The sequence below is a fragment of the Acholeplasma laidlawii PG-8A genome (assembly GCF_000018785.1).
GTDB classification, from domain to species: Bacteria; Bacillota_I; Bacilli_A; order Acholeplasmatales; family Acholeplasmataceae; genus Acholeplasma; species Acholeplasma laidlawii.
Window position 1 is genome coordinate 1,326,439 of the sequence record NC_010163.1, and the last position, 170,554, is coordinate 1,496,992.

157 protein-coding genes, 6 tRNA genes, 2 pseudogenes, 1 riboswitch and 1 other annotated feature (1 of these 167 cut by a window edge) are annotated in these 170,554 nt (G+C 32.1%); of the genes and pseudogenes, 30 read left to right on the forward strand and 135 right to left on the reverse strand.

From position 1 onward, the window contains the following. The 9 genes from ACL_RS06280 to ACL_RS06320 all read right to left on the reverse strand — a co-directional run. Positions 1-1,013: the beginning of a type I restriction endonuclease subunit R gene (locus ACL_RS06280; protein WP_012243199.1), read on the reverse strand. 1,981 nt of this gene lie to the left of the window's left edge; only the first 1,013 of its 2,994 coding nucleotides appear in the window; it begins with the start codon at positions 1,011-1,013; the stop codon falls past the left edge of the window. 4 nt (positions 1,014-1,017) lie between these two features. Further along, positions 1,018-1,440: a hypothetical protein gene (locus tag ACL_RS06285; RefSeq protein WP_012243200.1), complete on the reverse strand. Its 423-nt coding sequence runs from the start codon at positions 1,438-1,440 to the stop codon at positions 1,018-1,020. Beyond that, a complete protein-coding gene (locus ACL_RS06290; RefSeq protein ID WP_012243201.1) occupies positions 1,441-2,754 on the reverse strand; it encodes a restriction endonuclease subunit S in 1,314 nt (437 codons plus the stop codon). Beyond that, positions 2,747-4,528: a type I restriction-modification system subunit M gene (locus ACL_RS06295; protein WP_012243202.1), complete on the reverse strand. Its 1,782-nt coding sequence runs from the start codon at positions 4,526-4,528 to the stop codon at positions 2,747-2,749. The genes ACL_RS06290 and ACL_RS06295 overlap by 8 nt, the downstream gene beginning before the upstream one ends. 142 nt (positions 4,529-4,670) lie before the next feature. After that, a complete protein-coding gene (locus ACL_RS06300; RefSeq protein ID WP_041634352.1) occupies positions 4,671-5,192 on the reverse strand; it encodes a hypothetical protein in 522 nt (173 codons plus the stop codon). Further along, a complete protein-coding gene (locus ACL_RS06305) occupies positions 5,192-6,871 on the reverse strand; it encodes an N-6 DNA methylase (RefSeq protein ID WP_012243204.1) in 1,680 nt (559 codons plus the stop codon). The genes ACL_RS06300 and ACL_RS06305 overlap by 1 nt, the downstream gene beginning before the upstream one ends. Positions 6,872-7,020: 149 nt before the next feature. Further along, a tRNA-Leu gene (locus ACL_RS06310) sits at positions 7,021-7,105 on the reverse strand. Between the two features lie 27 nt (positions 7,106-7,132). Further along, positions 7,133-7,207: transfer RNA gene (locus tag ACL_RS06315), tRNA-Gln, on the reverse strand. A 23-nt stretch (positions 7,208-7,230) separates the two neighbouring features. Next, a tRNA-His gene (locus tag ACL_RS06320) sits at positions 7,231-7,306 on the reverse strand. Positions 7,307-7,436: 130 nt separating this feature from the next. Between ACL_RS06320 and ACL_RS06325 the strand changes: the two genes are divergently transcribed. The 9 genes from ACL_RS06325 (at position 7,437) to ACL_RS06365 (ending at position 18,716) form a co-directional block, all read left to right on the forward strand. Beyond that, the gene (locus ACL_RS06325) at positions 7,437-8,489 is read left to right on the forward strand and encodes a hypothetical protein (protein ID WP_012243205.1); all 1,053 of its coding nucleotides are present in this window, start codon (positions 7,437-7,439) and stop codon (positions 8,487-8,489) included. A gap of 142 nt (positions 8,490-8,631) precedes the next feature. Further along, positions 8,632-9,327 (forward strand): helix-turn-helix domain-containing protein, encoded by a 696-nt coding sequence (locus tag ACL_RS07345; RefSeq protein ID WP_012243206.1) that lies wholly within the window; start codon positions 8,632-8,634, stop codon positions 9,325-9,327. A 109-nt stretch (positions 9,328-9,436) separates the two neighbouring features. After that, positions 9,437-9,511: transfer RNA gene (locus ACL_RS06335), tRNA-Trp, on the forward strand. A gap of 301 nt (positions 9,512-9,812) precedes the next feature. After that, positions 9,813-12,449: a magnesium-translocating P-type ATPase gene (gene mgtA / locus ACL_RS06340; protein WP_012243207.1), complete on the forward strand. Its 2,637-nt coding sequence runs from the start codon at positions 9,813-9,815 to the stop codon at positions 12,447-12,449. Between the two features lie 212 nt (positions 12,450-12,661). Next, positions 12,662-14,605 carry a glycosyl hydrolase family 18 protein gene (locus tag ACL_RS06345; protein WP_041634359.1) on the forward strand — a complete coding sequence of 648 codons (1,944 nt, stop codon included), beginning with the start codon at positions 12,662-12,664 and terminating at the stop codon, positions 14,603-14,605. Positions 14,606-14,775: 170 nt separating this feature from the next. After that, entirely contained in the window at positions 14,776-15,897 is a 1,122-nt protein-coding gene (locus tag ACL_RS06350; RefSeq protein WP_041634363.1) for an ABC transporter ATP-binding protein, read from the forward strand. Beyond that, positions 15,881-16,720 (forward strand): ABC transporter permease, encoded by an 840-nt coding sequence (locus ACL_RS06355; RefSeq protein ID WP_012243210.1) that lies wholly within the window; start codon positions 15,881-15,883, stop codon positions 16,718-16,720. The genes ACL_RS06350 and ACL_RS06355 overlap by 17 nt, the downstream gene beginning before the upstream one ends. Next, positions 16,717-17,580 (forward strand): ABC transporter permease, encoded by an 864-nt coding sequence (locus tag ACL_RS06360; RefSeq protein WP_012243211.1) that lies wholly within the window; start codon positions 16,717-16,719, stop codon positions 17,578-17,580. Before ACL_RS06355 ends, ACL_RS06360 begins: the two co-directional genes overlap by 4 nt. Next, positions 17,577-18,716, forward strand: coding sequence for an ABC transporter substrate-binding protein (locus ACL_RS06365; protein WP_012243212.1), 1,140 nt, complete (start codon positions 17,577-17,579; stop codon positions 18,714-18,716). Before ACL_RS06360 ends, ACL_RS06365 begins: the two co-directional genes overlap by 4 nt. A 39-nt stretch (positions 18,717-18,755) precedes the next feature. On the opposite strand, the gene ACL_RS06370 is transcribed toward ACL_RS06365, so the two are convergent. The 20 genes from ACL_RS06370 to ACL_RS06465 all read right to left on the reverse strand — a co-directional run bounded on the left by ACL_RS06370 (position 18,756) and on the right by ACL_RS06465 (position 38,543). Then, a complete protein-coding gene (locus tag ACL_RS06370) occupies positions 18,756-19,142 on the reverse strand; it encodes an iron chaperone (protein WP_012243213.1) in 387 nt (128 codons plus the stop codon). Positions 19,143-19,258: 116 nt separating this feature from the next. Continuing rightward, complete coding sequence (locus ACL_RS06375; protein WP_012243214.1) at positions 19,259-19,519, reverse strand: glutaredoxin family protein; 261 nt, start codon at positions 19,517-19,519, stop codon at positions 19,259-19,261. Then, on the reverse strand, positions 19,519-20,628 hold the full coding sequence (nrdF, locus tag ACL_RS06380; protein ID WP_012243215.1) for a class 1b ribonucleoside-diphosphate reductase subunit beta: 1,110 nt from the start codon (positions 20,626-20,628) through the stop codon (positions 19,519-19,521). Before nrdF ends, ACL_RS06375 begins: the two co-directional genes overlap by 1 nt. Positions 20,629-20,638: 10 nt before the next feature. Continuing rightward, positions 20,639-22,741, reverse strand: coding sequence for a class 1b ribonucleoside-diphosphate reductase subunit alpha (gene nrdE, locus ACL_RS06385; protein WP_012243216.1), 2,103 nt, complete (start codon positions 22,739-22,741; stop codon positions 20,639-20,641). Continuing rightward, complete coding sequence (gene nrdI, locus ACL_RS07540) at positions 22,742-23,116, reverse strand: class Ib ribonucleoside-diphosphate reductase assembly flavoprotein NrdI (protein ID WP_012243217.1); 375 nt, start codon at positions 23,114-23,116, stop codon at positions 22,742-22,744. 16 nt (positions 23,117-23,132) lie between these two features. Next, entirely contained in the window at positions 23,133-23,651 is a 519-nt protein-coding gene (nrdG, locus tag ACL_RS06395) for an anaerobic ribonucleoside-triphosphate reductase activating protein (protein WP_012243218.1), read from the reverse strand. Continuing rightward, positions 23,629-25,917 carry an anaerobic ribonucleoside triphosphate reductase gene (locus ACL_RS06400; RefSeq protein WP_012243219.1) on the reverse strand — a complete coding sequence of 763 codons (2,289 nt, stop codon included), beginning with the start codon at positions 25,915-25,917 and terminating at the stop codon, positions 23,629-23,631. The genes nrdG and ACL_RS06400 overlap by 23 nt, the downstream gene beginning before the upstream one ends. 284 nt (positions 25,918-26,201) lie before the next feature. After that, positions 26,202-27,551 (reverse strand): serine hydrolase domain-containing protein, encoded by a 1,350-nt coding sequence (locus ACL_RS06405; protein ID WP_012243220.1) that lies wholly within the window; start codon positions 27,549-27,551, stop codon positions 26,202-26,204. 28 nt (positions 27,552-27,579) lie between these two features. Then, entirely contained in the window at positions 27,580-28,497 is a 918-nt protein-coding gene (locus ACL_RS06410; RefSeq protein ID WP_012243221.1) for a hypothetical protein, read from the reverse strand. A 97-nt stretch (positions 28,498-28,594) separates the two neighbouring features. Further along, on the reverse strand, positions 28,595-29,182 hold the full coding sequence (locus tag ACL_RS06415) for a DUF975 family protein (protein WP_012243222.1): 588 nt from the start codon (positions 29,180-29,182) through the stop codon (positions 28,595-28,597). A gap of 37 nt (positions 29,183-29,219) precedes the next feature. Next, positions 29,220-30,467 (reverse strand): sensor histidine kinase, encoded by a 1,248-nt coding sequence (locus ACL_RS06420; protein WP_012243223.1) that lies wholly within the window; start codon positions 30,465-30,467, stop codon positions 29,220-29,222. A 14-nt stretch (positions 30,468-30,481) separates the two neighbouring features. Further along, on the reverse strand, positions 30,482-31,132 hold the full coding sequence (locus ACL_RS06425) for a response regulator transcription factor (protein ID WP_012243224.1): 651 nt from the start codon (positions 31,130-31,132) through the stop codon (positions 30,482-30,484). 18 nt (positions 31,133-31,150) lie between these two features. After that, positions 31,151-31,816 (reverse strand): phosphate signaling complex protein PhoU, encoded by a 666-nt coding sequence (gene phoU / locus ACL_RS06430; RefSeq protein ID WP_012243225.1) that lies wholly within the window; start codon positions 31,814-31,816, stop codon positions 31,151-31,153. An 18-nt stretch (positions 31,817-31,834) separates the two neighbouring features. Further along, on the reverse strand, positions 31,835-32,599 hold the full coding sequence (pstB, locus tag ACL_RS06435) for a phosphate ABC transporter ATP-binding protein PstB (protein ID WP_012243226.1): 765 nt from the start codon (positions 32,597-32,599) through the stop codon (positions 31,835-31,837). Further along, positions 32,599-33,813, reverse strand: a complete 1,215-nt coding sequence (pstA, locus tag ACL_RS06440) for a phosphate ABC transporter permease PstA (RefSeq protein WP_012243227.1) — start codon at positions 33,811-33,813, stop codon at positions 32,599-32,601. The genes pstB and pstA overlap by 1 nt, the downstream gene beginning before the upstream one ends. After that, on the reverse strand, positions 33,803-34,750 hold the full coding sequence (pstC, locus tag ACL_RS06445) for a phosphate ABC transporter permease subunit PstC (protein WP_197711671.1): 948 nt from the start codon (positions 34,748-34,750) through the stop codon (positions 33,803-33,805). Before pstC ends, pstA begins: the two co-directional genes overlap by 11 nt. 28 nt (positions 34,751-34,778) lie before the next feature. Further along, positions 34,779-35,723, reverse strand: a complete 945-nt coding sequence (locus ACL_RS06450; protein WP_012243229.1) for a substrate-binding domain-containing protein — start codon at positions 35,721-35,723, stop codon at positions 34,779-34,781. Between the two features lie 98 nt (positions 35,724-35,821). Continuing rightward, positions 35,822-36,721 carry an ABC transporter permease gene (locus tag ACL_RS06455; protein WP_012243230.1) on the reverse strand — a complete coding sequence of 300 codons (900 nt, stop codon included), beginning with the start codon at positions 36,719-36,721 and terminating at the stop codon, positions 35,822-35,824. Next, a complete protein-coding gene (locus ACL_RS06460) occupies positions 36,714-37,616 on the reverse strand; it encodes an ABC transporter ATP-binding protein (RefSeq protein ID WP_012243231.1) in 903 nt (300 codons plus the stop codon). The genes ACL_RS06455 and ACL_RS06460 overlap by 8 nt, the downstream gene beginning before the upstream one ends. Before the next feature lie 18 nt (positions 37,617-37,634). Beyond that, complete coding sequence (locus tag ACL_RS06465; protein WP_012243232.1) at positions 37,635-38,543, reverse strand: diacylglycerol/lipid kinase family protein; 909 nt, start codon at positions 38,541-38,543, stop codon at positions 37,635-37,637. Positions 38,544-38,619: 76 nt separating this feature from the next. On the opposite strand from ACL_RS06465, the gene ACL_RS06470 reads away from it, so the two are divergent. Next, a complete protein-coding gene (locus ACL_RS06470; protein ID WP_012243233.1) occupies positions 38,620-39,537 on the forward strand; it encodes a lipoate--protein ligase in 918 nt (305 codons plus the stop codon). 4 nt (positions 39,538-39,541) lie between these two features. Here the strand turns inward: ACL_RS06470 and ACL_RS06475 are convergent, their stop codons facing one another. The 10 genes from ACL_RS06475 to ACL_RS06520 all read right to left on the reverse strand — a co-directional run bounded on the left by ACL_RS06475 (position 39,542) and on the right by ACL_RS06520 (position 49,550). Further along, positions 39,542-40,180: a DUF6198 family protein gene (locus ACL_RS06475; RefSeq protein ID WP_012243234.1), complete on the reverse strand. Its 639-nt coding sequence runs from the start codon at positions 40,178-40,180 to the stop codon at positions 39,542-39,544. Positions 40,181-40,238: 58 nt separating this feature from the next. After that, positions 40,239-41,615, reverse strand: a complete 1,377-nt coding sequence (gene lpdA / locus ACL_RS06480; protein ID WP_012243235.1) for a dihydrolipoyl dehydrogenase — start codon at positions 41,613-41,615, stop codon at positions 40,239-40,241. A gap of 15 nt (positions 41,616-41,630) precedes the next feature. Continuing rightward, on the reverse strand, positions 41,631-43,265 hold the full coding sequence (locus tag ACL_RS06485) for a 2-oxo acid dehydrogenase subunit E2 (protein WP_012243236.1): 1,635 nt from the start codon (positions 43,263-43,265) through the stop codon (positions 41,631-41,633). Between the two features lie 13 nt (positions 43,266-43,278). Continuing rightward, positions 43,279-44,262, reverse strand: coding sequence for an alpha-ketoacid dehydrogenase subunit beta (locus ACL_RS06490; RefSeq protein ID WP_012243237.1), 984 nt, complete (start codon positions 44,260-44,262; stop codon positions 43,279-43,281). A gap of 1 nt (position 44,263) precedes the next feature. Further along, a complete protein-coding gene (pdhA, locus tag ACL_RS06495) occupies positions 44,264-45,349 on the reverse strand; it encodes a pyruvate dehydrogenase (acetyl-transferring) E1 component subunit alpha (RefSeq protein WP_012243238.1) in 1,086 nt (361 codons plus the stop codon). 155 nt (positions 45,350-45,504) lie between these two features. Beyond that, the gene (locus ACL_RS06500) at positions 45,505-46,104 is read right to left on the reverse strand and encodes a Fic/DOC family protein (protein ID WP_012243239.1); all 600 of its coding nucleotides are present in this window, start codon (positions 46,102-46,104) and stop codon (positions 45,505-45,507) included. Next, positions 46,101-46,424 carry a type II toxin-antitoxin system RelB/DinJ family antitoxin gene (locus ACL_RS07425; protein WP_064211971.1) on the reverse strand — a complete coding sequence of 108 codons (324 nt, stop codon included), beginning with the start codon at positions 46,422-46,424 and terminating at the stop codon, positions 46,101-46,103. The genes ACL_RS06500 and ACL_RS07425 overlap by 4 nt, the downstream gene beginning before the upstream one ends. Before the next feature lie 185 nt (positions 46,425-46,609). Continuing rightward, the gene (locus tag ACL_RS06510) at positions 46,610-47,110 is read right to left on the reverse strand and encodes a hypothetical protein (RefSeq protein ID WP_012243241.1); all 501 of its coding nucleotides are present in this window, start codon (positions 47,108-47,110) and stop codon (positions 46,610-46,612) included. Positions 47,111-47,208: 98 nt separating this feature from the next. Then, entirely contained in the window at positions 47,209-48,078 is an 870-nt protein-coding gene (gene speB, locus ACL_RS06515; RefSeq protein ID WP_012243242.1) for an agmatinase, read from the reverse strand. Next, entirely contained in the window at positions 48,075-49,550 is a 1,476-nt protein-coding gene (locus ACL_RS06520; RefSeq protein WP_012243243.1) for an aminotransferase class I/II-fold pyridoxal phosphate-dependent enzyme, read from the reverse strand. The genes speB and ACL_RS06520 overlap by 4 nt, the downstream gene beginning before the upstream one ends. Before the next feature lie 127 nt (positions 49,551-49,677). On the opposite strand from ACL_RS06520, the gene ACL_RS06525 reads away from it, so the two are divergent. After that, positions 49,678-50,532, forward strand: a complete 855-nt coding sequence (locus ACL_RS06525) for a hypothetical protein (protein WP_012243244.1) — start codon at positions 49,678-49,680, stop codon at positions 50,530-50,532. A gap of 75 nt (positions 50,533-50,607) precedes the next feature. Then, positions 50,608-51,189 (forward strand): uracil-DNA glycosylase family protein, encoded by a 582-nt coding sequence (locus ACL_RS06530; protein ID WP_012243245.1) that lies wholly within the window; start codon positions 50,608-50,610, stop codon positions 51,187-51,189. A 41-nt stretch (positions 51,190-51,230) separates the two neighbouring features. Here the strand turns inward: ACL_RS06530 and ACL_RS06535 are convergent, their stop codons facing one another. From ACL_RS06535 to ACL_RS06545, 3 genes are all read right to left on the reverse strand, one after another. Further along, positions 51,231-52,952, reverse strand: coding sequence for an InlB B-repeat-containing protein (locus tag ACL_RS06535; RefSeq protein WP_041634383.1), 1,722 nt, complete (start codon positions 52,950-52,952; stop codon positions 51,231-51,233). 65 nt (positions 52,953-53,017) lie between these two features. Further along, positions 53,018-54,208, reverse strand: coding sequence for a GTP cyclohydrolase II (ribA, locus tag ACL_RS06540; protein ID WP_012243247.1), 1,191 nt, complete (start codon positions 54,206-54,208; stop codon positions 53,018-53,020). A 213-nt stretch (positions 54,209-54,421) separates the two neighbouring features. Continuing rightward, positions 54,422-54,838 carry an SRPBCC family protein gene (locus ACL_RS06545; protein WP_041634386.1) on the reverse strand — a complete coding sequence of 139 codons (417 nt, stop codon included), beginning with the start codon at positions 54,836-54,838 and terminating at the stop codon, positions 54,422-54,424. Between the two features lie 177 nt (positions 54,839-55,015). Here ACL_RS06545 and ACL_RS06550 point away from each other — a divergent pair, with 177 nt between their 5' ends. The 5 genes from ACL_RS06550 (at position 55,016) to ACL_RS06570 (ending at position 58,418) form a co-directional block, all read left to right on the forward strand. Continuing rightward, positions 55,016-55,804 carry an amino acid ABC transporter substrate-binding protein gene (locus ACL_RS06550; RefSeq protein WP_012243249.1) on the forward strand — a complete coding sequence of 263 codons (789 nt, stop codon included), beginning with the start codon at positions 55,016-55,018 and terminating at the stop codon, positions 55,802-55,804. 2 nt (positions 55,805-55,806) lie between these two features. Continuing rightward, positions 55,807-56,463 (forward strand): amino acid ABC transporter permease, encoded by a 657-nt coding sequence (locus ACL_RS06555; RefSeq protein WP_012243250.1) that lies wholly within the window; start codon positions 55,807-55,809, stop codon positions 56,461-56,463. A 1-nt stretch (position 56,464) separates the two neighbouring features. After that, complete coding sequence (locus tag ACL_RS06560; protein ID WP_012243251.1) at positions 56,465-57,169, forward strand: amino acid ABC transporter ATP-binding protein; 705 nt, start codon at positions 56,465-56,467, stop codon at positions 57,167-57,169. A 22-nt stretch (positions 57,170-57,191) separates the two neighbouring features. Then, positions 57,192-57,476 carry a YerC/YecD family TrpR-related protein gene (locus ACL_RS06565; RefSeq protein ID WP_012243252.1) on the forward strand — a complete coding sequence of 95 codons (285 nt, stop codon included), beginning with the start codon at positions 57,192-57,194 and terminating at the stop codon, positions 57,474-57,476. Positions 57,477-57,581: 105 nt separating this feature from the next. Further along, positions 57,582-58,418, forward strand: a complete 837-nt coding sequence (locus tag ACL_RS06570) for a polyprenyl synthetase family protein (protein WP_012243253.1) — start codon at positions 57,582-57,584, stop codon at positions 58,416-58,418. 35 nt (positions 58,419-58,453) lie between these two features. Here ACL_RS06570 and ACL_RS06575 read toward each other — a convergent pair whose 3' ends face one another. The 3 genes from ACL_RS06575 to ACL_RS06585 form a co-directional block, all read right to left on the reverse strand. Continuing rightward, positions 58,454-59,383 (reverse strand): sensor domain-containing diguanylate cyclase, encoded by a 930-nt coding sequence (locus ACL_RS06575; protein ID WP_012243254.1) that lies wholly within the window; start codon positions 59,381-59,383, stop codon positions 58,454-58,456. A gap of 107 nt (positions 59,384-59,490) precedes the next feature. Then, positions 59,491-60,843: an aldehyde dehydrogenase gene (locus ACL_RS06580; RefSeq protein ID WP_012243255.1), complete on the reverse strand. Its 1,353-nt coding sequence runs from the start codon at positions 60,841-60,843 to the stop codon at positions 59,491-59,493. A 103-nt stretch (positions 60,844-60,946) separates the two neighbouring features. Further along, positions 60,947-61,939 (reverse strand): calcium/sodium antiporter, encoded by a 993-nt coding sequence (locus ACL_RS06585; protein ID WP_012243256.1) that lies wholly within the window; start codon positions 61,937-61,939, stop codon positions 60,947-60,949. A 682-nt stretch (positions 61,940-62,621) separates the two neighbouring features. Between ACL_RS06585 and ACL_RS06590 the strand changes: the two are divergent. Together ACL_RS06590 and purB are read left to right on the forward strand one after the other, a co-directional pair. Further along, a pseudogene (locus ACL_RS06590) lies at positions 62,622-63,892 on the forward strand (adenylosuccinate synthase). A gap of 3 nt (positions 63,893-63,895) precedes the next feature. After that, a complete protein-coding gene (gene purB, locus ACL_RS06595; RefSeq protein ID WP_012243257.1) occupies positions 63,896-65,188 on the forward strand; it encodes an adenylosuccinate lyase in 1,293 nt (430 codons plus the stop codon). Between the two features lie 43 nt (positions 65,189-65,231). Here the strand turns inward: purB and ACL_RS06600 are convergent, their stop codons facing one another. The 36 genes from ACL_RS06600 to cdaA all read right to left on the reverse strand — a co-directional run bounded on the left by ACL_RS06600 (position 65,232) and on the right by cdaA (position 104,257). Further along, positions 65,232-66,518 carry an aldehyde dehydrogenase family protein gene (locus ACL_RS06600; protein WP_238523140.1) on the reverse strand — a complete coding sequence of 429 codons (1,287 nt, stop codon included), beginning with the start codon at positions 66,516-66,518 and terminating at the stop codon, positions 65,232-65,234. Further along, entirely contained in the window at positions 66,460-67,500 is a 1,041-nt protein-coding gene (locus tag ACL_RS07350) for a leucine-rich repeat domain-containing protein (protein ID WP_012243259.1), read from the reverse strand. Before ACL_RS07350 ends, ACL_RS06600 begins: the two co-directional genes overlap by 59 nt. 532 nt (positions 67,501-68,032) lie before the next feature. Continuing rightward, a complete protein-coding gene (locus tag ACL_RS06605; RefSeq protein WP_083235209.1) occupies positions 68,033-68,776 on the reverse strand; it encodes a hypothetical protein in 744 nt (247 codons plus the stop codon). Next, the gene (locus ACL_RS06610) at positions 68,766-69,701 is read right to left on the reverse strand and encodes a hypothetical protein (RefSeq protein WP_012243261.1); all 936 of its coding nucleotides are present in this window, start codon (positions 69,699-69,701) and stop codon (positions 68,766-68,768) included. The genes ACL_RS06605 and ACL_RS06610 overlap by 11 nt, the downstream gene beginning before the upstream one ends. Positions 69,702-70,248: 547 nt before the next feature. Further along, a tRNA-Glu gene (locus ACL_RS06615) sits at positions 70,249-70,324 on the reverse strand. Between the two features lie 2 nt (positions 70,325-70,326). Next, positions 70,327-70,417, reverse strand: a tRNA-Ser gene (locus ACL_RS06620). Between the two features lie 63 nt (positions 70,418-70,480). Further along, complete coding sequence (locus ACL_RS06625; RefSeq protein ID WP_012243262.1) at positions 70,481-72,655, reverse strand: Tex family protein; 2,175 nt, start codon at positions 72,653-72,655, stop codon at positions 70,481-70,483. Positions 72,656-72,721: 66 nt separating this feature from the next. Next, positions 72,722-73,402, reverse strand: a complete 681-nt coding sequence (locus ACL_RS06630) for a hypothetical protein (RefSeq protein ID WP_012243263.1) — start codon at positions 73,400-73,402, stop codon at positions 72,722-72,724. 63 nt (positions 73,403-73,465) lie between these two features. Further along, on the reverse strand, positions 73,466-73,822 hold the full coding sequence (gene acpS / locus ACL_RS06635) for a holo-ACP synthase (protein WP_012243264.1): 357 nt from the start codon (positions 73,820-73,822) through the stop codon (positions 73,466-73,468). A 1-nt stretch (position 73,823) separates the two neighbouring features. Further along, on the reverse strand, positions 73,824-74,747 hold the full coding sequence (whiA, locus tag ACL_RS06640) for a DNA-binding protein WhiA (protein ID WP_041634395.1): 924 nt from the start codon (positions 74,745-74,747) through the stop codon (positions 73,824-73,826). Between the two features lie 19 nt (positions 74,748-74,766). Then, a complete protein-coding gene (locus ACL_RS06645) occupies positions 74,767-75,672 on the reverse strand; it encodes an NAD(P)/FAD-dependent oxidoreductase (RefSeq protein WP_012243266.1) in 906 nt (301 codons plus the stop codon). A 13-nt stretch (positions 75,673-75,685) separates the two neighbouring features. Beyond that, the gene (lgt, locus tag ACL_RS07355; RefSeq protein ID WP_049751964.1) at positions 75,686-77,215 is read right to left on the reverse strand and encodes a prolipoprotein diacylglyceryl transferase; all 1,530 of its coding nucleotides are present in this window, start codon (positions 77,213-77,215) and stop codon (positions 75,686-75,688) included. Further along, positions 77,199-78,152, reverse strand: coding sequence for an HPr(Ser) kinase/phosphatase (gene hprK / locus ACL_RS06655; protein WP_012243268.1), 954 nt, complete (start codon positions 78,150-78,152; stop codon positions 77,199-77,201). The genes lgt and hprK overlap by 17 nt, the downstream gene beginning before the upstream one ends. Continuing rightward, entirely contained in the window at positions 78,142-78,648 is a 507-nt protein-coding gene (locus tag ACL_RS06660; protein ID WP_012243269.1) for an integral membrane protein, read from the reverse strand. The genes hprK and ACL_RS06660 overlap by 11 nt, the downstream gene beginning before the upstream one ends. Positions 78,649-78,661: 13 nt before the next feature. Further along, positions 78,662-81,475, reverse strand: coding sequence for an excinuclease ABC subunit UvrA (gene uvrA, locus ACL_RS06665; protein ID WP_012243270.1), 2,814 nt, complete (start codon positions 81,473-81,475; stop codon positions 78,662-78,664). Continuing rightward, positions 81,468-83,447, reverse strand: a complete 1,980-nt coding sequence (gene ligA / locus ACL_RS06670; protein ID WP_012243271.1) for an NAD-dependent DNA ligase LigA — start codon at positions 83,445-83,447, stop codon at positions 81,468-81,470. Before ligA ends, uvrA begins: the two co-directional genes overlap by 8 nt. Before the next feature lie 74 nt (positions 83,448-83,521). Then, the gene (locus ACL_RS06675; RefSeq protein WP_012243272.1) at positions 83,522-84,670 is read right to left on the reverse strand and encodes an ATP-dependent helicase; all 1,149 of its coding nucleotides are present in this window, start codon (positions 84,668-84,670) and stop codon (positions 83,522-83,524) included. A gap of 104 nt (positions 84,671-84,774) precedes the next feature. After that, the gene (locus tag ACL_RS06680; protein ID WP_012243273.1) at positions 84,775-88,698 is read right to left on the reverse strand and encodes an InlB B-repeat-containing protein; all 3,924 of its coding nucleotides are present in this window, start codon (positions 88,696-88,698) and stop codon (positions 84,775-84,777) included. Positions 88,699-88,851: 153 nt separating this feature from the next. Further along, positions 88,852-90,963, reverse strand: a complete 2,112-nt coding sequence (locus ACL_RS06685; RefSeq protein ID WP_012243274.1) for a UvrD-helicase domain-containing protein — start codon at positions 90,961-90,963, stop codon at positions 88,852-88,854. A gap of 1 nt (position 90,964) precedes the next feature. Beyond that, positions 90,965-92,593, reverse strand: coding sequence for a glutamine--tRNA ligase/YqeY domain fusion protein (locus tag ACL_RS06690; protein ID WP_012243275.1), 1,629 nt, complete (start codon positions 92,591-92,593; stop codon positions 90,965-90,967). A gap of 280 nt (positions 92,594-92,873) precedes the next feature. Next, entirely contained in the window at positions 92,874-94,529 is a 1,656-nt protein-coding gene (locus ACL_RS06695; RefSeq protein WP_012243276.1) for a hypothetical protein, read from the reverse strand. Positions 94,530-94,599: 70 nt separating this feature from the next. Beyond that, positions 94,600-95,595: a tRNA (adenosine(37)-N6)-threonylcarbamoyltransferase complex transferase subunit TsaD gene (gene tsaD / locus ACL_RS06700; protein WP_012243277.1), complete on the reverse strand. Its 996-nt coding sequence runs from the start codon at positions 95,593-95,595 to the stop codon at positions 94,600-94,602. Beyond that, on the reverse strand, positions 95,595-96,026 hold the full coding sequence (gene rimI / locus ACL_RS06705) for a ribosomal protein S18-alanine N-acetyltransferase (RefSeq protein WP_012243278.1): 432 nt from the start codon (positions 96,024-96,026) through the stop codon (positions 95,595-95,597). The genes tsaD and rimI overlap by 1 nt, the downstream gene beginning before the upstream one ends. Beyond that, entirely contained in the window at positions 96,001-96,594 is a 594-nt protein-coding gene (gene tsaB, locus ACL_RS06710) for a tRNA (adenosine(37)-N6)-threonylcarbamoyltransferase complex dimerization subunit type 1 TsaB (protein ID WP_012243279.1), read from the reverse strand. The genes rimI and tsaB overlap by 26 nt, the downstream gene beginning before the upstream one ends. Then, positions 96,591-97,037, reverse strand: coding sequence for a tRNA (adenosine(37)-N6)-threonylcarbamoyltransferase complex ATPase subunit type 1 TsaE (gene tsaE, locus ACL_RS06715; protein WP_012243280.1), 447 nt, complete (start codon positions 97,035-97,037; stop codon positions 96,591-96,593). Before tsaE ends, tsaB begins: the two co-directional genes overlap by 4 nt. Beyond that, positions 97,034-98,305, reverse strand: coding sequence for a glucose-6-phosphate isomerase (locus ACL_RS06720; RefSeq protein ID WP_012243281.1), 1,272 nt, complete (start codon positions 98,303-98,305; stop codon positions 97,034-97,036). The genes tsaE and ACL_RS06720 overlap by 4 nt, the downstream gene beginning before the upstream one ends. Beyond that, complete coding sequence (locus ACL_RS06725; RefSeq protein WP_012243282.1) at positions 98,298-98,636, reverse strand: S1 RNA-binding domain-containing protein; 339 nt, start codon at positions 98,634-98,636, stop codon at positions 98,298-98,300. Before ACL_RS06725 ends, ACL_RS06720 begins: the two co-directional genes overlap by 8 nt. A 177-nt stretch (positions 98,637-98,813) precedes the next feature. Next, positions 98,814-99,365, reverse strand: coding sequence for a hypothetical protein (locus tag ACL_RS06730; RefSeq protein WP_012243283.1), 552 nt, complete (start codon positions 99,363-99,365; stop codon positions 98,814-98,816). Then, the gene (locus ACL_RS06735; protein WP_158298329.1) at positions 99,362-100,096 is read right to left on the reverse strand and encodes a DegV family protein; all 735 of its coding nucleotides are present in this window, start codon (positions 100,094-100,096) and stop codon (positions 99,362-99,364) included. Before ACL_RS06735 ends, ACL_RS06730 begins: the two co-directional genes overlap by 4 nt. 79 nt (positions 100,097-100,175) lie before the next feature. Next, positions 100,176-100,637 carry a divergent PAP2 family protein gene (locus ACL_RS06740; protein ID WP_012243285.1) on the reverse strand — a complete coding sequence of 154 codons (462 nt, stop codon included), beginning with the start codon at positions 100,635-100,637 and terminating at the stop codon, positions 100,176-100,178. Between the two features lies 1 nt (position 100,638). Then, positions 100,639-100,872 (reverse strand): NifU family protein, encoded by a 234-nt coding sequence (locus tag ACL_RS06745; protein WP_012243286.1) that lies wholly within the window; start codon positions 100,870-100,872, stop codon positions 100,639-100,641. 34 nt (positions 100,873-100,906) lie between these two features. Beyond that, complete coding sequence (locus ACL_RS06750; RefSeq protein WP_012243287.1) at positions 100,907-101,191, reverse strand: YutD family protein; 285 nt, start codon at positions 101,189-101,191, stop codon at positions 100,907-100,909. Between the two features lie 13 nt (positions 101,192-101,204). Then, positions 101,205-101,723 carry a 5-formyltetrahydrofolate cyclo-ligase gene (locus ACL_RS06755; RefSeq protein ID WP_012243288.1) on the reverse strand — a complete coding sequence of 173 codons (519 nt, stop codon included), beginning with the start codon at positions 101,721-101,723 and terminating at the stop codon, positions 101,205-101,207. 5 nt (positions 101,724-101,728) lie between these two features. Continuing rightward, positions 101,729-103,312, reverse strand: coding sequence for a GGDEF domain-containing protein (locus tag ACL_RS06760; RefSeq protein WP_012243289.1), 1,584 nt, complete (start codon positions 103,310-103,312; stop codon positions 101,729-101,731). 9 nt (positions 103,313-103,321) lie between these two features. Continuing rightward, positions 103,322-103,492: a hypothetical protein gene (locus ACL_RS07480; protein ID WP_012243290.1), complete on the reverse strand. Its 171-nt coding sequence runs from the start codon at positions 103,490-103,492 to the stop codon at positions 103,322-103,324. Positions 103,493-103,504: 12 nt separating this feature from the next. Continuing rightward, on the reverse strand, positions 103,505-104,257 hold the full coding sequence (cdaA, locus tag ACL_RS06765; protein WP_012243291.1) for a diadenylate cyclase CdaA: 753 nt from the start codon (positions 104,255-104,257) through the stop codon (positions 103,505-103,507). Positions 104,258-104,497: 240 nt separating this feature from the next. On the opposite strand from cdaA, the gene ACL_RS06770 reads away from it, so the two are divergent. From ACL_RS06770 to ACL_RS06780, 3 genes are all read left to right on the forward strand, one after another. Further along, entirely contained in the window at positions 104,498-104,800 is a 303-nt protein-coding gene (locus ACL_RS06770; protein WP_012243292.1) for a winged helix-turn-helix transcriptional regulator, read from the forward strand. After that, positions 104,787-106,037 (forward strand): GTPase HflX, encoded by a 1,251-nt coding sequence (hflX, locus tag ACL_RS06775; protein WP_012243293.1) that lies wholly within the window; start codon positions 104,787-104,789, stop codon positions 106,035-106,037. The genes ACL_RS06770 and hflX overlap by 14 nt, the downstream gene beginning before the upstream one ends. A gap of 68 nt (positions 106,038-106,105) precedes the next feature. After that, positions 106,106-106,208, forward strand: a riboswitch (purine riboswitch). Between the two features lie 105 nt (positions 106,209-106,313). Beyond that, positions 106,314-107,681 (forward strand): NCS2 family permease, encoded by a 1,368-nt coding sequence (locus ACL_RS06780; RefSeq protein ID WP_012243294.1) that lies wholly within the window; start codon positions 106,314-106,316, stop codon positions 107,679-107,681. A 223-nt stretch (positions 107,682-107,904) separates the two neighbouring features. Here ACL_RS06780 and dcuC read toward each other — a convergent pair. The 7 genes and pseudogenes from dcuC to dusB all read right to left on the reverse strand — a co-directional run bounded on the left by dcuC (position 107,905) and on the right by dusB (position 115,471). Next, positions 107,905-109,290, reverse strand: a pseudogene (dcuC, locus tag ACL_RS06785) (C4-dicarboxylate transporter DcuC). Between the two features lie 18 nt (positions 109,291-109,308). Then, positions 109,309-110,229 carry a ribonucleoside hydrolase RihC gene (gene rihC / locus ACL_RS06790; RefSeq protein ID WP_012243295.1) on the reverse strand — a complete coding sequence of 307 codons (921 nt, stop codon included), beginning with the start codon at positions 110,227-110,229 and terminating at the stop codon, positions 109,309-109,311. Next, positions 110,226-111,146 carry a ribokinase gene (locus ACL_RS06795; protein ID WP_012243296.1) on the reverse strand — a complete coding sequence of 307 codons (921 nt, stop codon included), beginning with the start codon at positions 111,144-111,146 and terminating at the stop codon, positions 110,226-110,228. Before ACL_RS06795 ends, rihC begins: the two co-directional genes overlap by 4 nt. Beyond that, complete coding sequence (locus ACL_RS06800) at positions 111,130-111,552, reverse strand: GNAT family N-acetyltransferase (protein ID WP_012243297.1); 423 nt, start codon at positions 111,550-111,552, stop codon at positions 111,130-111,132. The genes ACL_RS06795 and ACL_RS06800 overlap by 17 nt, the downstream gene beginning before the upstream one ends. A gap of 105 nt (positions 111,553-111,657) precedes the next feature. After that, a complete protein-coding gene (locus tag ACL_RS06805; protein ID WP_012243298.1) occupies positions 111,658-112,647 on the reverse strand; it encodes a LacI family DNA-binding transcriptional regulator in 990 nt (329 codons plus the stop codon). 187 nt (positions 112,648-112,834) lie between these two features. Further along, complete coding sequence (locus ACL_RS06810; protein WP_012243299.1) at positions 112,835-114,259, reverse strand: uracil-xanthine permease family protein; 1,425 nt, start codon at positions 114,257-114,259, stop codon at positions 112,835-112,837. A 201-nt stretch (positions 114,260-114,460) separates the two neighbouring features. Continuing rightward, positions 114,461-115,471 (reverse strand): tRNA dihydrouridine synthase DusB, encoded by a 1,011-nt coding sequence (dusB, locus tag ACL_RS06815; RefSeq protein ID WP_012243300.1) that lies wholly within the window; start codon positions 115,469-115,471, stop codon positions 114,461-114,463. A 63-nt stretch (positions 115,472-115,534) separates the two neighbouring features. Here dusB and hslO point away from each other — a divergent pair, with 63 nt between their 5' ends. Continuing rightward, positions 115,535-116,407, forward strand: coding sequence for an Hsp33 family molecular chaperone HslO (gene hslO / locus ACL_RS06820; protein WP_012243301.1), 873 nt, complete (start codon positions 115,535-115,537; stop codon positions 116,405-116,407). Between the two features lie 36 nt (positions 116,408-116,443). Here the strand turns inward: hslO and ACL_RS06825 are convergent, their stop codons facing one another. From ACL_RS06825 to ACL_RS06840, 4 genes are all read right to left on the reverse strand, one after another. Next, the gene (locus ACL_RS06825) at positions 116,444-117,331 is read right to left on the reverse strand and encodes a DUF4097 family beta strand repeat-containing protein (RefSeq protein ID WP_012243302.1); all 888 of its coding nucleotides are present in this window, start codon (positions 117,329-117,331) and stop codon (positions 116,444-116,446) included. Further along, positions 117,328-117,891, reverse strand: coding sequence for a DUF1700 domain-containing protein (locus ACL_RS06830; RefSeq protein ID WP_012243303.1), 564 nt, complete (start codon positions 117,889-117,891; stop codon positions 117,328-117,330). Before ACL_RS06830 ends, ACL_RS06825 begins: the two co-directional genes overlap by 4 nt. Before the next feature lie 12 nt (positions 117,892-117,903). Beyond that, positions 117,904-118,206 carry a PadR family transcriptional regulator gene (locus ACL_RS06835; protein ID WP_012243304.1) on the reverse strand — a complete coding sequence of 101 codons (303 nt, stop codon included), beginning with the start codon at positions 118,204-118,206 and terminating at the stop codon, positions 117,904-117,906. Between the two features lie 121 nt (positions 118,207-118,327). After that, positions 118,328-118,900, reverse strand: coding sequence for a Maf family protein (locus ACL_RS06840; protein WP_012243305.1), 573 nt, complete (start codon positions 118,898-118,900; stop codon positions 118,328-118,330). 63 nt (positions 118,901-118,963) lie between these two features. On the opposite strand from ACL_RS06840, the gene tilS reads away from it, so the two are divergent. Genes tilS through lysS form a run of 5 tightly spaced genes read left to right on the forward strand, consistent with a single transcriptional unit; the run spans position 118,964 to position 124,465 of the window. Further along, entirely contained in the window at positions 118,964-120,184 is a 1,221-nt protein-coding gene (gene tilS / locus ACL_RS06845; protein ID WP_012243306.1) for a tRNA lysidine(34) synthetase TilS, read from the forward strand. A 6-nt stretch (positions 120,185-120,190) separates the two neighbouring features. After that, positions 120,191-120,730, forward strand: coding sequence for a hypoxanthine phosphoribosyltransferase (gene hpt, locus ACL_RS06850; protein WP_012243307.1), 540 nt, complete (start codon positions 120,191-120,193; stop codon positions 120,728-120,730). Positions 120,731-120,742: 12 nt separating this feature from the next. Continuing rightward, entirely contained in the window at positions 120,743-122,668 is a 1,926-nt protein-coding gene (gene ftsH / locus ACL_RS06855; protein WP_012243308.1) for an ATP-dependent zinc metalloprotease FtsH, read from the forward strand. Positions 122,669-122,673: 5 nt separating this feature from the next. Further along, positions 122,674-122,922 carry an RNA-binding S4 domain-containing protein gene (locus ACL_RS06860; RefSeq protein WP_012243309.1) on the forward strand — a complete coding sequence of 83 codons (249 nt, stop codon included), beginning with the start codon at positions 122,674-122,676 and terminating at the stop codon, positions 122,920-122,922. Between the two features lie 55 nt (positions 122,923-122,977). Next, positions 122,978-124,465, forward strand: a complete 1,488-nt coding sequence (gene lysS, locus ACL_RS06865; protein WP_012243310.1) for a lysine--tRNA ligase — start codon at positions 122,978-122,980, stop codon at positions 124,463-124,465. 54 nt (positions 124,466-124,519) lie between these two features. Here the strand turns inward: lysS and ACL_RS06870 are convergent, their stop codons facing one another. From ACL_RS06870 to ACL_RS07025, 32 genes are all read right to left on the reverse strand, one after another. Beyond that, positions 124,520-124,834: a hypothetical protein gene (locus ACL_RS06870; RefSeq protein WP_012243311.1), complete on the reverse strand. Its 315-nt coding sequence runs from the start codon at positions 124,832-124,834 to the stop codon at positions 124,520-124,522. 74 nt (positions 124,835-124,908) lie between these two features. After that, positions 124,909-125,424 carry a DUF4256 domain-containing protein gene (locus ACL_RS06875; RefSeq protein ID WP_012243312.1) on the reverse strand — a complete coding sequence of 172 codons (516 nt, stop codon included), beginning with the start codon at positions 125,422-125,424 and terminating at the stop codon, positions 124,909-124,911. Positions 125,425-125,437: 13 nt separating this feature from the next. Further along, a complete protein-coding gene (locus ACL_RS06880) occupies positions 125,438-125,893 on the reverse strand; it encodes a hypothetical protein (RefSeq protein ID WP_012243313.1) in 456 nt (151 codons plus the stop codon). Continuing rightward, positions 125,893-126,960: a Gfo/Idh/MocA family protein gene (locus tag ACL_RS06885; RefSeq protein WP_012243314.1), complete on the reverse strand. Its 1,068-nt coding sequence runs from the start codon at positions 126,958-126,960 to the stop codon at positions 125,893-125,895. The genes ACL_RS06880 and ACL_RS06885 overlap by 1 nt, the downstream gene beginning before the upstream one ends. A gap of 8 nt (positions 126,961-126,968) precedes the next feature. Further along, positions 126,969-127,877, reverse strand: coding sequence for an epoxyqueuosine reductase (locus ACL_RS06890; RefSeq protein ID WP_012243315.1), 909 nt, complete (start codon positions 127,875-127,877; stop codon positions 126,969-126,971). Positions 127,878-127,976: 99 nt separating this feature from the next. Further along, a complete protein-coding gene (locus ACL_RS06895) occupies positions 127,977-128,534 on the reverse strand; it encodes a hypothetical protein (RefSeq protein ID WP_041634432.1) in 558 nt (185 codons plus the stop codon). 43 nt (positions 128,535-128,577) lie between these two features. After that, positions 128,578-129,441, reverse strand: a complete 864-nt coding sequence (gene fba, locus ACL_RS06900; RefSeq protein WP_012243317.1) for a class II fructose-1,6-bisphosphate aldolase — start codon at positions 129,439-129,441, stop codon at positions 128,578-128,580. Positions 129,442-129,517: 76 nt separating this feature from the next. Continuing rightward, entirely contained in the window at positions 129,518-131,128 is a 1,611-nt protein-coding gene (locus ACL_RS06905; protein ID WP_012243318.1) for a CTP synthase, read from the reverse strand. A gap of 159 nt (positions 131,129-131,287) precedes the next feature. After that, a complete protein-coding gene (gene heR / locus ACL_RS06910) occupies positions 131,288-132,097 on the reverse strand; it encodes a heliorhodopsin HeR (RefSeq protein ID WP_012243319.1) in 810 nt (269 codons plus the stop codon). 91 nt (positions 132,098-132,188) lie between these two features. Beyond that, positions 132,189-133,163: a tocopherol cyclase family protein gene (locus tag ACL_RS06915; RefSeq protein ID WP_012243320.1), complete on the reverse strand. Its 975-nt coding sequence runs from the start codon at positions 133,161-133,163 to the stop codon at positions 132,189-132,191. Positions 133,164-133,289: 126 nt separating this feature from the next. Beyond that, entirely contained in the window at positions 133,290-133,862 is a 573-nt protein-coding gene (gene rpoE / locus ACL_RS06920; protein ID WP_012243321.1) for a DNA-directed RNA polymerase subunit delta, read from the reverse strand. Positions 133,863-133,942: 80 nt separating this feature from the next. Then, on the reverse strand, positions 133,943-134,530 hold the full coding sequence (gene recR, locus ACL_RS06925; RefSeq protein ID WP_012243322.1) for a recombination mediator RecR: 588 nt from the start codon (positions 134,528-134,530) through the stop codon (positions 133,943-133,945). Beyond that, positions 134,530-134,820 (reverse strand): YbaB/EbfC family nucleoid-associated protein, encoded by a 291-nt coding sequence (locus ACL_RS06930; protein ID WP_012243323.1) that lies wholly within the window; start codon positions 134,818-134,820, stop codon positions 134,530-134,532. Before ACL_RS06930 ends, recR begins: the two co-directional genes overlap by 1 nt. 2 nt (positions 134,821-134,822) lie before the next feature. After that, entirely contained in the window at positions 134,823-136,517 is a 1,695-nt protein-coding gene (gene dnaX, locus ACL_RS06935) for a DNA polymerase III subunit gamma/tau (protein WP_012243324.1), read from the reverse strand. Between the two features lie 71 nt (positions 136,518-136,588). Then, entirely contained in the window at positions 136,589-137,935 is a 1,347-nt protein-coding gene (mnmE, locus tag ACL_RS06940) for a tRNA uridine-5-carboxymethylaminomethyl(34) synthesis GTPase MnmE (protein WP_012243325.1), read from the reverse strand. A gap of 16 nt (positions 137,936-137,951) precedes the next feature. Beyond that, positions 137,952-138,509: an MgtC/SapB family protein gene (locus ACL_RS06945; RefSeq protein WP_012243326.1), complete on the reverse strand. Its 558-nt coding sequence runs from the start codon at positions 138,507-138,509 to the stop codon at positions 137,952-137,954. Between the two features lie 26 nt (positions 138,510-138,535). Continuing rightward, complete coding sequence (locus ACL_RS06950) at positions 138,536-139,477, reverse strand: DHH family phosphoesterase (RefSeq protein ID WP_012243327.1); 942 nt, start codon at positions 139,475-139,477, stop codon at positions 138,536-138,538. Then, positions 139,470-140,414, reverse strand: a complete 945-nt coding sequence (locus ACL_RS06955; RefSeq protein WP_012243328.1) for a DHH family phosphoesterase — start codon at positions 140,412-140,414, stop codon at positions 139,470-139,472. The genes ACL_RS06950 and ACL_RS06955 overlap by 8 nt, the downstream gene beginning before the upstream one ends. Before the next feature lie 143 nt (positions 140,415-140,557). Further along, positions 140,558-141,772, reverse strand: a complete 1,215-nt coding sequence (locus ACL_RS06960) for a lamin tail domain-containing protein (protein ID WP_012243329.1) — start codon at positions 141,770-141,772, stop codon at positions 140,558-140,560. 13 nt (positions 141,773-141,785) lie between these two features. Next, on the reverse strand, positions 141,786-142,718 hold the full coding sequence (locus ACL_RS06965; protein ID WP_012243330.1) for a hypothetical protein: 933 nt from the start codon (positions 142,716-142,718) through the stop codon (positions 141,786-141,788). 205 nt (positions 142,719-142,923) lie between these two features. Then, complete coding sequence (locus ACL_RS06970) at positions 142,924-145,677, reverse strand: immunoglobulin-like domain-containing protein (RefSeq protein WP_012243331.1); 2,754 nt, start codon at positions 145,675-145,677, stop codon at positions 142,924-142,926. A gap of 43 nt (positions 145,678-145,720) precedes the next feature. Then, on the reverse strand, positions 145,721-147,178 hold the full coding sequence (locus ACL_RS06975; RefSeq protein ID WP_012243332.1) for an extracellular solute-binding protein: 1,458 nt from the start codon (positions 147,176-147,178) through the stop codon (positions 145,721-145,723). A gap of 31 nt (positions 147,179-147,209) precedes the next feature. Next, the gene (locus ACL_RS06980; protein ID WP_012243333.1) at positions 147,210-148,145 is read right to left on the reverse strand and encodes a carbohydrate ABC transporter permease; all 936 of its coding nucleotides are present in this window, start codon (positions 148,143-148,145) and stop codon (positions 147,210-147,212) included. A gap of 11 nt (positions 148,146-148,156) precedes the next feature. After that, positions 148,157-149,080, reverse strand: a complete 924-nt coding sequence (locus tag ACL_RS06985; protein WP_012243334.1) for a carbohydrate ABC transporter permease — start codon at positions 149,078-149,080, stop codon at positions 148,157-148,159. After that, complete coding sequence (locus ACL_RS07360; protein WP_012243335.1) at positions 149,080-150,681, reverse strand: ABC transporter ATP-binding protein; 1,602 nt, start codon at positions 150,679-150,681, stop codon at positions 149,080-149,082. The genes ACL_RS06985 and ACL_RS07360 overlap by 1 nt, the downstream gene beginning before the upstream one ends. Before the next feature lie 495 nt (positions 150,682-151,176). Further along, on the reverse strand, positions 151,177-151,959 hold the full coding sequence (locus ACL_RS06995; RefSeq protein WP_041634444.1) for a DUF92 domain-containing protein: 783 nt from the start codon (positions 151,957-151,959) through the stop codon (positions 151,177-151,179). A gap of 27 nt (positions 151,960-151,986) precedes the next feature. Further along, positions 151,987-152,847 (reverse strand): phytoene/squalene synthase family protein, encoded by an 861-nt coding sequence (locus ACL_RS07000; protein ID WP_012243337.1) that lies wholly within the window; start codon positions 152,845-152,847, stop codon positions 151,987-151,989. Then, positions 152,847-154,334, reverse strand: a complete 1,488-nt coding sequence (locus tag ACL_RS07005; protein ID WP_012243338.1) for a phytoene desaturase family protein — start codon at positions 154,332-154,334, stop codon at positions 152,847-152,849. The genes ACL_RS07000 and ACL_RS07005 overlap by 1 nt, the downstream gene beginning before the upstream one ends. A 15-nt stretch (positions 154,335-154,349) precedes the next feature. After that, positions 154,350-155,009, reverse strand: coding sequence for a diacylglycerol/polyprenol kinase family protein (locus ACL_RS07010; RefSeq protein WP_012243339.1), 660 nt, complete (start codon positions 155,007-155,009; stop codon positions 154,350-154,352). A 9-nt stretch (positions 155,010-155,018) separates the two neighbouring features. Next, on the reverse strand, positions 155,019-155,699 hold the full coding sequence (locus tag ACL_RS07015; RefSeq protein WP_012243340.1) for an ABC transporter ATP-binding protein: 681 nt from the start codon (positions 155,697-155,699) through the stop codon (positions 155,019-155,021). A gap of 1 nt (position 155,700) precedes the next feature. Next, complete coding sequence (locus ACL_RS07020; protein WP_012243341.1) at positions 155,701-156,771, reverse strand: ABC transporter permease; 1,071 nt, start codon at positions 156,769-156,771, stop codon at positions 155,701-155,703. A 13-nt stretch (positions 156,772-156,784) separates the two neighbouring features. After that, a complete protein-coding gene (locus ACL_RS07025) occupies positions 156,785-157,267 on the reverse strand; it encodes a glutathione peroxidase (protein WP_012243342.1) in 483 nt (160 codons plus the stop codon). A gap of 84 nt (positions 157,268-157,351) precedes the next feature. Between ACL_RS07025 and ACL_RS07030 the strand changes: the two genes are divergently transcribed. Together ACL_RS07030 and ACL_RS07035 are read left to right on the forward strand one after the other, a co-directional pair. Then, complete coding sequence (locus ACL_RS07030; RefSeq protein ID WP_041634448.1) at positions 157,352-158,083, forward strand: LytR/AlgR family response regulator transcription factor; 732 nt, start codon at positions 157,352-157,354, stop codon at positions 158,081-158,083. Between the two features lie 12 nt (positions 158,084-158,095). After that, on the forward strand, positions 158,096-159,430 hold the full coding sequence (locus ACL_RS07035) for a GHKL domain-containing protein (RefSeq protein WP_012243344.1): 1,335 nt from the start codon (positions 158,096-158,098) through the stop codon (positions 159,428-159,430). Between the two features lie 2 nt (positions 159,431-159,432). Here ACL_RS07035 and ACL_RS07040 read toward each other — a convergent pair whose 3' ends face one another. From ACL_RS07040 to rpmH, 11 genes are all read right to left on the reverse strand, one after another. After that, complete coding sequence (locus ACL_RS07040; protein ID WP_012243345.1) at positions 159,433-160,215, reverse strand: DUF1295 domain-containing protein; 783 nt, start codon at positions 160,213-160,215, stop codon at positions 159,433-159,435. Continuing rightward, positions 160,215-161,987: a DegV family protein gene (locus tag ACL_RS07045; protein WP_012243346.1), complete on the reverse strand. Its 1,773-nt coding sequence runs from the start codon at positions 161,985-161,987 to the stop codon at positions 160,215-160,217. The genes ACL_RS07040 and ACL_RS07045 overlap by 1 nt, the downstream gene beginning before the upstream one ends. Further along, positions 161,984-162,391, reverse strand: coding sequence for a DUF2177 family protein (locus ACL_RS07050; RefSeq protein ID WP_012243347.1), 408 nt, complete (start codon positions 162,389-162,391; stop codon positions 161,984-161,986). Before ACL_RS07050 ends, ACL_RS07045 begins: the two co-directional genes overlap by 4 nt. 124 nt (positions 162,392-162,515) lie before the next feature. Continuing rightward, positions 162,516-163,892 (reverse strand): deoxyribodipyrimidine photo-lyase, encoded by a 1,377-nt coding sequence (locus tag ACL_RS07055; protein ID WP_012243348.1) that lies wholly within the window; start codon positions 163,890-163,892, stop codon positions 162,516-162,518. Between the two features lie 8 nt (positions 163,893-163,900). After that, complete coding sequence (gene asnS / locus ACL_RS07060) at positions 163,901-165,292, reverse strand: asparagine--tRNA ligase (RefSeq protein ID WP_012243349.1); 1,392 nt, start codon at positions 165,290-165,292, stop codon at positions 163,901-163,903. A gap of 46 nt (positions 165,293-165,338) precedes the next feature. Next, positions 165,339-165,568: a binding site (T-box leader), on the reverse strand. 38 nt (positions 165,569-165,606) lie between these two features. Continuing rightward, positions 165,607-166,734 carry a DNA recombination protein RmuC gene (locus ACL_RS07065; protein ID WP_049751967.1) on the reverse strand — a complete coding sequence of 376 codons (1,128 nt, stop codon included), beginning with the start codon at positions 166,732-166,734 and terminating at the stop codon, positions 165,607-165,609. A 1-nt stretch (position 166,735) separates the two neighbouring features. Beyond that, on the reverse strand, positions 166,736-167,662 hold the full coding sequence (locus tag ACL_RS07070) for a hypothetical protein (protein ID WP_012243351.1): 927 nt from the start codon (positions 167,660-167,662) through the stop codon (positions 166,736-166,738). 97 nt (positions 167,663-167,759) lie between these two features. After that, positions 167,760-168,377 carry an RNA-binding cell elongation regulator Jag/EloR gene (gene jag, locus ACL_RS07075; RefSeq protein ID WP_012243352.1) on the reverse strand — a complete coding sequence of 206 codons (618 nt, stop codon included), beginning with the start codon at positions 168,375-168,377 and terminating at the stop codon, positions 167,760-167,762. Positions 168,378-168,391: 14 nt separating this feature from the next. Next, positions 168,392-169,867: a YidC/Oxa1 family membrane protein insertase gene (locus ACL_RS07365; protein WP_012243353.1), complete on the reverse strand. Its 1,476-nt coding sequence runs from the start codon at positions 169,865-169,867 to the stop codon at positions 168,392-168,394. Then, positions 169,867-170,217 carry a ribonuclease P protein component gene (rnpA, locus tag ACL_RS07085; protein WP_012243354.1) on the reverse strand — a complete coding sequence of 117 codons (351 nt, stop codon included), beginning with the start codon at positions 170,215-170,217 and terminating at the stop codon, positions 169,867-169,869. Before rnpA ends, ACL_RS07365 begins: the two co-directional genes overlap by 1 nt. Positions 170,218-170,319: 102 nt before the next feature. After that, positions 170,320-170,454 carry a 50S ribosomal protein L34 gene (rpmH, locus tag ACL_RS07090; RefSeq protein WP_012243355.1) on the reverse strand — a complete coding sequence of 45 codons (135 nt, stop codon included), beginning with the start codon at positions 170,452-170,454 and terminating at the stop codon, positions 170,320-170,322. Positions 170,455-170,554 lie beyond the last annotated feature (100 nt).

Genomic DNA, 170,554 nt, shown 5'->3' on the forward strand with positions numbered 1-170,554 from the left:
TCAAGTACTACACGGTCAGTAACAATGATAACTGAATCAAATATTGGTTTATCATCTATATCATGGACAGATGCCAATCTATATGCAATCCAAGCGATAGAATTTGATTTACCGGATCCCGCACTATGTTCAATTAAATATTTTTGACCTACACCATTATCTTTAACGTCCGATAATACTTTCTTAACGACATCATACTGATGATATCTAGGAAATATTATTTTCTTTGAGTCTTTAGGATTAGAAATAAAACGATGAAGTATGTCTATGATGGAATTTTTAGATAGTACATCTTCCCATAGATATGATGTGGTATAACCATAAGGGTTTTGCGGATTACCAGCGCCACCACTGACACCAGAACCATTAGATCCTTGATTGAAAGGTAAGAAATGTGTATCAGCACCTTTAAGTTCTGTCGTCATCCATGTTTCATATAGGTCTACAGCAAAATAAACCAATATTCTATGATTGAATCTGAATATCAGTTCTTTTGGATCGCGATTGTAACGCCATTGGTGCATCGCATTTCTATAATCTTGTCCCTTTAATTGGTTTTTAAGTTCGATTGCAATAAAAGGAATACCATTAATGGATAGGACCATATCAATCGTATTGTTATTGAAAGGTGAATATGCAAATTGTCTTGTTACACCTAATATGTTACCTTCATAACGTTCAACCAAAGTTGGATTCAACTCTGATTCAGGTTTAAAGAAACAGATAAAAAGGTCTATCCCCATATCTTTTATGCCATTTCTTAATACATGAAGAAGCCCGTGATGACTAATAGAATCTTCTAGTCTGCGATATAGTTTATTAGGTGCTTCATCACCATAATACTTTTCATATCGTTCCCATGATTTACTTTGAGTCTTTTTAATAAACTCTACAAGGATATCTAGATAAATACCTTTTGATACATCATATCCTTGCATAGAAAGTTTTCTATACTCTTGATTAATCAAATGAGACTCTATATCCTCTTCAAACCTTTTTTCATTATCTTTCATAGATTCACCCCTTTAAAGTGTTTCTTTTCTTTACTAAAAATAATATTGTGAAAATCGTAATGATAGTTATCCCTAAAATACTCCAAGAAATTATGATGATATGTTCTTGTAAAAACATAATGAGTGCACTCAATGCAAATCCAATCATCGTTGAAACTACAAAATAAACATATTTCATTGCATCTGAATTAAATAGTCCGATTGAATTAAATATAATCCCAACCAAAGCATAAGACAGTATGAATGTCAGTGATTTAACAATGATTTCAATTGATGGAGATAATCCAAAATCAGTTAAACTTAATTGAAATATCCATAGAGTCAGTTTAATGAATTCACTAGTCAAATCTAGTAGGACCGAGAATACTCCAGTAGCAATTAGTATCAATAATATAATTCCACCAATCATTGACCTTACATCTCTCATTTATGAAACTTCTTTCTTTCCTGTTACGTATTCGTAGATGAGGGATTTTTTATAATTATACAGTTCATCTATTTTTTTATTTTTTAGTTCAATAAGTTCATCAAGCCTTAAAACTTTATTGTCTAAATACTTAATTATTTTATTTTGATCATCTATAGGGGGTAATACAAACCTTAAGCCTCTTATAATTGTCATTGAAATATTCGGTTGTGCAGTAGCCTTTAAGTATTGATCTTTTTCGAAATTTGCTGCATTACTCATCAAGTAATATAACAAATATCTTAATGATATTCTATCTTCATGTGACTTTAAAATTTCAATTTTCGCCACATTTGGTGCTAATTGATGCAGTTTTTCTTCATTAAAAATAGCAACTTCGCCTACACCTGCTCCAATAAAAGTCATCAATATACATGGCTTATCTAAATTAGATCTTACCAATTTTCTGGCAGTATCATTATTTATATATCCAGTAAAATCTTTAATAAATTTATCGTTTTTTATATTTTGAGCTCTAACAATCGGAATATCATCAAATTCATTTATGTTCTTACTAAGAATCTCAGTAAATTCAAAACCAGCTAGTTTAGTTACAAATGTATGCCGAGAAATTAATGATACATCATAATTTTTAGGGATTAATCCTATCCATTTGACATTACTATCTTTAAATTCTACATTTGGGTTTAAACCTTTAGTAACAACCTCACTAATAAGTGATTGCTTGTACTCTTTGAGTTTTTCGATTTGTTGCTTTTGATTATCTATCAATTTATTAATTATCAATGTTTTATTGCCTACATATAAGCTTATTCTAATTTGATTATTTAACTCAGGGATAATCAAAGGTAAATTATTAACTATATCTGCATTTAAATTACTTTGGGTTGTTCCATTAGAAAAGTAGAAAATATTTTCTTTAGCTATCATAAGAAGAAATTTCAAGTAGTTTTTATCAATAGAAATTCCCATTTTAGGTATTAATGCTAAAATTGCTTGGCTAATTGTAGCCTTTGTTTTCAACTCAGAAACCGAACCTAAAGATGCATAAATAGAGTACAAGATTGTTCCTGATTTAAGAATTTTTAAGTTTTTGTTTTTAATTCCTTTATCAGTCAGCTTTTTAGTCGTGTCAGTTATATACTCTGTATTAGTCATGTCAGATATGTTGACAAAACAAACACCTTCTTCTGCATAGTTACTATCTACTGATGATAAAGGAGTTCCACCGCTATATAGTTCATAAAAATGCTTGATTTTCATTTTCTTCCAGTTATCCGGAACGACACCATAAATATAATTTACATCATTCATTTCCAAATAACTCCTTCATCAGTTGTGTCTCTTCTTCTTCAAGTTGTTTAATCTCAGCGAATATATCTGAGGAGGCCTTTGGAGGAATAAACTTATAAAACAGTCTTGTAAATGGTATTTCATAACCGACTTTGTCTTTGCTTCGATCCATCCAAGCTGATGAATTATAAGGTAATACATTATCTTTAAAGAAAGCTTCGATATTTTCTTGTAATGGTACCAATTCAGTATCACGTTTCTTAGAGTCTGCTTGAAGTTTTCCTTTTTTAAGAATTGGTTTACCATTTTCATCTGTAATTGGTGATTCAACAGTTACTTTTGTGTACCCAAAGAAATCATTATCAAAGATTTTTGATTCAACAACTAAGTCATTTTCTTCATATTTTACTTCTTTGAAATCTAAATAGGCTTTAGTAATTAAGTCAATTGATGTATCATCTAGGTCAACACGCTTCTTACCAATGTTTTTTCTTCTTTTCACATAGCAATTAGAAGCATCAATGAGTTGAATTTTTCCTAATCGTTCTTTATTTTTATTTTTAGAAACTATCCAAACATATGTTGATATACCAGTATTGTAGAAAAGGTCAGTTGGTAATTGAATAATTGCTTCTAACAAATCACTTTCAATTAAGTATTTTCTAATTTCACTCGGACCACTACCAGCATCTCCAGTAAAGAGTGAAGACCCGTTTTGAATGATTGCCATTCTACCAGAACCTTCTTTTAATTTCTTTACACCATTAAGTAGGAAGAGCATTTGTCCATCACTAATTGCAGGCAACCCTGGTCCAAATCTGCCATCATAACCTAATTTAGCATATTCTTGTTTGACTTGTTTTTCTTCAAGCTTCCAATCAATACCAAACGGTGGATTAGAAATGATATAGTCAAATTCATAATTTGAAAATTGATCGTCACTTAGTGTATCGCCAAACTTCATGTTTTGAGCGTTTCCACCTTTGATGAGCATATCGGCTTTTGCGATTGCATAGGTTTCTGGATTAAACTCTTGACCAAATAGAGATAACTTTGAATCGAAGTTAATCTCTTTCATTTTCTCATCAAGACAACCTAACATCTGTGATGTTCCCATAGCCATGTCATATGCAGTTTTAACGACACCATTTTGTTTAATATGTTCTTTTTCGTTTGCAACTAATAACTCAGCCATCAAATAAATGATGTCTCTTGAAGTAAAGTGAGCCCCTGCTTGTTCATCATAGGATTCAGAGAACTTACGGATAAGTTCTTCAAAAATATAGCCCATGTCCATGGAGGTGATTTTATCCGGATGCATATCAGCTTTCTTAGAATTAAACTCCTGTATAACAACATAAAGGACATTCCCTTTATGCATTGTTTCTAGGACTTGTTCAAATTTAAAGTTGGAAATAATATCTTTTACGTTATCAGAGAATCCTTTTAAGTATGTATCAAAATTAGATGCGATGTTATCTGGATCAGCTAAAAGGTTTTCAAATGTAAATGGGCTAACATTATAAAAGTCATATCCAGTAGTTTTGCATATTAATCCATCTTTAATTGCATCAATCGTTTTTTGTTCATTTAATTTCTTATTGAGTGATAAAACTTCCTGTTTCGTTTCTTTTAAAGCGTCATCAAATCTTTTTAGTACCGTCATCGGTAAGATAACCTTACCGTACTCATGTGGCTTAAATAATCCAACAAGATGATTAGCGATTGCCCAAATTAGATTTGCTTTCTCTTGAATATTGGTTGTAGTTAATTTACCTATCTCTGCAGTTGTCATATTATCTCTTCTTTCTTATTTCATTAGCAATACAAAAATCGATCTTCATATTAAAAAAATTATAACATATTTTAGCAACTTTTAACTTTGATTGTTTATTAAACAATATCATTCTTCCATTTTTATAAAACCTATTAATAGTCTAATATTCATCTAAAGCATCGAAATAGCGTGTTGATATAATGGCTTTTTCGAAGTTTGTTTTAGTAATTTTTAATTTGTTATTTGCTTCTAAAAATTGTACACGTGGATACTCTGATGGATTACTTTTTATTGTAGCTATAAGACTAGAATTATCACCCATACCTGTTTGACTATGCGGAATAGGTCCAATTAGTAGATCTGAATACTTTGTTGAAAACCTAAGTGTATCAACCGGGTATCTCTTGAGTTCTGAATAGTCATCAATAAACTCAACATTATTTAGATTAATATCTAGTCTAGTTAATACTCCTTGGAAGTCCTTTTTCTTTCCCGCTAATGATCCAAATACTAGGATTTTCATTAGTCTCGTGTTTACAGAAATGCTTGTTTCCTCAAATACAATACCATATCGTTCTAAAATCTCTTCAATTAATCCATCTTCATTAGCACGGTCAACTTCACTTGATATTTTTCTAATAATTTTTTGTTTTATCTCGGATAACTGCTTTGCATTATACACTAAGATAGTACCTCCTCTATTTCTTCATAATAGAAGTTTTTGAGTTCGTCTTCTATCTTTAGGATTTCTGCCTTAAGTGCCATTAAAGAAGATAGTTTTCTATTATATTTTTTAGATATATTATATTGAACATCTAGTTGAGGTAGTGGGATAATTATATTCGAAAGTTCTGTAGCGTTAATTGTAATTATCGATATACCTTTTTGAATACTCTTTAATAATAATTGTCCTTGATCTGATTCTAAGAAAACCTTAAGAAATGTTGGATTCAATTTACTCTTGTCAACACGAGCAATGATCATACCACCAGTTACAATAATTTTATCCTTTGGTTCAAAATCGATGACTGCTATTTTAACCTTAGATGATTTGCTTGTTATAATGACATCCTCATATTCCAAAGCAAATTTATCTAACTTACCATCTTTATTATCGATATTTTGTAGATTTGATTCATCAATGAGTCCGTCTTGTATATCACTAGATGTAAGCAATTTATAACCTGTATTTTCATCAGTTAATGCTTCTTGAAAGTTTCTAACTGTGTATTGTGAGCCTGTAAAAACATGTGCAACCTCACTCAATTTAACACCATTTATTGGTGAATCTATTGTTAATAGTGCTGTCGAAGGAATCCAATTAGATAAATCTGTTAATTCTGAAATATCTTTTTTAGCTACATCATTTCCATAATAGAAATCTATTATTTGTTTTACATCTACTTTAATAGGTCCATTAAACTTTCTTTTTGATGAGAACATACTCGCATCAAATAGACGAACATTCTTATTATTTTTACTAAAGATAAGTAAGAATAACTTGATCGATGTATTATCGACAATTCCTTGTGGTAACTCAATGATACCTTCAAGCATGCCACTCTTTAGTATTTCATTTCGATAGTCTCTATCAACTGCACTAAATAATGTACGACCAGTAACAAGCGCTACCGCTCTAGCGTCTTCACCTTTTAAATTGCTTAATAATTTATCAATAAATATCCATTCAACAGAGTTTCGAGTGGATAGAACAATATTTTTAAAAATAGAAATATAGTTTAGATCATTACCCATTAACTTCATACCTAAAGGTGGATAGACAAACCCTTTATTATAAGTTAGTTCGTATTTATCGGTTAGGATATTAGCATAGTTAATCTTACTCTTTACCGAAGAATCAAAGGTGAATATTTCTAGTACCATCTTAGAAAGTGCATGTTGATTATAGTTAATTTCCACACCATATAAAGCAGACAACTCAATTGAACGTTCCTGAGCTAAATTCAATGTACCAATTAAAAAACCACCTAATCCACTACCTAAATCAAAAAGTGAATCACCATTTGATAGTTCAAGTAACTCTGAAGCTAATGCTAACAGATTATCATTCGAATTATCCATAAATCTCTGTTTTATAAATAGAGAACTAGAAACGAATCCTTTTATTTCATCGAAACTTAAGTCCAAAAACATATTTTCTAAATCAAATTTTAGGTCACTTGGTATTCTTTCTAATGATTCTCCAGCAATGTTAAGTAATTCTGTTTCATTTCCCGGTATTAAATCATTACTATTGCAATAATCATATGCAAATGAAATAACAAATTCAACCACCATTTCTTCAGGCACACGTCCTCTGACTCTGTTTGCAAATTCCCATACTAAATTTTTATTTTCCATAACTACCTCTCACTTTCATAATTTAAGTTTACACAAACGTAATTCAAAAGTCAAGCGCTTTTTTAAGTTTGTTAAAACGTAATGATAAATAGCGCCCGAAATACAAAAAAGGTCTGATACAAATTGTATCAAACCATTTCAATTCAATATGGTGCGGGTGACAGGACTTGAACCTGCATGCCGTAAAGCGCTAGATCCTAAGTCTAGTGCGTCTGCCAATTTCGCCACACCCGCATGGATAGTGGACTTTCTTTATAAAAATGGCAGGCCCAGCAGGATTTGAACCTACGAGTGACGGAGTCAAAGTCCGTTGCCTTACCGCTTGGCTATGGGCCTACATTTTATTTAATTCGCAATTATGGGGCGGCCGAGGGGAATTGAACCCCCGAGTGTCGGCGCCACAAGCCGATGCGTTAACCACTTCGCCACAACCGCCATACTTTGCGCAAGTATTATTATACCAACTTATTTTATTTTGTAAAGTTAAAATTTCGGAAAAATAAGTTTTTTATATCCTTTACAAGATATATTTGATATTATATAAAAGAAAGGAAGTAATTGCAAGATGAAATGGATTGGAAGAATACTATATATTTTATTTGTTTTAATCGTAATTGGCTTTATTGAACTAATCGGTGGCGGTGTACAAGGTATCCGTGTATCAGAGTATATCTACAATAATGTAACAAAAAACGCTATAGATAATGAAAATTACGATATGTTTGAGGGTTTAGGCCACTTAAACGCTGTTTCAAACACTTACTACTCAAAAGATCAAATTAAAACATTAGATGGTCAAAACTTCTATGATACGACTACAGAATCAATTGATGAAAAATATCAAGTAAAACTTGGTATGTACCCACATGCAGTAGTCCACAAAAACCCACAATTTGATTTATACAGTGATGGCTTCTTTGTTTTACTTGAAGATTTTTCAGATGATGTTGCATATTATAGTTTAGAAGTTACTGCATACTATGCACAAGACCCTGAGAAAAAACAAATTGTTTTAAAAGATAAAAATTATTTAAATATCTATTCTGACATAAGAGCATCAAACGCAAATAGAGCATCATTTAGAGTAGCTCTAATTGCTAATAATAGTTTTGCAAATCACATTTTAGAAACAAACAAAGATTATACCTTCCCAGAAGGATATAACTTTGAATACCACATTCAAGCAATCGATGTGTTTGCAACAATCATTGATCCTGAAAAACCAGATACTCCAGAACGTGTACATGTCTACAGAATTACTGATGGTACTACCTTCGCTTCTGGTACACCAATGGTAACTCATACGAACCTTAACCTAGCACCTGAAAACTATAACTTCTCAAGAGGAATGAATGGTGTAGAACCAACAGCTGATAATAACCCACACAACTTAGTGCTTGATTATCACCCAGCAGACTTATCACCATATAACTTTGCTTACTGGATTGTATATTCAATCTACTTCTTATTATTTGTTGTAGTACCTTACTTCTGGTTTGTTCATAAATATGTTATGAAAGCTATTAGAAAAAATAAGGCCGATGATGAGCCAAAAGGCAAAATAAGAAAACCACAACCTCAACTATTTAGTGACGTTGAACCTAAGAGCGATAAATAATCGCTCTTTTTTTTATTTTTCCATTAAATATGATGTAAACATATGCGATGCAACCAAAAGTTTACATCATATTACCTTAAAGTTGGTGGTATTGATATTTAGATTTGCTAAAATATAAGTAACATTTATTAGGAGGATTCATATGACTACAGGTCAAAGACTTGCAAAACTAAGAAAAGATCACAATTATACTCAAGAGGAGTTAGGTGAGTTACTAGATGTATCTAGACAATCTATATCCAAATGGGAATCTGATCAAGCATTTCCAGAAACACAAAAATTAATAGAGTTATCCAAACTCTATCAGACTTCAGTAGATTATCTACTTGGCAATGAAAACGAACATACACAATCCAATATAGGTGATTCTACTCATACCAATGAACCATTTAAAATGACACCTAAGTTATTTACAATGATTTGGGGTGTCACATATTTTGTAGTGATGTTACTTCTATATGCAGTACCCATATTAAAAGTTACAATCACTACAGATCCGTTCTTTGGTAACATTGGTTTTACACTCAATATCACCAGTTATGACTTACTTAAAAACGGACCTGGTGATTACGGCAACTTCTTAGTATATTTGGGTTTGTTTGCTTTAATTGCATTTACTGCACTATCTGTCTTTATCTTTTTTACAAATCATCAAAGACTTTATAAGATACGCCGAATTATCTCAATCACTGAAGTAATTATATGGGCTATATTTACAGTATCCTTTATAGAAAGTATTCAATTAGGGATCATATTTATTATCTTACTTACTATAATTAACCTAATATTACTATTTAAAGTCAAAAATAATCTAATTTCTACACCTATAAGCGCTTAATAACAGCCTAAAACACCATAATTTAATAAAATTAAGTTTTCAATGATATGATTTGTTCATTTTCAATTGAAAACTTAATTTTGTTATGCTATACTAATAAGGCGTGAACGGGGGCATGGTGTCAACGGTAGCACACAGGTCTCCAAAACCTTTAGTGTGGGTTCGAATCCTGCTGCCCTCGCCATCTAATAATAAGCAATGTTGCATACGATGCAGCATTTTTTTTATACACTCGACTATAATTGCTCTTCTTGCAATAATAGTCTAATTAGGTTTTTAGTCTAAATCATGCTATAATGAAAAAAGAAAGAGGTGAACAACTATGGAAGATTCTCAGAGTAGGTATTACAAAGTGCATAATTTCAATAAATACGGCTTAATTAAGCAAGAGAATTTTTATGGTTGAAAACTATATCTTTTTCTATGTTTAATTAACGCCTAGAGGGCGTTTTTTTTATGCCCAAACATTAAGGGAGGTTTTAAACATGAAAAAAGAAAAAACATTTAACACAGTAAACACGACTTCTAGTTTAGAAGATAAGTTAATACAAAACGCACACATAGATAAACAATCTCTATTTAACAAATACAACACAAGTCAAAACGGGCTTTCAACTGATGAAAGTATATTAAGATTTGAAACATACGGGAAAAATGTTATCACATCTAAACAAAAGGATTCTAAATTTAGAAGACTACTCTCATCTATTGTAAATCCATTTAACTTGATATTGATTGCTATTGCAATTATTACTTTCTTAACAGATGTTATTTTTGTAAAGGGTAACCCTGATTTTTTAACTGTTATTATTATCTTTATACTCGTAACAGTATCTAGTTCTATTTCATTTATGCAAAGCGAGAAATCCCGTAATGCAGTTGAAGAACTCACAAATCTTGTAACAAACAATTCAAATATACTGCGAGATGGAAAATGGATAGAAATACCTATTGAAAATATAGTACCTGGAGATATCATAAAACTAGCTGCAGGTGATATGATACCTGCAGATATTAGATTTCTAACTACAAAGGATACCTTTGTTGCACAATCTGCACTAACAGGGGAATCACACCCTGTTGAAAAATTTAGTAACATAAGTTCAAAAGATATAGACATTATCACCGATTTAGATAACATTGGCTTTATGGGATCTAATATATTAAGTGGCAGTGCAACTGCACTTGTCATCTCAACAGGTAATCACACCTACTTTGGATCTATGGCAAAAACATTATCTGGTGATAATGCCACAAAGAGTTTTGAACGAGGCGTTTCTTCAATTAGTAGACTTTTAATAAGCTTAACTCTTATAATGGTACCCATGGTGTTTTTAATTAACGGAATTATTAAACAAGACTGGCTTCAATCATTAATGTTTGCTATTAGTATAGCAGTTGGATTAACACCTGAAATGTTGCCTGTTATCATGACAACAACACTTGCTAAGGGTGCTGTTAGCATGTCAAAACATAAAGTCGTTGTGAAAAATCTTGGGACTATCCAAACATTTGGTGAAATGGACATCTTATGTACAGACAAGACAGGAACATTAACAGAAGATAAAATCGTATTAGAAAAATATATGAATCTTCACGGTGAAGATGATGATAGAGTGCTTCGTCATGCTTTCTTAAACAGTTATTTTCAAACTGGACTTAAAAATCTAATTGACCTTGCGATTATAAACCGTGCTACAAAAAAAGATCTAAAACCATTGACTACACGCTATGAAAAAATAGATGAAATTCCATTTGATTTTTCACGAAGAAGAATGAGTGTAGTATTAATTGATAAAGATAATAAACGTCAACTTATCACCAAAGGTGCAGTTGAAGAGATGCTTGAAATTTCTAAATTTGTTGAAATCAATGGCCAAGTATTAGAATTAACTGATGCATATAAGAAATTTGCAATGGCTACATATGAAAAATACAACAAAGAAGGCTTAAGAATTATTGCAGTTGCACAAAAAAATGAAGTTCCAAAAGAACATATCTTTAGTGTAAAAGATGAATCTAATATGGTACTAATTGGTTTTGTAGGGTTTTTAGATCCACCTAAAAAAAGTGCTTCTATTGCGATTAACAAACTTAGAGATCACGGAGTTAGAACAATCGTTCTAACTGGTGATAGCGAAGGTGTTACAGCAAAAGTTTGTAAAGAAATCGGAATTAGCATTGATCATATAATTTCAGGTAATGAAGTTGATTCACTAAGTGATCAAGATTTAAAAGAAAAACTTAAAATATGTAACATATTTGCAAAATTATCACCTAATCAAAAACAAAGAATTGTGAAGTTATTACAAGAAGAGGGACATACAGTCGGATTTTTAGGTGATGGTATTAATGATGCTCCAGCACTTCACCAAGCTGATGTTGGTATTTCAGTAGATTCTGCTGTTGATATTGCAAAAGAAACTGCAGATATCGTACTACTAGAAAAAGATTTAGTAGTACTAGAAGAAGGCGTTCTTGAAGGTAGAAAAACTTTTGGTAATATTATGAAATATATCAAAATGGCTACCAGTGGAAATTTCGGTAACATGATATCTGTAATTGTTGCAAGTATATTTCTTCCATTCTTACCTATGCTACCAGTCCAACTCTTGGCACAAAACTTACTCAATGATTTTTCACAAGTAGGTATGGCTTTTGACAACGTTGATAAGGAATATATCTATAAACCCCATAAATGGAATTCAAAAAGTGTATTAAGATTTACTTTAGTTATGGGACCACTAAGTTCTATTTTCGATATCTTATGCTTTTCTATCCTATGGTGGGTAATCGGAACCAACACTGTACAAATGGCACCATTATTCCAAGCTGGATGGTTTGTATTTGGGACAGTCTCACAAATCTTAGTTATTTATGTAATTAGAACTCAAAAGTTATCCATTATTGAAAGTAGACCATCTAAAATATTATTTATCTCAACTTTATTTGTGGCATTAATTGCTATAGTTATAGGATTTACTGACATTGGTGTAGCAATTGATATTGACAGACTTCCTATAAGTTTTATATTATGGTTATCTATATTATCATTAGCATATATGATAAGTGCTGAACTTGTCAAAAAGATATATCTAAGAAGGTATAACGAATGGATCTAAGAGTTAATAAGATTTGAATTAAATTTTACTTTTCATCAACAATAAATACTGTGACTTATGAAGTATTAAAGTCACAGTATTTTTTTATACCCCTTGAAAAGTGTAATTATTTATATAATTTGAATAAATCTTTCATATTTATTCATATTTTCTATAGATGTTGTAAAATAACAATGAAAACGTATACACTTATGAATAAGGATGATGATTTAATGAAAAAAATACTATTAATGTTACTCACCACTTTAATTTCTATATATTTGGTAGCTTGTATACCAAAAGCACAAGCCTTTGACGTCTTATTTGACGTAAATGGAGGCTTTTGGCATAAAGATGAACTTGCTACCACACGCCCAGATGCAACTGTCACAATCAGGGATTTTGATAACTATTTAGGGGATAATACAAACTTTACTCTGTTTTCTCCTACTGATATAGGTTTAAGATGGCATTATAAAATATTTATACAATATAATGCTGATTTAGAAACCTATGTAGTTGTTTATAGCGATCCTTATACTGCTTCTGTTGATCGCCTAGATTTACCAGATTATGACTACATCATCGGAGTGCATTACCATAATTCTGTTATCGAATCTGACCCAGTATTTATAAATCTATTTACAGATGGTGTGGGAACTCCACTCATCTTTAATAAAGATATTACAGTACCTCAAGAAAGTGTTGAGTTTAAAGTATATCCTAAAAATCCGGATGCTAGTAGTTTTAAATTACTATCAGATGAGATTAATGAACTACCAACCCCTGTAAGACCTGATTTTGATTTTAAAGGTTGGTATGTCGAAGATAACCTTATTACAAAAGCTAAAGATATTAAATTAAAGTCAGGTGATACCATGACAACACTTACTGCACACTGGGAAAGTTACTCCCTTGAATCCTTAGAAGCTTTACTTGATAATCTAATTCCTGATCATGTAACAGATAGTTTAGCACTACCAGTTACATATAGTGGTTATACTTTAACTTGGGAAACTTCACATCCATTAGTAATTAGCACGACTGGTAAATTCCATGCAGCCTATGAACCTACTACTGTCACATTAACTGCACATATTACATCATTAGACAATACAACAGTCATTCGTACCTTTAATGTCACAGTACCTAACAAGAAACCTTTAACACTTCCAATAGCATCTAGCTATATTTGGAGAAACTACGCACTTGTAGATGAGCGTTTCTTCCAAACACTTGATATCATTAATACCGCATTTATAACAGCAGATGCAAATGGTAACTTCTCTGGCACTGCTCAATTAAGTGATATTGAAACTTATATACTACCTAAATCAAAAATTTATAACAACTGGGTTGTCTTTTCTGTAGCACCAGAATCTAGATGGTCTGAAATTGCTATGAGTGCTACAAAAATAGAAAACTTTGCTAATAACATCGTAGACATCATCAATACCTATGGTTTTGATGGTGTAGATATTGACTGGGAAACACCAAGATCTGGTGAAGAAGTTAGATATTCCAATATGATGAAAGTGATTTATGAAAAGGTTAAAGCCAATAACCCAAATCACTTAGTAACTACTGCAATTACTGGTGGTCGCTGGCAACCACCAATGTATAACTTAACTGTCTCAAATCAGTATCTAGATTTCATTAACGTCATGACCTATTCAATGTCAAGTTCAGGTGGCAGTTATCAAAATGCACTACACCCAAGAAGCGGTGTACATAATACAGAATTTAATGCAGGTCGTACACCTGCAACTGCAACAATTTCAGAATCAGTACCAATATTTAATGGTTATGGTGTGCCAAACTCTAAATTAATCTTTGGCTTAGCTTTTTATGGTGTACGTCAACAAAGAACATATAATACTTCAACAAATACTTGGTCAAATTGGACTGCAACATCCCCAAGTGTCTTCTTCCCTGAAATTCAATCAAGCTATTTAAACAATCCTGACTACTTATACTTCTTTGATAATGAAGCAGGTGTACCTTACCTTGTTAAAAAAGATGGCACCATCTTTATTAGCTATGATAATGAACGTTCAATCAGACTCAAATCAGAGTATGTGATTGAACATGGTTTAGGTGGTTTAATGTTTTGGGAATATGGTGCAGACACCTCTGGAACACTACTTCAACAAATGCGTACTAGCCTAAATAAATAAGAAATAATCCATCCCTTTTTCCCTATATGAAAAAGGGATTTTCTTACGTCATTTTTACACAAAAATTTATTATTGTAAAAAATGAATTATATGTGTATACATTTCTAAAAAAAGATATATAATAATTAATCGAATCAAATATTAAAAATAAAAAATGGAGGACTCCTGATTTGAATCATAACGTGCTCATAGAGTTATCACACGTTGAAAAGAAATTTGAAGACGATCTCATCGTTAATGACTTAAGTCTTAAAATATATGAAAATGAGTTTGTTACACTACTTGGCCCATCTGGCTGTGGTAAAACAACAACACTTCGTATGATTGGCGGATTTGAAAAACCTGATAAGGGGCATATAATAATAAATGGTAAAATATTTAATGATTTACCACCTTATGCCAGACCAATAAATACTGTATTCCAAAAATATGCATTGTTTCCACATTTAAATGTGTTTGATAACGTTGCTTTTGGATTAAAAAATAGGAACACAAAATATTTGTTGAAGTTCTTTAACATCGATTCATCCTTGTCAAAAAAAGAACAATCAAACTTGATTCAAACAGGCATCGAAAAAGCAGTCAAAGAAGCTCTAGCTTTAGTTAAGTTAGGCGGCTTTGAAAATAGAAAAATCACTCAAATGAGTGGTGGACAACAACAACGTGTTGCACTTGCTAGAGCACTTGTCAACAAACCTCAAATTCTTCTACTTGATGAACCACTTGCAGCACTTGACTTAAAACTACGTCAAAACATGCAATATGAACTTAAAGAGATGCAAAGAAAATTAGGTATTACCTTTATCTTTGTAACCCATGACCAAGAAGAAGCTATGACAATGAGCGATAGAATTGTTGTCATGAAAGATGGCGTCATCCAACAACTTGACACCCCTAAACAAATTTATAATGAGCCGGTAAATCGCTATGTAGCTACTTTTATTGGTGAATCAAACATCATTGATGGTGTATATAAGTCAAATAAAACAGTTACATTCTTAGGTGTAGATTTTGAGTGTGGACCTTATCCATTTAAAGATAACGAAAAAGTTGATGTCGTCATTAGACCTGAAGACTTTGACGTTGTAAGTTTAGATCAAGCTAAACTTACAGGTACTGTTGTATCTTCTATCTTTAAAGGTGTGCATAATGAATTAGACGTTATGGTAGGAGATTATAAGTTAATGGTAAACACCTACGAGACATATCAAGCAGGTGATACCATTGGATTAAAAATAGATCCTTATGAAATCCACTTAATGCCGGTATCAAATAATGAAGAAACCATTTAGTCGACTATCCACACCATATATTGTATGGTTATTTATATTAGCACTTATCCCGATTGTTGTGATGTTATTTTTATCTGTTACAACAACTCAAGGTTTAAGTTTAGATGGTCTAACATTTAATTCATCCTTTTACCAAGCATTCTTTGAAAGATCTATTACTACTGCATTCTTTAACTCAATCTATTATGCAATACTTACAACAGTTATTTCTCTACTATTAGGTTATTTAGTTGCATATACTGTATTTAGATCTAAGTTTAAAAACAAGTTCTTAGTACTTGCAATCTTTATCTTACCAATGTGGTCTAACCTTCTACTTAGAACAGAATCTCTTGGTAACTTAATGAATGAAAACAACTTGATTACAGATATCTTATCTAAACTATTAAATACTAATGTAAGTTTTCCAGTGATCAAAGGTAGTGGCTTAGCTGTCGTGATTGGTTTAGTCTTAACTTATCTACCATTTATGATCTTACCAATTTACACAGCTTTAGAAAAAATTGATTATAGTTTAGAAGAAGCTGCACTAGACTTAGGTCTTACTGACCTACAAAAGTTTATGAAAGTTGTACTTCCACTTTCATTAAAAGGTGTTGCTACTGGTTCTATTCTAGTATTCTTACCTGCAATGAGTGGCTTTGCTATTCCAGAAATATTAGGTTCTGGTAATATCTTATTAATTGGTAACATTATTGAACAATCCTTTAGATATATGGACTACAACTTAGGTTCCCTATTATCTATTATGGTCTTACTCATTATCTTCTTAGGTATCTTTGTCGTAGCTAAGGTTGATAAGGAAGGAGAGATGCTTCTATGACGCACTATCCAAAAGCAACCCTTGAATCCTACGGATACAAGGATTATAAGAAAACTAAAAAGTTTTTTACAGTTTTAAGAAAAGTATTTGTTGTAGTGATTGTTGTATCTTTATATATACCCATTTTAATGTTACTACTTCAATCTGTAAACAGTAGCCCAAACATCAATGAATTTGGTCACTTCACATTAGACTGGTATACAAATATGTTTGATGTAAGAAGTTTAAAGAATGCAATTATTAATACCTTATTAACCAGTGTGATATCCACACTGCTTGCAACAGTGATTGCAACCTTTATGGCAGTAGGTATTTATGCACTACCTAAACAAATACGTCAACGTGTTATGTTATTAAATAACATTCCAATATTAAATGCGGATATTGTTACAGGTATATCACTGATGCTTATCTTCTCACTATTATTACCACTATTTCCTTATATTTTTGGTCCAGTAACACTCATCATGGCCCATTTATTCTTCACGATTCCTTATGTCGTATTAAGTATCTTACCAAAGCTAAAAGAAATGGATACTAACCTTATGGATGCTGCACTAGATTTAGGGATTAAACCTTACAAAGCATTAATTAAAGTGATCGTACCAGCAATTAGTGCCGGAATATTTTCAGGTATGTTACTTGCTCTTACTATGAGTATTGATGACTTTGTTATTAGTTACTATACAACCGGCAATGGCTTTGATAACCTATCTATTTGGATTTACGGTAGTATCGGACGTAAGAGCTTAACACCTTCTGTATATGCCTTTTCTACATTGCTTACATTAATGACTTTATTAAGTCTTACACTCTATCAAGTGTTTATTAAAAAAGATAAAAAAGGTAAAATAAAATGAAAAAGTTATATATATTACTTGCATCAGTACTTACCATTTTTATTCTAAATGGTTGTACGATAAACAATAAATTATTAATCCTTAACTGGGGTGAATATATCAACGATGATCTTGTCTTATTATTTGAAGAGACATATGGTGTTGAAGTATCCATCTCAATTGCAGATAGTAACGAACTATTCTATTCTAAAATCAAATCTGGTACAACAGCATATGACTTAGTACTACCAGGAGATTACATGGTAGAAAAATTAATCAAAGAAGATTTGATTCAACAAATCCAATTTGATAAACTCTCTAACTATGACCCAGTAAATAACCCTTATATGCATGGTCTACAAAGTCTAATGGCTACCATGTCTGAAGGTAGTGAAAATTATTTTGTACCATACTTTTGGGGGACATTTGGACTTATGTATAACAACCGAGTTCCCGGCTTAAAAGAAGCCTTAGAAACACATGGTTGGAATGCTTACTTCGAACCCAATTTAAGACCTACAAAACGTGTTGGTATGTATGATGTTGCACAATATGCTTATGCATCCAGTTTACTATACTTAGGACTAGATCCAAACGCACTACCTGATACAACACCAGATGGTTTTAGTAAAACACACTTAGAACTATCTAGACAAGCACTCAATCAAGCAGAGTTTACTGTATTTGCTGATGATGCGTTAAAAAAGGATATACAAGCTAACAACTTAGACTTAGCATTTGTTTGGACAGGAGACTTCCTTGATATGCTTTATGTGGATTTAGATGAAGGTCTAGATTATGACCAAAAAACATATGACATTTACATACCTGACCAAACGATGGCTTTTGTAGATTCATTTGTTATTCCTAAAAAATCAAGACACGTAGATTTAGCTCATGAGTTCATCAACTTCTTCTTAAATCCTGACAATGCCTATGAAAATGCTAGTGTTGTAGGGTACTCCACACCGCTTGCGAATGTATATGATCGTATTGCAAACTATACAGGTGATGATGTTTGGTTAACCAATTGGTCTAGAGCTTATAGTGATTACTACCCAAATACAGAAAACTTTAAAGGTATTCCTTATGCAAGTTTTAATCAAACGATTATGGCTCAACTACTCTTAATGTTTAACGACGTTAAAACAAATTAAAAATAATACCAGTCACTTCAAAATGACTGGTATTTTTATTTATGTTGTAAGATTTGATTTTCTCCAATAAGTTTTATATCCGGCTTTATCCTTCATATTAAACTCAATAATTCTCTTAATTAAGTCAAGATCAATTATTTGATGCCATTTGATTTTAAAAATAAAGTTTGTGGATAAATACTTTCTGTCTTTAATTTCTTTTTTAAACTCATCAATTGCTTTATATTCAGGGGCTACTGACAGATGCGCTTTAGCATGTGTAAAAGCAATAATAAATGTACCCTCATGAACAAAATGTGGTTGATTCCACGCTATTTTTGTATCTAGCATTGGGAAGGTAGCAATTACCCAGTCTAGTAGATTTCTCATGATGGTTCGGTTTGAGTCATCTTTAATTGATTTTAAATATTCTTCAAATACATGCATCTAAAATACCCCTAACATAAATAAAATTTATTCATATTATACGTATATGTCAAAAATTATGCAAGAAATTAACCTTATATATAAAAGTAAGTTTGGATTTCCCAAACTTACTTTTATTATTTTTTACCTACGTGTTTTTCTAAGAATGTCAGTACAGGTGATGGTTGTGTTCGCGTTAGAGCCTCACCATTTGCTATCATTGCTGGTAATGTAAGAATACCATACTCAGCTGTCAGTCTATCAAACATTTCTTGGTTGTCTTCTTTGTTCACAATTGTGATATCTGGTTCATATTTGTTGTTTAAACCAAACTTTAGAAACATCTTTAATTGTGCACATTGTGTACAATCGTTTTTTGTTAATAAGTAAACACTCATTATTTCTTCCCCCCAAAAGTAATAATTTTTTCTCTATCAAATACAAAGTCTGAATCTTTTAACATTTCACTTTTCATCTTTTGATAACCATTACCCTTCATTGAGAAGTTATCCATCGTCTTTGTTTCAGTGTTTAAACCGTTTAAGACAACAGGGTTGACATCCTCTGGTTCAAAGTATGGATCAAAACCTAAGTTCATCAGTGCTTTATTAGCATTATATCTTACAAATATTTTTACATCATGAGATAGTTCTACAGCATCGTAAATAGATTCAACTAACTCATTTTGTTCATGATAAAGTTCTAATAAGAAATCATGTACCCATTGGGTAAGTTGTTCTTGTAACTCATTAGAAAATGTTTCAAATACTTCTTGAGCAAGGCGTCCTACATATAAACCATGAATAGATTCATCTCTTAAAATAAGGTTGATGATTTCTCCTGCTTGCATGAGTTTACCTTGTCCATAAAAGAATAGTGGATAATAAAACCCTGAATAGAATAACCATGTTTCTAGGTAAACGGATGCTACCATCGCTTTAAACTGAGCGATGTTAAAATCCGTTTCACTATATCCTGGGTCATTTGATTCAAATTGCTTTAAGTAGTTATAACGATCTAGTTCTTTATAATAACCAACAATTAAACTCATGATGTTTTGTAGATTTGTATGTTTTTCACCCCAATGGAATAATTCATCAATCTTTTGGTTAGACATATAAGTCATAAAGATATTAGAGTAACTCTTAGCGTGTACCGCGTTTTCCATTGCACCCATAAAGTTTAATACAGCTTTTCTTTGGTGGAAGTGATCATCAAGAGACCTTGATACCACAGGCATACCAATATCACCTTGGTGTGTATCTAAAAATGTTAGTACTAATAAGTTTTTAGCATATGCATCTTGAATGTTTTCCGGTAGTACACTCCAGACGTTTAAGTCTGGTTGTAGGGAAACGTCTTCAGGACGCCAAAACTGTGAAAGGTTTTGTTCGTAGAAGTGTTGTGTATAATCATCTTCTGGTTCATTCCAATTGGCACCTTCGTACTTCACGCGTTTAATTGGGTCTAGTTTAATTTTTGATTGTTTAGTTGCTTTTTTATCCATCTTATCCCCCTTAGACTGCACAAGATTCACACTCTTCAATTTTTAATTTTTGAGTACGTGTGTAGTATAGTGTTTTGATACCTTGGTAGTGTGCATATAAGTAATATTTTTGTAGTTCTCTTGTTGTAATATCAGATGTAATACATAGTTCAAATGAAATACCTTGGTCTACGTGCTTTTGTGCAGTAGCAATCACATCAATTAAACGATATGTATCCATACGGTATGCTGTTTCATACATAAATGCTGCCTTTTCTACTGCTGGCATAGGGTAGTATGTTTTTGAGTTACCATAAGTTCTTTCTTCTACTAATTGTTTAATTGGTGTAAGTGATGGTGTTGCACTCATCACATACCCAATTGAACCATTTGGTGCAACCGCTAAGCGGTGTGAGTTATATAAACCATGTGTCATGACATCTTCTTTAAGTTGTAGCCAATCATCATCAGTTGGTATATAAACGTTTTTAAATAGTTCCTTGACTTTGTCTGTTTTAGGTAGTATTTGACCACGTCCATCAAAGTAAGAACCATCTGCATATTTAGACTTTTCAAAACGGTGGAACTTTTCACCAGTTTCTTTAGCTTTTTCCATAGAGTGTACTAAAGAATAATAGTTTACAATATTAAAGAATACATCGATTAAATCAATATTCTCATCACTACCATACATAATATAGTTTTCAGCAATATAGCCGTGATGACCCATAATACCAAATCCAACAGATCTATTTAATCTGTTAGCTTTAGCAACAGCTGGTACGTGTTTGATATCTGTTTGATTTGAAACAGAGTTCATCACGTCCATTGCACCAAATACAGTTTCTTTAATGGTATTGTGTTTCATCATGTTACCCATATGACCACTTGCTAGGTTACACGAAATATCCATACCTATTTCATCGTTATTTGCACCATAATCACCATAGTGTGAAGTAATCGTTGGTTGCAAGATTTCTGTACATAGGTTTGAGAACTTCACAGGCATATCTAGTGGATTTGCCTTGTTAACGTTATCTGAAAACATAATATAAGGGTAACCCGACTCACCTTGTAGTTGAGCAATCATATCTAATATTTTTCTAGGGTTAACTTTACGTTTTCTAACCAATGGATTATCTGCTAAAATATCATACCAGTGATCCATATCAATAGAGATATCAGCAAAGTCTTTACCGTATTGTTCAAATACGGTATGTGGGTAGAATAACCACATATCTTTGTTATCTCTTGCTAGTTCCATAAATTTATCAGGAATAACGACACCCATTGATAATGTCTTAGCACGAATATCATCATCTGCATTTAATTTCTTAGTTGCTAAGAAATCTTCAATGTCAGCATGAAATACGTTTAAGTACACTGCACCAGCACCAGTTCTTTGGCCCATTTGGTCCGCGTATCTAAAGTTGTTATCTAGTAGTTTTACAACCCCTACAACACCTTTAGAAACGTTAGGAATACCTTTAATAGCTTCACCTTTAGCGCGTAGGTTTGTCAGGTTAATACTTACACCACCACCGACTTTAGATAACTGCATACTAAACTCAGATATTCTTGAAATATCATTTAAAGAGTCCCCTGCTTCAAGTAAGAAACAAGATACAAACTCACCGCGTTTAGATTTACCAGTATTAAGTAGTGTTGGTGTTGCTGGTGTAAAGTCTTGACTAATTAATAATCTAATTAAGTTTCTTGCTTTATCAAAATCACCATTCGCGTGATATAGTGCATTCACTGCTAATCTATCTTCATAACGTTCTAGATAGTTTTTACCCGTACGATCTTTTAAGGCATAGTCATTATAGAACTTAAATGCACCCATATAGGTAGGGAATCTAAATTTAGCTGCATATGCGATGTCATAGATAGTTTGAATTTGTTCCATCGTATATTTTGCTAAAAACTCTTTTTCATAATAGTCATTTTCGACTAAGAACTCTAACTTTTCTTCTAATGAGTGAAAAAACTGGGTACGTTTATTCACCTCATTTAGAAAGTAGCTTTTAGCAGCTGCCTTATCTTTACTGATATCTTTAATCTCACCATTTTCATCGGTGATTTGATTATTTAATACAACCCACTCAGGGATTACATCTCTTTTTTGATCCATTCACTTACTCCTTTTTCCTTCTTGTTGTCTTAGTAGCCAGTTTTTAACTGTCTCTTTATCTGATTTAAATCCAGAACCTTCAAATTTTAATATAAGTGGAATTTTATACTGAGCCTCGATCTTATCTCCAGCTTTCCCATAGTTTTCACCCCAGTTTTTATTACCTGAGACGGCAACCCCAACTACATGATCTTTATAAGAATCTAAAAAGTTTTTTGTAGTTTCAGGAATTTGACCAAAATTAATACTTCTGGTCACCAAAAATAAATTATCTTTTGGCTCACCTTCATAAAGTTTTATATGAATGGCATCAAAGCCAAGACTAGTGGCAAACCTTTTTGTTTGCCCTGTTAGACTATCAAATATGATGGTCATTAGCAATCCTCCTGTCTTATGAATCAGGAATAATTACAAGCTCCTGAGTCAGATTTGTTTTCTTTAAATCTATAATGCGTTGATTTGAACTACCACGCCACAATAGATTTAAATTTTTGAGTTGCTGTATAAACGGACCATCAATTAAAATATCTGCCTCTTTTAGAATTTCATGAATGAATGGACAATCCTTCTTCTTTAGTGTCTCATAGGTGTTACCACTATAGATATTGACATCTAAACCATCTTCATGTGCCATTTTGATTAATTCTAATACAGGCTCTGGTTGTAAGAAGGGCTCTCCACCACTAATGGTTATGCCATGTAGTAGTGGATTTCTCTTCCATTTTTTCCTAATCTCAGTGAGCTCAATGAGTTTACCTTCATCAAGTGCATGTGTTGATGGATTATGGCAACCAGGACATCTTAAATTGCAGCCTTGGGTAAATACAACAAATCTTAAACCAAATCCATCCACAATAGAATCACTAATGAAGTCATTTACGCGTAACTTAAGAGTGGAAGTGTTTGACACGTTCTTCTACTTCCTTTTTCTTAGCGTTATTAAAGCGGTCTAATGTACCCACTAAATAACCTGTAATTCTTCTGATTCTATCAAATGGTGCATCTGGTGTTTCTTTTCGTCCACATTTCGGACATTCTTCATTAATAATACCAACGTATTTACATACGGGATCAAAATCTACTGGGTGGTTAATCGAACCATATCCAATACCTTTTTTAGCCATATATTTAATAATGGCTTCAAAAGCTGGAATGTTTTTAGCAGGATCTCCATCAAGTTCAATATAAGATATATGTCCACCATTTGTAAGTGCATGATATGGTGCTTCAATATCTATCTTATGGAAAGCCTCAGTTGGATAATATACGGGTATATGGAATGAGTTGGTATAAAACTCATGATCAGTAATACCTTCTAAGATACCAAAGCGCTTCTTATCCATTTGTACAAAGCGTCCGGATAATCCTTCAGCTGGAGTTGCGATTAAAGAGAAGTTTAATTTATATTGACGCGCTTTGGCATCAATTCTATCTCTCATGTGTCCTATGATTTTTAAACCTAAGGCTTGTGATTTAGCATCTTCTCCGTGGTGTTTACCCGTTAATGCTTTTAAAGTTTCTGCAAGTCCAATAAATCCAATAGCTAACGAGCCATGTTTAATCACTTCTTCGATGGTATCATTGCGTCCTAATTTATCAGAATCTATCCATACTCCTTGTCCCATTAAGAATGGGAAGTTATATACATAAAGTTTCTTTTGGATATCAAAACGTTCTAAGAGTTGCTCAGTGACTAAATCAATAGTTTCATCTAATTGATTAAAAAACTGTGCCTCTGATTTAGAAGTTAGCGCTAGTCTAGGTAAGTTAATCGATGTAAAACTTAAATTACCACGCCCAGTTACAATTTCTTTGTTAGAATCATGTATATTTGACATGACACGTGTACGACATCCCATATAAGCTATTTCTGTATCTGGATTACCTTCTTTATAAAATGCTTTATTAAAAGGTGCATCCAAGAACGAGAAGTTAGGGAATAATCTTTTAGCAGATGTTGCCATTGCTTTTTGGAATAAGTCGTAGTTAGGATCTCCTTGATTTAAGTTAACACCTTCTTTTAACTTAAATATTTGAATAGGAAATATTGGTGTTTCACCACTACCTAGTCCTCTAGTAGTTGCATCTAAGATAGATGAAACGACTAATCTACCTTCATGAGATGTATCTGTTCCATAGTTAATGGATGAGAATGGTACTTGAGCACCTGCACGTGAGTGCATGGTGTTTAAGTTATGTACTAAACTCTCCATTGCTTGTTCAGTATCTCTTGTTGTTTCTTTTAAAGCCTCTTTAGTCGTAAATAAAACGACTTTATGAGCGATATCATTATTACCTAGTACTTCGAGTAAATGCGGGTTAATTTCATCATTTAGAAGTCTTGGTTCAATACCTGTCTTACTTAAAATATCATTTAGAATGGTTTTAGCATCTAAATCAATTTGGAAGATATCAAGTGCTTTAGCTAGGTTGTTTCTAAAGTGTCTAACATAAGTCTTTTTAACACCGGTTGCCATATCATAATCAAATTTAGGTACAGATTGTCCACCGTGTTGATCATTTTGATTTGACTGAATCGCAATACACGCAAGTGCTGCATATGTTTTGATATCTTGTGGTTCTCTTAAACTACCATGCCCAGTTTGGAATCCGTTTGTAAATAGTTTAGTTAGGTCAATTTGACAACAAGTAAGTGTTAAGGTTAAGAAGTCTAAGTCATGGATATGAATAATACCTTCATCATGTGCTCTAGAGTGTCTAGGGTTTAAAACAAACATTCTGTTAAACTCTTTTGCACCTTCACTACCATACTTTAACATCGCACCCATTGGGGTGTCTCCGTTGACGTTTGCATTTTCTCTTTTCAAATCAGAATCTGTTGATTTTGAAAATGCAATGTCATGATAAGTATGCATAAGACGAGTATTTCTATCTCTTACTTTATTTCTATCTTCACGGTAAATAATATAAGATTTAGCAACATCTGCATAGTTTAATTCTATGAGAGTACGTTCTACTTCATCTTGTATATCTTCAACAGTTGGAATTTGCTTTTTGAACTTACTATCTACCTTATTTAGTACACCTGTTGTGACCTCATCTGCAAGTTTTGGATCCTTTCCTAGTGCTATAAATGCCTTAGTAACGGCATCGTTAATCTTTTCTGGATTAAATCTTACGATTCTTCCATCTCTTTTTTTTATCTTCTCTAGCATGGTTTTATACCCCTTTTCACATATTGTTTAGAGTTACTAATCAACACTCGGGCATAGCTATCCATTAAGAAAATAAAACTTAAAACTTAATCGATTTCATATACCCGGATGTTTGAGTATATACATTTTATACAAAGGTAAAGTCATTTGCAACTCTAACAATTATGTAAATGCTTACGGTCATTTTCATAAAAAAACACCTTGCATCGAAGGTGTTTTTGTGCTTCAAATAATGTAATAAAATGAATGTAAATACATCAACTTTTTACAGTTATTTTAAAATACTATTTACTTGTTACTGTAAAGCCATTAAACAAGAAGTTAGCACTTGGTACGAATGAAAACGTAAGTGCTTCATCTTCAAATTTAAACTTATACTCTGCGAAAAATGGCGTTTCAATGTATAAGATTTTTAGAGTTAATTCGTTATCTTCATAATTTGGTATGACCCAATGTTTTTGATTAACTACTTTTAAATCTTTGGCATAGTGACTCATGCCATAAGAACTTTGATCAAAATTATACTCAAGTTTATCTGTTAGGCCATTATTAAAATGTAGTAAAAGATAGTCATGACTAAACTCTAACGTATCAATATTTAATATGTTTTCTTTTAGATGAAATATTTTATGTAAATTAAAGTGATTTTCTTTAGGTGCTTCTTTAAAAGTTAAGCTTGAAACAAACCCTTCTAACTTACCCTTTTCAATTGTAGGTATCGACTCACTTGTAAAATGTTTATATATAGTAGCATATAAGAACTCATAATCTGTAAACTGCGCAGTTGAAATAAAGGCTAAATCATTAAAGATTACGACGATTTGACCAAATGCTCCATCTGCTCTATAACTTAAGTTAGGTGATACATGGAATTGAAAACCATATTGGTAACCGATTGCTTTAGCATTCGGGTTACCCACATAGTCTTGTTTTATAGCCTGAGGTGAGGTTGCCATATCAAGATAGGCTTTTGAAATAAGTTGTTTTCCTTTATAATTTCCGTGATTTAGTAAGAGTTGGCCAAGCTTAACTAATGCATCATTATTCAAACTTAAACCATACCCACCAAAATTAATACCTTCCGGGGCTTTTGACCAGTGGTAATTTGTAATATTTAGTGGTTCAAATAGATGATCTTTTAAGTAATCCTCTACAGTAGCACCTGTGATCTTAGTAAACAGTGCACTTAACATATGTGACGTTGCTGAGTGATATTGATAATGTGTACCTGGTTTATAAGCCACTTCCTGGCTTAAAAAATAAGTTCTATAATCACTTGTTTTAAGCATCTGGATATTATTTTCTTTAACTATGCCGCTTGTCATGGTAAGGATATGTCTAATGGTTATCTCACTAATTAAAGGATCATAATTCACTGGTAGTTCATCTTTAAAGTAACCAATTATTTTTTCATCTAAGTTGATTAATCCTTTATCATATAACATACCTATTGCTAAGGATGTGAATGATTTTGTAATAGAAAAGACTAACTGTAAACCATCCTTAAGATACGGTTCTTTCTTGTAATCAAACAATACTTCATCTTTGTTTGCAACTGTAAAACTAATCATACTTAAACTTTTGTTATCTTCTACTTCTTTTAAGAAGTTATAGATTTTTGCTTCTAAATTCATTCTGACATCACCTCATGTAATTAATTGTTTATTGATTTTCTTCTAGATCCTTCAACTTACTTGCAGTTGTTTTATTATATATAATTTTTGCACTAAATAAAATTCCAACAAAGTTACCAATTAGTAAGAATACTAAATCTGATAAAAAGAGTGGTAATATTTCTTTATCACTTAATAAGATACCTAATGTCATATCATTATGAAATGCTAAGTTTGCCCATGTGTATAAAAACATACTCAAACTTACAACAACTGTAATCACACCAATGATGAGTGGTACAAGCCTGTGCAGTGGACCCTTTGCATTTTTATATGAATAAAATGATGCAAATGGCACAATGATATATAGCCACCAACTCATAAACCCTAGTTCGTATGCAATTAATGAAGGTATCGATCCTAAGATTGCTCCAATAACTGCGAAGATAATACCACCAACTTTATTATTATTACCTTTTTCTTCATTAATGATTTTTGCAATCTCTTGTTGATGTTTTTCTTTATATATAGCCTCATTAATTGGAACCACCAAATTAAACTTCAGACCTGTCTGAATTTTAATTGAAATAGTTTTATGATTTGTTATCTCTTCATTAGATCCATAGATATCTTTTGAAACAATTTTAAAACTTCTATCTTTGAAGTAACTTGTTAGTTTTCTTGCTCGTTCTTTACCTTTTAGTGGATTTCTTACAAATATTAAAACAGTATTATTTAGATGAACCGCACTAGTAAAAAATAACCCTGTGGCACCTACTTCTTGTCTAATCGCCTTCATTTCTGATGCTTCTAGTGATCTATCTAATATAAATGCCATATAATATTGCTTTATACCAAATCCTGCATTTATAGAACATATTTGAAACTCATATCCATTAACTTCACCACGGTATGCGCCGCGCTCAAACTTTGCAGTAAGTTTTACTGCTATCTCTTCAATTTTCATATAATTTCCCCTTATACTTATTAGTTTTAATTATAACATTAATGTATTAAAAAAACCTTCATTTTATGAAGGTTTTAAGGTAATTCTATAATATTAATTAAGCATCTATGATGGTTGTACTATCCGCTTTTATTGCTTTTAGGTGTATATAGTAGTTATGCATAGATAACATGATATAAGGCATTGCATAAACTAAATAAATACCAAATGTAATCATACCTAATAGGATGTGACCGATAAATGAAAGTGCAAAAATGAATAAATCCATCTTATAACCTTCTGTTAGTTTCCCACTTTCTTTAATTGCATCAAATATATCCATATCCTTATGTTCACTCATAATAAAGATAGCTTGCCCATATTTAAGTGCTACATAAATACCTGGAATGATAAATAAGAGCATGCCTATAGCAACTGCAAGACTTACTATTAATACAACAACAAATATTTTAAGTCCATGTTCAATATCTTTAAAATATGTAAATAAAGGATCTAGTCTTACTTCTTTTTTAGCAAGTACTTCCTTACCAATAACAAATAATCCAGCAGTTAAGATAGGTCCTACAATGAACCCAATACCTGGTATCCCGCTTAATACACCTACTACAATAATGGCTACTAAAAACATTAATCTTTTTCCAACTAATGCTTCTTTAGCCTCCGTTTTGATTGCACTTCTATTCATTTTTATATACCCCCTTGTATAAATGAATCTATCTATATTATATTACAATTGTAAATTTTGTAAATTCATTTTCAACCGATTCAACACTAATGTGTCCATGATATTTATTAACGATGTGTTTTACTATTGCAAGTCCTAGTCCAGTACCAGGTTCTTTTCTCACTTCGTTCACACGGTAAAATCTTTCAAATACTCTGTCTTGATCCTTAAAAGGAATACCTAATCCAGTGTCTTCAATAACAAAGACTATTTGATTTAGATTTCTTTTTAAATCGATTTTAATCGTACCCTGTTCCTTATTATATTTAATGGCGTTTTCTATCATGTTTTTAAATAATTTTGTAATATCTATTTTATCGCCTTCAAATGAGATGTCGTCGACATTAAGTTCTACTTTAATCGATTTTTCTTGAATGGATCTATGATAGTAATCAAGTGTATCTAACAACATCTTCTTTAAATCAATGGTTTCAATGGGTCCATCAACAAACGTTTCTAAACGGCTTAACATAAGCATATCATCAACAAAGCCCTTCATGTAGTCAGCTAACTCCACCATTTTAGTTGAAACTTCTTTAGCTTCACTACCTGTAATGATTTCATGCTGAATTAATTCAGCATAACCACGTAACACCGTAATCGGTGTTTTAAGTTCATGTCCTGCATAACTAAAGAAATCTTTTTTAACATTTTGAAGTTGAACTTGATCAGTTAAGTCTTCAATAATGACTAAGACAAAGTTTTCTTTACTTTGTTCAGTTGAGATCGTATTCACATTTAAGTTTTTGTGTCCTATTTTATAGTTTTGTTTCTCATGAGCTTTGGATTCAAATGTTTTTAGGATTTGTTCTTTAATGACCGTATGACGAATACGGTTCATAAATAACTTATCCTTAGTCTCTACTATATGTAGTAGGTTTACTGCAGTGTCATTGGCATAAATGATCTCTTTTAAGTGGTTAATTAAAATAATTCCTTGACCAGCAAAACTAGACATAAATAGCATTTGATCTTCTTTAGCTTTTAATTCGTGGTTTAATCTATCTAGTTCTTTAACCAAAAAGTCTCTATCCACTGCTTGTTTATTAATATCATATCTAGAAAAATAAGCTTTATATTCAAAATATAAAGCAATGACTAATATTTCTCCGGTTGCTAGAAATATTAAATATATAAATATGTTAGACATTTCCGGATGAAGTATTTGATTTACAATAAAAAACAAGGTTAATAAAATACCTACATAGATACCTAATCGTATAAATATTTTCTTATTTAAATCCATAGTACTTATCCTTTTTATAGACTATAACCGACACCACGTATCGTTTTAATTTCTATATCTGCACCTTTTAATTTATCTCTTAATGATTTAATATGCATATCTAAGGTTCTTGTTTCTATTGAAACATCCATTTGCCAAATTTCATTAAAGAGTGTTTCTTTTGTTACAACTTTACCGTCATTTTTCAGGATGAGGTAAAGTACGTCAAACTCTTTGGTTGTAAGAGCAATCTCATTGTTACCTACAAAACATTTATATTTTTCTTTATCAATGGTGACATTACCTTTAGTAATGACACTACGCGCACCTGATTTTCTTAAGTGGGCATTCATTCTAGCGGTTAACTCTAAAATACCAAACGGTTTTGACATATAGTCATCAGCACCTAAATCAAGTGCTTTGACTTTATCCATTTCAGTATCTAGTGCAGATAACATAATAACGGGTAGTTCTTTATAAAACTCTCTTAGTTTTGCTAGTACTTCTAAACCAGACATATCTGGTAGAAGTACATCTAACAGTACTAAGTCTGGTGCTTTTTTTCTAACGGCTTCTAAAAAGTCTTTACCTTTCATAAAGCCTTGTTGTTCATACCCTGCATTTATAATTGTTTTTTGAATGATATACGATATTTGTACATCATCTTCTAAAAAATAAATTAACATAAGCTTACAAGCCCTTTCTTAAAACAATGGCGTTTTCTTGTGTTCCCCTGTAATCATAAATATGGTCCACTCTGCAAGATTTACAGCGTGATCAGCAACACGTTCCATATATTTAGCAACCATAATCACAGATACTGCATATTGTGAATCAATAGAGTCATTTTTAATTTGTTCTGTAACAGATGCCATAACATCATTGAACTGAGCATCCACAATATCATCATCTTCAATGACTTGTCTTGCTAACTGTATATCTTGTTTGACAAAGGCATTAATCGCATTTAACACCATTTGATAAGCAGCTTCACTCATAATCGTTGTCTTAGGTAAAAGCCTTTGGTTTTTTAAGTCTCCGATGTGTATCGTTTGTTCTGCAATATCAGTTGCATGATCCCCAATACGCTCAAGGTCTGTAACTAACTTTAATATACCAGTAACAACTCTTAGGTCTTGAGCGTAAGGTTGTTCCTTCCAAATGACTCTTAAAGCAGCTTTTGAAATATCTTCTTCAAGTTGATCAACTTGATCATCTGCTTTCATTAAACTTTCAGCTTTTGTCAAATTATTTGTTTTAAAAGCTAAAAAGGACTCATTAATATTATTTAATACAAGGTCTGCCATCGTTACGACTTCACCCTTTAACTCTTCGATTGCTTTTAATAAAGATGCTCTTAATGCTGACATAGATATTCCTTTCTTAGATTAACCGAATTTACCGGTAATATAATCTTCTGTTTGTGAGTGTTTTGGATTTGTAAATATTTTGTTTGTTTCATCAAACTCAATGAGTTCACCCATATAAAAGAATGCAGTTTTATCAGATATTCTAGCTGCTTGTTGCATGTTATGTGTGACTATAACTATAGTATACTCTTTTTTGAGTTCTAAAATCAATTCTTCTATTTTAACTGTGGCTATAGGATCGAGTGCTGATGTTGGTTCGTCCATTAAAATAACTTCAGGTTTCATCGCTAAGGCTCTAGCGATACATAGTCTTTGTTGTTGACCACCGGATAAGGCAAGTGCTGAATCATGAAGACGGTCAGAGACTTCATCGTATAACGCAGCTTCTTTAAGAGAGTTTTCAACTATCTTATCTAATATGTCACGTTTTTTAACACCTTGACATCTAGGACCATAAGCGATGTTATCATAGATACTCATAGGAAATGGATTTGGTGATTGGAAGACCATACCTACATTTTTTCTTAATCCATAAATATCAATATTCTTATCATAGATATTTTGATTATGATATTTAACTTCACCTTCGATTTTTACATTTTCAATTAAATCGTTCATACGATTTAATGTTCTTAAGAAAGTCGATTTACCACAACCAGATGGACCGATTAAAGCAACTATTTCTTTAGAACCAATTTCAATATTGATATTCTTTAAAGCCTGTTTTTCACCATAGGATAAATTTAGGTTTTCAACTTCAAATGTTTTAATTTCATTTTTCATCAAACTGTCCTTCCGTTTCTTCTCATAAATCGTTTAGATAAAAACTTCACTAGTAGATTTAACATAAGTACCATCATTAATATAATGAGGGCAACCGTATTAGATAGTGCAACGTTTGCAGGTTCATCTGACATCATCGTTAAGATATGTACTGCAAGTGATGTTGAACTACTTGTAAGTGATACATCATCTTTAATGGTTGCACCAATTGCAAACACAAGTGCTGCTGATTCACCAATAATTCTACCAATCGCGAGTAATGTTGCTGTTAATATACCTGAAAATGCGCTTGGTAGGACAACCTTGAAGGTTGTTTGTGTCTCATTTGCACCAAGTGCAAGGGAAGCAAATCTATAATCCATAGGTACCACTTTAAGTGATTCTTCTGTCGTTCTTATAATTACTGGTAAGACAATAACCGCTAACGTTAATGCACCAGATATTAGGTTACCACCAGTTGCACTTGTTAGTGATATCGTAATAGGTACAAAGAGTGCCAATCCCATAAGACCGTAGATAATAGATGGTACACCAGTAAGTGTTTCAATAAATGTTCTAAGTCGTTTATTAAACCAATTATTACCTGCATACTCATTTAAGAAAATAGATGCTCCAATACCAATAGGTAGTGCAAATACTAAGGTTAATCCGATAAGTACTAAAGTTGTAATAATAGATCCTCTAATACCACCACCTGGAGTTTGAAATTCAAACTCTCTAATACTTTCTACCATATCCAGCATGCTAATCATATTTTCTGCACCTTGAATAGAGAGTGCAGAAGGTTGATTCGTAAATGCAATTCTTACAACAGCATATTTATCTTTAAGCTCAATCTCACTTTGACCAATACCTTTATTCACCATATGAAGTAGTGGTGAATCTTCATGTACATAATCAATAAAGATTATATTTTTACCTAATAGGTCCATATCATCTCTTAATGCAATACCCCATTTTGTAGAATAATACACATCTTCATCTAATTCAAAATCAATGGTGTAGTTCCCCACACTGTAATCTTCTTTTAACTTAGTAACATAAGTTACAGATTCATAGTTATTTAAAATTAGATCCATATTAAGTAAAGGAATCCCTTGAATAAAGACATTAACTACAATCAGCATTAATACAGCAAAACTTACAAAAGCTCCGCCGTAAGTTAATAGATTTCTAATGACATCTTTATATCGAAATTTAGGTTTATTTAACATCGATGTTACCTACCTTTTTCTTTATAAAGTTTAGGATTGCATTTGTTAATAGAATAACAACCATTAAGATAATACCCACAGAAAAACGAATATCATAATCAATACCTGTTGTTTCCTTCATACCTTCTAACATGATGGAGGTTAATGTCGATGTTGTATCTAAAATGTCAAATGAAAATCCACTTTTTCTACCACCAGCAACTAAAGATACTGCAGTAGCTTCACCTAGTGCTCGACCAATACCTAAAATAGCTGATGCAAATATACCGGATTTTGCTGCAGTTAAAACCACTTTAAAATTGGTTTGAGATTTGGTTGCACCAAGTGCAAGGGATGCATTAACAATCTTTTGATTGACACTACGAATCGCTACCTCAGAAATAGATGCAATTGTTGGAATCGTCATAATTGCTAAAACTAAAACAGTTGCTAGCATGGAGTTACCACCTTTGGATTGGTAACCAAATGCTGCAGATAAATTGTATACAAAAGGTTTAATAATTGTAGCACCAAATAAACCAAAAATGATCGATGGTATCGATGCTAAAATTTCAATGATTGTTCTAAATGTTTCAGATAGTTTTTTTGGTGCGACTCTTGCAATAAAAAGGGCAGTCATTACACCAATTGGTAAAGATATTAATAAAGAAAGTAATGCAATAAAAATTGTTGACACAATAATAAATCCGATACTATACAAGTTGGACTGGAAAGCAGTACCTGTAAGCCATGTATCACCGGTAATAAATCTGAAGAAATCTACACGTCCTAAGCCTTGATTATACGTGACAAAAGGGGTTATCCCCTTAACGATAATGACCCCTACGATGATAAAAATAAATGAGGCTGAGGCGATTGTAAATACATACAATACGCCTCTAACCATTTTATCTATTAATTTATTATGGTGTTTTATATTATTTGATATATCCGTCATATAACCCATCCTTACTTAAACACATAACTTATGCTTGGGCTGTTAAGATTGCACCCCAAGTTTTATAAGTGCCATTGTAAATACCTTTTAGTTGTTCAGCAGTAATGTTAGACACTGGATTGTTTTTATGTACAATTGCAACAATTGCGTCCCACGCTAATTGTCCAGTATGTTCAACATCTGAACCTGCAATTTCACTTGCTGTGAATGGTCTAGATGAGAACCCAACATCTTTACCTACTGATGTATCTTTTACTGCTGGATCCCAAGTTCTTTTGAATGCATCTCCAGAACCTGTATGATCATGCTCAGCAATAAAGTTACCAGCTTTAGGTTTAAATGCGTTTGTAAGTGCTTCTGCTACTTTTTGGATAGAATCTGATCCACCAAATCTTACAGTAACGCCTGAGTTATCTTGATTTGTAACTGGGTGATTTGCTTTAATATCATCCCATGTTTGTGTTGCAGGTAGTGCTATCGCACCACTGTTATTAATAATATCTGATGCATCCGTTGTACCTAGGAAAGCAACAAAAGCTTCTACTAACTGTTCAACAGTTTCTGATGCATAATCACCGCTTGCTCTTGTCATATACATAAATGGTCTTTTTAATCCATATGTATCATTTAATACATTCGCAACCGTTGGTTTTACACCTTCAAAATTTAAGCCTTTAACTTGGTTATTTAGTGTAGATAATGAAATATAACCAATACCATATTCATCTGTTTGCATGGATGAAAATATTTGAGTGTTATCTTGTGTAACAAACCCTCGCACTAATACTGAGTCATTTGCAGATGCTTCTTTAAACCCAATACCTTCCATAAATCCGGCACGTGTTCCAGAAGTTGTATCTCTTGTATAAACTACGATATTAGCATCTTCATTAAATCCATCGTTTGATGGTCCACATGCTACAAGTAATACTGATAAAACTATAACCGATAAGATTGAAAAAGTTTTTTTCATGTTATCTCCTTAGATTTAAATTTTCTACCCTAATTATAGACTTTTAAAATCGGTAGAAAAACCAAAGGATGTAAGGAGATTGTAAAGATTTTGTAAAGTTATTTTTTAATACGTTTACTCATAATTGTTGAGGATAATACAAGTAGTCCCATACTTAAGAGGATGCACCCTATCATAATAACAAACATAGGTACATCGATACCCAAGATACCCAACTCATTAAATCCATAAGCAACCTTAAGTTCACCCATCACTTCATTATATTGTTCCAGTGATTCAAACTTGTTTGGATCAAACAAATCAAATGCTTGTGTCATCACGACACGCTTTAATAAAATATTCATATGTGTAAATGGTACAAGGCTAGCAACCTTTGTCATAAACTCCGGTAACACAAATAGTGGCATATAAATACCTGATGTAAACCCGATGAATGTACCAAACACACCAGATACTGCACCAAATGCATTCACTGATTTAATTAATGATGTAATAAATATCATGATTGCAGTAGAGATAAATGAAAACAATACAACAAGTAAGATACTTTGAATATAAATCATGAATGCTAAATGTTCACCGGTTGAAATACCCATAATTAAAAAGGCTGCAACTGTTAGTAGTATTGAGATAATAACTGTAATAACAAATGAAGATAGATAGTAAGCTAGTATGACTTTATAACGTTTTACTGGTGTGACTAGAAAACTATCAATTTGACGATACTCAAAGTCATTAATGATGTTACCCAAATTACCTAATGGAATAGATACGCTATTAATTACAATTAATCCAGGGATTAATTGTGAGTACACTAAGAAGGTAATTTGGTTATCTGTTAAGATACCTTCTAATCCACCCGGTCTTAAGTTATTACCTAAAAATAGAATATATAATCCAAGTAAGATTATAACTGATAGGAATGAGAAAAAGACTGCTGTTTTATCTCTTAAATAGGCTTTGATATTACGATTTACTAACGATATTGTACTATACATTTTGTTCACCTACTACATTGACAAACACATCATCTAATGTACCCTTTACAACTTCAAATGTTTTAATGTTTTCTTTAATATCTGTAATTAAGTCCAGTGTATCTTGAGTATCTTTAATTTCAATATAATATTGATCAGCAATGAGCTCATATACTCTTTTTTGTTTATCTAAATAGTTAATCAGTAACACTTTATCTTTAGGTACAACCCTAAAGTAGTCCTTAGAATACTTATCCTTTAACTCCGATGGTGAACCATGTACAACAATATTCCCCTTATGGATAACTACAATATGATCTGCATTGGCAGCTTCTTCCATGTAGTGTGTTGTTAAAAATACTGTGATACCATCATGTTTTCTTAAATCATTAATTACACGCCAAATCACTTGGCGTGTTTCAGGGTCAAGCCCTGTTGTTGGTTCATCTAATATAAGTAGTTCCGGATTAGAAAATAATGCTCTGGCAATTTCTACTCTTCTTTTTTGCCCACCAGATAAGGTTTTAAATCTTTGGTTTTCAATTTCAATTAAATTAAGTTTTTCCGCTAAAATTTCATATCTAGCTAAAACTTCCTTTTTTGAACTTAAATATAAAGCGCCTCTATTAAGTAAATTTTCCTTAACTGTAAGAGCTCCATCTAATACGTTATCTTGAAAGACGACACCAATATGATTTCTAATGTAGTTTTCATCCGTCTTACCATTTAAAAGGACTTTCCCACCATCTTTTTCAAGTAGTGTGATAATCATTCTGATGGTTGTAGACTTACCTGCACCGTTTTGACCTAAAAAGGCATAAAGTTCACCTTTTCTTACATAAAAAGAAATATTGTTGACGGCAGTTAGCTCACCATATTTCTTGTGTAGATTATTGACTTCTAATATTTTTTCCATGTATTCCTTTTCCCTTTTCTAAAACAATTTATTTATTTTCTTTGGGTGTACATAAACTTCTATTTCTTCTTTTAATGTCTTAACTATAATTTCACCAGTCGGACCAGCTTCACCATCTACATTCCAAATATATTTATCTGGTAATGTAATCTTTGCATAATCAGTTGTGATATGTATATCGTTGTGGAAGTATCTTCCTTTAAACAAATAAAACCAAATAATTTTCATCCATGAAAATATATGGTTTCTTGTAAAGATACGTATGTTGACTTTACCATCGTTAAACTTAGTATCTTTTGTAAACTTACTTATATTAAATCCACCTACTCTAGAACCTGAGGCGATCAATATAAGAAATGCTTTTCTATGTATTTTTAGGTTTTTAGTCTCTAAACATAGATTCATGTGATACTTATTGAAAAGATCTCTTTTTGCATTCATTAAATAACCAAAAGAACCCATTTTTTTCAAGGTACTTCTATTAATAGTGTAACTTACATTAGAAAATTTACCAACAGCTGCCGCATAAACAAAAAACTCATTGTTGAGACTATATACATCGCTATATCTGTAGTGACTGGTTTTTAGAAGTGTTAGATTAAATTCTAAATCTTTACCTAATCCTAGCATATTAGCATAATCATTTGTTGTACCAAATGGTAAAATTAATAGTCTAGGTCTTTTATCTTTACTAATACTCATAAGACCATTGATAACTGAATGAATTGTACCATCACCTCCAGCAATGGTAATTACATCATAATTTGGCGCCAATTTTTCAATGTCATGTGCTACTTTATCCGTTACCCTAATATCATATATATCATATTTAAAATTGTTTAGTTTAAAAAAGGTTTTGACTTTACCAAAACTTTGCATAAATTTTCCATTACCTGAAGATACGTTGTATATCAGCAATATGTTCATAATCTTTTCCCCTGAGTACCTTATAGTTCCATTATATAATATTATTATGATAAGATTAATTAAACGAGGTAATAAAATGAAAACTATACATGCAATCAGTCAAGATCCTTACTTTAATTTAGCTTGGGAAGAATATATATTTAAACATATCCATAAAGATGAAGACATCTTTTTGTTGTGGCAAAATGCCCCTTCTATCATAATTGGAAGAAATCAAAATGTATTTGAAGAAGTCTATTTAGATTATATTGTTAAACATCATATACCCCTGATACGTAGAAACTCAGGTGGTGGTACAGTCTATCATGATCTAGGTAATATTAATTTTAGTTTTATGACAAGCGCTAAAGGCACAATCAATAATTATAAGTTGATGACAGAAAAGATCAGGGAAGCTTTAAAAAAGTTAGGTATACCAGTTGAATTTATCGAAAAGTCAGACTTAAAAGTGAATGGTTTAAAGGTTAGTGGTAATTCTCAGTTCGTCTTTAAAGATAAACTACTGCATCACGGCACACTACTTTTCGACTCTAATTTAGATACACTAAATAGCGTGATTAAACCTAAACATGATGCAATCGATAGTATCGGTGTGAAGTCCAATCGTTCTTTAGTGACAAACTTAAAAGAATATACTTCCCTTTCTATTGAAGAATTTAAGGCTTATTTACTCAAAGAAATAAGTGGTGAAAGTGAAGTATTAGAATTATCTACCAAAGATATTAAGAAAATTGAAATGCTTAAAGAAGAACGTTACTTATCATTTAACTGGAATTATGGACAATCTCCAAAATCCACAATTATTAAGTCTTTGGGGGACTACAGTATTAAATTGACTGTGAGTTTTGGTCATGTTGAGGACTGTTTTATTATGCATGAAGGTACGGTTGCACTTTCTTTATCATCTAGTTTAGTTGGGGAAAGACTTTTCCCAACCGACTTAAGTTTCTTAAAGAAAAAAGCACCTGAAGTATATCAGATGCTTTTTGAATAAGTTATTATGATAAATCGCCTAATACAGGCACTACAACTTTTTCAAATTGGCCAATAATTGGTCCTAATAAGAATGCAGATACTAATGTAAACCAACCAATTTGTATAAAGTTGTTTGCTATAAATGCTAATGTAATAGCAATTGAAATCATCACTGCTTCAATTGCAACTTTAGCAACCCAGGTCTTCTTAATGTAATTCTTTAAGTGGACCAAAAATACTTCTGATGGTGCAAGTGGCATAGTTTTATTTGTAATAATAATAGATAAACTAAATCCTGATAAGATTAGGCCAACAAACGCCATTGCTGCATTAAACCACATATCATGGCCAGCTGCACTATAGTGTACTAATACATATTTAAACCATAAATCCATTAATGATCCAAATCCAAATACGATAATTAATGACCAAAATACATAAGGCTTTTTAATGATTGCAAAGTTTAATAAAACCCATACAAGACCAAATAAAATAGATGACATACCAATTGTAAAGAAATCGTTTGGAATTAATTCAGATATATAGTAGCTAATTGCATCATAAGGGAATGCACCTTGTTCGGTTTTTACAATAAGTGATACAGCAAACGTCATAATTGAGAAACCAACAATATGCGTCATGATTTTTTTAAATAATTTCATAGTTCTTCCTTTAAGTAGTATTTTATTTTATAAAATATATTTAGTTATTTACTAAGTATTAAATATGGATTGCTTTATCAATTGCACCGTGTGCAGCTTCTTTAGTTAATTCAGAAAGTGTTGGGTGTGGGTGAACTGCATGAGCAATTTCATGTGCAGTAGCCTCAGATGTCATAGCAACAGCATACTCAGAAATTAATTCTGTAGCATTGTATGCATAAATATGTGCACCAAGAACTTCTAAGTATTTCTTATCCACGATTAATTTAACAAAACCTTCTTTTTCACCATCTGCTACAGCTTTACCAATTGCAGCAATAGGTACTTTAGATACTTTATAATCTAATCCTCTTGCTTTAGCTTCTCTTTCAGTTAAGCCAATCGCTGCAATTTCTGGGAAACCATAAATTGCTGAAGGGATTTGATCATAGTTCATCTTAGCGTGACCTATTTTTAGGATATGTTGAACAGCTGTGATACCTTCATGTTCTGCAACGTGTGCTAACATGAATTTACCGTTAACGTCTCCAATAGCGTAAACACCAGGAACATTGGTTTGTAGGTATTCATTTGTTTTAATGTTTGCGCGGTCCATTTCTAATCCTAAATGCTCTAGGCCTTTAGAATTTGCACGTGTACCAACTGACATTAAAATTAAGTCACCTTCAATTGTAGTTTCTTTACCATCTAAGCTATAAGTTACTTTATGGTCATCAACCTTTTTAACTTCTGCTTTAGTTAGAATTTCGATACCGTCACGTTTTAATGTTTTAGCATAAGCCACACGGATATCATCATCCATAGTTGGTAAGATACCATCCATCATTTCAATGATAGTTACTTTAGAACCGAATGAATTAAATACTGTTGCAAACTCAACACCAATAACACCACCACCTACGATAACGATAGATTTTGGATAGTTTTTAACATTTAATAATTCACGGCTTGTTACAACGATACCTTTTTCATATGCTTCTTTAACACCAGGAATTGGTGGTACTACAGCAGATGAACCGGTTGCGATAATAACATTTTTAGTTTTTAGTGATTCGCCGTTTACGACAACTTCATTTGCTGATTTAATGTCACCAAACCCGTTATAAACGTCTACACCATTTTTCTTTAATAAGAATGCGACACCATTAGTTAATTGCTTAACAACGCCATCTTTTCTAGATACAATTTTTGACCAGTCAAAGCCAACTTCACCTGATGTTGATACACCAAAGTCCATTGATTTTTTAACAGTGTTAAATACTTTAGCAGATTTTAAGAATGTTTTAGTTGGAATACAACCGTGGTTTAAACAAATACCACCAACAACTTCTTTTTCTACTAGAGCGACTTTTGCACCATATTGTGCAGCTTTAATCGCAGCTACGTAACCGCCGGGACCTCCACCAACAATTATGATTTCATATTCTTTTGACATTTTGGAGTTCCTTTCTTAGCTTAATAACAATAATGTAGGGTTAGTTAATAACTCTTTTACTCTCATTAAGAATCTACCACCATCTGCACCATCAATGATTCTGTGGTCAACAGCTAATGATAATGGTAATGTATGAGCAATTTTAATTTCATTACCTACAACCCAAGGTTTTCTATCAATCTTACCAATACCTAAGATTGCCAATTCTGGGTAGTTAATTACAGGTGTTCCAAATGCAATACCTGCTGAACCAAAGTTAGTGATTGTAAATGTACCACCAGTTTGTTGATCCATAGAAATCTTTCTTGCAATTGTATCATCAGCAAGTGAACGCACTTGTGAAGCAAGTTCAAATACACTTAGTCTGTCTGCATTCTTGATATTTGGAACAATTAAACCATCTGGTGTATCAACAGCCATACCTAGGTTAATGAATTTTTTGATATACACTTCATCTGTATCATGGTTAAATGATGCATTGAACATTGGGAATTCTTTTAATGCAATTAATACTGCTTTAGCAATAAATGCCATGTAAGTTAATTTAATACCTTTAGATTCAGCTAAACCTTTAGCTTCATTTCTAAAGTTTACTAATGCATCTACGTTGATTTCATCCATTAATACTGTTTCAGGAATAATAGATTTAGAACGTGTCATTGCATTAGATACTGCTTTACGTAAACGTGTGATCTTAACAACTTCAACATCACCTTGTGGTTTACCTGCAGCAGCAAAACTTGGAGCAACTGAAGCAGCTGCTTGTGCTGGAGCCTGTGTTTGTTGAACTGGTGCTTGAGCCTTAGCTGGAGCTTTAGAGTTTTGAACATCATCTTTCATAACTCTACCTTGTTCGCCACTACCTTTAATAGTTGCAATATCAACACCTAAATCACTTGCTAATTTACGAGCAACTGGAGACGCTAATACTTTACCAGTAGTTGCAACAACATGAACTTCTTCTGAACCACCGATGATATCATCAGATACTTCGATTTCACCAACAACACCTGCACCTTTTTTAGGTTCAGATACTGGAGCTTCAGCTTTTGGAGCTTGAGCTTGTTCTAATGTAGCACCATTTTGTCCAATTAATACAACAGTTTCGCCTACGTGAATCACTTCACCTTCAGCTTTACCTAATTTTAGGATAGTTCCATCTACTGGAGATGGTAATTCAGCGTTCACTTTATCTGTTTCAACAACAACTAATGTTTCGCCTTCTTTTACTTTGTCGCCAACTTTGAAGTTCCATTGTAGAATTGTTCCTTCATGGATACCTTCTCCAATGTCAGCAAATTTGAAATCATAGATATCGCCACTTGCAGCTGGTGCAGCTACTTGAGGTGCTGCAGCTGGTGCTGGAGTTGGAGCTGATACTTGAGCAGGAGCTGGAGCAGCAGCAGGTGTACCTGTGCCGTCATCGATTGTAACGATGATTTGACCAACGTGAATTTCTTCACCTTCTTTAGCACCTAATGAAACAATTGTTCCATCAACTGGAGATGGTAATTCAGCGTTTACTTTGTCTGTTTCAACAATAACTAATGTTTCGCCTTCTTTTACTTTATCTCCAACTTTAAAATTCCATTGTAAGACGGTACCTTCATGGATACCTTCGCCGATGTCGGCAAATTTAAATTCATACATATGTCGTACCTCCTTATGGTCTTGCTTTAGCTAATTTTCTAATGTAAGCAGCAATCTTTTCAGGTTGTGGGAAGTGATAATGTTCTCCTCTAGCTAAAGGTACTGTAATATCAAATCCTGTAAAACGTACTGGAGCAGCTTCTAAATGGAAGAATGCTTTTTCATTAACCATTGTAATAAGTTCTGCAGCTGGACCATAAGATTTAACAGCTTCTGTAACAACCATGAATTTACCTGTTTTCTTAACAGAGTTTAAAATAGTTTCTTCATCAATTGGTGAAATAGTTCTTAAGTCAATAATTTCAACAGAAATACCTTCTGCTTCAACTAACTTAACAGCCTTTTCAACTTCACGTACGATTGAACCCCATGCAACAACGGTCATATCAGTACCTTGTTTTACAACTTTTGCTTTACCAATTGGAATTTCATACATTTCTGCAGGAACTTCTTGTTTACCAGCTCTATAAATTCTCTTAGGTTCTAAGAAAACAACTGGGTCTGGATCATTGATGGCAGCAAGTAATAAACCTTTTGCATCATATGGTGTAGAAGGTGTTACTACTTTTAAACCTGGGATTGAACCAAATAAAACTTCTAATGCTTCAGAGTGGTGTTCTAAAGCACGGATACCACCACCGTGTGGTAAACGTAATACCATTGGAACAGTAAATTGTCCACGGCTTCTATTACGCATACGTGCAGCGTGTGTAACTAAATCTGTATAACCTGGGAAAATAAATCCGTCAAATTGAATTTCAGCGATTGGTTTAAGACCATTAATTGCCATACCTACTGCAGAACCTACGATTGCAGATTCAGCGATTGGAGTGTCAAATACTCTTGTCTCACCATATTTCTTTTGAAGGCCAGCTGTGACACGGAATACCCCACCTTCAAAACCAGCGTCTTCACCAAATACAACGATAGACTCATCTTTTTCCATTGCTTGGTCAATAGCTTGATTGATTGCTTCTAATAGTGTGATGATTGCCATATTACTTTACTCCTTCCAAATACTTTTTGTGTTCTTCGTATTGTTCCTTTAATTGAGGAGTCATTTCTGCATATGTATGTTCGAAGATTTCGATTAATTCAACATTTGCTCCATAACTTTCAACTTTCTTGAATGTATCATTGATTTCTGCTAATACTTCTTCTTCTAATTTCTTATCTTCTTCTTCAGACCAATAGCCTTTATTGATTAAGTATGTCTTAAATCTAGCAATTTGATCTTTCTTTGCCCATTCGTTTTCTTCTTCTTTAGTTCTGTAAATTGAAGGGTCATCAGAAGTTGTATGAGGTCCCATACGGTATGTGAATGCTTCAATTAAAGTTGGACCATCACCTTTTCTAGCACGATCCATAGCTTCTTTACTTGCAACATACATAGCTAACATATCGTTACCATCTACTTGGATGTAAGGAATACCGAATGCTACACCTTTTTGAGCTAATGTTTCTGAGTTAGAAGCTTTTCTAACTGGAGTTGAAATCGCCCATTGGTTGTTTTGGATAACAGCAACAACTGGAGCTTTAAATGATGCAGCAAAGTTTAATCCTTCATAGAATTCACCATGTGCTGTACCACCATCACCGATTGTGAATGCAGTTACTTCATTTGTTTTTCTAATTTTTGAAGCCATTGCTAAACCAGCAGCAATATTTGATTGTGAACCAATAATAATATTTGTTGGTAAGATTTTCACGCCTTCAGGTTTGATTGAACCTCTTTCGTTACCATACCAGTATAAGAACACATTTTCTAATTTATCGCCACGATATAATAAAGTGTTTAACTCTCTATACATTGGTGAGTTCCAGTCTTGTGGTTCCATTGCAGCAGCCATACCAATTTGTGCTGCTTCTTGTCCCATGTTTGGTGCATAGGTTAACATACGACCTTGTCTTTGGTATTGTAATGCTTTAATATCAGCATTACGACCTAAAACTGCAGTCTTATACATTTTTAACAATGTCTCTTTCGGTAATTTTGGTTCCATTTTCTCGTTAACCACTTTACCGTTTTGATCTAGTATTTGAAATTGCTTATCTTTTGAAGCATCATATTTCTTTGCGATCATAACTTCCTCCTAATTAAAAAGTTTTTATCATAACTAGATTATATAATAAAAAAGCCTAATCACATTGAAAAAGGCTTTTAAAAAACTTACGCTGTTAACCGATTGTGTATTTCTTCCACACATTTTGGTATTTATACAACATTTGATGAACTTTTTTAATTCTCTTTAACGATGATTTTATTTAAAATCGTCTTAATGTTCAAGAATTCTCCGATTGCGCCCCACACAAATCCATTACGTAAATCATTACTTGCTAAACCAAACCCTTCTAAGTCGATTTGGTAGCCATATTTTCTAACAAATAAGTCCATATACACGATTAAAGTTCTTGTATTACCTTCTCTAAGTGGGTGGACCACCCAAAGATCAACTATAAACTTACATAAATGGTCAATAAACTCTGATTTTGTTACAAATTTCCATGGATAGCCTTGGTATTTTAAATCTATTTGTTTAAGTTCTTTTTCAATTGTTCTAAAGTCTGCAAATTCAACTAAACCATCACCTAAAATAAATTCTGAGGTTGTCATATTTACAGTTCTAATTTGTCCAGCCCATGGAAAAACATTCTCAAATAGCAGTTTATGCAACTCTAAAAAATCAAACGCACTCTCCATTTTTGGTGGATTTTTAAGGATATTTAGCATTGCAAGGCCAAATTGGTTGGCTGTATAGGTCTTTAATAGTGCTTTATCCCTTATACCCATGACATTTACATGGGTATTAGTGCCTTCATAAAAATATGGATCACTCATCGTATTTTCCTACTTAATGCAAAGACTGCAGTATCTAAATCTATTAAGTTCTTAGCATAGAGTTTTAAGATGTTATTTGCATAATCACTAGGTATACCTCCACCAAAGGCATTATAAGCTACTGCTTTTTCTAGTTCTTTATATGCTTTCTCGTATTGAGGTAGTTTTACTTCAAAAGGAATACCTTCTTCTAGTACTACTTGACGTAAAAATATATTGATAGCATCAGAAATTCTTAAATTAAAGTTTTTTAATATCTCTTCTGCTTTAGTTTTTGTATCTTCATCAATTCTTACATTGATATATTCATTCTTTTTCATATTATCACCTAACTCATTGTAACACATTTGTTTTACAAAATAAACTATAAAACATTCTAAAATATTCTTTTATTTCTCATAATATTTAATTAGATATTTCATACACTATTTTTTTATCTAGTTATAATAAAAACAAGTCACCCCTATCTATGGGATGACTTGTTTTACTACAAATTATTTGATTGTTATTTTTTATTTTCTACATCGTTTATATTGTTATTCTTATTTTTCTTTTGAATATATACATGTGTTGCAGACATTGATATAATTGCAAGTCCGGTGGCTATAAATATTCTAGGATTAATACCGTTTAACACTAACCAATTTGGAATTCTAATACCATCATTATAATATCGATTCGTTGTTATATATCCGAATGTTGAGTTAACAATCGCTAACGTCCCTGAGTCTTCCCCTTCATAACGATACATCGCAAGTGAAACAGAAGTATATAGTGTTAATTCTTCTATATTATTACTTGTTAATATGATGTACATAGTGCCTTCATTATATAAAGCTTGATGTATCTTTATTTCAGTTAAATCACCTAGATACTTTTCTAATCTATAAACTGCAGTACTATAATCTCTTTCACTTTTGGTTGGTAAACACATTAATACAAACATTATCATAGTAAATATGCCTACAACCCAATATATTTTTTTACGTTCACTTAATACTTTCATATCCTATTTTCCCCTTTAATAGTAGATATTTATTTCATTTAATATTTTATCAGCACTTAAGTGTAAGAAATTATTTATATAACATGTATGACATCTAATTATTTATTTTTATTCTTATGAAGTATTAAAATTAATTCTCTTAAAGATTTTGCAGCAACTGCATTGGATGCACCACTTGGATCTAAGTAAGGTGATAACTCAACAATATCAGCACCTACTATATGGTTTAATTTCTCAAATTGATCAAAAGCCCATAATAAGTCTTTGTATTGCATACCACCTGGTTCAGGTGTACCTGTACCAGGAAATACTGCAGGATCTAGTACATCTAAGTCGATTGTAATATATACAGGTTTATCTTTGATTTGTTCAACAATCTTATCTAGACCTTCAAAATCAAACTTTTGTTGGTGGATATGTTTTTTGGCCCACTCAAACTCATGCTTGTCACCACTTCTAATACCGAATTGGAATATTTTGTGGTCTCCTAAGAATTTATGAGCTTGTCTCATAAATGTTGCATGAGATAGTTCTCTACCAAAAAACTCTTCGCGTAAATCTGTATGTGCATCTAAATGAATAACATGTAAATCATTATACTTTTCATGTAATGCTTTTAATACAGGATAAGTAATTAAGTGTTCTCCACCAATAACCATCGGTTTCTTGCCGTCTTTAATGACAGTTTTAGTTGCTTCATATACGATATCTAGTGCATCTTCAACTGCACCAATTGGTAAATCTAAATCCCCCGTATCTACAGTTTTAAAATCTTTTAAGTCTGCATCACGGTAAGGTGAGTACCATTCTACCCCAAAAGAGTCTACACGTATTGCATTACCTGCAAAACGTGTACCTGGTCTAAAGGATGTTGTTGCATCCATTGGTACTGAATATATAACTACATCTGCTTCATCATAGCTTGATGTGCATGATTGAAATGATAAATCTACTTTACTTAATTTCATAAGTCTCCCTCATATTTAAACCACAAGTCTTTGTCTACTACTTTAATATATCCATCTTCTGTGTCAGATAATATGGTAGATCCTTGGGCTGTATAAAATTCTAAGTCCTCTAATATTTCTTGATTAATAATTTCTCCTGGTATGACAAGCGGTATGCCTGGAGGATACACCATGATGTTTTCTGCAGCTACTTCATTTAAAGCATCTTCTATTTTTACATATTTTTTAGGTGCGTGATATGCCTCACGTGGTCTGGTATAAGAATCTGGATATGTAAATCTAATCTTGTGAGCAATCTTAACATCTTTTTTATACGCGACTAGCCCTTTTAAACCTTCAACAAATCTATCTAGATCGTTTTGAGTAGTACCAATGGATAGGACCGCCAATATAAGGTGCGTTTCAGCTAACTCCATTTGAATACCAAACTTATCACTTAATATGTTATATGCTTCAAAACCTGTAATACCTAAGTCTGATACTTTAACCATAATTTTTGTTTCATCATAGTTAAAACCTTTATTGTTTATAACATCTTGTTTGGTCATAGCTTTTAAACCAGATATCTGATTGATTTCATCTCTAGTTTTTCGAGTCATCTCGATGACTTTATCTAATGCTTCTTTACCATGCACTGCGATATGGCTTCTAGATGCATCTATCGATGCCATAAATAAGGAGGATGGTGATGTAGACTGTAAGATATTTAAAGTAGATTGAACTCTACTTGGTTCTATGCGGTCTCCTTTAATAAGTAAGATAGAAGACTGTGTTAATGAACCTACTGTTTTATGAATACTTCCTGCTGACATATCAGCACCAGCAGCCATAGCGCTAATTGGTAACTTATCATTAAAGTTAAAGTGTGCACCATGCGCTTCATCACATAACACTAACATGTCATGTGCATGTGCAATCTTTACAACTTCTTCTAAGTTAGAAGTTACGCCAAAATAAGTCGGGTTAATTACAAATACTGCCTTAGCATCTGGATGTTCTGCAATCGTTTCTTTTAACTCTTCAATATCAATCCCATTAGCAATACCTAAGTCACTATCAATATAAGGTTTCATAAAAATAGGCATAGCACCTGATAGGATAAGCCCATTAATCGCAGATTTATGGACATTTCTAGGTATAATGATCTTTTCTTTGGCACGGCAAGCAGTCATAATCATTGCCATAATACCTTGTGATGTACCATTCATTAAAAAGTAAGCATGGTCTGCACCAAAAGCATCCGCTGCTAGCGCTTGTGCTTCTTTAATAACGCCTTTAGGTTTTGATAGATTATCTAAACCTCTTGGAGCATTAGCATCTAACAAAAATAGATGTTCTCCAACGTAGTTTCTAAAGTCGTTTTGTATAGCGCCTAGTTTATGATCGGGCACGTCTAATGCGACAGTATGTGACTGTCCATAACTTTTAATTTTATCATAAAAAGGTGTTTTGGTTTGGTCTAATTTTGCCACTGATGCACACTCCCTTATTGTATTATTATTTTGTTAATTTATAATACCATATTATTCATTTTTTTAAAGAATAAATAACCATATTTTGTGTAAATGTCGTATAATATAATCTACTGGGGGTTACGTTATGAAAAGAAGACAAATTATTATTTTTAGCATCGTCATTGCATTTAGTATTTTAGTGTTAACACTATCTATTTTATCGCTTGTTTTTGATGAATATTTAGCATCAACTATTGATGTTATTGGTATTCGTATTGCTGCAATTGTTATTGCATTTGGTTCCTTTGGTTCAAGTACTTTATTTAGTCTATTAATCCTTCATCACAATACAACCGTCAGTCAAATTAATGATGACGTCAACAGACGTGCAGAATTATTTAGAGAGTTACAATTTAACTCTAGTAACTACTCCATTATTGAATTTATGGACCGCATGTTAATATATAACGAATCAGAAAGATACGTTGAAAGATATGTCCAAAGAAAAGATTATGTATTCCATATGATTGAACAAAATGCTGATATTGATCATGTTGCATCAAATATTAACGACTATAAATTCTTCTCCTTTAAAATACCATTTAAGGTTGTTGAAGGTAAACTTATATCTAAAATTACATTTAATCAAATTTACTTTGAAAGACAGGATACAAGATTCTTCTTTGTACCTCCAAAGGGGTATCCATATAGTAGAGCATTCTTGCTATATAATGAAACAACCAAACGAAACAACGTCATTATTAACTTGATTGTTAAAAAGGAAAGTGCATTCTTTGTTCCTGAAGAAATTAATGTATTCTCTAAAATTAAGATGGATATGACAATCGTCAGTTTACTTGGTGTAGGTATTCACGGTTTAAGTGAACTTTACTTTACAAACCCAGTTAAAATTGAAGGCGATCTCACAAATACATATAAGATCAACTCTTCAAACTTCATATTAAAAGGTATGCCTTTCTTATCTAAAGAAGAACAATAATCATAATGAAGATGGATTTCTATCTTCATTATGATTTTTATGTTAAAGTATACATATAATAAGAGGGTGTACAATATGACTATTGATTCTATTAGAAATGATATTATAAATCATTCTGATCAAACTGAATTTACATCAAAAGGGTGGAAACCATTATTTGATGTAAGTAGTTCCTCCAAAATACTGATCATTGGCCAAGCACCAGGGATAAAGACTCAAGAAAAAAACTTGCTTTGGATGGATCAAAGTGGTAAAAAGTTAAGAAGTTGGTTGGGTGTTGATGAAAAGACATTCTATGACAACAAGTTATTTGGTCAAATGCCTATGGATTTTTATTTTCCTGGTAAATCAAAGTCTGGTGATAAACCTCCAAGGAAGGACTTCGCATCAATGTGGCATCCAAAACTACTTAGTTTAATGCCCAATGTAAAACTAATTATACTTATTGGACAATACAGTCAAAGTTATTATTTAGGTAAAGATTTCAATCAAAACCTGACTCAAACAGTTAAATCTTATAATCAATATTTACCAAAGTATTTTCCCCTACCACATCCATCACCTTTAAACTTATTTTGGTTAAAGAAAAACCCTTGGTTTGAAACGGATGTTCTACCTGTTTTACAACAAATGATTCAAGAGATACTTCATACTTAAAGTACATTAAAAAACTCAAGCCTAGCTTGAGTTTTAAATTTTTAGTTGAACTTGATGTTATCTATATTGACTGTACCATAAAGTACTTCTATTTTGATTTGTACATTAGATTTATTGATTGTAGTTTTATAATACACGAAATCTTCTGTTAAGTCAGATATAGTATCTAGTAATTCAAAAGTAGATGTTTCATCATTCATATAATAGATGTTGATGACACTTTCAAATGTGAAGTAACCGTTAGATCCAAATAGTCTTGCATCAAAGGATAACGTATCTACATGGTCAAATGCGTCCACATTATACATATAGGCACTTTCAGTACTCATATAATGTGTACTAAGTCCTCTAAATCTTGCAACGACATTGCCATGTACTTCACTATCCATATATGCAAGTTCTTTTTCACCATGCATATTGAGTGTATGTACTTCTTTCATCATAAAATCAATGTTTCCGATGGTTCTTACTTGTTCTACATAGTCAAAATCATTTGATGCCGTTTCAAAATCAATCACAACTGGTTCAGATTCTGGTGTATCTCCTGATTTATTAGTTACCCATAAAATATTATCAAGCGTTAACCTGTGTCCACTACTTACTTCAATAGAAAGACTGTATGTACCTGTAATGTTTAAATTATCTATACTAAATGTTTTACCTTTATTAGCTTCGTCATCATCTTTAAATTTAAAGGATTCTATGAGTTCACCATTAATAAATACTTTAATAACTACATTGATTGCTTTATCTTTGCCATTGACTTGTGGGTATGTAGATTTAGGTGAAAACGGTAGTCTTGCATCAAAGGATATACTTTGTAAACCATCATGAATTTCTGCTGCATAAATGCGTCCCATACCAGCATCTGTGTAGATATTACCGAAGCCTCCAATAGTTATGGCATTACCACCTTTTTTCATACCTAAGTCAATACGTGCATTTACCAGCTCCCAAAGTACATAGGTTTCGCCAATATAATCATAATCCATATACTCACTAGAGTTTTGTCCACTATCTTTAATTGCTTGAAGTGATTCAAAGTTTTCTCTAAGTGTTTCATTAGACTCTACAATTATTTTTCCCCAAACCGCTTTAAAGTTTATATCATGAGCTGGCATTGTATCAGGAAGTTGATTGTCCCAACCTATAAATATATAACCTGGTTTTGTAGGATCTAGTGGTGCATAGATGTTTTCTTCATATGATAGTACTATAGGGTCAATCTCACTACCACCATCTGTATCAAAGGTAATGGTATAAGATGCTTTCGTCCAGATTGCTTTGACAGTTAAGCCGTTTAACGGCATCGTATCTGGTAATGTAGTATCCCAACCACTAAATATGTAACCTTCTTTGGTAGGTGCATCTATTTCAGGTATTACCTCCAAATAAGGAAGCGTTAGTGCATCTATATTACTACCACCATCTGTATCAAACGTAATCTTATAGTTATTTGGTTCCCAAGTTGCCTTTAAAGTGACATGATGTGCCGGCATGATGGTTGGTACACTTGGTTCCCATCCAATAAAGATGTAGCCATCTTTAGTTGGTGGTGTTAGTTCTAGTTCAATTTTGTCTCCTACTTTAAATGTTGCTGTATCAATATTTGATCCCCCATCGGTATCAAACATTAATGTATAACTTAATGGTATTTCTATGTGATCATCTGTTTGAGTCTTCGTATCACACGCCATTAAAAAAAGCATCATGGTTAGTAGAAAGACACCAAAAATGCTTATTTTAAATTTTTTGTTCATCATGTTATAGCCCCTCGCTTATGTTTTGTTTATGAGTTATTATAACATTATTGATTTAAATTTTTAAATTAATCTTTATACTTTAGAAGATGACCCATTTTCTTTTGTTTAGTTCTTAGGTATTCTTCATTTTTTTCATTATGATTTAAAATAATAGGTTCTCTTGAAGTAATCTCCAAGCCATATCCAGATAACCCAGATATTTTAAGTGGGTTATTCGTCATTAATCTAATTTTACCCACACCTAAATCTTTAAGAATTTGAGCACCAATACCGTAATCTCTTAAGTCTTCTTCAAAACCTAATGCGATGTTAGCTTCTACAGTATCCATACCTAAATCTTGTAAGTGATATGCTTTAATCTTATTGATTAAACCAATACCACGTCCTTCTTGTCTCATGTAAAGAAGTACACCTTTGCCCGCTTTTTCGATGTTATCTAAAGCAGCTTGAAGCTGTTCACCACAATCACATTTAAGTGATCCAAAAGCATCACCTGTTAAACATTCAGAGTGTACACGTACTAATACTTCTTCACCTGGTTTAATATCACCTTTAACTAAGGCAACATGATGTTCACCACTAATGGCATTTTCAAAACCAACCATTCTAAACTCACCATGTTTTGTAGGAAGCTTAGCCTCAGCTGCTTTTTTTACTAAACTTTCAGTCATTTGACGGTATCTAATAATAGATTCAACAGAAACGATTGGTAGTGCATGTTTTGTAGCAAATGCTATAATCTCATCCATCTTCATTGGTTGTTTATCTTTATTTAATAATAGTGATAACACACCAACTGGTTTAAGATTAGCTAGTTCAGACAAATCTACGATAGCTTCAGGATGTGCAACTCTTTTTAAAGTACCTCCTAATCTCGTAATTAAAGGAAATACAACACCATTTTTATGGTATTCCACTTTCTTCTTATTTAATACAGATTGGGTGGTTGCCAATATATTGGATGGATCGTCTTTATGAGTATCAGTTAGTGAAATAGTAGTATCTTTAAAAGCGTGCATAGACCCAACTACTTCATAAACTGGATCAATGTTTAAACCTTCATAAAATTGTTTACTTGCAGCAACATAGATGTATTTATCACCATACTCTTTTAAAAAATTGATGTTCTCTAAGTTTAATTTTTCTGCATTAAAAATTAAACTCCCCGTATTTTGTAAATCATGATCATCTACAACAATGACAGGCTTACTCATCTTGATTGCTTCAATGATGGATTGTACAGTATTAAACTCCATGTTAAATTCATCTCCCTTTATTAGAAGTCACTTTCTTATAGGATCTTCTTTTTTTTGTTTTGTAACTTATTTTACAATGTAAGTTTCTATTTAATATAAAATATACTTCTATGTTTAGAAGTTTAACATAAAGTATATTTTATTGTAGGAAATATTACATAAATTAAGTAAAGCATAGGTAAAAAGCTTTACCACACCAACCAAACTTAAGAACTACTTATAACTTTCTGCATACTTCTTGATATTATCTAGAATTGCTTGCCAACCTTTTTGTTGATGTTCAATTGGAAATTCATTTTCAGCATCTACAGTAAGCTTAACAGTAACAACACCTCTATGTTTAATAAATTCCACTTCAATTTGTCTTTTATCGGTTAAATGATAATGAATTGATTGATGATATATGATCGAATCATATGTACCCATAAAATTAAATCCCATCGATTCATCCTTGGCTTCCATGCGGTAGTTAAATGCACCACCTTCTACAAAATTTGACTTTCCCTCTGTGACATGCCAATCATCACTTGCAAAACTCCATTTTACAACGTGTTTTGCATTATTATAAGTTTCCCAAACTACATCTATGTTTTGATGTATATCTGCTGTGATAACAAATTTTTTCATCATAGAAATCATTCTCCTTATACTACATTATATGCCTGTTTTTAGGACAATGTAATTTATATGCTTACGAGAAACTTATAATTTATACCATTTTTTTACTTTTATTACACTTTATACTTTACTACGGTAGAGTAATAAAGTATAATAGTTTTAAATTAAATTGGAAAATGAGGAAAACACATGAAAAAATTATTTTTACTACTAAGTATCATGCTTACTACAATCGTACTTACAGCTTGTAACGCAAACAACCTAACAGATTATGAATATATCGAACAAAAGGGGAGTTTCACTTTAGGTTACACAGACTTCCCACCAATGGGCTATTTAGATAATGGTACACCAAGTGGCTTTGATATAGAAATAGCCACATTAGTCTTTGAACGTTTAGGTATTGAACTTAAATTTAAGTATATTGATTGGGATGCAAAAGTTGTAGAACTTGATTCAAAGAGAATTGACGCAATTTGGAATGGTTTGACAATCACAGATGAAAGAAAACTAGAAATGACCTTTTCTAAACCATATTTTGACAACAATCTAATTATCATATCTAAAGAAGGATCTAACATTGATACTATAAGTGATCTAAGTGATAAAAATATCGGTTTAGAATTAGGTTCATCTGCAGATTTAAGTGTTGGTAAAAATGAGAACATTTTAAGCATTAGTAAAGAAGTTAAAAAATATAGTACATCTTCTGATGCAATTCTGGCGCTTAATGCTGGTTTAGTAGATGCAGTGATTGTAGATGAAATCTATGCACGTTATGTTGTCTTAAAAGATACTACAAACGCCTATACAATCAGTTCAGAGATAATTGGTACTGAACAGTACGGCATTGGCTTTAGATTAGGTGATGAAACACTTAAAACTAAAATAGATGAGGCACTTGATGCGTTATTTGAGGAAGGGTTAATAGAACCTATTTCTATAAAGTATTTTGGTGTAAACTTATTTGTTAGATAACCATGGATTACTTTATAGATGTCTTAACCTATTTACTAGAAGGGTCTAAAATCACCCTTCTAGTATTTATCTTTACATTGTTATCTATCCCACTTGGTTTAATTTTTGCAGTCATACGTAAAATTAGTATTCAACCGATTGTGAAGTTAATCGATTTATATACTTGGATTATTCGTGGTACACCACTACTTCTGCAATTATTTTTTGTGGTGTACGGTCTACCTATATTGTTTGGACCTGCATTCTTGTTTGATGAACTTTATGGTGCAATATTTACCTTTATTATTAACTACACGGCTTACTTCATAGAAATATTTAGAGGTGGTATGAATGCAATCCATAAAGGGCAATATGATGCCTCAAAAGCAATCCACTTAAGTCCTTATCAAACCTATAGACACATCATACTTCCACAAACCTTACATAAAACACTACCAAGTATCGGTAATGAACTCATTACACTTATAAAAGATACTGCACTTGTAAGTGCTGTGTCCATTTCTGATATCTTAAGAAACTCACGTGAACTGGTGAATAGAGATTTTAGAGTGGAGTCATACATGGTTGCAGCAGTCATTTACTTATTGTTTACTTATGTGATTGTCATGTTGTTTAAGAAGATTGAGACGAGACATAAGGCTTACTACGGAGAAAGATGATATGTTATTAGAAGTTAAAAAATTAAATAAATCCTTTAACCCAACAAAGGCTGTAAATGATGTCTCTTTTAGTTTATCTAAGGGTGAAATACTTAGTATTATCGGTCCATCTGGTTCTGGTAAATCCACCTTATTAAAACTTATAGGCGGACTAGAAAGATTAGATAGTGGCGATATTTATATTAATAATATCCATATTGGTAGTGCCTCTAAAAAAGAAAAGAAAATAGCCCAAGAACATATTGGATTTATCTTCCAAGATTTCGCTCTTTTTGATCATTTATCTATAAAAGATAATATAGGCTTAGCTTCTAAAGTTGTATATAAAAAGGATAAAACTTGGATAGATAGTGAAACAAATAGACTACTTTCATTATTTGGATTAAGTGATAAGCGCTTAAATTATCCACTTACCTTATCTGGTGGAGAAAAACAAAGGATTGCGATTGCACGCGCGCTTATTACAAAACCTTCTATACTTTTATTTGATGAACCTACATCAGCGCTAGACCAAGCATCTATCGGTGATCTAGTAGCAATCATAAAAGATCTTAAAAAAGAAGACATTGGTATACTTATAGTTACTCATGACCTTAATTTCGCTAAACAAGTGTCTGATAGATTGCTTTTTATGCGAGATTCAAGTATCATTTTTAATAGGGACATGGTGGATGTAAAAGACATTCACACGGTCTTTGACCTATAATCTATTTAAAAAGGAGTCTTGTATGTCTAAATTAAAAAGTGATGTAAATGATCTATTATTTGAAAGTATTTTAAAACTTGAAACATTAGAGGATGCTTATGATTTTTTTGAGGATCTATTAACCATGAAAGAAATCGAAGCTATGTCACAAAGAATATTAGCTGCAAAACGCCTTATAGAAGGAAAAACTTACGATCAAATCACAGAGGAAACTAAAATTAGTTCTACCACTCTAAGTAGAGTTTCTACTTGTGTCAGATATGGCACGGGTGGTTATAAAAAAGTTTTAAGTAAAACCTCTAAGTAAAGTTAAAATATTAGTCGCTTATCATAATTATGTTACAATAGGTTTTACATAAAACTAAACATTAAGGAGACCAGTAATATTTCATATATTATTGGAGTACATTTTATGCCAACAATTGAAAATAGACTAAAAGCTTATATCGAAACATTACCTGAAAGTAAATTAAAAGCGGCTATGGCCTATGCATTACTCGGTGGTGGTAAACGCATAAGACCTATGTTAGGGATGACCTTACTTGAAAGTAAAGGTGTTGATCCAACACCTTACATAGAAGCATTTTTAGCTGTTGAAATGATTCACACTTATTCGCTTATTCATGACGATCTTCCTGCAATGGATGATGATACACTAAGACGTGGAAAACCAACTGTACATATTGCTTTTGACGAAGCTATAGCCATCCTAGCTGGTGATGCACTTCTAACAGATAGTTTTAGACTTGTTACTCAAAACAAATATCTAAGCACTCTACAAAAAGTTGAGATCATCGATATCATTTCTTCTAAAGCTGGTAGTACCGGTATGGTCTTTGGTCAAATCAAGGATATTGAATCCGAAGACAAAATGGTTACAATAGAAGATTTAAATTTAATGTATGAGCTTAAAACAGCAAACCTCATTCAAGCCAGTCTTATGATTGCTGGCGTTATTCTTTCAGATCATGATATAAAAAGTTATGAGGATTTAGGTTACTATATTGGACTTATTTTCCAAATTCAAGATGACATATTAGAATATACATTATCACCTGAGGAATTTGGTAAATCTAAATCAGATGACATTAGAAATAAACCTACCTATGTGTCACTGCTTGGTTTAGATAAAGCCAATCAAGTACTAAATACATATGTTGATACATTAAATACATTAATCGAGTCTCTATATATTAAAGATACTGTTATACATACACAAATTAAACTATTATTAAATAGAAGAAAATAATAAAAAGAACTATCAAATTTATTTTGATAGTTCTTTTACTTTTGTTTACTCTGATACATCATTTGATCTACTCTGTTGATTAGTTGATCTATAGTTTCCCCAGGTTTATACTGAGATACACCCATACTAAGGACTACATATCCAACACTAGAGATTGGTGTTTTTTTAAATACATCTTGTATCCTACTAACAAGATTTAGGGCGTCTTTATATCGTGTATTTGGTAATACTAAGAAAAATTCATCGCCACCATATCTAAACGTTATATCTGATTCTCTTTTTGATTTATTTATAAGCTGAATGGTTTCAATTAATACTTCATCCCCCACTAAGTGACCATAAGTATCATTGATTTGTTTGAACTTGTCCACATCAAACATCAAGAGTGAAAAAGGTATATTTTTGTATGTATTCATATATATTTGATGTTCTAGTTCTTTAAACAACATACGCCTGTTTAGTGCATCTGTCAAGGGATCACTTTGAGCATACTTAATAAGTTGTTCCTCTAATTTCTTAGACTCTGTAATATCAAAAACAATACCCTCTAATTCAAGTGGTTTACCGTCTTTATCTCTTTTAGTAACAATGCCTCTATCATAGTACCAAAGATAATAGCCTTCACGGTGCATAATGCGGTACTCCACTTCATAGGCATCAGTTTTGCCGGTTAGATGTTGTCTCATATTATCCATCACACGATCATAATCATCTGGGTGCAATTTACTGGTGAAAAACTCAAATCCGATTTGACCAATCTCTTCTGCTTCATAACCAATAGTACGTGCTTTAAGTGCATTAAAAAAAACTTTATTCTCAGCATAAAGCCATTTCCATTGACCTAAGTTACCAGCCCATTTAATATTTATACTTAGTTGATCTTCTTTTTGTTTGAGTGCTTTTTCTAAGGTCAAGATATAATCTATTAATTCTTGTTTCGTATATGTTAGTAGTTTATTGTTCATAGAAATCCTTTCTATAAAAACTAAGAGATGTTATCAAGAATTATAGTCTCTATATCCTTATTATATACCACTTCTAATAGTCATAATCACTTGATGATTTATAGAAGTCACTTAAAAATCTTTCTAATAAGTTTTTCCTTAAACTTAGTATATGGTGGGTATATAATCGGTAAATCAAACCATGTAGCTTTTTTTACATAACCTTTCGTGTGGGAAAATAGTTTAAAGGAATAGAATCCATGGTAAGCGCCTATACCACTCATGCCAATACCACCAAACGGTAAGTATGGATTACTTACATGCATAATTGTATCATTGATAGCACCACCACCAAAAGTTAGGTTTTCAAATACATATGTTTGATTCTTTTTATCGTTTGAAAATAAATAAAGTGCTAGTGGTTTATCTTTTGTTTTTAGTAGTGAAACCAAATCTTTTAAGTTGGCATATTTAAGTACTGGAAGTATAGGACCAAAAATCTCTTCTTGCATCACTTTATCATCCCATGTTACATCTATTAATACTGTCGGACTAATGAGTTTAGTTTCGGCCTCTACTGTAGGTTTTTGAATCATTTTCGTTTCATCTATTAGTCCAATTAGACGCTTATAATGTCTTTCATTAATGATACGTCCAAAATAATTCATATCACTGTATCTTGTGTTAATTACTTGATTTAGGATATTAATAAATTCATCATGAATGGTGTCATGTACATAAATATAGTCTGGTGCAATACATGTTTGACCTGCATTTAAAAACTTACCAAATAAAATCCTTTCGGCTGCTATTTTTAGGTTTGCTGTTTCATCGACTATGGTTGGACTTTTACCACCTAATTCTAATGTCACAGGTGTTAAATGTTTACTTGCTTTTTCATAGACAATTTGACCTACACGACTACTTCCAGTAAAGAAGATATGATCAAACTTTGAATCTAATAACTTACTAGTCACTGTATAGTCACCTTCTATGACATATAGATAATCTTTATCAAAGTGATTGTTAACTAGTTTAACTAATATTTTCTCTGTATACGTTGCAAATTCAGATGGTTTAATCATCACTGTATTACCTGCAGCAATCGCTCCAATGAGTGGTTCTATTATTAGCTGAAATGGATAGTTGTAAGGACCAATAATTAAAATAGTACCCAGCGCATCATATGTGATATAAGATGAAGTTGCAGATAAGTAATATGGGGTTTTAACCTTCTTAGGTTTCATCCATTTCTTTAAACCTTTAATTGTATGTGTTAATGACTTTAAAACATAACCCACTTCTGTTGAATACGCTTCAAATCTAGACTTATGTAAATCTTTAAATAGTGCTTCTAAAATCTCATCTTGATAATTTATGATTAATTGTTTAAGTTTTTGTAACTGTCTTATACGAAACTCATAAGATAGCGTCTTACCACTTAAAAATAATGTTTTTTGTGATTGAACTATAGTCTCCATAATATTTACCTCTTATGTTCAGTATATCAAAAATGATGTGTTTATCTTAATCTAATAATTAGGCTAAATTATGGAGTAAAAGTAATTTTAGTTTCTAAGGTTATTAAACAATTGTAAGTGCACGTAAAATAATATAGGTAATATATGTTGCATAGATTAAAACTAAGATCAGTCCTTCTTTTTTAGATACGATGTCTTTTGTAATCGCAAACACTACCGCAATGATTGTTACACCTAACATGATAAATGTATCGATTACAACATCACCATTAATACCAAGTGGTGTAAACAAACCCGATAAACCTAGAATGAATAAAATGTTAAAGATATTGGATCCTACAAGGTTTCCAAATGCAATCTCATTTTCACCTTTTTTAGCAGCTACTACAGATGTAACCATCTCAGGTAGTGATGTACCTACAGCAACTACTGATAAACCAACTAAGGTAATAGCTTTAGTTGTAGACATACCAAATAGTCCAACTAATACGGTTGTAGCTAAATTACTAGCACCTTCTGTCACCATGTAACCACCTAATGTAACACCTGCAAGACCAATAACAAGTAATAACACTGATTTTTTCATATTAAGAATTTCAAATTCAACATTTTCATCTTCACTCTTACCAGTTTTTATCATGATATAGATGTAAACAATAAAAGTGATTAGCAATATAAGTGCTTCATACCAAACGATTCTTGTATCACTTTGGAAGAATAGTGCAAGCACTAAAATTAGTATAGAAGAAAATAATAAATAAGGAAACTCTTTTCTGTACATGGTATTAGATACTTTAACAGGTCTTGCTAGTGCTGTTAACCCTAAAATAAGTGAGATATTTACAATACTAGAACCAATGACATTACCCATTGCAATATCTGCAGTTGCGCCTGGTTCAACGGTTAACGATGCAATAAAGCTTACTGCAAGTTCAGGTAGTGATGTACCAAAAGCAACCAATGTTAAACCAATGACTAAAGGTGATACTTTAAACTTTCTTGCAATCGATGAAGATGATGCAACAAAGAAATCTGCACCCTTAACTAAAAATATAAATCCTATGATGAGTAAACCGATGTTTATGACGTAATCCATGAACTTTTCCCTTCATAAAAAGACTTTACTAGACTTTTTATCTTCTTTTTTTGTATAAGTAACTACTTAAGTTATGAAAATCAAACTATAAGTTTTTATAAGATATTTTACATTCGGAAAGCATTTTAACATGCCTAATTTATGAAATCAAGCGTAATGGTTTAAACAAGTATATAAAATATACTTTAATGTATTGTATGTAAAATTTCTTCTATTTGAATTGACGCCTCTAAATTAGGCACAAGAGATAATCTAAAACAGATGCTGAATTTACGTTTTCTATATAACAAAATATTTTCACTAAATCTCAACTTATTTTGATTCCTTATCATACCACATGAAATCAATTACATAAGTTCGAGTTTCGAGGACTTTTTGAATATCTTATAAACCCTTTTAATTTTTTCCATCAAAGACAAAAAAACCTACCACAAAATAAGCGCTTATTTATTAAGGCTGTATAAACCAAGAGATTAAAGATATACTGATGGCTCCGGATTATATATATATCATCAATGTTACTATTATCATAAGCCTGAAAAAATAACTTGATTTATAATTCAAATACATACGTATATGAAGTTTATATGCATGTGTGTTTTTCTTACGTATAATTTACAGTTTTTGTTATATTTATATGATAAAATATAACGTATTTTAAAATTACCTATGGAGATAAGACATGAAAAGAATAGTTGTAGTTGGTACACAATGGGGCGATGAAGGTAAAGGTAAAATTACTGATTTTCTTGCTCAAAAGGCTGATGTTGTTACCAGATACCAAGGCGGAAATAATGCAGGTCATACAGTTGTTATAGGCCATAAGAAATATGCACTGCATTTATTACCATCAGGTATATTGAATGCTGACAAAGTTAATATATTGGCTAATGGTATGGTTATTAATATCGAGGCACTGATTGCTGAATTAAAGAATCTAAATCATACAGATTATCAGTTGTTTATTTCTGATCGTGCACATGTAACATTTCCGTTTCATATCACTTTAGATAAACATGAGGAATTCCTTAAAACAGAAAAGATTGGTACAACCAATAAGGGTATTGGACCAACCTACAAAGATAAAGCATCCCGTATTGGTATAAGGGTTGCTACACTTGTATCAAATGAATTTGAATCAGAACTTAGAAAGTTAATTGATGAAAAAAATATAGACTTTAAAAACTACGGATTACCTTTAATAGATTTTGATTCAGTCTATAAAACATATCAAGCTTATGCAAATATTATTAAACCGCTTGTTAAAGATACTTCTCTTTTATTAAATGATTATATAGGATCAGGGAAAAACATTTTATTTGAAGGGGCCAAGGTACACTGCTTTGTTTAGATCATGGAACATATCCCTTTGTTACCTCATCATCACCAACAGCAGCCTCAGTACCATTAAATACCGGGGTTGCACCTTGGTTAATTGATGGTGCTATTGGTGTGACTAAGGCTTACTCAACCAGAGTAGGTGCCGGTGTCATGCCAACTGAAATATCAGGTGATATTGCCCAAAGTATACGTATCAAGGGTAACGAGTTTGGTACAACCACTGGAAGACCAAGACGTATTGGTTGGTTAGATTGTGTCGTTTTAAATTATACAAAACGTGTTTCTGGGTTATCTTATTTAGCAATTACTTTATTGGATGTCTTATCCGGTCTAGACACCATAAAGATTTGTACATCTTATACATTAGATGGCAAAGAAATATTCACCATACCAGCACACATTAAAGACTATGAAAAATGTGTTGCAAACTATATTGAGCTACCTGGTTGGCATGAAGATATTACGGGTGTGAAATCATTTGATGCTTTACCAGTTAACGCTCAAAATTATCTAAACAAAATTACAGAACTTACAAAAATACCATTAGCTATATTTTCAGTGGGTCCAAGGCGTGACCAAACAATAGAAGTATCATCTATATTTGAGGATTAATTTATGATAAAAAGATATCGAACACCATTATTTGAAACTTTATGGAGTGATCAAAATCGCTATGACACTTTTTTGACAATTGAACTAGCTGTTGCCAAAGCGTGGTATTTATTAGGCAAATATGATGAAACAACTTACAATAAACTTACTAAAGCAACCTTTGATTTAGAATCAATCTATGCATTAGAAATAGAAACAAAACATGATATGATTGCATTTACAAGAACTGTCTCTAAAAGTTTGGGTGCTGAGAAAATGTGGCTACACTATGGTTTAACATCTACAGATGTTGTCGACAGTGCACTAGCACTTATACTCAGGCAAGCCAATCAAGCAATTAGATCAAAAATTAATAAGTTATTGTCAGTCTTAAAACAAAAAGCTTATACTTATAAAGACCAACCAACCATAGGTCGTACCCATGGCATCCACGCTGAAATTACATCTTTTGGATTAAAATTTGCACTATGGTACAGTGATCTAAAACGGCTACTTTCTGTATTTGATGCTGCCTGTAAAAACATCGAAGTGATTAAAATATCAGGCGCTGTTGGCAACTATGCGGCCAACACACCTCAACTAGAAAAAACAGTTTCCCGTCTATTAGATATAGCATCTGCAGACATTTCTACACAAGTACTTCAAAGAGACAGACATGCAAACTACATTTCAAGTATTGCACTATTGGGTAGTGAACTAGAAAAAATAGCCACTGAAATTAGACATTTATCACGTACTGAAGTATCTGAGGTAAATGAATACTTCAGTGTAGATCAAAAAGGTTCTAGTGCAATGCCACATAAAAAAAATCCGGTATCTAGTGAAAATATATCTGGATTATCTAGAGTCTTAAGAGGTTATGTTTTAACAGCTTTTGAAAATATTAATTTATGGCATGAAAGAGATATTTCCCACTCCTCTGCTGAGCGTATCATATTAGCAGATGCAACAACATTAATTGATTATATGTTAGATCGTATAACAAATACGCTATCTAACTTAGAGGTCCACGCATTAAAACTACAAAACAATATAGATATAACTGGTGGTATCGTATTTAGTCAACATGTACTATCTTTATTGATTGATAAAGGACTTACAAGAGATCATGCGTATGATTTGGTTCAAAAGATTGCGACTGATGCCATGAGCAATCAAAAAGATTTTAAAACAGAACTTTTAAAAAGTTCAGATATCATGAAGTTTATGACACCAGATGAACTGGATAAAGCGTTTGACTCAATCTATATATTAAGACATGTCGATACCATATACTTAAAAGTCTTTAAAACATAATAAAAGTCACATATCTATTTGATGTGTGACTTTTATTATCCCTTTACTTTAGGATTTTTTTGATTATATTTTCTTTGGACTTTGTATATGGTGGATAGACCAGTGGTAAATATAACCATGTGCAGCGTTTTATATAGGATTTTTTATGCGAGAATATTTCAAATGAGGCAAAATAATGATATGCACCCATCCCACTTTGACCAACACCGCCAAAGGGTAGGCAGGGATTACTCACATGCATGATAGTATCATTCATAGCTCCACCACCAAATGATAATTGGCTAAAGACTTTATGCTGTATATCTTTATTATTTGTAAATACATAAAGTGCCAAAGGTTTTTCTTTAGTTTTTAACAGTTTAATTAGTGTATCGATATCATCATAGATAAGTACTGGTAAAAGGGGCCCAAATATCTCTTCTTGCATGACTTTATCCGTCCAGGTTACACCCTTCATGATTGTAGGTGAAATTAAGCACATTTTGGCATCAATTACAGGTTTTTGAAGTACTTTATCTGCATCGATGAGATTCATTAATCGATCAAAATGTTTATCATTAATAATACGTCCAAACTGATGTAAATCATTATACATGGTATGCATCGTATCTGATAAAATCTTTATAAATGATTCTGCAATCGTTTGATGTACATAAATATAATCTGGTGCAATACATGTCTGTCCTGCATTTATAAATTTACCAAATATAATACGTTTGGCTGCAACTTTTAAATTGGCACTTTGATCAACAATCGTGGGACTTTTTCCACCCAGTTCTAATGTCACTGGTGTTAAATGCTTACTTGCTTGTTCATAAATGAGTTTTCCAACCCTTGTACTACCTGTGAAAAATATATGGTCAAATTTATTTTCAAGTAAATTTTCTGTTATCTTATGATCACCTGTTATAACATGTAGATAAGACGGCTCAAAGTGATCGTTTATTAAAGTTTGTAGTAACTGTTCTGTGTGGCTTGCATATTCAGAGGGTTTTATACTTGCAGTATTACCTGCTGCAATCGCACCAATAAGCGGTTCTAAGATTAATTGGAACGGATAATTATAAGGACCAATAATCAATATCACACCTTTAGGTTCATATGCGATATAGGAAGTAGTTGGGCGTAAGTAAATGGGTGTTTTAACCCGTTTAGGCTTCATCCATTTTTTGAGTGACTTTATCGTTTTTGTAATACTTTTTAAAACATACCCGATTTCTGTTGAATAACTTTCAAAAGCACTTTTGTGTAAATCTTCATAAATACTCTTATCATGATTCCGGTGTGTAGCCCCATATAACACGGTTGTCTGGATTAACCCAATCATCATGCCATCCATCTGGTTTTTCTAATACTTCTGCTTGAATTCTATTAAGCCTTGTCACATAAAATGCATTCGGCCCAATGGTGTGAACACTCAATGGAATCGTGATAGAATAAAATGTAGATCCATAAAATGCACTTGCTTCAATAACTTTAAGCATGCTATTTGCTTCAAATACAATATGATTAATAGACGCACTAAAAAAACTTGATTTCCCAATAGATTCGATTGTGTTTGGAATTGTTAACAAATCAATATTGGCGAAATGAAAGGCATACTTATAAATTTCAGTCACAGGTTTATCATCAATTGTTTTTTGTATAACAACCTTTGCCCTATTTGCTTGCCCAATATATTTTGCAAGTATAACTTTTTGGCTTTTTACTAAATAAATAATATTATCTTTTAAAATTGCTTTGGTACCGTTTGATAATAGATGTTTGATATTTTGATATGTATACTTTTTATCGTATGTCTCAATATCTAGGACTGAAGAATCTGTCATCTGATGTCTTAAATTTGTTTCTAATTCATCAATAGCATTTCTATTAGCTAATAGTGCGTATTTTGTGTACTCATTAAAATCAATTTCACCTTGTATCAATTCTAAATTGCTGTTTTCTGCAAACTTTGCATGCTCATTAAATATGTATTCATGCCATCGATAAGTATAGTGTTGTGGTACTTTAGATGCGCCTTTAAACGTAATAATCGCATGAAGTACATATTTAGTAGCTTCATCACCATTATAATATCTTGTTTGCTCATCACCTATATCTTTTAGATAGTAAGCGTGACCAAAAATATGAATATCTTTGATCATTTCAGATGCCTCGACATTTTGAACAGTTGAGTCTATCAAATAGTTATCCCAAAATAAATCTAAAATTGATTGATTATCTATTTCTAGTTTACTTATCGTTGTTGTGCAACCAAAGAGTAATGATAGACTAACTATACTTAAAAAAATTAGTTGTATATGCTTCATAATATATGCCCTCTTTTATATTTTTTTTGATGTTTGTATTATTTATATATTTTAATCATATCACATGTGTGATGTTTTTGATCGGTACTTCATAATCCAATAGTTTTTATATAATGAAAGAATATAAAGTCTTAATACGTCATTTATCGGTCTCATATTTTAAAGACATAATATTTAACTAATCATTTAAAACACTTCGTCGATACAACCCTAAAAGTGCAATGATTTTTTTATTACCTTTATCACAATTATCTTTGCAAGGTTTGGATCAAACTGTTTTTCTGCACATTCAATAATTTCTTTAACTGCTTCTTTTTTTGATTGTTACACTCGATAGATTCTTGAAGTTGTCATCACCTCTTAATCCAGCAAATAATCTAAAGGATCACTTTTTATATAAAAAACTCTTCCCATACGTGAGAAGAGTATTTCATTAATTAATGGTGACCCGTAGGGGTTCACGTTTTTTTCAGTGACTATCAGTTCAGACTGGCATGAAGATCAATATTTCAGGTATCGTTTTGGTAACCCTTTATATTTTTTTGCTGCCAGGGTAATCAATAATTAAAACAATTTCTTCAATAACTTGTCTTAAATCAGATTTCAAATGATCTAGATCGCTTTTCTTCGCTAAAAAACGCCTGTTATGCGCACTTAAATCTCCATATTTTTTTATTTGCATAATATTATTCTTTAAATTTCTACTATTGTTCCAAAATTTCGAATTAATAAACACTGGAATTAAATCGCTCAAGTATTTAAAGTTACCATTGTCATCCTTTATAAGATTATCACACTTGAATTTTTCAAATGTCTCAATAATTAAAGTCTCCAAGATTTTTCTTATTATAACAAGAGTAGCATCAAATAATCCGCTATCATAGCATTGATTCATTTGTTCAGCTATTTTTTTTATATAATATGGAGTTCCGTTAAAAATTTCCATTGATATTAAATTATTAGTAACTGGTACTTCTTTTATTATAGATAGCTTCTGACGTATATTTTCGATTGCATTTCTGTGCAAATAATAGCCATTTGTTTTTTTTCCGAAAGTTGCGTTTCTGCCTTTACTATTTTTCCCCAAATAATCGGGAATATTTGAATAAGGCTTTATAAGGAGAGTTTCATAGCATTCTAAAATATTCTTTGCCGTGAAATATGACTGCTCAAGTTCAATCAATAAAAAATACGAAAAATATTTGATTAATTTGCTTGATTGTAAATGATTAATGTCGGGAATTTTTGATGAAAACAATTCTAGCTTATCTTTCAACTTTGTCACCATTTATTATAAGATTTCTTTTGATATAATCTTCTCCCATATAATTAATTTTATAATATGATTTTTTATTTGATGATAACAAAAAATTCATTTTATGTTTTGCATTTGTGAGTGCTGAAACGATATTAAATGATATATTTTCATCTAAAATTCTTAATAAAGTGAAAATTTCATCTTTACCCATTTCATCTATTTTTTTGTGTTCTTTCATCCAATTAAAAAGTAGTATAATTTTATCGAGAGTTTTGTCATGCTTGTATGTTCCCCAATATGTTCTTAAATTTATTCTATCCTCCTCGTTCAAATTCAACTCCACTATATTATAAGAGGTTATAGCTGTTTTAGATTTCTTGTCACCTTTATTTTTTTTGATCTTTTCACGAGTGTTATAAATTATGCTTTTAGCTTCTTCGAGTCCCAAAGTTGTTATTTTGTAATCTGAATTATTAATAGCTTGAATAAACTTAGAAGTCACAAGTTTTGCTATATTGGTTTTAAAATTGCCCATGCGATTTGATGTGCTTCTTTTAGATTCATCGTATTTCAATTTCAAATCTTGTTCTGTAAATAATTTCTGTCCATTATCAGAACTATATAGCGCATACACTAATAGCCATTCTTTTTCAGATCTCGGATTCCCCTCTAAAACTATATTACCTAAAAACGGTAATTCAGTATTTTCTATAACTGCTTGTGATTGGTCGGTTTCCTCATTCATTTGTGCGCTAACTAAAGACTCTTTACTGTCTAATATCCTATTGTTACCTATCATGTTATGATTATCTACTTTTTTTGACATTAGAGATCCCAAACCATCTTCTTTTAATTCTTGAAAAATTGTTCTAACAATCTCGCCTTCCCCATCCAATTCAATTTCAATCTCGCCGATTCTAACTTTCAATCTTAACTGACTCATATTTTCCCCTCATATTCTAATGTATTGTTTATGCATAATACTCAAAATAGTAATATGCATACATAACTATCTTTTATTATATATAATTTAATCTGTTTTGTAAAATAAATCAAAGTTAGTTATAACCATGTAGTCTCAAAAGTTTCGTGTGAATTGAATTAGTTAAGATATTAAGACCTCTCATTTGTATCTCTAAAGTTTTTAATTGTCTGAATAAAAGCTCATTACATTCCATTAAATTGATATGATGATCTTATGGAATTTCACAATTCATATGGTTTGAGGAACGCACATTTCAAAATCACTCAAAACTTATATCAAAATAAGTTGCTTTTTTCGCAAAATTTTGAAACCTATAATATATCTTCAAGAATTGCTTTAATTTTTGTTTATGTACACATAAGTTTTAGGAGGTTTTCTAAGTTTGAATGAACTCTGACAAATTCAGTTTTTTCAACTTAGAACATCTGTTAATGAGTTTAAAACTCTACATAAATGTCTAGAAAAAAAACCTTCCCACGGGTGAGAAGAGTATTTCAATAATTAATGGTGACCCGTACGGGATTCGAACCCGTGAATGCATGCGTGAAAGGCATGTGAGTTAACCGTTTCTCCAACGGGCCAATGGCGGAGCGAGAGGGATTTGAACCCTCGCACGGGGTTAACCGTCTAACGCGTTAGCAGTGCGCCCTCTTCGGCCTCTTGAGTATCGCTCCATTGTAGGCATGAATTAAATCATGCCTTATTATATTAACTTATTTTATTCTAGTTGTCAATCACTAATTTGATGTATTTACCATGGTTAGCCCTACTTGACCTTTATCACGGTCAATATTGAGTACCCAGACAGTTACAATTTGCCCAACTGATACAACATCTTTGGGATGTTTCACAAATTTATTAGACAATTTAGAGATATGAACAAGTCCATCATTTTTAAGTCCTACGTCAACAAAAGCACCAAAGTCTGTTACGTTTCTTACAGTACCTTCTAATTCCATACCTACCTTTAAGTCTTCAATAGATAATACATCAGATTTTAAGATTGGTTGAGCATAGTCATCACGTGGATCTCTCATAGGTGCAACAAATGCATCTAGTATAAGATCTAGTGTATATTTATCGGTATGCAGTTCACGAGCTACTTGTTCTCTATCGATGTTATCTGTCCATAGTCTAATACTTGGTTTCCCAATATCTTCAGAACTGATATTTAATTTCTTCATCACTTCTCTTGCTAGTTGATAACTTTCAGGGTGAATAGATGTTTGGTCTAAGATTTCATCAGATTCTGGTATTCTTAAGAAACCAACTGCTTGTTCATAAGTTTTAGGTCCAAGACTTGGTACTTTTAATAAATCTTCACGAGATTTAAAACCACCAATTTTATTTCTGTAGTTGACTAAGTTTTCAGCAACATTTTTGCTTAAACCAGATACATAGGTTAGTAAAGATTTACTTGCAGTATTCGCGTTCACACCCACTTGGTTTACAACTTGTGTAACAACAAAGTTTAGAGAATCATCTAGCTTTTTAGGTGCAATATCGTGTTGGTATTGACCAACACCGATAGATTTTGGATCTATTTTAACAAGTTCAGATAGCGGATCTTGTAGTCTTCTTGCAATACTTGCAGCAGAACGCTCTTCCACTGAAAAATCAGGGAATTCTTCACGTGCAACATCACTTGCAGAATATACAGATGCACCTGCTTCATTGACGATAACGTATTTAGCATCCATATTTTGGTTCTTTATGACTTCAACAACAAACCTTTCGGTCTCTCTTGAAGCTGTACCATTACCGATTGCTACTAATTCAAACTTATATTTTTTGTATAAAACTTTTAATTGAAGTTCAGCTTGGAATACCTTTTCAGGATCTGGTCTACCACCTTGAGTTGTCTCATGTGGATAAATGACACCTTTTTCAAGTACTTGTCCAGTTTGATCAACAACAGTCCATTTACAACCTGTTCTAAATGCAGGGTCAATACCTAGAATCACTTTACCTTTTAAAGGTGGTTGTAATAATAGTTTAGATAAGTTGTCTGCAAAGACTTCAATCGCTTGTTCTTGACCTTTTTCAGAGAGTTCTGAGCGAATTTCTCTTTCAATCGAAGGAAAGATTAAACGTTTAAGTGAATCTTTAATTGCTTCTTCTAAATACATATCTGCATTAGATGGTTTTTTGATCACTTGTTTGATTAGATAGTTTTCCATGGCTTCTTTAGTACCATCTAATTTTACTGTGATAACTTTTTCATCTTCAGCACGGTTAATCGCTAAAATTTGATGTGGTTTAATTTTAGTAATCGATTGACTATAGTCATAGTAAATCTCATACACACCCTTTACATCTAATTCTTTACCATTTTTTCTTAAATTAGATACTAATACACCATGTCTAAATAAGTAATCTCTTAAATATTTACGATAGTTTGCATCATCACTAATAAGTTCTGAAATAATGAATCCAGCACCTTCAAGTGCATCTTTGGTAGTTAATACTTCATCATTAAGATATTTTTTTGCTTCTTCTACTACATCCGTTTTTGGAAATGTTAATAAGAATTTTGCAAGTGGTTCTAAACCTTTTGCAATTGCTTCTGTTGCTTTAGTCTTTTTCTTTTCTTTGTATGGTCTGTAAAGGTCTTCAACTTCCACGAGTTTAGTAGCACTTAAGATTTCATTCTTAAGTTCTTCAGTTAACATACCTTTTTCATCAATTAAACGGATAACATCTTCTTTACGTTTAAATAGGTTATTCGCATACTCAAACATTTGGTTAATTGCAAATATCTGTTCTTCATCCATACCACCAGTCATTTCCTTACGGTATCTAGCGATAAATGGAATGGTTGCACCATCTGCTAAAAGTTCAAGTACAACTTTAACTTTAGCTGTTGGTAATTTGAGTTCTTTTGATACACTCATTACTAATTGTTCGTTCATAGTTTCCTCCTAATACTGGTTCTATATAATAAATAAAGGGAAAAATTGATTTCCCTTTATGAATGGTTAATTTAATTCGTTTAATACGTCTGTTAATTTATCTTCAGCACGTTTGTTTTGGCCTACTTGGTCAAAAGGTCCGTACCAATTTAAGTCTTCACCATTAAATACGTGTAATAACACAGGGATTGTTGCTCTTGAAGCTTGTCCAGCAGAAACATCAACAACTGCTTGCCAGCTTTCATTTGCAGGATTATCCACATTCACAAAGAATAGAACATATTCATCGTTAATTACAGTGAATTCAAAATCGTCAAATTTTACCTTTTTAACAGTGTCTAAAGCCATGATATCATCAGCCACATCAAGTGCACCTGGTTGCCATGAGTTTGTATCTTTTTCTGAATAGAATAAGATATAAACATTAGCATATCTATCAAGTGTATATTTTAAACCTTTATGAGTAAGATTTTCAAAGTTTTCACGGTTTGATATTTTAGTAATATCATCTACTAATACATAGTTTGATCCTTCATAACGGAATGGATCTTTATTTTTTCCACTCGATATAATTGCATCAATTACAAAATATAGCACAACAGAGACCATTGCAACCGCCATAATAATTAATACAATTTTGAAAAATAATTCGCCTTTTTCTGATTCTTCTTTAATACCTGATAAGCTTTTTTCTACTTTTTCTTGTTTAACAGGTTTTTTAACATCTTTTTTATTTATTCTTGCCATGTTTTTCACATCCTTAAATTTTTACGCAATAATATTATACTTAAATATCATCAATTTTACAACCTAAACTTTAGTTTCTAATACAACAAATGCGATAGCATAAAGGTTTGTGTGACTTATTGTAATATGTACTACAAAATCACTTGTATGTTTAGATACAACATAAGGTGCCCCTACACTGTCATTTAGTACTGAAAAATCCTTATAATTAGCCGTTTTATCCCCTGCTTTAAAGCATTTAAATAAAGATTCTTTGACAGCAAATCTACCAGCTAAATAGGTTAGTTTTCTATTTTCATGGTTGATTTTGGCATATTCGTTCTTCTCATCTTCATTCAATATTTTATCTTTAAAGCGGTCGATGCCAATAGATTTAATTCTTTCCAATTCAACTAAATCTGTACCGATAGCATGTATCATGTTATCCCTCGTTTCTTAACTCATTTGCTAAATCTTTGATTTTTTTAAATCGGTGATTTAGTCCTGATTTTGTAATGGTTTCACCATAGAGTACTTCATACTCATCAATAAGTTCCATGAGTGATGCATCTGGATGTGTTTTTCTTAGGTGAATCACTTGAAGTAGTTTATCATTTAATCTCATGTGATACTTTTCGATGAATTCAATATCTTCTAACTGACTATTGGCTGCTACAATTGTTTTTTTCTCATTAGCAATCTCACAGTTTAATATACGGTTAATTGAGTTATTAAAATCTCTTTTAATACGTATATCTTCAAATTCAAATACAGTTTGAGATGCACCAATATATCTTAAGAAGTCTTCTATTTTATTGACGTCTTTTAAATACACGATAAACCCTTTACGTCGCTTCGTAATTTTAGCATCCATATCAATGAAGTTCATTAAACGTTGTATCTTTAATATCGTATCTGAGTTTTCAGAATATATTTCTAAATGATACTCGGCCTTTTTAGGATCATTTACAGAACCAGATACTAAGAATGCACCTCTTAAATAACTTAGTTGAGCTTCTTGAGAAACGGTTAAGAATTCAGAGGCGTCTTTATCACCTAAGATGCCGTGCTCTTGCATAATTTGTTTCAAGGATTCTTGAATGCCTAATCGAACTTGATGTCCTTTATTAAAACTACCTTGCTGTTTGGTAAGTAAGGTAGAATCAATTTTGTATTGTTGTTTGAGCAGTTTTAAAAACCTTCTTGCAACAGTAGGGTTATTTGATTTAAACCAAAGCGTTGGTACACCTTCTGAAATAGAAAGTTCCGTACCTAAATCGATCATCGCAGAGAGTTCAGCTAGTTGTTCTTCATTGGTTGTATTTAGTTGGATGAGTTCATTTTTAACTTCTTTAGCATAACTCAAATTTAATCATTTCCTTTAATTATAAATTTTCAATATATTTGATAATATTTTGTGTTGCAATTGCACCATCACTGACTGCAGTAACAATTTGTCTAATCTTTTTAACTGTTACATCGCCTGCAGCGAATATGCCCTTACAAGGCGTTTGGAAGTCTTCACCAGTTAGGATGTAGCCAAACTCGTTTAAGATGTTTAAATCCTTTAAAAACGATGTTGCAGGGATTAATCCAACGTACTCAAAGACACCATCCGTGTCAATAACTTGTTCTTTACCAGCAACCGATACTTTAACACCTTTTAAGTTATCATCACCAACAAATTCTTTTGTTTCTGCATTAAAGATAAAATCAACATTTTTAGCATGCATCAGTAAGTCTTGAGCTTTTTTATCCGCTGTTAAATATGGTAGGTTTTGTACCACTGTGACATGACTCGCAATATTAGATAAGAATAGTGCTTCTTCTACAGCGGAGTTTCCGCCACCAATAACAACCACTTTTTTATCTTTATATAATGGACCATCACAAATAGCACACCATGAAATACCTTGTGCAGTGTAATTCATTTCACCTGGTATGTCTAATCTTCTAGGTACTACACCTGTAGTAATTAAAATAGCTTTCGATTCAAATGTTTCATGTGCTGTAACTATTTGTTTTGTAGTGCCTAAATCTTTAATTTCAAGTACTTCTTCAAACTTAACTTCTACACCTAAATTTAATACATGTTCAAACATAGATGTTGCAAGTTCATAGCCCTTAGCTTTTGTAAATCCTGGGTAGTTTTCAACTTCTGCAGTATCGACTATTTGACCACCTGGTGCGCCTTTTTCAAACATCATGACTTTTAAATTCGCACGCTTTGCATAAATTGCTGCCGTCATACCTGCAGGACCTGAACCAATTATTAATACATCATAAATCATTTATTATTACCTCTTAAAATATATAGAGTAGTTTTTCTAAGTTATCAACTACAACGTCTGGTTTTGCACCCAAGAGTGCTTCATAATGCACGGAATAACCTACTCCGATAGATTTTACATTTGCAGCTTTGGCTGCTAGGATATCATTTGGATGATCCCCTACATAAGCAGCATTTGAAGGACTAACATTTAATCTTTCAAGTGCCATATTGATTGGTAGTGGATCCGGTTTATGTTTAGGCGATTCATCGGAACCAATAATCACATCCACATATTGCATTAAATCATTTTGTTCTAAGCCTAGTTTTACAAATTTGTGTATCTTACTACTTACAATACCTATGAGATAATCATGTTCTTTTAAAGTTTTTAAAACAGTAAGGGCATTTTCAAAACTCTCTACCTTAACTTTATGATTTACTTCATTAATTTCTCTATAGGTTTTAATCATTGCTTGTAGTTTTTTGTTATCTTTTTCATACCATCCAAACGATTCATCTAATGTTGGTCCAACAAATGCTTTTAATTCTTCATCGGTTAACTTCTTGTTTGGAAAATGGACTTTAAAAGTAGCTGTAATATTTTTGTAGATAAGATCTATGGTATCTAGTAAGGTACCATCTAAATCAAATAATACAGCTTTTCTACCGTAGTCATTATATGCAATACGGTTTTTAACTTTAAGTGTTCTGTATAAATAGATTGCTAACCCAGCAATGATAAGCCCTACTGAGGTTGCAATACTCGTTGGGATATTAAACATCATTAACGGTTCCGGTACACCACTATTCATTCTTAAGATTTCAGTTGGAATACGGCCAATGCCATACCATACTAAATAAAAGGAAATGATGTCACCAATTTTAACTTGTTTCTTTCTTCTAAATACTAAGATAAGTATAAGCCCTAAAAGATTCCAACTACTTTCATAAAGAAACGTTGGGTGTCTAAAGGCACCACCTATATTCATGTTATCTCTAATAAATGGTGGTAACCAGTTTAGATTATCAATTACTGGACCGTAAAGTTCACGGTTCATAAAGTTACCCCAACGGCCAAAGATTTGACCAATTAAGAAACCCGGTCCAACCATATCAAGCACAAAGAAATAGTCTATTTTCTTCTTTTTAGCAAATAAAATTAAACCTAGTACTACGACGATAATCGCTCCATGAATAGCTAATCCACCTTCTGTAACGTCTAACATGCGAAGGATATCCCCGTTATATTTATCTAAATTAAATAACACGTACCAAAGTCTTGCACCAATTACTGCAGAAGGTACAAAGACTAATAAACCGTCCCAAAGAATGTTAGGATCTTGGTGATATCTAGTAAGTTCTAAATAAGCTAAAACTGAAGCACTAATAATACCTGATAAAATAAATACTGCATACCACTGTACACTAAATGAACCAAGTTCAAATGCAGTGCCACTATAAGGGGCAGTACCAAAGGTAGCAATCAGTATAAGTAGTAGGAATAATAAGGTGATTCCACCATATACAATATAACCTTGGTATTTTTTAAATGTCGTCATCATCGTCTTCTGCTCCTTTTGCAGCTTTTGCTGCTACGTTTTGTATAAGTGTTTCTGCTGCGTTATAACCTAAATATTTTAACTTTTGATTCATTGCTGCAGATTCTACTAGGGTTGCGTTATTACGTCCTGGTAAAACTGGAATCGTAATCTTTGGTATTTCGGTACCAAAAATAGTATAGTTTTGAGTTTCAATACCTAGTCGGTCATAAGTTTTAGACTTATCCCAATGTTCTAATTCAATCACTAATCTAATTTTTTTGTTTTCTCTAAATGCTCCAGCACCTAACATTTGAACCACATCTACAATACCAATACCGCGTATTTCTATATAGCGCTCTAGTATTTTTGGTGCTTGACCAATAATCACACCTGGAGCTGTTTCATAAACATCCACTCGATCATCAGCAACTAAAATATGATTTCTTTTAATCAGTTCCAGAGCAGTTTCAGATTTACCTACACCGGATTTACCAATAATTAATGTACCCATGCCATAAATATCTAGTAACGTACCATGAATACTTTCACGTGGTGCAAGTGCACTACGTAAATAAGAATATAGTTTTGAGTTAATTGGTGTTGTACGTTCATTGGATTTATAAAGTGGTACATGATACTTATTACCTAAGTCCATAAAGTATTGTGGGATATCCACATTAATACTAAATATCACTGCAGGTGGTTGTAGTTTAAGTACTGCATCTACACGCTCAATTTGAACTTGTTCATCTAGTAACATCAAAAAGTGTGCTTCTTTTGAACCGATAAGTAAAATACGTTGTGGATCAAAAAAGTCTAAGAATCCAGCAAACTCAACACCGGGTCTGCTAAGCATTTCTACTTCTACACGTCTATCCTCTCCGTCAAAACCTGCCACTATTTTTAAATTTAAGTCATGTGCTATTTTTTTAAGTCTAATTGAATTTTTATAAGCCATGAGATGCCCCTTTCTGAATCCACTTGGATTTTCTTACATATGTTGTAAATAATAATCTAATCATCATAAAGATGAATGTAAATGCGAAAATGTTGGAACCATTATAAAGAAATGATATTTGGCTGATACTTAAGTCAACTAAATAAAAGGATAAGAGATTACTTAAGTAAAACATGAGACCAAATGTCATGAGTACAAATCTGTATAAGTATCTTACCATGAGTCCTTTGATAAATACTTCAATACTTGTAAATAATAACATAGCTACTACAAAGGATTCAATCGATTCAAATTGAATGATTGGATAAAATCTTGAGGATAGTCCTACGACTATACCACCTACTAAAAAGTTAATAATGGTAAGTAGTAATACATGGTAACCAAAATTCATGTGTAAAATAAGCCCTAATTGGTAACCAATAATCGCCTTTTTTTTACGAATGATTTTATCCTTATTGTCTTCATTTTTATTTGGATCGTTTGAATCATTTTGCATAAGTCATTTTTCCTTATAATAAATCTTTTAAATATCTTCCAGTATAACTATTCATATTTTTAGCTAACTCTTCTGGTGTACCCATACCTACAATATAACCACCTGCTTGACCACCATCTGGACCTAAGTCGATAATATGGTCTGCATTCTTGATCACATCTAAGTTATGCTCTATGACAACCATAGTTGCTCCTTGGTCTACAATTCTGTGTAATACGCTTACTAAGCGTTTTACGTCATCTGTATGTAGTCCGGTTGTAGGTTCATCTAGAATAAATAATGTTTTAGATGTAATACGTTTATAGAGTTCTGATGCAAGTTTCACACGTTGTGCCTCACCACCAGATAAGGTTGGTGCGGATTGTCCTAACCTAATGTAACCTAAACCTACATCTTGAATGGTCTTTAGTTTATCATAAATCTTAGGATGGTTTTCAAAGAAACTTACAGCTTCATCAATTGTCATATCTAATACATCAGCAACAGACTTACCACGGTATTTTATTTGAAGGGTTTCATGATTATATCTTGTGCCTCCACAAACCTCACATGGTACATAAACATCTGGTAAGAAGTGCATACTAATTTTAATCACACCATCACCGCTACAATGTTCACAACGTCCACCACGTACGTTAAATGAAAATCTGCCCTTTTTATAACCGCGCATCTTAGCTTCATTGGTAAGTGCGAAGACATCTCTAATGTCATCAAATACACCCGTATATGTTGCAGGGTTACTTCTTGGGTTATAGCCGATTGGGGATTGTGATATTTCTATAATTTTATCAATATAACCATAGTCTTGAATCATATCATGTCGTCCTGCTAATTCTTTAGAACGATATAATTTTTGTCGAAGTCCTTTTAATAAAATTTCATTCACTAATGTAGACTTACCACTACCAGATACTCCTGTAACAAGTGTTAACTTAGATAATGGTATAGCAACCGAAATATCTTTTAGATTATTTTCTTTAGCACCAATAATCATGATATCTTTTCCGTTACCTTTACGTCTTACCTTAGGTACTTCTACTTTAAGTTCACCTTTTAAATATTTACCAGTTAAACTGTTTGGATTATCCATAACTTCTTGTGGGGTTCCAGCAGCCATAATAAGTCCACCGTGTTCACCAGCATATGGTCCAATATCGACTAAATAATCAGATTCTAACATGGTGTCATGATCGTGTTCTACAACAATTAAAGTATTACCAAGATCTCTCATTTTTTTAAGTGAGTTGATAAGTCTTTCATTATCTTTTTGATGTAAACCAATACTTGGTTCATCTAAGACATATAATACACCTGAAAGTTTTGAACCAATTTGAGTAGCTAATCGAATACGTTGTGCCTCACCACCTGAAAGGGTGGCTGCACCACGTGCTAGATTTAAGTAGCCTAATCCTACATCATCTAAGAAGATAAGGCGGTGACCAATTTCTTCAAGTAATAGTTTTGAAATTTGTTGTTGTTCGTTGTTTAAATCGAGATTAAAAATTAAATCTTTGAGTTCTTCGACTGGTTTATCCATCATTTCGCTAATATTTAATTTTTTAATCTTTACAGATAATGCCGCTTCATTTAAACGGTGTCCCTTACATACAGGACAAGTAGATTCAGACATAAAGGATTCAATCCATTTACGAATCCAATCGGATGTGGTTTCAATATATCTTCTGTTTAAGTTTTCAATAATCCCTTCAAACTTAACACGTTTTTCATGACGTCTACCGCTATTAGATACTAAACTAAATTCAATTTTTTCTTTTGTACCATAAAGGATAATATCTAACTTATCTTCTGGTATTTCTCTAATTGGTTGGTAAGGATCAATACCATAGTGTGCACACACAGTTTCAATTTCTTGAATGTTTAAGTTATTTTCATCTGCGTGACGATAAGGAATAATACCACCATCAAGTAATCCTTTTTCAGGATTAACAACTAATTCTTTAGCAACTTCCATTTTTAGTCCTAAACCATTACAGTGTGGACAAGCACCAATTGGTGTATTAAATGAAAATAATCTAGGTTCTAGTTCAGGTATTGTAAAATCACTGCCCTCACAAAAGAAGCGCTCACTAAAATCAATTACTTCATGTTCGTTTACGATGATTCGAGTTTTACCTTCACCAAATTTAGCAGCCATCTCCATAGCATCATATACTCTAGATCTAATACCTTCTTTAATGACTAATCTATCAATGACTACTGCAATATCATGAAATTTATTTTTATCTAATGTTTCCATCTCTTCAATTAAGTGTACTTGACCATCGACCCAAACACGCGTAAAGCCTTCTTTTAACCAGCTAGCTAATTTTTCTTTATGTGTGCCTTTTTGTCTATTAATTGTAGGTGCTACAATAATTACCTTAGAATTTTCAGGTAGTTTTAAAACACGAAGTGTCATTTCTTCGATGGTTTGTTTGGTTACAGGTGTATCAGATCCCGGACAATACGGAACCCCTACACGAGCGTATAGTAATCTAAAGTAATCATAGATCTCAGTTACCGTACCAACTGTAGATCTTGGGTTATTAGACGTTGTTCTTTGGTCAATTGAAATACTTGGTGATAAACCTTCTATTGAGTCAACATCCGGTTTTTCATAGTTACCTAAAAACTGTCTAGCATAACTAGATAACGACTCCATATAGCGTCTTTGACCTTCTTGATAGATCGTGTCAAATGCTAAACTTGACTTACCACTACCAGAAACACCAGTCATAACAACCAGTTTGTTTTTAGGAATATCTAAGTCTATATTTTTTAAATTATTTTCTCTTGCGCCTTTAATGCGTAACCAATCATTATTCATTAATCTTCACCTTGAATGTAGCCTCATCCATAACTTCTATACCCAGTTCTAATGCTTTGGTCAGTTTAGAACCAGCCTCTTTACCTGCTAAAACATAATCTGTCTTTTTAGAAACAGATCCACTAACCTTGCCACCTAATTTTTCAATGATATCACTTGCCTCAGTTCTTGAAAAATCATCTAACGTACCTGTAACAACAAATGTCTTACCATTAAATGGATGTGTTGTAACAACATCTATTTTGTAAGTCATTTGTAGTCCTAAGTTTTTTAATTCTTCTAACATATGTTGGTTTGATTCATTAGAAAAATAAGTTGTTACACTATCTGCAATTTCTGGACCAATATCAGGTATTTGAATTAAATCCTCATACTTCGCATCAGCTAATAACGTGATGGATGGATAATGATTTAATAATGTTTTAGCTACTTTGGCACCTACATTCTTAATACCCAATCCAAAGATAAGTCTATCTAAGGTTTGCATCTTAGATGCTTCAATGGCATTAAGCAGTTTTTCTACCTTCTTTTTACCAAATCCAGGTAGTTCTTCTAATTGATCTTTAAAGGTATGTAATTTATAGATATCTGGTATGGTTTGAAGATAGGTTTGGTCATGTAAGAGTTCAACAACTTTTTCTCCTAATGTATCAATATCCATAGCAGCTCTACTTGCAAAATGAATAAGCCCAAATACATTTTTACCTGGACAATTATCATTTGCACAATAATAGTCTGCTTCACCTTGTTTTCTAACTAAATTAGATTCACAGGCTGGACAATGTTTAACCATTTCAAATGGTGCTTGATTGGTTCTACTACCTAGTACAACTTCAATCACCTCAGGTATAATTTCACCTGCTTTATGAACTAATACTTGATCATCAATTCGAATGTCTTTATTTAATATATAATCTTCGTTATGTAGTGTAGCTCTAGATACTAAAGAACCTGATATAAATACTGGTGTTAATACAGCCACCGGTGTAATTACACCAGTACGCCCTACTTGAAAGATAATATCTTCAACTTTAGTAATTTGTTTTTCAGCCTCAAACTTATATGCGCCTGCATACTTAGGATATTTAGCCGTGTAACCAATCGTTTCATAATGTTCAAACTGATTGACTTTAATAACTACACCATCTGTATCATAAGGTAATGTTTTTCTTAAAATGTCATAGTTATCAATAGCATCTGATAATGCATCTAAATTATCAACAAGTTTATAATGAGGATTTACTGGAAAACCTAGTTCTGATAAAAACTCTAAGGTTTCTTTTTGTGTGCTATTAAAATTACTTGCACCTACTACAGTGTAGGTAAAGAGATCCAACCTTCTTTTAGCAACCACTTTAGAATCTAGTTGTCTGACTGTACCGGCTGCTGCATTTCTAGGATTTACAAATAAATCTAGATTGCTATTAGCACGTTCTAAATTCACTTCTTTAAATGTCTTATGAGACATATAAATTTCACCACGTACTTCAATATCTAAAGGTTTAGATAATTGTAGTGGTAAGGTTTTAATGGTCTTAACATTTTCAGTAATATCTTCACCCACCACACCATTACCACGAGTCGCTGCCTTTTTAAATATACCTTTTTCATAAATAAGCGTTACTGCTAAACCATCTATTTTAAGCTCTGTTGTAAAACTAGTGTTTGGTATAACTTTTTGAATTCTATCATAAAAGACCTTTAACTCTTCTTTGTTAAAGATATTAGATAAACTCATCATTGGTACCGTATGTGTATGCTTTTTAAAGGCATCTAAAACAACACCACCAATTTTTTTAGTTGGAGATGTTTCATCATCATATTCTGGATATTTAGTTTCAAGTTCAATCAATTCACGCATTAATCCATCATAGACAAAATCACTAATAATCGGTTGATCTTTTGTATGATATAGGTAGTTTGCTTCATTGATTTGTTTTCTTAGCTCTTTGATTCTAGTCTGTATGTCCATAATTATCACCTTTAGATTATTATACCACGAGGCCGCCTGTGTCATGAATATTTTAGCAGGACAATACGGTAATTTTACACATACTTTATTTTCATATTTGTATTTCTTATAAATGTTGTTTTCATAGTTGAAAACATAAATAAGTAGTCCATAGCACGTGTCATACCAACAAACAATAACCTTCTTTCTTCTTCTGTATTTTTATAAATATTTATTTTATCATAAGGAAGGTCTTCTATTCCAACAATAAATACAGCCCTAAATTCAAGACCTTTAGATTCATGGAAGCTTAAAAATCTAACACTAAATAAATAATGTCTTTTAAGTAGTTGTTTTAAGTAAGCTATTTGATAATGATTTCTAAATAAAATAACTGCATCAAATAATTTATATTTTTTAATTAAATTGATAATCTCTTCATACAGTCTATCCTTGTTACCAACATAAGTTATAGGTACATGACTCTTATCTTTAATACCAATTAATCGCTTTTTATAGCGATTCATGTTTTTCTTGATGAGTTTGTTAGATACTTCTAGAATCCATGGATTTGACCGGTAATTCATTTCTAACTTCAGTAATTTTGCAGCGTAATCTTTGATATATTTACCGATAAGTTCTACTCTCGCACCCCTAAATGCATAAATAGATTGGTCAGGGTCTCCTACTGCAAATATATGTACACCTTCTTTAAACATCCTCTTTAGGAGTTCATATTGTAGTAGATTGGTATCTTGAAACTCATCTATAAATATATGTTTAAATGGATGATTACCCATATACGGAAATGCTTCAATCATTAGGTCATCAAAATCTAGTAAGTTACGTGTATTTAAGTACGCCTCATATGTATCATATATTTTGGGTTTCTTACTTGTTTTTAAACTATTTTTATAAGTTGCAACCTTAAGTACCTCATCCGGACTAAATTCATTATTATACTCAAATACTTGAAATATTTTATGACTACTTAAGACCTGGTAACAATACCCATGAAAGGTGTGCGTTGCTACATCATAGCCTTTAAGTCTTTCTTTCATCTCATCGGTTGCTTTATTGGTAAATGTAATACATAAGATTTCATTTGGATCCACTCCATTTAAAATCAACCGCTTAATTCTTTCCACAATAACTCTAGTTTTTCCACTACCAGCACCTGCAATTAAAAATATACATCTTTCATTAGATGTTACTGCAAGTTCTTGTTCTTTATTTAATAACACGTTTATACCTCCTTTAATTTTATAGTAGATATAACATGCTAAAAATACTTTTATAAAGTAAAAACCACAATCAAAATTAAAGATTGTGGCTTATGTTTAAATATTTATGCGACTGAAACTGTTAGAGTAACATTTTCAGAACTATTATTAAATAAGGATGCAACTGTTAAAGAAACGTTGATTTTACCACCTTGATTCCATGAGTAAGTATTTAAGTTTAATGTACCACTTGTAAGTAGGTCACTTTGCTTAATGGAACCATTACCTGGAATTGAGTTGTTTTTATCTGCTTCTAAGATTTGATTGATGAAACTTGAAGCACCTTCGTTATTATTTCTAAAGTATTCTCCCCAAAATACCGGGTTAGATGTAAGTCTTGCATCAATATGATACACTACAATACCCGCATTACTTGGAATATATTCTAATCCCGAATGTGCACTATATAATCCGTTTGGTGTATAGAACATAACAAGTAAATATTCGTCAAATGCATTACCATCATTTAAATCACTTGAGTTAAACGGAATTAATAATGTACTGTTTAAACCATCTGTATCTGTTGAGTAACTATCAAGTGTTACTTGATAAGTTCCTTTTTGAGCTACAAGTGGTTGTAACCAACCAAATACTAATTTATTAAATGGACCATGATCACCTGCATTATAATCCATCATGTCAAATCCACCCATTGGTCCATATTGGTTGTTGCCTTCATATGGATAGAAATCTACTATACCCATTAAGTGACCAAGTTCATGAATGTATGTTTCACTGTTTAATATGAGATCACTATTTCCTGGTAATGCATCATTCATGAAATCATAACTTGCCCAGAAATAGTATTCAAAGTTTTTACCATCTAATTCACTAACGCTACCAACGATATCTGGGTTAGATACATATACCCAAGCCCACCATGGATCCACATCATAATTGTAATCAGTTGAATAAATAAAGATGATTGAATCAATGACACCGTCATTATTAGAGTCATATTTACTAAAATCAATTGTACTATCAAGTGCTGTTAATGCATCTAAAATAGCATACTGATCACCATCTTGACCTTTACCTTCATAGAAGGCTTTCACATTGCTTGTTACGTGTTTATCTAAGATATCAAAATTTAAATCAAGTAAACCAAAACTACTCTTATAGTAATAACTTGAAACACTTTCCCAACCTGTATCTAGACTTGTACCATTAAATACTTTATCTAGTTTGGTTTTATAACTTGCTTCAAATGGTACATTTTGAATTTCAACTGGTACAACTAGCACATCATATGTACCAGTTGAAGGTAAACCTGACATACCAAATTGAGAAACTTCGTATTCATTAATGGATTGACGTTTTGAAAGTGTTTCTAAAACAACATCGTCCATTACCGCATCAAATTGGTAGATATACACTTCTAAACTTTCAGTACCTTTAATGATGTACATTGCATATGCTAAATCATCATTGACAACATATACATAAACATCATGTCCTCTTACTAAGGATAAGTCATCATTTTTTTCAAATGATTTGTTTAATATGAGGTTGATGTAGGATGTGTATAAAGTGTTTACATCTAAAGTTGTTGAACCAACAACTTTAAAGGATTTGTCACTTACTTTAGTTACTTTTAAATTAGTTAGATCTGCAAAATCAGGCATATAAGTATTGAAATCTAAATCATCAAACTTAGCTTCTAAATCAGTTACCACGTCACTCCATAATTCATAAACTGGAGCTGGTGCATTTCCCGTTAATAAATTCACATTAAAGATCATGAATTGACCACCGTTAGATGTAGCACCTGTACCTTGGAATAACAATCTAAACTTAGATGCATTAATACCAGAAATAGTAATTAGTGTTTTACTTGAAGCAATTTGGCTGTAGAAATTTCCACCAGCTAAATCTGTCCAAACACCATTATTAAATACTTGTAGTTTAGCACCTGCTAAGTTTGGACTAAAGCCTGTTCTTCCTTGTATTTCAAAACTCATTGTATCAATTAAGTTACCTAGTGCATCTATTTCTAGATATACTGTTGGGTTTGCATTTCCACTTACATTAGCTGCAAAAATCTTACCCAATGATAAACCACCTGGTGCGGTTTGAGTAATATTTGCTATATGACTTGCTTTTACGATTACCTTATTTGTGTTGTTAGCAAAATTTAGTGTAACATCAATATTATTTCTATAACTTCCGTCTAAAGTACTTGTTGTATCTTGAACATTAAAGCTATAATACTCACCTATTTCAGGTTCAACTGGATCTACCGGTGTAGTACCTGCTTTATCCCCATAAATAGCTAAACCAAATACGGTTAGACCAGGATATGTTTCTTCATCAATGAAGATATATGCAAAATAGTCACCTAGTTTATACGCGTCTTCTGTTGCATCATATGCTAAACTACCGCTAAGTAGTGCATCATATGCATCAGCATCTGCATCTAACCATGTAAAGATATCCACATAGACTTCAACATATGTTTCATCACTTAAGTCAGTAATTAGTACATCTTCTGAAACAATTGCCGGTAATAATGCGTAAATATCAAATCCAAAAATGCCATTTAATTCATCTTTATCAAAAGGAGCTCCAACCGGATCGACTGGATCAACCGGTGTAGTACCTGCTTTATCCCCATAAATAGCTAAACCAAATACGGTTAGACCAGGATATGTTTCTTCATCAATGAAGATATATGCAAAATAGTCACCTAGTTTATACGCGTCTTCTGTTGCATCATATGCTAAACTACCGCTAAGTAGTGCATCATATGCATCAGCATCTGCATCTAACCATGTAAAGATATCCACATAGACTTCAATATATGTTTCATCACTTAAGTCAGTAATTAGTACATCCTCTGAAATAATTGCCGGTAATAAAGCGTAAATATCAAATCCAAAAATACCGTTTAATTCATCTTTATCAAAAGGAGCTCCAACCGGATCCACTGGATCAACTGGTGTTTCATCTTCTAAATATTGATATATTCCAATACCATAAATAATTGAACCAGGAACAATCTCATCATCTGCATAAAGATAAATAAATAGTTCTCCTAATATATATGCATCTTCTAAGGCATCATAAGTTAATAAATTTTCTAATAAGGCATCATAAGCCATTAAATCAGATTCTGTCCAATCAAAAACATCGATATAGACATCATTAAATAAGTCGTTTGAGTTATCAATCACTTCATAATCGCTTGTTACAATTTCAGGAATTAATGCATATACATCAAGTCCAAAAATACTGTTAAGTAATGCTGGATTAAAAGTTGTTCCAGAAGTAATTGGAACTTCTTTAAATTGTGCAACATAAACTATATCTGCTGTGGCTGCTACAACTGCCTTATCCCAACCAGTAAACTCAAATGTATGTGTAAGTGTTGCTTCCTTTGTTGGTGTTTGACCAGTATATGCAGGTACTACCCCTGATGCAACTTCTACCGTTTGTAAAACCGCGTTATCATGGTTTTTAAAGCTAATTTCGAAAGTTTCTACTTCCCCTAAATTTTCCCACTTAGCGTAAAAACTCTTATGTTCTGTAGAACCGACTTCTACTTTATCTACAAAACTTGCTTCAGTATTTGATATAGACCATCCTAAGAATTTAAATCCCTCTTTAGTAGGCGTTAATAAATTGACTTCATCTAGTATTGTAAACTTGGATACTTGTTCAGGATGAATCACACCACCATCTAGGTGTAATGTAATTGTATATTCAGTGATTGTCCATTTTGCATATAATGTCACTGAACTTGTAATATCAGTTGATAATTTAGAACCTTCATTTAAATCACTTTCTAAATACCAACTATTAAAAGTATATCCTGATTTTTCAGGTACTACTTTTTCAATCTCTGCTAAAGCATAACTTTTTTCAAACTCAATGGCTTGAATATCATTTCCACCATTGGTTTCAAAAACAATTTTATAAGCAGTTAATTCTGTACACGCTATTAACACGAGTGTCATCAATAACGTAAAGATGATGCTAATTTTCTTCATAAAATTCTCTCTTTCTTATGTAAATAATTTATGCGTAACAGTTATAATAGCATGTTTAATCGAACTTGTAAACGAAACTAATTTCAAACATACTTAAAAAGATAAAAATTCATAAAAATAAGCATGCGATTTTTTCTAATCGCATGCTTAATTTCAGTTTTTCTTAATACTTGGATGTGACTCTAATAATTGTTTAATACCATGAGGCATACTAAATGCGATTGTTGCAATATCTTTATCTACACTCACTACAATACCTTTACCAAATACTTGGTGTGTGACACTATCACCAGGTTTTAGGTAGTTACTACTTGTTGATTGTTGTGGTGTGTAGTTACCCTTTTTAGTAAAGACTTCTTGTTCAGGCATCATTTCTTTTAAGAACCTAGATGGTCTTGGATAAATTAATGCGCCATATAATAATCTTTTCTCACTACGGGTTAAGTAAAGTCTTTCTTTAGCTCTTGTAACACCTACATAGGCGATACGTCTTTCTTCTTCTAGTTCATTTAAGTCCATAAAGGATTGACTTGAAGGGAAAATTTGTTCTTCCATAACCGTCATAAATACCACTTTAAATTCTAAGCCTTTAACTTGGTGGAAGGTTGAGAGTACTACTGCATCACTGACCTTATTTCTATCAAGGTCACTATAAAGTGCAATTTGATCTAAAAGCTGCATGAGCTTTTCAAGGAAGGTTCCCTCATAATAGGCTTCAGCTTGAACAAATGGGTTCTTTAATTCTTTAATGTATTCAATACGTTCTTCTGAGTATTCATCTTTATCCGTTTCAAGCATTTGATTATAGCCTGTTTTATAGGCTACATAATCCACTACTTTGCCTAACTCAGTAAAGTTTTGAAAGTCAAATTTCATTTCTAAAATTAGGGTTTTAAACTCAAGTAGGGACTGTTTTGTTTTACCGGATATATCAAATGAATCAATGGCATCAAACATCGACATGTTATGTTCTTTCGCATAACTTTGAAGTTTGTTTAATGTAGTTGGTCCAATAGCTCTTCTTGGTGTATTAATAATACGCATTAAATAAAAGTCTAAGTTAGGATCTACAACTAATCTAATGTAGGCTAGAATATCTTTAATTTCTTTTCTTTGATAAAAAGATATACCACCATATAACACATAAGGAATATTGTATTTCATGAAGACGTCTTCAAAACTTCTACTTAAGGCATTATTTCTATATAAAATAGCAATATCAGAATATTTATAACCACCATCTTTGATAAGTGTTTCAATTTCATTGGCAATCATTTGAGCTTCGTTTAAATCGCTTTGTGCTGACCAGATAAATGGTTTTAAACCATTTCCCAAATCTGTTTCAAGTGATTTTGAAAAGGGTCTATTTTTATTGCTAGTAATTAACTTATTAGCAAACTTTAATATTTCTTTAGTTGATCTATAGTTTAAGTCTAGAACAATCTCTGCTTTACTACCGTCTTCATTTTTAAAGTCATTTAAAAAGAATTTGGCATTATCATAGTTTGCACCACGAAAGGCGTAGATTGATTGATCAGGGTCCCCTACCACAAATAGATTTTTTTGCTTTCCCGCAAGTAGTTTCATCATTTTATACTGTAGATGGTCTGTATCTTGGAACTCATCGACTAAAATAAAGTTAAATTTGTTTTGATAGTACTCTAATATATGTTGATGTTCATCAAATAACTTATAGGTAAGTATTTGAAGATCATCAAAATCTAGTAAATTATTGGTGATGAGCTCATGTGTATATTTTTCTAATACCAATCTTTCATTCGCATTATCAAAATAATCGATATTTAGATGCTTAAATAAAGATATTTTATGTCTTATAGCGTTTGCTTTATAAGATTTAGTGTCTAGGTTTAAATCTTTAATAATCTTTCTAACCATCGCTTTAGCATCATCTTCATCGATGATGTTAAAGTTAACGGTATAACCCATTTTTAGATGTTCAATATCTCTTCTTAAGACTTTGACGCCAAACGCGTGGAATGTATATATCCATGTATTTGTCGCATAAGGTCCAGCCATTTCAACGATACGTTCTTTCATTTCTCTGGCTGCTTTATTGGTAAATGTTACCGCTAAGATACTATCTGGGGCTACGCCTAGTTCTTCAATTAAATATGCAATTCTAGTGGTTAGTGTTCTAGTTTTACCGGTACCGGCACCTGCAACGACAAAAAGAGGGCCACTTATATGGGTGGCCGCCTTCTTTTGTTGTGGGTTTAATTGTTCTAACCAATTAGTCATCTTCATATTATTTATAACTTTTCTTAAGCGCTACAATTTCATTAAATATGTATTTATTATCGTTATTGTAGTAACAGTTGAAATATCCATTTCTAATGAATTGGAATTTTTCTTCATGTAATACATCTTTTAAGCTACCTTCAATAAAACCTTGTTTTACTGCTAAGGATTCTGTGTTAAATCTTTCTTCTAATGGTAGTGAACTATCATTTTTAAGTAGTTGACCAAAGAAGTTAAAAGTTGCAGGAATTGCTGTTGTTGCTTCTACAAAATGAATGGTCCCATCAGGTTTTCTTTCACTAAAACCAGAACCTGATAATGTCGCTACATCATAAGTTGCAAGTATTTCTGTAATATTACCTTCACTATCTTTAACTACATCATTTGCTTGAATAAAGTATGTATGGAATAATCTAACTTCTCTACCTAAAGATAGACGTTTGTACTTCTTATCAGGTCTTTCTTCTAAGAAGTCTTCTCTATCAATATAGATGTGTTTAGAAAATGCTATTTTTCTGCTACCTAGTGATTCATTTTCACTGTGGAACGGTACATCAAAATATTCAATTTTGTCTTCTGGATAGTTTGTAATTGTAACTTTAATCGGATCAATGACTGCAAATGCACGTTTAGCACGCATATTCAAATCATCTCTAACAAATGATTCAAGCATGTCCAGTTCGACTTCACTATTTACTTTACCTAATCCAGTTGCCAAAATAAACGCTCTAATAGCTTCTTTGGTATAACCTTTTTTACGTAAACCAGAAAGTGTTGGCATTCTAGGATCATCCCAACCAGTTACTAGTTTAGAATCTACAAGTTGTTTTAAATATCTTTTTGACATGACTGTATTTTCAATACCTAAACGTCCAAACTCGATTTGTCTAGGAACTAAAGGCATTTCAGTTTCTTTAACAACCCAGTCATATAATGGTCTATGGTCTTCAAACTCTAAAGAACATAAAGAGTGTGTAATACCCTCAATGGCATCCTCAATCGGATGAGCATAGTCATACATAGGATAAATCTTCCATTTATCTTTAGTATTATGATGTGTTGCAAAATTGATTCTGTATAAAACAGGATCACGCATATTCATGTTTGAACTTGTCATATCAATTTTTGCACGAAGTACTTTGGAACCTTCTGGATATTTTCCTTCTTCCATTTCTTCAAATAATTTCAAGTTTTCTTCAACAGTTCTATTTCTATAAGGAGACTCAATACCCGGTGTGACAACATCGCCTCTTGTTTTAGATATTTCTTCAGCAGTTTGATCATCTACGTAAGCTAAACCTTTTTTAATTAGTAACTTAGCACGTTCAAACATTTCTGTAAAATAATCACTTGCAAAATAAATAGCTGAAGGTTCATAACCTAACCATCTAACATCACGTTCGATTGCTTCTACATATATCGAATCTTCCTTAGATGGATTCGTATCATCATATCTAAGATTTGTTTTTCCGTTAAACACTTTAGCGAGTTCAAAGTTAGTAATAATTGCTCTAGCATGACCAATATGTAAAAAACCATTTGGTTCTGGCGGAAAGCGTGTGATAATCTCTTTATGTTTGCCCGTTTCTAAATCATTTTCCATAATTGTTTTTATAAAATTTGATTGATTTTCCATATATTTCACCTCTTCATAATCTTCAAGTTCATGCATCATTCTAAATCTTTTAATTTATTAATTTTGTTAATTTAAATCGTCATTTAATACATCATCATTTATATCTATTCTAAATAGAATATTTACAACATGATTATACTTATTATATCATATCAAATGGTATAAATTAGTATGTTATCAAGGAAATATTTGAATATTTTAAAGCCTTTATAAATAAAGTGAAGGAACATGTTTTAAAGTCATGTCCCTTCATTTTTTAAATTATTTATTATGGTAGTAATTATGGTAGTAAACTATCTACATCAACTGAAGTGCCTAGTGTTAAATAAAGTGAATTATAGAATGCTTGTTGTTCTTGTGGTGTTAGTGTATTTAATGCATCTAGTAAACCTTCTGTATCGGTTGGATCATTTGTATAAACATCTTCTAATGCAGCATAATCAGGATTTAATAATATTGTAGTTAATGCTGCATCAATTGCATCTTGTAGTTCTGCTAGGATAGCTGCATTAGCGCCTGTAGGCGTTACAACAAATCTTAAGTATTTACCAGAAACAGCTACACTATCCACTGTAGTGGATTGTCCTGCAAAGTTACCCATAAAATCTTTAAGAATAATTTGATTACCAACAATCATTTCGTTTTCACCAACTAGATTTAGTATGGTTGCTACTTTATTGTTTGTAACGGTTGTATCATCGCCAATATGAATCACATCAATTGTAAATACTAAATCTTGTTTATCATCAGATATTGAAGGTATAGATACTAATGTGAAATCTGTTTGGAATACTTTAGATGGATCAGTTTGATTGTAAAGTTTCATAATAATTGTAAAGTGTACTCTATTATCAATAAATCTAGCATATAAAGGTAGTGTTTCTAATACATAGATATTTTCATCAAATTCAAAAGTTTGTGACATATCCATGGATTCACCCACATAGTACTCAATTAATTGATTAAATGTTTCTTCATGCATATCATAATTTAATGAAGATCCACCTGTAATAGATGACAACAACAATGTAGTAAGCTGAGACTCAAACATATTATTTAATTCTGTTTCATCACTGATTTGGTTTGTTGTTTGATAAGGTGTTTCAGTTGAACGCATCTTACCGAGTGCGATACCAATACCACCGACATCTTCACCAAATCCTGAAACTAATAATTCTTCTTCATCTACAAAACCAAGTAGTGCTTCTATCATGAGTCTGTTGGGATCATCTTCTTTGGATATTAAGTTAATTAAGTCTTTTGTGTTGACCCAAATAGATTTTGTTTTTAAATCATAGTTACCAAAACCAGATACTGCGTTTTGAATTAAACCGTTAAGCCCATCTTCTGTAAAACGGCTTACTATAAAGTCAGCTGCATCATACATCCATAAAATTGGCATGTTACCAAACTTAATTTCTTTGATAGTTAATTTATATTGTGTAATCAGTTCGTTATCAACTTCAACTTGTTCGATATTAATATCTAAGTCTAAATAAAGTGTTGTTTGATAATAGATATTAGAAAAACCTGCATCAAGTCCGGCTTCTATTGTAAGACCAGTTTCATTAAACGCTAAGGTTACACCTTTAAAACCACCATTGTTGTTACCAAAGGCAATTGCATATTTTCTAGCATTTAAATCAATGGTTTCATCTGTTTTACCAAAGTCAGGATTTTCAGCTGCATAGATATCTTTTAATGCTGCATTCGCCTCACTACTTGTTAAAACAAAGTCAAATGATAAGGCATTTTCATCAGCAATGAACTCATCTAGTTTGTTGCTGGCAATATCATTAAATGATAAGCCTTCATTTGCACTAAAATCATCTACTGGTGCACTGTATCCTTTGTACATAACTACAAGTACAATCACTGGTGTTAAGACTATGAGTAACAATGCTAACTTAATAACTCTTTTAATCCATTTAAACATATAAATCCCCCCTTAGGTGATTCTATTATATGCGTTTTTTACGTAAATAATATATATATTGCTTATATATTTAGATAAAATTGATTGCAGAACTTCCCTTTAAATAATAATCTTTTAATGCACCCTGTTTCTTAAATTGATAATAGGCTGCAATACCAATCATTGCAGCTTGATCTGTACAATATTTAATACTTGGAGTAAGTATTTCTAAGTCTGTAATACGTTCTTTCATTTTAGTTCTTAAACCCTTATTTGCTGCAACACCGCCTGCAACAACTATTTGTTTAACACCTAAATTATTAGCTGCGTCTTTTGTTTTTTGAACTAATACTTCAGTAACAGATTCTTGGAAAGATGCACAAACATCTTCCACTTTAAAAGGCTCATTTCTTTGTTTCATATTATGTACTAAATTAAGTACAGAACTCTTTAAACCTGAAAATGAGAAATTAAATGGTTCGTTTTTTAAGAAAGGTTTCGGTAAATTATAGATTGCCTCACCTTGATGCGCTAATCTATCAACAACCGGTCCGCCTGGATAACCTAGACCTAACATACGTGCTACCTTATCATAGGCCTCACCTACTGCATCATCTAAAGTTGTACCAAGTAGTTCAATCTCTAAATGATCTTTAACTAATAAAAGTTCTGTATGCCCACCACTAACAAGTAGTGTTAATAAAGGAAACTTCATTTCGCCTTCAATTTGTGCCGCATATATATGTCCTAATAAGTGGTTTACACCCATTAAAGGAATTTGATTAGCATAAGCAAAAGTGGTTGCTGCATTTATTCCAACAAGTAGAGAACCAATTAATCCAGGGCCTTGTGTCACAGCAACTAAATCAATGTCTGATACTTTAATACCTGCATCTTTTATTGCTTTATCAAACATATATAACATAGACTCAATATGCGCACGTGAAGCGATTTCAGGTACTACACCACCGTATGGTTGGTGTATTTTTATTTGTGATAAAACTGCATTAGATAAAACAGTCTTACCGTCTTTTGTAATTGCAACACTTGTTTCATCACAAGATGTTTCAACAGATAAAATTATCATTATTTAACCTCCATGTGCATCATATAGCCATCTTCTTTATCATAATAATTTGGTATAACAGTCACTATTACAGCACCATATTTTTCATAGAAAGCAATTGCTTTTTGGTTACTTACTCTAACCTCTAAGACAAGTGAGTTAACACCACTTGACTTCATTTCTAGTAAAGCATGTTCAAACAGTTGACTACCTATACCTTGTCCTTGATACGGAATATCCACCAAGAAATTTAGGATATCCGCATTTGTATCTATCTGTCTAAAGCTTAAATAACCAATAACTTCGTTGTTTAATGTATAGACATAGATATGTGAAAATTCATTTTCTAATAATTCACTTTTTAGAAAAGAATAACCTAAAGAAGCACCAAATACTTTTTCTTCTAACTGAACTATCTTTTCTAAATCATGAATGACTGCGGTTCTTATCAAGATTCTTCTCCGCTTCTGTTTGTCTTAAGTAATTTGGGATAAGTGAAAATATATCTTCTACTTCTTCTTTTTTATCAATAACAACTCTACCATCAAGCTTAATAGTATCAGGACTTAAAAGAATAAGCATTTCTTTTTCTTCATCAGATAATTCATCTAAATGTCTTACTTTTTCTTCATCTAAAATGATACCTTTTTCAATCGTAGCACTAAAGCCTTGATCATTTCTTGCATCATGCCAAATAAGTGCTTTTTGTTGGTACCCTGAGCTTAAAAATACTAGACTACTTACCTTATAAAGTTTAACACCAGTTGCATAACTTAGCATTTTAGCAGTCATTACACCTACTCTTAAACCTGTATAAGAACCAGGTCCAACACCTACAATAATGCCAGATAAATCTTGCACCTTTAAGTTGTGTGCGTGAAGCACGTGTTCAATCATTGGTACGATATGTGCTTGATGATCTTGTTTACCAAATCTAATATGTTCATCTAGCTTTACTTGGTTATCATAAAGCATAATAATTAAAGCATTTGTTGATGTATCTATAAGTAAGTATTTCATATCTTTTTTATCCAATCTGAGTTTCCATCACTAGTTGATATCTTAATTTCTCTGTCTGTTTCATTTAACCATTTAAGTTCCACTAAGACATGCTTTTGTGGTATTAACTCTTCTACTTGACTCGGCCATTCAATCACTGAAATAGCATCCTCATCTAATATATAATCTTCAAGATCAAAATCTAAACCTATACCGTCCATACGGTATAGGTCTAGATGATTTAGAGTTTTAGTACCTTGATACGTTTTTAAAATCGTAAACGTTGGTGAATTAATGACACTTGTAATACCTAGTGCTTTACCAATACCTTTTGTAAAGGTTGTCTTACCACTAGATAAGTCACCGTTTAAAAGGATTACGTGATACGATTTTGGTAAGTTATCTATTAATTTCTTACCTAATTGAATTGTTTCATTTGCAGATTTGCTTATAAATTGTCTCATTTTTTCCCTAATAATCTAAACATATTTTTCTTGTAAGCTTCAACACCTGGTTGGTCAAATGGGTTTACCTCTAAAAGGTAAGCACTCATAGCACATGCAATTTCAAAGAAATATACTAAATAACCAAAGTGATATGCATCCATTTTATCGATCGTGATAACAATATTTGGTACGCCGCCATCAATATGAGCTTCCTTAGTACCTAAGAATGCTTGTTCATTCACATAAGATATTTCTTTTCCAGCAATGTAATTTAATTTATCTAAATCTTCTTCTACAAAAGGAATAGATAGTTTATCTGTCTTTTTAACATTTAAAACTGTTTCAAAAATGATACGATTACCATCTTGAATTTGTTGACCTAAAGAGTGTAGGTCTGTAGTAAAGGATGCAGAGTGTACTAATAAACCTTTTCCACCTTTACCTTCGGATTCACCAAATAATTGTTTCCACCATTCAGCAAAAAATGCTAAACGTGGTTCATAGTTAATTAAATACTCCACATCTTTACCAGATTGATTTAATAAAAATCTAGTCACTGCATAAAGATATGCTTTGTTTTTCTTTAAACTTGGATCTTGAGCATCATGATATGCATCCTGTGCACCCTTGATCATTTTTTCAACATCTATACCTACAAAAACAAAAGGTAGTAAACCAACAGCGGATAATACAGAAAAACGTCCACCCACATTATCTTCAATCACAAATCTTTCATAACCCTCATTGATTGCTAATTGGTATAAAGAACCACGTGCCTTATCTGTTGTTGCAAAAATTCTTTTTCTAGCTTCTTTGACACCATATTTATTTTCAATATGTGCCTTTAGTAATCTAAATGCTACTGCTGGTTCTGTTGTTGTACCTGATTTTGAAATCACGTTAATGACATAGTTTTTCTTGTTTAAGTATTTAAGTAAATGTTTTAAGTAATTTGCAGATAAATGATGTCCTGCAAAAATGAGTTCTGGTTTTTGTTTTTTAAATGGTGTCTTTAAAAATTCATATCCAGCTTTAGCGCCTAAATAAGAACCACCAATCCCAATAACAACAATCGCGTCAACATTTTTATGTTGTTCTTTTAACTTATAAATACGATCTAATTCTTCTTTATCATACGTTAAAGGTAAATCTAACCATCCTAAAAAATCATTACCTAACCCAGACTTATTTTGAATGACATCATGTAATTCATTCACTTGATCTTGTAAACTAAAAACATTCGTTTTAAGAAATTTCTTAGCATCTTTTATATCTAATTTAATCATTTTTTAACGCCTCTTTCTTTGCTTTAACCCATTCATCTAATTTTTCTTCTATTGATCTAAATCCAATTTTAATATCTACTTTTTCCATCACTTTAGAGTTCACTAAAAGTGCACGCTTATACGACAGTTGTAACTTTTGATTTTTATCATCAAAATCTAAAATAACTGCATATATTTCATCACCGATATTAAATAGTTTAGTTATATCTTGAACAAACCTGTCTGATATCTCAGAGATGTGTATAAGTCCTTGATAGTTCTCATATTCTACAAAGACACCATAGGGTTGTATTCCAGTAACTTTACATAAGATACGTTCATTTTTTTGCATAAAATAACCCCTAATATTTTCAGTTTATTATATCATTATTATGCTTTTACATAAAGTAATGATGATGTGAAAACGTATGATTATTTCAATTATGTTAATTTTTAAAGAAAAAGGTAGAAGATAACGCCCTTTATGGTTTATCTTCTACCTTTATTATATTTAAATATAAATACTGAGTTATTCTATATTTTTATGTCGTAACCATGTATAGGTTAGAATCGCTAACGGAATAATCATTTTGGATATAAATCCAATGAAAACATAAGTAATCTCAAGTGGATTTCCAATTAACGGTAACTTTAAATATAAATAGAGTTGATAACCAACCATTAAGATCGTTGGAATCACTAATATAGATACTAATATATTTTCATTTCTTCTATAAAAATTACCTTGGTAATACATCATTGAAAACTTATATATACCTACATAAAGTAAGATAACAACAGCCACATCAAACATTAAGTCTGTATTAAAATTAGAAATTAATACAGGAAAGACCTGAATCATCGAAAATATCATATTTACAATAAGCCAAACCCCTGCAAGTAACAACATACGCTTTGAGTTGTAGTTATGTTCTAAATAAAGTGCACCTAAAAATAAAAGTGTTGATAAACTACTAGAAATAACTAAGAGACTTCCTACAAGTGCTGATGTAAAAAGTACATAAGAAAGTTCTATGATAAATAATGTAAACATTATCCATTGTCTTTTAGTAAGTGTCATAAATCCATCTCCTCATAATAACCTAAATATACACCATACATATCATCACCAAAATAAGTCGTCACCTGAGAACTTACCTCTCCATATAAAGTGATATTTAAATCTTTGTTTTTTGTATAGAGTTCATGTTGTAAAAGCTTTGCTTTTGCACCGTATTTACCACTATATACAAATATATTGATTTTATCTTTAAAACCTTTAAATCCTAATATTTGATGATATAAAATATCGATGATATGTTTTTGCTTATACATTACTTGTTTAACTTCATAGTTGTTTGATGATACAACAAGGTAGCCTACTACCCACGGGCTCAGTAAATTTTGAAACCAGGATCTAGTTTCTTTGTATCTAGGGTTTGTTGTTACTACTATGGTCATACCTTTATCTACTTGTACTTTAAGTAGTTCTTTAATTTTTTGGTATGTATAATTTTTACTGATCCAAATTTTAATACACATCGATAAATAATAGATACCTGGACCAAAGGTATGTGCATCGATAATATCTACTTTAATATCTTTAAGTATATCTTTGGCAAGTATGGCATTTTCATAACTTCTAGTCATCTTCTTACTAGAAGTTATAATGAGTATATTATAAATACCTGAATCATTCAATGCTTTTATTTTATCAATGTAATCTTTAGGGTTTGCTAACTTTTGAATACCCATATTGGATATATTTAGGTCAATTTTAATCACTTCGGTCTCAATAAAAGATAAAGACACGTCAGACGCATCTTTAAAAATGTTTTGTATTTTTTGCTTATCTAAAATTGAGTCTAAAATTATCCCTATTTTGCTCATATTACTTAAATATAAAGAAGCCAATCACACCAATAAATGCACCTAGTAAGATGCCCACTAAAACTTCTTTTGGTTTGTGACCAAGTTTTTCTTTTAGCTTCTTTTCTTCAATATCGATATTTTCAATCATGTTTAATCTATATTTAATAATATTTAACTCCATAGCGTGTTTACTTGCTTCTAGTCTGATACCCATGGAATCATGAATAACAACTAATGCTATGACAAATGAAATAGCAAAGCCAATACTTAATGTACCTTGGTTATGATAATCAAACATACCAATCGATACAAATAAAGCTGTAACAAGTGCGCTATGACTAGATGGCATACCGCCAGTAGAAATTAAAATACTTTCATTTAATTTTCTATTTATTAAGCCATCAATAAAAAACTTACTCACCTGAGCAATTAACATGGCTGATATGGATATAATTAGAACTGCTTCAGGTACTGTAAACATATTATACTGTCACCACTGCAATAATACCGGGAACATTTTCCAGCATCATTGTTTCTATACCTTGTTTCAAGGTAATATCAATTGCAGCACATCCGTCGCATGCGCCACCCATTTTAACGTAGACGATACCATCTTCTATATTGACGAGTTCAATATCGCCGCCGTCTCTTTGAATATATGGTCTTACTCTTTTAATAATTTGACCTACTTGTTCAGTCATTACTTCTATACTCATTCTACAATGCTCCTTTTTTTAAACTACACAACTATTATACTTTAGTTTCAACCGGTTTTACTCTTTTAAGAACGAAAAAAGGGCAATTATGGTTACAAGATTCATTAATATAGTCTGGGATTTTTTTATAACCATTTGTTCCTTTAGGATCTTGGCTAAAACCTCTAAGTCTTAATTTATCACTTGCAATATCTCCAACGATATATGTATAACGATCAAATGCGACATCTACATAACGTTCTTGAAATTTAACGATGTCAAATGCATCTCTGTAATTTTTAAGTAGTTCGAAATTTCCTACTTCTGTTTCAATCATCATTTTTATTTTCTTCCTAACCCTTAAAGTAGGTATCTAATGGCACATCATGAGCTTGTGGTTCAAAAGATACTTCTTCTTGTTCATAAATTATACCAATTTTATATGGATTTTGATAAACTTTGAAAAATTTATCATAATATCCTTTTCCATAACCTAATCTGTAATTGGTTTTAGTCATACCAAGTGCAGGAACGATGATCACTTCAAGTTTTGAAGTGATATCAAATCCATAACTTGGTTCTGATACACCAAAGTGTGATTTTTTGAGTTCTATTGTTTTGTCTACTTGTAAAAACTGTATTTTATCATTTACTATTTTTGGATAGGCAAATATTTTGTCAGGATATTTTTCTATTAACGGTGTTAAATCCATTTCATTTTGAGTTGGATAAAAAATACCTACAAAATCAGCCTTTAAGAAGTGTTCTTCTTCGCTTAGCATATCCATTACTTTTTTACTTGATTGTAATCTTTGTTCTTGACTTATCCCAAGTCGTGCTTCAATGATTTGTTTTCTTAGTACTTTTTTCATATACGCTACTTGATGTCATTAAAATAACATCCTTGCCCCCTATACTGTGGTAATTGAGCAGTTTTTAATGCTAAAGATGCATTTTGGAATAGATCCTGTGCATTAACTGCATCATCATACATCTGTGCTACACCTACAAATACTTCAAGCTCTGCAGTAATTGAACCATATTCAATGGTCATGTTTAAATGGTTTTCTTCTGCCTTGATACCTTTATAAAGTGAAGCCATTTTTCTTTGGTCTGTAATGGTTAAAACAAATTCTAATCCGGATAATCTGTAAAGATCTGAACTTTCTGTAACAAAGGTTTGTTTAAGTTTAGAGATATATTGTCCCATCAACATATTTCCCACTTCTCTGCCATACATCTCATTGATTTTAGGTATATTTTTTAGGTTAATAATTGCTAGTTGGAAAGGTCTTGTTGTTTTAATTAATGCTTTTAGATCGGGTAGTATATAGTTTTCATCTTTTATGGTATCAAGTATTTCAATACCGGTTTTTCTAAAGTGTTTAGAATGCATCGGTGTCATAATACCCATGATCACTGCATTTTGTTTATCTTCAAATAAACGTTTACCTTTTTCTTTAATCCACATAGATTGACCATCTACTAATAATCTATAGCTTACGGAGTAGCTTGCTTTATTAGGTGTAAGGTCATTTGTAACTTGTAGGTATTTTTTGATATCATCTGCATCAATTAAAGCTCTATAGTCATCTACATTTAAAATGTTAGATGGTAGTTTCAATTGATCTCTTACGATATCATTAACCCAAATTGTTTTTTCATCTAAATCTATATAGAATAGACCATCTTCTGATAACTCTAGCGTTGCTATAAATTTATGTCTAATACTTTCAAGTTCGTAGTCTACTTTTTTAAGCTCTCTTTCAACAACCATTAATGCTTCATCGGTTTTCTTTTCACCCACACACATACGTCCTCTATATTTACCGAGTGCAAAGAGTGGTTGCATATTTAAATGAAGTATGACGGTTTCTCCGTTGAAGTTTAAGAAGTGTAGTTCTTGATCTTCACTATCGTTTGCTTTAACAGTTTTTTTGTAATCATTATAATATTTTTCAATGGTTCGATTATTAACATCTTCGCCATTTAGTTTGGTAAAACGGATTTTTGTACCAAATACGGAAAACAACTTTTTACCAACAACATCTGCTTTATCTAAATTAAGTTCTCTTAGAAGTGATATGGATATATCTTTAATACGTTCTTTATGGTCGACTACATAATAGACATTCCATTTGGTATTTTTAACACCCTTTATAAAGAGTTGATATTGACTTGCATTTGTAATTGCATTTCTAAATGTATTGTAAAGAGAAATTAAAAAGACGAAATACGTAAAGTATAGGTAGATGACATAACCCAATAACCAATCTTCATTGGTAACAATGCGCGTTTCATAAATAAAGAATAAAACAATAAAGATTGCAATATTAATAAACGAGAAGGTTAATCTATTTTTTAATACATTTTCTTTTAATATCGATTCAGTTACTACAAATACCACAATGAAAAATGCGATAATAAGGCCAAATATTGGATGTTGTGCGTATGCTAACATAATCTTTACCTATAATACTGGTTGAACATATATCATGAACATAATAAAGACTGTTACGATAAATGCTACAACGTAAATTAGCCACTCATGGCGGTCAAAGAATTTAACAACTGTTTCTGCAAATCCTCTAGATCCTAGATATCTAATTGGTTCTACTAAGAATTTTAAAAATGATTTCATTAGATCATCCCCCTACTTCATGAATAATGATAAGTATTCATTTAAAGTACTTTCATCTTTCATTTTTGTCATGACACCGTTAATCGCTAAAGAAATAGAGCCGGTTTCCTCTGATACTACAACTGTAAGTGAGTCCGTAATTTCTGATATGCCTAATGCTGCACGGTGTCTTGAACCTGTGGTCTTCTCAAAATTTTCATTACTAGATAAAATAAAGTAAGCACCCGCACAGACAATTTTATCTCCACGTACGATCACTGCACCATCATGTAGTGGTGTGTTTGGTGTAAATACATTGATCAGTAGTTCATGTGAAACTTCAGAGTTTAAGGTAATAGCTCTTTGAGCATATTGGTCTAAGTTATTATGTTTTTCAATTGTAATTAAACCACCAATACTTTGTTTAGATAATGAAAGTGCTGCTTTAATGATTTCAGATTTGGTGCGCTCACTACCCATAATGACTGCACCTTGTCTTATTGTCTCTTTCCATAAGGATTCAAGTGTTAATCTAAAGTCTGGCGCACCTACAACAATAATAAATATTAGTAATAATACCGGTAATTGATCATATGCACCGCTTGCCATTTTTAGTCCTAAGAAATCTGCTAAACCAAATAGAAGCCAAATAATAATATAAAGCAGGAACATCGAAAAAACACGTTTATTATATAAAACGAATTTAAGTATTAATACAATTAATATATAGATTAAATAGAAGTCTAATATACTCCACCAATCTAAATTTACAGCCCAATCTGGCATATAATCACCTTCTTATTATTGTCAAGTTCAATTATGATTATATCATAATACCTTATGTTTTCTTATATATACTTTGTATTAATGACTGATTTATGCAAGTTAAAAGATTATCTTCTACTTATCTTGATTCTATATAATGTCACATATTCATTTAGATTACTATGTATTGATAAATGTGCGTGATATAATCAAGGTGTCAAAAAGATACTATCTTACTAATGTAAACTATGGAGGTGTCATATGCAAAGTTGTTCAGTAGAACGTGCAGTCAACTTATTTGGAGATAAATGGAAGTTTTTAATTATACGTGATCTTATGGATGGTAAGATGCGTTTTTCAGAACTTAAAAACTCTATAGGAAATATCTCTCAAAAAGTATTAACTCAAAATTTAAGAGCTCTTGAAAGTAATGGATTACTTACAAGAACTGTTTACCCAGTTGTACCACCCAAAGTAGAATATGAATTAACTGAATTAGGTTATAGTTTAAAACTTGTGATAGACGCACTTAGAAAATGGGGAGAATTATATGCAAAAGCTTGATAGAGCTATTTTAGTTGCACTTAATTATCAAGGTAATTATGAATCATGTAAGCTGTCACTTGATGAATTAGAAGAGTTAGCAAAAGCTGTTCAAATTAAGACTGTAGATAAAGTTATTCAATCCAATGATAAAATTGAACCTAAATTTTTTATTGGTAGTGGAAAAGTTTTAGAAATCAAACAAATGATAGATATCTTAAATGTTGATATGGTTATTTTTGATGATACCTTATCCCCTGCCCAAATCAGAAACTTAGAAGAGGCTTTAGATGTTCAAATATTTGACCGTGCCTTTTTAATTTTACAGATTTTTGCATTAAGAGCTCAAACCAAGCAGGCTATGCTTGAAGTTGCACTTGCTCAAAAACTTTATATGCTACCACGTTTAGCTGGTATGGGTAAATCTCTATCTAGACAAGGTGGTGGTTCATTTAACGCTAAAGGGCCTGGTGAAACCAAATTGGAAACAGATAGACGTCGATTAAATATGGAAATCACACGTTTAAGAGTATCGCTTGAAGGTATTAAAAAAGAGCGTGGTGAATCTCGAAAACGTCGCTTTAAAAATAGTATTCCAGTTGTAGCACTTGTTGGTTATACCAATGCCGGTAAGTCTTCTTTAATGAATCATTTATCTAATCTATATGGTACAAATAAAACTGAAGTATTTGAAAAGGATATGTTATTTGCTACACTAGACACGAAATCTAAACGTATTCAAAAAGACAATCAACCACCTTTTATCTTAATTGATACCGTAGGTTTTATATCTAAACTACCACCAGAGTTAATTAAATCTTTTGAATCTACTCTAGCAGATATTGCTTCAGCTGATCTTATCTTACATATTGTTGATGGTAAAAACTATAGTCCGCTACAAATAAACTTCACTAAACAAGTCATTAAAGATCTTGGTTTAGAAGAAACACCTAGATTACTTGTAGTGACTAAGAAAGATTTATTAGTACATCAACCAAATATATTAGAAGATTATTTATTAATCTCTAATAAAACTGGTGAAGGCATGAATGACTTATATCAAGCAATTAGTGCACATATCTATAAAGACTCAAGAATATTTAAACTACTACTTCCTTTTGATAAGGGTTCTATTTATGAACGTCTAAAATCAGATACAACCATTATTGAAACAAACTACACTGCTGATGGTATGTTTGTTAAGGTTGTACTCACACCTTATCTTTATAATTTATATAAACCTTATATCATGAATTAATTTTTACAAAATTTACACATTCTATACAATTGATTTATTGCAAATTTGATCTTCACATGATATACTTTTTCCATGTTTGATAGTTTTGTCGTATAATTGGCTAAATATGGTGGCCAGAGTTTCTACCGCAATACCGTAAATATTGCGACTACGATGAGCAACTTTTCTTTTTTAAGTTGTCATGTAGATAGAAACCCTTTGTACCTTCAGCAAGTTCAAATGGTTTTTTTTGTTTTTGACATCCTTTCAAACAAAAAAGAAAAAGGAGAATCATAAATGAATCAAATTAAAAAGTTCTTCAAGTTTGAAGAACGCGGCGCGTCTTTCCGTGCAGAAATTATTGGTGGCATTGTCACATTCTTAGCGATGAGCTATATTTTAGTCGTAAATCCTGGTATTGCATCTGGATTATGGTCTGGAGAGGCTGGTATTCCTTATGGTGGTGTATTCTTTGCAACTGTAGTTGGTGCATTTATCGCAACCATGGTGATGGCTTTACTAGCAAACCTACCCATTGGTTTAGCACCTGGTATGGGTGTGAATGCATTCTTTGTAGGTGTCATTATTGGCCAATATGGCTACACATGGCAAGAAGCACTTGCATTGAGTTTTATTGGTGGACTTTTATTCTTACTTATCTCATTAACACCATTAAGACGTACCCTTATACAAGCAATCCCACAAGATCTTAAAGCTGCAATTGGTGTGGGTATTGGTTTCTTTATTGCTTTTGTAGGTTTACGTTTATCCGGTGTTTTTGTTTGGAATGGTCAATTACAGTTAGGTGATCTTACAAGCCCTTCTGTCTTACTTGGACTATTTAGTGTTGTTTTAATCTTCATTGTACACTCTTTAAAACACGGTATTTCTAAATTCTCATTTATTATATCTATCGTTGTTACAGCACTTGTTGGGTTACTCTTAGGTCAACTTGGTGTTCAAAATATGCCATCCTTTGGTGAATTCAATTATGATGCATTTGCAGATATTCCCAATGTTGCTTTTGTTGGTGTATTTGAAGGCTTTAAAACTGTATTTACACAACCAGTATTTACTACACTATTCTTAGTATTTGCTCTCTTATTTGTGGATATTTTCGATACTGCTGGTACTTTAGTAGCTGTTGGTAAATCTGCTGGTTTAGAAGATAGTGAAGGTAATATTCCTAATTTAGATAAAGCACTACTTGCTGACTCTATTGGTACACTTGTTTCTTCTACACTAGGTACACCTGAAATTACTTCTTATGTAGAATCTACAACAGGGGTTGAAGCTGGTGCTAAAACAGGATTCTCATCTGTTGTGGTTGCACTATTATTCTTATTATCTTTAGCATTATTTCCAATCTTTAATATCTTTACACACTCTTCTGTAACACTAGGTGCACTTGTTTTAGTTGGTGTGTTAATGTCTCAACAATTAAAAGAAATTGATTGGTCAAACATGACTTCTGCTATTACAGCATTTGTTGTGATTGTTGGTATGATTTTTACATCAAGTATTGCTGATGGTATCGCATTTGGATTTATCGTCTATACTTTAATTAAACTTGTTCGTGGTGAGTATAAAGATGTTCACCCAATTATCTATGGATCAAGCGTATTATTTGTTGTATACTTCATCTTAACTGCAAACCTCATTTAATACATAAATTATTTAATTAATTAAACAAAAGAGTTCACTTAGCTGGAAGTGAACTCTTTTTGTATGTTAGTAAGATGTTTGAATCATCTAAGAATATGAATTAAATATCGTTTCATGTTGTTTTTTACATAATCATCCATTAGATTTCTATCCGTAATAAAAATGACTCTAAGTTTTATGCACACTTAGAGTCATTTTATTTAAGTTTTTATGAAATATTATTTTATAAGAAGAATAACATTGATAATAAGAACATAAATATGACACCGGCAACCATTGGGACCCAAGTACGTTTTACGATACTAAATGGTGTTTGTTTCGTTGAACCAGCGACAATAACTATCACTGCTGAAACCGGTGAAACAGCTCTTAGTAAGTTACCTGCTAAGCCCATTGGGACTGTAATAGCAAAAGCACTAATACCTGCTGCAAGTGCTAATGGTGCCATTAATGGTACCATCGCATAGAATAAAGCTGTACCTGAACCAGATAGAATAACAATAACTGCTGTTAAGATTACTAAAATTAGTGGCAATGTGAAGCCCGGAACATTAGTTGTGGTCATAACTTCTTGAAGATGTGAAATAATACCTACTGATTTTAAACCTTCAACAAAGACACCTGCTGCAACTAATAATGCAACAATACCCATTGCATTACCCATACCCTTGAAGAATGATTCTGTACCATCTAGTACTTGACGTGGGTTTCTACTTCTAATAATTTCAGCAACGACTGCAATCAAGAAGGATACTAGTGTAACCAATTCAACAGACATAGAAATATCGGTTGTACCTGGAATTAAGTTATAACCATATAAGGCTAATAATAGCACGATTGGTAATAAAGGCAATAGTGTATAAACTGTTTTATAAAGTGCACTACCTTTAACTTCTTTGATTTCTTGTAATTGTAGTTCTTCTACTTGTACAACACCCTTTGTTGTGTCTTTTTTATCTGAATATTTTTGCCAGAAGTAGTGAACAACCGCCATGAATAATAAGGTTGGTACAGATACAATTGCATGGTAGCTAAACACATAAGTTGCAACATCCATACCTAATTCGGCAGCTATTGCAACGTTATCGCCACCAAGTGGTGTTGGCATAACTGTAGCTGTGGTTGCAATTACAGCGGCTGCTGTTAATGTTGACATACCTGATTTCTTTAATACCGGATATAAAGTTGCCAACAATATAATAGCTAGGTTTGATGCACTTGGAATAACTAGAGATAATACGTTACCTAGTAAAAAGACAATTGGTACTAAGATCCAAGCAGATTTGATCCCTTTTAGTGGTTTGGTCAATGTGTTAACAGTGACTTCATTCGCACCAATTGCGCTCATATAAGCCGTGTAACCACCTTATATTAAAATGATGAATCCGGCACGTGGTAGGACAGCTTTAAATTGATCAATAATCAAATTAAATGGTGCCATAAATTCTGAAAACTGTGTGGTTGGTAGATTACCCATAAACATAGCAACTACAACCAATAACATCCCTACAACGAGCAATGTAACCTTGATGTCTAATTTCTTTAACAGCATATAAATAACTGCTGCAACAGCTAATATACTAGCCGCATACATTAAGAATAAATTCATATTTTATCTCCTGTTTTTTTAGTTGCACTTAGAAAGTGCATTTAATAACCATTCACTAAACATACTCGCATTGATATCTAGACAAACAGTTGCATTTGGTTCTTTCTTCAAATAGCCTTTTAAGTCTACTAAAGTAGTACCTGCTGTATATTCACCTTGAGTTTCTATTGAAACATGTGTATAAACTGTTTCATACATTTCTTTTTTAAGTAAGTATGCTATTGCACAAGAATCATACATTTTTAAACCAGTTTTCAAAGAACCACCACGGTATTTTTGGAATAATGAATAAATCATTTCACCAGTTTTATTTTGTGCTTTGATTTTAAGTGAGTCTTCATGGAAAACAAGTGCTTTCCACCCAACATCTAAACCAGCCATCACAATCTTTACCCCTGATTCAAATACAATCTTGGCTGCTTCGGGATCAAAACCTATATTAAACTCAGAATATACCCCATAATTACCCCTAATTGAAGAACCACCCATCAAAACAATCTCTTCTATATGAGGTTTCACTTCTGGGTAGGTTGATAACAATAAAGCAATATTTGTTAATGGTCCAATCGGTACTAATGTTATTTTTTCACTAGATGCTAAAATAGTACGTCTCATTGCCTCAACTGCGTGTTCTTCTAGTAAGACACTTGTATCTGGTGCTTCAAAATCATAACCATCCATACCAGACTCACCATGAACACCTGAAGCATCTTCGTTTTGTCTAAGCAGTGGTTTCTTAGCACCTTTTGCTACCGGTACACGCTTATTCCAAAAAGTTAATAACTTGAGTAAATTGTTAGTAACTTTATCTAGACTCACATTACCTGATACAGTGGTCAATAATTTTACATCTAATTCTTCTGAGAATAATGCAATTGCAATTGCAACAGCATCATCAATACCGGGATCGGTATCAATTATGATTGGTTTTTTACTCATTTTGATTCCTCCATTAATTTTTCTATATCACTGTAGGTGCCCATTGCATCTTCGACACCTTCTTTTAAGCAAGCATATGCGCCAGCTGCTGATGCAATCTTTAAGCATGTTGTTATAGGTTCATGCATTGCTAATCCATAAGCAAATGCTCCTATGTAAGCATCACCAGCACCAGTTGTATCTACTGTTTTAATCTTATAGGCTTTGGATTCATATAACTCATCTTTAGACATGTAGACAGAACCTTTAGAGCCCATTGTAACTATTAATCTTGTGATACCTTTTTTAAATAAATATGATGCTGCTTTTTTAACATCTTGTTCGTGTGTTGGGTATACACCTGATAAAATCTCACATTCTGTTTGATTTAAAATAATGTAATCCACATAAGGATAAATATCTTCCTCTAAATATCTAGAAGGCGCAGGATTTAGAATCGTAATCATATTTAATGACTTCGCCTTCTTAAACGCACTCTTTACAATTTCATACGGAATTTCATATTGAGATACCAATATATCACCTGGATTTCCTTGAACTGCCTCTAGTACTTTATCTTGTTCTATTTTATGGTTTGCACCCTCATGTAATATAATTCGATTATCACGATTAGTTCGTGTAATAAAGGCCATTCCAGTATGGCTGTCTGCTAATGATACGTATCTAGTATCAACACCATTTTTTTCGATGGATATTAATGCTTCTTTGCCAAAAATATCTTTACCAACAGCAGCAATCAAATAAGTTTTAGCGCCAAGTTTTGCTGCTGAGACAGCCTGATTTGCTCCCTTATCCCCAATATTTTTGATAAATTCATGACCACTTTTAGTTTCCCCTTCAAGTGGTATTTTGTCAACTGAAATTGACATATCAACATTAATACTACCTAATACATATACTTTATTTTTTTGGTTCATAAAACATCACCATTCCACTTCCAAAACCTTCACTAGGTCTTTCAATAAAACCATATTTAGTATAAAACTTTTCTTTTCCCGGTGTAGACATCAGACCAACATATGCACCTTTTGCTGCGTGTTGATCTAGGTACTCAAATATGCTTAACATCAATAAATGACCAATACTCTTATTCTGGTACGCAGGAATTGTTACAACATCTTTGATAAAAAATGCTATTCTATTATCTCCAACAATACGAGCAATTCCAACTGCCTTTTCTCCATCATATGCAACAACTGTGTACAAGGAGTGCTTAATTGCTTCATCAATATCCCCATCTTCATAGGATTTGAAACCCACTGTATCTCTAATTTTTTTATACAGTTCTACAGTTAACCCATTTTTTACAATATTTATATTCATAATTGCTCCTTTGGTAAAACGTTTTACCTAGTTACACCTACATCATATCAAAAGATGAAAACGCTGTCAAGTATTTTATTAAAAAAAATAAAAGGCACTACGTGCCTAATATTTTTTAAATGTTGGTTTTAATTCTATTACTGTATCTACAGGGTGATTATTTATGATATTCAATAGAAGTTCTACTGATTTCTTGCCAAGATCGGAAATATTCTGTTCAATGGATGGTAATTCCAATCCAAGCATTCTTGAAAACTCCAAATTATCATATCCTACGACTTCAATATCATTAGGTACATTTTTCCCCAGTTCTCTTAGCCTTTTAATCACACCATAAGCCATTAAGTCATTTCCTGCAAAAAGAGCATCACAATTTTCTAATATCAGTTTATCTGCAATCTCATAACCACTTTGAAATCTATAATCACCAGAAAATACAATAGATTGGTCAATGTTATATCCTGCTTGTTCTAATGCTTTAACATAACCTTCATAACGATAAAGTCCATTTACCGAGATATCCTTAGTCGATAAACACGCTATTTTTTTATAACCTTTTTCAATTAAATATTGAGTTGCCATGTACCCACCTAACTTATTATCAAAAAATACTTGTGGATGATTTGGATTACCTATGTTTCTATCTACCATAACAAATGGTGTGTTCAGTCTTTTTAATAATGATTCATATGAGGATTTGTGTTTAATACTATCGTTTGCTACTGTTAATAATAACCCATCTACTCCTCTATTTACTAAGTTTTTCAGAAGAGATAAATCTTGCTTATAGTCATCATTGCTATTAACAAAAATCAGACTATACCCTTCTTGTCTGAGTTCATCTTCTACTTTTTTAGCTAATGCACTAAAGAATAAGTTTTCTATATCAGGAATTAATAACCCAATGGTTTTAGATTGCTTCATCACTAAGTTTATAGCACTAAAATTCGGTTCATAATCATGCAATTGTGCTAACTCTTTTATTTCTGATTTTTTTGATTCGGAAATTCTAGAAGGTTTATTGTTTAATACTAAAGAAACCGTCGTAGCTGATACATTGGCTAGTTTTGCAAGTTTTTTGATCGACATTTTCATTAAGATTCCCTCCTATTTATATCCTACAACAAAGTAACACTTTAATCAAATTGTTTTACATATTTAATAAAATAAAGCATTTTAAGCACATCATATATAAGTTATAATCTTATTTTTATAATATCAAAAAATGTCGCTTCCGTAGAAACGACATTTTATATTTATATCTATATGAATATTGTCTATACTATGCTTTAGGTTGATCTTTTGATTTTGCTTTCTTATCTAATAAATTTAAGCCTATATTTAGTAGGATACCACCTAACGCTGCAACACCAATACCTGGTAAGACAAAGCTTGATGTTACAGGTATAGAGTCCACACCTAGACCTACAATACCAATAAATGCCATAACTGCAACAACTTTTGAATCAAAGATATCTACCTTCTTTTCAATCATTAATGCAATGCCTTGAACTGCGATTGCCCCAAATAAGTAAAGTGATACACCTTGAACCACAGGATTTGTTAGTATTAAACTCAAATTACCCAAATTTAACACCTCTAGTAATAGACCCACTATGATTGCTAGAATACCAGTTATTAAGAACACATAACTTGAAAAGTTTTTAGTGACTGCGGATGCACTGACGTTTTCACCATAATTGGTTCCAGCAGGTCCACCACTTAATACAGCTACAATATCACCAATACCATCACCAATAAGATTTGTATCAAGCATCTCTCTAATCTTGTAATCTTTACCATCTTTTTGGTTTGATAAGTTATTCACATATAAATCTATTTGATTTACGTGCGCTGCAGATTCAGGGATGGTTGCAAATGCAATTGGGAAGATTGCAATAAGCGCTACACCAATGAGTTCTGGTAATTGAAATGCTGCTGGAATTGTAACCCATGGCATGACATCTAACATGGATACTGTTTGAGTATTCATGATTCCGTCAAAATATACTGATAAGTTATTAAATGACCAGCTACCACCTAAACTTGGTACCCAAACCATGTAAGAAACTACAACACCTACAAGAACACCAATTAAGATTGGGATTTGTGATACAAATCCTTTCTTTAATATAACTGTCATGATAGCAATTGTTAAGAATGTTACCATAGATACTAATACACTTAACCAATCCACACCATTTGGTCCTGTATTTAATATACCATTCATAACGTTTTCTGATAAGACAAGGCCGATGATCATAGCAATCATACCTGTGATATGACCAGGTAAAATCTTATCAATCTTGTCTTTGCCAAAATGCCTAATTAAAAGGCCCGCTCCAATTGACATTAATCCGCTCAAGACGGAAGCAATTAAAACAGACCCTAAAACTGTAGATGATGAAGCTAGATTGTCAACACCATATGTTACGACAATAGCAACAGCTCCAATATATGAAAATGATGAACCATAATATAATGGGATTTTAAAATTTGTTACCAATAGGAAGGTAATTGTAGCAATCCCGCTTGCTAATATTGCTGCTGGTATGGAATAGAGTTCTAATCCAAAACCATTCATTATGATTGCCGCTAATACGGTTGCTGGTAACATAACCAGAAACTGCTGTAGGGCAAATACAATTGATTTACCTAATGTTGGTTTATCATCAGGTAAGTATCCAACGATGTCTCTTTCTTTCATATGTATCTTCTCCTTTGTTTAAAATGTAATTTTTCCTAAAAAAAAGACACTTTATCAAGTGCCTAATTAGAAGGTGTGTTCTGTTTCGACCTTAAAGTGCTCTCTTTAGGACTTACATTTCATCCAAGTATATCAAAGCTTAAAACCAAATGCAAGTAATTTAATCAAAAGAAATATTTAATTTTAAAATAGAGGATATTTTTATGACTCAGTTATCTCAATAACGTTACCATGTGTGCTCATTACATCATCAAAATACATTTCTAAGTTTTCCATATACTCTGCTCTATTGGTTGTACGTGCTAATTTTGCACGTACTTGACTAGCCTTTGGTAAGCCTTTTAAATACCAAGGACCATGTGAACGCATTTCTAAACATGCGGTATGTTCACCTTTGAGTTTTGCTAGATCATCAAAATGTCTAATCATTAAAGTTTTAACTTCTTCATATGTACGCACAGGTGTTTCTTCACCATTTAAATATGCATTAATTTCTCTAAATATCCATGGGTTACCAAGAGATGCTCTACCAATCATCACGGCGTCACAACCTGTATACTCTAACATATGCTTAGCACTTTTACCATCCACAATATTCCCATTACCAATAACTGGAATAGATACTGCTTCTTTAACCGCTTTAATAACATCTAAATCAGGTTCACCTGAATAACCTTGTGCACGCGTACGTGCGTGTACAGTAATTAATGATGCGCCTGCTTTTTCAATCATTTTAGCAACCTCAACAGCATTAACAGATTCACTATCCCAACCACTTCTGATTTTTACAGTGACAGGTTTAGATACTTTTTCTTTAATAGCTTTTACAATATCATATATTTTTTGAGGATCTTTCATTAAAGATGCACCTGCTTGAGCACCAATTGCTACCTTTGGTACAGGGCATCCCATATTAATATCAATAAAATCACAATTCGAATTTTTATCAATAAACATGGCTGCCTCAACCATTGTTTCTAAATCACTACCAAAGATTTGTTGAGCTGCTGGTTTTTCTTCAACCGTCATATAAAGCATTTGAAGTGTTTTAGGATTTTGAAAAAAGATAGCCTTATCAGATACCATCTCTGCAAAAACAACCCCTGCACCTAATTGACGCGCCATTAATCTAAAAGGATGGTTAGATACTCCAGCCATAGGCGCTAAGATTAATTTGTTTTCTACAACATAATTTCCCAATTTGAAACTCATATTTATCACCGAGTGTTATTTTAACATACAATATAGGTTATAATAGGATTTGAGGATTATTATATGAAAGATTACACATTAATTGCATTAGCTTACAATCAAGAAATAAGAATTTATACATCTGTTTCAACAAACTTAGTTGAAAAATCTAGGAAGTTACATAAAACACTCCCAACCGCATCTGCTGCAATGGGCAGATTTTTAACAGCTTCTGCCATGATGTCTTTAATGTATAAAGACGGTGAAAGACTTACCCTAAAAATAGATGGTGATGGTCCGATTGGACAAATGACAGTTGAGGCGAAAAATGGGGTAGTTCGTTCTACAATTTTAAATCCAAATGTCTACCTAGTCTACGGTGAAGGACCTAAGATGGGTAAACTTAATGTTGGTGCTGCAGTTGGTGCAGGCACATTAAGTGTTACCAAAGACTGGAAAGAAAATTATTTCACCTCAAGTTCTCCACTTCAAACAGGAGAAATTGGAGATGATTTCACTTACTACTATGCAACCAGTGAACAAACACCATCAGCAGTTGGTTTAGGTGTTTTGGTATCTCGTGGTAAAAAGGTGATTCAAGCTGGTGGTTTTATTATTCAAGTACTTCCACACGCTAGTGAAAAAACACTCAACCAACTAGAATCAATTATTTCAAAAATCAATTCAGTTACCGATTTATTAAAAAGTAACCACACACCGGAAGATATGATTAATATTCTATCTGATAACACTGGTGAAATTTTAGAAAAACATGAACTCAAATACCACTGTGGTTGTAGCCGTAAAAAATACTTCGATGCACTTTCAAGATTAAACAAACAAGCACTTGAAGATATCTTACACGAAGATGGACAAGCTGAAGTGGTTTGTCAGTACTGTAATAAAAAGTACATTTATACAAGTGAAGATTTAACTAAGATGATTGCTTCAAAATAGCATTAAAAAGGGATGAAAAATTTCATCCCTTTTTTGTTAGTTTGTATAAATATTTATATTGCCTGCACTTGTTATAACATCAACTAAACTACCTGTTCCACTTTGATATGTATTAGATACCTTAGACCCATTAATTCGTGCATCCCCTGCACTTGTTGAAAGTTTAAACTGATAACTACTTATATTGCTATTTAGCCTTAATAGGACATTTCCAGCAGATGATTTTAATGTATAACTTAAAGCATTCGTCTTTTCTACTGTTACATTACCAGCACTTACAGTAGCTGTTAAAGTATCAGTTATCTCTACTTGATTTAAATTGATATTACCGCTTTGTCCGGTTAAACTCACTACCCCTGTTGATACGAGATCAACTAGTTTAATATTACCAGCTGAGACCTTGATATTTATATCACCATAACTACCTTTAATTTCTACATTACCAAACTGCGCTATGATGTCTAGTTTTCCTAAAGCCGCATCTACTTCGACATTACCTGCAGCTGTAGATATGTTCATGTCACCTACATAACTTACCGGTAACTGTATAGATAGTAGTCCATACTCACTTGGTCTAATCCCAAATGAAAACCAGTTGAAGAATTGATTATCTTGACTTAGTATCATATTTAATCTGCCAGCACCATCTACTGTGATAGACATTTCTTCTGTTTCTTTTAAGTAATATGTAATATGTGGTTTATCAATAGTATCTGATACTGTGATATCAATATTTCTATATTCTGTTGATACATAAATACTATCAAATGTTAAATCAATATCCTCTTCGTAAAGTGTATAGGATGCTTGATCAGTCAGTGAATTTTGAACAGACTCAATACTTGCACCTGTTAAAAAGCCTGAAATGATTAAACCAATACCAACAATCAGTAAGATATATAAAACTCTAATAACTATTTTCATGCTTTATGTCCTCCACTTACTAAACGGCTAATAATCTTAACAGATCCCTTTAATAAATACGTAAATAGATAAGAAATATAGTATAAGATAATCATCGCAAGCGATATTGCTGTAACGTATGCACCAATCACCGCAAGTATCGTACCTACATTAGATCCTGATTGTAGCATTTGATACATCAATACAATAAATCCTAAGATACCTGATATACCCACTGCAATACTAGAAATAATTAAAGCAAAGACAACTATAATAAACGCTAAGTAAATAATACCTAAAGGTATAAGAATTGGCATTGAAAATAAGAAAATTAATAGTGAACCAATATTCTTACTTACTTCCTTTTTATTTTCAGGTTCTCTTTTTGAAAGTGCCTGTGGAAAAGCCATACGACTAATCATGCGAATATCATAGCTTTCTATAATACGATCCATCGCCTCACCATTTTCATAGCGATCTGAAATAATTTCTTCATAATACGCTAGAATCTCATCAATTTCATGTTGATACAATTTTTTTGATTTAAGTTCTTTTTCTAAATCTTTTAAGAATTTTTCCATTGTCTTCCCCCATTAACCCATGATAATGTCATAGATTTTTTTAATGTCTTTCCACTCTTCTAAGTAACTATCTATATAGCGTTTGCCGCTCATTGTAATTTTGTAGTATTTTCTATTCCTACCTTGATATATCTCATTATAAGTAGATAATCTACCATCTTTTTCTAGTCGTCTTAAAACAGGATAAAGTGTAGACTCACTCATTTGAACATATTCATTTAAATCAGACACTAATTTATATCCATAACTTGGTCCCTTGGTTAATAAGGCAAGTACAAATAATTCTATAACGTGTTTTTTTAGATCTACTGGCATATGTACCTCTAACTTTCAACTATATTATATGTCGCATAGTATTATGTGTCAAGTAATATAATAAATAAAAATAAAAACCTATAAATCAGTTATCGAATTGATTTATAGGTTTTAGTTAATTTCATTTTAATTTTGGCACTATATTAAAGTCTTTTAGTTTTTCTAAAACTAATTTTAACGGTAAGCCCATGATCGTATGAAAATCACCATCATATTGTTTAATTAATTTAGCACCAATACCTTGAATAGCGTAGGCACCGGCTTTATCCATTGGTTCTTTGGTTTGTATGTAACTTTCAATATCTAAAGTACTTAGTTTATTAAAGGTCACACTTGCAGATTCTACAAATACTTCTTTTTTATCCTTACTTACGATACAAACACCTGTGTAAACATGATGTGTTTTATCGTTAAGTAATTGAAGCATTTTCTGTGCATCTTCTATATCTTTGGGTTTACCTAAAATTTCTCCATCCACTTCTACAACAGTATCTGCAGTTAGAATAACATCAAGAGGATATTTATGAAGTAGTGCCTTTGCTTTATTTTCTGCAATAGTTTCTACATATTTAAGTGTATCACCTTCAAATGCTACTTGGCTTTCATTATAGTCACTTGGCACCAATAAAAAGTCAATACTTGCACTTTCAAGTAGTTCTTTTCTTCTGGCTGAGCCAGAACCTAATATTAACATAATAATCTCTCCCTATACATGATATAATATTTAGTATATAAATTTGAAAAATGTGGTGAAAAAATGGCTTTAAAACTGAAACTTGATTCAACAAAATTATATGTTCTTGCAGTATCTGGAGGAGTTGACTCCATGGTATTGTTTGATTTATTTGTTAAACATAATCTAAATTTTGTTGTTGTGCATTTTAATCACCAAAAGCGCGCTGAATCTATTTTAGATCACGAACTGGTTGAATCCATGTGTACACTTCATCATATTCCTTACCATTATATCAAATTAAAAATTAAAAATGGTAATTTTCAGGAAGTGTCACGAAATGCTAGATATAAAAATCTAGAGTTTATTGCAGAACAATATCATACACCATATATCGTTACAGCACATCATTTAGATGATTTAGCTGAAACTATTATGATGAAGCTTATTAGAGGTTCTAATCTCTTAGGTTATGCTGCGATGCAAGAAGTAACCCATATCGATAAATTCATCTATTTAAAACCTTTATTGAACTATAGTAAAGAAGAAATTAGTCTTTATCAACAAACACATCAAATTAAATTCTATGAAGATCATACAAACTTAGAAGATACTTACTCAAGAAATCGAGTAAGGCATCATCTCATCCCTTTATTAAAGGAAGAAAACGATGTTTTAACACATTTAAAAAACTTTTCTAAACAAAGTTATTTAGCAGCATCCTACATTAGGAAGGAGTCCAATAACTTCTTAAGTAAGGATTTATCTTTTCATTTATCGAGTTTTGATGCACTACATGATGCTGTTAAAATGGACGTTATTTCCTTAATATTTGAGTCTTTAAAAATCGATAAAACATTTAAGAAAATTGAAACTATTTTAGCACAATTAAAGTCAATAAAGCCTAATATTAATATCACGCTTAATAAGCACTATCATATGATAAAAGCCTATGATTTTGTCTACATAGAGCATATTGATAAAAATAAGACTCGAAATGATGAGAATTGTCTCATGATTTCCCACAATAAAGTAGACCTCCCGAAGATTTGGGTAGAATTATGTTATAATAAACTGGATTTTCCTATTCAATTAAGGAAGCGTAAACCGGGGGATCGTTTATCCTTTACCTACGGTAGTAAGAAATTAAAGGACTATTTAATTGATAAGAAGATTGCAATTAGTGATAGAAATAATCTAAATGTCGTTGTGGATAGTTCCGGTACCATTTTATGGATACCTGGACTTTATTTAAATGAGACCCTAGGGTCAGAACATAAAATTTACTTATCTATAAAGGAGTAACTAAATATGCATCAAGATATTCTAGAAGTACTTGTAAGTGAATCACAGATTAAAGAGATTACAGAAAAGTTAGGCAAGCAACTCACTCATGATTATGCTGGTAAGAACGCATTATTTGTAGGACTATTAAATGGTTGTGTACCATTTATGTCTGAACTTGTCTTAAAAATTGATACGCATATTGAAATTCAGTTCATGGCAGTATCTAGTTATCACGGTGGTATTAAGTCTTCTGGAGATGTTAAAATCAAATATGATTTAAACAGTCCAGTTCAAGATAGAGATGTTGTCATCGTAGAAGATATTGTTGATACCGGTGCAACTTTAAAAACAGTTACTGAATTATTAAAATACCGTGGTGCAAAATCAGTAAAGGTTGTTACTTTATTAGATAAACCTTCTGGTAGAAAAGTTGATTTTATACCAGATTATATTGGAGTTACTATCCCTAAGAAGTTTGTTGTGGGATATGGACTAGACTACAATGAATATTATAGAAACTTACCATACATCGGGGTATTAAAACCCGAAGTATATACAAAATAGGAAGGAAACAATATGAATAAACAACAAAAACCTAAAAGAAGCCCGCTTCGTCCGGACTATCTTGTAATTGTAATTATTATACTTTTAGCAATTGGTATGTACTTCTTCTTTACAGAGATGATGGCACCAAAAGTTAAACAGTTTGACGAATTTGAATTTATAGCAGCAATCGAATCAGGACAGATTGCAACTGTACGAAGTGAATATGTCGGTGGAGATAACTTTAACCTATGGGAAGTTACCGGTACATTTACAACAGGTAACGCTCCAGAAGGTGTCGGAAGTTATGTCATTATACTTTATGGTGATAGGTTAAACAACATCCAAGACATCATCATTACTTATAATGAGTTAAACCCAAGTACACCAATCACAGTATCATTTGTTCCACACGTAAGTGTTGATTTCTGGAATATTATCTCAACCCTTCTCTTGATTGCAGCACCTATTGTTTTAGTCGTTATTATGTTTAGATCGATGAGTTCTCAATCTAATAAAGCTCAAGATTTTACAAAAAACCGTGCCAAATTATCTCAAGGTAGAAAAGTTAAGTTTTCTGACATTGCTGGTGCTGATGAAGAAAAAGCTGAAATGGCTGAATTAATCGACTTCTTAAAAAATCCTAAGAAATATGCTGATATGGGTGCTCGTGTACCAAAGGGTGTCTTATTAGTAGGTCAACCTGGTACAGGTAAAACCTTATTAGCTAAAGCAGTTGCTGGTGAAGCACAAGTACCATTCTTCTCAATTTCAGGTTCTGATTTCGTTGAACTTTATGTTGGGGTTGGTGCAAGCCGTGTTAGAGATTTATTTAAAGTTGCAAAACAAAGTGCACCTTGTATTATATTTATTGATGAAATCGATGCTGTAGGTCGCCAACGTGGTGCTGGTATGGGTGGCGGAAATGATGAAAGAGAACAAACATTAAACCAACTACTTGTTGAAATGGATGGTTTTAGTGCAAACTTAGGTATCATCATTATGGCTGCAACAAACAGACCAGACGTATTAGACCCTGCATTATTAAGACCAGGCCGTTTTGATAGACAAATTACAATGCAAGTACCTGATCAAAAATCACGTGAAGAAATCTTAAAAGTTCATGCACGTAGTAAAAAATTAGATCCTACGATTAAATTTAGTGAAGTTGCAATGCGTATCCCAGGATTTACTGGTGCTGATATTGAAAACTTACTAAACGAAGCAGCATTATTAGCAGCAAGAGAATCTAGAACAGTCATTTCAATGCAAGACATTGATGAGGCAGCTGACCGTGTAACTATGGGACCTGCTAAGAAATCTAGAAAATACTCACCAAATGAAAAGAAAATGGTTGCCTACCATGAAGCCGGTCATGCGGTTATTGGATTAAAGGTTAACTTAGCTTCTACTGTTCAAAAAGTAACAATTGTCCCACGAGGACGTGCTGGTGGTTATGCACTTTATACACCAGTTGAAGAAAAATTCAACTATGCTAAAAGTGAGTTACTAGCAATGATTACTTCTGCCTTAGGTGGACGTGTTGCTGAAGAAATTATGTTTGATGATGTTACAACCGGAGCATATGATGACTTTAAACGTGCAACCAAGTTAGCACGTAGTATGGTTACAGAATACGGTATGTCTGATCTTGGACCTATCCAATATGAATCAGATAGTGGAAACGTCTTCTTAGGTAGAGATTACTTAAAAGATAAAAACTTCTCTGATGCAGTTGCACTTGAAATCGATAGAGAAGTTCGTGCAATTATTACTGAGTGTTACGAACATGCTAGAAAAGTCATTAATGAAAATAAAAATTTACTAGATAATATCGCTAAATACTTAATCGCTGTAGAAACACTTACTAAAACTGATATTGATGAAATAGCAGCTACTGGACAACTTCAATGGTGGGATAACCGTGAAGTTGAAGAAGATTCTAAGAAAAGCGAATAAATACTTTGAGAATCGATAAATTTTTAAAAGTATCACGCTTAATTAAACGACGTAGCGTGGCTAAAGATGTTGCAGATGCTGATCGTATTTATGTAAATGGCCAACTAGCAAAACCTGGTAAAACAGTTAAAGTCGGTGACCAAGTTCAACTGCATCTTGGTTTAAAAATTATTACTATTGAAATAACTTCACTCACTTTACTCAAAGACCAAGACATGTATACACTCATTTCCGAAGAAAAACGGTCTTTATGATCGTTTTTTAATGGAAATTATAATATAATAAGTAAGAATAAGGAGGAAATCAAATATGTTTCCTGATGATTTAAATGAACAACAAAAAATAAGACTTCAAAAAGTTGAAGACTTAAGAAAATTAGGTGTTGATCCTTTCGGACACCGTTTTGACCGCACACATTTATCTAATGAGATTCATACTACATATGGTAGTTTAACCCGCGAGGAATTAGAAGCTAAAGAAGTACATGTTATTATTGCAGGTCGTATTGTCTTAAGACGTACCCAAGGTAAAGCTGGTTTTATCCAACTACAAGATAAAGAAGGCCGTATTCAAGTATATGTACGCCTAGATGCAGTTGGTGAATTCCAATTCGAATTATTTAAACACTCCGATTTAGGTGATATCGTTGGTATTAAAGGTGTTTTATTTAGAACTAAAACAGATGAACTTACTGTTAAAGCAAGTGAATTTGTTCACTTAACTAAAGCCATTACACCACTTCCTGATAAATTCCATGGTCTACAAGACAAGGAAGAAGCAAGACGTCGCCGTTATGTAGATTTAATTGTTAACGAAGATTCTATGCGTGTTGCAAGAACACGTCCAAGAATTATTCGTGCATTTCAACACTATTTTGATTCTAACGGTTTTATTGAAGTTGAAACACCAGTACTACATCCAATCTTAGGTGGTGCTGCTGCTAGACCGTTTGTTACACACCATAACACACTGGATATGGACTTCTACTTACGTATTGCTACAGAGTTACCGCTAAAAAGATTAATTGTTGGTGGTATGGAACGTGTTTACGAAATTGGTCGTCTATTTAGAAACGAAGGCATTAGTGCTAAACATAACCCAGAGTTTACAACTGTTGAAGCTTACCAAGCATTTGGTGATGTTACGGATATGATGAAACTTGTTGAAGACTGTTTATCTAGTGTAGCTTTTGAAGTAAATGGTTCATATGATGTCGTATTTAATGATCAAACCATTCATTTAAAAGACTTTAAACGTGCACATATGGTCGATTTAATTAAAGAACAAACAGGTGAAGACTTCTTTAATCAATATAGTCTAGAAGAAGCTAAACAAATTGCTAAAAAGCATAACGTACAAGTGGAACCTCACTTTACAGTAGGACACATCATTGAAGCATTCTTTAATGACTATGTTGAAAAAACAATCATCCAACCTACAATCGTATTTGGACATCCAGTAGAAATCTCACCACTGGCAAAATCAAATGATAAAGACCCTAGATTTACAGATCGTTTTGAATTATTTATCATGGGTTCTGAATATGCAAATGCATTTTCAGAGTTAAATGATCCAGTGGATCAAAAAAATAGATTCTTAGACCAATTAAAACAAAAAGAAAAAGGCGATGACGAAGCATCCGAAATGGATATTGACTTTGTTGAGGCACTTGAATATGGTATGCCTCCAACCGGTGGTATTGGTATTGGTATTGATAGATTCATTATGCTCCTTACAAATACACCCAATATTCGTGATGTTATCTTATTTCCTCACGCTAGAATTAAAACTAAATAATATATCAAAAAACCTCCAATATTTTGGAGGTTTTTATTTGCATGACGTATTAAATTAAGATATTTGTCCAATAGTTTCCGCGAGCATATAAATAAACATGACTGTATAAGAAAGCGATACTATGGATAAGGTAAATGTTATACCACTTCTTTTACTTCTTCTAATAATAAATACTATGAGAGAAATTAAAAACATGATAATCGGTATTCTAAAGTCATAAGTAAAAATAAAGCGAGACATAAAATTCATATGTATAGGATCATTATTCTCAATAGGCTTATTCATAAATATAAATAATACCCCAATCATCGATAAAAAAAGTACTAATATGTTTAATGCTGTATATATCTTACCTAGTGTTTTCTTCATTTTCAAACCCCCATTTAATAACTTATTATATATATGATTTGTCAAATGACGGGTTTATTAATCTGTTACTCACATTATATTTCGATATAACTTCTATAACCCCTTGATTGATAATAGCTATCTGCGCCATTATGAAATATAAATGCGCGTCCATATCTTTTTTCAGCATTTAATGCACCACCTAAATCTCTTATAGATTTTGGTGTTGCAATCCATGATGAAGTCTTAAGATCGAAATCTTCTAGTGTTTGCATATATAGATACATGGCTTCTGTGACTAATTTTGAACCGAGATTATTAATATCTTTTTCAACACTTGATTCTGGTTTAAACTTCTTTCTGTCATGCCAAGCTTTCTCGTCATAACAAAAACTTCTTCTATTTGGAGACTCTTTAGAAAAATCTACATAATAAAGTTTTCCTTCGAATGCTATAATATCAATTTCTCCACCACTATCTTCCATCTTTTGCAGGATGGTGAGTTTGTTTGGATCTTGATTTATTTTTTGAAAAACACTATCCCAAGTGACACCCTCATGTCTATGTGGGTGTTTCTTAAATCTTAATTCTAATATATCTAATAACTTCATATAAGTTACCTCCTTAGAGTTTTTGAAGTACAACACCTATGTTTGTATGTTTTCCATACATAATCTTATATTTTTTATTAATTTCAACATTTGTTACAATAATCATTTTTTCTTCATTGGTATCTAAATCTAAGAATACTTGTCCAGTATATACGATTTCTTTATTATCTTTTGGTGAAATGCCTCGTCTATTATATTTTGTAAATAAAGCATTGATAACTGGTAGTTTATCTTTTTTAAGCGCACTTATATCTAGTGTTGCACCTACTGCAATATATACACCAAATAACGCGAGTAATCCAGTAACACCGATAATGATCCAATTAAATACCACCATCGACTGATCATTTGCATTAACATTCATATCAAATATGGTAAACCCACATACGACACATGCTGCTAAAAAGATAAAGAGTGCGTAACGTCTTCTTGAACTAAATTTAATTTTTAATATATCTTTTACAATCATTATTTATTCTCCTTGGATACTTTAACCCATTTATTCAAACTTTGAGATTGATAAATTGCTTCTATGAGTTGCATAGAGTGTAGTCCATCTTCAAAGTTTGCATAATCTGATGCAAAGTTTTTATTTTCTATTTCATGGTAAAACTGTCTAAAGCCTTCGGCAAACGATTCTACAAACGTCACTGCTTGGTGTAGGTTGCTATTTTTAAGTGTATCTATTTGCGTTATCTCAATACCTTTAAATTGCTCATTTAAGGTGGCATAGAGTATGCTTGATGTCTTATCGCCATTTGACTTAAAAGAGCCATTTAACCCTGATAGTGTGTAACTAAGCAGGTTATCATTACCAATGAGTGATTGACTAATGATTGCAGATCCAATCGCGTTTTTGTCTGTCTTATATATGACGACACCAATATCTTCTGTATCTACAACGTTTCCACCTCTTTTTGGGTGTACTTGTTTAAATAATGCAGATACTTCTGTAATTTTATGCCCGGATAAAAATTCTACTAAATCAAAATAGTGTGTACCAACATCAGCAATGACTCTTGTTAAACCACCATACTTTTGGTTGTCACGCCAGTTATACACATCAGGACTAGCTGCCCAACCTTGGGTGTATTCACCATGTATCGATATAATCGGTCCAATATCTTTTATATGTGTTTTAACAAATTGGTTGTTTGCATAAAACCTATTATGGAAGTGTATTTTAGCAACCAGACCTTTAGATTTTGCTAATTGATATAACTTAATTGCTTCATCAACATTCATCGTCATTGGTTTTTCAAGTATGACATGAAGGTTATGATTTAAAGCGTAAGATGCTATTTCATAGTGTACATCATTGGATGTACAAATGTGTACAGCATCTAACGTCTCTTTATCTATCATTTCTTTATAATCCGTATAATAAGACTTAATACCTAGTCTTTTACTCTTTTCTTCTGCTTGATGTCTAGAACTAATGGAGACCACATCAACATTATCTAATTGTCTTAATGCTTCTATATGTACTAAAGAGATTCTTCCAATTCCGATGATACCTACTTTATATGTTTTCATCTATACACCTATATGTCAAACTTTTCTAATTTATTTAAAATATTTTGAGCATCTTCTTTATACCAATCAGGATATTTTGGATCAATAATAGTTTGTCTAATCAAGTCGTTATATGCTACATTTTTTTGTCTAAGTAAGATGGTCAGTGCGTTTCTTAAAAGTAATGTTTTACCACGCCATGTATAGGCATGTTTTCCGTATTTCTCCATAAACTCTTTATTCGTCAAATCAAACAAATCTTGGATGATGACATAAGATGTTGGCTTTTCTCTAAATGCCTCTACTCTAGTAGAATTGACACCTTTATTATAAGGACATACGCGTTGACATATATCACATCCCATTAAAAGTGCGTTCTTACTGATTTCATAATCAGTTAGCGCGCGTTTTTCTTGGTTATACCCACTAATACAGGTTGGCCAATCAAAACCGTTATCTAGTGCACCTACTGGGCATGCTTTAATACATATCGTACAATCCCCACAAGATAGTTTATTTTCTTCAATCACTTCCGGATATTTTTCTTTAGTAAGAACAAGCCCAATAAAGAAAAAACTACCTAAGTCTTTATGTATCATTAAATTGTTTTTACCATGAAAGGCTAAGCCTGTCATTTCTAAACACTTACGCTCGTTAATTGTATGATTATCTACTAACGCCTTATAATCAACATTTAGTTCTTTTAAGGCTTCGTGCATCATAGAACGCATAACATCATGATAATCATAACCATAAGTATACATCGATGCAGTTAGCTTATCATTCTCATGTTTTAGGTATGTATTTGGATAACCTAAGCCTACAACAAAAATGGATTCATATCCTACGAGGTTATAATCAAATTTAATTGATTGGTATCTATCTGCATCAATAGTACCAACAAAATCAAATGCTTCTTTTAATTTTTCATACACCATTTAAAATCACCTAAAAGTTTATATATATGATTATAACATTATATAAGGTACCAGGTTTCAATTTAAGTCCTTTTTAAGGTAAGAAAAAGGAATGATTTCTCATTCCTTTATAATTCCTAATTCATCTGCAATTTCTAAGAAGATGCTGTCAATTGGATAATACTCAATATTGAGTCTCTTAAATATTTGTAAACTCATATCATCTAGTTGCTTATAGAGTGTTTCATCTATTTTTTCTTTGTTTGTAAGTTTTGATATGATGAGTGTTTCAAAATTTAATAATTGTTCCATACTTTGTGCATCATAATTTTCTAAATCCAGAAGTTCATGTTGGAAATCAATTGTGTTTAACAATAAATTAACTTTTTTAGCATCAACATTCATTGCTAAGTAGTCATTGTTATATAAGTTAACCAATATTTTCTTGATTTCTTCCACTTGAGTATGAAGATAATGAAATCCAAATGAAAAGTTATCATGATCATCTTCATTATATGTAGGATCATCAATTAACTTGTTATATAGATGATCTACTACATTTAACACATTCTCAAATCTAAATAGCAATAATGAATCTAATTGTTTTAGTTTTGAGAGTAGTTCTTCATGTTCAAGTAGCCATCCAGCATATTCATTGTAGATTAATTCATGTTCCATGTTCATACCTCACTTAATAATTTATGAAGTTATAAGAATGAAATTAAGCTTTATTTACTGAACCAAACATTGTTAATTTATCTTTAATAACTTGTTTCATTGCTACATAACCAGGATTTAATAATTTTCTTGGGTCAAATCCTTTAGATTCTAGGTCTTTACCTTCTTCAATGTATTTTCTAGTTGCAGCAGCAAATGCTAATTGTAACTCAGTGTTTACGTTGATTTTTGCAATACCTAATGAAATTGCTTTAGTAATTTGGTCTGCAGGAATACCTGTACCACCATGTAATACTAAAGGTACACCATTTGTAACTTCACTTACAGTTTTTAATACGCCAAAGTCTAAACCTTTCCAGTTTGCTGGGTATTTACCATGAATATTACCAATACCAGCAGCGAATAGATCTACACCAGTAGCTGCAATAATACGGCATTCTTCTGGATCAGCTAATTCACCTGTACCAACAACACCGTCTTCTTCCCCACCAATTGAACCCACTTCAGCTTCTACAGATACACCAACAGCGTGTGCAACTGCTACAACTTCTTGCGTTTTCTTTAAGTTTTCTTCAAATGGATAGTGTGAACCATCAAACATTACTGAAGTAAAACCAGCGCGGATTGCTTTAAAAGCACCTTCATAAGTACCATGGTCTAGATGAACTGCAACTGGAACACTAATGTTCATTGCTTTGTCTAATGTAGATACCATAGCCATAACGTTTTCATAACCACCCATGTATTTAGCTGCACCTTCTGATACACCTAAAATCACTGGTGATTTTAATTCTTCAACAGTAGATAATACTGCTTTAATCCATTCAAGGTTGTTGATGTTGATTTGTGCAACAGCATAACCTTCAGCCTTAGCTTTTTGTAACATTTCTTTTGCGGAAACTAACATTTTTTGAATCCTCCTTATCGTTTTGCCAATAGATATTATATATCTAATTGTATTTTTTTACAAACATTTAGGGTAATTATTGCTTAATTTTGTTATTTTTAAGAGACATTTCTATAAATCTTCTAAATAACGGGTGTGGGCGTAGTGGTCTTGATAAAAACTCAGGGTGATATTGTACGCCTACAAACCAAACATGGTTTTTAAGTTCAATAATTTCCACTAAATTTCGCTCAGGATTTATACCACTAAATATAAAATTATTATCGTTAAATAACGCCTTATATTGATTGTTAAATTCATAACGATGTCTATGACGTTCCTTAATTAGAGCATGCCCATAAGACTTAGATGCAACAGTATTTGGTTCAATCTTACAATCATATAAACCTAATCTTAATGTACCACCTAAATCAGTGCCTGGTGCTTCTAGTGTATGGATAAGTGGCATAGATGTATTCGGATCAATTTCTGTGGTTTCAGCTTCTTTATAACCTAATACATTTCTAGCATATTCAATGGTTGCTAGTTGCATACCATAACATATACCAAAGAAGGGTATGTTATGTTCTCTAGCATACTGAATCGCTAATAGTTTACCTGAGGTTGCTCTTTTACCAAATCCACCAGGTACTAAAATACCATCACAAGACTCTAAGGTATCTTCATAGTTATCATTGGTTAGCTTTTCAGCATTTAACCATTTAATTTTAACTTCACAGCGGTGATAAAATCCTGCGTGTTTTAGTGATTCTGATACAGATAAATATGCATCTTGTAGTGTCACATACTTACCAACTAAACCAATCGTAATACGGTGTTGTGGGGTTTTAATACGTTCAATTAAATCTTCCCAAGAAGACATATCTGGTATAACTTCATTATCTATTTGGAAATGCTTTAAGATATAGTCATCAATTTTTTGTTTTCTAAAATTTAAAATAGATTCATATATAACGTTAACATCAAGAGATTCAAACACTGCTTCTTTATCAACATCACAAAATAACGCAATCTTTTCCTTTACATCACTACTAATATTTACTTCACTTCTTAATATAATAATATCTGGTTGAATACCAAGTGATCTTAACTCTTTAACAGAGTGTTGGGTTGGTTTTGTTTTGATCTCATTAGATGCTTTTAAAAAAGGTACTAGAGTATTATGTATATAAAGCGTGTTTTTATAGCCAAAATCACGTCTTGCTTGACGAATTGCTTCTAAGTATGGAAGAGATTCAATATCGCCTACTGTGCCGCCAGTTTCAGTGATAATAACGTCTGCACCGGATATTTGTGCTGCTTCTTTTAACTTTAATTTGATTTCATCTGTAACATGAGGAATAACTTGTACAGTTGCACCTAAATAATCCCCTCTACGTTCTTTATTAATAACGTTTTGATATATCTTACCTGTTGTAATCGAGGATTCCTTTGTCAAATTAATATCAATAAAACGTTCATAATGCCCTAAATCTAAGTCTGTTTCTGCACCATCATCTGTAACAAAAACCTCTCCATGTTGAAAAGGACTCATGGTACCTGGATCCACATTAATATAAGGATCAAACTTTTGGGTAAACACCTTTAACCCTCTAGATTTTAAAATTTGACCGATTGCAGATGCTGATATACCTTTACCTAAAGATGATACAACGCCGCCTGTAACAAATATAAATTTTGTAGCCATAATAGATTCCTTACCTTTCTTAAAATAAATAAAAAGTCTCCTAAAAAGGAGACTTCTTTGAATTGTCGAATTATGGTGTGCCCTTATTAATTGTATCAAAGACGCTTTAAAGTTTCAACACTTATATGAAATAATTGTCTACTTAATTTTTTAATGCACTTAAGGTTGCATCGCACCAAATAAAACTAACCAAGCAAGAATTGATTTAGCAACAAGTGATAAGACGATATAAACTCTTTCACCATATAGATAATCTTTCCATTTACCCACCTTAAGGTATTGTAAAATCATATTAAACGGGAATGTATTAAATGCAACAAAGTAAGTACCTACAATTGCCCAAACAAACCAAGGTACTTGATCAAGTGCTGGATTACCTGTCATGTAAACAATAATCACTATCCATGGTGCAATCCCTGCAATAGAACCCCAAATAAATGGACCCCAGTTCACCTTAGATTTAGCTTCGTTAAGTTGTTCCATAACAAGCCCAAAGAGATTCATGGCGGCATTTACAATAAAGATTAAGATTAAAGACCCAATATCTGTAATACCAAATAATGTAGATATTAAAACAATCATAATAGAACTACTTAATGCATATTCAAACCATCTAAATCTATTGATACCTTTTTCTAAATCTTTAGCATAGATATCAAATAGGTTATTGGGTACAGAGATTAATGCATGTGCAAGTGCTGAAATGATTAAAAAACTTGCAACTAATATACCAAATGGTAAGATAAACAAGTCTTTACTTGCAACAACAAGACCATTAATCGGTCCATCATAGGTGATATAAAGTTGTACAATTTGAGGTTGAAATTCTGCAATTTTTTCTATGACAAAAATTGCTAGAAAAACCATTGCTATCCCTTGGATTAAATGAAGGAATCCCATAATAAAGTTGAATCGTCTAAGACGTTCTAACTTATTTTGACCTTTTAAAAACTGAAAATAATTACCCATGTTTTTACCCCTTTTCTTTTATTATATATCTAATAATATATTTTATACTCAACATCAATAATAAAAAGAAAAAGATAGATATTATACATAACTATCTATCTTTGATATTTGGGCGCTTCATGATTTCGATACCAGCACTACCAGATGTGCCTTCAAATATGACAATCCCTTTTTTCATTAACTTTAACTTAACAAAACCTGATAAGCCTTCTTTAATCGTATGGTCCATCTTACCAAACTTAGGGGATGCTAGTGTAACAAAATCATCAATTTTGGCTTCAACTTCTAATGTGTATTTTCTCTTTCTAAAGCTATATCTTACTTCTTTTTGTCCGATATCTTCAACTTTGATTTTAGATCCGTTGTAGGTTGCAAAACGGTAATGTTTTAAATTGTGATAAAAGTTTACGATAAATCCGTTAAATGTAATACCTAAATAAGGTATTGCAGCAACCGATAAGAAAAGTGAGGTGTCTGCCTTTTCAAAGTGGTTTGTTTGAACCCAAACATAACCTTTTGGAAATGACTTTCCATAGTCTTTCTCAATATATCCTCTACCCTCATTAAAGTCTATTGCTATGTCATTGTAATATATGGTACCAGATATGGTGTGATTCATTGATAAAATACCGTGGTAACACTCCATGAGTGGTAGGTAGGAAAAAGGTCCCATGATTGTAGGTTGTAGTAGCGATTGAGGAAGTTTTACTGGATTTGAGATTTGGTAATTTCCACGAATCACTGTATCTTCATCTTCTAGATTTAATGTAATACCTTCTAAAGAAAATTTATTATCTTTAATGGATACTTCGAATTTATGCTTGTCTGCTTTAAAATCATTTATATCAAATCTAAAGTAATAATTATGAACGGATTTTTCTAGTGTGTTATTCGTATATACAAATACTTGAATAAAGGCGTGTCTATCATCTATGGCAAGTGAAACGCCTGGAATGACTGCAATACTAATATTTTGATTTGATGTGACAGATTTAAAATACCATCCTTCAAAGTAATTCTTTTTTTGTAGTCCTTGATACTTATCATCTTTAAATACATTTCTCATGTAATTTACCCTTTGTGTATAGTTTAATTTATTGTAGCATTTTTCTTATGTATTCAAATAAAAATGCGCCTATTTAAGGCGCATAATTTAAGAATTTATTAAATAAACAAAAAAGAGGTTTCCCTCTTAGTTGTCATACATATCTTCATAGTCATCCATGATGTCGTTGTAGTCATCTTCATCATAGTCATCATCCAAGTCTAGATCAACATCATCTAAGCCTTCATCTTCATCCGTTGAAACTAAGTCTAGTCCAACGTCTACGTATGCTTTTTCTTCAATGATTTCTTCATCTAGATCTTCTTCATCTTCGTCATCTAAGTCATCTTCGTTGTCTTCATCAACTAAGTCAACTTCTAAGTCTTCAATATCTGCTAAGTTAAAATCTGAAAAGTCAATTTCATCATCAGAAATGTCTTCAATTTCTTCTGGAGAAATGAATGCGTAACCATCTTTATCCCAATATTCTAAATGTCCATCTTTTAGCGTCCATTTATCATCCCCTACAAAAACAAATTTACCGGATAAAGTGATATCCATGTATAGTTGTGTCATTGCATCTACGTCTTCAATATCCATACCACTTTGTTTAGCAGTAGCTTCAATTAGATCGTAAATAGACATAGGTTCTTTGTTTTCTTTAAGAATATATGTGATGGTATCTAATAAAGATAATTCATTTAATTTTTTGTCAGCCATTTTGTGCCCTCCTAAAAACCGCTTATATTGTATATTAAACACTTCAATAATGCAACAACTTTTTGCAATTAAGATAAATTTTAATACTTTTGTCGGTTTTCTACAGCTTTAGTTAGTGTTAGTTGGTCTGCGTATTTTAAATCTGCGCCTACCGGTAAGCCATATCCTAATCTAGATATTGTAAGATCTAGGTCTTTATATAGTGATTTAATGTATTGAGCGGTGAGTTCACCCTCAACATTGGAGTTCGTCGCAATGATGATTTCTTTGATATCTTTAACTCTATTGGTTAACTTATCAAAGTTTAAATCTTTGGGTTCTATACCTTTAGAAAAATCGATGAGTCCATTTAATACATGGTAGTTACCATGGAATGTTTTAGTTTTTTCAATAGCAAAAACATCTTTAGAATCAGATACCACCATAATTTGGGTTTTATCTTTTGTTTCATCTTTACAGATAGAACATATATGGTCATCTGTTAGAAGACCGCATATATCACAAAATGATATGTTGGTTTTTAATTCTATAAGATGTGTTCCAAAATGCTTTAAGTCTTCACTATCCCAATTGGTTAAGTGTAGCGCTAAGCGTTCTGCAGTTTTTTCGCCAATGCCTGGTAACTTTTTCAAGTCATCAATAAGTTCTAGTATAATTGTTGGATACATTAAAATCCTAATCCACCCATGCCACCTGAGAATTGTCCCATGGTTTCTTCTTGAGTTTTATCAATTTGTCCAAGTGCATCATTTACAGCAAGTAAAATAGCATCTTGTAGTAATTCTACTTCTTCAAGTAAAGCTTCATCAATTTTTACATCGATAACTTGTCTAGTGCCTTGCATAATGACAGTGACACCACTTGCTTTACCTGTAAATTCAGATGATTCAATTTGCTCTTGAGCATCTTGAATTTGTTTTTGCATTTTCTTTAATTTATTTAACATATTCGGATTCATATTTATTCCTCTACTTTCACTTTTTCTTTTCCAAAATATTCTACAGCAAATTCCACTATTTCAGGTACTTTTTGTTCTGATTTGGTTTCATTTATTAGCGTTTCATATAAATGGAGATCTATTTCTTTAAGTTTAGGTTTTGAAGTACCTGCATTGTATTGTGCTGCATAATCAGCTTTTAAAATCATCCAGTCTGGTTTAAACAGTACTGTATAATCTCTAACTAATTTTTGTTTTTGATTTAATATTTCTAAAACCTTTTGTTTAATCTCTGGATTCAACATGGTTTTAGCAGTATATAAATCATCATATACTAGAAGCATGACATCCTCATTACCTACAGCTTCTAATGTGCCTTCACTTAAGAGTTCAGCAACAGGTTTTAGGCTTGGATTATCATAATCTTTTAATACTGGCCAACCTCTATTTAATAAACTACGTTTTTGCCTATCTGCGTGGTTTAATATATCTTCTATTTCCTTAACAGTAACTAAAGCTTTAAGATTGGTTGGTCTAGAGGCGGGTATGTTTTGTACTGGTGTTTTGACTGCTTCTTGGCTAACTTGAGCCTTATTTACAAGTTCCTTTAATTTTACGATATCACTTTCTAGATGTGTAATTTTATCTTCTAGTGAAACCATTTCAATGGATTCATGGTTAATCATCTTAATTAAAGCAAGTTCTAAGTATGCACGTTTTGAGGTTGTGAACTTTAGTTCTTGTTGTAAGTCATTTAGAATATCTAAGTATGCATAGATTAAGTTTGGTTTGATATCTTTAAGATCTGGATATTTCTTATCTGGTCTTATTTTATCTAATAACACATCACGTAAAGCTAAGATAATATCTGAGACCATACGTGCAATGTCTTTACCATCTTTAATAATTTGGTTTAATAGATCTAATGCCTTTTGGGGTTGTTTAAGATATATCACTTTTAACAGTTCATTAATATATCTTCTAGATAAACCACCTGATACGGTATAGATATCTTCTTCAGTGATTTCATCATTTGTAAATGAGACCACTTGGTCAAGTAAGCTTAATGCATCACGCATACCACCTTCTGCAGTACGTGCGATTGCAGTTAAAGCTTCCGGTGTGATTTTTAAATTTTCTTTGTTGATAATTTGTTTTAAATTTTCCTCAATTTGATCCATTTCAATATTCTTGAAATCAAATCGTTGACAGCGACTTAAAATCGTTGCTGGTACTTTATGAGGTTCTGTTGTTGCTAAAATAAAGACAACATACTTCGGTGGTTCTTCGAGTGTTTTTAAGAGTGCATTAAATGCTGCTGTTGTAAGCATATGGACCTCATCGATAATATAGACTTTATATTTACCGATACTTGGTGCATATTTTACTTTATCTCTTAAATCTCTAATCTCATCTACACCATTATTGGATGCAGCATCAATTTCTATAATATCTGGTACATCACCGCGATCAACACCTAAACACACATCACATTTGCCACAAGGCTCTTTTGCTGGTGCTTCTAAACAGTTTAGTGCTTTAGCAACGATTTTAGCAACCGAAGTTTTTCCGGTGCCACGAGGACCAGAGAAAATATAAGCATGTCCAATCTTTTCATTTAAGAGTGCATTTTGAAGGGTTTGAACAATAACTTTTTGTCCAAAAACATCTTTAAAAAACTTTGGTCTATAGGTACGATAAAGTGCTACATAACTCATTTTTTAAACACCCCTTCTAATGATACTTCTTTTAGTCGCCTAATTATATCATATATAAGTTTGAAACTTAACTATTTTCCAAGACAGAATTTAGAAAATAATTCCGTCAATAAATCACCATATTGATGATTCCCTAGTATTTCACCTAAGCGGTTCCAAGCAGTTGTAAGATCCACTGCATAGATATCCACAGGCATATCATGGTGGATAGCGTTTATAACGCTTTCTAGTGATGTTTTAGCCTCTTTTAGCTTTTGTATATGGCGGACATTAGATAAGTAATTAAAGTCCTTATCTACAAGGTTATCAAGTTTTAAAGTTTTAAGAATTTCTGACTCTAAAACACTTAATCCTTCTTTTTCTAATGTAGATATTTGAACATTTGTATCTATTTCTAAATATGACGGTAAATCTTTTTTATTTCCAATAATAATTCTATTTTTATGTTCAGTTAATGTTAGAAGCATCTCATCTTCTTTAGTTAGTTTTTGACTTAAGTCTAAAACCAATAAAACAAGTTCTGCTTCATGAATTGCTTTTCTACTTCGATCTACACCAATCTTTTCGATGGTATCTAGTGCATCTCTAATACCTGCAGTATCAATTAACTGTAAGGTGACACCATCAAGGTTTACAAATGCATCAATCGTATCTCTTGTAGTACCAGCAATATCTGAGACAATGGCGCGCTCTTCATTAAGAAGTGCGTTTAATAAACTTGATTTACCTACATTAGGGCGTCCAACGATAACCGTTTTAACACCTTCTCTAATGTACTGAGTACGTTTAGATTTGGTTAGAATATCATTAATCTCATCTAACAAATCGTTGACTCTTGGATAAATAAGTTCTTTACTCATGATGATAGCATCATCATATTCTGGATAATCAATGTTCACTTCAATTTGTGCAATTAAAGTTAATACTTTGGATTTTAAATTATCAATCATGGATGAAGTTGCTTTATTTAAAGCTTTATTGGCAACCTTAATCGCATTTTCGTTTGTAGCATGAATAATGTCCATAATCGCTTCTGCTTGAACAAGGTCAATTCGACCATTTAAAAATGCTCTTTTTGAAAACTCACCCGGTTGTGCAAGTTCAATACCTGTTTCTAAAATACGCTCCAATACTTTTTGAGTGATTAATATACCACCGTGTGTAGATATTTCTACAACATCTTCTTTTGTAAAAGACTTAGGTGCGATAAAAACAGAGATCATAACTTCATCTAATATAGACCCATCTTCATTTAAGATGTGTCCATAATGAATGGTATGACTCTTAACCTTGTTTAAGTTCTTACCCTTAAATATTTGATTTACTTTTGAAATTGCTTCATCACCAGATACCCTAATTACAGAAATACCTGCAGTCCCTAATGGGGTTGCGATTGCAGCAATGGTTTGAAATTGCATACTTCACCTTTTAAATTTATTTCTTTGTTCTATCGTCTATAATTTTGGGCGCGCTTTTCATATCTTCAATGACTGGTACAAACGGGTTTACACCACGTCTAAAGTCTCTTAGAATAATAAAACCAGCTACAAACACACCAAATGCGATACCTTCATATAAAAAGCCCATACCTAAAACGATACCAAGTAATGCACTAAACCAAATGGTTGATGCAGTTGTAATACCATGGATAATATTATTAGAGTCCTTCATAATAACACCAGCTCCAATAAAACCAATCCCTGTAACAACTTGTGCAATCACTCTTTGTGATTGCGGTGATTCAATACCATTGGTAATTTCTTGGAAGAATATCATACGTTGCATAATCGCAATCATGAGTGCTGATATACCTACCAATACGTGACTTGAAATACCTGCTGCTTTTCCTACGTTTTGTCTTTCTAGACCAATTAAAAATGTAATTGTTATAACTACTAATGCTGGGATAATGATCATAAATAACCATTGTTCCCACGTCAGAAACGATTCAATCAAATTGAATCCTTCCGGTAACTCGAAAAATACATTCATTTGTTAAAATCCCCCCTTTAGAAATTTTATAATATTGCGTGTACTGCCTTGATGAAATCATCAAGTTCGTCCCAACTATTTAATGCTGCACCACTTGCTTTTGCATGTCCGCCACCATTAAATAAGTTAGCAACTTTATCAATGTCTGGTCCACTTGAACGTAATCTTACACGTACTAAGTCACCATCTTCTATGAATATAGCCCAAACATCAAATCCTTTAATACCTGATAGCATGTTCACTACTGAACTTGCTTCTTCATATGTAAGGTTAAATTCTTGTCTAATTTTATCTGTAATCTTTAAATAAATAAATCCCTTGTCTGTCGTTACAAAGTTTTGGTAAACAAAACCTTTGAAACGTAGCATATCTAATGTTTCATTAGACATTGCACGGTCAATTTCTTCAACATCTGCACCTTTAGTTAATAACATACCAGCCATTTGGTGCGTTAATTCGGATACACCACGATATTTAAATCTACCTGTATCTGTTAAGATACCTGTATACATTGCAACCGCACCTGGTTTTGTTACTTCAAATTCTTTAACTTGTGTAGACATATATGCAATCATTTGAGCACAGGATGGGAAGTTTGTATCTACCCATTCTACATCACCATAACTATCTACTGGGATGTGGTGATCAATTTTAATAATTTCTTGACCTAACATATATTTTTGATTAGAAATTCTTAATTTGTTTGCTGTATCTACTACAATTGATAAACTATCTTGATAGAAACTATCTTCTAAATTAGATTCACCTACGATAATATCTGGTGTACCTACGAAACTTACAAAATCAGAAGTTTCACCTGTTACAAATACATCCTTTTCAGGGAATGCATTTTTAATGATGTTTTGTAACCCGAATTGCGCACCATAACAGTCACCATCTGGTCTCACATGTCCATAAATTATAATTCTTTGGTATTTTTTAATTTTCTTTAATATTTCTTTAAACATTACTTTCTACCATCCTTTCATCAAAACATTGTACGACCTCTAATGCTTGTTCCCAGCTATGAAGTGTTGCGCCACATGCATTAGCATGACCACCACCACCAAATTTTTTAGCAATGTCTACAATTGAGACGTCTTTACTTCTAAATTCACCAATGATTTCGCCTTTTTCGTTTTCACTGAAATTTGCCCAAATACGCACTTCTTTAATACCAGCCATAATGTTTACCGTACCACGGGAAACATCTTGGAAGGTTAAACCTGATTCGCTAATTGATTTAAAATCATTAAATCTATACGCTACATTGTGATCTGATAAACTAAAACTTCTAAACTTTTCTTTAGCCATGCGTTTTGCAAGTGTTTCAAGTTGTTGAAAATCACTTAAACTTTGTAGATCAATATCGTATTCCATTAAGCGAGCTACGACATCAAATGTATGCTTCGCATTTTGTTTGCTGATATATTGGAAACGACCACTATCACCAACAATACCTGCATAAATATGAGATGCAGCCATATCGTTAAATCTTAGATTACCTTTAATCGCAATCTCGCCAATCATTTGACTACATGAAATTAAATCTGGCCTATGGTAAAACAGATCAGGATTGATATTTGAGTCATTTCTATGATGATCTATATTAATAAGTGTTTTGCCTAATTTGTAACGTGTATCGGATATCAGCGCCTCTGCAGCTGTATCTAAAACAAATACGAGTGCGCCTTCATAGACTGAATCATCAATGACATCCATTGTATGTTCGTATGGGTATTGCTGTGTATCACCTACAACATAAACCGTTTTGTCTTTAAAGTTTTCTCTGATAATTTCTTTCAAACCGAGTTGTGATCCATAAGCATCTAGATCTGGTTGTTTGTGTCTGTGAATAATAATTGTTGAGTGGTTCTGTATTTCTTTTATAATTTGATTTTCCATATAATCCTACCTAAATTTAGAATAGTATAGTATAACATATATTGACTAATATTACGATATAAAAACGCTAATTTGATAATAAAAACCACTTAATACTACAATTTAATTTTAAGTGGTTTCATTGTGTTAAAATAATGTTATTTTTACCAAGGTAATGGATTATGTGGTTCCCAAGTTGGGTTTGTCGTTGCTAATCCACCAGTACCATTGTTTGCTTGATAATTCCAGTCTGGAGATTTTTCTCCATCTGGATTTCCTGGATATCCATGCATAGCCCATCCTTGAGATCTTGCATATTCTTCTGCAAACTTTAAGAATGTTAGATATGGAACATCTTTGTATGTTAAAAGGGTATCATAATTGCTAAATGTAAGAGGGACATCGTCTGATAAACCTTCTTTAACAATCAAGAATTGTGATAAGTGACCATTAATCCATACTAAACCTAGATTACGTCCATTGCCCTCTTGTAGTGCATAGCCCGGAATAGATTGAACAATGATTTCTTTACTTGTTGCATCATTTAACAGATATTCTTTATTGAATTTACTTGCAACATATCCCCATGGTGCAGCAATTACATAAGCACCATTAACTTCTGGTGTATCAATATAAAAGTATCTCATTGAACCACCAGGATAGCCATTTCCAGCACGAAATGTTGCTGTATCACCATCAGCAATACTTTGAAGTGTAACAAGTGCAGTACCACCTCCACCTACAGTTGGGTTTGTAGGATCAACATAATCTAGATCATGATATCTTTCTTCTAGTCTTGGTCCTTCAAGTAATTGTTCTAATGTTTTAATTTGGTATAACTCATTTTTTAGATAATTAAAAGCTTCTGGTTTGTAACTAATAAATTTGTACGCTGTGTAGCTTGCATCTGGTTTAAATTCTGCAGGATTACCAAGTCTAATCATGGTTTGATTTCTTGAAAAATCTAGATCCATTCCAATGGTACCTACTAAGTCATGTGCCTTACCAGATACTCTTAATTCGATTGCGTCATTACCGTTAAACGGTAATGGACCATCTTCATAAGTAAAATCAATTAGTGGTTTTACTGAAGATATGGTTTGTTGATTACTTCCAATAACGAAATATCCTTTGGCTGCGATTTCACCAGTTAATTTAATTTTTACAGATACTTCTTCAGAACCATTTGAATAAAAATATAATTCATGATTGCTTAACTTAACTACTTCTTCACTTGGGTTATATAATTCAAGTAAATTATCGCTTTGATAAGCCGTTGTATATACTTTTGAAATCACTACATCAGATGTTGCGCTATCACATGATACAAGTATGAATGCTGCAAATACTAATATAAATATACTTAATTTTTTTAACATATATTGCTTCCCCTTACATTTCTTTGTTATGTTTTATTGCTTCTATTTCCTGTCTTTGAAGTTCTTTTTTTGCGCTACGCTTTAGTTTATATCTTGTATATACTTCTTTATGGAAAAAGATAAAGTATGTTAGTGGTATCACTACAAGTAGCAGTAATGAAATATTTATTAGATATAAACTGTTTAATTTGTTTAGTTTACTGATTAAAGTAGCATCATAATATAAATTTATATTATTTTTGATATCACTAAGCGATTCATCTGATAAAAATTTAATTTCATCGGATGTAATAAACTTGATATCTCTTTGATAAGTGTTGCTAAATTTATCAGGGATTTGATTTACTAAATCAGAATTATATAAAGTGACTAACTCTCTACTAAAATAATTAATATCATCATATGCAATGTGAATGGATTCAAATGAAATAGTTGATTCCGCTTTTAGTCTATCAAAATTAATAAGCAATAACTTTGAAGTATCATCATAGAGTGTGATGAAGGTTTCTTCAAATGTTTGTTTATTCGTTTGTCCAATAGTGATTTCTTGATTAAATTTGATAGTTGCACGAATTGTGCTATAGTCATCTTCATCTTTTAACAGTGATGTATCTGTTATATTTAGATCCCTTATTAAGATAGCTAGAGAATGCTCATAGGATCTTAAATTTTCAGCAACTTTATAAATGTATAGACCCACTTCATCTTCACCATCTATAAAATGTTGTTCATAAAGCGGCTCTTTAAAGATAATAGCATTGGTTCCATCACCTCTATTAGCAACCAGTGTTGCAGCAAGTAACTTTACATTGTTATCTTCTACCTCACTTTGTAGTGATTGTAGAAACTCTACACGTTTTTGCGCTTCTGTATATAAAGAAACCATGAATGTTGCCATACCAATAAAAATGATGTATAGAATTATAAAAAACCAGTTTTTTGTCATAGATTTATCCTTAAATGTAAGCTACTTAATGTCTTTTAATTATATAATAAATTACGTATTTTTTCAATTTATTATATGTTTTATAACTAATATGTTTGAATTTCTATATTTTAGAAAAGAAAAGCCTATGCTTCATTCTTAAAGAAGCATAGGCTCTAATTTTTTATCACTTTATACTTACTATATTACTATGAAATATAAATAATTAATTAAGTACGTAAATCTTTAGGTTATCTACACCAATAGCATAAGCTGTGTTTGAAGTTGATGATGCAGCTGGTGCTTCATATACTAATCTATATGTTCCGCCACCTGTAATTTCGATAGATACGTTTGTTAATGCGTCTTTAGTTAATTGACCAAATACGTTATCACCAACTGTTACCCAATTTTCACCTTCAAGTTTTTCAACTCTTACTGATGAACCTGCTAATCCTACAGTTTGATCAAAGTTATTTTGATTCCATGCAGCAAAGTCAAATTCTATCTTTGATGCGTTTGCATAAGCTGCTGCAGTTAAGTCGAATTCAACATAAGATAGTTTAAATGTAGAAATTGGTGCTAATACTAGGAATGCTGCACTGTCAGCCCAAGGAGCAAAAGTACTTGTGTTAATTTGTACTCTATCTTTGTCTAGTGTAAATGCATCACCATTTGTATTAGAGAATGCTAATGTTCCAGCCGCATAACCTGTAACAGGTGATGGACCAAAATCAAATGTGTAAGCTACAGTTTCAACTGCTGCTTCAGCTTTTACAGTGATTTCAAACACTTTAGTGTCTGTTGCTTCACCATTTGTTAAAGCTGCTGTTAATGTAACTACAGTATCAGCTGCTGGTTTAGTGTATGTACCATCGTTGCCTAAAACTTCTGGATGTGATGATGTCCATACTACAGTTGTACCGTTTGCTAGTGTAACAGGTAATGATAATGATTCTAGTGTTGTTGCCGGTAATTCTAATAATAGTTTGTCTAATGCTAATTCTTCTGCATCAGTTAAGATTGGTGATTCACCTTCAGTAACTTGAGCTGCAGCATGAATACCAATTGCACCATTATTTGATCTCCAAGTTAATAAAGCATTAGTAAATGACACATAATCACCAACTTTTAAGCCCTTAATAAAGTCAGATGAACCAACTAGTGGTTGTCTTGAATCCCAGTAGAATCTAATTGTCTTTAATGTTACTTCATCTTCTAAGATTAATTCAACGTTACCGTAATCATTAGCGATAACTTCTTTTACCTTTAAGTTAGCAACTGAAACTAGATTTGATTGGAATGGTAATAGACTTTCTGCATCCCATAAAGTGATTGTTCTTAGGTCTGTAGCTTCTGGCATTGTACCATCTAATTCTAAATCAGTAACTTCTGGACTACCTAATTGAATTAATCCACTAAATACTGTTCTAGTACCAATGATTTGAACTTGTTTACCAACTAATAATGCTAGGTCAGCTGCTGCCCCTACTGAAGCATATACAGTGATTGCACCAGTACCATCAGCGATAGAAATTTGTCTATGAGCGTTGTAACCTAATACAGTACCAGTAATCATAAATTTATAAGTATTAACTGTAGCTTCTAAAACTTCTGCAATTGTAGATGGAGCAACTTCGCCCACTCTAATTGTGAATTCTTTAGTAGCTGAAGCCTCGCCTAATGTTAATGTAGCAACTAATTTAACATCTTTTTGACCAGATGTTGGAAGTGTTACCTTACCATCAGCTAAGTTAATTAATGCGTTGTTTGCATCTTCTGCATCTTTGAATGACCAAGCGATATTTACTTCATCAGATTTATTAGCTAATGTTAATGTTTGATCTGCTTTGTAAACTTCAACTGGTAATTTAAGTGCGTTTTTAGCAACGTCAACTTTTTGTGATTCATTTAAGTTTGCAGTAATACCTGATGGTCCACCTACATAGTAAACAGCAAATGCTAAGTTATTTGATCTGTATGTATAAATCACTACATCCATTTCAACTTCAAAGCCTGCAAAACTACGTACGTAAGGGAAATCAGCTGTTCCGTAATAGAACATAAAGCCGCTTGCAGGAACACCTGGTTCACCTAATACTAATGCAGATTTAGCTGCATCAATAATGTAAGTATTGTAGTTACCTGAATCGCCTTCAATCATGAAGATATTACCTTTAACAGTTGCATAAATTGGTTCAAAGTTTCCATCAGAAACAGCTGGATAATTATGTTCGCCTGCTGTTGTTAATTCACTGATCTTAGAATCAACACTGTTAACAGTTTCTTTAGTTGGATATTGTGGCGTTGCAGATGCTTTTTCAACACCTGTAGATTTCACTAATTCCCAAATACCGAAGTACCATTCTAAAGCACCAGTAACATCGTATACTTTACCAACTTCGAAAGTTGTTTGGCTGTTGAATAATTGAATAATACCTGTTCCATCATAACCAAAGTAAACATCACCTTTTGCAAAGATTGTTACATTTGGAATAGTTACAGTATATTCGCCACCATCATAAGCTTCATCTCTGATCGCTAGGATATCAGCAATTGTTTCAATTTCGATTTCTTCAACTGTATTTTCTTTAATTGTTAATGTTTTTTCCCATTTCTTCTCTAAGATTTCATCAGAAATTTCTGATTTTAATTTTAAAGTAGCTGTGATTTTAACAGTTGCATCGCCTTGACCTTTAGCTGGACGGTTAACAGTTGCAGTAACTTCATTGTTAACAGCAGTTCCAAATGATACAACACCTGGATTATCTGATGTCCATACAGCTTCGATCCCACCAGCAAGCATGCTTGGTACAACGAAGTTTGATGTAATATTAGATGGATCACTGATTAAAATGTCCATACCTGCATGGGCTGTATCTAATTTAGCTATAGCCCCATCTTCCTTAGCTGTTGGTCCACAAGCCACTAGGACTAAACCAACAAGTAAGATTGCAATAAAACTTAATATTTTTTTCATGTATTTTCTCTCCTTTTAGATTTTTGTAAATAGCATGAATAAATCAATTGGTAATAAAGTTATAAGTGTTTTGGTATTCTCTATCAATATATGTATTTAAATCTTCTGCACTTGTTGCTTTATAAGAGAATATTTTTACTAATAATGGACCAACTTCAGTTCTTGTTTTGGAACTTAAATTGAATACTGCCGAAGTAAAGAAGATGTCACCATTATTTCTAAACATATCAATTGCTTCTTTAACAAGTTTGTTTTGTGCTTCTGCTAATGTAGTTGGGTTTTCTTTAATACCTGCTACATACTTTGTCCATGTTTCTGTTTCATAAGCAGAATAACGGATTGGTGCATACCCTGAAGGGATAGCATACTCAGCTGTTTTCTCTGCTGAAATCATATATTTAGCAAATAACCAAGCAGCGATCATACGTTGTTCATTATCTTGTTTGAATAAGTTAATGTTAGGTCCTTGTTGAATTTGAGCACGTTCTTTACCTTCAAAGTGAGGAAGTGGTGCAACTCCAACGCGAACACCTTTATTAAATGATGATGCATCATATGCATATCTTGTACCACCAGTTGAACCTACATACATGTATAGTTTTTCACCATTCTTGAAGATGTCAGATGTAAATGCTTCAGCATTTAATGTTCTAGTTAACATTAGGTTTTTATCTACTTTATCTTTAAAGTATTTGATCATTTCTTTAGATTGAGCATTGTTAAATAATACTTCGCCACGTCCGGTTTCTGCATTATAACCTGTGTATGGAGCACCCCATTGTTTTGATCCAGTGATAAACATGTTATCTTCTGAGTCATAACCAAATGGAATAGCTTCTGGTTCACGGGATTTAATATCTTGTGCAATCTCAAATAGTGTTTCCCATGTTAGACCAGCTTCTACAAGTTCTGTATATGTTTTACCATTTAATGAATGTTGGTCAAAGTATGTCTTGTTATAGAAGAAACCTTCACTTGATTTTGTAAATGGTAAAGATAATATTGTACCTTCATTATCATATGAAGTACCTTCAGCCCATAGAGATGGTAAGAAGTCTTCTAATTCCTCTTCAGAGTATCCTAGTGTTGGATGGCTAATGAAGTTGTTTAATGCTAGAGGTGCTTTAGCAATCGCGTAACGAGAAATGTGGTCTGGATAACTCTCTGCAATATCTGGTGTGTTACCAGCAGGAATTGATAAACTCACTTTCTCAGCTAATTGATTGTAGTCTGCTCCAGCTTTTGTTAGTACAACAGTAATATTTGGATACATTTCTTTAAATTCTGCAACCCACTTGGTCACCATTTCTTCATTTGCTGCACCCATTCTGTGCCAGAAATGAATTGTTACTGGTGTTTCGGTATCAAACTCTGTATCTGGTGATAATTCATACCACTCAACAAGTTTTCCACCACCACCTTGTCCACGTTCACCACCAATACAAGCTACTAAGGTGAATGTGAAAGCAACCATGATAATGCTTAGTAATATTTTTTTCATGTCTTTCTCCTTTTAAAAATTAATTTGGCTTTTAACCTTTTACTCCCGATCTAGAAACACCACTCATAATATACTTTCTAAAGAAAATAAATAAGAGTAATAATGGTACTGTAACAATTACTGTTGCAGCCATTTGATAGTTTAATAATGGGCGACCTACACCTGATTCTGCTTGGTCAATAAATGAACCTCTTAACCATGTAGTTACTAAACGGTATTCCTCGTGAGCAACTAAGTTTGGCCAAATATAAGCATTCCATGTTCCCATTAACTTTAAGATAACAATAGTAATGATAGATGATTTAGCCATAGGTACCATAACACGTACTAAGTATTTGAAATCACCACAACCATCTACTTTTGCTGCATAATATAATTCGTTAGGTATTTGCTTAAATGTCTGTCTTAATAAATAAATATGGAAGATTGAGACCATAAATGGCACAATCATCGCTAAGTAGGAGCCAACGCCTTGGGCATCTACCCACCCAAATTTGGCTACTGTTACAAAGTTAGAAATAACCATCATTTCGCCAGGGATCATCATTGTTGCAAGTAAGATCGTGAAGATTAAGTCTTTACCTTTAAAGTTTAATCTTGCAAGCGCGAACGCAACGATAATCGAGAATATTGTTCCACCAACAGTTGAGAATACTGCGACTACAAGTGTGTTGGTTAAATATCTAGGGAAATTAATGTTGGTTGTGCTTGATGTATAAAAGAATACGTTGATATAGTTTTTAGGTGAGAAATCTTTAGGGAATAAACTCACGTTAAGGGAGTTTAATACCTCATCAGTGCCTTGTAACGATACGTTTAACATCCAATAGAATGGGATGATTACTATAATTGACATAATTGCCAAGAATAAGTATATACCGAATTTACCTAAGAAGGTTGCTGATTTTTGAGCTTTAAGTTTTTGGTTGACTTTATAATCAACTTTAAAATTTGCGTTTGCTGTCATTTTTGTCCTCCTTAGTAATGAACACGTTTTTTACTTACGTATAAGTTCACAATTGTAAATACTAATATGATTAAGAATAGTATTACCGCACCTGCTGCACCTCTAGAATAGTAAGATATACCATTTCCATCTAGACCATATTGGTTGATTTTGTCATAAACATAAGCAACCGATGTCCATCTTTCAGCTGGTAATCTAGCGCCAGTACCTGCAACCGCAAATACAGATTCATACGCTTTAAATGCACCAATGAATGAAGTAATTAAAATATAACTAATTAATGGTGATAATAAAGGGATTGTAATTCTTGTTAGTACTCTACGTTTAGGTGTACCATCAATTTTAGCTGCATCATAGTATTGTTTAGAAATATTTTGTAAACCACCGATAAATACTAAGATTTTAAATGGCAATGCACTCCAAATTGTATAAATTAATACTACAAACATCCAGTTATTATAAGTAGCTGTAGGCCCAATCCAGTCCGTTGTCATTTCAAATAATGTATTGATAAGACCTTCTGCAACCACACCTTGTGTTAATGGGTGTGAGAACATTACAGCGAATACCATACCAATAGCTAGTGTATTGGTTACATATGGAATGAAGAATATTGTTTGGAATATTCTTTGTAGTGGCTTAATTGAATTTAATGCTACAGCAATAAGTATTGCTAATATAGTTGAAATTGGAACCGATACAAAGACGAGTAACATCGTATTTTTTAAAGCACCAATGTAATATGGGTCTTTAAATAATGCCATGTATGCTGCAGCGTCAAAGTATGTACCAAAGTCATCAGCAATGGAGTTATAGCCGGAGAAAAATGATATTAAGACTGTCTTGATCAAAGGATAGAACGTAAACAGTGATAATAAGATCAACGGCAAGGCTATATACAACCACGCTTTATAATCTTTTTTATTTTCTAACATTACGCTAATCTCCTACCACTAACCTTATCAAAAATATAAGTTTTATTTGGTTTAAGATTGAACTTAATTTCTTTCTTGTTTTTTAAGTCTAAATTTTCATTTGTTAAAATGATTCTCATAGATTCAGCTTGTAGGTTTTTATGTTTAGAAACTAATGCTAAGTCTCTACCAATGGTTTCTACGAATAGTGGTTCAACTGATAATGAACCATTATCTGATAGTTCATAACCTTCCGGTCTTACCCCTACAACCACTTCACCTTTAAGATCTTTATCTAACTTCTTAGATTCGAAGACAACTTTTCCGTCAATTAAAACTTTTTGGTTTTCAATTGTTGCGTTATAAACACTAATAGGAGGTGTTCCTAAGAATTTAGCACTAAATAGATTACCTGGTTCGTTATAAACTTCTTGTGGAACTCCAGTTTGTTGTTCTTCACCGAAGTTCATCAACATAATTTCATCAGAAATTGACATTGCTTCTTCTTGGTCATGGGTAACGAATACGGTTGTAATACCAGTTTCTCTTTGGATACGTTTGATTTCTTCTCTTGTTTGAAGTCTTAATCTAGCGTCTAAGTTTGAAAGTGGTTCGTCAAGTAGTAAAACTTTAGGTTTTTTAACGAGTGCTCTAGCAATCGCAACACGTTGTTGTTGACCACCTGATAATTGAGCAGGTGTTTTATCTAGTTGATCTTCAATACCAACTAATTTCGCCATTGCTACAGCATCATCATTCATTTGTTTCTTGTAGTTGATTGCTTTAGCTTTTTTAACAATACTTACAGACTTAGGAATGATTGTTTCAATTTCAACTTCATATTTAGCTTGAAATTCATTTTTATTTGTATAAGTTGAACTTAATTCTTTTTTAATTGCTTTTGCTTTAGTTTCAAAGTCTTTTTCAACTTCGGCATAAGTTGTATTAATAATGTCTTTTAATTCTTTTAAATTTGCTGGTGTAATCTTAGCTTTTTCTTCTAAATATTTGTTCTCAAATTCTTTAATTTTAGCATTTAAGTCTAATTTAAGATTTGCTAAGTTATTTTTTAGCGCTTGTTTTAATTCTGGTGTTTTAACTTGTACTTCTTTAAATTCTTTTTCGAATGCTAGTTTAGCACTTTGGTATTGTGCTTTTAACTCAGATTCATGTCTTCTATATTTGTTTTTTAAAGATTCTGATTTATCTTCATACTCATATAAAATTTTAGCTTCAGTTGGTGTTTCAATCAAATGTGCTTTCTTATATGCTTCTTCAATTGATCTCTTACGAATGTTCATATTTTCTAAAGGAAATAGTATGTTCTTTCGTACAGTCATATGAGGATATAATGCATAGTTTTGGAAAACTAATCCAATACCTCTTTTTTCTGGTGATAATTCAGTAACGTCTTCGTCACCAAAAAAGATTCTACCTTCAGTTGGGTAAAGTAATCCGGAAATCATATATAATGTTGTTGATTTTCCACATCCTGATGGACCTAGAAGACCAACTAGTTTGCCTGACGGAATCACAATATCTAAATTAGATACAGCTCTAGTTTCAGTCTTTGCTTTTAAATCTGTAAATACCTTGGTTAAACCCTCGAGTTTAATTTCCATTGTGTTGTACACTCCTTTTGATTTATAACAATATTAAAAAAAAGCAAAACTACACACCCGTGTGTTTTACGCAATAAATAGGTTTAGATAAAAAAATGAAGTCTGTTCGTGTTGTCTCATACATATTAGCATTCTTTGAAGCAGCACAATAAAATATCATTTTAATACCTCCGACATTTGTTATTATACTTCATACGCCAAATAATTTCAAGAATTCAAGACCTATTTGCGTAAACAAAGGGTATATTTTTTAGTCATATTTTTCCGGATTTTAGGTAAACGCTTACATCTTTGATGTAATAATATACCCAATTGACTAAGTATTTATACTCATGTTTGAACACCCAAAGATCCAATAACCTATCCTTTATTGGGTTGAAGTGCCATAGATATTTATATTCGTTTTGTCCATGACTATTCATTGTATCACACTTTATATTTGTTGTATAGTAGAAAATGTAAAACGTTTACATTCTTATCTATAAGGACATATATTTAGATGACCAACAATAGGTAAGTTACAACCGAAATCGTAAGGACCATAATGAAATTTACAGTACTGTTATTAATAAACTTTTTACCTGATATAAGTATAAATTGCTCAGTATTTGATATCATTTCCGCTATTTTTCCACTTTTTATGTCTTTGTATTTTGCTTGTAAAAAGACGCCTAAATAACTATCTAAAATACTTCCCAAAAACCCTGAAATTGTAATAATTACACTAAATTCTGTGAGTAAATTTAGACTAAATTCTTCTGTTAAAAAGTATAGTGCAGAAAACATTAAACTAATCACTAACGCGCCTAAAAATGAAGCAACTACACCAAGCATACTCACAGCACCGGATAGACCTTTTTCCATAGCCTTAAAGGTGAGTATAGAGTAGGTTTTACCTTTACTTAAACTACCAATTTCAGAAGCCCAAGTGTCGGCTGTGGATGCTGCAATAGCAACCACAGCGACAACAAGATATGTTAAATCGTGTAAAAAATAATAGAGTGTTAAGAAAAATAAGGAAACGATAGAGTTAGAAATCACTTGAATATAGTCTCTACCATACTTTTCTTTTTCGTTTTTATTAAACTTTGAAATAATACTTGAACTAATAAAGAAGAAGATAAGTATACTCCAAGCAATAAAGGTTCCGAAAACATAAAATAGCATACCAACGATACTCGCAGTGATAAAACCACTCACTGTCAGTGATCTTTTTTTATATGCAACAAATGCTACCGATAAACTTAGTAATAGACCGATGATGTATGGTACAAACATATGCTCATTCATGCTCCTTAGTGTACATTACTTATAAATACTTAAAACAATTTCTTTTTTTCTTTCATCAGATACAACACTTCTGATGTTATAGACATCATAGTTGTTTAATCTAATGGTATGAATAATTTCTTCATACATCTTGGATGCTAGTAAGAGTGGCTTTCTAGCATCTGGTTTAAATAGATGTAGTTTTTCTAATGCAATTTCATATTTCTTATGTGCATAGTTTGCAAGGTATTCAAACATTTGAGTGAATCCGTGATTGATAACACCTGTTTCTAAATCTTCTTGGGTGTAATTAAATTGCTGCATGACATCCTTGGGTATATAGATGCGGTTTCTTTTACGATCTTCACCAATATCTCTTAAGATATTTGTAATTTGCATCGCTTCCCCTAAATTTGTAGCTACATACTTTAATTCACCAATTGCCTCTTTAGGTGCTAGTACATAACTTAACATCTCACCTACAACACCCGCTACATGATAACAATACTTTAGTAAATCATCAAGTGTTATGGGTTGTATAAACAAGAAGTCTTGTCTCTGGCCTTCAATTAAGTCGAAATATGGTTTAAAATCATAATCTTTAGGATAATAATACTTAATAACTTCATTTAGACTTCTGAAGATAAAATCCGTTGGTGGATTTCCTTTAATCATGTTCATTAATTTAGCTTCATAACTATTTAATAAGTCAATATCTTTATATTCATCAATGGCATCATCAACAACTCTACAATAGGCATAAATTGCATAGATCGCTTGGCGATCTTGCTTGGCTTTTAGCATACTAAAAGCCTTATAAAAAGTTTTAGAGTTTTCTTTTATAATTGCTTCACACTTATTAAAATCTTCTTTGAGTTGTTTAGATAATTTCATCATTATTTAAGATCCTTATGCAGTTCATTAACTGCTAATTTTGCACTATTTAAAACAATTGGAACTCCAGCACCTGGGTGATTACTACTACCAGCTGAATATAAATTCTTTAGATATCTAAATTTATTTTGTGGTCTATAGTAGTTGGATTGTAATAAGGTTGGACGAAGACCAAAGGTTGCACCAAATTGTAGATTGAATTTAGATTCGAAATCATTTGGACTATAGACCTTAAGATATTCTATATTATCTTTGATATCTTTAAATACTTCATGCTCAGACATCATATCTAATATTTTATTTTTATACGCCTCTACTGCTTTATCATCCCATTTTTCAGGACTATCTGATTTGTTAGGTACCGGTACTAGGACATACATAGCCTCTTTACCTTCTGGTGCCATGGAACTATCAATACGACTTGGTGTGTATACATAGTATGATGGATCTTTAGGTGTATTACCTTCAAATATGTCATTAATGTTACCATTAAAGTCATTGGTAAAGAAGAATGTATGAGTTTTTAAGTCATAACGTTTTTTAGTACCTATGTATAGTATAAATGATGAAGAAGAATATAACATTTTATTGACTTTCTTTTCGCTATATTTTCCTTTGTTTTTCTTTTCTTTAATTAAATTGTTCATAACCCACGGGAAATCCGCATTGGTTAACACAGCATCATAGTTTTCAGTCACTTTACCATCAACCTTTAATGCTTTAATTTGTTTTTTCTCAATAAGCAGTTCTTCTACACTTTGATTTAGTAAGATTTTTCCACCCATCTCTATAAATCTTTTCTCCATTGCTTTAGCCATACTGTACATTCCACCTTTAATATAATGAACACCGTATAGTAATTCAATCATTGGAATAATTGTATAAATTGATGGTCCATTATATGGTGATATACCTATATATAGTGTTTGGAATGCTAAAGATTGTCTTAATTTTTCATTCTTAACAAATTTAGCAATAGATTTATAAGCTGAGCTAAAGGTTTTTAGTTTCAAACCTTGATAAAGCATTTTAGGGTTGTAAAAGTCGGTTGGTTTTCTAAAACTACGATCAATAAAGTGATTTTTAGCAACTAAATAGCGTTTATAAACGTCTGCTAAATAAGCTAAGTAACCTTGAGCATCTTCTTCACTAATCTTTTCGTTTTCTATCGTCATTTCAACTAAATCGTTGGTTGCGATTAAGTTTGTCTTGTCACGATATTTGATTTCAAACATCGGATCAAGACGTACCATATCAATATAGTCCTTATAATCTACACCACTAACTCTAAATACTTCTTTATAGATCTCTGGCATCATAACGATTGTTGGTCCTACATCAAATGTAAAACCTTCTTCTTTAATTTGATACATTCTTCCACCTACTTTTTCATTCTTTTCATAGATGGTTACATCATATCCTAGTGCCTTAAGACGAATAGCTGAAGCTAAGCCTGCTGTTCCAGCACCAATTATAGCAACTTTTTTCATTTCAAATCCTCTTTCTTAAATCAATAGTAATACATAATACAAGAATGAAGTACCTAGTGGTACAGATAAGTTATCTAATCCTTTAGGTGTTATATATTCTGTTAGGGTTGCAAATACTGCAACTGCTAATGCAATCCAGAGTCTGGTTACACTATTTGAATAAATGATAATTAGGCTAGATGCAAGTAGTGATACAACAAACATTGTAACTACACCTACAACTGTTTTACCATGTCCAATGTCTTTGGTACCATACTTTTTACCAAGTACAGCAGCAAGTCCATCACCATAGCCCATCAGCATAACACCTAATAAACCAATATAGGCGTTACCTAGTACATAAAACGAGACAAATACGAGTATTGTAAGGGAAATTGGGTAATAAACTGTGCCTAAGTTTCCCTTACCATTACGTTCCATAGACTTAATGAGATTCGTCTTATAAGATATATAGTTTAAGATAATAAATGATACGGGTGGAATTAAAGTAAAGAGTATATCGTTAGGATCTTGCATAAAGGTGAGGGCTATAAAATACCAATTCGATACACCAATATGAATAAATTTTCTACTACCTTCTTCACCAATGATTCCTTTTTTACTTAAGATAGTTGATAACCCAATCATTAAAGCAATAAAGCCGTATGATGATAATAAATAATAAAGAATATGCATAGACACCTCTTATGATTTTTTTCTTAAGGTTAATACACCATCAACGATGACATATACCTTATCACAATACTCTAATAAGCGTTCATCATGGGTTACCATGATAGTAGCTTTTTTCTGTGCTTTTGTTTCTCTTGCAAGTAGTTTAATCACTTGAAATGCTTTGGTTGTATCTAAACTTGCAGTTGGTTCATCAGCAAAGATAACGTTTGGTTGGTGATACAACGCTTTAGCAATTGCAGCACGTTGACGTTCCCCACCTGATAATGCACTTGGATATTTATTTCTTAATTTATCGACATCTAACTTTTCAAATAACTCATTCATCCATTCGTTATTGACTTTAGTTTTAGTGATCTTGTTATACAAAACCATTTGTTCTTTAACTGTTAAGAATGGAATTAAGTTAGATGCTTGTAAGATAAAGCCAATTTGGTCTAATCTAATTTTTGATTTTTGATCATTAGTGAGTTCACTAAACGGTTTTCCGTTAATTAATACTTTACCAGTCGTTGGTTTTTGTAGTCCGCCAAGGATAGTTAAAAATGTAGATTTACCGGATCCAGAAGGTCCTATAATACCAATCAGTTCACCTTCATATGCTGTAAAGTTTGTTGGCTTTAATGCTGAAATTACATTATCACCCTGTAAAAAGTCCTTGGATACATTAATCATTTCAATGAGTGCTTTCATATTAGCCTCCTATAGCCTTTAATGGATCTATCTTAAGTACTGCACGTACTGAGAAGAGTGCACCTAAGAATCCAAATAAGAAAAATGCAACTGTGATCACACCGTAAAATAAGATGTTGATAGCAAAAGGTATGATATCACCTAAGAAGATACCAGATACAATGGTTAATATTAACCCAACAAATATACCAAATAAGACGAGTAAGAATGTTTGAGTAACCACAGAGTTTGCGATATAAAAATTAGAAATACCTTGAGCTTTCATCACACCAAACATTGGTGTTTTTTGAATGGTAAGTACATAAATAAAGATACCTAATACAAACGCTACAATGATAATTAAGAAAATAATCATTGTACCAAAAGTTAAGACTTGTGCAGTATAACCTGGTAGTGTTGCAATATAGTCAGCTGTTGTGTATGTAGCTAACTTAGTATCTAAATTACCAGTTGAACCTCGTACAATAATGCCACTATATAAATCCGGTGGTGTTTCTGTACTGTATCTATATTTTTGCCATGTTTCCATCGCCATATAGATTACAGGTGCTGTTTGATACGTACTTTTTGTAGAAAATCCAATGATTGTAAATACAGTATCAGTTCCTGATACAGCAATTGTACTTCCAATCTCATAACCTTCTTTTTTAAGTGATTCATCTACAACAACTTCATTTTGTTGAATGGTTAAATTACTTGCCTCTGTAGGTTTTAAGAAAGAATCATTATCTATACCGAAAAAATATACATTTAATCTTGAATCTACATTAGCTTCTGCATCCGGATTATTAATAACTGCTGGAAATAATCCAATTCTAGCTTTTGTTCCATCAACTTCTACAGATTCAAAATCATTGTTTGTCATGAATGACATCATAATCGAATCATTAGAATCTACTGTAATAACAACCTCATCTGAACCCCATTTGTTCACTGCATTAGTATAAGACGATGCTAAACCATATGCGAGTGATGTTAAAAAGTATACTAAGTAACTAATTAATACAATCACAGAGATAATTAATGCGAATTTACCCTTGGTGTACTTTAATTCTTTTATTGCTAAAAACATATAAATTACCTCCTTATTTATCTTTATTTAATAGTTTTTCAATGTCTTTTGCTATTTTTTCTGGTTTTACAAGTGGTGCATAACGTTTGATAACGCGGCCATTTTGGTCTACTAAAAACTTAGTAAAGTTCCACTTAATTTTTTTATTAAATAAGCCTTTTTGATGTCTTTTTAAATAGGTGTATAAAATAGACTCATCTGGCCCATTCACCTCTATTTTAGTAAATCTTCTAAAATCGGTTTTATAGTTTTTCACACAAAACTCATCAATTGTTTCTACACTATCTTTAGCATCTTTAAATTGATTACTTGGGAAATCTAAGATTTCAAACCCCTGATTTTTATATGTTTCATATAATTTTTGTAGCCCATCATACTGTGGTGTGAAAAAACAAGTTGTTGCTGTGTTAACAATTAATAACACTTTACCTTTATATGAATCTAAGGTAACAATATTATTGTGCATATCTTCAACGCGTATTTGATAGATACTCATTTTTTAATTCCTTCCTTTTTTATAATTTTTAATTCTTTTAATTATAGTATAATTATTATACGAACCACATCTATGGGGGATGCCATGATTTCTATAGCTATATGTGATAATGAACAAGTATTTCTAGATTATTACCAATCAAAACTTGAATCTGTTGCAAGAAAACTTAAGATTGATTTAGATATTCACCGCTTTTCTAGCGGTGAAGCTTTACTGTTTCATTTAGACGATTATCCTAACCAATTTCAAATTATCTATTTAGATATTGTAATGGGTGGTATTAACGGTATTGAAACTGCTTTAAAGGTTCGTAAATTAAACAGTGTTGTTAAAATCATATTCTTAACTTCTTCTACAGACTATGTCTTTAATGCATTTGATGCAAATGCATCTCATTACTTAATTAAAGATTTACACGATGATAAGTTTGATGATGTCTTCGCTCATGTATACAATCAAGTCAAAGCCAATATCAGTGAACCTTTATTTTCTATTACAACTCAACAAGAAAATTATTTAATTCCTTTCAGTGAGATTGCTTATTTTGAAAGTTTTAAACGTTTAGTGATTTGTCATAAATCAAACAAAGAACGCATAGAGTATTATTATAAGATTAGTGACTTAGTAACAGAACTTGAAGATAAACCTTTTATTCTGATTCACCGTTCATTTTTAGTAAATATGCAATATATTTTAAAACTTTCTAAGACAGATGTTTATTTAAAAAATGGTGTTGTGCTTCCTGTTTCTAGAAACAATTATGAAGAAGTCAAAGATAAACTGTTTAACTATAACAACCAAAATCGTTTGAAGTGAGGGTAGATTATCATGGATATACTTTATATTAGTTTTGCTATTTTAATATCAACCATATTTTCTTACTTTTATATTCGAATTTATTCGAAATATTTTGTCTTAAGATCTCACTACTATATAGGTTTTATTATTTTTCTACTAACTATATTTATTCAATTTATTACTGTTTTACCTTTTGGACTAAGTGTTGGTTATTTAGGTTTGTTATCGTTTATAACTTATCCACTTGCCTTATCACTGGTCTATAAAACCAATATCTTTAATATCACTTTTCTATCTTTAAATGCAATCCTTAAAATCTATGTAGACTTTATATTCTTTGCAGCTTTATTTGCACTTATTGAGCAAAATCAGTTAACACTTACTTGGATTTACGGTTCTAATTACTATCACTTAAGTCAAGCACTTGCATATACAGTATCCTTAATTTTACTTTTACTGTTTGATGCTAAACTTTTAGCTGATAAGCTTAAAGACTTCTTTTCTCAGCGTAGCAATTTATTACTTATTATTTCTATCCAAGCAATTTTAACGATTAACCTTATTTGGATGAGTGCTACCACTGAAGTACTTCCATTTAGATGGTATAACGTCATCTTATTATTACTTGCATTTAGTGTGGATGGTATTTATTTACTGCTTAGATTATTTACTGCAAATTCTACTTACTTTAGTGTGTTTAAAACTCATACAGATACGTTAAAGAAACAACTAAGCTATCAACTAGATCACTATAAAGTCTTTGAAAGTCAAACTCAAGAACTGTTACGCTTTAAGCATGACTACAATAAAGTGTTAAACTCTATTGCATCACTTGCTGATAGAGGCGACTTAGACTCCATTAAACATATTGTAAATGATTCTAATAAAGAACTTGATAGTCTCCAAATCAACTACAGTCGATATTCTAATAACCTTGTGTATGACGCACTACTAAATGACTATAGAAAGCGATTTGTAGGCATAGGTGCTAGTTTTGAATCTGTTGTATATATTAACTTTAATTTAGATATCTCTGAAATCAATATGATCAAACTATTTTATAATATTTTAGAAAACGCTTATGAAGCACTACTTCACGTGGAAGATGCATCTAAGCGTTTAATCAAGATTGATAGTGAACGCATGGATGCATACATTAAAGTGTCTTTTGTAAATACTATGAATATTGAATATTCAAGTCTTACCTTAAACTCTACAAAACCCGATAAACTTCAACACGGATTTGGTGCTTCTATCATTGATAAGATTTTAATTCAATATAACGGTTTTTCTAATCGTTATGCCACTAATGATGAAGGCATAGATTATTATCACTTGGAGATATTCTTACCTGTTATGAACTAACCTTACTTTTTAGGAGGTAGTGGAAAGAAAATAGATGTTTTACTTGCGTATGCTTGATATGCCAAATTCGTTTTATATTTCTTTTCAAGTAATGGAACGCCTGTTACATAAAGTAATAAATATGTAATGATTAACGGACTTATAAGTCCTATGAAACTTATAATATTCATTGTTCCTAATGTAGCAATACCAATTCCCCACCAAAGAGTAGCTTCCCCAAAATAATTAGGGTGTCTGGAAAACTTCCAGACATTTTTTTGCATAATTTTTCCTTTGTTTGAAGGATCTTTTTTAAATCTTTGTAGTGAGTGATCCGCGAGCACTTCAAAGATAAAACCAATAAAGAAAATCAGTGCGCCTAGTGATACAAGTATGATGCTTACCATGTCAAATGTTTTGTTAGATATTAAGTTTGTTAAGATGATTGGTAATGCTATGATATAACTAAATATAGACTGTGTCAAGAAAACATATAATAGGGCTTTTAACTTCACATGTGTTTTCCATTTATTTCTAAAGTTTTGATATCTAAAGTCTTCTTCTTTATTAAAGTTTCTCTTAAATAAATATAAAGATAATCTTAGACCCCAAATGATAGTTAATCCTGTAACGATTAAACCAGTGATCGTATATTGATCACCAAGTATGAGTGAAGATACTGCACTCACTACCACACCCATACCCCAAGCTATATCTACTAAACCGTTATTCTTTTTAATTTGAGCAATGACATACCAAATAAGAAAGTATGCTAGTAAGATAAGATAAATATATAAATAATTCATTATGATTCCTTTCTAATCAATCCAACCGCTACAGAGTTTAACCCTGAGTTCATAGCAATAATAGATGATATCTCCCCTACATATACCGGTGCTTTACCAGTCTTTTTAATAATCTCTGTTTTTAATTTTTCTGCTAATTTTAAATTGGATACATGGACAATTGCGTAATTTTCAATGCCTGCTGTTTTATGAATATGGCTTACCATATTGACTAGTTTTTTAAAATTTCGTTTTTGACCAATCGTCTTTGATAATACAACACCTTCACCCGCATCATTAATAGATACAATAGGTTTTAATCTTAATAACTTACCTAAGGTGCCAAGACTTTTTTTGATTCTACCACTTCTTACCATATTATCTAAGGTATCTACGTGAACTAGAATTTGAGTCTTTTGAACTAGTGTATTGATTGCTAGTTTGATGTTTTCAAAAGGTACTTTTTGTTCAATCATTTTAGCTACTTCATAAACAATTAATCCTTCTGAGACGCTGTTTTGTTTGGTATCAACAAGTAATACATCTTTATCTTTATAACCTTCAAGTGCCTTAGTAAATAAGTTGTGTATACCACTCATTTTTGAAGATACGGTTAAGATGATTAACTTTTTATAGTGTTTTAATAAAAAGTTAATCTGCGCATCGATTGATTTTATACTCGGTGTAAATGATGTGGGAAACTTTTCATGCTTATCGATGTAGTGGAAGAGTTGGTGGTTATTGATTGTTAACTTATCGTAATAGACTATATCATTAAAGTTGATACCAATTGGATGCACATGTATTGGATGACTATCTACAAATATTTTAGGTAGATCAGCAATTGAATCAGTTAGTATACAAATCTCATTATCCTTTGCCTGTGTAGCTTGGTATTGCTTTCTCATATCGTCAACTTTAGATTCTAGTATTTGACCAAGTCCACTTAGTTTTTCTACGATTACTTCTGGTTGGTTGGTGTGAAGATGCACACGTTTAAGTCTTTTTGTTTCTCCAATGACAAGTGAGTCACCAAAATTATCAAGTAGCTTTGTTAGTGATTGTTTATCCGTTGTTGTTTGAAGTAGTACTTCTGTACAATAGCGGTATGTAATATCTATGTGATCATGTTCGATGGTTTCAGGTTCTTCAAAACTATGTTGTTGCGCTACATCATCAGTTGTAGATCTTTTAATAATGCTTTGTAGAAAACCTTCAACAAATAATGTAAATCCAAGTGCACCTGCATCTACTACACCAAATGTTTTTAGAACTTCAAGTTCAGACTTGGTTTGTTCAAGTGCTTTGTTTAACTCTACGATGATATAGTCTACATAAGTTTCTATATTATCAATTGGTTGATTTGTGTTTTTCAGTGTTTCACTTAGTTTACGCATCAACGTTACCATGGTGCCTTCAACAGGATGACTTATGGCGTTGTATGCATGTATCACGCCTGATTCAATTCTTCTGATGAATTCAGGATAATCTATACTTTGATGTGTCTTTGTAAGGCTATATAAGAATTGAGAAAAGATTAATCCAGAGTTTCCACGTGACCCGATTAATGCTGCATCTGCTAAAGATTCTAGTGTTTCATCAATCGTGTTACCTAATTTGGTTTGTTCTATGATTGCTTTCATTAAGGCACTTAAGTTATTACCTGTATCTTGATCTTGTACAGGGAAAACATTTAATTGATTCAGTGTATCCTTTTTTTCAATTACTCTTTTAGCACCATGAATTAAAGCATCATACATACTCTTATTTTCAATCATTTGAAATTCATTCATTTTTCGAAGAACCTCCTATAGACGACATAGGTTATTATGGTTGTTACAAGTGTTAGGGATGTACCCCAAATTAGATCAATAACAACAATGAGTAATGGAAAGTCTTGCATGGTTGCATAATTGGTTAAATCATATGCACCGTATGTAGCAAACCCATAAATGAGTGCATAGAGGATGGTTTGCTTAAATGACTTTTCTTTAAGTCCTGGTTTTAACACCAGTACGAGTAGTCCTGTAACAAATGCTACATAAAATATAACTGCTGGAATGAGTTTAAACTCGTTACTGATTAAGTGTCCTAACTGTTCTTGATATAAGTCTTTTGAAAGTACACCTAACCATAGTAGGTCAATTAATAAAAATACAATCGTTGCAATCATAAATAAAATAACATTCTTTTTCATGTGGATACTCCTTTTCATTACTTGACTAAAGTATACGCTTTTACATTTTATAAAGTTTATGGATGTCACAAAATGTCGTTTTTTTGTAATGAGATGTAAAAAAGACCACTTCATGAAGTGATCTTTATAGTGTATTGACGTAATCTAGGTAAGTTTTCATATCAAATTTTCGAATCAGACCTTGTTCGTTCATATATCTTAATTTACCAAATATAGCTCGCTCTTGCCAAGCTCTATCATGTTTACCAAAGTTCCATGCGATATTACCATAAGAGTTTGGATTTCTGCCATCGATAAAGTATTTATTATTTAAGTAGACTATGATTTGGTAGGCATCTTTCATAGACCCTGACCACTCCATAATCTTTTTAGCCCAATACATTCTTAAGTAGTTTGCCATAAACCCTGTAATACGTGCTTCTTTCATCGCTGCATTAAAGTGTATATCATGGGTTTTACTAAATTCTATATCTTCTAAACTATAGATATGTGTTCTTAAATCTCTTTCATGCTCATACATTGTTTCATATGCCCAAGACTCTGTCATAAATTCAAACACATCATAATCTTTAATATATGTAACAAAGTTATACGCTAGAGACCTTCTCACCACTAATTGTTCAATAAAACCTTCTGACATTTCAGGATAGATCTTATAGAATGGATGATCATAGAGCATACGCAATATTTCTTGATCGGATACTTGCCCGAATTGTAGATACATCGACATATAAGATTGAATATGTAGTGCAGGATCAGATCTTTTATCATAATCTTTAAGTAGTTGGTTAAAGAAATATTCTAAATGTTTATAGGCTTCTTTTCTACCACCTTTAAATTTATGATATGGTTTCACACTCATATCAATTGGTAGGTTTTTTACTACTTCGTCTATGTTTGAAAGATCAAGTGGTTCATAGACTTTAGTCTTTTCAATATTATCTAACCTAGATAATTCTCTATAATCCATATATTGAGGTAATTTTTCCATCACTTTGGGTCTAATTACATAGGCACCATAAGCAGCTTTTGGATAAAGTACTTCAACAGGTATGATAAGATCGGTTTCTACTTGAATAATATCTATAGCATGTGTATCTTTAACGATTTTATAGACTTCATTTCTCATCTGTCTTTGAGGTTTTAAATAGCCTCTATCCATAATGATGGTATCAACATCATCCAAATAAGGTTTGATGTTTTCTGTTAGTTTACCAATACTTAATTCAAAGTGAATGTTTTCTTTAACGAAATCTTGTTGAAGTTCTTTTAGACCCTCTAACATAAAGGTGTAGTGTCTAAGGTTCGCTTCAGGGTAGTTTGGTAGTATGTTGAACCAGACAATTAACGGTAGTTTTTTCTTATTAGCAAGTTCAATCGCGTAATTTAAGGCATGGTTATACTGGATGCGCATGGATTGCTGCATCCAGTATAAAATGAATTTACCTTGTTTATTTGTGTTGTGTTCTAAAAACTTTTTAACTCGATCGTTATGTATCATATTTTGAATTAAAATAAAATGTTTTTAGGTGTTCTAGGGAATGGAATAACGTCTCTAATATTTTCTACACCAGTTACATAGATTAAGTATCTTTCAAAACCTAATCCAAAACCAGATGTTTGAACACCACCATAACGTCTAAGATCTAAATACCAATCAAGGTCTTTAACCGGTACATGCATATCTTCCATACGTTTAAGTAAAACATCTAATCTTTCTTCTCTTTGAGATCCACCCACTAATTCGCCTGAACCAGGTACTAATAGGTCTACTGCAGCAACTGTTTTTTGATCGTCATTTAATCTCATATAGAATGCTTTAATATCTTTTGGCCAGTCTTTTACAAACACTGGACCATGGAATGCTTTTTCTGTTAGATATCTTTCATGTTCTTTAGCTAAGTCTTCACCATGTTTTGGTTGGTTTTCAAATTTGTGGTTGGATTTTAGTAAGATATTAATTGCTTCTTCATGAGTAATACGTTTAAATGATGATTTTAGTAGGTTATCTAACTTGGTTAATAATCCTTTTTCTACAAATTTATCAAAAAATGCCATTTCTTCTTTTGCATGTTCTAAGACATAAGATGTAACATATTTCACCATACGTTCAATAAGTTCCATATTGTCATTTAAGTCTGCAAATGCAATCTCTGGTTCAATCATCCAAAACTCTGATGCATGGGTTGTAGTATTAGAGTTTTCTGCTCTAAATGTTGGACCAAATGTATAGATATTTCTAAATGCGTGTGCATAAGCTTCTCCTTCGAGTTGTCCTGTAACAGTAAGGTTAGCTTCTCTACCAAAGAAATCTTTACTATAGTCAATACTTGAGTCTTCATTTCTAGGTGGCTTATTCATGTCTAGTGTAGTAACTTTAAACATAGCGCCTGCGCCTTCACCATCGTTTGCAGTTAAAATTGGTGTGTGTACATAGACAAAGTCTTGTTCCTGAAAGAATTTATGTATTGCATAAGCAGCTATACTTCTAACTCTAAATACTGCAGAAAATAAATTCGTTCTTGGACGAAGGTGTGCAACCTCTCTTAAAAACTCTCTTGTGTGGCGTTTTGGTTGGATTGGATAGTTTTCACCTGAATCCCCTATTAGTCTCACTTCTAGTGCCTTAATTTCAAATGGTTGGCTTCTATCTGGTGTTAAAACAAGCGTACCTATAACTTCAATGGATGCACCTACAGATAAACGTGTCACTGCATCAAAGTCTTTTGTTGTTGCCCTTTCATATACTACTTGGATGTTTTCAAAAAAACTACCATCATTTAGGTTAATAAACCCAAATTCTTTTTGATCACGGTGGTTTCTAATCCACCCCTTTAATATAACTTCTTGACCTGCATACCTTGCAGGATCTTTATATATTGTTCTAATTGTTAAATCCATAAGTTTTCTCCTTTTAATATAATAAAGTCCTTAGACTAAAATTTAGTCTAAGGACGAATAATCGCGGTACCACCTTAGTTCTAGATTAACATAGCTAATCTAGCGCTCAACTTGCTTATATAACGGATAAGCGATCCGTACAGTTCTACTAACATTTATATGTGTTCTTCTGTCTCTAAAAAGTGTTATTTCAAATCAGCATATGTGTTAATTTTCACCAACCATTAACTCTCTTAAACATATCATCTGTTTTACTCTTCTTTTTTATGATGTATATGAAGTTTCTATTACTATTGTATCACTAATTTATAAAATTAGTCATCAGTATTTATATTTTTAAAGTCGGAATGTTCAATTTTGTAGACATTCTTATTTAAACGGTTCATTGGTATCATTAAAGTCCTAATACTTTCTGATAACCTTTGAATATCTTTTTCTAAGGTATTAAAACGTTCAAATACTAGTCTAAAATCATTATAGAGTTTGTTGATTTCATCAAGCATTTTTTCGGCATTCTTTTCTTTTTCTAGATCTTGATTGATGACTAGTATCATTGTAAGCATATAAACTAATGTAGTAGGAGATGTGATCCACACCTTCTTTTTAGATGCATACTCTACTAAATGAATATAGTTTGCTTGAATCTCTGAGAATACTGCCTCACTTGGTATAAACATTAAAGCATAGTCAGTTGTTTCATTTTTGATGATATATCTACTAGCAATATCATCAATATGTTTTTTAATATTTTGTTCAAAAAGTTTTGATGCATTTTTTCTTTCACTATCTTCTAAGTTTGAATCATACATCCTAATATAATTTTCTAGTGAAAACTTTGAGTCAATTGGAATATTTAGAGCATCACCACTACCATAGACTATAGCATCCACTACTGTTTGATTAGATAGTTTATGTTGTTTAGTAAATAAAGTTTTATTGTTTTCACCAAAGACATTTTCTAGTATTTGGTATAACTGTAACTCACCATACATACCTCTTAGTTTTTTATCTGACAAATAAGATTTTAAATCATTTACATGCCCAGATAGGTTTTCAATATTCTTTTGTGTGGTATCAATAATAGTTAGTTTTTCAAGCATAGAACTAAAGAGTTTATCACTTGATTGAAAACCTTCTTTCAGTCTTGTTTCTACCTTATCATTCATCGATTGTAAATCGACATTCAGTTTGGTTGAAATGGCTTCTTTAAAGTAATTAATGGTTCTTTCTAATTCCAGTTGGCTTTGCAAATTTTGTTTATCTAGTTCTGTTTTAAAATCCGTTTTTAGATACTCAATTTTAGATAGAATTTCTTGTTGCTGTCTACCTTTTACTTCATCATTAGGAGACTTTTTACCCTTAATAAATACAATCATTAGAATCATTAAAAAGACTATAATAACACTCATACCGGTGAGTAAAATAATTTCTGTAGTAGTCACTTTATACCTCCACATCTTCTAAGTAATAAACATGTATACCATCTGATTTAGTTTCTTTATAAATGGTCATATAGGTATCACTTGATAGTAAGATATCATACATGCTAGGAAATATGCCATCACGGTCTAATGTGTAATTAGTACCTAGATCTTTATTAATTTGACCAAAGGCGCGTGTGACTAAATCTGTACAATAATATTTGTATTTGGTATCAAATATGAATAGGTAATTATATAGACCTCTGTTTGTTTTATCTTTAGCGTAATTTACTGCAACATCCAGTTCAGCATCAAAGGTTTCTATGTCTTTACTTTTTAACCTAAGTGACATAATTTCATCTCTATAAAATCTACCATAATAAGGATACTCTGAATGTGTTTCATTTCTAAATGGAGTCATCCAATAATTTGATACAGATTGAACACTTAAACCATATTTATCCGTCTCATCATACCCACGGTGCATGATTACATTAAATATGGTAGTAAAATCTAAGGTGCCATTATCACCAATTCCGGTGGACTGATAAATTTGATTATTGTCCCCTACTAATGCAGCATGTCCACCAAGCCAGTAACCATAGATTTGATCTACAACTGGTATATATGGAAAAGGAGATTCAAAGGTTAATAGGATATCACCTTTTTGTCCTGGATTTACCTTACTAGCATCAAAGAATACTGAGCGTGTATCACTTAGTTCATACTCATAGGTTCGTTTGATTTTATGATAAAAATAGGTGGTGTCATGTTGACTCACCTCAACTGTTTCATATGCTCTACTTTTAAAGTCATTAATGATCTGAGTTTTCTTAATATTTTCATAGGTTGATTCCCCTATAAAGTAAGCTATCAGTAAGATAAATGCTAAAGCTATATATTTAATTGTTTTTCTAAGTACTTTAGTTATTTTCTTTTTATTTTTCATAAGTAAATTATAACATTAAATGATTATTTTCATGTGCTTTGATTTAGGTGTAAAAAAAATATCTCCAATCATGGGAGATATTTTATAATTTAAGTATTTATTTTTTTGGTCTGATGATGATTGCGCGTTCTTCGCCTTCACCTTCAGAATATGTTTCAACATCACGCCACTCAGTTAATTTAGAGTGAACAATACGACGATCGAATGCATTCATTGGGTCAAGTTTGACTGCAATACCACTTCTTGCTACATCTTTAGCGGTTTTAGTTGCCATAATTTCTAATTGGCGTTTTCTTGATGCATGGTAGTTTCCAATATCTAATGTAACTAGTATTGGTTCTTCAACAAATGTTGACAAATGGTTTCTTAATAATGTTTGGAAAGCTAATAAAGTCTTACCTTCTTTACCGATTAATAAAGCATTTTCTGAAGTTTGAAGGCGGTACGTAATTGTGGATTCATCTGGTGATTGAATTTCCATTTTTACATCAATACCTAATGCAGTTACCATATTTTCTAAGTATTGTTTACCTTCAATAGCTAAATCGATATTAGGGCTTGCTTTATAAAGTGTGCTTCCACCAACGCCAAGAAAGCCTTTTTTCTCTTTTAATACTTCTAATTTAATTTTAGCTTCTGATATTTTTAGTATATCTGACGCTTTTTTAGTTGCTTCTTGAAGCGTTTTAGCTTCGATTTCAATAACTTTTAGCATGTCTAACCCCTTTCTTAGATGATGCTTTGTGAAGCTCTAGTTTTTTCGTATTTCTTTTCAGATAATTTTCTATTAATGAATGATTGACCAATTGAGAACAGGTTACCAATGATCCAGTAGAATCCTAACGCATTTACTGATGTGATTGTAGTTAATACCATCATACCAATCATAACGTTTGATACTGTCTTCATTGTTTTAGCTTGTTGTTCTGCTTGTTCCGTCTTCACTTGAGTTCCTGTATTTTTAGCATAACTTGGTTTCTTTTGAGATAGATGTTGTAATAACCACATAGTCACACCAACGATTGCAGCTAAGACATAACTTGTTACATCATTAAATCCACCTGCAGATAAATCAATTAATCCGAATAAGATTTTATGATTGTTTACGTTTGCAGCATACATACCACCAGGTACTGTAATACGGTAAACAGTTTGGAACATTGCTAAGAAGATTGGCATTTGAAGAATTGGTGTAAAACATCCTAATACTGAAATACCATGTTTCTTATATAGTTGCATCATTTCCATTTGCATTTTTTGTTGTGAAGCAGGGTCTTTTTTGAGTGCATATTTATTTTGTAATTTAGTTAACTCTGGTTGTGCAACAGCCATTTTAATTGACATATCATTTGCTTTGGCATAAATTGGCCATGCAATTGTACGAACAATAATGGTTGCAAATAAGATACCTAAACCAAAACTATTTAATCCAAATAAGGATGCAAAGAATTGCATTAAAAATGAAATTGGGATAATGAAAACCCAGTCCCATACATAGCCTAACCATGTATTTTCCATTTTAGTGTTAATTGGTAGTTGGTTATCCGCTGGTTTATAAGATAAATTCTTAATGACTTGGACTGTGTCGTTTAGATCATGGAATTCAAATGATAAAACGTTATTTGAATTGATCTTAAACACATTATCTTCATAGTTTTCTGGTGTTGCCAAATACTTTTGAGCATTAGCTCCAGTTTCTTTAATAACTTCCGTGTTTGCTTTTGTATTAAACTGAGCAGAAATTACTTGAACTTTTTCTAAATCAATTTGGTTTGTAATTACTGTAAAGAATAATGCATTAACGTTTTTGATTTTGTCTGCATCGTTTTCAACACCATAAGTTGGACTTAAAGCAGATACAACAATATCATTTGGATTACTTACTGTACCTTCATACCCTGTTTGGTACACATATACATTATATTTATGACCACGAACAGTGATTTCATAGATATTATTACCTAATGATACGCTTGTTACTTCTGTAGATGCAACATCTACTCTAGATGAAGTCTTGTTTTTTTGGATGGAGTAAAATTCGAAATCTCCTGTTTCAATGATTGGACCATTTGCATTGGTTTCATCCATTGTATAAACAATTTTATTTGGTGATAGGAAAGTATCAATTTCAGATGTATCAGGTGAACATGCAACCAACACTAATCCAAACACTAACACCGTAAGTACTGCTAATATTTTACGCATTAATTTTGAGCCTCTTTTTCTATAAGTTTTGCTTTAATAAGCAATTTAGTTATGTTTTCTTTTATTAAATCATAAGGTAAAAGATTTGATTGTGGTCGTACCACAATAACAAATCTGTACTTAGGATTTATATAGTTTGAATAGTTTGAAACGATATATCGAAGTCGACGCTTAGCTTGGTTTCTTTCTACTGCGTTTCCGAATTTCTTGCCGATCGATATCGCATACTTAAAGTGAGGTGTTTCATGAGGTATAAAGTATATAACAAAATATCCGTTACCCACGGATTTTTTTTCTTTAAAAACTAAATCCAATTCGTTTTTACTTTTTATAGAATATACTCTCTTCACTACAAACCTCAAATTAAAAAATAAAGGACTACCTAAAACAAATAAACAATATTTGTTAATGATCTGGTAGTCCTGGTATTTATTAACTTTTATATAATTTTATTAAACAGTTAAAGATTGGCGACCCTTAGCTCTTCTTCTTGCTAATACTTTACGTCCATTAGCAGTAGCCATACGAGCTCTAAATCCGTGCCTTCTTTGATGTTTGATTTTACTTGGTTGATATGTTCTTTTCATAATCAAAAAACCACCTTTCTTATGAAACCTTGCTTTTCTTATTATAAATAAAGTGTTCTTAAAAGTCAAACATAAAATGGTCTTTCTTTTATTTATTTAT

What these genes read in the sequence shown, in the direction of transcription:
- ACL_RS06285 (WP_012243200.1), bottom strand. Translation starts at nt 1,440, where the DNA reads ATGAGAGATGTAAGGTCAATGATTGGTGGAATTATATTATTGATACTA.
- ACL_RS06290 (WP_012243201.1), bottom strand. Translation starts at nt 2,754, where the DNA reads ATGAATGATGTAAATTATATTTATGGTGTCGTTCCGGATAACTGGAAG.
- ACL_RS06295 (WP_012243202.1), bottom strand. Translation starts at nt 4,528, where the DNA reads ATGACAACTGCAGAGATAGGTAAATTAACTACAACCAATATTCAAGAG.
- ACL_RS06305 (WP_012243204.1), bottom strand. Translation starts at nt 6,871, where the DNA reads ATGGAAAATAAAAATTTAGTATGGGAATTTGCAAACAGAGTCAGAGGA.
- ACL_RS06325 (WP_012243205.1), top strand. Translation starts at nt 7,437, where the DNA reads ATGAAATGGATTGGAAGAATACTATATATTTTATTTGTTTTAATCGTA.
- ACL_RS07345 (WP_012243206.1), top strand. Translation starts at nt 8,632, where the DNA reads ATGACTACAGGTCAAAGACTTGCAAAACTAAGAAAAGATCACAATTAT.
- mgtA (WP_012243207.1), top strand. Translation starts at nt 9,813, where the DNA reads ATGAAAAAAGAAAAAACATTTAACACAGTAAACACGACTTCTAGTTTA.
- ACL_RS06345 (WP_041634359.1), top strand. Translation starts at nt 12,662, where the DNA reads ATGAAAAAAATACTATTAATGTTACTCACCACTTTAATTTCTATATAT.
- ACL_RS06355 (WP_012243210.1), top strand. Translation starts at nt 15,881, where the DNA reads ATGAAGAAACCATTTAGTCGACTATCCACACCATATATTGTATGGTTA.
- ACL_RS06360 (WP_012243211.1), top strand. Translation starts at nt 16,717, where the DNA reads ATGACGCACTATCCAAAAGCAACCCTTGAATCCTACGGATACAAGGAT.
- ACL_RS06365 (WP_012243212.1), top strand. Translation starts at nt 17,577, where the DNA reads ATGAAAAAGTTATATATATTACTTGCATCAGTACTTACCATTTTTATT.
- ACL_RS06370 (WP_012243213.1), bottom strand. Translation starts at nt 19,142, where the DNA reads ATGCATGTATTTGAAGAATATTTAAAATCAATTAAAGATGACTCAAAC.
- ACL_RS06375 (WP_012243214.1), bottom strand. Translation starts at nt 19,519, where the DNA reads ATGAGTGTTTACTTATTAACAAAAAACGATTGTACACAATGTGCACAA.
- nrdF (WP_012243215.1), bottom strand. Translation starts at nt 20,628, where the DNA reads ATGGATAAAAAAGCAACTAAACAATCAAAAATTAAACTAGACCCAATT.
- nrdE (WP_012243216.1), bottom strand. Translation starts at nt 22,741, where the DNA reads ATGGATCAAAAAAGAGATGTAATCCCTGAGTGGGTTGTATTAAATAAT.
- nrdI (WP_012243217.1), bottom strand. Translation starts at nt 23,116, where the DNA reads ATGACCATCATATTTGATAGTCTAACAGGGCAAACAAAAAGGTTTGCC.
- ACL_RS06400 (WP_012243219.1), bottom strand. Translation starts at nt 25,917, where the DNA reads ATGCTAGAGAAGATAAAAAAAAGAGATGGAAGAATCGTAAGATTTAAT.
- ACL_RS06405 (WP_012243220.1), bottom strand. Translation starts at nt 27,551, where the DNA reads ATGAATTTAGAAGCAAAAATCTATAACTTCTTAAAAGAAGTAGAAGAT.
- ACL_RS06410 (WP_012243221.1), bottom strand. Translation starts at nt 28,497, where the DNA reads ATGAAAATTGAAGAGATAGCAGTAAAACTTACTGCAAAGTTTGAGCGC.
- ACL_RS06415 (WP_012243222.1), bottom strand. Translation starts at nt 29,182, where the DNA reads ATGAATAGAAGTGCAATCAAAACGGAGGCTAAAGAAGCATTAGTTGGA.
- ACL_RS06420 (WP_012243223.1), bottom strand. Translation starts at nt 30,467, where the DNA reads ATGGATTTAAATAAGAAAATATTTATACGATTAGGTATCTATGTAGGT.
- ACL_RS06425 (WP_012243224.1), bottom strand. Translation starts at nt 31,132, where the DNA reads ATGTTAATTTATTTTTTAGAAGATGATGTACAAATATCGTATATCATT.
- phoU (WP_012243225.1), bottom strand. Translation starts at nt 31,816, where the DNA reads ATGTCAGCATTAAGAGCATCTTTATTAAAAGCAATCGAAGAGTTAAAG.
- pstB (WP_012243226.1), bottom strand. Translation starts at nt 32,599, where the DNA reads ATGAAAAATGAAATTAAAACATTTGAAGTTGAAAACCTAAATTTATCC.
- pstA (WP_012243227.1), bottom strand. Translation starts at nt 33,813, where the DNA reads ATGTTAAATAAACCTAAATTTCGATATAAAGATGTCATTAGAAATCTA.
- pstC (WP_197711671.1), bottom strand. Translation starts at nt 34,750, where the DNA reads ATGACGGATATATCAAATAATATAAAACACCATAATAAATTAATAGAT.
- ACL_RS06450 (WP_012243229.1), bottom strand. Translation starts at nt 35,723, where the DNA reads ATGAAAAAAACTTTTTCAATCTTATCGGTTATAGTTTTATCAGTATTA.
- ACL_RS06455 (WP_012243230.1), bottom strand. Translation starts at nt 36,721, where the DNA reads ATGTATAGTACAATATCGTTAGTAAATCGTAATATCAAAGCCTATTTA.
- ACL_RS06460 (WP_012243231.1), bottom strand. Translation starts at nt 37,616, where the DNA reads ATGGAAAAAATATTAGAAGTCAATAATCTACACAAGAAATATGGTGAG.
- ACL_RS06465 (WP_012243232.1), bottom strand. Translation starts at nt 38,543, where the DNA reads ATGAACATATTGCTGATATACAACGTATCTTCAGGTAATGGAAAATTT.
- ACL_RS06470 (WP_012243233.1), top strand. Translation starts at nt 38,620, where the DNA reads ATGAAAACTATACATGCAATCAGTCAAGATCCTTACTTTAATTTAGCT.
- ACL_RS06475 (WP_012243234.1), bottom strand. Translation starts at nt 40,180, where the DNA reads ATGAAATTATTTAAAAAAATCATGACGCATATTGTTGGTTTCTCAATT.
- lpdA (WP_012243235.1), bottom strand. Translation starts at nt 41,615, where the DNA reads ATGTCAAAAGAATATGAAATCATAATTGTTGGTGGAGGTCCCGGCGGT.
- ACL_RS06485 (WP_012243236.1), bottom strand. Translation starts at nt 43,265, where the DNA reads ATGTATGAATTTAAATTTGCCGACATCGGCGAAGGTATCCATGAAGGT.
- ACL_RS06490 (WP_012243237.1), bottom strand. Translation starts at nt 44,262, where the DNA reads ATGGCAATCATCACACTATTAGAAGCAATCAATCAAGCTATTGACCAA.
- pdhA (WP_012243238.1), bottom strand. Translation starts at nt 45,349, where the DNA reads ATGATCGCAAAGAAATATGATGCTTCAAAAGATAAGCAATTTCAAATA.
- ACL_RS06500 (WP_012243239.1), bottom strand. Translation starts at nt 46,104, where the DNA reads ATGAGTGATCCATATTTTTATGAAGGCACTAATACCCATGTAAATGTC.
- ACL_RS07425 (WP_064211971.1), bottom strand. Translation starts at nt 46,424, where the DNA reads ATGAAAAAGAATGAATATATCAATGTAAGAATTGATGAAGATACAAAA.
- ACL_RS06510 (WP_012243241.1), bottom strand. Translation starts at nt 47,110, where the DNA reads ATGAAAGTATTAAGTGAACGTAAAAAAATATATTGGGTTGTAGGCATA.
- speB (WP_012243242.1), bottom strand. Translation starts at nt 48,078, where the DNA reads ATGAAATTAAGTAAAGTAGATTTATCATTTCAATCATGCACATCAAGC.
- ACL_RS06525 (WP_012243244.1), top strand. Translation starts at nt 49,678, where the DNA reads ATGAAAAGAAGACAAATTATTATTTTTAGCATCGTCATTGCATTTAGT.
- ACL_RS06530 (WP_012243245.1), top strand. Translation starts at nt 50,608, where the DNA reads ATGACTATTGATTCTATTAGAAATGATATTATAAATCATTCTGATCAA.
- ACL_RS06535 (WP_041634383.1), bottom strand. Translation starts at nt 52,952, where the DNA reads ATGATGAACAAAAAATTTAAAATAAGCATTTTTGGTGTCTTTCTACTA.
- ribA (WP_012243247.1), bottom strand. Translation starts at nt 54,208, where the DNA reads ATGGAGTTTAATACTGTACAATCCATCATTGAAGCAATCAAGATGAGT.
- ACL_RS06545 (WP_041634386.1), bottom strand. Translation starts at nt 54,838, where the DNA reads ATGATGAAAAAATTTGTTATCACAGCAGATATACATCAAAACATAGAT.
- ACL_RS06550 (WP_012243249.1), top strand. Translation starts at nt 55,016, where the DNA reads ATGAAAAAATTATTTTTACTACTAAGTATCATGCTTACTACAATCGTA.
- ACL_RS06555 (WP_012243250.1), top strand. Translation starts at nt 55,807, where the DNA reads ATGGATTACTTTATAGATGTCTTAACCTATTTACTAGAAGGGTCTAAA.
- ACL_RS06560 (WP_012243251.1), top strand. Translation starts at nt 56,465, where the DNA reads ATGTTATTAGAAGTTAAAAAATTAAATAAATCCTTTAACCCAACAAAG.
- ACL_RS06565 (WP_012243252.1), top strand. Translation starts at nt 57,192, where the DNA reads ATGTCTAAATTAAAAAGTGATGTAAATGATCTATTATTTGAAAGTATT.
- ACL_RS06570 (WP_012243253.1), top strand. Translation starts at nt 57,582, where the DNA reads ATGCCAACAATTGAAAATAGACTAAAAGCTTATATCGAAACATTACCT.
- ACL_RS06575 (WP_012243254.1), bottom strand. Translation starts at nt 59,383, where the DNA reads ATGAACAATAAACTACTAACATATACGAAACAAGAATTAATAGATTAT.
- ACL_RS06580 (WP_012243255.1), bottom strand. Translation starts at nt 60,843, where the DNA reads ATGGAGACTATAGTTCAATCACAAAAAACATTATTTTTAAGTGGTAAG.
- ACL_RS06585 (WP_012243256.1), bottom strand. Translation starts at nt 61,939, where the DNA reads ATGGATTACGTCATAAACATCGGTTTACTCATCATAGGATTTATATTT.
- purB (WP_012243257.1), top strand. Translation starts at nt 63,896, where the DNA reads ATGATAAAAAGATATCGAACACCATTATTTGAAACTTTATGGAGTGAT.
- ACL_RS06600 (WP_238523140.1), bottom strand. Translation starts at nt 66,518, where the DNA reads ATGATGATTGGGTTAATCCAGACAACCGTGTTATATGGGGCTACACAC.
- ACL_RS07350 (WP_012243259.1), bottom strand. Translation starts at nt 67,500, where the DNA reads ATGAAGCATATACAACTAATTTTTTTAAGTATAGTTAGTCTATCATTA.
- ACL_RS06610 (WP_012243261.1), bottom strand. Translation starts at nt 69,701, where the DNA reads ATGAGTCAGTTAAGATTGAAAGTTAGAATCGGCGAGATTGAAATTGAA.
- ACL_RS06625 (WP_012243262.1), bottom strand. Translation starts at nt 72,655, where the DNA reads ATGAACGAACAATTAGTAATGAGTGTATCAAAAGAACTCAAATTACCA.
- ACL_RS06630 (WP_012243263.1), bottom strand. Translation starts at nt 73,402, where the DNA reads ATGGCAAGAATAAATAAAAAAGATGTTAAAAAACCTGTTAAACAAGAA.
- acpS (WP_012243264.1), bottom strand. Translation starts at nt 73,822, where the DNA reads ATGATACATGCTATCGGTACAGATTTAGTTGAATTGGAAAGAATTAAA.
- ACL_RS06645 (WP_012243266.1), bottom strand. Translation starts at nt 75,672, where the DNA reads ATGATTTATGATGTATTAATAATTGGTTCAGGTCCTGCAGGTATGACG.
- lgt (WP_049751964.1), bottom strand. Translation starts at nt 77,215, where the DNA reads ATGATGACGACATTTAAAAAATACCAAGGTTATATTGTATATGGTGGA.
- hprK (WP_012243268.1), bottom strand. Translation starts at nt 78,152, where the DNA reads ATGGCTTATAAAAATTCAATTAGACTTAAAAAAATAGCACATGACTTA.
- ACL_RS06660 (WP_012243269.1), bottom strand. Translation starts at nt 78,648, where the DNA reads ATGCAAAATGATTCAAACGATCCAAATAAAAATGAAGACAATAAGGAT.
- uvrA (WP_012243270.1), bottom strand. Translation starts at nt 81,475, where the DNA reads ATGAATAATGATTGGTTACGCATTAAAGGCGCAAGAGAAAATAATTTA.
- ligA (WP_012243271.1), bottom strand. Translation starts at nt 83,447, where the DNA reads ATGGACATACAGACTAGAATCAAAGAGCTAAGAAAACAAATCAATGAA.
- ACL_RS06680 (WP_012243273.1), bottom strand. Translation starts at nt 88,698, where the DNA reads ATGAAGAAAATTAGCATCATCTTTACGTTATTGATGACACTCGTGTTA.
- ACL_RS06685 (WP_012243274.1), bottom strand. Translation starts at nt 90,963, where the DNA reads ATGAAGATGACTAATTGGTTAGAACAATTAAACCCACAACAAAAGAAG.
- ACL_RS06690 (WP_012243275.1), bottom strand. Translation starts at nt 92,593, where the DNA reads ATGGAAAATCAATCAAATTTTATAAAAACAATTATGGAAAATGATTTA.
- ACL_RS06695 (WP_012243276.1), bottom strand. Translation starts at nt 94,529, where the DNA reads ATGTTTAAATGGATTAAAAGAGTTATTAAGTTAGCATTGTTACTCATA.
- tsaD (WP_012243277.1), bottom strand. Translation starts at nt 95,595, where the DNA reads ATGATAATTTTATCTGTTGAAACATCTTGTGATGAAACAAGTGTTGCA.
- tsaB (WP_012243279.1), bottom strand. Translation starts at nt 96,594, where the DNA reads ATGAAATACTTACTTATAGATACATCAACAAATGCTTTAATTATTATG.
- tsaE (WP_012243280.1), bottom strand. Translation starts at nt 97,037, where the DNA reads ATGAGACAATTTATAAGCAAATCTGCAAATGAAACAATTCAATTAGGT.
- ACL_RS06720 (WP_012243281.1), bottom strand. Translation starts at nt 98,305, where the DNA reads ATGATTAAATTAGATATAAAAGATGCTAAGAAATTTCTTAAAACGAAT.
- ACL_RS06725 (WP_012243282.1), bottom strand. Translation starts at nt 98,636, where the DNA reads ATGCAAAAAAATGAACGTATCTTATGTAAAGTTACTGGAATACAACCC.
- ACL_RS06730 (WP_012243283.1), bottom strand. Translation starts at nt 99,365, where the DNA reads ATGACACTTACTAAAAGACAATGGATAATGTTTACATTATTTATCATA.
- ACL_RS06740 (WP_012243285.1), bottom strand. Translation starts at nt 100,637, where the DNA reads ATGTTTACAGTACCTGAAGCAGTTCTAATTATATCCATATCAGCCATG.
- ACL_RS06745 (WP_012243286.1), bottom strand. Translation starts at nt 100,872, where the DNA reads ATGAGTATAGAAGTAATGACTGAACAAGTAGGTCAAATTATTAAAAGA.
- ACL_RS06750 (WP_012243287.1), bottom strand. Translation starts at nt 101,191, where the DNA reads ATGATGATTGAAACAGAAGTAGGAAATTTCGAACTACTTAAAAATTAC.
- ACL_RS06755 (WP_012243288.1), bottom strand. Translation starts at nt 101,723, where the DNA reads ATGAAAAAAGTACTAAGAAAACAAATCATTGAAGCACGACTTGGGATA.
- ACL_RS06760 (WP_012243289.1), bottom strand. Translation starts at nt 103,312, where the DNA reads ATGTTAGCATACGCACAACATCCAATATTTGGCCTTATTATCGCATTT.
- ACL_RS07480 (WP_012243290.1), bottom strand. Translation starts at nt 103,492, where the DNA reads ATGAAATCATTTTTAAAATTCTTAGTAGAACCAATTAGATATCTAGGA.
- cdaA (WP_012243291.1), bottom strand. Translation starts at nt 104,257, where the DNA reads ATGCCAGATTGGGCTGTAAATTTAGATTGGTGGAGTATATTAGACTTC.
- ACL_RS06770 (WP_012243292.1), top strand. Translation starts at nt 104,498, where the DNA reads ATGCAAAGTTGTTCAGTAGAACGTGCAGTCAACTTATTTGGAGATAAA.
- hflX (WP_012243293.1), top strand. Translation starts at nt 104,787, where the DNA reads ATGCAAAAGCTTGATAGAGCTATTTTAGTTGCACTTAATTATCAAGGT.
- ACL_RS06780 (WP_012243294.1), top strand. Translation starts at nt 106,314, where the DNA reads ATGAATCAAATTAAAAAGTTCTTCAAGTTTGAAGAACGCGGCGCGTCT.
- rihC (WP_012243295.1), bottom strand. Translation starts at nt 110,229, where the DNA reads ATGAGTAAAAAACCAATCATAATTGATACCGATCCCGGTATTGATGAT.
- ACL_RS06795 (WP_012243296.1), bottom strand. Translation starts at nt 111,146, where the DNA reads ATGAACCAAAAAAATAAAGTATATGTATTAGGTAGTATTAATGTTGAT.
- ACL_RS06800 (WP_012243297.1), bottom strand. Translation starts at nt 111,552, where the DNA reads ATGAATATAAATATTGTAAAAAATGGGTTAACTGTAGAACTGTATAAA.
- ACL_RS06805 (WP_012243298.1), bottom strand. Translation starts at nt 112,647, where the DNA reads ATGAAAATGTCGATCAAAAAACTTGCAAAACTAGCCAATGTATCAGCT.
- ACL_RS06810 (WP_012243299.1), bottom strand. Translation starts at nt 114,259, where the DNA reads ATGAAAGAAAGAGACATCGTTGGATACTTACCTGATGATAAACCAACA.
- dusB (WP_012243300.1), bottom strand. Translation starts at nt 115,471, where the DNA reads ATGAGTTTCAAATTGGGAAATTATGTTGTAGAAAACAAATTAATCTTA.
- hslO (WP_012243301.1), top strand. Translation starts at nt 115,535, where the DNA reads ATGAAAGATTACACATTAATTGCATTAGCTTACAATCAAGAAATAAGA.
- ACL_RS06825 (WP_012243302.1), bottom strand. Translation starts at nt 117,331, where the DNA reads ATGAAAATAGTTATTAGAGTTTTATATATCTTACTGATTGTTGGTATT.
- ACL_RS06830 (WP_012243303.1), bottom strand. Translation starts at nt 117,891, where the DNA reads ATGGAAAAATTCTTAAAAGATTTAGAAAAAGAACTTAAATCAAAAAAA.
- ACL_RS06835 (WP_012243304.1), bottom strand. Translation starts at nt 118,206, where the DNA reads ATGCCAGTAGATCTAAAAAAACACGTTATAGAATTATTTGTACTTGCC.
- ACL_RS06840 (WP_012243305.1), bottom strand. Translation starts at nt 118,900, where the DNA reads ATGTTAATATTAGGTTCTGGCTCAGCCAGAAGAAAAGAACTACTTGAA.
- tilS (WP_012243306.1), top strand. Translation starts at nt 118,964, where the DNA reads ATGGCTTTAAAACTGAAACTTGATTCAACAAAATTATATGTTCTTGCA.
- hpt (WP_012243307.1), top strand. Translation starts at nt 120,191, where the DNA reads ATGCATCAAGATATTCTAGAAGTACTTGTAAGTGAATCACAGATTAAA.
- ftsH (WP_012243308.1), top strand. Translation starts at nt 120,743, where the DNA reads ATGAATAAACAACAAAAACCTAAAAGAAGCCCGCTTCGTCCGGACTAT.
- lysS (WP_012243310.1), top strand. Translation starts at nt 122,978, where the DNA reads ATGTTTCCTGATGATTTAAATGAACAACAAAAAATAAGACTTCAAAAA.
- ACL_RS06870 (WP_012243311.1), bottom strand. Translation starts at nt 124,834, where the DNA reads ATGAAGAAAACACTAGGTAAGATATATACAGCATTAAACATATTAGTA.
- ACL_RS06875 (WP_012243312.1), bottom strand. Translation starts at nt 125,424, where the DNA reads ATGAAGTTATTAGATATATTAGAATTAAGATTTAAGAAACACCCACAT.
- ACL_RS06880 (WP_012243313.1), bottom strand. Translation starts at nt 125,893, where the DNA reads ATGATTGTAAAAGATATATTAAAAATTAAATTTAGTTCAAGAAGACGT.
- ACL_RS06885 (WP_012243314.1), bottom strand. Translation starts at nt 126,960, where the DNA reads ATGAAAACATATAAAGTAGGTATCATCGGAATTGGAAGAATCTCTTTA.
- ACL_RS06890 (WP_012243315.1), bottom strand. Translation starts at nt 127,877, where the DNA reads ATGGTGTATGAAAAATTAAAAGAAGCATTTGATTTTGTTGGTACTATT.
- ACL_RS06895 (WP_041634432.1), bottom strand. Translation starts at nt 128,534, where the DNA reads ATGGAACATGAATTAATCTACAATGAATATGCTGGATGGCTACTTGAA.
- fba (WP_012243317.1), bottom strand. Translation starts at nt 129,441, where the DNA reads ATGTTAGTTTCCGCAAAAGAAATGTTACAAAAAGCTAAGGCTGAAGGT.
- ACL_RS06905 (WP_012243318.1), bottom strand. Translation starts at nt 131,128, where the DNA reads ATGGCTACAAAATTTATATTTGTTACAGGCGGCGTTGTATCATCTTTA.
- heR (WP_012243319.1), bottom strand. Translation starts at nt 132,097, where the DNA reads ATGGGTAATTATTTTCAGTTTTTAAAAGGTCAAAATAAGTTAGAACGT.
- ACL_RS06915 (WP_012243320.1), bottom strand. Translation starts at nt 133,163, where the DNA reads ATGAGAAATGTATTTAAAGATGATAAGTATCAAGGACTACAAAAAAAG.
- rpoE (WP_012243321.1), bottom strand. Translation starts at nt 133,862, where the DNA reads ATGGCTGACAAAAAATTAAATGAATTATCTTTATTAGATACCATCACA.
- recR (WP_012243322.1), bottom strand. Translation starts at nt 134,530, where the DNA reads ATGTATCCAACAATTATACTAGAACTTATTGATGACTTGAAAAAGTTA.
- ACL_RS06930 (WP_012243323.1), bottom strand. Translation starts at nt 134,820, where the DNA reads ATGAATCCGAATATGTTAAATAAATTAAAGAAAATGCAAAAACAAATT.
- dnaX (WP_012243324.1), bottom strand. Translation starts at nt 136,517, where the DNA reads ATGAGTTATGTAGCACTTTATCGTACCTATAGACCAAAGTTTTTTAAA.
- mnmE (WP_012243325.1), bottom strand. Translation starts at nt 137,935, where the DNA reads ATGCAATTTCAAACCATTGCTGCAATCGCAACCCCATTAGGGACTGCA.
- ACL_RS06945 (WP_012243326.1), bottom strand. Translation starts at nt 138,509, where the DNA reads ATGAATGTATTTTTCGAGTTACCGGAAGGATTCAATTTGATTGAATCG.
- ACL_RS06950 (WP_012243327.1), bottom strand. Translation starts at nt 139,477, where the DNA reads ATGTTTAAAGAAATATTAAAGAAAATTAAAAAATACCAAAGAATTATA.
- ACL_RS06955 (WP_012243328.1), bottom strand. Translation starts at nt 140,414, where the DNA reads ATGGAAAATCAAATTATAAAAGAAATACAGAACCACTCAACAATTATT.
- ACL_RS06960 (WP_012243329.1), bottom strand. Translation starts at nt 141,772, where the DNA reads ATGTTAAAAAAATTAAGTATATTTATATTAGTATTTGCAGCATTCATA.
- ACL_RS06965 (WP_012243330.1), bottom strand. Translation starts at nt 142,718, where the DNA reads ATGACAAAAAACTGGTTTTTTATAATTCTATACATCATTTTTATTGGT.
- ACL_RS06970 (WP_012243331.1), bottom strand. Translation starts at nt 145,677, where the DNA reads ATGAAAAAAATATTAAGTTTTATTGCAATCTTACTTGTTGGTTTAGTC.
- ACL_RS06975 (WP_012243332.1), bottom strand. Translation starts at nt 147,178, where the DNA reads ATGAAAAAAATATTACTAAGCATTATCATGGTTGCTTTCACATTCACC.
- ACL_RS06980 (WP_012243333.1), bottom strand. Translation starts at nt 148,145, where the DNA reads ATGACAGCAAACGCAAATTTTAAAGTTGATTATAAAGTCAACCAAAAA.
- ACL_RS06985 (WP_012243334.1), bottom strand. Translation starts at nt 149,080, where the DNA reads ATGTTAGAAAATAAAAAAGATTATAAAGCGTGGTTGTATATAGCCTTG.
- ACL_RS07360 (WP_012243335.1), bottom strand. Translation starts at nt 150,681, where the DNA reads ATGGAAATTAAACTCGAGGGTTTAACCAAGGTATTTACAGATTTAAAA.
- ACL_RS06995 (WP_041634444.1), bottom strand. Translation starts at nt 151,959, where the DNA reads ATGTTTGTACCATACATCATCGGTCTATTACTAAGTTTATCGGTAGCA.
- ACL_RS07000 (WP_012243337.1), bottom strand. Translation starts at nt 152,847, where the DNA reads ATGATGAAATTATCTAAACAACTCAAAGAAGATTTTAATAAGTGTGAA.
- ACL_RS07005 (WP_012243338.1), bottom strand. Translation starts at nt 154,334, where the DNA reads ATGAAAAAAGTTGCTATAATTGGTGCTGGAACAGCAGGCTTAGCTTCA.
- ACL_RS07010 (WP_012243339.1), bottom strand. Translation starts at nt 155,009, where the DNA reads ATGCATATTCTTTATTATTTATTATCATCATACGGCTTTATTGCTTTA.
- ACL_RS07015 (WP_012243340.1), bottom strand. Translation starts at nt 155,699, where the DNA reads ATGAAAGCACTCATTGAAATGATTAATGTATCCAAGGACTTTTTACAG.
- ACL_RS07020 (WP_012243341.1), bottom strand. Translation starts at nt 156,771, where the DNA reads ATGTTTTTAGCAATAAAAGAATTAAAGTACACCAAGGGTAAATTCGCA.
- ACL_RS07025 (WP_012243342.1), bottom strand. Translation starts at nt 157,267, where the DNA reads ATGAGTATCTATCAAATACGCGTTGAAGATATGCACAATAATATTGTT.
- ACL_RS07030 (WP_041634448.1), top strand. Translation starts at nt 157,352, where the DNA reads ATGATTTCTATAGCTATATGTGATAATGAACAAGTATTTCTAGATTAT.
- ACL_RS07035 (WP_012243344.1), top strand. Translation starts at nt 158,096, where the DNA reads ATGGATATACTTTATATTAGTTTTGCTATTTTAATATCAACCATATTT.
- ACL_RS07040 (WP_012243345.1), bottom strand. Translation starts at nt 160,215, where the DNA reads ATGAATTATTTATATATTTATCTTATCTTACTAGCATACTTTCTTATT.
- ACL_RS07045 (WP_012243346.1), bottom strand. Translation starts at nt 161,987, where the DNA reads ATGAATGAATTTCAAATGATTGAAAATAAGAGTATGTATGATGCTTTA.
- ACL_RS07050 (WP_012243347.1), bottom strand. Translation starts at nt 162,391, where the DNA reads ATGAAAAAGAATGTTATTTTATTTATGATTGCAACGATTGTATTTTTA.
- ACL_RS07055 (WP_012243348.1), bottom strand. Translation starts at nt 163,892, where the DNA reads ATGATACATAACGATCGAGTTAAAAAGTTTTTAGAACACAACACAAAT.
- asnS (WP_012243349.1), bottom strand. Translation starts at nt 165,292, where the DNA reads ATGGATTTAACAATTAGAACAATATATAAAGATCCTGCAAGGTATGCA.
- ACL_RS07070 (WP_012243351.1), bottom strand. Translation starts at nt 167,662, where the DNA reads ATGAAAAATAAAAAGAAAATAACTAAAGTACTTAGAAAAACAATTAAA.
- jag (WP_012243352.1), bottom strand. Translation starts at nt 168,377, where the DNA reads ATGCTAAAAGTTATTGAAATCGAAGCTAAAACGCTTCAAGAAGCAACT.
- ACL_RS07365 (WP_012243353.1), bottom strand. Translation starts at nt 169,867, where the DNA reads ATGCGTAAAATATTAGCAGTACTTACGGTGTTAGTGTTTGGATTAGTG.
- rpmH (WP_012243355.1), bottom strand. Translation starts at nt 170,454, where the DNA reads ATGAAAAGAACATATCAACCAAGTAAAATCAAACATCAAAGAAGGCAC.